The following is a 230,686-nucleotide window of genomic DNA, read 5'->3' on the forward strand; positions in this document are numbered from 1 at the left end:
ATTCCGGTCGGAAAGCACCAGCAACACGGTGCCGCTACGCACCATTTTTTCGGCTTTATCGCACAGCTCTTTGACCGTCGCTTCGAGCGTGGTTTTGGTTACATCAAAGGTGATGTCCAGCGTATCTGCGCGGTAGTGCTCCTCTTTCATCGTCGTAAGTTGTTTGAAATCGGAGTAGAGCAGAATCGGCGATTTAAAGCTTAAACGGTGCGCCTGGCCTTCTGCTTCACAGAAGACGTTCATTTCACGACCGATGCTGGTGGCGAGCGACATAACATGCGCTTCACGCAGCGGGTCGATTGGCGGGTTAGTGACCTGGGCAAACTGCTGGCGGAAGTAGTCGTAAATAATGCGCGGCTGGCTGGAGAGTACGGCGAATGGGGTGTCGTCGCCCATCGAACCGACCGCTTCCTGGCCGTTTTCGCCCAGCACACGGATCACAGAGTCCAGTTCTTCCGCGCTGTAGTTAAACTGTTTCTGGTAACTGGCAAGCGTGTCGTCGTCCAGTTCGCGGCTACCTACTTCTTCATCGGGCAAGTCTTCAAACGGCACCAGGCGGCGAACGTTTTTCTCCATCCACTCTTTATATGGATGGCGGCTTTTCAGGTCGTCATCGGTTTCTGCCGAGTGCAGAATACGCCCACTGCGGGTGTCGATCACCATCAGTTCGCCTGGCCCGACGCGGCCTTTTTCGACTACTTCGTCAGGTTGGTAATCCCAGATGCCGACTTCAGAGGCGCAGGTGATGAGTTTATCTTTGGTGATGACGTAGCGCGCCGGACGCAGACCGTTACGGTCGAGGTTACAGGCAGCGAAGCGACCGTCAGACATCACGATGCCCGCCGGGCCATCCCACGGCTCCATATGCATGGAGTTAAAATCGAAGAACGCGCGCAGTTCCGGATCCATATCCGGGTTGTTCTGCCAGGCGGGTGGCACTAACAGACGCATGGCGCGGATAATATCCATCCCGCCCGCCAGCAGCAGTTCCAGCATGTTATCCATTGAACTGGAGTCAGAACCCGTTTCGTTGACGAAGGGTGCAGCGTCGTGCAAATCCGGGATCAGCGGCGTCTGGAATTTATAAGTACGGGCGCGCGCCCACTGACGGTTACCGGTGATAGTGTTGATTTCGCCGTTGTGCGCCAGATAGCGGAACGGCTGCGCCAGCGGCCAGCGCGGCACGGTGTTGGTGGAGAAGCGTTGATGGAACAGGCAGATAGCTGATTCCAGACGCAGATCAGCAAGATCCAGGTAAAAGCGCGGCAAATCCGCCGGCATACACAGACCTTTATAGATGTTGACCAGATTCGACAGGCTACAGACGTAGAAGTCTTTATCGGCCTCGAGACGTTTTTCAATGCGGCGACGGGCGATAAACAGACGGCGCTCCATATCGCGCGGACGCCAGCCTGCCGGGGCGTTCACAAAAATTTGCTCAATGCGCGGCAGCGAGGAGAGGGCGATTTCACCCAGTACACCTTCGTTGGTAGGGACATCACGCCAGCCGACAATCGACAAGGTTTCGCGTTGTAGCTCTTCTTCAACGATGCGGCGTGCGGCGGCGGCGAGTTCAGGATCTTTATTCAGGAAGATCATCCCGACGGCGTAGTTTTTCGCTAAACGCCAGCCGCGTTCCTGCGCAACGATGCGAAAAAAGCGATCCGGTTTTTGTAACAGCAGACCGCAACCGTCACCGGTTTTACCATCAGCGAGAATCGCGCCACGGTGCTGCATACGGGCCAGTGCGTGTATTGCAGTACGCACTACCTTGTGGCTAGGTTCGCCTTCTATGTGGGCGATCAGGCCGAAACCACAGTTATCCCTCTCAAGGGATTTATCGTACAACATATCGTGAACCTCCCCCAGGCTCTGCGGGAACCCCACTACCGAACCGCTGCGCACGGGCACAGAAAGAGCATGGCGACGGGGTTTGCGTTTCATACGCTTACCTCGCATTCGCCCCCTTTTTTGTCCTTTTCGCATCAGTTAATACGGTGAAGAGGGGAACTCAATTACTGCATAAATATGATGAGCAGGCTGCTCATCCAGAAAGCTTCCAGCGGATTTCCAACTTATCGGGAAAGCTGATACAGGTCAAATGGCAAGCTTATTGGTCTGGAAATGTGCTTTAGCGCAAAACTATTTGTTAATTTATTGAATTTAAACTGAATTTGTTGTTCTTTATTAATGGGAGGGGAAAAAGGAAAACGTTGAGTGCCTGACTACTATAGCGGCGTGTTAACCCTTATCCTGCCTTGAATTGACGTTTGAAGCAGTGTTTTATACTGCCTTAAGAGGAAAAGGCATTTCATGCTACTGTTTTTGTTTAAAATCCATTAGCGGATAAAAAAATCCGACGCAAGATAAGCAAAAGTAATTTATGTGCTATTGCATTAAATTTCAGTAATTGTGATTTATTATGCAGTTGATATAAGCAGGCCGGGGCGATTGATCCAGGTCATCGCCGAATTGAGCTAAAAATGGCAGGCTTTGGCCTCTTTTCAAGGCGCGGTCTATCAGATTATGCAGTTACAGAAATTAGTCAATATGTTTGGTGGGGATCTTACCCGTCGTTACGGGCAAAAGGTGCATAAACTGACGCTGCATGGCGGTTTTAGCTGCCCGAATCGTGACGGAACCATCGGACGCGGCGGATGCACATTCTGTAATGTTGCTTCGTTTGCCGACGAAGCACAGCAGCATCGCTCCATTGCCGAACAACTGGCGCATCAGGCGAATCTGGTTAACCGCGCGAAACGCTATCTGGCCTACTTTCAGGCTTATACAAGCACCTTTGCGGAAGTTCAGGTGCTGCGTTCCATGTATCAACAGGCGGTGAGCCAGGCCAATATTGTCGGTTTGTGTGTTGGTACGCGCCCGGACTGCGTGCCGGATGCGGTGTTGGATCTGCTTTGTGAATATAAAGACCAGGGCTACGAAGTGTGGCTGGAGCTGGGGCTGCAAACCGCGCATGACAAAACGCTGCATCGCATCAATCGCGGACATGATTTTGCCTGCTATCAGCGCACAACCCAGCTGGCGCGTCAGCGTGGACTGAAGGTGTGTTCTCATTTAATTGTTGGCCTGCCTGGCGAAGGGCGGGCTGAATGTTTGCAAACGCTGGAGCGAGTGGTTGAAACCGGCGTGGACGGCATAAAGCTTCATCCGCTGCATATCGTGAAAGGCAGTATTATGGCGAAAGCCTGGGAAGCGGGGCGTTTGAATGGCATTGAACTGGAGGATTACACGCTAACCGCCGGGGAGATGATTCGCCATACGCCACCGGAGGTTATCTACCACCGAATTTCCGCCAGCGCCCGTCGCCCGACGCTACTTGCTCCGCTGTGGTGTGAAAATCGCTGGACGGGAATGGTCGAGCTGGATCGTTATCTGAATGAACATGGCGTACAAGGATCGGCGCTGGGACGTCCGTGGCTACCTCCAACGGTGTAGGCCATTGAGGGGAATTCCGCATTTCTCACACAATTTATAACGTAACTGTCAGAATTGGGTATTATTGGGGCAGGTTGTCGTGAAGGAATTCCCTAATGAAGCAAATTCGTCTGCTGGCACAGTATTATGTTGACCTGATGATGAAGTTAGGTCTGGTGCGCTTCTCAATGTTGCTGGCGCTGGCCCTTGTCGTTCTCGCCATTGTGGTACAAATGGCGGTGACCATGGTGCTGCATGGTCAGGTCGAAAGCATTGATGTTATTCGTTCTATCTTCTTTGGTCTGCTGATTACGCCGTGGGCGGTCTACTTTCTTTCGGTGGTTGTAGAGCAACTGGAGGAGTCACGACAACGTCTGTCACGGTTAGTGCAAAAACTGGAGGAGATGCGTGAGCGCGATCTGAGCCTCAACGTTCAGTTAAAAGACAATATTACCCAGCTTAATCAGGAAATTGCCGTTCGTGAAAAAGCGGAAGCTGAATTGCAGGAAACCTTCGGTCAGCTGAAAATTGAAATCAAAGAGCGTGAAGAGACACAAATTCAGCTCGAACAGCAATCCTCTTTCTTACGTTCCTTCCTTGACGCCTCTCCAGACCTGGTTTTTTACCGTAACGAAGATAAAGAGTTTTCCGGCTGTAACCGCGCAATGGAATTGCTAACCGGGAAGAGCGAAAAACAACTGGTTCATCTGAAACCTGCTGATGTTTACTCACCGGAAGCCGCCGCGAAAGTCATTGAGACCGATGAAAAAGTGTTCCGTCATAATGTGTCACTGACCTATGAGCAGTGGCTGGATTATCCCGACGGACGCAAAGCCTGCTTTGAAATCCGTAAAGTGCCGTACTACGACCGCGTGGGTAAACGCCACGGTTTGATGGGGTTTGGTCGTGACATTACCGAGCGTAAGCGGTATCAGGATGCGCTCGAACGTGCCAGCCGCGACAAAACGACTTTTATCTCCACCATCAGTCACGAATTGCGTACACCGCTGAATGGTATCGTTGGTTTAAGCCGCATTCTGCTGGATACCGAACTCACTGCTGAGCAGGAAAAATATCTCAAAACCATCCATGTTTCCGCCGTCACTTTGGGGAATATTTTTAACGATATTATCGACATGGATAAGATGGAGCGGCGTAAAGTTCAGCTTGATAACCAGCCGGTTGATTTCACCAGTTTCCTTGCCGATCTGGAAAATCTCTCCGCATTGCAGGCGCAACAAAAAGGGCTGCGTTTTATTCTGGAACCGACGCTACCATTACCGCATCAGATCATTACCGACGGTACGCGTTTACGGCAGATCCTGTGGAATCTCATCAGTAACGCCGTCAAATTCACCCAGCAAGGGCAGGTTACCGTGCGCGTGCGCTACGATGAAGGCGACATGCTGCATTTTGAAGTGGAAGACTCTGGCATCGGTATTCCGCAGGATGAGCTGGATAAAATTTTTGCCATGTATTATCAGGTGAAAGACAGTCACGGTGGTAAACCTGCCACCGGCACCGGCATTGGCCTGGCGGTTTCTCGTCGGCTGGCGAAAAATATGGGCGGCGATATCACCGTCACCAGCGAACAGGGCAAGGGTTCTACCTTTAGGTTGACGATCCACGCACCGTCGGTGGCAGAAGAGGTCGATGACGCGTTTGACGAAGACGATATGCCTTTACCGGCGCTGAATGTGCTGCTGGTGGAAGACATTGAACTGAACGTTATTGTCGCGCGTTCTGTACTGGAAAAATTGGGTAACAGCGTTGATGTAGCAATGACCGGCAAGGCGGCGCTGGAGATGTTTAAACCAGGCGAATACGACCTGGTATTGCTGGATATTCAGTTGCCAGATATGACCGGGCTGGATATCTCTCGTGAACTGACGAAGCGTTATCCGCGCGAAGATTTACCGCCGCTGGTGGCTTTAACCGCCAATGTGCTGAAAGATAAACAAGAGTACCTCAATGCTGGAATGGATGATGTGCTGAGTAAGCCGCTTTCCGTACCGGCGCTAACCGCGATGATCAAGAAATTCTGGGATACCCAGGATGATGAGGAGAGCACGGTGACGACAGAAGAGAACAGCAAATCTGAAGCATTACTCGATATACCCATGCTGGAACAGTATCTCGAACTTGTAGGGCCGAAGTTGATTACCGATGGACTGGCGGTGTTTGAGAAAATGATGCCGGGCTATGTGAGTGTACTGGAGTCGAACCTGACGGCGCAGGATAAAAAAGGCATCGTCGAGGAAGGGCATAAAATTAAAGGCGCGGCAGGTTCAGTGGGGTTACGCCATCTACAACAGCTGGGTCAGCAAATTCAATCTCCTGACCTTCCTGCGTGGGAAGATAACGTAGGTGAATGGATTGAAGAGATGAAAGAAGAGTGGCGTCACGACGTAGACGTGCTGAAAGCGTGGGTGGCAAAAGCCACTAAAAAATGACCCCGGCTAGACCGGGGTGCGCGAATACTGCGCCAACACCAGGGAAATCTTGGCTGCGCCGTAAATTATTATGATGAGTTACAAGGGCGCAGCACTGTTTTTCAGGCCGCACGCAGTTAAGATAGCAAATCTTAAATGATTTGTTACATGAATCAGTTAAATGTGTGATGCGTAGCATTTTTATTAAAAAGATTAATGTGTTTCAGTCAGTTGCGAAAGGATGATCACAATGAAGAAAATTGGCGTAGTTCTGAGCGGGTGCGGCGTCTATGACGGTTCTGAAATTCATGAAGCGGTGTTGACGTTGTTAGCTATTTCACGCAGCGGTGCGCAGGCGGTCTGCTTTGCGCCGGATAAGCAGCAGGTTGACGTTATCAACCATTTAACCGGCGAGGCGATGGCGGAATCGCGCAATGTGCTGATTGAAGCCGCGCGTATTGCGCGTGGTGAGATCCGTCCTCTGGCTCAGGCCGATGCTGCCGAACTGGATGCGTTGATTGTGCCGGGTGGCTTTGGCGCGGCGAAGAATTTAAGCAATTTTGCCAGCCTTGGCAGTGAATGCACCGTTGATCGTGAATTAAAGGCGTTGGCGCAAGCGATGCATCAGGCCGGTAAACCGCTTGGTTTTATGTGTATTGCCCCGGCGATGCTGCCGAAAATTTTCGATTTCCCGCTGCGTTTGACCATCGGTACTGATATCGATACCGCAGAAGTGCTGGAAGCGATGGGCGCGGAGCATGTGCCATGTCCGGTCGATGATATCGTTGTTGATGAAGACAGTAAGATTGTCACTACACCGGCTTATATGTTGGCACAGAACATTGCGGAAGCGGCGAACGGCATTGATAAGCTGGTTTCTCGCGTGCTGGTTCTGGCTGAATGAGTAAAAGCCGCTTAACGGCGTTCGGTTTCGTTCGTCGTTTTCTTCTGCGGTTAGTGGTTGTCCTCGCCGTTTTATGGGGCGGGGGCATCGCGTTGTTTAGCATAGCGCCCGTTCCGTTCTCAGCGGTAATGGTCGAGCGACAGGTCAGTGCATGGCTGCACGGCAATTTTCGTTACGTGGCACATTCTGACTGGGTCAGTATGGATCAAATATCGCCGTGGATGGGGCTGGCGGTGATTGCCGCAGAAGATCAGAAATTCCCTGAGCACTGGGGCTTTGATGTCGCTTCCATTGAGAAAGCTCTGGCGCACAACGAGCGCAATGAAAATCGTATTCGCGGCGCATCAACGCTTTCCCAGCAGACAGCCAAAAACCTCTTTTTATGGGATGGACGTAGCTGGATACGTAAAGGGCTGGAAGCAGGTCTGACATTGGGGATAGAAACGGTCTGGAGCAAAAAACGCATCCTGACGGTTTATCTGAATATTGCCGAATTTGGCGATGGTGTGTTTGGTGTTGAAGCCGCAGCGCAACGCTATTTCCATAAACCCGCGAGCAAACTCACTCAGTCGGAGGCTGCCTTACTGGCAGCAGTACTTCCGAACCCACTACGCTTTAAAGCTTCCGCACCCTCAGGCTACGTGCGTAGCCGTCAGGCGTGGATTTTACGGCAGATGCATCAGTTGGGCGGTGAATCTTTTATGCGGCAACATCAACTGGATTAAGCTTCGCGCGAGGTGAGGGAGAGTTTCTTGTTCTCACTGAGTTGTGCGTCTTTCTTCAGGGCAACCGATAACGCGGGTTGAGCGATAAAACGTTGCCACAACCGCTCTTGTTTACGTAAACAACACCACTTCGACCAGGTCGCTAACGGAATCCACGTGCTTTCACCAATGTTGTCACAGACGACGGGAATAATTTCTGACTCGCTGATGCGGTGACAAAGAATATTCTGCGGCTTCAGCGACATCGTCACAATGCGGTTATCCTGCAAATAACGCTTCAATTGTTTCAGTAGCTGGCGCAGTTGCGCGATATCTTCTTCGTAACGGCATTGTTCAGCAAATTCGGTCAATGTAATAGACGGTTTGCCATCAAAATCGGCAATGACATCGTAGACATAACCGGTCCCGCAATCAGTTTCAACCGTACCGTGATAGCGTGGAATACCGCTCCAGTCTTTTAACCGACGACCAAGATGCGCGTAGTACTTTAACTCACGGCGGATCTCTTTATCACCACCGTCGCCACGGTGATAGACAATCTTGATACAGCGTTGGGCATCTTCCGGATGCGCGTAACATTTCCGATGTCTTCCGGTGCCCAGGGGACTTTGTTCAGATAAGCGAATCATGCCATCTCCTGGAAATATTTTCTGACAGTCTCCAGTATGAGGGCTTAACTTAAACAAAACCTAAACAAGGCTTTTTAAGGTTTTCTTAAGGTTTTGTACGCACAGAAAAGAGCACAAAATGTACAAGCCGCGAAAAATGAGGACATTTTCCGCTTGTACATTTTTCACCCTTAAGGGCTGAAGGTGTGTATCCGGGGGAATTAAGCGTCAGGGTTATGAAGATTAATCTTCATCGAAACCAGAGTTAAAGAGGGCGATAACGGCGGCCAGTGCTTCCACTTCCTGTGGACCGGTCGCTTCGACTTCAATCTGCCGTCCTTTGGCGGAGTCCAGCATCAGTAGCGCAATAACGCTGTTCGCTTCAGCCTCGGTGCCTTCGTCATTACGTAACAGCACTTCAGCGTCAAAACCCTGCATTAATTCAAAGAGTTTCATGGCAGGCCGGGCATGCATGCCCAGCTTGTTTGTGATTTCAACAGTTTGCTTGACGGTCATGGTTTACGTTTTTCCAGCGTACGATGGCGTGACTGGACGTTTTTACCGCGCGAGCGGAAGTAGTCTGCCAGCTGTTCTGCAATATACACCGAACGGTGCTTCCCGCCGGTACAACCAATGGCGACCGTCAGGTAGCTACGGTTGTTGGTTTCCAGCATAGGTAACCATAGCTCAAGGTAGCTTCGCGTCTGGTAGATAAAATTGTGTACTTCTGTGTGGCGGTCGAGGAACGCGGCGACAGGTTTATCAAGACCTGTCATTGGACGCAGTTTCGGGTCCCAGTGCGGGTTCGGCAGGAAGCGCACATCAAAGACATAATCTGCATCAATAGGAATGCCGTGTTTGAAGCCGAAGGACTCAAAGACCATCGTCAGTTCACGCTCGCGTTTACCCAGCAAACGGGTACGCAACATTTCTGCCAGTTCATGAACGGACATTTCTGAGGTATCGACAATCAAATCTGCCCGCGAACGCAGTGGCTCCAGCAGATCGCTTTCTTTGTCGATAGCACTTTCCAGCGACAGGTTCTTGCTGGAGAGCGGATGCAGGCGGCGCGTATCACTGTAACGACGAATCAGGGTGTTACGATCGGCATCCAGGAACAGCAGTTGCGGTGAGAAAGCATCAGGCAGGTTACTCATCGCCTGTTCGAATATTTCTGGTGACTCCGGCATATTACGAACATCAATGCTGACGGCGGCAGAAATCTCGCGATCGGCGAGCGTGCGAGCCAGATCGGGTAACAGCACTACGGGAAGGTTATCCACGCAGTAAAAACCCATATCTTCCAGCGCACGAAGGGCGACAGATTTACCTGAGCCTGAACGTCCGCTGACGATCATCAGTACCATGTACTGTTTCTCCTCACAACGTCTAAAAGAGACATTACAGAATAACTACGCTTCATCCGGAGTACCTTCGGTATCCGTAATGATTTGATACAGCTCTTCATCACTCTGGGCTGCGCGTAAACGGCGGCAGATGGTTTTGTCCGCCAGACGTTTCGCCACCAGCGAAAGAGTATGCAGGTGCGTTTTGGTTTGGTCAGCCGGCACCAGCAGGGCAAAAAGTAAGTCCACCGGTTGGTTGTCGATGGCATCGAAAGCTATAGGCGTTTCGAGCTGAACGAAAACACCAACGGCACGCAGAGTATCTTCTTCCAGTTTGCCATGCGGAATGGCAATGCCATTACCGATACCGGTACTGCCCATTTTTTCCCGCGTCAGAATAGCTTCAAAAACCACCTGAGGCGGCAGGCTGAGTTGTTTCGCAGCCAGTTCGCTGATAATTTCCAGTGCACGTTTTTTGCTCTGACAGTGGACGCGGCTTCGCGTACATTCCCTGTTAAGAACACTGCTAAGCTGTAGAGTTGTATCATTATTTGTCATAATTTCACCTAAGAACCTGCCCACTCAAACAGTGGAACAGGTTCGGAGCATTAACCGTACAAATGGCCCGTTGTGTCGCACAACAGGCCGCCATGCACTTGCTAATTGCCCGGACAATTAGTGTTGTTTCAATTTATCTTTATGCTTGGTCAACTGGCGTGCCAGCTTATCAATTAAGCCATCAATGGCAGCGTACATGTCCTGACCTTCCGCGCTGGCATGAATCTCGCCACCGTTTACATGCAGTGTTGCATCTGAGGTATGGGTGACTTTCTCCACTTTCAGAACAACATAGACCTGGTTGATTCGGTCAAAATATTGCTCAAGTTTGGCAAATTTTGATGTGACAAATTCGCGCAGGGCCTCGGTGATCTCGACGTTATTTCCGGTAATGTTGAGCTGCATAGTGTCTTCCTTATCGGTTGGGTCAAACGAGCTGTTTACGCTGGTTTGACGGCGGAATGGATAAAGACTCTCGGTATTTCGCAACAGTGCGGCGTGCCACCATGATACCTTGTTCCGACAGCAAAGAGGTTAACTTGCTGTCGCTCAACGGTTTCGCTGGGTTTTCCGCCGCGATTAATTTCTTCACCAGCGCACGAATCGCCGTGGACGAGGCTTCGCCGCCGCCCTCGGTATTGACGTGACTGGAGAAAAAATACTTCAGTTCAAAAATGCCTCGTGGACTATGCAGGTACTTTTGCGTGGTCACGCGAGATATCGTCGATTCATGCATTTCGACAGCCTGGGCGATGTCGGCCAGTACCATCGGTTTCATATATTCTTCGCCTTGCTCAAAGAAGGCTTGCTGCTGTTCAACAATACAGCGACTCACGCGCAGTAGCGTATCGTTACGACTTTCCAGACTCTTAATCAACCATTTGGCATCCTGCAGATTGCTGCGGATAAACTGGCTGTCGCCATCGTTACGTGTGCTATTACACATCGAGGCATAGTGCTGGTTGATTTGCAGACGCGGAATACTGTCGCTGTTGAGTTCCACCGTCCAGTGGTCGTTATGCTTACGCACCAACACATCTGGAATGACATATTCCGGTTCGCCGGTCTGGATCGACTGACCGGGGCGAGGATCGAGTGACTGGATCAGATTGACGGCTTCTTTCAGCACATCTTCTTTTAGACGAGTTACGCGCATTAGTGTGCGGAAGTCGTGATTCGCCAGTAGATCAAGGTGATCGCTAATGATCAGTCGAGCTTCTTCCAGCCACGGCGTCGTTTTGTCGAATTGGGAGAGTTGGATCAGCAGGCAGTCGCGCAGATCTTTCGCCGCTACACCGACCGGGTCAAACCGTTGGATCCGCTTGAGGACCGCTTCAACTTCATCGATGTCGATCTCTTCATCGCCCATGCTTTCGAGAATATCTTCCAGTGGGACGGTGAGATAACCGGTATCATCAACGGCATCAACGATGGAGGTGGCGATAGCGCGGTCAGTGTCGGAAAACGGCGTCAGTTCGACCTGCCACATCAGATAATCCTGCAAGGTCTGCGTCGTTTCGCCTTGATAGACTGGCAGTTCGTCGTCAATGTAGTCACCGCTGGTGCCGGACGGCGTACCGGCAGTGTAGATGGTGTCCCAACTGGCATCGAGCGGCAGTTCTTCCGGCATCTCTTTTTGTTCGAGCGCGTCAGCGGTGTCCAGCGTTTCGCTGTCTGGCGTTTCGTGAGTGTCGATTTCATCATGAGTGTCGATTTGCTCAAGCAGTGGATTACTCTCCAGCGCCTGCTGCAGCTCCTGTTGAAGTTCCAGCGTGGACAGCTGCAACAGACGAATTGCCTGTTGTAGCTGAGGCGTCATCGCCAGTTGCTGACTAAGCCTGAGTTGCAAACCTTGCTTCATGTTCAGAATCGTACTCTCCTGCTAAAACGTCGCGAGCTTCTACCCTATCAGAGTCTGAAGTCTTCCCCAAGGTATACACGCTTAACATGTTCGTCTTGTAAGATTTCTGTAGGTGTGCCGTGGGCGATCAAATGCCCCTGACTGACGATATAAGCGCGTTCACAAACTGCCAGTGTTTCACGCACGTTATGGTCAGTGATCAGCACACCCAGGCCGCTGTCGCGCAGGTGCTCAATGATGCGTTTGATGTCGATAACCGAGATCGGGTCAACCCCGGCAAACGGTTCATCAAGCAGAATAAATTTCGGATTCGCAGCCAGTGCGCGGGCAATTTCTACACGGCGACGTTCACCACCGGAGAGCGATTGCCCCATGCTGTCACGCAGGTGCTCAATGTGAAACTCTTCCATCAGCTCGTTCGCGCGGTCTTCACGTTGTTCAGCAGACAAGTCGTCACGAATTTGCAGTACCGCCATCAGGTTATCGTAAACGCTGAGGCGGCGGAAAATGGAGGCTTCCTGCGGCAGATAGCCGATACCACGGCGCGCGCGCGCGTGTAATGGCAGCAGACTGATATCGTCATCATCAATAATGATGTTGCCTGCATCGCGCGGCACAATGCCAACAACCATGTAGAAAGTGGTGGTCTTACCGGCACCGTTTGGCCCCAGCAGACCAACAATTTCCCCGGAGTTGACGGTCAGACTGACGTCTTCCACCACGCGGCGACCCTTGTAGGCTTTTGCAAGGTTCTTTGCTGTTAATGTTGCCATAACGAATTAATTACCTTTCTTCTGTGCCGGGGTCTGGCCTTTGTTGTTTTTATCCTGCAACTGCGACGGCACCAGAACGGTGGTTACGCGCTTACCTTTATCGCTGAAAGCCTGCATTTTCTGCTCTTTCACCAGATAAGTGATTTTATCGCCCTTTATATTGCTATCGACCTGCTGCAGATAAGCATTACCGGTCAGAACGACAAAATCTTTCGCCAGTTCGTAATGCATCTGGGAAGCGTGACCTTCGACAGGTTTACCGTTGTCCTGCATCTGATAGAACGTCGCTGGCTTACCGTAGCCATCGATCACTTCTTTGCCCTGCTCGCCGCCCGGACGGGTAACGACCACTTTATCGGCATTAATTTTGATGGTGCCTTGGGTCACAATGACGTTACCCGTGAAGGTGACCACGTTGCCTTGCATATCAAGAGATTGCTGATCCGATTCAATGTGAATCGGCTGGTCAGTGTCTCCGGTAACGGCAAATGCCGGAATACTGGCGGCCAGAAGTGAGCTGGCAAGCACAAGATTAAGGCTGAGTTTGTTTGTTTTGAATTTCATAGGATGTTCTAACCTTTTCAATCAGCTCGGCATTCTTGCTGCGTAAGTTGCCGCGCATTTTCAGACCGCTGGAGTTAAATGTTGTTCCGTATAACGTGACGAGGTCTTCAGAGGTAACATCCTGCGTCACCAGATTGATCTGCGCGTTATCCGTCGTGATTCTGCGAAGTTGAGAGTCCGGCACGAGTGCGTTGACTTCAACGTGTCCATATAAATAGAGCATCCGATCATTGGTCAGCTTGGCTTTATCCGCTTTTACGGACCATGTCGGGATTTTATCCTTATCAAACGTAGTAAGTACCGGTTGCGTAAACCACGAAACGGCCTGATCGGAATAATATTCAACGTGTTGAGCAATCAATCGATAGCTTAGCGCCCCTTCTGGGTTATAGACGAGCGTGTCCGTATGCTCGCTTTTATAGGTGGGATCATTGTTGTTGACGACCACCTGGGCGGTATCGTCTTTCTCGGTCATGTTAATACCGATCATCACCAGAACCGCCAGTGATAGCACAATGATAACCCAACGTCTGGCTTTACTCATATCGATTGCCCTTTGGCTTCATCCAGTTTGCCCTGCGCCAGGAGTAATAAGTCGCAAACTTCACGCACTGCGCCACGACCGCCAGTAATGCGAGTCACGTAATCGGCGCGCGAAAGCAACAGCGGGTGCGCATCGGCCACGGCTACGCTTAGACCCACTTTTTCCATTACCGGCCAGTCGATGAGATCATCCCCAACGTAAGCCACGTTTTCCGGGGCGATCGCCAGTTTTTCCAGCAGATCGCTAAAGGCGATAAGTTTATTCGACTGCCCCTGATACAAGTGAGTAATCCCCAATGTGGCACAGCGATCTTCTACCAGTTTAGCCTTTCGCCCGGTAATGATGGCGACTTCAATATCAGAGGTGAGCGCACAACGCATGCCATAACCATCACGAACATTGAACGCTTTAAGTTCTTCGCCGTTGTTGCCCATATAAATCAGGCCATCTGACAGCACGCCATCGACGTCAAGGATCAGCAGACGAATATTTTCTGCTTTTGCCATAACGTCGGCACTGACAGGGCCGTAACAGGTCTCAAGTGACGCACCTGCTTTATTCATTGTTGTTTATCCTTGAATCTTTACACTACGCCAGCACGCAGTAAATCATGCATATGTAACACACCGAGTAAATGGTCGCCATCGGCAACCATTACGGAGGTGATATGGCGGGACTGCATTAAGTTCAGTGCCTCAACGGCCAGAATGCCAGGGCGTACGCGAATTCCCCCCGGCGTCATCACATCGGCAATACTTAATTGACGGACATCCACGCCCATATCGAAGACACGGCGTAAATCACCGTCGGTAAAGATGCCTTCAATCATCATATTGTCATCGCAAATGACGGTCATACCAAGATTTTTGCGGGTAACTTCCAGTAATGCATCGCGCAGGCTGGCGGTTTTTTTAACATGCGGGATCTCATCACCCGTATGCATAATATCGTTTACGCGCAGCAGAAGTTTACGACCCAGTGCGCCGCCGGGATGTGAGAGCGCAAAATCTTCGGCGGTAAAGCCGCGCGCTTTTAACAGAGCGACGGCGAGCGCATCGCCCATAACCAGCGTGGCAGTGGTGCTGCTGGTCGGTGCCAGCCCCAACGGACAGGCTTCTTTCGCTACTTTAACACACAGATGCACGTCTGCGGCGCGCGCCATGCTGCTCTCCGGGCGACCGGTAATGCAGATTAACGGCACGTGAAGACGCTTAAGCACCGGAATCAAGGCATTGATTTCGCTGGATTCACCAGAGTTAGAGATAGCAATTACCACATCCTGCGGGGTGACCATGCCTAAATCACCATGCGCGGCTTCGCCAGGATGGACGAAAAATGACGGAGTACCGGTGCTGGCAAAGGTCGCGGCCATTTTGCGTCCAATGTGTCCCGATTTGCCCATCCCCATAACCACGACTTTGCCTTTACACCAAAACATCTTTTCGCAAGCGAGCGCGAAATTCTGATTGATGTATTGATCAAGCTCCGCCAGGCATTCACGTTCAATCGCCAGGACTTCTTTACCTGCTTGCTGAAAGTCAAAACCCGGTTGCAACTCTACGTGCGACATAATGCGTTTCCAGTTATTCAACGAGTATTGGCGATAACCAGTACAACATCGCCAGCCATACGATAAATCCGCCTGTTAATAATACCCCTACGCCACGGCCCGGTTGCGGGGAGCGTCGCCAGCACAGCAACGCAAAAATAATGCTTACCAACAACATCACGCTGTAGTCACGGCTGTACGCCAGTGGGTTAACCTCCCCTGGCGTAATCAGCGCCGGCAGACCCAGTACGATGACGATATTAAAAATATTCGCGCCAATGATATTACCGATGGCGATGTCGTTTTCACCTTTGCGAACACCAGCTATCGCGGTTGCCAGTTCCGGCAGACTAGTGCCGATAGCGATTGCCGTCAGACCAATAGTTAATTCGCTGATGGCAAAGTAATTCGCCAGTACGGTGGCGTTATCAATCACCATCCGCGTAGCCACTGGCATGATGATCAGCGCAATGCCAAGCCATAAAAATGCGACGGGTAAACCGCCTTCACGCGGTAGCTCTGCAAGCTGCTCTCTGGTCAGGCTATCGGTTCCCTGACGTTCGGCCTGATGTGCAAGTTTAACAATGAACAGCAGCCATAGCACAGCCAGAAAAAGGAGAAAGATACCATCGCTGCGACTAAGTTGTCCGTCATAGAGTACGGAACCGGCTACCACGCTGACGAATAACATTAATGGTAACTCGCGGCGCAGAACATCGGAATGGACGGTAAAAGGGCGCACCAGTGCGGTCAGACCTAGGATCAGCAAGATATTGATAATGTTTGAGCCAAGCGCCGTGCCGACGGCTAAATCGCGTTGTTCGTGCAGCGACGCGGCAAGCGAAACAATAATTTCTGGAAGTGACGTGCCAATACTGACCACAGTCATGCCAATGATCAGCGGAGGGATGCCAAAAGTGCGGCAAAGAATGGAAGCGGCAAATACCAGACGATCGGCACTGTATACGACCAAAAGTAAACCAACAATTAACAGTGCCGTAGCTAAAAGCATCTAACGTCCTTTCTTCAGGTATACTCGCCGGTCGCTGAAGATTCTCAGAAAGCCGTAACGGATTCTTAATTTTGACTTTATGCGGCTAAAAAGTAAAACAAATGCCAGCTTTAGCTAACCACGGCGGGTAATATTCTGTAAATATGTTGGGTTCAAGGTTAAATTGAGCGCCATGCTTAGAAAATCAACGCAAGACGAAGGGTGAATTATGGAGCAGTCTGTGGCGAATTTAGTCGATATGCGCGATGTCAGTTTTACGCGTGGCAATCGCTGCATCTTCGATAATATTTCCCTGACCGTGCCGCGAGGGAAGATCACGGCAATCATGGGGCCATCGGGCATCGGTAAAACGACGCTACTCCGTCTGATTGGCGGGCAAATCGCACCAGATCACGGTGAGATCCTTTTTGATGGCGAGAATATTCCGGCGATGTCTCGTTCGCGCCTGTACACTGTGCGTAAACGGATGAGCATGTTGTTTCAGTCCGGGGCGTTGTTCACAGATATGAACGTATTTGACAACGTGGCCTATCCACTGCGCGAACATACCCAGCTTCCTGCGCCATTGTTGCATAGCACGGTGATGATGAAGCTGGAAGCTGTAGGGCTGCGTGGAGCGGCTAAACTTATGCCTTCTGAACTTTCCGGCGGGATGGCTCGTCGCGCTGCACTGGCGCGTGCGATTGCCCTGGAGCCGGATCTCATCATGTTTGATGAACCGTTTGTTGGGCAGGATCCGATCACTATGGGCGTACTGGTGAAGCTGATTTCTGAGCTGAACAGCGCGTTGGGCGTGACTTGCGTGGTAGTTTCTCATGATGTGCCGGAAGTCTTAAGTATTGCGGATCACGCCTGGATTCTGGCGGATAAAAAAATTGTCGCTCACGGTAGCGCCCAGGCGTTGCAGGCGAATCCTGATCCGCGCGTACGTCAGTTTCTGGACGGGATAGCTGACGGACCTGTTCCGTTCCGCTATCCTGCCGGCGATTATCACGCTGATCTTTTACCAGGGAGTTAAGCCACTCATGCTGTTAAATGCGCTGGCCTCGCTTGGACATAAAGGGATTAAAACCCTGAGAACGTTCGGGCGGGCCGGGTTAATGTTATTCAATGCGCTGGTAGGCAAACCGGAATTTCGCAAACATGCGCCGCTGCTGGTGCGCCAGCTCTATAATGTCGGCGTCCTGTCGATGCTGATTATTGTAGTTTCTGGCGTGTTCATCGGAATGGTGCTGGGTCTGCAAGGTTATCTGGTTCTGACCACCTATAGTGCGGAAACCAGTCTGGGTATGCTGGTGGCGTTATCGCTGCTGCGTGAACTGGGACCTGTGGTTGCTGCGTTACTGTTTGCCGGGCGTGCCGGTTCGGCGCTAACCGCAGAAATCGGCTTGATGCGCGCCACAGAGCAGCTCTCCAGCATGGAGATGATGGCGGTCGATCCGCTGCGTCGGGTTATTTCTCCGCGTTTCTGGGCTGGGGTTATTTCATTGCCATTGCTGACGATTATTTTCGTCGCCGTGGGGATCTGGGGCGGATCGCTGGTCGGCGTTAGCTGGAAAGGTATTGATAGCGGATTCTTCTGGTCGGCAATGCAAAACGCCGTCGACTGGCGTATGGATCTGGTCAACTGTCTGATTAAGAGCGTGGTGTTCGCCATTACGGTGACGTGGATTTCGTTGTTTAACGGCTACGACGCCATCCCGACTTCTGCCGGGATTAGCCGGGCAACCACTCGCACCGTTGTCCACTCGTCTCTGGCTGTTCTGGGGCTGGATTTTGTGCTGACCGCATTGATGTTTGGGAATTGAGTTCATGCAAACGAAAAAAAATGAAATTTGGGTGGGTATCTTTTTATTAGCAGCACTGCTGGCGGCGCTGTTTGTCTGCCTGAAGGCGGCAAACGTGACGTCCATACGTACTGAACCGACCTACACGCTTTATGCGACGTTCGATAACATTGGCGGCCTGAAAGCGCGCTCTCCGGTCAGCATTGGCGGCGTTGTCGTCGGTCGGGTGGCAGATATTACGCTGGATCCGAAAACCTATCTGCCGCGCGTGACGCTGGAAATTGAACAACGTTATAACCACATTCCTGACACAAGTTCGCTGAGTATTCGTACTTCCGGCCTGCTTGGAGAGCAATATCTGGCGTTAAACGTCGGTTTTGAAGACCCCGAACTGGGTACTGCTATCCTGAAGGATGGCGATTCGATTCAGGACACCAAGTCTGCGATGGTGCTGGAAGATCTCATTGGTCAGTTCCTTTACGGCAGTAAAGGCGATGACAATAAGAATAGTGGCGATGCGCCAGCTGCTGCGCCAGGTAATAATGAAACCACTGAACCTGTGGGTACAACGAAATAATTTCAGGAGAACCGACGCATGTTTAAACGTTTAATGATGGTCGCTTTGCTGGTGATTGCACCGCTGAGTGCGGCAACTGCGGCAGACCAGACCAATCCGTATAAGCTGATGGACGAGGCGGCGCAGAAAACGTTCGATCGCCTGAAGAATGAGCAACCGCAAATCCGTGCCAACCCGGATTACCTGCGTACTATCGTCGATCAGGAACTGCTGCCGTATGTGCAGGTGAAATACGCTGGTGCACTGGTACTGGGTCAGTACTACAAGAGCGCGACCCCAGCCCAACGTGATGCATACTTTGCCGCTTTCCGTGAGTACCTGAAGCAGGCTTACGGTCAGGCGCTGGCGATGTATCACGGGCAGACTTACCAGATTGCGCCAGAACAGCCGCTGGGTGACAAAACCATTGTGCCTATTCGCGTTACTATTATTGACCCGAATGGTCGCCCGCCGGTACGTCTGGACTTCCAGTGGCGTAAAAACTCCCAGACTGGCAACTGGCAGGCTTACGACATGATTGCTGAAGGCGTCAGCATGATCACCACCAAACAAAACGAGTGGGGGACACTACTGCGTACCAAAGGTATCGACGGCCTGACCGCGCAACTGAAATCAATTTCTCAACAGAAAATCACTCTGGAAGAGAAAAAATAATGAGCGAGTCACTGAGCTGGGTGCAGACGGGCAACACTCTGGTATTAACCGGAGAGTTGGATCAAGACGTACTGCTACCGCTTTGGGAAGTGCGTGAAGAAGCGGTGAAGGGAATTACCTGCATCGATCTTAGCCGCGTGTCCCGCGTCGATACTGGTGGACTGGCGCTGCTGCTCCACCTTATCGATCTGGCGAAAAAGCAGGGCAACAGCGTGACGCTTCAGGGGGTAAACGATAAGGTGTATACCCTGGCAAAGTTGTATAATTTGCCGTCTGATGTCCTGCCTCGTTAAATTTTTTCAGGCTGGATAAGGCGTTAACCGCCTGTCCGGCAAATCCGCCTGCAAGTCGAGCCTTGTTTGATTTATCAGCAAGGCTTTTTGCTTATTTATGCCAGCGCAACTTTGCTCTAAGATGTTTTGCTGGTTTATTAACTGATGAATGAAGATCCCATGGAAAATAATGAAATTCAGAGCGTGCTGATGAACGCTCTCTCCCTCCAGGAAGTCCACGTTTCCGGCGATGGCAGCCACTTTCAGGTTATTGCCGTGGGTGAGATGTTTGACGGCATGAGCCGGGTTAAAAAACAGCAGACGGTTTATGGTCCGCTGATGGAATATATTGCGGATAACCGCATTCATGCTGTGTCGATCAAAGCGTATACCCCTACGGAGTGGGCGCGAGATCGCAAACTGAACGGCTTTTGAGCTATGGGCGATTTGCCGGTAGCGGATATGAATTGTTAACTGAGAACAAACTAAATGGATAAATTTCGTGTTCAGGGGCCAACAAAGCTCCAGGGCGAAGTCACAATTTCCGGCGCTAAAAATGCTGCTCTGCCTATCCTTTTTGCCGCACTACTGGCGGAAGAACCGGTAGAGATCCAGAACGTCCCGAAACTGAAAGACGTTGATACATCAATGAAGCTGCTAAGCCAGCTGGGTGCGAAAGTAGAACGTAATGGGTCTGTGCATATTGACGCCCGCGACGTTAATGTATTCTGCGCACCTTATGATTTGGTCAAAACCATGCGAGCCTCTATCTGGGCGCTGGGGCCGCTGGTGGCACGTTTCGGTCAGGGACAGGTTTCTCTACCTGGTGGTTGTACGATTGGTGCGCGTCCGGTTGATTTGCATATTTCCGGGCTTGAGCAATTAGGCGCAACGATCAAACTGGAAGAAGGTTACGTAAAAGCTTCCGTCGATGGGCGTCTGAAAGGCGCGCATATCGTGATGGATAAAGTCAGCGTCGGCGCAACCGTGACCATCATGTGTGCTGCAACCCTGGCGGAAGGCACCACGATTATTGAAAACGCAGCGCGTGAACCGGAAATTGTCGATACCGCGAACTTCCTGATTACGCTGGGCGCGAAAATTAGCGGTCAGGGCACCGATCGTATCGTCATCGAAGGTGTGGAACGTCTAGGCGGCGGTGTCTATCGCGTGCTGCCGGATCGCATCGAAACCGGCACGTTCCTGGTGGCAGCGGCAATCTCTCGCGGCAAAATTATCTGCCGTAACGCCCAGCCAGATACTCTTGACGCTGTGCTGGCGAAACTGCGTGACGCTGGAGCGGACATTGAAGTAGGTGAGGACTGGATTAGCCTGGATATGCATGGCAACCGTCCGAAGGCTGTTAATGTGCGTACCGCGCCGCATCCGGCTTTCCCGACCGATATGCAGGCTCAGTTCACGCTGCTGAACCTGGTGGCAGAAGGCACCGGATTCATCACCGAAACGGTCTTTGAAAACCGCTTTATGCACGTGCCAGAACTGAGCCGTATGGGCGCGCAAGCCGAGATTGAAAGCAATACCGTTATTTGTCACGGTGTCGAAAAACTTTCCGGCGCACAGGTCATGGCGACCGATCTGCGTGCATCAGCAAGTCTGGTACTGGCTGGCTGTATTGCGGAAGGGACTACGGTTGTTGATCGTATTTATCACATCGATCGCGGCTACGAACGCATTGAAGACAAATTGCGTGCATTAGGTGCGAATATCGAGCGTGTGAAAGGCGAGTAATCGTCTGAAAGCTGGCAGCCCCGTTCGCGGGGCTACCGCCAGACCACTCATTTTTTCGGTTTAGTGTAGCTGCGCATTAACTGCGTTCTGTCGATAAACTCATGTGTCTGCGGATCATGGTAGCGTGATGGCCATATAACCCATGGGTCAGTACCCAGGGCTTTCGCAATAATCATCTCCCCCTTTGGCCACGGACGCGATAATGCATTTGCCAGCGTCGAGGAACTCAAACCATTTCTGCGAGATTCCGCCGCCATTGACGTTCCCTTCTTGCGCAAACCCGCAATGATGTCAGCGGGATGCCAGTCAATGAAATTACTCTCCATCTTTCCTCACTCCTTAAGTTAGTCGCTTTCATTCAGAACATGTGTTCTGTCGGGCATCACTATACTCCTGATGGCGAATTGCTCTAAAAAGTTCATGTAAATAGCGTGAAGATTCAGAATATATAAAGACAAAAACCTGATTATTAAGATGGTATTACACTGAATAAGTGTTTTTATGGAACTTACTGGAGTTATCCCGCGCAATGCGCGGGATAAAGGGAAGGAATTAACGATCGCGTTGAACCGCGATGTGTGCAAGGCCGATTAACGCCTCTCGCCACGGGGTATCCGGGAGTATCTGTAACGCTTTGATGGCTTTGTCCGCCTCTTCCTCGGCACGCTGACGCGTCCATTCAAGAGATCCACACGCGTTCATTGCTTCCAGAACCGGTTCCAGAAGATGGCGCCCATTGCCTTGCTCAATAGCTGAACGGATCATTTGCGCCTGCTCCGGTGTACCATTATGCATCGCATGTAGCAGCGGCAGCGTCGGTTTACCTTCGTTTAGATCGTCCCCGACGTTTTTACCTAACTGTTCACCATCGGCGCTGTAATCAAGTAAATCGTCGATGAGCTGAAAAGCGGTGCCGAGGTAACGACCATAATCCTGCAGGCCTTTTTCCTCTTCCGGCGTACATCCTGCCAGAATCCCGGAACACTGCGCAGCAGCCTCAAACAGACGTGCAGTTTTGCTGTAGATAACGCGCATGTAGTTTTCTTCGGTGATATCCGGGTCGTTAACGTTCATCAGTTGCAGAACTTCACCTTCTGCGATGACGTTTACGGCTTCTGACATCACTTCCAGCACTTTGAGCGAGCCGAGGCTGGTCATCATCTGGAACGCGCGGGTGTAAATAAAATCGCCTACCAGCACGCTGGCAGCATTGCCAAATGCGGCGTTAGCGGTCGCTTTACCACGGCGCATATCTGATTCATCCACAACGTCGTCGTGTAGTAGAGTCGCTGTGTGGATAAACTCGATTAGGGCGGCAATGGTGACATGCGCATTTCCCTCATAGCCAACAGCTCGAGCAGCCAGTACAGCAATCATCGGACGAATACGTTTACCGCCGCCGCTGACGATGTAATAGCCTAACTGATTGATCAGTTGGACCTCGGAATTAAGCTGCTCAAGGATTGCCGCATTAACACCCGCCATATCTTGCGCGGTTAACTCATTGATTTTTTCTAAATTCATCGCAAAAGCCGGGCTTTTCGCCCCGATTACCTTACTGTGAACAAAGGCAACTTAGGGTTTATGGTTAGGAATATAGGGTGATTGTACTGAAAAAATGGCACAGATAAACGTTACCGTACAAGTTGTGTTTTTTTTCTTCGTGTATTGACTGTAGCACTTGTCAAAGGCGTGCGTTTTGCGTAATATTCGCGCCCTATTGTGAATATTTATAGCGCACTCTGAATCATTGAAAAGGTGTGCGCGGAAGCGGAGTTTTATATGTACGCGGTTTTCCAAAGTGGTGGTAAACAACACCGAGTAAGCGAAGGTCAGACCGTTCGCCTGGAAAAGCTGGACATCGCAACTGGCGAAACTGTTGAGTTCGCAGAAGTTCTGATGATCGCAAACGGTGAAGAAGTCAAAATCGGCGTTCCTTTCGTTGATGGCGGCGTAATCAAAGCTGAAGTTGTTGCTCACGGTCGTGGCGAGAAAGTTAAAATCGTTAAGTTTCGTCGTCGTAAACACTATCGTAAGCAGCAGGGCCATCGTCAGTGGTTCACTGATGTGAAAATTACTGGCATCAGCGCCTAAGACCTGAGGAGAGATTTCAAATGGCACATAAAAAGGCTGGCGGCTCCACACGTAACGGTCGCGATTCAGAAGCTAAACGCCTGGGCGTTAAGCGTTTCGGTGGCGAATCCGTTCTGGCGGGTAGCATCATCGTTCGTCAACGTGGCACCAAATTCCACGCTGGCACTAACGTAGGTTGCGGTCGTGACCACACTCTGTTTGCTAAAGCAGACGGTAAAGTGAAATTCGAAGTTAAAGGCCCGAAAAACCGTAAATTTATCAGCATCGAAGCTGAATAAGTTTTTCGCGTCCCGGTAACGGATGAAAGCCCCGCAACACGTTGCGGGGCTTTTTACATTCGATAGCCGGTAAAAATGCGCATCGTGCGGCGTTAATCCGCAAATGCGTTTTGCAGGGATTACGGTATGAAGCAGCAGGCAGGCATTGGCATTCTTTTGGCGCTCACCACAGCAATTTGCTGGGGGGCGTTGCCAATCGCAATGAAGCAGGTGCTGGAGGTGATGGAACCTCCGACAATTGTGTTTTACCGTTTCTTGATGGCGAGTATTGGCCTTGGTGCCATTCTTGCGGTGAAGAAGAAGCTGCCGCCATTACATGTGTTTCGTAAGCCACGCTGGGTGATATTACTGGCGGTGGCGACTGCCGGGCTGTTTGGGAATTTCATCCTGTTCAGCTCATCCTTGCAATATCTGAGTCCGACCGCCTCGCAGGTGATTGGGCAACTCTCGCCGGTTGGCATGATGGTTGCCAGCGTATTTATCCTGAAAGAGAAAATGCGCAGCACCCAGGTTGTGGGAGCATTGATGCTCCTGAGCGGCCTGGTGATGTTCTTTAACACCAGTCTGGTCGAGATATTTACAAAGCTCACCGATTACACCTGGGGAGTTATCTTTGGGGTCGGTGCGGCGACGGTTTGGGTGAGTTATGGCGTGGCGCAAAAGGTTTTATTACGTCGGCTGGCCTCACCGCAGATCCTGTTTTTACTGTACACTTTATGTACAATTGCGCTCTTCCCTCTGGCAAAGCCTGGAGTGATAGCGCAGCTTAGCCACTGGCAGCTCGCATGTTTAATTTTTTGCGGACTGAATACGTTGGTAGGATATGGCGCCCTGGCGGAAGCGATGGCTCGCTGGCAGGCAGCGCAGGTGAGCGCGATCATCACGCTCACCCCACTGTTTACGCTGTTTTTTTCAGATCTTTTATCACTGGCCTGGCCCGATTTCTTCGCCAGACCGATGTTAAACCTTTTAGGTTATCTCGGTGCGTTTGTCGTGGTTGCGGGCGCGATGTATTCCGCCATTGGTCATCGAATTTGGGGCGGATTACGTAAGCATACAACGGTGGTATCGCAACCCCGCGCAGGCGAATGATTTACGGAGAATAAAATGAAGTTTGTTGATGAAGCATCGATTCTGGTCGTTGCAGGTGATGGCGGTAATGGTTGCGTGAGCTTCCGCCGCGAAAAATATATTCCGAAAGGCGGCCCGGATGGCGGCGACGGTGGTGACGGCGGTGACGTATGGATGGAAGCCGACGAGAACCTGAATACGCTTATCGATTATCGTTTTGAAAAATCTTTCCGCGCCGAGCGTGGTCAGAATGGCGCAAGCCGCGACTGCACCGGTAAGCGTGGTAAAGACGTGACGATTAAAGTGCCTGTAGGTACGCGTGTTATCGATCAGGGCACCGGCGAAACTATGGGCGATATGACCAAACACGGTCAGCGTCTGCTGGTTGCCAAGGGCGGCTGGCACGGTCTGGGCAATACCCGTTTCAAATCGTCCGTTAACCGTACACCACGGCAGAAAACTAACGGTACGCCGGGCGATAAGCGCGAGCTGCTGCTTGAATTAATGCTGCTGGCTGACGTCGGTATGCTGGGTATGCCAAATGCGGGTAAATCGACATTTATTCGCGCTGTCTCGGCGGCTAAACCGAAAGTAGCGGATTATCCGTTTACCACTCTGGTGCCAAGTCTGGGTGTGGTACGAATGGACAACGAAAAGAGCTTCGTTGTTGCCGATATTCCAGGGCTGATTGAAGGCGCTGCGGAAGGCGCAGGTCTGGGGATTCGCTTCCTGAAGCACCTGGAACGTTGCCGCGTCCTGTTGCACCTTATCGATATCGATCCGATTGACGGCACCGATCCGGTTGAAAACGCGCGTATTATTATCAGCGAGCTGGAAAAATACAGTCAGGATCTGGCGGCGAAACCGCGTTGGTTAGTCTTCAACAAGATCGATCTGCTGGATAAAGCGGAAGCCGAAGAGAAAGCGAAAGCGATCGCTGAGGCGCTGGGCTGGGAAGATAAATATTATCTGATCTCTGCGGCAAGCGGACTGGGCGTTAAAGATCTCTGCTGGGATGTGATGACCTTTATCATTGAAAACCCGGTCGTGCAGGCCGAAGAAGCGAAACAGCCAGAGAAAGTCGAATTCATGTGGGATGATTATCACCGTCAGCAGCTTGAAGAAATTGCTGAAGAGGATGATGAAGACTGGGATGACGACTGGGACGAAGACGACGAAGAAGGCGTTGAGTTCATTTACAAGCGTTAATTACTGATGACAAACGCCAAATAGCCTGATGCGCTACGCCTTATCAGCCTACAAGAGAATTGCAATATATCAATTTTGTAGGCCGAATCAGGCATTAACGCCGCATCCGGCATAAACAAAGCGCACTTTGTCAATAATCTGAAACCCCGACCATGCGCCGGGGTTTCTTTTTGACTAATTGTTCTGATAAATATCTTTATACAAGCGGCTTTCAAATCGCACTAACGGAATACGGCGATTACGCTGATCCGCCGGTTCTACCGCATAGCCAGAAAGATATTGTACGAACGCCATTCGTTGCCCGCTTGCCGTGGTGATGAATCCTGCCAGGTTATACACCCCTTGCAATGACCCTGTTTTCGCTGAGACTTTGCCATCCACGCCTGCCTGATGCAGACCTGCACGGTACTGTAACGAGCCGTCATAGCCCGCCAGCGGCAGCATAGAGATAAAGTTAAGCTCGTTGTCGTGTTGGGCGATATATTGCAGCACCTGCATCATGGTGGCAGGCGCAATCAGGTTATGGCGTGAAAGTCCCGAGCCGTCGGCAATAATCGTGTTGCCAATATCGACACCGGCTTGCTGGCGCAGGATCTGACGCACGGCGTCCGACCCGGCCCTCCATGTTCCTGGCACATTGAAGCGCGCATGGCCTATCATGCGGAAAACCGTATCGGCGATCATGTTGTCTGATTTTTTCAGCATAATCTTAAGCAGATCATGCAAAGGAGCCGATTGTTTACTGGCAACCACCGTTCCAGGTTCGTTAACCTGAGTCTGGCGCAGCAGTGTTCCGCTCCAGGTGATACCTGCCTGTTTTAACTCATCTTTCAGAATTGCACCGGCATAGCTGGCACCATCTTGCACCGCAAAGGCTAACGGGAGCGGCTCGGAACGTTGTGGCAGGCATCCAGTCAGCGTAAAGCGGTTCAGGTCGCCTGGCACGACATCCAGCTCACAGTATTGCGCTTCGGCAGAACCACGGGGGAGGGTGCGTACCTGGCTGAACATCGTAACGGGGTAATAAGATGCCACGCGTATAAAAGCCATATCACCGGGTTTTTGGGCGCTGTAGAGCGAGACGGAGAAGCAATTGCGGTCAACAATGGCAGCGGCGGGAGGGGCGCTAAAGCATTGTGTCATGTCATTCCATGGCCAGCCGGGAGCTTTATCATGACTGGCAAAAATAGAGGTATCTATGAGTACATTGCCATCGATTTGTGTGACACCAGATTTTTTCAGAGTCGCGACCATATTGCGAATATCCTGACGTTTTAGCGTAGGATCGGCACCAAATCGCGCCACTAAATCGCCTTTAAGCACTCCGTTTTCCACATTGCCTTTGGTTTCAAGCGTAGTGGTAAAACGAAAATCGGGGCCGAGTTGAATCAACGCCGCCAGCGCAGTGATTACTTTTTGCGTACTGGCGGGCAGCGCCATCTGCTGACTGTGGTAATCAATCGTGGGAGCAGACGCGCCGACTCTTTGCACCATCAGGGCAAGGTTGGCACCAGCGGGAAGCTGAGTAATGTACTCATCAACATTTGCGGCCTGGACACTGAACGCTATACAGCTGGTCAATCCGATGATAAATCTGGAAAATCGCATAATCTCGCGCTAACAACCTGGAATCGAGCCGTCATACTACGGCGCAACGCCCTATAAAGTAAACGATGACCCTTCGGGAACTTCAGGGTAAAATGACCATCAAAATGTGAATTGTAGCTGACCTGGAACCTGTTTCCGGGTCGGTATTTTTTTGCTTCTGGCCTGGTGAGGAGTTATGCCGGGCTGACCGAACAGCCGGGGTGGGTGGAGACTCGCCCCATCAGGAATATTCAAGAGGTATAACAAATGCAAGCTATTCCGATGACCTTACGCGGCGCTGAGAAACTACGCGAAGAGCTGGATTTTCTGAAATCTGTGCGCCGTCCTGAAATCATTGCTGCTATCGCGGAAGCGCGTGAACATGGCGACCTGAAAGAGAATGCTGAATACCACGCAGCGCGTGAGCAGCAGGGTTTCTGCGAAGGCCGTATCAAAGACATCGAAGCCAAGCTGTCGAACGCGCAGGTGATTGATGTCACCAAAATGCCAAACAATGGTCGCGTTATTTTTGGTGCTACCGTAACGGTGTTGAATCTGGATTCTGATGAAGAACAGACTTATCGCATCGTAGGCGATGACGAAGCTGACTTTAAACAAAACCTGATTTCTGTAAACTCGCCTATCGCTCGTGGCCTGATCGGCAAAGAAGAAGATGATGTTGTGGTCATCAAAACGCCAGGCGGCGAAGTGGAATTTGAAGTAATTAAGGTAGAATACCTGTAAGAATTACCCAATACTCAAAATGTTGATGTATTGTAAAGAAAGGAAAAAGGCCGCTATGCGGCCTTTTATCAACGAACAGAGCGTGGCATTTTGCTCTCCTGCCTGCGGAAAATCCCTCGTTTTACACAGAAAATGTGTGTAACTTTAGGATAATCTTAGCGTGGCAGCGAGATTTTACGTTCTTTAGTTGGGCGATAAAGCACCAGCGTTTTACCGATGACCTGTACATTACAGGCGCCGGTTTCGCGCACGATAGCTTCCACGATCAAGGTTTTAGTTTCGCGATCTTCTGTGGCGATTTTCACCTTGATGAGTTCATGGTGCTCTAACGCTTGTTCAATCTCGGCCAGCACCCCTTCGGTCAAACCATTACTGCCAAGCAGAACAACTGGCTTGAGCGGATGTGCCAGACCTTTCAGGTGTTGTTTTTGTTTAGTACTCAGATTCATCGTATTTTTTTGCTTACGTTGGGATTGAAAACGGGTCATTCTACCGCCATCTCCCATATATCACCAAACAGGCGCGTAAAAATTTACGCAATTGGTTACGATGAGTCATCCCAATGGGAAAGTTAAATGACAGGTAAGAAGCGTTCTGCCAGCTCTAGCCGCTGGCTTCAGGAACACTTTAGCGATAAATATGTTCAACAGGCACAGAAAAAGGGGTTACGTTCCCGTGCCTGGTTTAAACTTGATGAAATACAGCAAAGTGACAAACTCTTTAAACCGGGAATGACGGTTGTCGACCTTGGTGCTGCTCCGGGTGGTTGGTCACAATATGTGGTCACCCAAATTGGCGGCAAAGGCCGCATCATCGCTTGCGATCTTTTACCTATGGATCCTATCGTTGGTGTGGACTTTCTTCAGGGCGATTTTCGTGATGAACTGGTAATGAAAGCACTGCTGGAACGCGTAGGCGACAGCAAAGTTCAGGTTGTCATGTCCGATATGGCACCAAACATGAGCGGAACACCGGCGGTGGATATCCCCCGTGCCATGTATCTGGTGGAACTGGCGCTAGAAATGTGTCGTGATGTGTTAGCGCCGGGTGGCAGTTTTGTAGTGAAGGTGTTCCAGGGCGAAGGTTTCGATGAGTATCTAAGGGAAATTCGCTCCCTGTTTACGAAGGTCAAAGTTCGTAAGCCGGACTCTTCTCGTGCACGTTCGCGGGAAGTGTATATTGTAGCGACCGGGCGTAAACCCTAACCGGGATATTTCAGACGAAAGTTTGAAAGATGCTGGATATAGAGTATCCTGACGCTGTTTTTAACACAGTTGTAATAAGAGGTTAATCCCTTGAGTGACATGGCGAAAAACCTAATACTCTGGCTGGTCATTGCCGTTGTGCTGATGTCAGTATTCCAGAGCTTTGGGCCCAGCGAGTCTAATGGCCGTAAGGTGGATTACTCTACCTTCCTACAAGAGGTCAATAACGACCAGGTTCGTGAAGCGCGTATCAACGGACGTGAAATCAACGTTACCAAGAAAGATAGTAACCGTTATACCACTTACATTCCGGTTCAGGATCCGAAACTACTGGATAACCTGCTGACCAAGAACGTCAAGGTTGTCGGTGAACCGCCTGAAGAGCCAAGCCTGTTGGCTTCTATCTTCATTTCATGGTTCCCGATGCTGTTGCTGATTGGTGTCTGGATCTTCTTCATGCGTCAAATGCAGGGCGGCGGCGGTAAAGGCGCGATGTCGTTCGGTAAGAGCAAAGCGCGCATGTTGACGGAAGATCAGATCAAAACGACCTTTGCTGATGTTGCGGGTTGCGACGAAGCAAAAGAAGAAGTTGCCGAACTGGTTGAGTATCTGCGTGAGCCGAGCCGCTTCCAGAAACTGGGCGGTAAGATCCCGAAAGGCGTCCTGATGGTCGGTCCTCCGGGTACGGGTAAAACGCTGCTGGCGAAAGCTATTGCAGGTGAAGCGAAAGTTCCGTTCTTTACCATCTCCGGTTCTGACTTCGTAGAAATGTTCGTCGGTGTTGGTGCATCTCGTGTGCGTGACATGTTCGAACAGGCGAAGAAAGCGGCACCGTGCATCATCTTCATCGATGAAATCGACGCCGTAGGCCGCCAGCGTGGCGCTGGTCTGGGTGGTGGTCATGATGAACGTGAACAGACTCTGAACCAGATGCTGGTTGAGATGGACGGCTTCGAAGGTAACGAAGGTATCATCGTTATCGCGGCGACTAACCGTCCGGACGTTCTCGACCCGGCACTGCTGCGTCCTGGTCGTTTCGACCGTCAGGTTGTGGTTGGTCTGCCAGATGTGCGTGGTCGTGAGCAAATCCTGAAAGTTCATATGCGTCGCGTACCGTTGGCGCCAGATGTTGATGCGGCAATTATTGCTCGTGGCACACCAGGCTTCTCCGGTGCAGACCTGGCGAACCTGGTGAACGAAGCTGCACTGTTCGCCGCGCGTGGCAATAAACGTGTCGTTTCGATGGTTGAGTTCGAGAAAGCGAAAGACAAAATCATGATGGGTGCGGAACGTCGCTCCATGGTGATGACGGAAGCGCAGAAAGAATCGACTGCTTACCACGAAGCTGGTCATGCGATTATCGGTCGCCTGGTGCCGGAACACGATCCGGTGCACAAAGTAACGATTATCCCGCGCGGTCGTGCGCTGGGTGTGACCTTCTTCCTGCCTGAAGGCGACGCAATCAGCGCCAGCCGACAGAAACTGGAAAGCCAGATTAGTACCCTGTACGGCGGTCGTCTGGCAGAAGAGATCATCTACGGACCAGAACATGTTTCTACCGGTGCGTCGAACGATATTAAAGTTGCGACTAACCTGGCGCGTAACATGGTGACCCAGTGGGGCTTCTCTGAAAAACTCGGTCCGCTGCTGTATGCGGAAGAAGAAGGTGAAGTTTTCCTCGGTCGTAGCGTGGCGAAAGCAAAACATATGTCCGATGAAACCGCGCGTATCATCGACCAGGAAGTGAAGTCACTGATTGAACGTAACTACAATCGTGCGCGTCAATTGTTGAACGACAACCTGGATATCCTTCATGCGATGAAAGATGCACTCATGAAATATGAGACCATCGACGCACCGCAGATTGATGACTTGATGGCTCGTCGCGATGTACGCCCGCCAGCAGGTTGGGATGAGTCGGGAGCATCTAACAATTCTGACAATAATGGCACGCCAAAGGCACCGCGTCCGGTTGATGAACCACGTACGCCAAATCCGGGTAACACCATGTCAGAGCAGTTAGGCGACAAGTAAGTTCCCGCATCAGATGACTGTATTTGTACCGAAAACCCCGGGGCGTGCTCCGGGGTTTTTTCTTATCAATTCATACCAGGGATAACACCATGAAACTCTTTGCCCAGGGCACTTCACTGGATCTTAGCCATCCTCACGTGATGGGGATCCTCAACGTCACGCCAGATTCTTTTTCTGATGGCGGTACGCATAACTCACTGATTGATGCAGTGAAACATGCGAATCTGATGATTAACGCTGGCGCGACGATTATCGACGTTGGTGGAGAGTCCACTCGTCCAGGTGCAGCGGAAGTGAGTGTTGAAGAAGAGTTGCAACGTGTTATTCCGGTGGTTGAGGCAATTGCGCAACGATTCGAAGTCTGGATCTCTGTGGATACCTCCAAACCGGAAGTTATCCGTGAATCGGCGAAAGTGGGCGCTCACATCATTAACGATATCCGCTCCCTTTCCGAACCTGGCGCTCTGGAAGCGGCTGCGGAAACTGGTTTACCCGTATGCCTGATGCATATGCAGGGAAATCCAAAGACCATGCAGGAAGCCCCGAAGTATGACGATGTCTTTGCCGAAGTGAATCGCTACTTTATTGAGCAAATAGCACGTTGTGAGCAGGCGGGTATCGCAAAAGAGAAATTGTTGCTCGACCCGGGATTCGGTTTCGGTAAAAATCTCCACCATAACTATTCATTATTGGCGCGTCTGGCTGAATTTCACCATTTCAACCTGCCGCTGTTGGTGGGTATGTCACGAAAATCGATGATTGGACAACTGCTGAACGTGGGGCCGTCCGAACGCCTGAGCGGTAGTCTGGCCTGTGCAGTTATTGCTGCGATGCAGGGCGCGCACATCATTCGTGTTCATGACGTCAAAGAAACCGTAGAAGCGATGCGAGTGGTGGAAGCCACTCTGTCTGCAAAGGAAAACAAACGCTATGAGTAATCGTAAATATTTCGGGACCGATGGGATCCGTGGTCGTGTTGGGGATGCGCCGATCACACCTGATTTTGTGCTTAAACTGGGCTGGGCTGCGGGTAAAGTACTGGCGCGCCACGGCTCCCGTAAGATCATTATTGGTAAAGACACGCGTATTTCTGGCTATATGCTGGAGTCGGCGCTGGAAGCAGGCCTGGCGGCAGCGGGACTTTCCGCACTTTTTACCGGCCCGATGCCAACACCTGCAGTGGCTTATCTGACGCGTACCTTCCGTGCAGAGGCCGGGATTGTGATTTCCGCATCGCATAACCCGTTCTACGATAACGGCATTAAATTCTTCTCTATCGATGGCACCAAACTACCGGATGCGGTAGAAGAGGCCATCGAAGCGGAAATGGAAAAAGAGATTAGCTGCGTTGATTCGGCAGAACTGGGTAAAGCCAGCCGTATCGTTGATGCTGCGGGTCGCTATATCGAATTTTGCAAAGCCACATTCCCGAACGAACTTAGCCTCAGTGAACTGAAGATTGTGGTGGATTGCGCCAATGGCGCGACTTATCACATCGCGCCGAACGTGCTGCGCGAGCTGGGAGCGAATGTAATCGCCATCGGTTGTGAGCCGAACGGCGTAAACATCAATGCCGAAGTGGGGGCAACTGATGTTCGTGCGCTACAGGCACGCGTATTGGCTGAAAAAGCGGATCTCGGCATTGCGTTTGACGGCGACGGCGACCGCGTGATTATGGTTGACCATGAAGGCAATAAAGTCGATGGCGATCAGATCATGTATATCATCGCGCGTGAAGGCCTTCGTCAGGGTCAGCTGCGTGGTGGCGCGGTGGGTACATTGATGAGCAACATGGGGCTGGAACTGGCGCTGAAACAGTTAGGCATTCCATTTGCGCGTGCGAAAGTGGGCGACCGCTACGTACTGGAAAAAATGCAGGAAAAAGGCTGGCGTATCGGTGCAGAGAACTCCGGTCATGTGATCCTGCTGGATAAAACCACTACCGGTGACGGCATTGTTGCTGGTTTGCAGGTGCTGGCGGCGATGGCGCGTAACCATATGAGCCTGCACGACCTTTGCAGTGGCATGAAAATGTTCCCGCAGATTCTGGTTAACGTGCGTTATACCGCAGGCAGCGGCGATCCGCTGGAGCATGAGTCAGTTAAAGCCGTGACCGCCGAAGTTGAAGCGGCGCTGGGTAGCCGTGGGCGTGTGCTGTTGCGTAAATCCGGCACCGAGCCGTTAATTCGCGTGATGGTCGAAGGTGAAGACGAAGCGCAGGTCACCGAGTTTGCACACCGTATTGCTGATGCGGTAAAAGCGGTTTAATGCGATAACTAACTGGCTAAAAAGGCGGCGATTGTCGCCTTTGTTTTTCTTATGCACATCGATTTTGCTGTTTTTTTCCGCAGTTGATACAATGCAATAAAATTGCCCTTGCGAAGGTCATTCGCTTTGGTTAGTATTCACACCCGCTTCAGTGGGAAAGATTAAATTTTCTCGCTTTATTGGTTGAAGCATTGGTACGCGGCAACTCCGCAAGGAACAGGTTGATTATGTACGAAGCTCTTTTAGTAGTTTTCCTTATTGTAGCAATTGGCCTTGTTGGTCTGATCATGCTGCAGCAAGGTAAAGGCGCTGATATGGGAGCCTCCTTCGGAGCAGGCGCTTCCGCTACGCTGTTTGGTTCAAGTGGTTCTGGTAACTTCATGACCCGTATGACGGCTGTGCTGGCAACGTTGTTCTTCATCATCAGTCTGGTGCTGGGTAACATCAACAGCAACAAAACCAATAAAGGTAGCGAATGGGAAAATCTGAGTGCCCCGGCGAAAACCGAACAAACTCAACCAGCTGCTCCGGCTAAGCCGACCAGCGATATCCCGAACTAAGATAGTATCTGTGCTGAGGTGGTGGAATTGGTAGACACGCTACCTTGAGGTGGTAGTGCCCTAACGGGCTTGTGGGTTCGAGTCCCATCCTCAGTACCAATATTCCGAAAGAAAGACGCTGAAAAGCGTCTTTTTTTGTATCAGTGATCCGTCCTGAATAGCGTTAAACAATGTTTTCTGCATCATTGTTTTCTATAAGCGTTGCATAGGTTGTGATTACATAATTGTTGTAGATACAGTTTAAGAAGGCGTGAGCCTCTTCACTCCCGAAACAAAGAAGATTACCAACAGAGTCCAGTTAATGGCTTGCTCACTGTTTGTCCTAACTGTCATTCGATGCGGCGCCGATGCAAACCACCGTTTACGCCGGAGGAGTTAAGAGCATTGATGGATGCGCATAAATCAAATTTGTGAATGCTCACTCTTCACGCCAAAACCGCAAAATAACGTCAGCAAATTTGTCGGAAATAATTCCCCGACGGGCTGCCGAGCTAAAATGACTGCTTCGTAGCGCCGTTGTCCAGTTTTCTGGTGTTCGGTACGCTGAACCGTAATATCCCGTGCTTAAATCATCCGGATCTTCATCAGGCTCGTTCGTCAGCCCTCGTTCGTCTTGTTGCTGGAAGCCGACAAAAATAATATTGGCTAAGACATTCTTTTTATAATTGCCATAAATAGTTTCGTACGCATGAGGATAATTTTCTTTCCAGTACCAGGTGGTATCGCCGCAGAACCACGGAGCAGCGGAAGTGTTAGTATTCAGAAGCTGAGAACGGTACTGCTTTAAATCCTTCCGAAAAGCTTCAACCATATTATTAAAATATTGAGGGTGTAACGCGTAGTCACTCGTCATTAAGTCAAATTCGCCCTGCATCCAGCATACGCCGAGGAATTTATTCAGCGGATTCTTCGCCAGAGCAGCTCGCGTTCTGTTGACTAAATCCTGATACAGCGGAGTATCCGTTCCCCAACGACATGCATCATGGCTGGCTCCGTGTTGTTCTGAATATGTCCCTTCGCAGCCTGCGGTAAAAGCCGATCCGCCACGGCAACAAGGAACGATGAGAACGCCAGCATTATCAGGAATGAAGGGCAGTAATTTCCGCGCAATATGCAGTGCCTGTCCAACTGTACCGTATTGTGTTTGATGATTCGTTGCCAGAGGATGGTGATAATCCCGCATATCCTGAACATCGTGTGGGCAGTGAGTCAGTGGAATAATGTCATTAAATTGACATGACGGGCCACCGGGATGCGTCTGTGTAAATCTTGCCAGTTGTTTTATTCTGGAGTGAGGCGCATCTTCACTGTCTGGTAACGGGAGTCCTTCGCCATATGCCATGGCATTAGATTGACCGGCAACGGTAAGAACATAGTAATAATCGGGCGATGTTATCGTGTTCATATATATGCGTAATTGAAATGACAACGGGTGATGAGCCATTGAGCGCAGGGCTCCTTTGCTGGAGCCCTGAAAAGTTAGTTTTGCACAGTAACTTTATTATCTTTCACAGAGAGCAACACTGAGTCCGCCACAGCTTTGCCACCCGTAGTTTCACCGCCAATAATCAATAAATTATTATTCCAGGGCAATGATACTCCGTAGGCCCGACCTTGCGACAGTTCGCCAGATTTCTCCCATTTCCCGTTATGCCAAAGATGAATATCGGCGCTATACGATTTTTTCAGACCTTCATGCGCATAGTTCTTACCGTTCTGGTAATTTTCGCGTGAACCTTTGAATCCGGCTCCTCCGGCAAATATAAGAGAGTCATTGCTAATACCTGCAAAACCGCCAGCTACGCCATCCGGTGAGGAGACGGGAGAAAGTTTATTCCATTTTATGCCATTGCCGGTGAAATCAAGCTCAAATACAGCATCAGTTCGCAGCCCTGGTTTTGCTTCGCCATTAATAAGCCAGGTTTTATCACCATTATTTACTACCGCCGCACCAGCCGTGCCGTACCAAGGAGATTCGCCAGCGTAACTCCATTGCTGTGTATAGGGATCAAAAGACAACAGGAACTTATTAAAGAAATAATCTTCTGCTTTTTTGTCAAAATAGTGGGCATTGATTTTATCTATGGCCGCTGAATCTTTTCCAGCCGCCTTGAGATCTTCAAAATAGCCATTAAATATATTCTGGTTAACGCCGCCAGTAATATAGGCTTTGCCGTTGTGTACAAAGGTCACATGACCAGCCATGCCCATCGGTGCGTGCGACATTAATTTAACCCAGGTATTAGTTTTGGGATTATATTTGTGTACGTCGTTGAATACCTGAGTTAATCCCTCGCTGTTTTTACCAACACCGCCAAATACATATAAATTACCATCAATAAAGGCGGAGGTTGCTTGATCTCTCGCGCCAGCGGGGAATTCCGCCAGGGCTATCCATTTTTTATCTTTGGCTTGTGTATCCAGCTTGTACCATGCCGTACCTGCGCTACCTAAACCAATGTAGACAGTGTCATTATCAATTGCTCCAGTACCACTTTTAAATGGCACAGGAGTTTCCGGCAATACCGACGCGTTTGCGGCAAGTGAAGCCATCATGATAGCAAGTGCCGTTATTGTTTTATTCATTGTGACTGTCTCCTGTCTACTACAGTTTAAATGACACACCAATTCGATAACTGTTTTCCGATAAATTATCTCTGCCGTTGTAAACACCCTGACGGTCAAGGTAGTCATATTCTATGTATGGCGTAATATCGGGCGTCATATGGTATTGTAGAACAAATGCATTTTCCGTCGCCCATTTCTTATGGTTTGCATAGCGATAATCGTTTTGTTTGCTGTACAGCGTCGTTTGCCATGCGAAGGTGAAATCACTATTAATATTGTAAGTGACATATCCATCCCAACGATGAACGTTATCACGAGACATATCGCCAGATAAGTCTTGTTGCCGGTAAGCTTTCCAGTCGTAACGATAGCGAATGCCAAAATTGAGATCTTTTGTCGCATCCCAGGACAGTTTTACATATGGTCCATAGCGTGTGCCATTGCTGCTAAAATGGGTTAACATTCCAGGGCGCACGGTCCATTGATCATCAAGTTTAATCGCATAATTAACTTCAACCTGAACATCATTTAATGCGGCATTTTCCTTTTTATTATCATGAATGGTATTCCAGGTATTACTTTCCATGCTTGCCCACCATCCATTTTTCCACCCCTCACTGACTTTGAGTCGAGTTTCATAGGCATGGCTTCCACTACGATATCCACCACGCACATCCAGTGTTGCAGCCTGAGAAATTAATGGTGACGAAAAGCAGAGTAATAATACGCCAGAAAGTATTTTAGCCTTTTTCATAAATTTCACTCATTTGTAGAATACAGAAAGTAATACGAAGTCCGAATAAACAAATAGCATTTATGTTATGTGCTCTTTTTTGCCAGGCTTATAGCGTCATTGGCCACGGATAATTATTTTTTTTGTATAAGGTCTCCTGTGAGAAATTGTTTTCCACATAATTTAAGATAAACAGAGATCTGGATTAAATACCTGAGTATTAAATCTATTCTGATGTTTAATTGATTTTAATGTTCGTAAGCTATTTCACTCACTAAATCTATCTTTAGCCAGTGTCATAAAATGGATTGTTTGTTGATCTCATTTTCATACTCCTTTCAGACTGAAGTGCTCTTTCATCACCCGATAAGGGAGGACGCCAGGGATGTTTGTATTAGATTGCGAGAGAGTCGTCTTATTTATCTCTTGTGTGTACCTTTATACCTGTTATACCAGATCAAAAATCACGCAATCCATACAACAAAACCAGATTTGCAATTCGCGTCACAAAATATGTCGATATTTTTCGAAGGTAAAGTGTTATGTAAGGCCAGATGGTCATTGTCGACTGCCTTCGTGAAACAGATGCTATGTCATTAAGTCATTGTTTAATATTTATTTTTAATGGATGTCGACAGTGCCGGTTTACAAGCTAACTCCGAAAGCATGGTGAAAATGAGAGTTTATCCGCTATCCGATTGACAATAATTCTCACCATAAAATATGTTTTTACGTTCTGAGACTAAGGGCAACCTGGTATGTAGCAGAGGAGTTCCTGGCTCTGTCCTGGGCTGACTCGTTGATGTTCAGCACACTACAGGATGGGGGCAGTCAGTTATTTGCTGTATCGCCAGTAAAGAGCAGTGAGTAAGGAAAGATTAAGTTGAAGCAACACGCATATTTAATGCGAATGTAGATGAAAAAAGGTGCGAGCGGACTTCCCCCCATTTCTTTGGACAATATATGGCCTGGAAAGGGACGTAACAATCTCATAGTATGAGTTTACAAACCAAAGGATAATAATGGCTAGGGAACTAAGCATTAGCATGATAATAGCCACCTGAAAATTACGGAATTCCATTAAATAGCAATTTTGTGAAAAATGGAGTTGACTAATAATGTTATATGTGAGATGGCCTGTTGAACGAATATTAAATTTTGCTGAATTTTTTATGTTGATTTACTTGTTACAGAACATATCACGTGATATATAGATAAGATTAGTTACATTGATGATGAGGGTTATTATTAGATTCGTCTCAGATTGAAAATATATAAAAGACATATCATGCAAGAGCATAGCGTTTGTATGGCAAAATTATTATAAGTAGCTATCGCCATTCTATTTAAGTTCATTCAAAAGAGCTGGTTCACTTGCGTTAGCCATTAAGCAAACATTCGCTTTTATAAACATAATCAGGATTAAAATGTTGGATTATTGCTAACCCAGCACAGCTAGTGCGCGTCTGTAATTATAAGGGAAAACGATGAAGAATAAGGCTGATAACCAAAAAAGGAACTTCCTTACCCACAGTGAAATAGAGTCACTCCTTAAAGCAGCAAATACCGGGCCTCATGCTGCACGCAATTATTGTCTGACTTTGCTTTGTTTTATTCATGGCTTTCGGGCGAGTGAAATTTGCCGATTGAGAATTTCGGATATTGATCTTAAGGCAAAGTGCATATATATCCATCGATTAAAAAAAGGCTTTTCAACAACGCACCCGCTATTGAACAAAGAAGTTCAGGCTTTAAAAAACTGGTTGAGTACGCGTACTTCTTATCCACATGCTGAGAGCGAGTGGGTATTTTTATCACGCAAGGGGAATCCGCTTTCTCGTCAACAGTTTTACCATATTATCTCGACTTCAGGTGGTAATGCCGGGTTATCACTGGAGATTCATCCGCATATGTTACGCCATTCGTGTGGTTTTGCTTTGGCGAATATGGGAATAGATACACGACTTATCCAGGATTATCTTGGGCATCGTAATATTCGTCACACCGTCTGGTATACCGCCAGCAATGCCGGGCGTTTTTACGGCATCTGGGATAGATCCAGAGGTCGACAGCGTCACGCTGTTTTATAAAGATGGATGAGATGCCAGGGATGGTGTTAAAACCTACATTATACTTACGACATATCAATAATAATTAACCATTTATTAATTGATGTTATTGTTAGTGTGATTATTAATTATCATAATAAACATTAGCTTAACCATATCCATACAAAATACAATGGTTTATTTTATTCAAAATAAACAAACAAAATCATTCATAAATTTACATATCACTTATATTCTTCTCTTTTTGCACTTTTTTTCTTTATTTTTTAAGCAACTGGAAGTTAATCCGGTGCAATCTATTGTTATATTGAATTAAATCAATGAAAATAGATGTTATCACATCAGTGATATTTTATTTTTGTATGATATTTAATGTAATTGACTGATAACCACATAACTTTGTGTGTGATTATCTTTTTATCTATTGGGCTAATTTTGACCGTTTGAGGTTTCCTATAGGTATTCATTCAAATATATCTCAGTCAGGAGTAATACTATTGTGAGTAAACGTCGTTATCTTACCGGTAAAGAAGTTCAGGCAATGATGCAAGCGGTTTGCTATGGGGCAACGGGAGCCAGAGATTATTGTCTTATTCTGTTGGCATATCGGCATGGGATGCGTATTAGTGAACTACTTGATCTGCATTATCAGGATCTTGATCTTAATGAAGGTCGAATAAATATTCGCCGACTGAAGAACGGATTTTCTACCGTTCACCCGTTACGTTTTGATGAGCGTGAAGCCGTAGAACGCTGGACCCGGGAACGTGCTAACTGGAAAGGTGCTGACCAGACCGACGCCATATTTATTTCCCGTCGTGGAAGCCGACTTTCTCGTCAGCAGGCTTATCGCATCATTCGTGATGCCGGTATTGAAGCTGGAACCGTGACGCAGACTCATCCTCATATGTTAAGACATGCTTGCGGTTATGAACTGGCGGAGCGTGGTGCAGATACCCGTTTAATTCAGGATTATCTGGGGCATCGAAATATTCGCCATACTGTGCGTTATACCGCCAGTAATGCTGCACGTTTTGCCGGATTATGGGAAAGAAATAATCTTATAAACGAAAAATTAAAAAGAGAAGAGGTTTAATATAACTTGTTGATAATAAAATGAAAAAATAAAGAAATACAAGACAATTGGGGCCAAACTGTCCATATCATAAAAAAATTTCGTATTTTTTCTCAAGCATAAAAATATCAAAAAATGACAAAAACCAACTAACTGTTTGATATGTAAACTATTTATCTTGTAAATTAATTTCACATCACCTCCACTTTACGTAAAGATAACGTTTCTGTGTCTCGAAGAAACTTCCTCATTCTTCTCTCCAAAAACCACCTCATTCAATATAAAAATCTATAAATTAAAGTAATATCAGAATATAAAGCCAACAAATAAACTGAAAAGGTTCGTGCGCGATGCTTTCCTCTATGAGTCAAAATGGCCCCAAATGTTTCATTTTTTGGGGGGAAACTGTGCAGTGTTGGCAGTCAAACTCGTTTTCAAAACAAAGTGTACAGAACGACTGCCCATGTCGATTTATACGTAGATTTAAAAAGGAAAGCAGTATGAAAATTAAAACTCTGGCAATCGTTGTTCTGTCGGCTCTGTCCCTCAGTTCCACTGCGGCTCTGGCCGCTACCACGACGGTAAATGGTGGGACAGTTCACTTTAAAGGGGAAGTTGTTAACGCCGCTTGTGCGGTTGATGCGGGCTCTGTTGATCAAACCGTTCAGTTAGGTCAGGTTCGTACCGCATCGCTGGCACAAGAGGGGGCAACCAGTTCTGCCGTCGGTTTTAACATTCAGCTGAATGACTGCGATACCACTGTTGCAGACAAAGCCGCTGTTGCCTTCCTTGGCACAGCAATTGATGGAAATCATACCAACGTACTGGCTCTGCAGAGTTCAGCTGCGGGCAGCGCAACAAATGTTGGTGTGCAGATCCTGGACAGAACGGGTACTGCGCTGGCGCTGGACGGTGCGACATTTAGCGCACAAACAACACTGAATAACGGAACCAACATTATTCCGTTCCAGGCGCGTTATTTTGCAACCGGTACTGCAACCCCAGGCGCTGCTAATGCGGATGCGACCTTCAAGGTTCAGTATCAATAACCCACTCAGGTTTTAGGGAAGTCATTATGGGCAAGGATGCCCGCCCCTGCGCGATAAGAATAACGATGAAAAGGACGAAATTATTTCTAGTAGCGTCGTTACTGCCGATGTTTGCACTGGCCGGAAATAAATGGAACACCACATTGCCCGGTGGAAATATGCAGTTTCAGGGCGTCATTATTGCGGAAACTTGCCGGATTGAAGCCGGTGATAAACAAATGACGGTCAATATGGGGCAAATCAGTAGTAACCGGTTTCATGCGGTAGGGGAAGATAGCGCACCGGTGCCTTTTGTTATTCATTTACGGGAATGTAGCACGGTGGTGAGTGAACGAGTGGGCGTGGGGTTTCACGGTGTCGCGGATGGTAAAAATCCGGATGTGCTTTCCGTGGGTGAGGGGCCAGGGATAGCCACCAATATTGGCGTAGCGTTGTTTGATGATGAAGGAAACCTCGTACCGATTAATCGTCCTCCAGCAAACTGGAAACGGCTTTACTCAGGCTCTACTTCGCTACATTTCATCGCCAAATATCGTGCTACCGGGCGTCGGGTGACTGGCGGCATGGCTAATGCCCAGGCCTGGTTCTCCTTAACCTATCAGTAATTGTTAAGCAGATATTGTGATAACAGGAACAGGACAGTGAGTAATAAAAACGTCAATGTAAGGAAATCGCAGGAAATAACATTCTGCTTACTGGCAGGTATCCTGATGATCGTAGCAATGATGCTTGCTGGACGCGCTGAAGCGGGAGTGGCCTTAGGTGCGACTCGCGTAATTTATCCGGCAGGGCAAAAACAAGTACAACTTGCCGTGACAAATAATGATGAAAATAGCATCTATTTAATTCAATCATGGGTGGAAAATGCCGATGGTGTAAAGGATGGCCGTTTTATCGTGACGCCACCTCTGTTTGCGATGAAGGGAAAAAAAGAGAATACCTTACGTATTCTTGATGCCACAAATAATCAATTGCCGCAGGATCGGGAAAGTTTGTTCTGGATGAATGTAAAAGCGATTCCGTCAATGGATAAATCAAAATTGACCGAGAATACGCTACAGCTCGCGATTATCAGCCGCATAAAACTGTATTACCGCCCGGCTAAATTAGCGTTACCCCCCGATCAGGCCGCAGAAAAATTAAGATTCCGTCGTGGCGCCAATTCTCTGACGCTGATTAACCCGACACCCTATTACCTGACGGTAACGGAGCTTAATGCCGGAACACGGATTCTTGAAAATGCATTGGTGCCTCCAATGGGCGAAAGCACGGTTAAATTGCCTTCTGATGCCGGAAGCAACATTACTTACCGAACAATAAATGATTATGGCGCACTTACCCCCAAAATGAAGGGCGTAATGGAATAACGCAGGGGGATTTATTCGCCTGAATAAAAAGAATTGACTGCCGGGTGATTTTAAACCGGAGGAACAATGTCATATCTGAATTTAAGACTTTACCAGCGAAACACGCAATGCTTGCATAATCGTAAGCATTGTCTGGCTGGTTTTTTTATCCGGCTCTCTGTTGCCTGTGCTTTTGCCGCACAGGCACCTTTTTCATCTGCCGAACTCTATTTTAACCCGCGCTTTTTAGCGGATGATCCTCAGGCTGTTGCCGATTTATCGAGCTTTGAAAATGGACAAGAATTACCGCCGGGGACGTATCGTGTCGATATCTATATGAATAATGGTTATATGGCAACGCGTGATGTCACGTTTAATACGGGTGACAGTGAGCAAGGTATTGTCCCTTGCCTGACTCGCGCTCAACTCGCCAGTATGGGGCTGAATACGGCTTCTGTTTCCGGTATGAATCTGCTGGCGGATGATACCTGTGTGCCATTAACCTCAATGATCAATGACGCTACTGCGCATTTAGATGTTGGCCAGCAGCGGCTCAACATCACGATCCCTCAGGCATTTATGAATCAGCGCGCGCGTGGTTATATTCCACCAGAGTTGTGGGATTCAGGTATTAATGCCGGATTGCTCAATTATAACTTCAGCGGAAATAGTGTGCAGAATCGGGTTGGGGGTAACAGCCATTATGCATATTTAAATCTACAGAGTGGATTAAATATTGGTGCGTGGCGTTTACGCGACAATACCACCTGGAGTTATAACAGTAGCGGAAATTCATCAGGTAGCAAAAATAAATGGCAACATATTAATACCTGGCTTGAGCGCGACATCATTCCGTTACGTTCCCGACTGACGCTGGGTGATGGTTATACCCAGGGCGATATTTTCGATGGTATTAACTTTCGCGGCGCACAGTTGGCCTCCGATGACAATATGTTACCCGATAGCCAAAGAGGATTTGCCCCGGTGATCCACGGTATTGCTCGTGGTACTGCACAGGTAACTATTAAACAGAATGGGTATGACATTTATAATAGTACGGTGCCGCCGGGGCCTTTTACCATCAACGATATCTATGCCGCAGGTAATAGTGGTGACTTGCAGGTAACGATTAAAGAGGCTGACGGCAGCACGCAGATCTTTACCGTACCCTATTCGTCAGTCCCGCTTTTGCAACGTGAAGGGCATACGCGTTATTCCATTACGGCAGGAGAGTACCGTAGTGGGAATGCGCAACAGGAAAAACCCCGCTTTTTCCAGAGTACATTACTCCACGGCCTCCCGGCTGGCTGGACAATATACGGTGGAACTCAACTGGCGGATCGTTATCGTGCTTTTAATTTCGGTGTCGGGAAAAACATGGGGGTATTGGGGGCTCTGTCTGTGGATATGACGCAGGCTAATGCCACACTTCCCGATGAAAGTCAGCATGACGGACAATCGGTGCGTTTTCTCTATAACAAATCGCTCAATGAGTCAGGCACGAATATTCAGTTAGTGGGTTACCGTTATTCGACCAGCGGATATTTTAATTTCGCTGATACAACATACAGTCGAATGAATGGCTACAACATCGAAACACAGGATGGTGTTATTCAGGTTAAGCCGAAATTCACCGACTATTACAACCTCGCTTATAACAAACGCGGGAAATTACAACTCACCGTTACTCAGCAACTCGGGCGCACATCAACACTGTATTTGAGTGGTAGCCATCAAACTTATTGGGGAACGAGTAATGTCGATGAGCAATTCCAGGCTGGATTAAATACTGCGTTCGAAGATATTAACTGGACGCTCAGCTATAGCCTGACGAAAAACGCCTGGCAAAAAGGACGGGATCAGATGTTAGCTCTTAACGTCAATATTCCTTTCAGCCACTGGCTGCGTTCTGACAGTAAATCTCAGTGGCGACATGCCAGTGCCAGCTACAGCATGTCACACGATCTCAACGGTCGGATGACCAATCTGGCCGGTGTATACGGTACGTTGCTGGAAGACAACAACCTCAGTTATAGCGTGCAAACCGGCTATGCCGGGGGAGGCGATGGAAATAGCGGAAGTACAGGCTACGCCACGCTGAATTATCGCGGTGGTTACGGCAATGCCAATATCGGTTACAGCCATAGCGATGATATTAAGCAGCTCTATTATGGCGTCAGCGGTGGGGTATTGGCTCATGCCAATGGCGTAACGCTGGGGCAGCCGTTAAACGATACGGTTGTGCTTATTAAAGCGCCTGGAGCAAAAGATGCAAAAGTCGAAAACCAGACGGGTGTTCGTACCGACTGGCGCGGTTATGCCGTGCTGCCTTATGCCACTGAATATCGGGAGAATAGAGTGGCGCTGGATACCAATACCCTGGCTGATAACGTCGATTTAGATAACGCGGTCGCTAACGTTGTTCCCACTCGTGGGGCGATCGTGCGAGCAGAGTTTAAAGCGCGCGTTGGGATAAAACTGCTCATGACGCTAACCCACAATAATAAGCCGCTGCCGTTTGGGGCGATGGTCACATCAGAGAGTAGCCAGAGTAGCGGCATTGTTGCGGATAATGGCCAGGTTTACCTCAGCGGGATGCCTTTAGTGGGAAAAGTTCAGGTGAAATGGGGTGAAGGGGAGAATGCTCGCTGTGTCGCCGATTACAAACTGCCACCAGAGAGTCAGCAGCAGTTATTAACTCAGCTATCAGCTGAATGTCGTTAAGGGGACGTGATGAAAAGCAAACCTTTTTATCTTGTGTGCGCTTTTTTGTGGCTGGTTGCCAGTCACGCCAGGGCCGCAGATAGCACGATTACTATTCGCGGCTATGTCAGGGATAACGGTTGTAGTGTGGCGGCTGAATCAACCAATTTTACCGTTGATCTGATGGAAAATGCGGCGAAGCAATTTAGCAACATTGGGGCGACGACCCCGGTCGTTCCATTTCGTATTTTGCTGTCACCCTGTGGTAATGCCGTTTCTGCTGTAAAGGTTGGGTTTACTGGTGTTGCGGATAGCCACAATGCCAACCTGCTTGCACTTGATAATACGGTGTCAGCGGCCGCAGGGCTGGGAATACAGCTTCTGAATGAGCAACAAAATCAGATCCCACTTAATGCCCCATCGTCCGCGATTGCGTGGACGACCCTGACGCCGGGTAAACCAAACACGCTGAATTTTTACGCCAGGCTAATGGCGACACAGGTGCCTGTCACTGCGGGGCGTATCAACGCTACGGCAACCTTTACTCTTGAATATCAGTAACTGGAGATGCTCATGAAATGGCGCAAACGTGGGTATTTATTGGCGGCAATGTTGGCGCTCGCAAGCGCGACGGTACAGGCAGCCGATGTCACCATCACCGTGAACGGTAAGGTCGTCGCCAAACCGTGCACGGTTTCCACCACCAATGCCACGGTTGATCTCGGCGATCTTTATTCTTTCAGCCTGATGTCTGCCGGAGCGGCATCGGCCTGGCATGATGTTGCGCTTGAGTTGACTAATTGTCCGGTGGGAACGTCCAGGGTCACCGCCAGCTTCAGCGGGGCAGCTGACAGCACCGGATATTATAAAAACCAGGGAACCGCGCAAAACATCCAGTTAGAGCTACAGGATGATAGCGGCAACACATTGAACACCGGCGCAACCAAAACTGTTCAGGTGGATGATTCCTCACAATCAGCGCACTTCCCGTTACAGGTCAGAGCATTGACGGTAAATGGCGGAACCACTCAGGGAACCATTCAGGCAGTGATTAGCATCACCTATACCTACAGCTGAACCCGAAGAGATGATTGTAATGAAACGAGTTATTACCTTGTTTGCTGTACTGCTGATGGGCTGGTCGGTAAATGCCTGGTCATTCGCCTGTAAAACCGCCAATGGCACCTCTATCCCTATTGGCGGTGGCAGCGCCAATGTCTATGTTAGCCTTGCGCCCGCCGTGAATGTGGGGCAAAACCTGGTCGTGGATCTTTCGACGCAGATCTTTTGTCATAACGATTACCCGGAAACGATTACAGACTATGTCACACTGCAACGAGGCTCGGCTTATGGCGGCGTGTTATCTAATTTTTCCGGAACCGTAAAATATAATGGCAGTAGCTATCCTTTCCCTACCACCAGCGAAACGCCGCGCGTTGTTTATAATTCGAGAACGGATAAGCCCTGGCCGGTGGCGCTTTATTTGACGCCTGTGAGCAGTGCGGGCGGGGTGGCGATTAAGGCTGGCTCATTAATTGCCGTGCTCATTTTGCGTCAGACCAACAACTATAACAGCGATGATTTCCAGTTTGTGTGGAATATTTACGCCAATAATGATGTGGTGGTGCCCACCGGCGGCTGTGATGTTTCCGCTCGTGATGTCACCGTGACTCTGCCGGATTATCCTGGTTCGGTGCCGATTCCTCTTACCGTTTACTGTGCGAAAAGCCAAAACCTGGGGTATTACCTTTCAGGCACAACCGCAGATGCGGGCAACTCGATTTTCACCAATACCGCGTCGTTTTCGCCAGCACAGGGAGTCGGCGTACAGCTGACGCGCAACGGTACGATTATTCCAGCGAATAGCACTGTATCGTTAGGAGCAGTAGGGACTTCGGCGGTAAGTCTGGGATTAACGGCAAATTACGCACGTACTGGAGGGCAGGTGACTGCAGGTAATGTGCAGTCGATTATTGGTGTGACTTTTGTTTATCAATAAAGAAACCACAGGGCTTGCTAATGCTGGTACGCAATATTACGTGATGCGCTACGCTACCTACAAAACCTGCACGTTAGCCCTTTGTAGGCCAGATAAGACGCGTCAGCGTCGCATCTGGCATAAACAAGGCACACTTTGTCGACACTCCGAACTGAGCCTGCCAATGGCAGGCTCTGGTGTACTTTTACGCTACCATGCTGATAATCAACACAATAATCAGCCCAACTACGGAGTTGACCAGCTCCAGCAGACCCCAGGTTTTCAGCGTGTCTTTTACCGACAGGTCAAAATAACCTTTAAACAACCAGAAAGATGCATCGTTAATGTGGGTGAGGGTGTTGGACCCCGCAGCCGTCGCCAGCACCAGTAGCGCCGGATTCACGCCAACCAGCTGACCGGTTGCTGGATCAAGGATTGCAGCACTGATAATCCCGGCGGCAGTCATCGCCGAAACCACACCCTGACCGGTCGCCAGACGAATCAGTACGGTGATCAGCCACGCCATGATATACGGCGAAATATTACCATGCGACATCAACATGCCGATGGTGTCACCAATGCCGGTGTCGATGATGGTCTGCTTCAGCACGCCGCCCGCACCGATGATCAGAATCACCATCGCAATGCTTTTTACTGCGCTTTCAAAGGCGTTCATCACCCACTGCATATCGTGCCCGCGTGCAGTGCCAAAGAGTACGAATGCAACTACCATCGCAATAAACATCGCAATCGGTGAGGAACCAATAAAGTTAACCACTTCCCACGCAGGCGTGTCTTTTACCAGCCAGATATTAGCGATGGTGGTGGAGATCATAATGATCGCCGGGATCAGCGGCACCAGAATCGAGATGCCGAAAGAAGGCAGATTGTTCATATCTACCGGTTGATCTGCTTTCAGAAATGACGGTGTCGGTCGCTCAAGATTACCGAGGAACTTTGGCAGGATCAGGCCAGCGCAAATTACGCTTGGGATCGTCACCAGCACGCCATAGATATAAACCATCCCCATATCCGCGCCATAAGCATTTACCAGCGCCACCGGACCCGGCTGCGGCGGGAACAGTGAATGTGCGGTGGTGGCAGCCGCTACTGCCGGAATAGCCAGTTTCAGGAACGGGATTTTAGCTTCGGCTGCAATCACGATCACCAGCGGTGCCAACATGATAAAGGCCACTTCATAGAACATCGCCAGACCGAAAATCAGGCCGATGATAATCACCGATATCTGAACATAGCGCAGACCGAGGCGCGCCAGCAGCGTGTGCGCTATCTGGTGTGCTGCGCCCGAGTCGACCATCAATTTACCGATGACCGCACCGAATACCACGATGATCGCCAGTTCCCCCAGCGTGTTGCCGAAGCCTGCTTTCATGGTGTGCAGCAGCGACATTAAGTCCATACCCGCCAGCATCCCGACAGACAACGCCGCCACCAACAAAGCTACCATCGAGTTGATCTTGAACCTCAAATTCAGTACCAGCATCAGGCCGATACCGAAGACGACCCAAAGAATGTTAAGCACATGCATAAAGTTTTACCTTACCTGGTTGAACCATTGTTATTTTGGGCGACATGTTATGTAAATTGGTCAACCATTGTTGCGATGAATATCACATACCCTGATCAATAACCGTTGTTTACCCTTTGCTGTAATTTGCAACAACCGGCGGGAGAGTAGATTTCTTGTGATGTGGTTAACCAATTTTAGAATCCGGGTTGACATGTCTTACCAAAAGGTAGAACTTATACGCCATCTCATCCGGTGCGACGCCACGGCTGTGGTCTGGTTGTTCATCCGGATACCTAAACAACTCCGGGGTTCCGCGTCTCTTCGCTGTGGAACCCACTATGTGAAAGAGGAAAAATCATGGAACAGACCTGGCGCTGGTACGGCCCAAACGATCCGGTTTCTTTAGCTGATGTCCGTCAGGCGGGCGCAACTGGCGTGGTTACCGCGCTGCACCATATCCCGAACGGCGAAGTATGGTCCGTAGAAGAGATCCTCAAACGCAAGGCTATCGTTGAAGACGCGGGCCTGGTGTGGTCTGTCGTGGAAAGCGTGCCAATTCACGAAGATATCAAAACCCACACTGGCAACTATGAGCTGTGGATCGCTAACTATCAGCAGACTCTGCGCAACCTGGCGCAGTGCGGCATTCGCACCGTGTGCTACAACTTCATGCCGGTGCTTGACTGGACCCGTACTGACCTCGAATACGTACTGCCGGACGGCTCCAAAGCCCTGCGTTTCGACCAGATCGAATTTGCTGCGTTTGAAATGCACATCCTGAAGCGCCCAGGCGCGGAAGCGGATTACACCGAAGAAGAAATTGCTCAGGCAGCAGAACGTTTCGCCACCATGAGCGATGAAGACAAAGCGCGTCTGACCCGTAACATCATTGCTGGTCTGCCGGGTGCGGAAGAAGGTTACACCCTCGACCAGTTCCGTAAGCACCTGGAGCTGTACAAAGATATCGACAAAGCCAAACTGCGCGAAAACTTTGCCGTCTTCCTGAAAGCCATTATTCCGGTTGCCGAAGAAGTCGGCGTGCGTATGGCGGTTCACCCGGACGATCCGCCGCGCCCGATCCTCGGCCTGCCGCGCATCGTTTCCACCATTGAAGATATGCAGTGGATGGTTGACACCGTAAACAGCATGGCGAACGGTTTCACCATGTGCACCGGTTCTTACGGCGTGCGTGCTGACAACGATCTGGTTGATATGATCAAGCAGTTTGGTCCGCGCATTTACTTCACCCATCTGCGTTCCACCATGCGTGAAGATAACCCGAAAACCTTCCACGAAGCGGCGCATCTGAACGGTGACGTTGATATGTACGAAGTGGTAAAAGCGATCGTTGAAGAAGAACACCGTCGTAAAGCGGAAGGCAAAGAAGACCTGATCCCGATGCGTCCGGATCACGGTCATCAGATGCTGGACGACCTGAAGAAGAAAACCAACCCAGGTTATTCCGCGATTGGTCGTCTGAAAGGCCTGGCCGAAGTTCGCGGTGTCGAACTGGCGATCCAGCGCGCTTTCTTTAGCCGTTAATATCCACCGGCATGGCTGCGCGCCGTGCCGGTTCCTTCTTCCTTGCCGTCACTCTCTGAAGACGGATTCTGGAGTTTACGATGACTACTATTGTTGACAGCAATCTGCCGGTTGCCCGCCCGTCATGGGATCATTCTCGTCTGGAATCACGCATTGTGCATCTCGGTTGCGGGGCGTTTCACCGCGCGCACCAGGCGCTGTACACCCATCATCTGCTGGAAAGTACCGACAGCGACTGGGGTATCTGCGAAGTTAACCTGATGCCAGGTAACGACCGCGTGCTGATCGAAAACCTGAAAAAACAGCAACTGCTGTACACCGTGGCGGAAAAAGGCGCAGAAAGCACCGAGCTGAAAATTATCGGTTCGATGAAAGAAGCCCTGCACCCGGAAATCGACGGTTGCGAAGGTATTCTCAACGCGATGGCGCGTCCGCAGACGGCGATTGTCTCCCTGACGGTCACGGAAAAAGGCTACTGCGCCGATGCGGCGAGCGGTCAGCTGGATCTCAATAACCCGCTGATCAAGCACGATCTGGAAAACCCGACCGCGCCGAAGTCCGCGATTGGTTACATCGTAGAAGCCCTGCGTCTGCGTCGTGAAAAAGGGCTGAAAGCGTTTACCGTGATGTCCTGCGACAACGTGCGTGAAAACGGTCATGTGGCGAAAGTTGCCGTTCTGGGGCTGGCTCAGGCGCGTGACCCGCAGCTGGCGGCATGGATTGAAGAGAACGTCACCTTCCCGTGCACCATGGTTGACCGCATCGTTCCGGCGGCGACGCCAGAAACCTTACAGGAAATTGCTGACCAGCTGGGTGTTTACGACCCGTGCGCCATTGCCTGCGAACCGTTCCGTCAGTGGGTGATTGAAGATAACTTCGTTAATGGTCGCCCGGACTGGGATAAAGTGGGCGCACAGTTCGTTTCGGACGTTGTACCATTCGAAATGATGAAACTGCGTATGCTGAACGGCAGCCACTCTTTCCTGGCATACCTCGGTTACCTCGGCGGCTATGAAACTATTGCCGACACCATGACTAACCCGGATTATCGCAAAGCGGCCTTTGCCCTGATGATGCAGGAACAAGCGCCAACGCTGTCGATGCCGGAAGGTACAGACCTGAACGCCTATGCGACGCTGCTGATCGAGCGTTTCAGCAACCCGTCTCTGCGTCACCGTACCTGGCAGATTGCGATGGACGGTAGCCAGAAGTTACCGCAGCGTCTGCTGGATCCGGTGCGCCTGCACCTGCAAAACGGCGGTAGCTGGCGTCACCTGGCGCTCGGCGTGGCGGGCTGGATGCGCTACACCCAGGGTGTGGATGAGCAAGGCAACGCCATCGACGTAGTTGATCCGATGCTGGCTGAGTTCCAGAAGATCAACGCGCAATATCAGGGAGCAGAACGCGTAAAAGCCCTGTTGAGCCTGAGCGGTATTTTTGCCGATGATCTGCCGCAGAATGCCGACTTTGTTGGTGCGGTGACGGCGGCATATCAGCAACTGTGCGAGCGCGGCGCGCGCGAATGCGTGGCTGCACTGTAACTGACTGATTCCCCGACAGACTTACTGGTCAATCAAACTCATATTTGGTTGACCAGTTTTCGTTTTTTTGCCCACCTGTACGTGCCAACTTCCAGTGCTAATGGTATAGTTTGTCATTAACGATCAACGTAAGATCGCCCGATGCGCACGCTTATCGAGCCTGGGTATCAATCACAACTTATTGAATACGCACTCTTTGTTGGCCGGATAAGGCGTTCACGTCGCATTCGGCAATAATTTGATTAACCGCACCTAACGGACACAACACCATGAAATCTGCCACCTCTGCGCAAAGACCTTACCAGGAAGTCGGGGCGATGATCCGCGATCTGATCATCAAAACACCGTACAATCCTGGCGAACGACTGCCGCCGGAGCGTGAAATCGCAGAAATGCTCGAGGTCACGCGTACTGTGGTGCGTGAGGCGTTGATCATGCTGGAGATCAAAGGGCTGGTAGAAGTGCGGCGCGGTGCCGGTATTTATGTTCTTGATAGCTCAGGCAGCCAGAACACAGACAACGCAGATGCCAACGTCTGCAATGACGCCGGTCCTTTTGAGCTGTTACAGGCGCGTCAGTTACTGGAAAGTAACATCGCGGAATTTGCCGCTTTGCAGGCCACCCGCGAAGATATCGTCAAAATGCGCCAGGCATTGCAACTGGAAGAGCGTGAGCTGGCTTCCAGCGCGCCGGGCAGCAGTGAAAGCGGCGATATGCAGTTTCACCTCGCTATCGCGGAAGCGACCCATAACAGTATGCTGGTGGAGCTGTTCCGGCAGTCCTGGCAGTGGCGGGAAAACAATCCGATGTGGATCCAGTTGCACAGCCATCTGGATGACAGCTTGTATCGCAAAGAGTGGCTGGGCGATCACAAACAGATCCTCGCCGCGTTAATCAAAAAAGACGCCCGTGCGGCGAAGCTGGCAATGTGGCAGCATCTGGAAAATGTGAAACAGCGCCTGCTGGAGTTTTCCAATGTTGACGATATCTATTTTGACGGCTATCTCTTCGACTCCTGGCCGTTGGATAAAGTTGACGCCTGACCCTTTATTTCTGGTGCAAAGTTGAGCAGCTTTGCACCAGGCCTTTTAGCCACGTAATAACCGATATTATTAATAATAAACGATGAGTAATTTAATAATTACTTATTACATGTCTTTTATAAACATTATATATCTATTTAAATCTGAGTGATTATTCGGAATAATCAAAATATATTGGTTTGTTTCTGTCTGGTTTAGTGACTTTTATCAAATTATATCTTCTTAAATAAAAAGTAAGTGGATCTTCATTTCTGTTCAGGGTCTTATACTTTGCGGGCAAGAATCAAGCCTGTTATCAGGCACGGATGCGATGAGCAAAAAGGAATGACTATGGAAAATGAGCATCAACCCAGTGGTGTCAAGCCGTCAGGGCAAGATATCGATGCCGCTAAACGTCAGGAGTGCGCAAAATGATGCGCCAATTACTTCAGACCGTATTACCTGAAAACACAGGCAGCAATACATCATCGCTGCGTGATTCCGTATGTCGGGATCTCTTTCAACTTTTCAATTCTCCTCACTCACCGCTACCCGCATTACTTATTTCAGGTATGCCACAGTGGCAAGGGGATAATCAGAGCGACAAACATCTCCAGAGCTGGTATTGCCGCCAGTTGCGTTCCGCTCTTTTATTTCATGAACCACGTATTGCTGCATTGCAGGTGAGTCTGAAAGAAGCATATTGCCACGATCTGACGATCAGTCTGGAGATGATGCTGTACCACGACGATGAACCGCTGACGTTTGAGCTGGTCTGGCAGCATGGTGGTTGGTACAGTGCGACGGTGGGGAAAGTCAGCTAAATACCATCTTCTGCGTTTTACTCTGTCAGCCGTCCGAACGGGCATCCTACGTCCATTCGTGCGGCTGACAACCGCTTATGCAGTTTCAAACGTTCCTTTCACGCACGCCTTGCCGTCTTTGACCATCAGTTTGCCGTGAGCGTACACCTGCGCAATGCGCAGTTCCGGTGTCATAACCAGCAAATCCGCGTCATTGCCGGGCTGAATTTCGCCTTTCCCGGTCAGGTTGAGGAAACCGGCGACGCTGCTGGTGAGTGGACGCACGGCATCGCTGATACTGAAACCGTAGTCTTTGACCAGCACTTGCACGGTTTCCAGCAACGTCTCAAAACCGGCAACGCCGATATGCGTTAAATTCCCCTCGTCGTCAAAGAACGGCTGGCTACCGTTGCCGTCGGAGCTGAGGGTGATGCGAGCCAGCGGAATACCCGCCTGAACGGCGCGGGCAATCCCTTCGGCAGGGGCGACCGGTTCGTCAATGCTGCTGGTGATGTCGATGGTGCCGCCTTTCAGGGCGAACTCCAGCGCCTGTTCAAACAAAGGAACGTTGCGGTTAACGTGCGTCGGCAGCAACTTGCTGATTGGCACATCGCAATTTTCCAGGAGATCATAGATAGGCTGTAGCGCCTTTTTGCTGTCGCCCATGTGGAACACGGTGACGCCAGGTTTACCACCGAGCAAGCCACCAACGCGGGACTCCGCCGCCATATTGGCCAGATGATAAACATCCGGCGCGGCAGACCGGTGGTCGGAGATGGCGCATTTCACGCCAATCACGCGATCGATAATCGCCACGTCTTTTTCCACGGAACCCGTAATAGTGCGGGAAGGAACATGATAAGCGCCGGTCAGCATCCAGGCGCTGATGCCTTCTTCATTGAGCGCACGGGTCTTGGCGAGCAGGGATTCCGGGTGGCGAGAGATAGAGTCGGTGCCCAGCAGACCAACCACTGACGTGACGCCCGCTTCCGTCAGGCGACTTAGCGCCACTTCCGGCGTGCGTGTCGTGGGACCAGCTTCGCCGCCGCCGCCAATCAAATGGACGTGTTGATCAATAAAACCAGGGCAGAGGATCTGCCCACTGAGATCGACAATCGTGCAGTCCGGTACGATGTCAGAAGGGATATTGCTGGCAACGGCGATAATCTTGCCGTTAGCGACGAGGACATCGCAAACGCCCCGATCTTCCGGCGCATACAAATGCGCTCCCTGCAGCAGGATGAAACCGGCTGCGGAATAATCAATCATGTAAACTCCTTGTTAAACAATAATCTGCATAACCCAGATCGACAGCAATGCGTTAATCGCGCAGACCGTAATGATATGCAGATAGCATTTAGCATTCACTTCGGCTGTCTCCAGGCTGCGACCGACATTTTGCACCGGGTTGGCCATTAAATACATTGCGGGCAGTAAAACGGTGACATCATGGCCGGTTAACGCGCCTGCGGTCGCATGGCTGACAGCAACGCCGATGCGCTGCCCGTGGCTAAAAGGACAGCGGCAATCCCCACAACGTTTTTGTATCTGCGTGTTGCTACGTGTTTTTTGCAGAGTGGAAAAACAGGATTGAGTTGCAGAAAATTCATAAACCCAGTGACAATGACGTAGCTGAATAAAAACAGGAAATACAGGGAAGAAGACAAAATGGCAAAGTATGGCGAAAAAGAGTTGGCAGATACGAGTAAGTTTTTAAGTTTTGTCCTCCGACATAAACCAGAGGCGATTGGCATCGCGCTGGATCGTGAAGGATGGGCGGATGTCGATAAACTCATACTCTGTGCACAAAAAGTGGGCAAGCGGTTAACCCGTGCCTTACTGGATGTCGTTGTCGCCACTAGCGATAAAAAGCGTTTTAGTTATTCGAATGATGGTAAGTGCATTCGCGCTGTTCAAGGGCATTCGACCTCGCAGGTCGCCATTGCCTTCACCGAAAAAACACCGCCACAATTTCTCTACCACGGTACGGCAAGTCGCTTCCTTGAGGCGATAAAAAGTCAGGGATTGATTGCAGGGGAGCGTCATTACGTGCATCTCTCTGCTGATGAAGCGACAGCTCGCAAAGTAGGAGCCAGACATGGATCGCCGGTTATCTTAACCGTCAAAGCCGAAGAAATGGCGAAACGAGGAATACCTTTCTGGCAAGCGGAAAACGGGGTCTGGCTGACAGCAACTGTTGCGGTTGAGTTTCTTGACTGGCAAGGGAAATACTGAGGCGCTCTTCTCTGGTATGGTGGGGAGAAAAATCCCCCCTTATGAAGTCGCCGTTTGCAGCTTAAATAATTGCACTGTGCTGATGAGCGCGGCAACAAACAGCGCCGCTGCGCCACAAAGCGTGGAGTTGGCGAGTGCCGACGTTCCGTTGCCGAGCATACTGGTCAGCGCCGGGCCGAGAATTTGCCCGATGCCATAAATAAGCGTCACAAAGCCTAACAGGTTGAGATTTCCCGGCACACTAAGCTGGCGGGCGATGGTCATCACCAGCGAGGTCGTGCCCATAAAGGTGCCGCCAAAGCCAATACTGCTGATGATGAGTAATAAAGGAGAGCTGCTGGCGAGGGTTAACAGCACGCAGATAGCCTGTACCAACAAATTCGCCGTCAGGCAGGGTAACGCCCCCCAACGTTTTGCTGCCCACAACCAGCCAAAGCAGCCTGGCACAATCGACAAGCCGACCAGCGTCCAGAGATGGGCGGTCAGTAATGGCAGGCCAGCATCTTTCGCCATGAGCGGCAGATAAGTGGCAACGATGATATAACCAAAACCCGCCAGACCGTACAGAATAGCCAGCAACCACCAGCTCATGGGTTGTTGAGTGGTTTTTGCTAACGGCGTTGGCGCGATGGTGTGTTTTTTCGAAGGAAGCAAAAGCGCCAGTACAATCAATATCATGCCAGAAAGCGCCCCGGCACCTTGCCATAGCGTTTGCGAGGAGAGGGAAAAATGCAGCCCAGCCAGCACATATTCATTGCCTAGCGCGATACCAACACCAACGCCAGAAAACAGTGCCGCAAGTACAAAAGGATGGCGGGTATGTTGCATGATGAGCGTCGAGCCGAAAATCAACATCCCGGCGCTGGCGATGCCTGCCAGAAAGCGAATCAACAACACCAGAATAAACGACGGCAACCACGCCATCGCAAGGATCAACAATCCGGTTGCCAGGGCGCAAGCCAATAAAAACGGGCGCAGACGTGAGGGTAAATGAAATGCGCCGAATGAAAACAACAGGCTTCCAGCCAGATACCCAGCGTAGTTGCCGCTGGCAATCCACGACAGTTCGCTAAATGAAAACTGCCCCTCCGCCAGCATAACTGGCAGCATCGGCGTATAAAGAAAGCGACCTAACCCCATACCTAAGGTCAGAACCAGCATCCCGAAAAGCGCGGTGCTGAAGGAAAAGCGTTCTACGGGATGCGATGACGGGGACATGTTTTACCTTGCTTGTCTTTTTGTAATTAACAAGTTAATAACAAAAAGGTGAAACATGCCAGTCTGTTAATGTGATGATGTAGGGGTAAAGCGATAAAAACGATTCGGTTCGCCAACGATATAAATATTGCCAGAGGCATCCATCGCAATCCCTTCAGCCTGTTTGATGTTATGTGACAAACCCCGGCTGCCTTTGGTTAGTGACATTTCACCGATAACCTCGCCAGCCAGCGTTACTTCCTGGAGTGCGCGTGATTCATGAGACAGCACCAGAAGCGTATTTTTTTGTTGGTTAAATTCTGCGCCGGACACATCATCTAAAGTAAATTGACGTTGTAGTTCCTGGTCTTTGCTGATGTGCAATTCATTGCTACTTAGTAGCCCGTTAACTTTGTAGACCTCAATCGGATTTTTCTCTTTAAAAAACCAGAAAGTGTGATCCTGGCGAGAATAGGCCAGCCCTTCAAAACCACTATTGGTTGGCGTTTTCTGCAACGGAATTTTTATTTTTTTGAGGATTTTCACTTCTGAATTTTCATTAAGTGAAATCACATAAATGGCATAATCGCGTTCATCACTGATGACGAACTTATTATCACCAATATATTCGATCGTCTCGAGATCTTTCACAAAATCCAGAGGAATGGTGCGGAGCAAATCCCCATTAGTGGTCATTTCAACAATCGCCGCAGGCTTATTGATAGTGCTAAACAGGGTATTACTCTGCGCAGACCAGGTCAGTGAGGAGATATTATTCGTTACACCTGCAATCTCTTTACCATCAATATTAACGTGGTAATTTTGAAACCCTGCGGGATAACTGCTTTTGCGCGCGCAAGATTGCACGAAGAAAACACACACTGCGACAATGGCAAAAAGAATAATAATGCTGATACGTTTACTTAACGAAAACCTTTTTGTCATGGCATTTCCATCCAAGAAAATCAATAAGATATCGATAAGTATACGTAGCGATCTTAATGAATCCTTAACGCGGAGTCAGATCGTAATGTGCAATGCATTTCCAGTCGCAATCTTTCCTCCCATTGCTGACGAATGCGGGCAGTCATCGCATTCAGTTCGTTGCGCAATGACAAAGATTGCGCAGGCTCTTTCTCTGCTTCTCCGAGAGTTTCAGCTCAGGTGGAGCAAACGCACCGCAGGCAGTGTGCATCTTCTGCGGCATAAACGTGCAGTAAGTGCCGACCAGCGGAATGACGCACTTTGGAGAACTGCTCGAAAATGGCGGGTAGAACGGTGACAAATGGCATGATTTTCCTCCCCGTACACAGGAGACAATGAAAAAGGCCACATTATTACCATGATTTAAGTGTGCTTTATCTGCTCTCTCTCGCGGTTAAAAATTGCCGAGGGGTAACAAAGTCGGGATTTGCGATAAAAGATACAGTATCAATCCAATACAACCACCAACCAGCGTACCGTTGACGCGGATAAACTGGAGATCTTTGCCGATATTTAACTCGATTTGCCGTGACATATCCCGCGCATCCCAGCTTTTCACCGTGTCAGTAATGTGGCGTGTCAGGAATGCCGAAAACTCTGGTGCGACGCGGTGCGCGGCCTGTTCCAGATGACCATTTAATGACGCCCGCAAGGCGTCATCGGCAATTAACGTCTCGCCAAACCATTGACCCGCCCGCGCGATACGCTCCTTCACGCGAGAATCTTCGCTATTGATATCGGCCTTCAACCATTCCCGCAAATCCCCCCACAATTCACCGAGATAGCGATTAAACGCTTCATCTTCTTTCAGATACGCTTTGATATTGTCGGCGCGCGCCGCCATTTCGGGATCGTTTTTTAGCTTGTCGATCAGCGCAAAGGTGGCGCGATCAAACGCATGGCGGATCTGATGCGCGCGATCGCGGCTGATATCGTCAAGCAAGGAATTTACCGCATCGGAAACCAGCTCCGCACTGTGTTCACCCAGCCATTCAGTTGGCAAAATTTTCGCTTTCAGCGGATGTTCGTTCTCCAGCCAGCGGACGATCTGCTGGGCGATAAATTTGCGTGATTTATCGCGCTGGAGCAGGGCGATCAGTTGTGCGATCAGAGTATCCAGCAGCACCTGATGACGATCGTTTTTGGTCATGCTCTCCAGCATTAACGCACTGGTGCCGGAAAGATCCACTTTATCAATCGCCCGATGCACCGCGCGCTTAAGCAGACGCTGAATACGTGCATCATCGGTAAGTTCGAGAAAACCACTCATGATCTGCAACAGATGCTGCCCAACGCGGTGGGCGTTTTCCGGCTGACTAAACCAGTTGCCGATTAACAATGCCGGTTCATGACGACGAATCAACGCCACCAGGGATTGGGTATCGAGAAATTTTTCCTGTACGAACTGCCCGAGATTTTCGCCAATCCGGTCTTTATTACGCGGGATAATCGCCGTATGGCGAGAAATAATCGGAATCGGCACGCGGCGAAACAGCGCCACCACCGCAAACCAGTCAGCCAGAGCGCCGACCATTGCCGCCTCCGCAATCGCCTTCACGCCGCTCACCCAAAAATTGGGGGGCAAAAAAAGCGTAACGATAAAAGTCGCGGCAGCAACGAGCAGTAAAGAGAGCGCCAGCATTTTGGCGCGTCGGAGTTCAATGATTTTATTCATATCGTAAGAATAGAGCCTGACGGCAGGTTCACGCAAAAATCGAGACGCCTTCCAGAAAAATGTATCGCTTGCAGGAGAACAAAAATAGCCTGGAAAGCGCCTCGGGGAATGGGAAATTACCGGATGTGAGCGGAATTAGGAATCGCTAAAGTCGGGCTATCTCTTCAACAGGTGACGGATCGCCATGACAAACTTCACGACCAGCACGCCGCATGACGCATTATTTAAATCTTTTCTCACGCACCCTGACACCGCGCGGGATTTTATGGAGATCCATTTACCTAAAGGGCTGCGTGAACTGTGCGATCTCGATACCTTAAAACTGGAATCAGCCAGCTTTGTCGATGAAAAACTGCGGGCGCTGCACTCCGATATTTTATGGTCGGTAAAGACCCGCGAAGGCGATGGTTATATCTACGTGGTGATTGAACATCAGAGCCGCGAGGATATTCATATGGCCTTTCGCCTGATGCGATATTCCATGGCGGTGATGCAGCGCCATATCGAGCATGATAAACGCCGACCACTACCGCTGGTCATTCCGATGCTGTTTTATCACGGTAGTCGTAGTCCTTACCCCTGGTCTTTGTGCTGGCTGGACGAATTTGCCGACCCGATTACCGCTCGGAAACTTTATACCGCCGCGTTCCCGCTGGTGGATATCACTGTGGTGCCGGACGACGAGATTGTGCAGCATCGCAGAGTCGCCCTGCTGGAGTTGATCCAAAAGCATATTCGCCAGCGCAATATGATGGGGCTGATTGATCAACTGGTAGCATTACTGGTTACAGAGTGCGCTAATGACAGCCAGATAACCGCGCTGTTAAATTACATTTTACTGGCTGGTGATGAAGCGAGTTTTGAAGAATTTGTCAATGAGCTTGCCAGGCGAATGCCACAACACAGGGAGCGAATCATGACGATTGCAGAGCGAATTCATAATGCGGGATGGCTGTTGGGGAGGGAAGAAGGGAGGATTGAAGGTAAAGAAGAAGGGGAACAGCGCCTTCTCCGATTGTTTTTGCAGAATGGTGCAGATCCTGAATGGATACAAAAGATTACCGGACATTCATTAGAGCAAATACAGGCATTAGAACAGCCCTTGCCTGAAAGAAAGCGCGCTCCATGGATCGAGTACTAATCAGAGATTGATGACAAACGCCAAACTTCCTGATGTGCGCTACGCTTATCAGGCTTACATAGCCCATGCAATATATTGAATTTGCAATATTTTGTATGCCGGATAAGGTGCTCGCGCCACATCCGGCATGAACAAAGCGCACTTTGCCTAAGCCATGCCGGAACGTGGCGATGACCTGGCAGAGACAAAACGAGCCACAGGCTATTCGTCAGAGGAAATTCAGGCGTGTCGTCACGATTCCGTATTTATTCCATTGCCCGATACACTGCCTCGCCAATTTGCTTCAGTGCTTCGCGGTAGGTTTCGCTGAGCGGCAAAGCGCAGTTGATGCGCAGACAGTTTCGGTATTTACCGGAAGCTGAGAAAATCGAACCTGCCGCCACCTGGATTTTCATGCGGCACAATTGCCGCGCGACGCAGACCATATCGACCTGTTCAGGCAATTCTATCCACAGTAAAAATCCGCCTTTCGGGCGCGTAATACAGATTTCGCAGGGAAAATATTCCCGTATCCAGCAGGTATAAAGCGCCATATTGCGCTGATAGTTCTGCCGCATCCGCCGGATATGACGATGATAGTGACCTTCCTGCACAAACGTTGCTGCCGCCATTTGCGTGGACGGTACATTAAAGCTACTAGTGGCGTATTTCATATGCAGCAGTTTATCGTGATAACGCCCCGGCGCGACCCAGCCCACGCGCAGGCCAGGGGCAATGCTTTTACTGAACGAACTGCACAGCAGCACCCGACCATCGCTATCCCATGAATGAATGGTACGCGGGCGCGGATATTCCGTTGCCAGTTCGCCGTAGACATCATCTTCAAAAATCACAATATCATGGCGTTGAGCGAGAGAGAGAACGGCTCGTTTGCGGGCGTCAGGCATAATAAATCCCAGCGGATTATTACAGTTTGGCACCAGAATGATGCCTTTAATCGGCCACTGTTCCAGCGCCAGTTCCAGTGCTTCAACGCTGATGCCTGTTTCTGGATCGGTTGGGATTTCAATCACGTTCACGCCTATGCCACGCAGCATCTGCATCGAACCGTAATAACAGGGCGATTCAACCGCGACAATATCGCCCGGTTTACACACCGCCATTAACGCCAGCGACATCGAGTTATGGCAGCCGCTGGTGATAATAATGTCATCGGCGGTGACCACCGAGCCGCTGTCGAGCATCAGGCGGGCAATCTGCTCGCGCAATACCCGCTGACCGGTTAACGAATCATAGCTGAGAACGGTTTGCAGATTATGCTGCACCACCCGGCTAAGCTCCCGCCAGAGCGGTTTCAGGCTGGGCGCCTCGACATCCGGCGTGCTTTTACTGAACGGAATAACAGAACTATCGCTATGCGCTTTCAGCATATCCAGCACCTGATCCCACTGGGTAATTTCCACCGGACGTTGCACCGGACGCGTCATCGGCGGCACTGGCGGCTGGGCTTTGTGTTGCGCGACAAAATAACCCGAACGCGGCTGTGGGGTGATGAGCTTCATCGTTTCCAGCGTCTGATACGCCTGCTGCACGGTGCTGATACTGACGCCGTGCTCCTGACTTAAGCTGCGCACCGACGGCAATTTCTCCCCGTGACGATACAGCCCCTGCTCAATCCGCTCGGCAAGTAGAGTCGCCAGATGTTGATAACGCGTCATGCTGTATTCCTTATATGGACCATACAGAGAGAAAAACCGGTACAGATGAGGCTAAAAAACCGGATGCAGATGCTGTTTTAACCTGTCTGTATGTTAAATAAAACTAATATTTGCATCTGTATTGTGAACTGCCAGAAGGCGGATGATGAAGCCTCTGAAAGATGAGGAGGCAGCAGATGGAATTTCACGAAAACAAAGCCAAAGCGCCGTTTATCGGTTTCGTGCAACTCTGGCAGGCGGTGAGAAGCTGGTGGCTGAATAGACAGACCCGGCGGGTGTTACAGCAGATGAGTGATGAGCGGTTGAAGGATATTGGGTTACGCAGGGAGGATGTGGAGTGAGGGGACAGTTCGTCGCGGATAAACAGGATTTCTCTATAACCTCCACAAGGAAGTGTTTATTATTGTGAAATCATCGCTTCACGGAAAGACGTCAGAATGAAAGCAACAGAAGCCCGTTTACTCGATTTTTTAAAACGTTCGCAGCAGTTTGTTATTCCCATTTATCAACGCACCTATTCATGGACAGAGCAACAATGTCGGCAACTTTGGGACGACATCATTCGTGCCGGAAAGCGTGATGATATATCAGCGCATTTTATCGGTTCGGTTGTTTATATAGAGCAGGGGTTGTATCAGGTTTCCGGTATTTCTCCGTTGCTGGTCATTGATGGTCAACAGCGGCTGACGACCGCAATGTTGCTGATTGAGGCTTTATCGCGCCATCTTGGCGAAGAAGAAGTTTTTGATGGCTTTTCGGCAATGAAATTGCGTAATTATTATTTACTCAATCCTTATGAGTCCGGTGAGAAAGGATTTAAATTACTGCTGACCGAGACCGATAAAGACAGTTTGCTGGCATTAATAAAACAAAGACCAATGCCAGAAAACTATTCCCATCGAATAATGGAAAACTTTACTTTCTTTGATGAGCAAATTGCCAAACTCGGTGATGATTTGATCCCCTTATGTCGTGGGTTAGCAAAGTTATTAATTGTCGATGTGGCGCTTAATCGTGGTCAGGATAATCCGCAACTGATTTTTGAAAGTATGAACTCCACCGGTAAGGCGTTAAGTCAGGCCGATCTGGTGCGCAATTTTATTCTGATGGGTCTCGAACCAGAGCATCAAACCCGGTTGTATGAAGATCACTGGCGTCCAATGGAAGTCGCTTTTGGTCAGCAAGGTTATAGCGAATATTTTGACAGTTTTATGCGTCATTATCTGACGGTAAAAACGGGGGAGATCCCTCGGACAGATGAAGTCTATGAGGCATTTAAACTACATGCCCGCAGCCAGAGTGTTGCTGAAAAAGGCGTAGATCGGCTGGTTGAAGATATACACATCTACGCGGAGTATTACTGTGCAATGGCATTGGGTAAGGAAAGTGACAAATCGCTTGCTACGGCTTTTCAGGATTTGCGCGAGTTAAAGGTCGATGTTGCGTATCCTTTCTTACTGGCGCTTTATCATGACTATAAAAATGGCGTTTTGTCTCACGAAGATTTCCTGAGCATAATTCGTTTAATTGAATCTTATGTTTTCCGCCGTGCAGTGTGTGCAATTCCGACGAATTCTTTGAACAAGACGTTTGCCACTTTTTATAAAGTCATTAATAAAGAAAATTATCTGGAAAGCATTCAGGTGCATTTTATGAACCTGCCTTCATATCGTCGTTTTCCCAACGATGATGAATTTAAACGGGAATTAAAAGTTCGCGATCTCTATAACTTCCGCAGTCGCAGCTACTGGTTACGACGACTGGAAAACGATAAACGCAGAGAGCGCGTGGAAGAGTTTACGATTGAACACATTATGCCGCAGAACGAAAATCTGTCGGCTAAATGGCGCGAAGAGCTGGGAAGCGACTGGCAGCGTATTCATAAAGAATTGTTGCATACGTTGGGGAATCTCACTTTAACGCGCTATAACTCCCGCTACAGTGACAGACCTTTCGCGGAAAAACGCGATATTGAAGACGGCTTTAAGCATAGCCCGCTCTATTTGAATATCGGTCTTGGACAGTGCGAAAAATGGGATGAAGCCGCCATTCGCACCCGTGCCGATCGTCTGGCCGATCTCGCGGTTCAGGTCTGGCAAGCGCCTTCTCTTCCTGAAGAGGTTTTAGCTGTTTATCGGGGGCAGCCGGAGAATAAAACCAGTTACAGCCTGAATGATTTTCCTTTCCTTGCTGATGGTTCGCATAGCCGGGTGTTATTCGATCATCTTCGCGATGAAGTTATGCGCCTGGACGCAGGGATCACACAGGAAGTTTTAAAGCTGTATATTGCGTTTAAAGCGGAAACGAATTTTGTTGATGTTGTACCGCAAAAAAGCCGACTGCGGTTGTCGCTTAATATGCAGTTTCATGAACTGGTCGATCCGAAAGGTATTGCCAAAGATGTGACAAATGTTGGGCGCTGGGGCAATGGCGATGTGGAAATTGGTTTCAGCGACCTCACACAACTTCCTTACATTATGGGATTAATTCGTCAGGCATTTGAAAAACAGATGGAGAGCGCGTTGGTATAACGCGGCGAATAATACCCGGTAGCACTTGGCGCTACCGGGTCAATCTATCAGGCAACTTTCTGTTTACCCGCAATCACCCCAATAAATTCCTGCACCTGCTTTTGTTTACGTGCTGACAGCTTGCACACCTGGCGCAGCGACTGCATCAGTTCGCTCTCTTCGGGGGCGGGTGGTTGGGCGGTAAGGACAATACAGCCTTCCATCACTTTGACATCTACCGCCGTGCCGGTAGCAAAACCGGCGGCTTCCAGCCACTGACCTTTCAGGGTGATGGCGGGAATACGGCGGTAATCCGGGTAGCGGCTCGCATAACTCACGGTTAATTGACGGTTATTTGCCGGGGAGACTTCTGCTTCGAACGGTTGTGCAATAGAATGCGTGTCAGTCATAACTGCTATTCCTTGAAAATAGTGATTGTGATTAGCGGTGCGGGTGTGTTGGCGCACATCCGCACCGCGCTAAATACCTGGATATATCATCAGTAAATACTGGGGAAGTCCAGCTAAAAATTAATGAAAATAAGATGAAAATTAACGTGAAATATAATTTTTGGTGATGTGAATAAAGCGGCCATTTAGCCGCTTTATTGGTTTTTTGATGGCGAGAAAATTAGTTTATCGCCGCGTCAGTCAGTGCGTCTGCAAGGTGCAGTTGGGTTTGCTGGGCGGATTGAAGTTTTACTTTTATAATATTTAGAGTTGACTCTAATAAACGAACATTATCAACAATTTTCTGTTGTTCATTTAAAGGTGGTATCGATAATAACTTTTTCTTTAAATCTCCAAGCAACAAGTTATTAATAGCACTACCACCAGATTTTTTCTTTAATGATTCACTTTGTGATTCTAGATATAAATATAGATATAAATTCAAAATGTATGGTCTTGTTGGTTTTATAATGGCCACACTCTTTTGAAATGTAGTTCTTCTGGCTAATTCAGCATTTTCAACTAGAGCAAGTTTACCGATAGTTGCACCTGTATTAACAAGACAGATATCGCCCTCTTTTAAATCGGTTCTTTGATGAACTTCTTCGAATTGAGATTTATCTATCTGGCGAGCATGTTCATATGATAATTTTCCGTCTTTAATATCTTTTGCAGATAAAAAGTAATACCCAGAATTATCATGATTTAAGCAATCGCCATGTTTGCCATCTGTAATTAGATTGGTTACATCCTGTAAATAGCTCCACTCCCACCCATCCGGCAGTTCAAACGGTTTTTCCTCATCGCTAATTGGCGGCAACGGTTTTTGTTTTTTTATTTTTCCTTCTTTCACCAGTTGAGCTTTTTCCTGCGCAATTCGTTTGAGCAGTTCAGAGGCAGGTTCGTCATTCGGATCCTGCGGCACAAGTTTACCCATTACGGCCAGTTGCAGAATGGTCTGTTTTAATGCATCCACGCTGGCTTCGGTGGTAAATAGTGTGTCGAAATGTTCGCTAATACGCGCCCAGTTTTCAGCCAGTTCCTCGGCGTTTTGGCTGTCTGTAAGCGTTCCCAACAGGGTTTCAACCAGTTGCTGATGTGCGTCCAGACTGGTCAGGGATTGTTGTTCCAGTTGGTCGCATAGGGAAATAAGTAACTTAACTCTGGCTATTATTTTAACTTGTTCATCTGATGGGGGGATTGGAATAATGATATTGTTTATTTGTGCTGTGCTAATATTTGGTATTGCACTACCTAAAGAAATAGATAGATTTTCTTCAATTCTTGTAGATAAATAGTGATAAATGAACTCTTTGTCAACTGAGTAAGTCACAATTTTACCGACTCGTTGATTTAGAAGGAACGTGCTTTTTGTTTTATTAAACCCTAATTTCCCTGTTGTTGCTCCAGACATAGCAATAACCATATCACCAGGATTAACCCTCATCTCTTCGGGTAATACATTTATTTTTTTTTCACTAACATATGACATACCTGCGGTAGAAATAAACCCGGAACTGTCGATATCACCTATTTTGACTATACCAACTCCAGAATTCTGAAACTCGCTACTCTTAAATGCATATCCATTTGTAAATGAAGCTATGTCATTGATTCTTGCCCACTCCCATCCCTCCGGCAATTCAAACGGCTTCTCTTCCTCGCTAATTTCCGGCAGTGGTTTTTGCTTTTTAATTTTACCTTGCTTCACCAGCTCTGCTTTTTCCGCCGCAATACGCTTCAGCAGCTCCGACGCCGGTTCATCGTTCGGATCCTGCGGCACCAGTTTACCGCGCACCGCCAGTTCCAGAATCAGCTCACGCAATTTCTTAATGCCATACAAATCAATTTTACCGGAACTGCCGCGCCCGGCGGTGGAACGGGTTTGCAACGCCGAGGTCCAGGTTTCCATATGATCAACGATCAGCTTTTCCACACTCATCAGTGCACCTCCTTGCCAGACAGCGCAGCGCCAAGAATATCGCGCAGTTGATTACGCAGCGTCTGGATCTCCGCCTGCTGCTTTGCATACTGCGCTAACAATTCATCTGGATCATGGCTGACGGTTTCCGCCTGATGTGGGTTTTTAATATCCAGATTGAAGTTACGCGCAATCACGTCATCAATGCTGACTTTCCACGCCTGCTCATTCTCGACGCGGCTGGCAAAACCATCGGCCTCGTTACCCCACCAGTCGATCTCCGCCTGAAACTCTTCAAACTTCATCGGCTTGGTTTTGCTGTAATTTTTCACGCCCGCCGGATACGGATGCTCATAGAACCAAATCTCTTTGGTTGGCTGACCTTTGGTAAAGAACAACAGGTTGGTTTTAATGCCGGTATAGGGGTTAAACACACCATTTGGTAAACGCACGATGGTATGCAGGTTGCACTCTTCGGTAAGTAGCTTTTTGATTTTGGTTTTAACACCTTCGCCAAATAGCGTGCCATCCGGCAATACCACCGCCGCGCGACCGTTTTTCGCCAGTACTTCCACAATCAGTTGCAGGAACAGATCCGCCGTTTCGCGGGTTTGCATCTCTGCCGGAAAGTTCTTCTCAATACCGTCTTCTTCCGTGCCACCAAACGGTGGGTTGGTAACAATGACATCGAGTTGCTCATCCCAGGAGGAAAGCGGTTTGTTCAGAGTGTTGTCGTGACGAATTTGTACCGGTACTTCGATGCCGTGTAGCAGCATATTGGTGGTCGCCAGCAGGTGCGGAAGCTGTTTTTTCTCAACACCGTGGATCTGTTGTTGCAGCGTCTGATGATCGGCGACGCTCTTCACGTATTTGTTCTTTACATGATCGAACGCGCAGGCAAGAAAACCGCCCGTACCGCAGGCCGGGTCCATAATGGATTCGCCGAGTTTCGGATCAACGCGATCCACCATAAAGCGAGTGACGGCGCGTGGAGTATAGAATTCGCCCGCATTGCCCGCAGATTGCAGATCTTTAAGGATCTGTTCGTAAATATCACCAAACAGATGGCGTTCGCTGGCGCTGGTAAAGTCAATTTCGTTCAGCTTGTTGATCACCTGACGCAGTAGCGTACCGTTTTTCATATAGTTATAGGCATCGCTGAACGCCTGCTTCACCACGTAGCCGCGTGGGTTTTTATCGATAGGCGCAGTGAGGTTTTTCAACGCCGGGAACAGATCATCATTAACGAACTCCAGCAGGGAATCACCGGTAATGCCCTGCGCGTTGGCGGCCCAACTGCGCCATAAATAACGCTGTGGGATCGGATATTGATAGTTATCCTGCTCCAGTTCCAGCGCCTCTTCCTGGGCATCGAAGATTTTCAAAAACAGCAGCCAGGAGAGCTGACCGAGACGCTGCGCATCGCCGTCCACACCGGCATCTTTGCGCATAATATCTTGTAATGATTTGATTACTGAACTGATAGACATGTTATATTCCATGAAAAACAAGGCCTTCTGCAACATGATGGTTGCAGAAGGCGCAAAAGAGAGTTGTTAAGCAGAGCGGGGCGGTAATTGGTAGATTTCGTTTTCCAGCTCGCTGAGCGCCTGATTATACCCGTTACGGTCGCCAAATCCGGTTTTAATAATCTCCGGTAAGGTGCCCATGCTGTCAAATGGCTTAAGTTTCAGCACCTGAATACTTTCGATCTCCTGTACGCCCGCATCGGCGTATTTATCCAGCAGATTATCGAGCACGGCTTGCGCTGCTTCAGAGTATTTTGTGAAGTAGTTCCGCTTGCGCACGTTCTCGGCGCGCTCTTTGCGGGTTAACGGCGGCTGACCATACACTACGTGGCAAAGCATGTCGAACGGGTCGAGATCTTTACCGACTTCTTCTGCCAGCACTTCCCAGATGATCCCCTGTTGCTCCAGCTCGTGAATGATCGCTTCTTTGCGATCGGCGTCCTGCCACTTGCGGGTAAAGTCATCCAGTGAGGCATACTCTTTGAGCAGTGTTTTACGGGTGTAATCTTTAAAGGATTCGGTAACCAGTTTTCCATCGGCATCGTAATACTGAACACGCTGTGCAATAACGCCCACCGCTACACCGTTGACGTGAAACTTGCGGATTTTCTTCTCGTCTTCTTCCGGAAGTGGGCCGACATCATCGGTATCGGTAACCTGGTATGGCGGCGCAGGCGGTTCATCAACGCCTGTCACCTGCTCTTCGTCGTGTTCGCTGATTTCTTCGAGTTTCTCTTCAAAATCAGATTCTGGATCGGCGATATCCTCTGGTGTGGTATCCATGACTTTTTCGGGAATGCCATCGAAACGCTCATCGGCAAACAGTTCGGTGGCTTTTTTAAAGTCGAGGATGGTAAACCAGAGTTTTCCGTAACGCTCGTCGATGCGTGTACCACGACCGATAATTTGCTTGAATTTGGTCATCGACTGGATGTTCTGGTCCAGTACTACCAGTTTGCAGGTTTTAGCATCCACACCGGTGGTCATCAGCTCTGAAGTGGTCGCGATAACCGGGTACGGTTTTTTTGGGTTGATGAAGTTATCCAACTGAGCTTTGCCAATTTCATCATCGCCGGTGATTTTCATGACGTATTTGTCGTTCTTTTTCACCTGCTCCGGGTTGAGATTAACCAGGGCGCGGCGCATACGTTCTGCATGATCGATGTCGTTACAGAAGACGATGGTTTTATCCATCGGGTTGGTGCGCTTGAGGTAGTCGGTAATGGTTCTGGCAACCAGTTCTGTGCGTTCGTCGATTACCATTGTGCGATCGAAATCTTTCTGGTTATAGATACGATCGTCGATCACTTCGCCGTTTAAGTCAGTTTGCCCTTTGGTTGGGCGCCAGCCTTGCAGATCGACATCAATATCAACACGGACAACTTTATAAGGGGCGAGGAAGCCGTCTTCGATCCCTTCTTTTAGCGAGTAGACGTAAACCGGATCGCCGAAGTAATCCGTGCTGGAGACTTCATGGGTCTCTTTTGGCGTGGCGGTTAAGCCAATTTGGGTGGCGGAGCTGAAATAATCAAGGATCTCTCGCCAGGCGCTGTCTTCGGATGCGCTGCCGCGATGGCATTCGTCGATCACGATCAGATCGAAGAAATCTGGTGCGACTTGTTTAAACGCTTTTTGGTCTTCCTCCGGGCCAGTTATAGCCTGATAGAGTGCGAGGTGTATTTCATAAGCGGGATCAATGGTGCGCCCGCTGACTTTGGTCATTGCCGTACCAAATGGCTGGAAATCATTATTTTTGGTTTGGTCGACCAGAATGTTGCGATCGGCAAGGAACAGAATGCGTTTTTTATTTTTTGATTTCCACAGGCGCCAGATGATCTGGAATGCGGTATAGGTTTTCCCTGTTCCGGTCGCCATTACCAGCAGAACGCGGTTTTGCCCGTTGGAGACGGCTTCTATGGTTTTGTTGATTGCCTGAAGCTGGTAATAACGTGGCGATTTACCGCTGCCATCGTCGTAATAGTCCTGAGTAATCACCGGAAGCTGAGCTTGTGTGTATCCTTTCCAGAGGCAGAATTTTTGCCAGAGTTCAGCGGGGGAGGGGAAGTCATCCAGCGTTATTTGTTTTTCAAGGCGTTCACCTTCGGCTGCGGTAGCATCGCGGAAGATAAAGCCATCACCGTTGGTGGCAAAAACAAAAGGAACGTCCAGCAGGCGCGCATATTCAATGCCCTGTTGCATCCCTTTGCCAATTTCATGTTTGTTGGCTTTTGCTTCAATCACAGCTAAGGGAATGCCTGGCTTGTGGTACAGCACGATGTCAGCAGATTTTACCGTTCTGCGTGCCGCAACTTTACCACGTACGATGACTTTACCGTCCCGGAGTTTGACCTCCTGTCTGATTTGCGTTGTGTTGTCCCAGCCTGCATTGAGAATGGCTGGCATAACGCATTTGGTAATGATGTCTGCTTCCGTCAGGTTACTTAGGTTCAGTTCCGCCATGGGGTATTCTCATCTAAATGCGATGCGCAAATTCTACACAGAAAAATAGATGAATTCATCTGTTCAAAGAGTATTATCAGCGTTAAGTCACTGTTTTAAAGGTATTCTTGAGTTTCATCAATAGCTGGATAAGGATTCATATGGAGAATGTTCGGTTCTTGCAAGGAGTTAAAAAATATTTTTGTACTAAGGCATTAGATGTCATTCTGCTAGTTTATCTACTTCTTGGTTTTATACTTCTCCCTTATAAATATCTGTGGAAAGATATTACTTTATCTCTGTGTTTTGTTGGTATTCTTCTTTATGCATTAGTAGAAGAAAATCGCAATACAGAATATATGGGGTATTTTGTTAAGTTCAGTAATAAAAACAGGTTGAATAGTTGTGCTGCCTGGTGTTCACTTATTGCATGGTTTATATTTTTGTTTTTTGTGCTTTCAATTAATATTTTTCCAGTCAGTGCCTCTGTATATATTTTTAGTGCTTTTTCAGCATTTGTTTTTCTGGGAGGTGTTTTTATTATATTAGAGTTGGAATTTAAAAATAATAAAAATTTAATTATTATTAGGTCTATGACTATAGCTGTTATACCAATTATATATTTATTCTCAAGTGGTTTTTCTTCCAGTTTATTTTTAAGTTTGAGTAATCTAAACATCACACTATCACCATGGGTTGAGTATTTCTGGAAAGGGATGGCTTTTTTGTTTCTTTTCTTCATGTTAATGCAACTTATTATCTATTTTGCTTTTTTAACTCTGTGGGCTAAATTAAGTGTGTACAGGTTGTTTATACTTGCCGGAGCATTTATAGCATCTACTATTTTAGTGGTTTTTGCTTCAAAAAACGTAGAGAGTATTTCGTACTACGTTTTAAAAAGTACTATAGATTTTGAATGGCGCAGTCAGGTTAAATGTGGACAGTTGAATATTTCACATCCGGATGAAAGGTATTTCGGGTTTAATACCGATAAATATACTGTATTTTATTCCAATAGAGAGGGTAAATGGGGGTTCAATGAGTTGAAATGTAAGAAAGGCTCTGACAGGAGAGATGCATATTCCATTGAGAATGTCTCAGAATATAACGTGCCTGGATGGCTGAAATAAGTCACCTTTATAATTAAATCGTAAAGGTTCTGGACATAAATGAGCATGGTTAAACATAAACGGGGCACACTCTACACACTTGATGTGCAGCAAGAAGCTGAACTCAAGGCTTTGGTTAATAAATCCGACGATTATATTGATTACAGCGATATTCCTGCGTCTGGTAGCGATGCATGGGCTGACGCCAAACGCGGCAATTTTTTGCCAAATCCAGGTATTCACGCGCAATAAAACTTAGCGGAGGGGAGCACGTCGTTCTGTTTCCCCCCCCTCACTGCTAAATGGGGCATTGAGCTGCTTTACACTCAACCTTTCACGATTACTTCCTCAACCCCGCAAACGCCGCCCTTATCTCTTCCTCCGGCAGCTGAATCCCGATAAACACCATTGTGCTATGCGGTTTTTCATCGCCCCACGGGCGGTCCCAGTCGGCGCTGTAGAGGCGCTGGACGCCCTGGAACAGCAGGCGGTTAGGTTCGCCGTCAATCCACAGCATCCCTTTGTAACGCAGCAGTTTATCCGCCGATTCCAGCAGCAGGTTTTCCATCACGCGGGAAACTTCGCTGATATCTACCGGATAATCCAGTTCCACCACAATCGACGAAATATCGTTTTGTTTATCCGCGATAAAGTGGAAACGCGGTTTGGTGCTGACGACGTTTTCTTCCAGCATAAAACCGTTGGTGTTGAACAGCAGCCCCAGGTCGATATCGCCGTGGGTAACGGTGTAGACCGGTGCTCGGGCGTTGATGCGCGCCAGACGTTCACGCAGTTTTTCTGCTTCGCCAGCGACGTCGGTTTTGGTCAGCAGAATACGGTCGGCGTAGCCAACCTGTGACTGGGCGATGGTGAACTGGTTCATCTGCTCATCGGCATGTACCGCATCCACCAGCGCAATCACGCCGTCCAGCAGGTAACGCTGGCATAAAATCTCATGGGAGAAAAAGGTCTGAATAATCGGGCCGGGATCGGCCATGCCGGTGCATTCAATCACCAGACGGTCGAACTGAATATTGCCCTTGTCGAGATTATCCAGCAGGTCGAGTAGCGCGTCCTCCAGCTCGTTGGAGCGTGAACAGCAGATGCAGCCGTTGGTCAGCGTTTTGATCTGCGTGGCGCGGTCGCCAATTAATTGATCGTCAACGGAGACTTCGCCGAATTCGTTTTCAATCACGGCAATCTTGTAGCCGTGTTGTTCGTTAAGAATATGGCGCAGCAGGGTGGTTTTGCCCGCGCCTAAAAAACCGGTGAGTAGGGTAACTGCAATCGGGTTCATGCTCTCTCCATTAACAACAGCGCATACCGCCTTTACCATCGCCGCCGTAGCGCGCGTTCTGGCGTTCGCGGAAGAATTCTTCATAGCTCATGTACGGCTTGTCGGGATGGTTGGTCTTCATATGCTCGACGTAGTTATCGTAGTCTGGAATGCCAATCAACATCTTCGCCGCCTGGCCGAGATATTTTTTTGCCTGTCCTAAGTTACCAAACATTTTGCCTTCCAGATATGCGTGAAGCCCGGAAGATCCGGGCTGGGGATTTGCCGGATGCGGCGTAAACGCCTTATCCGGCCTACGATAGACATTTTGTAAGCCGGATAAGGCATCCGGTTAGTGGTGCGAAGAGATTTTCACGCCGCCTTCCGGGATTGGAACGTACGGTGTTTCTTTGTCAGTACGTTTGTCGCTGTTACGCACCTTCAGCCAGGTTTTGAAACCGTAGAAGATGATGCTGTACACCACAATCAGGAACAGAATACTCAGGCCTGCGTTGGTGTAGTTGTTCACAACGATGTGGTTCATGTTGGCAATCTGCTGCGCCGTCAGGTCAGTACCGTTAGCAATCTTCTCTTTGTACTGGCTTGCCATGTAGAAGAAGCCTTCCATCTGCGGGTTGGTGCTGAACAGTTTCAGACCCAGCGCCCAAGTGGTGCAAATAAGCAGCCATACCGCCGGAACAACAGTTACCCAGATGTATTGGGTACGCTTCATCTTAATCAGCACAACGGTGCCCAGTACCAGCGCCACGGCTGCCAGCATCTGGTTAGAGATACCGAACAGCGGCCACAGGCTCTTAACGCCGCCCAGCGGATCGACCACGCCCTGATACAGCAGGTAGCCCCACAGACCCACACAGCCCGCTGTACCGATGATACCGGCAACCAGAGAGTCGGTTTTTTTCAGGAACGGAATGAAGTTACCCAGCAGGTCTTGCAGCATAAAGCGGCCAGAACGCGTACCGGCATCCAGTGCGGTCAGGATGAACAGTGCTTCGAACAGGATACCGAAGTGATACCAGAAGCCCATGTCAGCCATCGGCAGCACTTTGTGGAACACGTGTGCGATACCTACCGCCAGCGTTGGCGCACCACCGGCACGGTTCAGGACAGAAGGCTCACCAATGTCTTTCGCGGTTTGCAGGATCTGCTCTGGAGAAATCACGAAGCCCCAGGAGCTGACGGTCGCCGCCGCGTGTGCGGTAACGTCTTTCAGCTGTGCCATGATGATCGGCGCGTTCTCGCCACCCATTTCATGCAGGTTAGGCATGGTGATGCCGAGGCCAGCAGGCGGGGTGTTCATCGCGAAGTAAAGACCCGGTTCGATGATGGACGCAGCAACCAGCGCCATAATCGCCACGAAGGACTCCATCAGCATTGCACCGTAGCCAATGAAACGCGCGTCGGTTTCGTTAGCCAGCAGTTTCGGCGTCGTACCGGAAGAGATCAGCGCGTGGAAGCCAGATACCGCACCACAGGCGATGGTGATGAACAGGAACGGGAACAGAGCGCCTTTCCACAGCGGGCCAGTACCATCAATGTAGTGAGTCATCGCAGGCATTTTCAGTTCTGGGTTCAGCACCACGATACCCAGCGCCAGGCCGACGATAACGCCGATTTTCAGGAAGGTTGCCAGATAGTCGCGCGGTGCGAGGATCAGCCACACCGGCAGCAGTGCGGAAACAAACGCATAGCCAATCAGCGCGAAGGTAATGGTGGTGTCTTTAAAGGTCAGTGCCGGGCCCCAGTACGGGTCGTGAGCAATCACGCCGCCGAAGTAGATAGAGGCAACCAGCAGCACGATACCAATGACAGAGACTTCACCTACACGCCCCGGACGGATAAAGCGCATGTAGATACCCATAAACAGCGCAATCGGTACGGTTGAGCAAACGGTGAAGACACCCCACGGACTTTCGGCCAGGGCTTTAACCACAATCAGCGCCAGGACGGCGAGGATGATGATCATGATTAAGAAACAGCCAAACAGCGCGATAGTCCCTGGTACTGGCCCCATCTCTTCTTTGATCATCTCACCGAGAGATGCGCCGTTACGGCGAGAAGAGATAAACAGCACCATAAAGTCTTGCACTGCACCGGCCAGCACTACCCCCGCCAGCAGCCACAGCGTGCCAGGCAGGTAGCCCATCTGCGCGGCGAGAACCGGACCAACCAGCGGACCGGCACCGGCGATAGCGGCGAAGTGGTGACCAAACAACACGTAACGGTTGGTCGGAACATAGTTCAGACCGTCGTTGTTAATAACCGCAGGCGTCGCGCGCGTGGGATCGAGTTTCATCACCTTCTGGGCGATGTACAGACTATAGTAGCGATACGCCACCAGATACACCGACACAGAGGCGACCACGATCCACAGGGCACTGACGTGCTCCCCCCGACGTAATGCAACTACCGCGAGGCAGAATGCACCGATGATTCCAAGAATCACCCAGGGTATGTGCTTGAATAGTTTTTTCGTATCCATAGTAAAACCTGGCATTTTACTCGTCGTCTTTTGGCTTACTGGTGCGGCAGCTACATTCGCTCCCCCAGTCACTTACTGTTGTAAGCTTCCAGGGATTCACTCACTTGCTGCCTTCCTGCAAACCAAAATCCATAGAGTAATTTGTTAATCATAGGCCGAAGCCGTTCTAGGTTTGCGTTGCGTTTGAGGAGGTAAATTGACCGCTATCCTGCAGTGATGTTGCCAGAGTTACGCGCGCGTAAAGTAAGGTAAATAACTGAGTGGTTATATTAGGGACGTAAGCGGTCAGTTTTGCAGTTGAGCGGTATTGGGCGAGGTTTATGAAGGCTATTTATGTGATATTGATCACAACCGAAGCGATTTTTAGCCCTCGGTTGTGTTACTCATATAAAAATTATATTCACGCTATAAATATTAAATAACAATATAGCAATATGGTGTATTATTTATTTCTTTAAGTAAAACGTGTTTTTTACGAGATTTAGTAAGGTAAAATTTCTCATCTAAATAACTGTCGATGAGATAATCCAGTCTTTCCCTGTCTATCATGGGGGTGATGCCCAGGGTCCAGAAACTACGCAAATCAAGTTCAGAACGTTTAATTTTGGCACTTTTCTCTAGGTCTGCGATCATATTTTTAACACAACTAGTCGCGTCTCTGTTTTGTTTTATTTCAAGTGCGATATAGCTATCTTGCGTCCAGCCTTTTTTACGTAATAAGAAATCTGTGCGTAGTGTGGGGCGCTGGGGATTTCTGCGCTTATCACAGCAAAGTGTTTGTTCTCGCCACCATTCATGGCCTGTTGAGCAGAGCATATTGGCAAATTCAACCTGAAGCCACACTTCCCAACCAGTGATATTGTTTTGGTCAATAATATTAAGTTTTTGACAAATATCCTCACGTTCAAAAAAGAGATGTAATAGCGTTGAGAGATGATCGAAGTCACGGTTTAACATTTCAGACGTCCTTTCTTAAAAATTCACATATAGAACATATTTCGTTCAAAACAGATACAGTTAGTGTGAAAAAAATAAGAAAGAAAAATGTATCAATGAGTGGTTATTGTATTTTTGAACAAAAATAAAAAAGTGAGGTAAATTTAACCAGTTTCAGGTCGCTACCTATAAAGTTTTCTCATTCCAGGCCGAAAATCCTGCTATCGGTCAACAGGAAAAGAGAAACCATGTTAAAACGTATCAGGATCGTGACCAGCTTACTGCTGGTTTTGGCCGTTTTCGGCCTTTTGCAACTGACATCAGGCAGCCTGTTCTTTAACGCTTTAAAAAAGGACAAAGAAAATCTCTCCGTCTTACAAACCATTCGCCAGCAGCAATCTACGCTAAATGGCAGTTGGGTTGCGTTGTTGCAGACGCGTAACACCCTCAACCGTGCGGGTATCCGCTACATGATGGATCAGAACAATATTGGCAGCGGTTCGACCGTCGCCGAGCTGATGCAGAGTGCCACTATTTCGCTGAAACAAGCGGAAAAAAACTGGGCAGATTACGAAGCATTACCGCGAGACTTGCATCAGAGCACAGCGGCTGCCACGGAGATCAAACGTAATTACGATATCTATCACAATGCACTGGCGGAGCTGATCCAGTTGTTAGGGGCGGGCAAAATCAACGAGTTTTTTGACCAACCTACTCAGGGATATCAGGACGGTTTCGAGAAGCAGTATATGGCGTACATGCAGCAAAACGATCGTCTCTATGACATCGCCGTCACCGATAATAATGCTGCCTTTAACCAGGCAATGTGGGTGCTGGCGGGTGTGCTGATTGTCGTACTGGCGGTTATCTTCGCCGTCTGGTTTGGTATTAAAACGTCGCTGGTGGCGCCGATGAATCGCCTGATCGACAACATTCGTCATATTGCTGGCGGCGATCTGGTGAAACCGATCGAGGTAGACGGCTCTAATGAAGTGGGGCAACTGGCAGAGAGTTTGCGCCATATGCAAAGTGAACTGGTACGTACCGTGGGTGATGTGCGTAATGGTGCTAATGCCATCTATAGCGGAGCCAGCGAAATCGCTACCGGTAATAACGATCTCTCTTCACGCACTGAGCAACAAGCCGCTTCGTTAGAAGAGACGGCAGCCAGCATGGAGCAATTGACTGCGACAGTGAAACAGAATGCCGAGAACGCGCGACAGGCAAGCCATCTGGCGTTAAGTGCTTCCGAAACGGCACAACGTGGCGGTAATGTGGTCGATAGCGTGGTACAAACCATGCGCGATATTTCCACAAGCTCGCAGAAAATTGCCGATATTATCAGCGTCATCGACGGCATTGCTTTCCAGACTAATATTCTGGCCTTGAATGCGGCGGTCGAAGCAGCACGCGCGGGTGAACAAGGTCGTGGTTTTGCGGTGGTCGCGGGAGAAGTGCGTAATCTGGCTCAGCGTAGTGCCCAGGCGGCGCGTGAAATTAAAAGTCTGATTGAAGATTCGGTTGGCAAAGTGGATGTCGGATCGACACTCGTCGAAAGCGCCGGGGAAACTATGGCGGAGATTGTCAGCGCCGTGACCCGCGTGACCGATATCATGGGCGAAATTGCCTCCGCTTCAGATGAGCAGAGTCGCGGTATCGATCAGGTTGGTTTAGCGGTTGTCGAGATGGATCGGGTAACACAACAGAACGCTGCGCTGGTGGAAGAGTCTGCCGCTGCCGCCGCCGCGCTGGAAGAGCAGGCCAGCCGCCTGACTGAAGCTGTGGCTGTATTTCGTATTCAGCAAGAGCAACAGCGTCAGCGCGAAGCGTTGGCGGTAAAAACGGTGGCACCGGTGGTGTCGCGTAAAGCGGTAGTGGCTGATAGCGGGGATAACTGGGAAACGTTTTAATTGCCACAAAAAATGCCCGATAAGCGATGACTTATCGGGCAAGGGGAGATTACTCTTTATGCGGATCGCTAATGGGTTGATGTACCATGAAGATGTACGCCAGCGCGCCTGCTGCAGTGACGCAACCGCAGATGAGTAGCGCCAGACGGAATGAGTGAGTGGTATCGACAATAAAACCGGTAATAATCGGTGCTAATGAGGCACACATGAAGCTGGCAAAGTTCTGGATACTGCCCACTGACGCAGCCATGCGAGAAGCGACCGCTACGTGAACCAGCCCCCAGCAGGAGGTTCCAGCAAAGTGAAGGCAGAACAGCGCCATGCCAATCAGCAGAACCGCACTCATGGGGGTTGTCGCTTGCGGTACTACCAGAGTAAAGGCGGCTGAAATGAACATCCCGGTAACAATACAGAGCTTACGGTTCTTAATCGGCTTCATCCCTCCTTTGACCAGCCAGTCAGTCACATATCCGTTGAGTAGCATCCCGATCCCACCGAACAGGAAAGGTATTGCCGCCATCAAGCCTGTGCTTTTTAAATCCAGGTGATAGACTGTTTGCAGGTAACCTGGCAACCAGGCAATGTACAACCACCCCGCATAGTTCATACCACTGAAACCGAGCATCATTCCCCACATTGTGCGGTTACGAAACAGGCTGCGCCATTCGGCAAAAGTGAGTGGGTCGCGGCGGGTATTGACGCTACCGGCGTTGAGATAGGTTTGTTCAGCGGCGGTCAGCACCACCTGCTCGCGGTTGCGATAGAACATAAACCAGGCGATGGCGAGAAAAATGCCCAGTAAGCCGATGGTTATAAACATCCCACGCCAGCCGATGGCCAGCATTATCGCTGCCAGAATCGGCGGGCTTATGGCAATACCAATGACGGAGGCCGCGTTGAAAAAGCCCATCGGGCGTCCACGTTCTTTGATGTTGTACCAGTCGTTAATCACTTTAACACCGCACGGGTTCATGGGAGCCTCGCCGATCCCCATACCTATGCGCATCAGCACGAACTGCGCCAGGCTGTGCACCATGCCAGACATTGCCTGAAACAGCGACCAGACGATCATCCCTAGCCCCAGCATCAGGCGTGGGCCTTTGCGGTCCAGCAGTATGCCTGCGGGCAATTGCGCAATCCCGTAAGAGAGCGAGAACACGGAGAGTAAAGCGCCCATCTCGGTGGCGTTTAACCCCAGTTCTCCACGAATAGTTACATTCGCTACCGACAGCGAACTGCGATCGAGAAAATTTATTACCGCAGCAATAAATAATAACAACATGGCGGTGGTTTGAATGTGTTTAATTCGTGGACTGCGTTGAATTAATCCATTTGGTGGCACGGGGATATCTACCGACGACGTTGAGCGAAAGGAAGATTGCGGATCGAGGGTAATATTTTCTTTTTCCACGCCGAACTCCTGTATCTATAATATATTAATTATTTGCGTAATTATGTATTGCGCAGGGTTAATATTAATGGCAGATGAAATCTTTAGGATTTCACTACCGCTCACAAGAAAACATTTATAGTCGACTGGTTGCGAGCATAGGTAAGTCGGAAATTTCGGGTGTTTATATTTTGATAAAACCGTGCACAAACTAATAGTTTGCTGTTTTTAATCTGTATTTAATAAACGTACCGCTTGTTCTTCTTGATGGAACGAATCATCGCTTGTTTAGCTGAATTCAAATGGTTACGTAGTGCAAGCGTAGCATCCACATAGCTGCGGCAAACCAAAGCACTGAGAATAGTCATATGCTCATCTATGGCTATGATATTGCGCTGCCGGCGATCGTTTTCGTCCCATTGATAGTGGAAATGAAAGATGACGGAGATAATATCAATGGATTGATTGAAAAAGATATTGTCAGTGGCTGAAAGCAATAAGGAATGGAACTCTCTGTCCAGTTGCGAGAACGTGTGAAAATTACTGCCGATGTTGTTACGCAGCATTCGGTGGCGTTCGAGCATGGTTTTCACCTGAAACCAGCGCGGATCATTATCAGGCAGGGTGAGAAAACGCTGGATTGAGCGCGTTTCCAACATTTCGCGCAGTTCAAAAAGCTGCTCGGCGTAGGATTGATCGAAATGCTTTATCCTCCACTGACCGCGTTTTTCGCTTTGGGTGAGGTTATAGCACCATAATTTTAAAAGATATTTTCTTGCCGTAATCGAGCTGACACCTGCCGCTCGCGCCAGTTGCAGCTCAGAAAAAGTTTCACCAGGCAATAACTGACGCTGATTTATCATCGTGAAAAAAAACTGCTCAAATACTTTGTCTTGCTCACTTATCGAAGCTGCGGGACAGGCAAAACCATCGTTGTGATCAGGTTTACGCGTGATGACGTGGTCATTCCCGACCTGCGTCAGGACACCGCATTCGCGTAAGTGGCTGAGAACATGACGCACCGTGGTGCGACTGACGTTGTACATTTCCGCTAGTGAGCTTTGCGATGGGAGTGGGGAAGGGATATGACCACATACCATCTCATCAATAAACTGGTTAACCACATTATGGCGTAAATTTTGTGAGCGACTCATATTTTTCTCCTTGTCGCGCTATTAAAACCCGATTTAAAACATTTTTATGCGTGTATTTTCACAAAATAGATTTTCTATTTCACTGGCATTTTTCATTTTCATTGATATCTAAGACAACAAAAAATGGAGAGCAGAATTATGCCTAAGATAAATACATTAATTTGCCAGAAACCGAAAGAATTAGTCTGGAAACAATATGAAATGCCAATTCCCGGTGGCGATGAAGTATTGATAAAGATTAAGTCTGTCGGAATTTGTGGTACTGATATTCATGCCTGGGGTGGAAATCAACCATTTTTTAGTTATCCACGCGTGTTAGGCCATGAAATATGTGGAGAGATTGTTGAATTAGGTAAAGATATTGCTGATCTCAAAAATGGCCAGCAAGTTGCAGTGATCCCTTATATCGCCTGTCAGCAATGCCCGGCGTGTAAAAGTGGTCGCACCAACTGCTGTGAAAGCATTTCGGTCATAGGAGTGCATCAGGATGGCGGTTTTAGTGAGTATTTAAGCGTGCCAGAAGCGAACATTTTGCCCGCAGACGGCATCGACCCACAGGCGGCAGCGTTGATTGAACCCTTCGCCATTAGTGCTCATGCGGTGCGCCGCGCGGCAGTTGCGCCTGGCGAGCAGGTGCTGGTGGTCGGGGCGGGGCCAATCGGTCTTGGCGCGGCGGCAATCGCTAAAGTTGATGGCGCACAGGTGGTGGTGGTCGATACCAGTCCGGCGCGGCGTGAGCATGTGATAAGGCGTCTGGAGTTGCCCGTGCTTGATCCGTTCGCAGAAGATTTTGATGACCAACTGCGCGCGCAATTTGGTGGCTCTCTGGTGCAGAAAGTGATCGACGCGACAGGTAATCAACATGCGATGAATAACACTGTTAATCTGATTCGCCACGGTGGCACGGTCGTCTTTGTCGGCCTGTTTAAAGGCGATTTGCAAATCTCTGATCCAGAATTCCACAAAAAAGAGGCCACAATAATGGGCAGCCGTAACGCTACGCCGGAAGATTTTGCGAAAGTCTGGCGACTGATGGCGGAAGGGAAGATCACTGCCGGCATGATGTTAACCCATCGCTATCCGTTCGCCACGCTGGCAGAAACCTATGAGCGCGATGTGATTAACAATCGTGAGTTGATTAAGGGTGTGGTTACTTTCTGATAATGAGTGACTGGTAAAGTGGCTATGCAGTGTTGGACACTATTTTTATTTATCAATAATGTTTTGTTGGTCGGATAAGACGTTTACGCGTCTTATCCGACCTGTAAATCCGTCAGTGTTTATCCTTCACGCGCCACCACTTTAATTTCCACCATCCCGATACCGAGTTTACGCGGCGAGTGACCGAGAATATTCCCTTCGTTGGTTGCGACGGGTTCCGGCGGCACAATCACCAGGGTGTCGGCATCGGTTGGGTTATCGAAATGCAGCGTAGTAGTGGTCACTTCGTTGCCCAGCACAATGGTTTGTTCTTCATTGCCAACGCGTACCGGAATGGGGCGGCTGGCGTTATTACCGTAGGCTTTGGCGGTAATCACCAGATCAAATTTCTTCGGCAGCGGATGCTTGTACTCGATTTTCACTTCATCGCCAAGCTGTGCATTAGACCAGCGACCCCACGACTCCGGACGGGAAATCCCGCTAAACTGTTTCACCTCTTCCGGCGCACCCGCGACGTTAAAGATGAAACTGTCTGCTTTGTAGCGAATATCGTTATCGACAATCTTCAGTGTATCGACATTGCTTTTGTAGCGTGCCATGTCGATGACCGTGTCCTTAAATGCCGTTTTACCTTTCCATTCTGGCTTATCGACATGCTGCACAGTTTGTTGCCCGCCAAGTTGCCCCTGTGAAACACACCAGTCGGTAGAAAGCGCCAGTTCCGGCGCCCACAACTGCCCCATTTTGTAGCAGCGGTCAACCCAGATGAAATTATCACGTGGGGCGAAATCGGCCAGTTGGAAACGCAGTGGAGCGGAGTATTCACTTTCTGGCAGCGGTTCCACTCGTTTGTCTGAAACCCGCAGCAGCAGCGGCAAACGGAAATGACTACCCGAGAAGGCGATCATGTTTTTATTCTGATTGATGGTAAATTCTTTTATCTCGGTGGGGAATTTCCACAGACGAATGATATCCGGCTTCCACGCCAGTACTTTCTCTTTCATGTTCAGGAACACTTCTGACATTGACTGACCAGAAAGGCTACTGCGTCCGAGGCCGATAAAATTATCACCACCAAGGATATCCAGTACCGTAGCGCCGTTATCCATCGTGTTGCGCTTCACTGCCAGCGTCTCTTGCTGCGGTTTGTCGCCACGGATGACAAAAAACAGGTTATTGCGATCCTGCTTATTGAGGTATTTCCACGCCGTGTTATTCATCGCTAAATGGTCAGAAGAGACGACGATGACGGTATCTTTAAACCACGGTGACGCTTTGATTTTGTTGATAAACGTCGCGATGTTCTCCTGGCTACAACTTACCGCACTGAATGACTGGTTCGGTTTACCGTCAAAATCATATTTTTTGCGATTACAGGTACGAGAGATAAAACCATCCGGGTGATGGGTATCGACCGTCAGGGTAAACAGTGAGAACCGCTGACCAGAGCGGGAAAGCTCTTCAAATTTTTTCCATGCTTCATCCAGCACGGTATCGTCGTAGAATCCCCAGTCGTTGCGATAATGCGGGTCTGCGACCACGCTTTTTAGTTCTTCCGAGCCGTACAAATGGTCGAAGCCGTGTGATTTCAGGAACACATCTTTACCGGCAAAACGCAGATTGGCTCCCTGTACGAAATAGTTCTGATAACCCGAGTTTTTCAGGATATCGCCCAGACAGATGTTCTGCGGGAAGAAGCTGGAAACGGATGCAGAAGCGTTGCCTTCAAATGGAGCAAAAAGCGGAATACCACACTGGGAAGCCACCATGCCCGCAATCGTGTAGTCCGTTCCCGGCAACTGCTGCGTGTGGCTGAAATCCAGACTTTCATTTTTCAGCGCGCCCAGTTCAGGCGTGAGATCCGGGAAAGCATCGTTGTCAAAATAGGTGCGTTCGAGGCTTTCTCCGTAGATATAAACCAGGTTGAGTTTCGGGTCAGGAATGGTTTTCGACGGTTCTTTATAATAAGCCGCAAAGTCCGGATCGCCGTCGCGCGACTGGGATTTCACCAGTTCTGTTATCTGACGAAACGCCGGGCTGGCATCGACAGAACCCAGTGCCAGCAAGAGCGCCAAAAGGCTGTAACCAAAATGGTGCGGATGATGACGTCGGCGGCGCAGGATCCAGCCCAGTGCACCGAAAACGACTGCCAGTGCCAGTGCAATGCCAATACCTGGCAGGATATATTTGCTGACGCCTGCACCGGTCAGGCTGTTGGTTAAGGTATAGAGAACCGCGTCGTTAATACCATCGCCAGTAAAATAGTCGCTGGCAAACAGGGTAATATTTAAAACGACAAATAACCCTAACACCGTTAACGTGGCGGCAAACCACCAGGTGTTACGTCCCGCTTTCCATGCGTAGATCAGCACAGAGGCGAGAAACAAGGCAAATGAGAGTAGTTCTGACAACGGGCGATCCTCACTAAACCAGGCTGTGTAGCCGATGCTTAAGATTTTTTGAGAAACACAATGTAATGGCGCTGCCATATTGCTGCAATTCTAGTGTCAAAAAAATGCGATGTTGTTAGGAATTAGTTTATAAACAGACTTTTTTGATCGAGGTTGTTTCGCGCATAGCAGGGGATGAAAGCGTCAGAAGTGGGAAAAAGAGAAGGGGATTGCCGCGCCAGCCGATTAACAGCTAAAACGCGGCGTTATGCGGATCAAGAGATAAAGTTCAGACCTTGCTTTAATACCAGATCGCAGGCTTTGGTTTTCACTTCCTCCGCCAGCGGAGTCGTACCGATGTTATCCAGATTAAGCTGCTGGCCATCTTTGGTTTTCAGCAAACCCTGAATGCCGTCCAGATAGTTGGTGTCTTCTTTCTGCTCTTCGCTGTTCAGACCCAGCTTCTCCAGTACCTGGTTTTTGATGTTTTCCGCATCGGTCACCGAAGCCAGCTTTTGCTTCGCGCAGTATTGCAGAATGCCTGCGGCATTGTTCATGTTATCTGCGCTTAATGCCTGATTGCCGCTACTAAGCAGGTTAGTTAATGAAGCGAGCGACCAGCCGCCTTCCTGTGTGGTGTTTTGATTGCCTAACTCGCTGGCGGCGCTGGAGAGCGCATCTTTCCAGGAAGCGGCATTCACCCCGGCGGAAATTAATGCGCTGGCGGTAATTGCACAGCACAGAAGGTGTTTAACAGTTTTCATCATCATTACTCAAGGTGGAATTTTGTCGCAGTATAACGCCGGGAATGGGGATTAATACTCTTTACCCGTTACCCGACTACGATAACTGTCCCAGTTGAAGATCACCCACAGACTGTTACCCAGGCGCATACGATCCATAACACGCTCGCCCAGCAACTTCGTCATTTCCTCCACATTGCTGTTTGTCAGCATTCCGGTTGGGCGCTTGGAAGAAGAGCGACGATCGACGATCTGATTGATGATCACTTTTTCGTATTTAGATTCGGTCTGCACGCCGATCTCGTCGATCACCAGTAGATCAACGTTGCTCAGATCGTTGAGCAGTTGTTCTTCACTGGCACCGCTATTTTTGAAGGTATCTTTCATCGCCGACATAATATCGGCAACAGTAATAATCAATACCGATTTGCCGCGCAGCAGTAGTTCGTTGCAGATTGCCGCCGCCAAATGGTTTTTACCGGTGCCCGGCTTGCCAGAAAAGATAAAGCTGGCGATGTTGCCGTCGAACTCTTCGACATACTGACGCGCTTTGCTCAACGCATTCATCTGCCCTTCGCATTCAACACGATAGTTCTCAAAGGAACAGTTCTGATGCAGCGGACGAATGCCGGAGCGGTTAAAGGTGCGCTGCATTTTCATCGCCCGATTCTCGCGCTCCAGAGCGGCGGAGCGGAGCGCCCCTTGTTCTTTCTGCCACGCCAGAAGTTCTTCACCCGTTTTGAAGGCGGGTTTGATATGGGCAGGCATCATTTTTTGCAGGCGTTGCATCAGGTCGCCAACGTTTTTCATCGTTACCCTCTGAATCCTGGTGGAATTTGGCTGTCAGGTTCGCTGACCGTGTTCACATCTCGTTTGGCCAGGCCGCCGTTGCTGGCGCGACCAATTTGCAGACTGCGCGCCAGTTTTTGCTGCCACTGTACATGGTGAAAGACTTTGCCTTCCGCCTGCCAGTAGGCAATGAATGAGGCCAGTTCTTCGGCGGTAGCGGGCTCTCTTAGTGCCACGCCCCACAACGCGGCCTGGCGAGTGAAGTCGGCATCGGGTCGCCAGTCTGGGTACATGGCAAATTTTCCCATCGGTACGGCAACGGGGGCAGTTTGCGGTTCCTGATAGAGTTGATCGTCCAGAGCGACATCGCTTCCCGGACGTGCCAGCTTTTCTTCCAGCGCCAGCAGTTCAGCAAGACGCGCGGGCGTGACGGCATAAAACGCCGGAGCGTTGTTAGCAAATACGGCAACCATTCCGCCTTCAGCTTTTGCCAGAACGGTCTGGTGATCGTGTACCAGGGCGTCAATACCAACGACGTCCGGGGTCAAAACTCTGGAAGACATACTGTTTCTCAATATGGAACGATGAACGAGAAGGGAGATTACTTTTATAGTAACACACGGATGAAAGGAGGCTGTCTCTCATCCGTGTGCTTTAAGCGAGGCAATTTTATACGCGAGGGCGCTTGCGGTACAACCATAATCCAGGAATGGAAAGACCGATGGATAATGCACCAACAATTGATGATGCCGTAAGAAAGTTGGTTAACAGGGTAATCATCAACGGCTCGCTATAACCTAACTGACTGATTTTTACAGCTGAAATCATTGCTGTATAAGCAGAAATGCCAGGGAACATGGGGATAACAGCCGCCACGGTAAAGACTTTTGGATGCGCCAGATACCAGCGCGACCATTGAATACCAATGGTGCCGACCAGCATAGATGCCATAAAGGTTGACCACTCAATATTCAGCCCGGTAGTCATTAAGATCATTCGTGAACCATGACCAATCGCGCCAAGCAGCGCACACCAGCGTAACGCCCGAACCGGAACATTGAATACCATCGCAAATCCGACCGCAGGAATTGCCGCGAGGATCATATCCTGCACCAACGCTATGAGAAATTCGATCATACCCATCCGCGTAGTCCCCAAATCGTCAGTGCCATCACCACGCCAACGCAGGTAGCCAACGTCAACAGGCTGGCAATTGCCCAGCGTGCCAGCCCGGTATTGATGTGGCCTTTAAACATATCGGCGACGGCATTAATCAACGGAAAGCCCGGCACCAGCAACAGAACGCTGGCCGCCATCGCTATGGTAGGCGTATGACTGAATGTCGGAAGTTGTAAAAGGAGGCCGGAAATCGTGGTGGCGGCAAATGCGGTGAGGCAAAAGTTTATCTGCGGGTGAAGATGGCGTTGTGCCAGCAGTTGACGGATGTACATGGCGATCATGCTGGCAAAGAACGTAATCAGCGCGCCGTCCCAGCCACCGTTATTCAGTTTGCAGAAACAGGCGCAAGAAAGTCCAACCATCAGGGCTACCAGCCAACGCGGATAGCGCAGAGGATGTATTTGACTAAAACGCTTCTCCACACCTTTGCAATCCAGCAATTTATGTTCCGCCAGAATCACAATGTGCTGTACTTCAGTAACCACATGCATATTAATGCCGCGATCCTGATTTTTACGTGTCGAGGTTAAACATTGACCATCTTTAATGGTGGTCAGCACAATTGCGTTGGAAGAGATGGAGCTTTCAACGCAGTCCATCCCCAGCGCACGCCCAAGTCGTGAAGAAAGCTCATCCACCAGCGCACTTTCCGCCCCGTGCTGCAAAAGAAATAATCCGCACTGGATACATAGCCGTGTTACGGCTCGCTGTTGCTCAGTTTGCATAACTCGCCCTTTGTCATAGACGTGCTGCGTATTGTTCAAATAATGAGACCCCATTTGTATCATGAAGCGCGGTTGTTTTGGGGTTGGTTAAGATCAAAATTGCGCTGATTAATTCTGGTTATGGCCACAGGAAGCGATCTACGTCGGAGGTCAAATAAATATCCTCATGAATATTATCACTGAAATGAATTTATATTTTTGTTTTTACTTGTTTAGCTAATAGCAGGAGAAATCAATTTTTCGAATCTGGATAAGAAATATCTTTCAGTTTTTATTGCTTTTTTTGTTGTTCTTTCGGACTAAAGGCCTTGTATTTCGCCTTTGGTCATTATTTTGAATGATATCGTAAACTGATTGGATTTGCGGTTTTTGATTAAGTATTTCTAACAACATAATTTAGATATTTTAAATGTGTCAGAGGTATTTTACCAGGTTATTATTTGATGCTAGCCTCCTGAAACATACAAAGGATTTTTGGTGTGTCAGGGGTAAACTGATATGAAAGTGAATGCTAAGGATAATTTATTCGCTAGATCTATTAATTTGCTGGAATCATTTGAGGGATGAATATCCTGATTAAACCATCATGATTTATAGAGAGTGGATATGGAGGATATATGTTGCCAGGATGCTGCAAAAATGGAATTGTTATCAGTAAAATACCCGTTATGCAGGCAGGATTAAAAGAGGTCATGAGGACCCATCTACCTGAATATGAAATAACGAGTAGCGCCTCTGCGGAGGAGTTGACCTTATTACAATTACGTCGTGCTGGGTTAGTGATTGCCGATTTATCCGGCGAAACGGAAGACCCGCGTTCCGTTTGTGAACATTACTATTCATTGATCTCACAATACCGGGAAATACATTGGGTTTTCATGGTTTCACGTGCCTGGTACTCCCCGGCAGTAGAACTGCTTATGTGCCCAACAGCGACGTTACTGTCCGATGTCGAACCCATTGAGAATCTGGTTAAGACCGTTCGTTCCGGCAATGCGTATGCGGATCGTATCAGCGCCATGCTGACCTCTCCGGCAATGACTGAAACTCAGGATTTTAGCTATCGCACCGTCATTCTGACCCTTTCAGAGCGCAAGGTACTGCGGCTGTTAGGCAAAGGATGGGGCATCAACCAGATAGCTTCATTGCTCAAGAAAAGTAATAAAACTATCAGCGCACAAAAAAACAGTGCGATGCGTCGGCTGGCAATTCACAGCAATGCTGAGATGTATGCATGGATAAATAGCGCGCAGGGTGCAAGAGAACTTAACTTGCCTTCTGTTTATGGAGATGCCGCAGAATGGAACACAACCGAATTAAGAAGAGAAATGTCGCACTTATAGAAAAATGCGTCATGAGCAGTATCGGTATTGAGAGTTTATTCAGAAAGTTTGCGGGTAACCCTTATAAGCTCCACACCTATACCAGCCAGGAGTCGTTTCAGGATGCCATGTCGCGGTTCTCGTTTGCGGCGGTCATTTTTTCTTTTTCTGCCATGAGAAGTGAGCGCAGAGAAGGATTATCTTGCCTGACTGAGCTGGCGATTAAATTTCCGCGTACCCGACGTTTGGTTATTGCAGATGATGATATTGAAGCACGGTTGATCGGTTCATTATCTCCATCACCACTGGACGGAGTATTAAGTAAAGCATCGACGCTGGAAGTTTTTCATCAGGAGTTATTTTTGTCATTAAATGGTGTGCGTCAGGCAACCGATCGGCTGAACAATCAGTGGTACATTAACCAAAGTCGGACGTTAAGCCCAACGGAGAGAGAAATATTGCGTTTTATGTCGCGTGGCTACTCAATGACACAAATTGCCGAGCAGCTTAAACGCAATATCAAAACGATCCGCGCGCATAAATTTAATGTGATGTCGAAACTGGGCGTCAGTTCTGATGCAGGGTTGTTGGAGGCCGCAGATATTCTGTTATGTATGCGGCATTGCGAAGCAAGTAATGTGTTGCATCCCTATTAATCCGCATGATGCCGGGTTTACTTCCCCGGCAGTGCTTTCATTTCAGCGTACAATCGCCACATTGCTGCACATCCGGTAGGCGATAACGCTGGCAGCAGGTACGGCGCACCAGCAGGCCGTCGCGCAGTACCACGGTACGCCAGAGTGGATTGTCTTCGCCGCTGGTGAGCGTTTTCTCAAAAAAGAGGGCATGGCGGAGCGATTCAACCGTCGCCTCGCCGAGCAACTGCTTCATTTCTGTCAGATACCAGTTGATCAAATAGCCGGTATTACTCCAGATAAGTTTGCCGTTAATCTCTCCAGTCGCTTCTAATGCCTGCACTACCGGGACAAGCGCCTGGCTGACTAACGTTTCCATTCGCTGTTGTGGAGAATGTGTTGTTGCGTTTTTGTCTTCACACACATCGACCCAGAAACAGGCGGCGCGTCCGGTTTCGTGAAACTCAACGTGGAAATGCTCCGGGGAAAGGTCTAACGCTTTTTCCTGCGTCAGCAGCGCCAGCATTAATGGTGGCACCATCAGGCCGATATACCATTGTGCCCACAACGAGATCAGCGGCTTGTTCTCGCGGATCATCATCGGTTGGTTGCGGTAGATATGATCGGAATAGACCGCCAGTAGAGAACTTAGCGCATTCGGTGATGACCATTGCGCCAGCGTCATGGCGTTAAGCGGGGCGGGTTCATCCAGGCGGATAAACTCCAGCAAATGTTCACGATGTTTGGCGATCGTCGCACGTACGGCTTGTGCAAGCCCACCATCCTGCGGCTGGAGATGCGTTCGCCAGATGACATCTTCAGGAAGCGGTGCGGAACGATAGGTCATAATCGTGATGGTAATCTAAATGATAATGATTGCTAATCCTAGCGATAGGTTTACCCGATAGCAAGGGATTTCTCTGGCTTGAAAATGACAAAAATTATCATATGATATTGATTATCATTATCACTTTGAGAGATAAAATCATGTTGCAACGTATGCTGGGCAGTGGCTGGGGAGTGTTGCTGCCGGGATTGCTGATTGCAGGGCTGATGTATGCGGATTTATCGCCGGATCAGTGGCGGATTGTCATTGTGATGGGATTAGTGCTGACGCCGGTGATGCTGTATCACAAACAACTACGGCATTATGTATTGCTACCATCGTGCCTGGCGCTTATTTCTGGTGTCATGCTGATGATAATAAACTGGAATCAGGGATGATAAAGCAGGGAAGAAACAAGAGAGGAAGTAAAGATAATTGGTGCGAGGGGGGGGACTTGAACCCCCACGTCCGTAAGGACACTAACACCTGAAGCTAGCGCGTCTACCAATTCCGCCACCTTCGCACAGTCATCTTACTTTTTTTGATATCGCCTCGTTGGTGCGAGGGGGGGGACTTGAACCCCCACGTCCGTAAGAACACTAACACCTGAAGCTAGCGCGTCTACCAATTCCGCCACCTTCGCCCAGTGCGAGCAATATCAACGTGGTTTTTGGTGCGAGGGGGGGGACTTGAACCCCCACGTCCGTAAGGACACTAACACCTGAAGCTAGCGCGTCTACCAATTCCGCCACCTTCGCACAGTCATCTTACTTTTTTTGAAACGTGGTTGTTGGTGCGAGGGGGGGGACTTGAACCCCCACGTCCGTAAGAACACTAACACCTGAAGCTAGCGCGTCTACCAATTCCGCCACCTTCGCATACCATCAATTCTTAAAAAGAATTGCTACCACGGAGGCGCATTCTAGTGGTTTTCAGCTTTTCGTCAATAGTTAATTATCGCCTGATGCGTAATTGCTGGAAAAATGGTCATCAGGAGGCTAACGTGCAGGTTTTGTATGTCGGATAAGGCGTTCACGCCGCATCCGACATGGCATGTGGCAATGGATGCCAGATGCGACGCTGGTGCGTCTTATCTGGCCTACAAAGGGCTAACGAGCAGGTTTGGTAGGTTGGATAAGGCGTTCACGCCGCATCCAACAAGGCTTGCGGCGAGAGACTTAACCTTTCTTCGCCTGGCGGGTCATAATGGCGCGATACACCTTGAAGCGTCCGGTTTGCGCGATCACTTCGTGGAAGCCAAATGTCTCATCCAGCACGTCCGGATAAGGCAGGAAGGCGTTCGCTACAATTCGCAACTCGCCGCCGCTATTAAGATGACGCACCGCACCGCGAATCAGCGTTTGTGCTGCATCCAGGCTGGTTTGCATCCCATCGTGGAACGGTGGGTTGGAGATGATCATATCAAAACGACCTTTCACCTCGGAAAAGACGTTGCTGGCAAAGACTTCACCTTCAACACCGTTGGCCGCAAGTGTTGCGCGGCTGGCTTCTACCGCTGGCGCAGAGACATCGCACAGAGTGAGACGAATTTTCGGCGAATGGCGCGCAAAGGCAACTGAAAGCACACCCGCGCCACAGCCGACATCCAGCACTTTACCTTTCGTGTGCGGAGTTAACGTCGAGAGTAGCAACTGGCTACCGACATCCAGACCGTCGCGGCTAAACACGCCAGGCAGCGTTTTGACCGTCAGGCCATCGACGCTGTATTCGCCCCAGAATTTATCGGCATCAAACACCGGCTGTTTTTCCAGACGACCAAAATAGAGGCCACAGCGACGGGCGCTGTCTACCTTATTCAACGGCGCATAATCTGCCAGCATCTGCTCGGCGCTGCGCACGCCGCTGCGGTTCTCGCCAACGACGAAAATATCTGTCCCCACCGGCAGCAGAGAAAGTAAATTCATCAACTGGAACTGGGCTTCCGGTTTGTTCTTCGGCCAGTAGTAAATCAGCGTATCGCAATCTGCGACGTCATCTGCCGTGGCGACCAGACTAAAACGGGCATTATCTCCCATCTGGCGGCTTAATACCTGCCAGTGGTGGAATTGCTGGGTATGAGCACGACTGGTCGCGGTATCTAAACGCGCGGGCAGGTCATCCTGTAAGTCACCGGCAAACAGAATACGGCTTTGTTCGAAATCATCACTGTGGCGCAGCAAGACTTCACTTGCCGGGGTAAATGCAGACATGGAATGCTCCTCAATTGATACTGGCGGCGATTATAGCCATATGTTGGCGCGGTATCGACGAATTTGCTATATTTGCGCCCCTGACAACAGGAGCGATTCGCTATGACATCCCGACGAGACTGGCAGTTACAGCAGCTGGGCATTACCCAGTGGTCGCTGCGTCGCCCTGGCGCGTTGCAGGGAGAGGTCGCCATTGCGATCCCCGCACACGTTCGTCTGGTGATGGTGGCAAACGATCTTCCCGCCCTGACCGATCCCTTGGTGAGCGATGTTCTGCGCGCATTAACCGTCAGCCCTGATCAAGTGCTGCAACTGACGCCAGAAAAAATCGCGATGCTGCCGCAAGGCAGTCGCTGCAATAGCTGGCGGTTGGGCACTGATGAACCGCTGTCACTGGAAGGCGCTCAGGTGGCATCACCGGCGCTCACCGAATTACGGGCAAACCCAACGGCACGCGCCGCGTTATGGCAACAAATTTGCACATATGAACACGATTTCTTCCCTCGAAACGACTGATTTACCTGCGGCTTTCCACATTGAACAACGCGCCCATGCCTTTCCGTGGAGTGAGAAAACCTTTGCCAGCAATCAGGGCGAACGCTATCTCAACTTTCAGTTAACGCAAAACGGTAAAATGGCGGCGTTTGCGATTACGCAAGTGGTGCTGGATGAAGCTACATTGTTCAATATTGCGGTCGATCCCGACTATCAGCGTCAGGGACTGGGAAGGGCGCTGCTTGAACATCTGATCGACGAACTGGAAAAACGCGGCGTGGCGACGCTATGGCTGGAAGTCCGTGCTTCAAATGCTGCCGCCATTGCCCTGTACGAAAGTTTAGGCTTTAACGAGGCGACGATTCGCCGCAATTACTACCCCACCACGGACGGTCGAGAAGACGCCATCATCATGGCGTTGCCAATCAGTATGTAAGACAAGGTGGAATAATGAAGTGGGACTGGATTTTCTTTGATGCCGATGAAACGCTGTTTACTTTTGACTCGTTCACCGGCCTGCAGCGGATGTTTCTTGATTACAGCGTCACCTTTACCGCTGAAGATTTTCAGGACTATCAGGCCGTTAACAAGCCACTGTGGGTGGATTATCAAAACGGCGCGATCACTTCATTACAGCTCCAGCACGGGCGTTTTGAGAGCTGGGCCGAACGGCTGAACGTCGAGCCGGGTAAACTCAACGAGGCCTTCATTAATGCGATGGCGGAAATATGTACGCCGCTGCCGGGGGCGGTTTCCCTGCTTAACGCCATTCGTGGCAACGCCAAAATCGGCATCATCACCAACGGCTTTAGCGCCTTGCAACAGGTGCGTCTGGAACGCACGGGGCTGCGTGATTATTTCGATTTGCTGGTGATTTCCGAAGAAGTTGGCGTTGCCAAACCGAATAAGAAAATTTTCGATTATGCGCTGGAACAGGCGGGCAATCCTGACCGTTCACGTGTGCTGATGGTTGGTGACACCGCTGAGTCCGATATTCTCGGTGGCATCAATGCCGGGCTTGCGACCTGCTGGCTGAATGCGCACAATCGCGAGCAACCAGAAGGCATCGCGCCCACCTGGACCGTTTCTTCGTTGCACGAACTGGAGCAGCTCCTGTGTAAACACTGATTGCCTCCCCCCCGATGATGGGTAAAATAGCCGCAATTTTTCGTTTTCAACAAGCGCGGCGCGATGCCGCTTACTCAAGAAGAAAGAATTATGACGTTGTCTCCTTATTTGCAAGAGGTGGCGAAGCGCCGCACTTTTGCCATTATTTCTCACCCGGACGCCGGTAAAACTACCATCACCGAGAAGGTGCTGCTGTTCGGACAGGCTATTCAGACCGCCGGTACAGTAAAAGGCCGTGGTTCCAACCAGCACGCTAAGTCGGACTGGATGGAGATGGAAAAGCAGCGTGGGATCTCCATTACTACGTCTGTGATGCAGTTTCCGTATCACGACTGCCTGGTTAACCTGCTCGACACCCCAGGGCACGAAGACTTCTCGGAAGATACCTATCGTACCCTGACGGCGGTGGACTGCTGCCTGATGGTTATCGACGCCGCAAAAGGTGTTGAAGATCGTACCCGCAAGCTGATGGAAGTTACCCGTCTGCGTGACACGCCGATCCTCACCTTTATGAACAAACTTGACCGTGATATCCGCGACCCGATGGAACTGCTTGATGAAGTTGAAAACGAGCTGAAAATCGGTTGTGCGCCGATTACCTGGCCGATTGGTTGCGGCAAGCTGTTTAAAGGCGTTTACCACCTATATAAAGATGAAACCTATCTCTATCAGAGCGGTAAAGGCCACACCATTCAGGAAGTACGCATTGTTAAAGGGCTGAACAACCCGGATCTCGACGCTGCGGTCGGTGAAGATCTGGCACAGCAGCTGCGTGACGAACTGGAACTGGTGAAAGGCGCGTCTAACGAGTTCGACAAAGAGCTGTTCCTTGCAGGTGAAATCACCCCGGTATTCTTCGGTACTGCGTTGGGTAACTTCGGCGTCGATCATATGCTGGATGGTCTGGTTGAGTGGGCGCCTGCGCCGATGCCGCGTCAGACCGATACCCGTACCGTAGAGGCGAGCGAAGATAAATTTACCGGCTTCGTATTTAAAATTCAGGCCAACATGGACCCGAAACACCGCGACCGCGTGGCGTTTATGCGTGTGGTATCCGGTAAATATGAAAAAGGCATGAAGCTGCGCCAGGTGCGTACCGCGAAAGATGTGGTGATCTCCGACGCGCTGACCTTTATGGCGGGCGACCGTTCGCACGTTGAGGAAGCGTATCCGGGCGACATCCTTGGTCTGCACAACCATGGCACTATTCAGATCGGCGACACCTTTACCCAGGGTGAGATGATGAAGTTCACCGGTATTCCGAACTTCGCACCGGAACTGTTCCGTCGTATTCGCCTGAAAGATCCGCTGAAGCAAAAACAGCTGCTCAAAGGGCTGGTACAGCTTTCCGAAGAGGGCGCGGTGCAGGTGTTCCGTCCCATCTCCAACAACGATTTGATCGTCGGTGCGGTTGGTATACTGCAGTTTGATGTGGTGGTGTCGCGCCTGAAGAGCGAATACAACGTCGAAGCGGTGTATGAGTCAGTCAACGTCACCACCGCCCGCTGGGTAGAATGCGCGGACGCGAAGAAATTCGAAGAGTTCAAGCGTAAGAACGAAAGCCAACTGGCGCTCGATGGCGGCGATAACCTTGCTTACATCGCCACCAGCATGGTTAACCTGCGCTTAGCGCAAGAGCGTTATCCGGACGTTCAATTCCACCAGACCCGCGAGCATTAATTCTTGCCTCCAGGGCGCGGCAGCCGCTGCGCCCTGTCAATTTTCCTTCCTTATTAGCCGCTTGCGGAATGTTCTTAAAACATTCGCTTTCGCTTATGTTTGCTCGCTTTTTAGTCGATACGGCGAGCGGTTTCAAAATTGTGATCTATATTTAACAAAGCAATGACATTTGTGTCGGCGTTAAATACCGTTATGTACGTAGGTAACAGTATTTAAAACCGTTAACTGTCATTCGATTGATATTAATAACTGATTCAGAAGCTGTAACGGTCGTTATTCATCACCCATCGCTTTTGTGATGGCGACCATTGACTTCTGTCGAGGGTGAAGTCTCTCCCTATTCAGCAATGCAACCTCGTGTTGCCTGGCTCAAATTACGAGCAAACATACAGGAATAAATCGATGACTATGACAAGACTGAAGATTTCGAAAACTCTGCTGGCTGTGATGTTGACCTCTGCCGTCGCGACCGGTTCTGCCTATGCGGAAAACAACGCGCAGACCACCAATGAAAGCGCAGGGCAAAAAGTCGATAGCTCTATGAATAAAGTCGGTAATTTCATGGATGACAGCGCCATCACTGCGAAAGTGAAGGCAGCTCTGGTGGATCATGAAAATATCAAGAGCACTGATATCTCTGTCAAAACCGATCAAAAAGTCGTGACGTTAAGCGGATTTGTTGAAAGCCAGGCACAGGCCGAAGAGGCAGTGAAAGTGGCGAAAGGCGTTGAAGGCGTGACCTCCGTCAGTGACAAACTGCACGTTCGCGACGCTAAAGAAGGCTCTGTGAAGGGCTACGCGGGTGACACTGCCACCACCAGTGAAATCAAAGCCAAACTGCTGGCGGACGATATCGTCCCTTCCCGTCATGTGAAAGTTGAAACCACCGACGGCGTGGTTCAGCTCTCCGGTACCGTCGATTCCCAGGCACAGAGCGACCGTGCTGAAAGTATCGCCAAAGCGGTAGATGGTGTGAAAAGCGTTAAAAATGATCTGAAAACTAAGTAATTCGTCGTAATTCGTCCTCCCGAACTTTGTCGGGAGGCGCGATGTGCACCACACTAAAAATATCGCATTGAGTGATTTTCACGCTCATATCAAGCGGTGACATTAACTATGGTAAAGGAGACGCTTATGTTTCGTTGGGGCATCATATTTCTGGTTATCGCGTTAATCGCCGCCGCACTTGGGTTTGGTGGTCTGGCCGGTACCGCTGCAGGCGCAGCTAAAATTGTCTTTGTCGTCGGGATTATTCTGTTCCTGGTGAGTTTGTTCATGGGCCGAAAACGACCCTAGATTTCAGACCATTAAGAAAATTTTATCCAAAGCCAGTCCAGCGGACTGGCTTTTGCGGTTTTAGCGAATAATAAATTGCGTTACTTTGTCATTCTTTCACAACAAAAACAGGAAGGCAGAGGTGGGGCAGCGAATACCTGTAACGCTTGGTAATATTGCGCCGTTGTCGCTAAGGCCGTTCCAGCCAGGACGAATTGCGCTGGTGTGCGAAGGCGGCGGGCAGCGTGGAATTTTCACGGCTGGTGTGCTGGATGAGTTTATGCGCGCGCAGTTTAATCCTTTCGATCTCTATTTTGGCACGTCCGCCGGGGCGCAAAATCTTTCGGCCTATATCTGCAACCAGCCTGGTTACGCGCGTAAAGTCATCATGCGCTACACCACAAAACGTGAATTTTTCGATCCAGTACGTTTTGTCCGTGGAGGAAATCTTATCGATCTCGACTGGCTGGTGGAGGCGACTGCAAGCCAGATGCCGTTGCAGATGGATACCGCTGCGCGGTTGTTTGATAGCGGCAAATCGTTTTATATGTGCGCCTGCCGCCAGGACGATTACACGCCGAACTACTTTGTGCCGACCAAACAAAACTGGCTGGATTTGATTCGCGCCTCCAGTGCTATTCCCGGTTTTTATCGCACCGGAGTTTCACTTGATGGGATTAACTATTTTGATGGTGGCGTCAGCGATGCGATCCCGGTTAAAGAAGCGGCAAGACAGGGGGCGAAAACGCTGGTGGTGATCCGCACCGTGCCGTCGCAAATGTACTATACGCCGCAGTGGTTTAAACGTATGGAACGTTGGCTGGGTGACAGTAGCCTACAGCCGCTGGTCAATCTGGTGCAGCATCATGAAACCAGTTATCGCGCCATCCAACAATTTATTGAGAAACCGCCCGGCAAGTTACGCATTTTCGAAATTTATCCGCCGAAACCGTTGCATAGCATCGCGCTTGGCAGCCGGCTTCCGGCGCTACGCGATGACTATAAACTTGGGCGTTTATGCGGTCGCTATTTCCTGGCCACAGTCGGTAAAATGCTAACCGAAAAAGCACCGTTCACTCGCCATCTGGTGCCTGTGGCGACGCCGGAACCAATCGTCATTCCGCCTGCGCCAGTCGCCAACGATACGCTGGTTACCGAGGTGATAGACGCCCCGCAGGCGAATGACCCGACATTTAACAACGAGGATCTGGCTTGATTTGCCGTTTTATCGACACCCACTGCCATTTTGATTTTCCGCCTTTTAGCGGTGATGAAGAGGCCAGCCTGCAACGCGCGGCACAAGCGGGCGTAGGCAAGATCATTGTTCCGGCAACCGAGGCGGCAAATTTTGCCCGCGTGCAGGCGTTAGCGGAAAATTATCAGCCGCTGTATGCCGCCTTAGGGTTGCATCCGGGGATGTTGGAAAAACATAGCGATGCGTCTCTGGATCAGTTACAGCAGGCGCTGGAAAAGCGCCCGCCGAAGGTGGTGGCGGTAGGGGAGGTAGGTCTGGATCTCTTTGGCGACGATCCACAATTTGATCGCCAACAGCGGTTGCTCGACGAACAACTTAAGCTGGCGAAACGCTACGATCTGCCGGTGATCCTTCATTCACGGCGCACGCATGACAAACTGGCGATGCATCTTAAACGCCACGATTTGCCGCGTGCTGGCGTGGTTCACGGATTTTCTGGCAGCCTGCAACAGGCCGAACGGTTTGTGCAACTGGGCTACAAAATCGGCGTAGGCGGCACTATCACCTATCCACGCGCCAGTAAAACCCGCGATGTCATCGCAAAATTACCGCTGGCATCGTTGTTGCTGGAAACCGACGCGCCGGATATGCCGCTCAACGGCTTTCAGGGGCAGCCTAATCGCCCGGAACAGGCTGCGCGGGTGTTTGACGTGCTTTGCGAGTTGCGCCGGGAACCGGCGGATGAGATTGCGCAAGCGTTGCTTAATAACACGTATACGGTGTTTAGCGTTCGTGGGTAGTTTGCCCTTCGTAGGCAGCATCCGGCAGTCGGCGCATAATGCCTGATGCGACGATTAACGCGTCTTATCATGCCTACAAGTCTGTGCCGAACCGTAGGCCGCATCCGACATGTCACAAATACAGCGCCGGAAATATTAACCGGCTCACCCCGCGCTCCCGTAACGCGCCAGCCAACTGCTCAACATCTTCCGGCGTGGCGCTCGCCCAGCTTTGCGCCTCGCCATACACGCCGTGGGCATGAAACGCGTTCAGGCGTACCGGAACATCGCCAAGTCCCTTGATAAACACCGCCAGTTCTTCGATGTGTTGCAAATAATCCACCTGGCCAGGGATTACCAGCAAACGCAGTTCCGCCAGCTTGCCGCGCTCTGCCAGCAAATAGATGCTGCGCTTAATCTGCTGATTATCGCGTCCGGTTAATTGTTGATGACATTCGCTCCCCCACGCTTTGAGATCGAGCATTGCGCCGTCGCACACCGGGAGCAATTTTTCCCAGCCGGTTTCGCTCAACATGCCGTTACTGTCCACAAGACAGGTGAGATGGCGCAATTGTGGATCATTTTTGATAGCAGTAAACAGCGCCACCACAAACGGTAGCTGCGTCGTGGCTTCGCCGCCGCTCACCGTTATCCCTTCAATAAACAACACCGCTTTGCGGATATGACTAAGCACCTCGTCCACGCCCATGCTTTGTGCCATCGGCGTGGCATTCTGCGGACACATCTTCAGGCAGGTGTCGCACTGCTCGCAGACTGCAACGTTCCACATTACTTTGCCGTCGGCAATCTGCAACGCCTGATGTGGACACTGCGGCACACATTCCCCGCAATCATTGCAGCGTCCCATCGTCCACGGATTGTGACAATTTTTGCAGCGCAGATTGCAGCCCTGCAAAAACAGAGCCAGACGACTGCCTGGCCCGTCAACGCAGGAGAAGGGGATAATCTTACTGACTAAAGCGCATCTGCTGTTCATGGCTTATCACGCGCGGCTGGCGTTCCAGAATACGAGTGTTACGTGCAGCTTCTTCGCCCAGCCAGGTGGTGTTGGTGCGTGAACCTTCGGCACGATATTTTTCTAAATCCGACAAACGCACCATATAACCGGTAACGCGAACCAGATCGTTACCGCTGACGTTGGCGGTAAATTCGCGCATTCCGGCTTTAAAGGCACCGAGGCAAAGCTGTACCAGCGCCTGCGGATTACGTTTGATGGTTTCGTCGAGCGTCAGAATGTCGCTGATCCCGGAGTAATAATATGCATGATGCGGGGCGACGGTTTGCAGATGGGTGATTGGATCTGGCTCATCGCCATACGGCAGGCGCGCCCCCGGCGTGGTGCCGATATCGGAACTGATCCCCGACTGTGCGTGTAACATGGCGCGTTTTTGCCAGCCATATTTCACTGGCGTGCTGGCGACAAACTCCGCCAGTTGCGCGCTGATGCGATAACCCACTTCATTTGCGGCGGCTTCTTTACCGTAGCGCGCGGCAATCCCTTCTTTCTCGCACAGCAAGTTAACCGCTTCCGCCAGCCCGTACATGCCAAACATCGGCACAAAACGTTCAGGATCAATCAACCCTTCTTTGACCAGGAAGCTATTCTCAAAGAAGTGTGATTGTTGATAGAGAAATTCACATCGCGCATCGATGATGGCGATCTGCTGCTGGCAGTAGTGCGGTAGAGTGCGCGTAAAGAAGTCATCCAGCGATTCACTGCGCTCGGCAATGGCTTTCAGGTTGAGGCGTACCAGCGTACTGCCACCACCCGCTAACGGCAGTGAGTTGTAACAGCTCACAATCCCGTAGCCCCCTTTTGTGAAAATTTTATCATGCACGGGACCGTTGGCGATGTGCGGTTTGCTACATTCACAGATGTTTTTCGCCACTTCCAGCAGCAGGTCATCAGGGGTGATTTCAGGATCGTAGATAAAAGTCAGGTTGGGTGAAACCTGCTTCAGCTCTGCGTCTGCCCGTAAAATCGCACGGGTAATGGGTGAATCAGACGGGCCAATATTGGCGTGCATAAAGGCGTCAGGCAGGGTTCTGTCGAGGTAACGCCAGAAACGTTTTATTCGAATATCGATCTCGTCTTGTGTTAGAATTCTAACATACGGTTGCAACAACGCATCCAGTTGCCCCAGGTAGACCGGCATCGATGTGACCGAAGGAACGTGGTGGTAAAGAATGGTCAGCAGAGAGAGTGCATCATCAAGATCTTTCGCGCCTTCCAGCTCCAGCCATTCAGAACCGTTCGCCAGAAAACGGGCGTAATTGGGTAAGACATAGCGCGGTTTGTACGGCGCATGACCTTCAAACATATCGCAGATTACGCCTTCATCCAGCGCGCGGCGGGCTTCGGCAGGAAGCTGTGGGTAAGGCAGATTGTTTTCTGCTTCCAGCGCCAGAAAATGGCGCTTCTGCTCTGGGCTAAGTACCGGACTGGTGACAATTTGCTGGCAACGTTGTTGCAGCGCAATTTCATGAGAAGTGGGCATCTTCTTTTCCTTTTATGCCGAAGGTGATGCGCCATTGTAAGAAGTTTCGTGATGTTCACTTTGATCCTGATGCGTTTGCCACCACTGGCGCATTCATTTGAAAGTGAATTATTTGAACCAGATCGCATTACCGTAATGCAAATTTGTAAGTAGATTTTCTTAATTGTGATGTATATCGAAGTGTGTTGCGGAGTCGATGTTAGAATACTAACAAACTCGCAAGGTGAATTTTATTGGCGACAAGCCAGGAGAATGAAATGACTGATCTGAAAGCAAGCAGCCTGCGTGCACTGAAATTGATGGACCTGACCACTCTGAATGACGACGACACCGACGAGAAAGTGATCGCCCTGTGTCATCAGGCTAAAACTCCGGTCGGCAATACCGCCGCTATCTGTATCTATCCTCGCTTTATCCCGATTGCTCGCAAGACTCTGAAAGAGCAGGGCACCCCGGAAATCCGTATTGCTACGGTAACTAACTTCCCACACGGTAACGACGATATCGACATCGCGCTGGCAGAAACCCGTGCGGCAATCGCCTACGGTGCCGATGAAGTTGACGTGGTGTTCCCGTACCGTGCGCTGATGGCGGGTAACGAGCAGGTTGGTTTTGACCTGGTGAAAGCCTGTAAAGAGGCTTGCGCAGCGGCGAACGTGCTGCTGAAAGTGATCATCGAAACCGGTGAACTGAAAGACGAAGCCCTGATCCGCAAAGCGTCTGAAATCTCCATCAAAGCGGGTGCTGACTTCATCAAAACCTCTACTGGTAAAGTCGCGGTGAATGCGACGCCGGAAAGCGCGCGCATCATGATGGAAGTCATCCGCGACATGGGCGTAGAAAAAACCGTTGGTTTCAAACCGGCGGGCGGTGTGCGTACTGCGGAAGATGCGCAGAAATATCTCGCGATTGCAGATGAACTGTTCGGTGCTGACTGGGCAGATGCGCGTCACTATCGCTTTGGCGCTTCCAGCCTGCTGGCAAGCCTGCTGAAAGCTCTGGGCCACGGCGACGGTAAGAGCGCCAGCAGCTACTAAGCTGTCTTTTGCCAGAGGGCGGATGCTACGGGTCGGGTGCCCCTGTAGGCCTGATAAGACGCGTCAGCGTCGCATCAGGCTGTCAGCAGTGATGCCGGATGCGGCGCGAACGCCTTATCCGGCCTACGGGGCGAGTGCCGTGTAGGCATGATAAGAAGCGGTCAGCATCAGGCAATAACAACATCCGCCACCTGGCAACAACGCCTTCAAACTTATTCCACGGGAGGTTACCTTGTTTCTCGCACAAGAAATTATTCGTAAAAAACGTGATGGTCATGCGCTGAGCGATGAAGAAATTCGTTTCTTTATCAACGGCATTCGCGACAACACTATCTCCGAAGGGCAAATTGCCGCCCTCGCGATGACCATTTTCTTCCACGATATGACAATGCCGGAGCGTGTCTCGCTGACGATGGCGATGCGAGATTCAGGAACCGTTCTCGACTGGAAAAGCCTGCATCTGAATGGCCCGATTGTTGATAAACACTCCACCGGCGGCGTCGGCGATGTGACTTCGCTGATGTTAGGGCCAATGGTCGCTGCCTGTGGTGGTTACATTCCGATGATCTCCGGTCGTGGCCTCGGTCATACTGGCGGTACGCTCGACAAACTGGAATCAATCCCTGGCTTCGATATATTCCCGGATGACAACCGTTTCCGCGAAATCATTAAAGATGTTGGCGTGGCAATTATCGGCCAGACCAGCTCACTGGCTCCGGCGGATAAACGTTTCTACGCAACCCGCGATATTACCGCAACCGTGGACTCCATTCCGCTGATCACCGCCTCTATTCTGGCGAAGAAACTTGCGGAAGGTCTGGACGCGCTGGTGATGGACGTGAAAGTGGGTAGCGGCGCGTTTATGCCGACCTACGAACTCTCTGAAGCCCTCGCCGAAGCGATTGTTGGCGTGGCTAACGGCGCTGGCGTGCGCACCACTGCGCTGCTCACCGATATGAATCAGGTCTTGGCCTCCAGTGCCGGTAACGCGGTTGAAGTGCGTGAAGCGGTGCAGTTCTTGACGGGTGAGTATCGTAACCCGCGTCTGTTTGATGTCACGATGGCGCTGTGCGTGGAGATGCTTACCTCCGGCAAACTGGCGAAAGATGACGCCGAAGCGCGCGCGAAATTGCAGGCGGTGCTGGACAACGGTAAAGCGGCAGAAGTCTTTGGTCGTATGGTCGCGGCACAAAAAGGCCCGACTGACTTTGTTGAGAACTACGCGAAGTATCTGCCGACAGCCATGCTGACGAAAGCAGTCTATGCTGATACCGAAGGTTTTGTTAGTGAAATGGATACCCGCGCGCTGGGGATGGCAGTGGTTGCAATGGGCGGCGGACGCCGTCAGGCATCTGACACCATCGATTACAGCGTCGGCTTTACTGATATGGCGCGTCTGGGCGACCAGGTAGACGGTCAGCGTCCGCTGGCGGTTATCCACGCGAAAGACGAAAACAGCTGGCAGGAAGCGGCGAAAGCGGTGAAAGCGGCAATTAAACTTGCCGATAAAGCCCCAGAAAGCACACCAACTGTCTATCGTCGTATCAGTGAATAATTGTATACTGATCTGATCATTTAAATTTGAAGCACTGAGTACGGAGAACATATGAAACGTGCATTTATTATGGTGCTGGACTCATTCGGCATCGGCGCTACAGAAGATGCAGAACGCTTTGGTGACGTCGGGGCTGACACCCTGGGTCATATCGCAGAAGCTTGTGCTAAAGGCGAAGCTGATAATGGTCGTAAAGGGCCACTGAATCTGCCAAATCTGACCCGTCTGGGGCTGGCGAAAGCACACGAAGGTTCTACCGGTTTCATTCCGGCAGGAATGGACGGCAACGCTGAAGTTATCGGCGCGTACGCATGGGCGCACGAAATGTCATCCGGTAAAGATACCCCGTCTGGTCACTGGGAAATCGCCGGTGTACCGGTTCTGTTTGAGTGGGGATATTTCTCCGATCACGAAAACAGCTTCCCGCAAGAACTGCTGGATAAACTGGTCGAACGCGCTAATCTGCCGGGTTACCTTGGTAACTGCCACTCTTCCGGTACGGTCATCCTGGATCAACTGGGCGAAGAGCACATGAAAACCGGCAAGCCGATTTTCTATACCTCCGCTGACTCAGTGTTCCAGATTGCTTGCCATGAAGAAACCTTTGGCCTGGATAAACTCTACGAACTGTGCGAAATCGCCCGTGAAGAGCTGACCAACGGCGGCTACAACATCGGTCGTGTTATCGCTCGTCCGTTTATCGGCGACAAAGCCGGTAACTTCCAGCGTACCGGCAACCGTCACGACCTGGCTGTTGAACCGCCAGCACCGACCGTGCTGCAAAAACTGGTTGATGAAAAACACGGCCAGGTGGTTTCTGTCGGTAAAATTGCGGACATCTACGCTAACTGCGGTATCACCAAAAAAGTGAAAGCGACCGGTCTGGACGCGCTGTTTGACGCCACCATTAAAGAGATGAAGGAAGCGGGTGATAACACCATCGTCTTCACCAACTTCGTTGACTTCGACTCTTCCTGGGGCCACCGTCGTGACGTCGCGGGTTATGCTGCGGGTCTGGAACTGTTCGACCGCCGTCTGCCGGAGCTGATGTCACTGCTGCGCGATGACGATATCCTGATCCTCACCGCTGACCACGGTTGTGACCCGACCTGGACTGGTACTGACCACACCCGTGAACACATTCCGGTACTGGTGTATGGCCCGAAAGTAAAACCGGGTTCGCTGGGTCACCGTGAAACCTTCGCGGATATCGGTCAGACTCTGGCAAAATATTTTGGTACTTCTGATATGGAATATGGCAAAGCCATGTTCTGATAATGGGTGCGGCTTGATGCCCTCACCCCGGCCCTCTCCCACAGGGAGAGGGTGAAAACATGTTGATAAGGATAAAACAATGGCTACCCCACATATTAATGCAGAAATGGGCGATTTCGCTGACGTAGTTTTGATGCCAGGCGACCCGCTGCGTGCGAAGTATATTGCTGAAACTTTCCTTGAAGATGTCCGTGAAGTGAACAACGTTCGCGGTATGCTGGGCTTCACCGGTACTTACAAAGGCCGCAAAATTTCCGTAATGGGTCACGGTATGGGTATCCCGTCCTGCTCCATCTACACCAAAGAGCTGATCACCGATTTCGGCGTGAAGAAAATCATCCGCGTGGGTTCCTGTGGCGCTGTTCTGCCGCACGTAAAACTGCGTGACGTGGTGATTGGTATGGGTGCCTGCACCGACTCCAAAGTTAACCGCATCCGTTTTAAAGACCATGACTTTGCAGCTATCGCTGACTTTGACATGGTGCGTAACGCGGTAGACGCGGCTAAAGCTCTGGGCGTTGATGCTCGCGTTGGTAACCTGTTCTCCGCTGACCTGTTCTACTCTCCGGACGGCGAAATGTTCGACGTGATGGAAAAATACGGCATCCTCGGCGTGGAAATGGAAGCGGCTGGTATCTACGGCGTAGCAGCAGAATTTGGTGCGAAAGCCCTGGCTATCTGCACCGTATCTGACCACATCCGCACTCACGAGCAGACCACTGCTGAAGAGCGTCAGACCACCTTCAACGACATGATCAAAATCGCACTGGAATCAGTTCTGCTGGGCGATAAAGAGTAATTGTTTTTCGCTGAAAGGCGATTGTCGTGTTCAGCCGGAGCGGGTGACTGCTCCGGCTTTTTAGTATCTATTCATGTATGTTCAGCCGTCATCCAGGAAGGGCATATCAGCAACTCTGGCGGACAACCATAAATTCCTGCCATTTTGCTTTTGATGTTTGAGCTAAGCCGCTCCGTCTTTTCTATCCGTTTTAGAGAGTTAATCGAGATACCTAACATTTTACTTAATTCAGCAAGCGATAATTTATGCCTGATACGCACAGCGGCTAGCCAGGAAATACGCTAGCTGAACATTAAGTTGATAATCTCCCGTTTCTGCTTTTCCATATCGATCATATTCCCTTCCTTTGGTATTTTAATCAGCAAATTACCGTACTGCCCCAGCCATCCACGCCGACAATTCCCGTAGCTCTTTTTCCTGTTCCGGGAAGTCAACCAGCAGAGCTTCGCACTCTTGTTGCAGCATATCTGCGCGGTAAAGGCAGCCTTGCAGTCGTCCGGCGAGAGCTTCCAGCGGTGCGGGGTTGAGGCTATCGGTAAACACCTGGGCGCGGGTGATATGGCCTTTTTCGACGTCGAAATGCAGTTCCACGCCACCCCAGCTAAAGCGTTCATCCAGCAGATGCGAAAATGCCGGAGCCTGACCGAAGTTCCACTCCCAGCTACTCTGGCGGGCAAAGGTTTCGGCGAAGTTTGGCAGGTCTGGCGTTTTGTCCGGGGAGATGACTTCTGCTTCCACGCGCTCGCCATAATGAGCGAAAAAAGCCTCGGTTATGGCCTCGCAAATTTGCTCATGGGTAATTCCCGGTAGCAATTCGGTCAGATTGGTCACGCGGGAACGTACCGAGGTAATGCCTTTCGCTGCCAGTTTCTTTTTATCCGGATTGAGATAGTTTGCCAGGCGGCTGAGGTCGGCATTGAGCAGCAAGGTGCCGTGGTGGAAGCCACGATCTTTGGTTTCGCGATAGGCCGAGCCTGAGACTTTGCGGTCGCCTTCGGCGGTTTTCACCACCAGATCGTTGCGCCCGGAGGCTTCGGCGGTGACGCCGAGCGCGTTCAGCGCATTGAGCACAATCGACGTGGAGATGGTTTTATCGTACTCCGGCTTGTCAGCCATAAAGGTAAAGCAGGTATTGCCGAGATCGTGGAACACCGCGCCACCGCCGCTACTGCGCCGCGCCAGTCGGACGTTATCTTCTTCCATCCGCCGGGTATTACACTCTTTCCACGGGTTTTGTGCGCGACCAATCACTACGGTGTCGGCATTGCGCCAGAGAAACAGAACGCGCTGCGTGGCGGGCATCTGGCGAAAAATACATTCCTCAACCGCCAGGTTAAACCACGGGTCGTAAGAGTCAGAAATAAGCAGGCGTAATGTGGACATAACGATTTCCTTTCTTGTAGTAATGGGTCACTCTTTTTTCTCGCTTTCTTCCTCTTCCGGCACCGGTTTGCTGGCGGTTAACAGGAAGGGGGATTGCTGCCAGCGGGTGCGCTTACCCTGCAACAACGTGCGGGTAAGCACCACGCCGATTGCCAGCGAGAGCAGCAACATCAGGCGTAAAATGTTAGTGGTGTTATCCACCTGTTTGGCTTCGGTGGCGAGCGTATGGGTGTCGAGCGTCAGGCGCAGGTAGCCGAGCGGACCATTTCTCCCGGCAATCGGTTCGACAATCTGCTGGTTAAAATAGCCGCCCGCTTTTTTACCGTCGAGCGCCAGTCGATCGCGCACTTCGACGCTTTCGCCTGCGCGGGCGATAAGATCTCCTTGTTCGTCATACACGCCCGCGTCGAGGATGCGGCTTTCGTCTGTTAACTGGCTGAGGATTGCCTGAATGCGTTTTTCATCCGGAGAGTCGGTACGCATTAGCGGCGCAACGTTCAGCGTCACCTGACGCGCCAGGGTGCGGGCCAGTTCTTCAAGTTGCGGATTACGCTGTCGCTGGTGGTTTTGACTAAACCATGACGCCCCCTGCATCAGCGCCACTAACAAGGCGAGGCAGAACAGGACAATCACTGCCCGATGTAGCCGGAATTTCAGTTTTGTGCGAGCCATCTTCCACCCTTTGAAAATTTGAGACTTAATGTTGCCAGAAGCAATGGATACAAGGTAGCCTCATGCGTTATTTTCCCTGCTTCGAACGATTTTACAGGAGCCTTAATGCCTAACATTACCTGGTGCGACCTGCCTGAAGATGTCTCTTTATGGCCTGGTTTGCCTCTTTCATTAAGTGGTGATGAAGTGATGCCACTGGATTACCACGCAGGTCGTAGCGGCTGGCTGCTGTATGGTCGTGGGCTGGATAAACAACGTCTGACCCAGTACCAGAGCAAACTGGGCGCGGCGATGGTGATTGTTGCCGCCTGGTGCGTGGAAGATTATCAGGTGATTCGTCTGGCAGGTTCGCTTACCGCGCGGGCTACACGCCTGGCTCATGAAGCACAACTGGATGTCGCGCCGCTGGGGAAAATTCCGCATCTGCGCACACCTGGGCTGCTGGTGATGGACATGGACTCCACCGCCATCCAGATTGAATGTATCGATGAAATTGCCAAACTGGCCGGAACGGGCGAGATGGTGGCGGAAGTAACCGAACGGGCGATGCGCGGCGAACTTGATTTTACCGCCAGCCTGCGCAGCCGCGTGGCGACGCTGAAAGGCGCTGATGCGAACATTTTGCTTCAGGTACGTGAAAATCTGCCGCTGATGCCAGGCTTAACGCAGCTGGTACTCAAGCTGGAAACGCTGGGCTGGAAAGTGGCGATTGCCTCCGGCGGCTTTACCTTCTTTGCTGAATACCTGCGCGACAAGCTGCGCCTGACCGCCGTAGTAGCCAATGAACTGGAGATCATGGACGGTAAATTTACCGGCAATGTGATCGGCGACATCGTTGACGCGCAATATAAAGCGAAAACCCTGACCCGCCTCGCGCAGGAGTATGAAATCCCGCAGGCGCAGACCGTGGCGATTGGCGATGGTGCCAACGACCTGCCGATGATCAAAGCAGCAGGGCTGGGGATTGCCTACCATGCCAAGCCAAAAGTGAATGAAAAGACGGAAGTCACCATCCGTCACGCTGACCTGATGGGCGTATTCTGCATCCTCTCCGGCAGCCTGAATCAGAAGTAATTGCACGCCCGCCATCCTGCGGGCAGCACAGCATTAACGAGGTACACCGTGGCAAAAGCTCCAAAACGCGCCTTTGTTTGTAATGAATGCGGGGCAGATTATCCGCGCTGGCAGGGGCAGTGCAGCGCCTGCCATGCCTGGAACACCATCACCGAGGTGCGTCTTGCTGCGTCGCCAACGGTGGCGCGTAACGAGCGTCTCAGTGGCTATGCCGGTAGCGCGGGAGTAGCGAAAGTCCAGAAACTCTCCGATATCAGCCTTGAAGAACTGCCGCGTTTTTCCACCGGATTTAAAGAGTTCGACCGCGTATTAGGCGGCGGGGTGGTGCCGGGAAGCGCCATTTTGATTGGCGGTAACCCAGGGGCGGGGAAATCCACGCTGCTGCTGCAAACGCTGTGCAAACTGGCGCAGCAGATGAAAACGCTGTATGTCACTGGCGAAGAGTCGCTGCAACAGGTGGCAATGCGCGCTCATCGTCTCGGCCTGCCGACTGACAATCTCAATATGTTGTCTGAAACCAGCATCGAACAAATCTGCCTGATTGCCGAAGAAGAGCAGCCGAAGCTGATGGTGATCGACTCCATCCAGGTGATGCATATGGCGGATGTTCAGTCTTCGCCTGGCAGCGTGGCGCAGGTGCGGGAAACGGCGGCTTATCTGACGCGCTTCGCCAAAACGCGCGGTGTGGCGATTGTCATGGTTGGGCACGTAACCAAAGATGGCTCGCTGGCTGGCCCGAAAGTGCTGGAACACTGTATCGACTGTTCGGTGCTTTTGGATGGCGATGCCGACTCCCGTTTTCGCACCTTACGCAGCCATAAAAACCGCTTCGGCGCGGTGAATGAGCTGGGCGTATTCGCGATGACCGAACAGGGACTGCGTGAAGTCAGCAATCCTTCGGCAATCTTCTTAAGCCGTGGCGATGAAGTGACCTCTGGCAGTTCAGTGATGGTGGTATGGGAAGGGACGCGCCCGCTGCTGGTGGAGATTCAGGCGCTGGTCGATCACTCGATGATGGCGAACCCACGCCGCGTGGCGGTCGGGCTGGAACAAAACCGTCTGGCGATCCTGCTGGCGGTGCTGCACCGTCACGGCGGTCTGCAAATGGCTGATCAGGATGTATTTGTGAACGTGGTCGGCGGCGTGAAGGTAACGGAAACCAGCGCCGACTTAGCGTTACTGCTGGCGATGGTTTCCAGCCTGCGCGACAGGCCGCTGCCGCAGGATCTGGTGGTGTTTGGCGAAGTGGGGCTGGCAGGAGAGATCCGCCCGGTGCCCAGCGGTCAGGAACGAATCTCTGAAGCGGCGAAACACGGTTTTCGCCGGGCGATTGTTCCGGCGGCCAACGTGCCGAAAAAAGCGCCGGAAGGGATGCAGATTTTTGGCGTTAAAAAACTCTCCGACGCGCTTAGCGTGTTCGACGACTTATAATGAGAGATACGGAGGGAGATATGTCGTCATTTGATTACCTGAAAACCGCTATTAAGCAACAAGGCTGCACGTTACAGCAGGTAGCTGATGCCAGCGGTATGACCAAAGGGTATTTAAGCCAGTTACTGAATGCCAAAATCAAAAGCCCCAGTGCGCAAAAACTGGAGGCGTTGCACCGTTTTTTGGGGCTTGAATTTCCCCGGCAGAAGAAAACCATTGGTGTCGTATTCGGTAAGTTCTACCCGCTGCATACCGGACATATCTACCTTATCCAGCGCGCCTGTAGCCAGGTTGACGAGCTGCATATCATTATGGGCTTTGACGATACTCGCGACCGCGCGTTGTTTGAAGACAGCGCCATGTCGCAGCAGCCAACGGTGCCGGATCGTCTGCGCTGGTTATTGCAAACCTTTAAATATCAGAAAAATATCCGCATTCATGCTTTCAACGAAGAGGGCATGGAGCCGTATCCGCACGGCTGGGACGTGTGGAGCAATGGCATCAAAAATTTTATGGCCGAAAAAGGCATTCAGCCGGATTTGATCTACACCTCGGAAGAGACCGACGCACCACAGTACCTGGAACATCTGGGGATCGAAACGGTGCTTGTCGATCCGAAACGCACCTTTATGAGTATCAGCGGAGCGCAGATCCGTGAAAACCCGTTCCGCTATTGGGAATATATTCCTACCGAAGTGAAACCGTTCTTTGTGCGTACCGTGGCGATCCTCGGCGGCGAGTCGAGCGGTAAATCCACCCTGGTAAACAAACTCGCCAACATCTTCAACACCACCAGTGCGTGGGAGTTTGGTCGCGATTATGTCTTTTCGCACCTCGGTGGCGATGAGATCGCGTTGCAGTATTCCGACTACGATAAAATTGCGCTGGGTCACGCGCAATATATTGATTTTGCAGTGAAATATGCCAATAAAGTGGCATTTATCGACACCGATTTTGTGACAACTCAGGCGTTCTGCAAAAAGTATGAAGGGCGTGAGCATCCGTTCGTGCAGGCGCTGATCGATGAATACCGTTTTGATCTGGTGATCCTGCTGGAAAACAACACTCCGTGGGTGGCGGATGGTTTACGTAGCCTCGGTAGCTCAGTGGATCGTAAAGAGTTCCAGAACTTGCTGGTAGAGATGCTGGAAGAGAACAATATCGAATTTGTGCGGGTTGAAGAAGACGATTACGACAGCCGTTTCCTGCGCTGCGTGGAGCTGGTGCGGGAGATGATGGGGGAGCAGGGTTAAGACCCAATGCCTGATGCGACGCTGACGCGTCTTATCAGGCCTACTGTTTTGCAACCTATTGAAATCACTGGGCTTGTAGGCCGGATAAGGCGTTCACGCCGCATCCGGCATTTTACAAATTACTTCGCAATACGCTTGTACTTGATACGCTTCGGCTCCAGCGCATCTGCGCCCAGCGTGCGTTTCTTGTACTCTTCGTACTCGGTAAAGTTACCTTCGAAGAACTCAACTTTACCTTCATCCTGATAATCCAGAATGTGCGTCGCGATACGGTCGAGGAACCAACGGTCGTGCGAGATAACCATCGCGCAGCCCGGGAACTCCAGCAGGGCGTTTTCCAGCGCGCGCAGGGTTTCGATATCCAGGTCGTTGGTCGGTTCGTCGAGCAGCAGCATGTTGCCGCCAACCTGCAGCAGCTTCGCCAGATGCAGACGACCGCGCTCACCGCCGGAAAGTTCGCCAACGCGTTTACCCTGATCAACCCCTTTAAAGTTAAAGCGGCCTACGTAAGCACGGCTTGGCATCTCGGTGTTGCCGATCTTCATGATATCCAGCCCGCCGGAAACTTCTTCCCATACGGTTTTGCTGTTATCCATTGAGTCACGGAACTGATCAACTGACGCCAGTTTCACCGTTTCACCTAAAGTGATGGTGCCGCTGTCCGGCTGTTCCTGACCAGAGATCATACGGAACAGGGTCGATTTACCCGCGCCGTTCGGACCGATGATCCCGACGATCGCCCCTTTCGGGATCGAGAAGCTCAGGTTATCAATCAGCAGGCGATCGCCGTAGGATTTACGCAGGTTGCTGACTTCCAGCACTTTATCGCCCAGACGCGGTCCAGGTGGAATAAACAGTTCGTTGGTTTCGTTACGTTTCTGATATTCGGTGTTGTTCAGCTCTTCAAAGCGCGCCAGACGTGCTTTACCTTTCGACTGACGGCCTTTAGTCCCCTGACGTACCCACTCCAGCTCTTTTTCAATCGACTTACGACGTGCTGCTTCTTGCGAAGCTTCCTGCGCCAGACGCTGATCTTTCTGCTCCAGCCAGGACGAGTAGTTACCTTCCCACGGAATACCTTCGCCACGGTCAAGTTCGAGGATCCAGCCCGCAACGTTATCGAGGAAGTAACGGTCGTGGGTAATCGCCACAACGGTGCCTTCGAAGTCGTGCAGGAAGCGTTCCAGCCACGCTACGGATTCGGCATCCAGGTGGTTAGTTGGTTCGTCGAGCAGCAGCATGTCTGGTTTTTCCAGCAGCAGGCGGCACAATGCCACGCGACGACGCTCACCACCGGAGAGGTTAGCGATTTTCGCCTCCCAGTCTGGCAGACGCAGCGCATCCGCCGCACGCTCCAGTTGCACATTCAGGTTATGACCGTCGTGAGCCTGAATGATCTCTTCCAGACGACCCTGTTCAGCGGCCAGCTTGTCGAAATCGGCATCCGGATCGGCGTATAACGCATACACTTCATCCAGGCGTTTCAGGGCGTTAACCACTTCAGAGACCGCTTCTTCAATGGACTCACGCACGGTGTGTTCCGGGTTCAGCTGCGGTTCCTGCGGCAGATAACCAATCTTGATATCCGGCTGCGGACGCGCTTCACCTTCGATATCTTTATCGATGCCCGCCATAATGCGCAGCAGGGTGGACTTACCGGCGCCGTTCAGACCCAGGACGCCGATTTTTGCCCCAGGGAAGAAACTCAGAGAGATGTTTTTCAAAATATGACGTTTCGGCGGAACAACTTTGCCGACACGATGCATGGTATAAACGAATTGAGCCACGTTGGACTTCGCCTCTATGTTTATCGTGATGATGAGTTTTCAAAGGCGAAGTGTAGCCTGTTTCCTTATCTAATCCCAGCCGGTCGATCACCCTCCCGATAAAAGTAAAAAAGTGTCCATAACGTGGCGCAAACGGCAATGACTGGTTAGCATAAATCTATTAGGCGGCATGACGCTGCATTGATGTATTTACACTTAGAGGATGCGCTTGTGGAAAAAGCCAAACAAGTTACCTGGCGGCTGTTGGCTGCCGGTGTCTGTCTGCTGACGGTCAGCAGCGTGGCGCGAGCCGACTCACTGGATGAGCAGCGTAGCCGTTACGCGCAAATCAAGCAGGCCTGGGATAATCGACAAATGGATGTGGTCGAACAAATGATGCCATCCCTGAAGGATTATCCACTTTATCCCTACCTGGAATACCGCCAGATCACCGATGATCTGATGAATCAACCAGCGGTCACGGTCACTAACTTTGTTCGCGCTAACCCAACGCTTCCTCCGGCTCGCGCACTACAATCTCGTTTCGTCAATGAGCTGGCGCGGCGTGAAGACTGGCGTGGCTTGTTAGCTTTTAGCCCGGAAAAACCAGGGACTACCGAAGCGCAATGTAATTACTACTATGCGAAATGGAACACCGGGCAGAGCGAAGAAGCCTGGCAGGGGGCGAAAGAGCTGTGGCTAACCGGCAAGAGCCAGCCTAACGCTTGCGATAAGTTGTTTAGCGTCTGGCGCGCGTCCGGTAAGCAAGAGCCACTGGCTTATTTAGAGCGTATCCGCCTGGCGATGAAAGCGGGCAATACCGGATTAGTGACGGTACTCGCAGGTCAGATGCCTGCCGATTATCAAACTATCGCCTCGGCGATTATTTCTCTGGCGAACGATCCCAATACAGTGCTGACCTTCGCGCGTACTACCGGAGCGACTGATTTTACCCGCCAGATGGCAGCGGTGGCGTTTGCCAGCGTGGCGCGCCAGGATGCAGAAAACGCACGACTGATGATCCCGTCGCTTGCCCAGGCGCAGCAGCTTAATGAAGATCAGATTCAGGAGCTACGCGATATCGTCGCCTGGCGTCTGATGGGCAATGACGTCACCGACGAGCAGGCGAAATGGCGCGATGACGCAATTATGCGTTCGCAATCCACGTCGTTAATTGAACGACGCGTGCGGATGGCGCTTGGCACTGGCGACCGTTCTGGCCTGAATACCTGGCTGGCACGCTTGCCAATGGAAGCGAAAGAGAAAGATGAATGGCGCTACTGGCAAGCGGATTTACTGCTGGAACGCGGTCGTGAAGCGGAAGCAAAAGAGATTTTGCATCAACTCATGCAACAGCGTGGTTTCTACCCGATGGTTGCTGCACAGCGGATCGGCGAAGAGTATGAGCTGAAGATTGATAAAGCGCCGCAGAATATCGACAGTGCTCTGACTCAGGGGCCGGAGATGGCGCGCGTGCGCGAGTTGATGTACTGGAATCTCGATAATACCGCGCGTAGCGAGTGGGCCAATCTGGTGAAGAGCAAGTCAAAAACAGAGCAGGCACAGTTGGCGCGGTATGCTTTCAACAACCAATGGTGGGATCTTAGCGTTCAGGCGACGATCGCCGGGAAACTGTGGGATCATCTGGAAGAGCGATTCCCGCTGGCCTACAACGATCTTTTTAAACGCTACACCAGTGGCAAAGATATCCCGCAAAGCTATGCAATGGCGATTGCTCGCCAGGAGAGCGCCTGGAATCCGAAAGTGAAGTCGCCGGTAGGCGCCAGCGGTCTGATGCAGATTATGCCGGGCACAGCGACCCATACGGTGAAAATGTTCTCGATTCCAGGTTACAGCAGCCCAGGACAATTGCTGGATCCGGAAACGAACATCAACATTGGCACCAGTTACCTGCAATATGTTTATCAGCAGTTTGGTAATAACCGCATTTTCTCATCGGCAGCCTATAACGCTGGACCAGGACGGGTACGCACCTGGCTTGGCAACAGCGCCGGACGTATCGACGCGGTGGCGTTTGTCGAGAGTATCCCGTTCTCCGAGACGCGCGGTTATGTGAAGAACGTGCTGGCTTATGACGCGTATTATCGCTATTTCATGGGCGATAAACCGACGCTTTTGAGCGCCACAGAATGGGGGCGTCGTTACTGAACCGCCCGTTTATGATATGCTATCGTACTCTTTTGCGAGTACAACCGGGGGAGGCATTTTGCTTCCCCCGCTAACAATGGCGACACACTATGGCTCAACAATCACCCTATTCAGCAGCGATGGCAGAACAGCGTCACCAGGAGTGGTTACGTTTTGTTGACCTGCTTAAGAATGCCTACGAAAACGATCTCCATTTACCGCTGTTAAACCTGATGCTGACGCCGGATGAGCGCGAAGCGTTGGGGACTCGCGTGCGTATCGTAGAAGAGTTGTTGCGCGGTGAAATGAGCCAGCGTGAGTTAAAAAACGAACTCGGCGCGGGCATTGCGACCATTACTCGTGGATCGAACAGCCTGAAAGCCGCGCCCGTCGAGTTGCGCCAGTGGCTGGAAGAAGTGCTGCTGAAAAGCGATTGATTTTGTAGGCCTGATAAGACGCGCCAGCGTCGCATCAGGCATCGTGCACCGAATGCCGGATGCGGCGTGAACGCCTTCTCCGTCCTACAATGGCTGATACACCGCATTATGAAACGGACTCAGCGCCAGGATCACCGCCTGGTGATAGACGCTGGTGCGGGTGAGTTTCCCGGCGGTAAACACGCCGATTGCTCCTTCTTTACGACCAATCTCATCAATGCCGGTATAGCGCGACATCACGGGGCCAAGCGCCTCACCTTCACGCACTTTCTCCAGAATCACCGCAGGCAACGGCAAAGTTGCTGAACGCGCTTCACCACGCTGGCTGGCGTTTTCAATCACCACCCAACTGAAGGTGCTGTCACCATCAATACCCGCTTCAATCGCTACCCAAAAATCAGCCTCTGGGCGTAAATGACGGGAATTTGCTACCCGATTTCGTGCGCCAGCGCGCGTTTCCTCACTGCCAAAGGGCTGTTCCGGTACGCCGCTCTCGACGGCAACGGACTCAATGTGGCAGGATCCTTCGCCGAAGATCTCGTGAAATGCCTGCAGAATGGCCTGAATTTTAGCGGGATTGGTGGTCGCACAGACAACATGGTGCATAATCAGGATTACTCACAAAATTAACGTTAAAGCAGTATACGGAAAAAAAGCATGTTACAGGTATACCTTGTCCGCCACGGTGAAACCCAGTGGAACGCCGAGCGACGTATTCAGGGCCAGTCTGACAGCCCGCTGACTGCAAAAGGTGAGCAACAGGCAATGCAGGTGGCGAACCGTGCCAAAGAGCTTGGCATTACGCATATTATCAGTAGTGATTTAGGCCGCACCCGGCGTACGGCGGAAATCATCGCCCAGGCTTGTGGTTGTGACATCATCTTTGATTCCCGCTTGCGTGAGTTAAATATGGGCGTGCTGGAGAAAAGACACATTGACTCTTTGACTGAAGAAGAAGAGAACTGGCGTCGTCAGCTCGTCAATGGCACCGTTGACGGGCGTATTCCTGAAGGCGAGTCGATGCAGGAACTTAGCGATCGCGTTAACGCAGCACTGGAATCTTGTCGGGATTTACCACCGGGAAGCCGACCGCTGCTGGTGAGCCACGGTATCGCGCTGGGATGCCTGGTGAGTACCATTCTGGGCTTACCGGCATGGGCAGAACGACGCTTACGTCTGCGTAACTGTTCTATTTCGCGCGTGGATTATCAGGAAAGCCTGTGGCTGGCATCTGGCTGGGTCGTTGAAACTGCAGGGGACATCTCGCATCTGGACGCCCCTGCATTAGACGAGCTACAGCGTTAACGACGTATCGGAATAAGCAGCTCGCAGCGCAGATTAATTGGGCGATCTCCCGCTTTGGCATCTTCTGCCGGGTAGTATCGCTCAATATCCTGGCCTTTACGGCGAGTCAGGTTGAGCATCGGCATACAGGTTCCGTATACCGTCAGAATAAACTCCTGCACGCCGGTTCCCAGACCTTCGTAGGTAAACATCACATAGTCGCCGCCCTGCAACAGCACCGGATGCCCGGTCAGTACATAGCCGTCGGCTTGATCCCGAGCCAGAGCCGTGGTGTAAAACACTTCTTGCTCGTCGTCTTTATCCTGGCTTGGACGCGTTTCGTTCAAACCGTAAAGCACTGGCGGAATGGTTGGCGAGTTACCGAGAAAATCGTGCCAGAACTGGTAGCGCATTTCGTGGCGGAAATCAGAGATTTGCTCCAGCGAGCAGGAGTAGCTCTGGGTAACACCAATCAGCGGCGTATCTTCCAGGGTGACAAATTTGTGCTCTGGCATGGTAAATTCACCCAGACGTAGCGGCGGGCGAATACCAAAGGCGCTCCATTCAGGAGAACGGCGGTAAAGTGCGGGAGTCTGGGCAAACTGCTTCTTGAATGCGCGGGTAAATGTCTGTTGAGAGTCGAAGCGGTATTGCAGCGCGATATCCAGAATCGGACGCGCAGTCAGGCGTAGTGCGACCGCCGATTTCGACAAACGACGAGCACGAATATACGCGCCAATAGCATGGCCAGTGACATCTTTAAACATTCTCTGTAAGTGCCACTTGGAATAACCTGCTTTCGCCGCTACATTGTCGAGCGACAGGGGCTGATCCAGATGACCTTCCAGCCAGATTAAAAGGTCGCGAATAATGCCGGCCTGATCCATAAAATATCCTCATCCTTTCAACAACGAGCACCTGACATCAGGTAATTGGATAATAGCATTTTTTGCTGTTTTAGCATTCAGTGTTTTTTTCTTAGCAGAGTATGTTTTAGGTCTTGACGGAGATAAAAGAATTGAGATTTTGTTCTTAATCAATATGTTATTTATCGTGACGAACTAATTGCTCAGTGTAACTTATAAAAATGGTAACAATATGAAATACAAGCATTTGATCTTGTCCTTAAGCCTGATAATGCTGGGGCCATTGGCTCATGCGGAAGAAATTGGTTCGGTCGACACCGTATTTAAAATGATCGGCCCGGATCACAAAATTGTCGTAGAAGCCTTTGACGATCCCGATGTGAAAAACGTCACCTGTTATGTGAGTCGGGCGAAAACCGGCGGTATTAAAGGAGGATTAGGTCTGGCGGAAGATACTTCCGATGCGGCCATTTCCTGCCAGCAGGTAGGGCCGATTGAACTGTCGGATCGCATTAAAAACGGCAAAGCTCAGGGTGAAGTCGTGTTCAAAAAACGGACTTCTCTGGTCTTTAAGTCGTTACAGGTCGTGCGTTTCTATGACGCCAAACGCAACGCGCTCGCTTACCTGGCTTACTCCGACAAAGTTGTCGATGGTTCACCGAAAAATGCCATCAGCGCCGTTCCTGTCATGCCGTGGCGACAATAACAGAGGCGATTTATGCAACGGGAAACGGTCTGGTTAGTGGAATACGAGCAAGGGATAGCCGACACGCTGGTCTACATGTTGCAGCAGGAAGGTTTTGCCGTCGAATTCTTTGAACGGGGCTTACCGGCGCTGGATAAAGCGCGCCTGCAGGTTCCTGACGTTATCATTCTCGATGTCGGCCTGCCTGATATTAGCGGTTTCGAACTGTGTCGCCAGTTGCTGGCGCTGCATCCTGCGTTGCCCGTGCTGTTTCTGACCGCCCGTAGTGAAGAGGTGGATCGCCTGCTTGGGCTGGAGATTGGCGCTGACGACTACGTGGCTAAACCATTTTCACCCCGCGAAGTGTGCGCCAGAGTGCGCACCTTACTGCGTCGGGTGAAGAAGTTTTCTACGCCGTCTCCCGTCATCCGTATTGGTCATTTTGAACTGAATGAACCTGCGGCGCAGATAAGCTGGTTTGACACGCCATTAACGCTAACGCGGTATGAGTTTTTATTGCTGAAGACGTTACTCAAGTCGCCAGGCCGCGTCTGGTCACGCCAGCAATTGATGGATAGCGTCTGGGAAGATGCACAGGACACTTACGATCGCACCGTCGATACTCACATCAAAACGCTGCGCGCCAAACTGCGCGCTATAAATCCCGACCTTTCGCCGATTAATACTCATCGCGGAATGGGATACAGTCTGAGGAGCCTGTAATGCGCATCGGGATGCGCCTGTTGCTGGGCTATTTTTTACTGGTGGCGGTGGCGGCCTGGTTCGTACTGGCAATTTTTGTCAAAGAAGTTAAACCGGGCGTGCGAAGGGCGACGGAAGGGACGCTGATCGACACCGCAACGTTGCTGGCGGAGCTGGCGCGTCCCGATTTGCTCTCTGGTGACCCCGAGCATGGACAACTGGCGCAGGCGTTTAACCAGCTACAAAATCGCCCGTTTCGCGCCAATATCGGCGGCATTAACAAAGTGCGCAATGAATACCATGTCTATATGACCGATGCGCAGGGCAAAGTATTGTTCGATTCGGCAAATAAAGCTGTGGGGCAGGATTATTCCCGCTGGAATGATGTCTGGTTAACGTTGCGTGGTCAGTATGGCGCGCGTAGCACTTTGCAAAATCCTGCCGACCCCGAAAGTTCTGTAATGTATGTTGCCGCGCCGATTATGGACGGCTCGCGGCTAATTGGTGTTTTGAGCGTAGGCAAACCGAACGCAGCGATGGCGCCGGTCATTAAACGCAGTGAGCGGCGAATTTTATGGGCGAGTACCATTTTGTTGGGGATTGCGCTGGTGATTGGCGCGGGAATGGTTTGGTGGATCAACCGCTCCATTGCCCGGCTCACCCGCTATGCTGATTCCGTTACCGACAATAAACCCGTTCCTCTCCCTGAACTCGGCAGTAGCGAGCTGCGTAAGTTAGCGCAGGCGCTGGAAAGTATGCGCGTGAAGCTGGAAGGGAAAAACTATATTGAGCAGTATGTTTACGCATTAACCCATGAGCTAAAAAGCCCACTGGCGGCGATTCGTGGCGCGGCGGAAATTTTACGTGAAGGCCCACCACCGGAAGTAGTGGCTCGCTTTACCGATAATATTTTGACGCAAAATGCGCGAATGCAGGCACTGGTGGAAACGTTATTACGTCAGGCAAGACTGGAGAATCGCCAGGAAGTGGTTCTTTCTGCGGTTGATGTAGCGGCATTATTTAACCGCATCAGCGAAGCGCGCACCGTGCAGCTGGCAGAAAAAAATATCACTCTGCATGTTATGCCCATTGAGGTTAACGTTGCTGCTGAACCTGCGTTACTGGAGCAGGCGCTGGGGAATTTACTGGATAACGCCATCGATTTCACTCCCGATCATGGCTGCATAACGCTTAGTGCTGTGGCAGATCAGGAGCAAGTCACGCTTAAGGTGCAGGATACCGGCAGTGGCATTCCTGACTACGCACTGCCGCGCATTTTTGAACGCTTTTACTCTTTGCCGCGTGCAAATGGGCAAAAAAGCAGTGGGCTGGGGCTGGCGTTTGTCAGCGAAGTTGCCCGTTTGCTCAATGGCGAAGTCACGCTGCACAACATGCCGGAAGGCGGTGTGCTGGCCTCGCTTCGGCTTCACCGTCACTTCACATAACTTCAAATTCTTCCCACATAGCCTTCATACACTGCCGTCATTGCAAAGGAGAAGACTATGTTGAAATCCCCCCTGTTCTGGAAAATGACCACTTTGTTTGGCGCGGTGTTGCTGTTGTTGATTCCATTAATGTTGATTCGGCAGGTGATTGTCGAACGTGCCGATTACCGTAGCGATGTTGAAGATGCGATTCGTCAAAGCACCAGCGGGCCACAAAAGTTGGTTGGGCCGCTTATCGCTATTCCTGTGACCGAGCTTTATACGGTGCAGGAAGAGGATAAAACTGTGGAGCGCAAGCGGAGTTTTATCCGTTTCTGGTTACCGGAGTCGTTGATGGTTGATGGTAATCAGAATGTGGAAGAACGGAAGATCGGTATTTATTCCGGCCAGGTCTGGCACAGTGATTTAACGCTGAAAGCCGATTTTGACGTTTCGCGTCTTAGCGAACTTAATGCGCCAAATATCACCTTAGGCAAGCCGTTTATCGTGATTAGCGTTGGTGACGCGCGTGGCATTGGCGTGGTGAAATCGCCTGAACTTAACGGAACGGCGTTGACTATTGAACCCGGCACCGGGTTAGAGCGAGGCGGGCAGGGCGTGCATATCCCTTTACCCGAAGGAGACTGGCTGAAGCAGAACCTGAAGCTGAATATGGCGCTGAATTTAAGCGGTACTGGTGATTTTTCTGTGGTTCCGACGGGACGTAATAGCGAGATGACCTTAACCAGCAACTGGCCGCACCCCAGTTTTTTAGGCGATTTTTTGCCAGCGAAACGGGAAATAAGTGCGTCCGGTTTTCAGGCGCAATGGCAAAGTAGCTGGTTTGCTAATAATCTCGGTGAGCGTTTTGCTTCAGGCAATGATAGCGGCTGGGAAAATTTCCCGGCGTTTAGCGTCGCAGTCACTACGCCAGCCGATCAGTATCAATTAACGGATCGGGCGACCAAGTACGCTATTTTGCTGATCTCACTAACTTTTATGGCCTTCTTTGTCTTTGAAACATTAACGGCAAAGCGTTTACACCCGATGCAATATTTGCTGGTAGGGCTGTCATTGGTGATGTTTTATTTGCTCCTGCTGGCGCTTTCTGAACATACCGGTTTTACCGTGGCCTGGATAATCGCCAGTCTGATTGGGGCGTTAATGAACGGTATTTACTTGCAGGCAGTATTAAAAGGCTGGCGCAACAGCATGTTGTTTACCCTCGCGCTGTTGTTGCTGGATGGCGTGATGTGGGGACTGCTGAATTCTGCCGATAGCGCGCTGTTGTTGGGAACCAGTGTGCTGGTGGTGGCGCTGGCAGGCATGATGTTTGTGACACGTAATATCGACTGGTATGCGTTTTCACTGCCGAAAATGAAAACCAGCAAAGAAGCCACAATGGACGATGAGTTACGTATCTGGAAATAATGTTGAAAAATAAAAACGGCGCTAAAAAGCGCCGTTTTTTTGACGGTGGTAAGCCGATTAATCTTCCAGATCACCGCAGAAGCGATAACCTTCACCGTGAATGGTGGCGATGATTTCCGGCGTATCCGGCGTAGATTCGAAATGCTTACGAATACGACGGATTGTCACGTCTACAGTACGGTCGTGCGGCTTCAGCTCACGGCCGGTCATTTTCTTCAGCAGTTCAGCACGAGACTGAATTTTGCCTGGGTTTTCACAGAAGTGAAGCATGGCGCGGAACTCGCTGCGCGGCAGTTTGTACTGCTCGCCATCAGGGCCGATCAACGAACGGCTGTTGATGTCCAGTTCCCAACCATTGAACTTGTAGCTTTCAACGCTACGACGTTCTTCGCTGACAGTACCCAGATTCATTGTACGAGACAGCAAGTTGCGTGCACGGATAGTCAATTCACGCGGGTTGAACGGTTTGGTGATGTAATCGTCTGCACCGATTTCGAGGCCGAGAATTTTATCGACTTCGTTGTCACGGCCAGTCAGGAACATCAACGCAACATTCGCCTGCTCGCGCAGTTCACGCGCTAACAGAAGACCGTTCTTACCCGGCAGATTGATATCCATGATCACCAGGTTGATGTCATATTCAGAGAGGATCTGATGCATTTCCGCGCCATCTGTCGCTTCGAAAACATCATAGCCTTCCGCTTCGAAAATACTTTTCAACGTGTTGCGTGTTACCAACTCGTCTTCAACGATAAGAATGTGCGGGGTCTGCATGTTTGCTACCTAAATTGCCAACTAAATCGAAACAGGAAGTACAAAAGTCCCTGACCTGCCTGATACATGCTGCAAATTAACATGATCGGCGTAACATGACTAAAGTACGTAATTGCGTTCTTGATGCACTTTCCATCAACGTCAACAACATCATTAGCTTGGTCGTGGGTACTTTCCCTCAGGACCCGACAGTGTCAAAAACGGCTGTCATCCTAACCATTTTAACAGCGACATAACAGGCTAAGACGTGCCGGACACCCAATAAAACTACGCTTCGTTGACATATATCAAGTTCAATTGTAGCACGTTAACAGTTTGATGAAATCATCGTATCTAAATGCTAGCTTTCGTCACATTATTTTAATAATCCAACTAGTTGCATCCTACAACTAATAAACGTGGTGAATCCAATTGTCGAGATTTATTTTTTATAAAATTATCCTAAGTAAACAGAAAGATATGTAGCGTTTTTTAACAATTGAACGGTTAGTACAGTCAAGAAACAGTTTAGCTTTTTTTAAGTTAAGTAAAGGGCTTTTTCTGCGACTTGCGTTAATATTTTGTAAATTCTCTCCGCGCAGTAAGTTGACATTCATCACTCTATTCGCGGTTATTTGGTCAAGAAGAGTAGCAACATGCGTTTGACGATTATTCTGGTCGCACCCGCCAGAGCAGAAAATATTGGGGCAGCAGCGCGGGCAATGAAAACGATGGGATTTAGTGAACTGCGGATTGTCGATAGTCAGGCACACCTGGAGCCAGCCACCCGATGGGTTGCACATGGCTCCGGTGATATTATTGATAATATTAAAGTTTTTCCGACGCTGGCTGAATCGTTACATGACGTAGATTTCACTGTTGCCACCACAGCGCGTAGTCGGGCGAAATATCATTACTACGCGACACCGGTGGAACTGGTGCCATTGTTGGAAGAAAAATCGGCGTGGATGAATCACGTGGCGCTGGTCTTTGGTCGTGAAGATTCCGGGCTGACCAACGAGGAACTGGCACTGGCTGATATTCTTACCGGTGTGCCAATGGTGGCAGATTACCCTTCGCTCAATCTGGGGCAGGCGGTGATGGTCTATTGCTATCAATTAGCAACATTAATACAACAACCGACGAAAAGTAACGCAACGGCAGACCAACATCAACTGCGCGCTTTACGCGAACGTGCCATGTCGTTGTTAACGACGTTAGCGGTGGCAGATGACACAAAACTGGTCGACTGGTTACAGCAACGTCTGGGGCTTTTAGAGCAACGGGATACCGCAATGTTGCATCGTTTGTTGCATGATATTGAAAAAAATATCACCAAATAAAAAACGCCACGTCATGTTGTTTTTAGGTTTTCATTCTGACTGCAACGGGAAATCTGTCTCTGAGTGGATTAAAAAAAGAGCACCTGCCAGCAGCTTATGAACTGGTTGCCTTCCGTGAGTAAATTAAAATTTTATTGACTTAGGTCACTAAATACTTTAACCAATATAGGCATAGCGCACAGACAGATAAAAATTACAGAGTACACAACATCCATGAAACGCATCAGCACCACCATTACCACCACCATCACCATTACCACAGGTAACGGTGCGGGCTGACGCGTACAGGAAACACAGAAAAAAGCCCGCACCTGACAGTGCGGGCTTTTTTTTCGACCAAAGATAACGAGGTAACAACCATGCGAGTGTTGAAGTTCGGCGGTACATCAGTGGCAAATGCAGAACGTTTTCTGCGGGTTGCCGATATTCTGGAAAGCAATGCCAGGCAGGGGCAGGTGGCTACAGTCCTCTCTGCTCCCGCCAAAATAACCAACCATCTGGTGGCGATGATTGAAAAAACGATTAGCGGCCAGGATGCTTTGCCCAATATCAGCGATGCCGAACGTATTTTTGCCGAACTTCTGACGGGACTCGCCGCCGCCCAGCCGGGATTCCCGCTGGCGCAACTGAAAACTTTCGTCGATCAAGAATTTGCCCAAATCAAACATGTTCTGCATGGTATCAGCCTGTTGGGACAGTGCCCGGACAGCATCAACGCTGCGTTGATCTGCCGTGGTGAAAAAATGTCGATCGCCATTATGGCCGGTGTACTGGAAGCGCGCGGTCACAACGTTACCGTTATCGATCCAGTCGAAAAACTGCTGGCTGTCGGTCACTACCTCGAATCTACCGTCGATATTGCTGAATCCACCCGCCGTATTGCTGCAAGCCGCATTCCGGCTGACCACATGGTGCTGATGGCAGGCTTCACCGCCGGTAATGAAAAAGGCGAACTGGTGGTGCTGGGACGCAATGGTTCCGACTACTCCGCTGCGGTGCTGGCTGCCTGTTTACGTGCCGATTGTTGCGAAATCTGGACGGACGTCGACGGGGTCTATACCTGCGACCCGCGTCAGGTGCCCGATGCGAGGTTGTTAAAGTCGATGTCCTATCAGGAAGCGATGGAGCTTTCCTATTTCGGCGCTAAAGTTCTTCACCCCCGCACCATTACCCCCATCGCTCAGTTCCAGATCCCTTGCCTAATTAAAAACACCGGAAATCCACAAGCGCCAGGGACGCTCATTGGTGCCAGCCGTGATGAAGATGAATTACCGGTCAAGGGTATTTCCAATCTGAATAACATGGCGATGTTCAGCGTTTCTGGTCCCGGAATGAAAGGGATGGTCGGCATGGCGGCGCGCGTCTTTGCAGCAATGTCACGCGCCCGCATTTCAGTGGTGCTGATTACGCAATCGTCTTCCGAATACAGCATCAGTTTCTGCGTTCCACAAAGCGACTGTGTGCGAGCTGAACGGGCAATGCAGGAAGAGTTCTATCTTGAACTGAAAGAAGGCTTACTGGAGCCGCTGGCAGTGACAGAACGGCTGGCTATTATCTCGGTGGTGGGCGATGGTATGCGCACGCTGCGTGGGATCTCGGCGAAATTCTTTGCCGCGCTGGCTCGCGCTAATATCAACATTGTCGCCATTGCCCAAGGGTCTTCTGAACGTTCAATCTCCGTGGTGGTAAATAACGATGATGCGACCACTGGCGTGCGCGTTACTCATCAGATGCTGTTCAATACCGATCAGGTTATCGAAGTGTTTGTGATTGGTGTCGGTGGCGTTGGAGGTGCGCTGCTGGAGCAACTGAAGCGTCAGCAAAGCTGGCTGAAGAGTAAACATATTGATTTACGAGTCTGTGGCGTTGCCAACTCGAAGGCGTTGCTGACCAATGTGCATGGTCTTAACCTGGAAAACTGGCAGGAAGAATTGGCGCAAGCTAAAGAGCCGTTCAACCTTGGGCGCTTAATTCGCCTGGTGAAAGAATATCATCTGCTGAATCCGGTTATTGTTGACTGCACCTCCAGCCAGGCGGTGGCGGATCAATATGCCGACTTCCTCCGCGAAGGTTTCCACGTGGTGACGCCGAACAAAAAGGCCAACACCTCGTCGATGGATTATTACCACCAGTTGCGTTACGCGGCGGAAAAGTCGCGGCGTAAATTCCTCTATGACACCAACGTCGGTGCGGGATTACCGGTCATTGAGAATCTGCAAAACCTGCTCAACGCAGGTGATGAGTTGATGAAATTCTCCGGCATTCTTTCTGGTTCGCTTTCTTACATCTTCGGCAAGTTAGACGAAGGCATGAGTTTCTCCGAGGCGACCACGCTGGCGCGGGAAATGGGTTATACCGAACCGGACCCGCGAGATGATCTTTCTGGTATGGATGTGGCGCGCAAACTGTTGATTCTCGCCCGTGAAACTGGACGTGAACTGGAATTAGCGGATATTGAGATCGAACCTGTGCTGCCTGCAGAGTTTAATGCCGAGGGTGATGTTGCAGCTTTTATGGCGAATCTGTCACAGCTCGACGATCTCTTTGCCGCACGCGTGGCGAAGGCTCGTGATGAGGGCAAAGTTTTGCGTTATGTTGGCAATATTGATGACGATGGCGTCTGCCGCGTGAAAATTGCTGAAGTGGATGGTAACGATCCGCTGTTCAAAGTGAAAAATGGCGAAAATGCCCTGGCCTTCTATAGCCACTATTATCAGCCGCTGCCGTTGGTTCTGCGCGGATATGGGGCGGGCAATGACGTTACAGCTGCCGGTGTCTTTGCCGATTTGCTACGCACCCTCTCATGGAAGTTAGGAGTCTGACATGGTTAAAGTTTATGCTCCGGCTTCCAGTGCCAATATGAGCGTTGGGTTTGATGTGCTCGGCGCGGCGGTAACGCCTGTTGATGGCGAGTTGCTTGGGGATGTGGTGACGGTTGATGCGGCAGAGACATTCAGCCTCAACAACCTTGGACGGTTTGCCGACAAGCTACCGTCAGAACCACGAGAAAATATCGTTTATCAGTGCTGGGAGCGTTTTTGCCAGGAGCTGGGCAAGCAAATTCCAGTGGCGATGACTCTGGAAAAGAATATGCCGATCGGTTCGGGCTTAGGCTCCAGCGCCTGTTCGGTGGTCGCGGCACTGGTCGCGATGAATGAACACTGCGGCAAGCCACTTAATGACACCCGTTTGCTGGCTTTGATGGGCGAGCTGGAAGGACGTATCTCCGGCAGCATTCATTACGACAATGTGGCACCGTGTTTTCTTGGTGGTATGCAGTTGATGATCGAAGAAAACGACATCATCAGCCAGCAAGTGCCCGGGTTTGATGAGTGGCTGTGGGTGCTGGCGTATCCGGGGATTAAAGTCTCGACGGCAGAAGCCCGGGCTATTTTACCGGCGCAGTATCGCCGCCAGGATTGCATTGCGCACGGGCGACATCTGGCAGGCTTCATTCACGCCTGCTATTCCCGTCAGCCTGAGCTTGCCGCGAAGCTGATGAAAGATGTTATCGCTGAACCCTACCGTGAACGGTTACTGCCTGGCTTCCGGCAGGCGCGGCAGGCGGTTGCGGAAATCGGCGCGGTAGCGAGCGGTATCTCTGGCTCCGGTCCGACCTTGTTCGCTTTGTGTGACAAGCCGGATACCGCCCAGCGCGTTGCCGACTGGTTGGGTAAGAACTACCTGCAAAATCAGGAAGGTTTTGTTCATATTTGCCGGCTGGATACGGCGGGCGCACGAGTACTGGAAAAATAAATGAAACTCTACAATCTGAAAGATCACAACGAGCAGGTCAGCTTTGCACAAGCCGTAACGCAGGGGTTGGGCAAAAATCAGGGGCTGTTTTTTCCGCACGATCTGCCGGAATTCGGCCTGACCGAAATTGATGAGATGCTGAAACTGGATTTCGTCACCCGTAGCGCGAAGATCCTTTCGGCGTTTATTGGTGATGAAATCCCGCAGGACGCACTGGAAGAGCGCGTTCGCGCGGCGTTTGCCTTTCCGGCTCCGGTTGCCAAAGTTGAAAGCGATGTCGGTTGTCTGGAACTGTTCCACGGGCCAACGCTGGCATTTAAAGATTTCGGCGGTCGCTTTATGGCGCAAATGCTGACCCACATAGCGGGCGATAAGCCAGTGACCATTCTGACTGCAACCTCCGGCGATACCGGGGCGGCAGTGGCTCACGCTTTCTACGGTTTACCGAATGTAAAAGTGGTTATCCTCTATCCGCGCGGCAAAATCAGTCCCCTGCAAGAAAAGCTGTTCTGTACGCTGGGCGGCAATATTGAAACCGTTGCCATCGACGGCGATTTCGATGCCTGTCAGGCTCTGGTGAAGCAGGCGTTTGATGATGAAGAACTGAAAGTGGCGCTGGGGTTAAACTCCGCTAACTCCATTAACATCAGCCGCTTGCTGGCACAAATTTGCTACTACTTTGAAGCTGTGGCGCAGTTGCCGCAGGAAGCGCGCAACCAGCTGGTTGTCTCGGTGCCGAGCGGTAACTTCGGCGATTTGACGGCAGGTCTGCTGGCGAAATCTCTCGGTCTGCCGGTGAAGCGTTTTATCGCTGCCACTAACGTGAACGATACAGTGCCGCGTTTCCTGCACGACGGGCAGTGGTCGCCAAAAGCCACCCAGGCGACGTTATCCAATGCGATGGATGTTAGCCAGCCGAATAACTGGCCGCGTGTGGAAGAGTTGTTCCGCCGGAAAGTCTGGCAACTGAAAGAGCTGGGTTATGCAGCGGTGGATGATGAAACCACGCAACAGACGATGCGCGAGTTAAAAGAGCTGGGCTATACCTCAGAACCGCACGCTGCTGTGGCTTACCGTGCGCTGCGTGACCAGTTGCATCCAGGCGAATATGGTCTGTTCCTCGGCACCGCACATCCGGCGAAGTTTAAAGAGAGTGTGGAAGCGATTCTCGGTGAATCGCTGGCGCTGCCAAAAGAGCTGGCAGAACGAGCTGAATTACCGCTGCTTTCTCATTATCTGCCCGCCGATTTTGCCGCGTTGCGCAAGCTGATGATGAATCATAAGTAGTATCCATTAATTTCCTGAAAATGGCCGGGCTTGCGTTTATACAGTTCGGCTTTTTTATGGAGAAAACATGAGAAAAATCGACAGAAAAAAAGGAGAAATTTTCAATAAATGCGGTAACTTAGCTCTTTCAATTGTAGAGAATGACAACGGGGATTCTTTTACCGTAAGCTCCTGATATCGGCCCATAACTGGCAATGATAAAAGGAGTCACCTGTGAAAAAGATGCAACCTATCCTACTCGCACTTTCCCTGATTCTGGTCGCTCCTATGGCAGCGCAGGCTGGGGAAATAATGCTAGTACCTTCAGTGACATTACAGATTGGCGATCGCGACCACCGTGGTTACTACTGGGACGGCGGTTACTGGCGTGACCGTGACTGGTGGTATCGAAATTATGAATGGCGAGACAATCGCTGGCACCCACACGGATCGCCGCGTCATAATTGGTATAATGATCATCGAAATGATCACCGTGGAGATCATCGACACGATCACGGCGGCGATCATCGTCCAGGCCCGGACAGGCACCATCGGTAAATATAAATGCCGGATGACCTCCGGCATTTGAGACTGATGACAAACGCCAAATTGCCTGATGCGCTACGCTTATCAGGCCTACGTGATCTCTACAATATATTGAATCTACATGTTTTGTAGACCGGATAAGGCGTTTACGCCGCATCCGACATTTACCACACACTTAACGCAGTTCGTAGCGTTTAAACACCAGTTCGCCATTGCTGGAACTGGCTTCATCGAAGAAGTAACCTTCACTATTAAAACCAGTCAGTTGCTCTGGTTTGGTCAGGCGATTTTCAATAATAAAACGACTCATCAGGCCACGCGCTTTCTTAGCGTAGAAGCTAATAACCTTAAACTTACCGTTCTTCTCATCGAGGAACACCGGCTTGATAATCTCAGCATTCAGTTTCTTCGGTTTCACCGATTTAAAATACTCATCTGATGCCAGGTTAATCACTACCTGATCGCCTTGCGCTTCAAGTGCCTCGTTCAGCTTGTTGGTGATCACATCACCCCAGAATTGGTACAGATCTTTGCCCCGGGCGTTTTCAAGACGGATACCCATCTCCAGACGATATGGCTGCATTAAATCGAGCGGGCGCAGTACGCCATACAAACCGGAAAGCATACGCAAATGCTGCTGGGCAAAAGCGAAATCGTCTTCACTGAAGGTTTCGGCCTGTAAACCGGTGTAGACATCGCCTTTGAACGCCAGAATCGCCTGTCGGGCATTCTCTGGCGTGAAATCTGGCTGCCAGTCATGAAAGCGAGCGGCGTTGATACCCGCCAGTTTGTCGCTGATGCGCATCAGCGTGCTAATCTGCGGGGGCGTCAGCTTCCGCGCTTCGTGAATAAGCTGCTGAGAGTTGTCTAACAGCTCCGGCAACGTATAGCGCGTGGTAGCCAACGGGCTTTGATAATCAAGCGTTTTCGCAGGTGAAATCAGAATCAGCATATCCAGTCCTTGCAGGAAATTTACAGCGACTGTAGCAAAAAAAGCGGATGAATTGATCGATAGTTGTGATTAGTCCCGCGAAACATCATCCCACGTATCAGGCGCGAGTTGCTGGTCGATATCCGGGTAGCGCAGTGGATCAAACACCGGACGCACACCAAGTTTACGCTGGCGAAGATAATCACTGGCAATGGTATGCACTACCGGAGAGAGCAGCAAAATAGCGGTCAGATTAGTGATAGCCATACACGCCATAATAATATCAGCCAGTTGCCACATCATGGGTAGGCTAAGTAGCGTGCCACCAATCACGGTGGTAAAGATGCAGATACGCAGGCACCAGATCGCTTTGGGACTGTTCAGGCGTAAAAAGAAAAGGTTATTTTCTGCATAAATGTAATTGGCGACGATGGAGCTGAAGGCAAACAGAATTACCACTATTGTGACAAACTCTGCTCCCCAGGAACCCATTAGTGCTCGCATTGCTTTCTGGAGAAGTTGTATACCCTCCAGCGGCATATAGGTTGTACCGTTTCCGGCCAGTAATATCAGCATGGCGCTCGCCGTGCAGATGATCAGGGTGTCGATGAAAATGCCGATCATCTGGACAATGCCTTGCGCAGCTGGATGCGGCGGCCAGGATGCCGCTGCTGCCGCTGCGTTTGGTGTCGAACCCATTCCCGCCTCATTAGAAAACATACTGCGCTGAAAGCCGTTTGTAACCGCTTGACTCAGGGTGTAGCCCGCCGCGCCGCCTGCCGCTTCCTGCCAGCCAAAGGCGCTTTCAAAAATAGACCAAATGACGTGAGGAAGTTGCTCGATATTCATCGCACAAATGACCAGACTGGCGAGTACCCAGATTAATGCCATCGCGGGGACAAACCATTGCATCAGTCGGGCTACGCCATGAATACCGTGGGTTATCGCCAACAGGGTAAAGACGGCGAGAATGATGCCAGTTACTAATGGTGGAACATCAAACGCAAAATTCATCGCGCGGGCAACGGCGTTTGCCTGAACACCGCTGAAAATCAATCCGTAGGCAATGAGCAAAAAGATAGCGAATAGCACGCCCATCCAGCGCATCCCCAATCCACGCGCCATATACCATGCTGGACCACCGCGAAACTGCCCATTAGCGTCACGTTCTTTATAAAGCTGGGCAAGGGAACATTCTGCAAAAGAGGTCGCCATGCCGATAAATGCGGCAATCCACATCCAGAAGATGGCACCTGGCCCTCCGGCAGTAATGGCCAACGCAACGCCTGCGAGGTTACCGCTGCCGACGCGCGCGGCAAGACTGGTGCACAGTGACTGAAAAGAGGTTAAGCCACCCGGTTGGGGATGAACGCTATTTTTGAGACTTTTGCCAAACTGGCGAATATAGCGAAACTGAACGAATCCGGTGCGAAAAGTGAACCAGCAACCTGCACCGAAGAGCAGGTAGATCATCACTGATCCCCATAGAACATTGTTAATAAAAGAGAAAAAATCAGGCATTCGTATCCCTCTTGTCGCCGGCACGCGGTTACATTCCTGTGTAAACGTTACCAATTGATTAAGAATTATATACGATGTGCATTGGTAGATAACGCCTGGGTAGCATACTCGAGTTTTTGTTTAAAAATGGCGAGCGATATCAACGCAGTGTCAGAAAACCTAAACAGTCTCGCCTGGCTATAACCCTCTCGTCTGCGGTTGCGCTGTCGTTGCGTCGTGATATCATCAGGGCAGACCGGTTACATCCCCCTAACAAGCTGTTTAAAGAGAAATACTATCATGACGGACAAATTGACCTCCCTTCGTCAGTACACCACTGTAGTGGCCGACACTGGGGACATCGCGGCAATGAAGCTGTATCAACCGCAGGATGCCACAACCAACCCTTCTCTCATTCTTAATGCAGCGCAGATTCCGGAATACCGCAAGTTGATTGATGATGCTGTCGCATGGGCGAAACAGCAGAGCAACGATCGCGCACAGCAAATCGTGGACGCGACTGACAAACTGGCTGTAAACATTGGTCTGGAAATCCTGAAACTGGTTCCTGGCCGTATCTCCACTGAAGTTGATGCGCGTCTTTCTTATGACACTGAAGCGTCAATTGCGAAAGCAAAACGCCTGATCAAACTTTACAACGATGCGGGTATCAGCAACGATCGTATTCTGATCAAACTGGCGTCTACCTGGCAGGGTATCCGTGCTGCTGAACAGCTGGAAAAAGAAGGCATCAACTGTAACCTGACTCTGCTGTTCTCCTTCGCTCAGGCGCGTGCTTGTGCGGAAGCGGGCGTGTTCCTGATCTCTCCGTTCGTTGGTCGTATTCTGGATTGGTACAAAGCCAATACCGATAAGAAAGAGTATGCGCCGGCAGAAGATCCGGGTGTGGTTTCTGTATCTGAAATCTACCAGTACTACAAAGAGCACGGTTACGAAACTGTGGTTATGGGCGCAAGCTTCCGTAACATCGGCGAAATTCTGGAACTGGCAGGCTGCGACCGTCTGACCATCGCACCGGCACTGCTGAAAGAGCTGGCTGAGAGCGAAGGGGCTATCGAACGTAAACTGTCTTACACCGGCGAAGTGAAAGCGCGTCCGGCGCGCATCACCGAGTCCGAGTTCCTGTGGCAGCACAACCAGGATCCAATGGCAGTAGATAAACTGGCGGAAGGTATCCGTAAGTTTGCTGTTGACCAGGAAAAACTGGAAAAAATGATCGGCGATCTGCTGTAATCACTCTTAGCGTGACCGGGAAGTCGGTCACGCTACCTCTTCTGAAGCCTGTCTGTCACTCCCTTCGCAGTGTATCATTCTGTTTAACGAGACTGTTTAAACGGAAAAATCTTGATGAATACTTTACGTATCGGCTTAGTTTCCATCTCTGATCGCGCGTCCAGCGGCGTTTATCAGGATAAAGGCATCCCTGCGCTGGAAGAATGGCTGACATCCGCACTGACAACGCCATTTGAGCTGGAAACCCGCTTAATCCCTGATGAGCAGGCGATCATTGAACAAACCCTGTGTGAGCTGGTGGATGAAATGAGTTGTCATCTGGTACTCACTACGGGAGGGACTGGGCCGGCGCGCCGTGACGTGACGCCTGATGCAACGCTGGCAGTAGCTGACCGCGAGATGCCGGGCTTTGGTGAACAGATGCGCCAGATTAGCCTGCATTTTGTGCCGACGGCGATCCTTTCGCGTCAGGTTGGCGTGATTCGTAAACAGGCACTGATCCTTAACTTACCCGGTCAGCCGAAGTCTATTAAAGAGACGCTGGAAGGTGTGAAGGACGCTGAGGGTAACGTTGTGGTGCACGGTATTTTTGCCAGCGTACCGTACTGCATTCAGTTGCTGGAAGGGCCATACGTTGAAACGGCACCAGAAGTGGTTGCTGCATTCAGACCGAAGAGTGCAAGACGCGAAGTGAGCGAATAAAAAAATCCCCCCGAACGGGGGGATCTCAAACAATTAGTGGGATTCACCAATCGGCAGAACGGTGCGACCAAACTGCTCGTTCAGCACTTCACCCATCGCCAGATAGATTGCGCTGGCACCGCAAATCAGGCCAATCCAGCCTGCGAAATGGATGATTGCAGCGTTACCGGCAATATTACCGATAGCCAGCAGGGCAAACAGCACGGTCAGGCTGAAGAAAACGAATTGCAGAACGCGTGCGCCTTTCAGCGTGCCGAAGAACATAAACAGCGTAAACACGCCCCACAGACCCAGGTAGACACCAAGGAACTGCGCATTTGGCGCATCGGTCAGACCCAGTTTCGGCATCAGCAGAATCGCAACCAGCGTCAGCCAGAAAGAACCGTAAGAGGTAAAGGCGGTTAAACCGAAAGTATTGCCTTTTTTGTACTCCAGCAGACCGGCAAAAATTTGCGCGATGCCGCCGTAGAAGATGCCCATGGCAAGAATAATACCGTCCAGGGCGAAATAACCCACGTTGTGCAGGTTAAGCAGAATGGTGGTCATGCCGAAGCCCATCAGGCCCAGCGGTGCCGGATTAGCCAACTTAGTGTTGCCCATAATTCCTCAAAAATCATCATCGAATGAATGGTGAAATAATTTCCCTGAATAACTGTAGTGTTTTCAGGGCGCGGCATAATAATCAGCCAGTGGGGCAGTGTCTATGATCTTTTGAGGGGAAAATGAAAATTTTCCCCTGTGTCAGGTATCAGGGCTGAGTGGCGCTAACCATTCGCCGCAGACAGGCGATTTGCAACACCGCTGGAATTGTCACCCGAAAGGCAGTGCCGCTAACGGCTTTAACCCCATTTAATGCTGCACCCACCGGCCCTCCCAGACCCGCGCCGCGTAGCAGACCATGCCCAAGCACGCTCATCGCAGCGTGGGTACGCAAAATGCGGGTAAGTTGGCTGGAAAGCAGATGCGACACGCCTTTGGCCAGTTGTTTGTCTTTCATCAATAACGGCAGCAGCTCTTCCAGTTCGTTAACCTTTGCGTTGACGGCCTGCAAAAACTCCTTTTTATGCGTCTCGTCCATTTTCTTCCAGGTATTGCGCAGAAAATGTTCGAGTAACTGTTGCTCAATTGCAAAGGTAGACATCTCTTTATCGGCTTTCAGTTTCAGCCGTTTGGAGACATCGAGTAAAATAGCGCGATACCGTTTGCCGTGTCCGCGCAGTTTGTTAGCGATGCTATCGCCGCCAAAATGTTGTAATTCCCCAGCAATTAGCTGCCAGTTGCGGCGATGCTGCTCGGGATGCCCTTCCATCGATTTAAACAGTTCGTTGCGCATTAATACGCTGGACAGGCGGGTTTTGCCTTTTTCATTATGAGTGAGTAAGCGGGTAAAGTTTGCCAGCTGTTCTTCGCTGCAATGCTGTAGAAAATCTAAGTCTGAATCATGTAGATAGTTGACGTTCATGTCATTGTGGCTTCTGTATTAAAAGGTTAGTCGTCGCCGATAATTTTCAGCGTGGCCATATCCGATGAGTTCACCGTATGACCGGAAAAGGTGATTTTTGACACGCAGCGTTTGTTGTCGTTATCGCTGTTAATGTTGATCCAGCCGGTGGTTTGCCCTTCTTTGATTTCAGCCGGAATGTTCAGGCTTTGGCTGGCGCTACGGGCTGCTTTGAAATAAACCGACGCGGCACTTAACTGTAAATCGCCATGATCGGCAGTGAGTTGTATGCGTTTTACAATGCGGCAAACGGGGAGTTTCAACGTCAGATCGTTGGTCTCGTTACGCGGCATGGCAATGACGCCGAGGATTTTATGGTCGTTGGCCTGCGCGGTGCAGCACAGCATCAGGCCGAGCACGAGGCTGGCGGAAATCATAAAAATGGATTTCATTAAGATTCTCTTAGCGGGGAGTAGTCGGGGGAAGAATAGCCATTAGTTTACTGCTGACTAAAAGAAGATTCAGGTACGTAATCTTTTCTTTTTATTACAATTTTCTAGTGAATAACTTGTGTAAAATTCATTATTTACGTGAATGTTATTGTTCCTTTTTTTTCAGTTCTTCCGGCATATCGTGAAATTTCTGCGCAAAAGCACAAAAAATTTTTGCATCTCCCCCTTGATGACGTGGGTTACGACCCCATTTAGTAGTCAACCGCAGTGAGTGAGTCTGCAAAAAAATGAAATTGGGCAGTTGAAACCAGACGTTTCGCTCCTATTACAGACTCACAACCACATGATGACCGAATATATAGTGGAGACGTTTAGATGGGTAAAATAATTGGTATCGACCTGGGTACTACCAACTCTTGTGTAGCGATTATGGATGGCACCACTCCTCGTGTGCTGGAGAACGCCGAAGGCGATCGCACCACGCCTTCTATCATTGCCTATACCCAGGATGGTGAAACTCTGGTTGGTCAGCCGGCTAAACGTCAGGCAGTGACGAACCCGCAAAACACCCTGTTTGCGATTAAACGCCTGATTGGCCGCCGCTTCCAGGACGAAGAAGTACAGCGTGATGTTTCCATCATGCCATTCAAAATTATTGCTGCTGATAACGGCGACGCATGGGTCGAAGTTAAAGGCCAGAAAATGGCACCGCCGCAGATTTCTGCTGAAGTGCTGAAAAAAATGAAGAAAACTGCAGAAGATTACCTGGGCGAACCGGTAACTGAAGCAGTTATCACCGTACCGGCATACTTTAACGATGCTCAGCGTCAGGCAACTAAAGACGCAGGCCGTATCGCTGGTCTGGAAGTAAAACGTATCATCAACGAACCGACCGCTGCTGCACTGGCTTACGGTCTGGACAAAGGTACTGGCAACCGTACTATCGCGGTTTATGACCTGGGTGGTGGTACTTTCGATATTTCCATTATCGAAATCGACGAAGTTGATGGCGAAAAAACCTTCGAAGTTCTGGCAACCAACGGTGATACCCACCTGGGTGGTGAAGACTTCGACAGCCGTCTGATCAACTACCTGGTTGAAGAATTCAAGAAAGATCAGGGCATTGACCTGCGCAACGATCCGCTGGCAATGCAGCGCCTGAAAGAAGCGGCAGAAAAAGCGAAAATCGAACTGTCTTCCGCTCAGCAGACCGACGTTAACCTGCCGTACATCACCGCAGACGCGACCGGTCCGAAACACATGAACATCAAAGTGACTCGTGCAAAACTGGAAAGCCTGGTAGAAGACCTGGTGAACCGTTCCATTGAGCCGCTGAAAGTTGCTCTGCAGGACGCTGGCCTGTCCGTATCTGATATCGACGATGTTATCCTCGTTGGTGGTCAGACTCGTATGCCAATGGTTCAGAAGAAAGTTGCTGAGTTCTTTGGTAAAGAGCCGCGTAAAGACGTTAACCCGGACGAAGCTGTGGCAATCGGTGCTGCCGTTCAGGGTGGTGTACTGACTGGCGACGTGAAAGACGTACTGCTGCTGGACGTTACCCCGCTGTCTCTGGGTATCGAAACCATGGGCGGTGTGATGACGACGCTGATCGCGAAAAACACCACTATTCCGACCAAGCACAGCCAGGTGTTCTCTACCGCTGAAGACAACCAGTCTGCGGTAACCATCCATGTGCTGCAGGGTGAACGTAAACGTGCGGCTGATAACAAATCTCTGGGTCAGTTCAACTTGGATGGTATCAACCCGGCACCGCGCGGCATGCCGCAGATCGAAGTTACCTTCGATATCGATGCTGACGGTATCCTGCACGTTTCCGCGAAAGATAAAAACAGCGGTAAAGAGCAGAAGATCACCATCAAGGCTTCTTCTGGTCTGAACGAAGATGAAATCCAGAAAATGGTACGCGACGCAGAAGCTAACGCCGAAGCTGACCGTAAGTTTGAAGAGCTGGTACAGACTCGCAACCAGGGCGACCATCTGCTGCACAGCACCCGTAAGCAGGTTGAAGAAGCAGGCGACAAACTGCCGGCTGACGACAAAACTGCTATCGAGTCTGCGCTGACTGCACTGGAAACTGCTCTGAAAGGTGAAGACAAAGCCGCTATCGAAGCGAAAATGCAGGAACTGGCACAGGTTTCCCAGAAACTGATGGAAATCGCCCAGCAGCAACATGCCCAGCAGCAGACTGCCGGTGCTGATGCTTCTGCAAACAACGCGAAAGATGACGATGTTGTCGACGCTGAATTTGAAGAAGTCAAAGACAAAAAATAATCGCCCTATAAACGGGTAATTATACTGACACGGGCGAAGGGGAATTTCCTCTCCGCCCGTGCATTCATCTAGGGGCAATTTAAAAAAGATGGCTAAGCAAGATTATTACGAGATTTTAGGCGTTTCCAAAACAGCGGAAGAGCGTGAAATCAAAAAGGCCTACAAACGCCTGGCCATAAAATACCACCCGGACCGTAACCAGGGTGACAAAGAGGCCGAGGCGAAATTTAAAGAGATCAAGGAAGCTTATGAAGTTCTGACCGACTCGCAAAAACGTGCGGCATACGATCAGTATGGTCATGCTGCGTTTGAGCAAGGCGGCATGGGCGGCGGCGGTTTTGGCGGCGGCGCAGACTTCAGCGATATTTTTGGTGACGTTTTCGGCGATATTTTTGGCGGCGGACGTGGTCGTCAACGTGCGGCGCGTGGTGCTGATTTACGCTATAACATGGAGCTCACCCTCGAAGAAGCTGTACGTGGCGTGACCAAAGAGATCCGCATTCCGACTCTGGAAGAGTGTGACGTTTGCCACGGTAGCGGTGCAAAACCAGGTACGCAGCCGCAGACCTGTCCGACCTGTCATGGTTCTGGTCAGGTGCAGATGCGCCAGGGCTTCTTCGCTGTACAGCAGACCTGTCCGCACTGTCAGGGGCGCGGTACGCTTATCAAAGATCCGTGCAACAAATGCCATGGTCATGGTCGTGTTGAGCGTAGCAAAACGCTGTCCGTTAAAATCCCGGCAGGGGTGGATACTGGAGACCGCATCCGTCTTGCGGGCGAAGGTGAAGCAGGCGAACATGGCGCACCGGCAGGCGATCTGTACGTTCAGGTTCAGGTTAAACAGCACCCGATTTTCGAACGTGAAGGCAACAACCTGTATTGCGAAGTACCGATCAACTTCGCAATGGCGGCGTTGGGCGGTGAAATCGAAGTGCCGACCCTTGATGGTCGCGTAAAACTGAAAGTGCCAGGCGAAACGCAGACCGGTAAGTTGTTCCGTATGCGCGGTAAAGGCGTCAAGTCTGTTCGCGGCGGTGCACAGGGCGATTTGCTGTGCCGTGTTGTCGTCGAAACACCGGTAGGTCTGAACGAGAAGCAGAAACAGCTGCTGCAAGAGCTGCAAGAAAGCTTCGGTGGCCCAACCGGCGAGCACAACAGCCCACGCTCGAAGAGTTTCTTTGATGGCGTGAAGAAGTTTTTTGACGACCTGACTCGCTAATTTCCCCAAAGGCCTGCCCGTGGGCAGGCCAGGGTAAAAAAATAGGGTGCGTTGAAGATATGCGGGCACCTGTAAAGTGGCGGGGATCGCTCCCCGCCGTTGCTCTTACTCGGATTCGTAAGCCGTGAAAACAGCAACCTCCGTCTGGCCAGTTCGGATGTGAACCTCACAGAGGTCTTTTCTCGTTACCAGCGCCGCCACTACGGCGGTGATACAGATGACGATCAGGGCGACTATCATCGCCTTATGCTGCTTCATTGCTCTCTTATCCTTGACCTTACGGTCAGTAAGAGGCACTCTACATGTGTTCTGCATATAGGGGGCCTCGGGTTGATGGTAAAATATCACTCGGGGCTTTTCTCTATCTGCCATCCAGCTAATGCCTGAGACAGACAGCCTCAAGCACCCGCCGTTATTATACCGCTCTCTTTAATCCATTCTGTTTTATCGATTCTAATCCTGAAGACGCCTCGCATTTTTATGGCGTAATTTTTTAAGGATTCAATTAGTTAACGTTGATTTAGCTTTTTATTGCGATTATTGACGATAAATTGGAGATATTTGAAATATCGCCTTAACAAACAGCTCCGGTTTATTGCAAATTAATTATTACTTATTCCGAATAAACCCCTCAGAAATCTTGACATTAAGCTATGATTATCAGGGCTTGAGGTCATCAGCCACCGCTTTCGGGCGCCAAAAACACTCCCTCTGCTGGTGACGCAATCTTCTTTATAGATCGTTAAAAGCGAATTATTCCTACACTATAATCTGATTTTAACGATGATTCGCGCAGAGTAAAATAGTAAAAACGATCTATTCACCTGAAAGAGAAATAAAAAGTGAAACATCTGCATCGATTCTTTAGCAGTGATGCCTCGGGAGGCATTATTCTCATCATTGCCGCTGTTCTGGCGATGATTATGGCCAACAGCGGTGCAACCAGTGGATGGTATCACGACTTTCTTGAGACGCCGGTTCAGCTGCGGGTAGGTTCTCTTGAAATCAATAAAAACATGCTGTTATGGATAAATGACGCGCTAATGGCGATATTTTTCCTGTTAGTTGGTCTGGAAGTTAAACGCGAGCTGATGCAAGGATCGCTGGCCAGTTTACGCCAGGCTGCGTTTCCGGTTATTGCCGCAATCGGCGGGATGATTGTCCCGGCATTGCTCTATTTGGCCTTTAACTACGCCGATCCTATCACTCGTGAAGGGTGGGCAATCCCGGCAGCGACTGATATTGCCTTTGCCCTCGGTGTCCTGGCGTTATTGGGAAGTCGTGTACCATTAGCACTGAAGATCTTTTTGATGGCGCTGGCTATTATCGACGATCTTGGAGCCATCATTATCATCGCCTTGTTTTACACTAATGACTTGTCGATGGCCTCTCTTGGCGTTGCAGCTGTAGCAATTGCGGTGCTCGCGGTGCTGAACATTTGTGGTGTTCGCCGCACGGGAGTTTATATTCTGGTCGGCGTGGTGTTGTGGACTGCAGTGTTGAAATCAGGCGTCCACGCAACGCTGGCAGGCGTCATTGTCGGTTTCTTTATTCCATTGAAAGAGAAGCATGGTCGTTCTCCAGCGAAGCGCCTGGAGCATGTATTGCATCCGTGGGTGGCTTATCTGATTTTGCCGCTGTTTGCTTTTGCCAATGCCGGCGTTTCTCTGCAAGGCGTGACGCTGGATGGCCTGACCTCCATCCTGCCATTAGGGATCATCGCCGGTTTGCTGATTGGCAAGCCGTTGGGTATTAGTTTGTTCTGCTGGCTGGCGCTGCGTTTGAAACTGGCGCATTTGCCGGAGGGAACCACTTATCAGCAAATTATGGCGGTTGGTATCCTGTGTGGTATCGGTTTTACTATGTCTATCTTTATCGCCAGCCTGGCCTTTGGTAGCGTAGATCCAGAACTGATTAACTGGGCGAAATTGGGCATTCTGGTTGGCTCAATCTCTTCGGCGGTAATTGGATATAGCTGGTTACGCATTCGTTTACGTCCATCAGTTTGACTGGACGATGTTCCGGGGAGCCATAAATGGCTCCCTTTTCATTCTTATCAGGGAGAGAAATGAGCATGTCTCATATCAATTACAACCACTTGTATTACTTCTGGCATGTCTACAAAGAAGGCTCTGTGGTTGGCGCAGCGGAGGCGCTTTATTTAACACCACAAACCATTACCGGACAGATCCGGGCGCTGGAAGAGCGCCTGCAAGGGAAATTATTTAAGCGTAAAGGACGCGGTCTGGAACCCAGTGAACTGGGGGAACTGGTCTATCGCTATGCCGATAAAATGTTCACGCTAAGCCAGGAAATGCTGGATATCGTCAACTATCGCAAAGAGTCCAACTTATTGTTTGATGTTGGTGTGGCTGATGCCCTTTCCAAACGCCTGGTCAGCAGTGTTCTGGATGCCGCAGTTGTAGAAGACGAGCAGATTCATCTACGCTGTTTCGAATCGACGCACGAGATGCTGTTAGAGCAGTTGAGTCAGCATAAGCTGGATATGATCATCTCTGACTGTCCGATCGACTCCACCCAACAAGAAGGGCTGTTTTCCATGAAAATTGGCGAGTGTGGCGTCAGTTTCTGGTGCACTAACCCGCTGCCGGAAAAGCCGTTTCCTGCCTGTCTGGAAGAGCGTCGTTTACTTATTCCGGGGCGTCGCTCAATGTTGGGACGCAAGCTATTAAACTGGTTTAACTCTCAGGGCTTAAACGTGGAAATTCTGGGGGAGTTTGATGATGCGGCGTTGATGAAAGCCTTTGGGGCGACGCATAACGCTATTTTCGTTGCGCCTTCGCTGTATGCCAATGATTTTTATAATGATAACTCGGTTGTGGAGATTGGGCGAGTTGAGAATGTCATGGAAGAGTACCATGCGATTTTTGCCGAAAGGATGATTCAACACCCTGCGGTACAGCGTATTTGCAATGCTGATTACTCTGCGCTGTTTACGCCAGCCGCGAAATAACCATTCGTACTTTGCAGGCTGCAGTTTTGGCCTGCTGGAGACATAAAAAAACCCGCTTACGCGGGTTTTTTTACAAAGCTGACAACAAAAGGCGATTAAGCCAGTTTGTTGATCTGCGCAGTCAGGTTAGCCTTATGACGTGCAGCTTTGTTTTTGTGGATCAGACCTTTAGCAGCCTGACGGTCCACGATCGGTTGCATTTCGTTAAATGCTTTCAGTGCAGCAGCTTTGTCGCCAGCTTCGATAGCTGCGTATACTTTCTTGATGAAAGTACGCATCATAGAGCGACGGCTTGCGTTGTGCTTACGAGCCTTTTCAGACTGAATGGCGCGCTTCTTAGCTGATTTGATATTAGCCAAGGTCCAACTCCCAAATGTGTTCTATATGGACAATTCAAAGGCCGAGGAATATGCCCTTTTAGCCTTCTTTTGTCAATGGATTTGTGCAAATAAGCGCCGTTAATATGGCGGCGCTCGTTACGTAGTGATGGCGCAGGATTCTACCAGTTTGCGTGGTGTGAATACAGCTTTTCCGCGATAAAATTGCAGCAGGTCGTTAGTTTCTTACCGTGATTTGCGCCATGGCAATGAAAAGCCACTTCTTTCTGATTTCAGTACTCAATCGCCGGTTAACCTTGACCGCTGTACAAGGTATACTCGGACGATTTTCACTGTTTTGAGCCAGACATGAAGCTGATACGCGGCATACATAATCTCAGCCAGGCCCCGCAAGAAGGGTGTGTGCTGACTATTGGTAATTTCGACGGCGTGCATCGCGGTCATCGCGCGCTGTTGCAGGGGTTGCAGGAAGAAGGGCGCAAGCGCAACTTACCGGTGATGGTGATGCTTTTTGAGCCTCAACCGCTGGAACTGTTTGCTACCGATAAAGCTCCGGCACGCCTGACCCGACTGCGGGAAAAACTGCGTTACCTCGCAGAGTGCGGCGTGGAGTATGTGCTGTGCGTGCGTTTCGACAGGCGTTTTGCGGCGCTGACGGCGCAAAACTTTATCAGCGATCTACTGGTAAAGCATTTGCGGGTAAAATTTCTGGCTGTTGGTGATGATTTCCGCTTTGGCGCTGGTCGTGAAGGTGATTTCTTGTTATTACAGAAAGCTGGCGCGGAATACGGCTTCGACATCACCAGTACGCAAACTTTTTGCGAAGGCGGCGTGCGTATCAGCAGTACCGCTGTGCGTCAGGCATTGGCAGATGACAACCTTGCTCTGGCGGAAAGTTTATTGGGGCACCCGTTTGCCATCTCCGGGCGCGTTGTCCACGGTGATGAGTTAGGGCGCACCATTGGTTTCCCGACGGCGAATGTACCGCTACGCCGTCAGGTCTCCCCGGTGAAAGGGGTTTATGCGGTGGAAGTGCTGGGCCTCGGTGAAAAGCCGTTACCCGGCGTTGCAAACATCGGCACGCGCCCAACGGTTGCAGGTATCCGCCAGCAGCTGGAAGTGCATTTGTTAGATGTTGCAATGGACCTGTACGGTCGCCATATACAAGTAGTGCTGCGTAAAAAAATACGCAGTGAGCAGCGATTTGCGTCGCTGGACGAACTGAAGGCGCAGATTGCGCGTGATGAATTAACCGCCCGCGAATTTTTTGGGCTAACAAAACCGGCTTAAGCCTGTTATGTAATCAAACCGAAATACGGAACCGAGAATCTGATGAGTGACTATAAATCAACCCTGAATTTGCCGGAAACAGGGTTCCCGATGCGTGGCGATCTCGCCAAGCGCGAACCGGGAATGCTGGCGCGTTGGACTGATGATGATCTGTACGGCATCATTCGTGCGGCTAAAAAAGGCAAAAAAACCTTCATTCTGCATGATGGCCCTCCATATGCGAATGGCAGCATTCATATTGGTCACTCGGTTAACAAGATTCTGAAAGACATAATCATCAAGTCCAAAGGGCTTTCCGGTTATGACTCGCCATATGTGCCTGGCTGGGACTGCCACGGTCTGCCAATCGAGCTGAAAGTAGAGCAAGAATACGGTAAGCCGGGTGAGAAATTCACCGCCGCCGAGTTCCGCGCCAAGTGCCGCGAATACGCTGCGACCCAGGTTGACGGTCAGCGCAAAGACTTTATCCGTCTGGGCGTGCTGGGCGACTGGTCGCACCCGTACCTGACCATGGACTTCAAAACTGAAGCCAATATCATCCGCGCGCTGGGCAAAATCATCGGCAACGGTCACCTGCACAAAGGTGCGAAGCCGGTACACTGGTGCGTTGACTGCCGTTCTGCGCTGGCTGAAGCGGAAGTTGAGTATTACGACAAAACCTCTCCGTCCATCGACGTTGCTTTCCAGGCAGTCGATCAGGATGCGCTGAAAGCGAAATTTGGCGTCAGCAACGTTAACGGCCCAATCTCGCTGGTTATCTGGACTACTACGCCGTGGACTCTGCCTGCAAACCGCGCAATCTCCATTGCACCTGATTTCGACTATGCGCTGGTGCAGATCGACGGTCAGGCCGTGATTCTGGCGAAAGATCTGGTTGAAAGCGTAATGCAGCGTATCGGCGTGACCGATTACACCATTCTCGGCACGGTAAAAGGTGCGGAGCTGGAACTGCTGCGCTTTACCCATCCGTTTATGGGCTTCGACGTTCCGGCAATCCTCGGCGATCACGTTACGCTGGATGCCGGTACGGGGGCTGTTCACACCGCGCCTGGCCACGGCCCGGACGACTATGTGATTGGGCAGAAATATGGCCTGGAAACCGCTAACCCGGTTGGCCCGGACGGCACTTATCTGCCGGGTACTTACCCGACTCTGGATGGTGTGAACGTCTTCAAAGCGAACGACATTGTCGTTGCGCTGCTACAGGAAAAAGGCGCGCTGCTGCACGTTGAGAAAATGCAGCACAGCTATCCGTGCTGCTGGCGTCACAAAACGCCGATCATCTTCCGTGCAACGCCGCAGTGGTTCGTCAGCATGGATCAGAAAGGTCTGCGTGCACAGTCACTGAAAGAGATCAAAGGCGTGCAGTGGATCCCGGACTGGGGTCAGGCGCGTATCGAGTCGATGGTCGCTAACCGTCCTGACTGGTGTATCTCCCGTCAGCGTACCTGGGGCGTACCGATGTCGCTGTTCGTGCACAAAGACACTGAAGAGCTGCATCCGCGTACCCTCGAACTGATGGAAGAAGTCGCTAAACGCGTTGAAGTTGACGGCATCCAGGCGTGGTGGGATCTCGATGCGAAAGAAATCCTCGGCGACGAAGCTGACCAGTACGTGAAAGTGCCGGATACGCTGGACGTGTGGTTTGACTCCGGATCTACCCACTCTTCCGTTGTTGACGTGCGTCCGGAATTTGCCGGTCACGCAGCGGATATGTATCTGGAAGGTTCAGACCAGCACCGTGGCTGGTTCATGTCTTCCCTGATGATCTCCACCGCGATGAAGGGCAAAGCGCCGTATCGTCAGGTACTGACCCACGGCTTTACCGTGGATGGTCAGGGTCGCAAGATGTCTAAATCCATCGGCAACACTGTTTCGCCGCAGGATGTGATGAACAAACTGGGCGCGGATATTCTGCGTCTGTGGGTGGCATCAACCGACTACACCGGCGAAATGGCCGTTTCTGACGAGATCCTGAAACGTGCTGCTGACAGCTATCGTCGTATCCGTAACACCGCACGCTTCCTGCTGGCAAACCTCAATGGTTTCGATCCGGCAAAAGATATGGTGAAACCGGAAGAGATGGTGGTACTGGACAGATGGGCCGTGGGTTGTGCGAAAGCGGCTCAGGAAGACATCATCAAGGCGTACGAAGCATACGATTTCCACGAAGTGGTACAACGTTTGATGCGCTTCTGTTCCGTTGAGATGGGTTCCTTCTACCTCGACATCATCAAAGACCGTCAGTACACCGCGAAAGCGGATAGCGTTGCGCGTCGTAGCTGCCAGACTGCGCTGTATCACATCGCAGAGGCGCTGGTTCGCTGGATGGCGCCGATCCTCTCCTTCACCGCTGATGAAGTGTGGGGCTACCTGCCGGGCGAACGTGAAAAATACGTCTTCACCGGTGAGTGGTACGAAGGCCTGTTTGGTCTGGCAGACAGCGAAGCGATGAACGATGCGTTCTGGGACGAGTTGTTGAAAGTGCGTGGCGAAGTGAACAAAGTCATTGAGCAAGCGCGTGCCGACAAGAAAGTGGGTGGCTCGCTGGAAGCGGCAGTAACCTTGTATGCAGAACCGGAACTGGCGGCGAAACTGACCGCGCTGGGTGATGAATTACGATTTGTCCTGTTGACCTCTGGCGCTGCCGTTGCAGACTATAACGACGCACCTGCTGATGCGCAGCAGAGCGAAGTACTCAAAGGGCTGAAAGTCGCGTTGAGTAAAGCCGAAGGTGATAAGTGCCCACGCTGCTGGCACTACACCCAGGATGTCGGCAAGGTGGCGGAACACGCAGAAATCTGCGGCCGCTGTGTCAGCAACGTCGCCGGTGACGGTGAAAAACGTAAGTTTGCCTGATGAGTCAATCGATCTGTTCAACAGGGCTACGCTGGCTGTGGCTGGTAGTGGTCGTGCTGATTATCGATCTGGGCAGCAAATACCTGATCCTCCAGAACTTTGCTCTGGGGGATACGGTTCCGCTGTTCCCGTCGCTTAATCTGCATTATGCGCGTAACTATGGCGCAGCGTTTAGTTTCCTTGCCGATAGCGGCGGCTGGCAGCGTTGGTTCTTTGCCGGTATTGCGATTGGTATTAGTGTGATCCTGACGGTGATGATGTATCGCTCGAAGGCTACGCAAAAGCTAAACAATATCGCTTACGCGCTGATTATTGGCGGCGCACTGGGCAACCTGTTCGACCGCCTGTGGCACGGCTTTGTGGTCGATATGATCGACTTCTACGTCGGCGACTGGCATTTCGCCACCTTCAACCTCGCCGATAGCGCAATCTGTGTCGGTGCGGCATTGATTGTGCTGGAAGGTTTTTTGCCTTCGAAAGCGAAAAAACAATAATAAACCCTGCCGGATGCGATGCTGACGCATCTTATCCGGCCTACCGATTGCTGCGAAATCGTAGGCCGCATCCGGCAAAAATCCTCAAATACAAGAGCAAACCTGCATGTCTGAATCTGTACAGAGCAATAGCGCCGTCCTGGTGCACTTCACGCTAAAACTCGACGATGGCACCACCGCCGAGTCTACCCGCAACAACGGTAAACCGGCGCTGTTCCGTCTGGGTGATGCTTCTCTTTCTGAAGGGCTGGAGCAACACCTGCTGGGGCTGAAAGTGGGCGATAAAACCACCTTCTCGCTGGAGCCAGATGCGGCGTTTGGCGTGCCGTCACCGGACCTGATTCAGTACTTCTCCCGCCGTGAGTTTATGGATGCAGGCGAGCCAGAAATTGGTGCAATTATGCTTTTTACCGCAATGGATGGCAGTGAGATGCCTGGCGTGATCCGCGAAATTAACGGTGACTCCATTACCGTTGATTTCAACCATCCGCTGGCCGGGCAGACCGTTCATTTTGATATTGAAGTGCTGGAAATCGATCCGGCACTGGAGGCGTAACATGCAGATCCTGTTGGCCAACCCACGTGGTTTTTGTGCCGGGGTAGACCGCGCTATCAGCATTGTTGAAAACGCGCTGGCCATTTACGGCGCACCGATATATGTCCGTCACGAAGTGGTACACAACCGCTACGTGGTTGATAGCCTGCGCGAGCGTGGGGCTATTTTTATTGAGCAGATCAGCGAAGTGCCGGACGGCGCGATCCTGATTTTCTCTGCGCATGGCGTTTCCCAGGCAGTACGTAACGAAGCAAAAAGCCGCGATTTGACGGTGTTTGATGCTACCTGTCCGCTGGTGACCAAAGTGCATATGGAAGTCGCCCGCGCCAGCCGTCGTGGCGAAGAATCTATTCTCATCGGTCACGCCGGGCACCCGGAAGTGGAAGGGACAATGGGTCAGTACAGCAACCCGGAAGGGGGAATGTATCTGGTCGAATCGCCAGACGATGTGTGGAAACTGACGGTCAAAAACGAAGAGAAACTTTCCTTTATGACCCAAACCACGCTGTCGGTGGATGACACGTCTAATGTGATCGACGCGCTGCGTAAACGCTTCCCGAAAATTGTCGGTCCCCGCAAAGATGATATCTGCTACGCCACTACCAACCGTCAGGAAGCGGTACGCGCCCTGGCAGAGCAGGCGGAAGTTGTGTTGGTGGTCGGTTCGAAAAACTCCTCTAACTCCAACCGTCTGGCGGAACTGGCACAGCGTATGGGCAAACGCGCGTTTTTAATTGACGATGCGGCAGATATCCAGGAAGAGTGGGTAAAAGAAGCGAAATGCGTCGGTGTGACCGCTGGCGCATCAGCTCCGGATATTCTGGTACAGAACGTAGTCGCACGTTTACAGCAGCTTGGCGGTGGCGAAGCCATACCGCTGGAAGGCCGTGAAGAAAACATTGTTTTCGAAGTACCGAAAGAGCTGCGTGTCGATATTCGTGAAGTTGATTAAGTCATTAGCAGCCTAAGTTATGCGAAAATGCCGGTCTCGTTACCGGCATTTTTTATGGAGAAAACATGCGCTTGCCTATTTTTTTGGATACCGATCCAGGTATCGACGATGCCGCAGCGATTGCTGCCGCGATCTTTGCCCCACAACTCGATCTCCAACTGATGACGACTGTCGGAGGCAATGTCTCGGTGCATAAAACTACCCGAAATGCGCTGCAATTGCTGCATTTCTGGAATGCGGATATCCCACTCGCCCAGGGGGCGGCAACACCGCTAGTTCGCGCACCGCGTGATGCGTCTTATGTTCATGGCGAATCCGGCATGGAAGGTTATGACTTCGTTGAGCACAATCGGAAACCACTGGAGAAACCGGCGTTTCTGGCGATTCGTGATGCGCTAATGTGCGCGCCAGAACCGATTACGTTGGTGGCGATCGGCCCGTTGACGAATATCGCGCTATTGCTTTCACAGTGCCCGGAATGCAAACCACATATTCGTCGTCTGGTCATCATGGGTGGTTCTGCCGGTCGTGGAAATTTCACGCCAAATGCCGAGTTTAATATTGCTATTGATCCTGAAGCGGCGGCCCAGGTCTTCCAGAGCGGGCTGGAGATTGTGATGTGTGGCCTGGACGTTACCAATCAGGCGATGCTCACTCCCGAATACCTCACCACACTGCCGGAATTGAATCGCACCGGAAAAATGCTTCATGCACTGTTTAGCCACTACCGCAGCGGCAGTATGCAAAGTGGCCTGCGAATGCACGATCTCTGTGCCATTGCCTGGCTGGTGCGCCCGGACTTGTTCACTCTCAAGCCGTGTTTTGTGGCGGTAGAAACGCAGGGTGAATTTACTGCAGGTACGACAGTCGTCGATATTGACGGTCGGCTGGATAAACCGGCAAATGTTCAGGTTGCGCTGGATCTGGATGTGAAAGGTTTCCAGCAGTGGGTGGCGGAGGTGCTGGCGCTGGCGCCGTAACCTGTCACATGTTATCGGCATGTAGTCATTCACTGACTCATGCCTTTCACTGATATCCCTCCCTGTTTATCATTAATTTCTAATTATCAGCGTTTTTGGCTGGCGGCGTAGCGATGCGCTGGTTACTCTGAAAACGGTCTATACAAATTAACAAAAGAGAATAGCTATGCATGATGCAAACATCCGCGTTGCCATCGCGGGAGCCGGGGGGCGAATGGGCCGCCAGTTGATTCAGGCGGCGTTGGCATTAGAGGGCGTGCAGCTTGGCGCGGCGCTGGAACGCGAAGGATCTTCTTTACTGGGCAGCGATGCTGGCGAACTGGCCGGTGCCGGGAAAACCGGCGTTATCGTACAAAGCAGCCTTGATGCTGTAAAAGATGATTTTGATGTATTTATCGATTTTACTCGTCCGGAAGGCACGCTGAATCATCTGGCCTTTTGTCGCCAACACGGCAAAGGAATGGTGATCGGCACTACGGGTTTTGACGAAGCAGGCAAACAGGCGATTCGTAATGCCGCCGAAGATATTGCGATTGTCTTTGCCGCCAACTTTAGCGTCGGTGTCAACGTCATGCTTAAGTTGCTGGAGAAAGCGACTCAGGTAATGGGTGACTACACTGATATCGAAATTATCGAGGCACATCATCGACATAAAGTCGATGCGCCGTCAGGCACCGCGCTGGCGATGGGGGAAGCGATTGCCCATGCGTTGGATAAAGATCTGAAAGATTGTGCCGTTTACAGCCGCGAAGGGCATACCGGTGAACGCGTTCCCGGAACGATAGGTTTTGCCACCGTCCGCGCCGGAGACATTGTGGGCGAGCATACTGCGATGTTTGCCGATATTGGTGAGCGTCTGGAGATTACCCATAAGGCTTCCAGCCGTATGACTTTTGCCAACGGTGCGGTAAGATCGGCTTTGTGGCTTAATAGCAAGAAAAGTGGTCTTTTTGATATGCGAGATGTGCTTAATCTCAACAGTTTATAGTTATAAAATACTGTCGATGACGAAAAAATAACTTATTTAATCTTATGATTTTACAGGTCTTTATTTTTAAGGCCTGTTATTTTTGTTGTTTGGTGATGGTTTTTTACTAATGAGTGAGAAAGTAAGTGTTTTGTGGCTGATAATTGTTGTTTTAATGTAAATTTTGACCATCTGGTCTACTTTTCTTCTCCGGTTTTTGCATTTACATATTCTTCTCGCTGCGCAAGCGTTTTCCAGACCTTGTTAGATGGTGTTTTTGTCGGTTAGTGCCCGTAAAACAGGAATGAGGCATAAAATTATATAATAAATCCCGCTGTTGAGTTGACTTTTAGCTCCCATATCTCCAGAATGCCGCCGTTTGCCAGAAATTCGTCGGTAAGCAGATTTGCATTGATTCATCGCATCATTGTGAATTAATATGCAAATAAAGTGAGTGAATATTCTCTGGAGGGTGTTTTGATTAAGTCAGCGCTATTGGTTCTGGAAGACGGAACCCAGTTTCACGGTCGGGCCATAGGGGCAACAGGTTCGGCGGTTGGGGAAGTCGTTTTCAATACTTCAATGACCGGTTATCAAGAAATCCTCACTGATCCTTCCTATTCTCGTCAAATCGTTACTCTTACTTATCCCCATATTGGCAATGTCGGCACTAATGACGCCGATGAAGAATCTTCTCAGGTACATGCTCAAGGTCTGGTGATTCGTGACCTGCCGCTGATTGCCAGCAACTTCCGTAATACCGAAGACCTCTCTTCTTACCTGAAGCGCCATAACATCGTAGCGATTGCCGATATCGATACCCGTAAGCTGACGCGTTTACTGCGCGAGAAAGGCGCACAGAACGGCTGCATCATCGCGGGCGACAACCCGGATGCGGCGCTGGCGTTAGAAAAAGCCCGCGCGTTCCCAGGCCTCAATGGTATGGATCTGGCAAAAGAAGTGACTACCGCAGAAGCCTATAGCTGGACACAAGGGAGCTGGACGCTGACCGGCGGCCTGCCAGAAGCGAAAAAAGAAGACGAGCTGCCGTTCCACGTCGTGGCTTACGATTTTGGTGCCAAGCGCAACATCCTGCGGATGCTGGTGGACAGAGGCTGCCGCCTGACCATCGTTCCGGCGCAAACTTCTGCGGAAGATGTGCTGAAAATGAATCCAGACGGCATCTTCCTCTCCAACGGTCCTGGCGACCCGGCCCCGTGCGATTACGCCATTACCGCCATCCAGAAATTCCTCGAAACAGATATTCCGGTATTCGGCATCTGCCTCGGTCATCAGCTGCTGGCGCTGGCGAGCGGAGCGAAGACCATCAAAATGAAATTTGGTCACCACGGCGGCAACCATCCGGTTAAAGATGTGGAGAAAAACGTGGTGATGATCACCGCCCAGAACCACGGTTTTGCGGTGGATGAAGCAACATTACCTGCAAACCTGCGTGTCACGCATAAATCCCTGTTCGACGGTACGTTACAAGGGATTCATCGCACCGATAAACCGGCGTTCAGCTTCCAGGGACACCCTGAAGCCAGCCCTGGGCCGCACGACGCAGCGCCGTTGTTCGACCACTTTATCGAGTTAATTGAGCAGTACCGTAAAACCGCTAAGTAATCAGGAGTAAAAGAGCCATGCCAAAACGTACAGATATAAAAAGTATCCTGATTCTGGGTGCGGGCCCGATTGTTATCGGTCAGGCGTGTGAGTTTGACTACTCTGGCGCGCAAGCATGTAAAGCCCTGCGTGAAGAGGGGTATCGCGTCATTCTGGTGAACTCCAACCCGGCGACCATCATGACCGACCCGGAAATGGCTGATGCGACCTACATTGAGCCGATTCACTGGGAAGTGGTACGCAAGATTATTGAAAAAGAGCGCCCGGACGCGGTGCTGCCAACGATGGGCGGTCAGACGGCGCTGAACTGCGCGCTGGAGCTTGAACGTCAGGGCGTGCTGGAAGAGTTCGGTGTGACCATGATTGGTGCTACCGCCGACGCGATTGATAAAGCAGAAGACCGCCGCCGTTTCGACGTGGCGATGAAGAAAATCGGCCTCGAAACCGCGCGTTCTGGTATCGCACATACTATGGAAGAGGCGCTGGCGGTTGCCGCTGAAGTTGGCTTCCCGTGCATCATTCGACCTAGCTTTACTATGGGCGGCAGCGGTGGCGGTATCGCCTATAACCGCGAAGAGTTTGAAGAGATTTGCGCCCGTGGTCTGGATCTCTCCCCGACCAAAGAGCTGCTGATTGATGAGTCGCTGATCGGCTGGAAAGAGTACGAGATGGAAGTGGTGCGTGATAAAAACGACAACTGCATCATCGTCTGCTCTATCGAAAACTTCGATGCGATGGGCATCCACACCGGTGACTCCATTACCGTGGCGCCAGCCCAGACGCTGACCGACAAAGAATATCAAATCATGCGTAACGCCTCGATGGCGGTACTGCGTGAAATTGGCGTTGAAACCGGCGGTTCCAACGTTCAGTTTGCGGTTAACCCGAAAAACGGTCGCCTGATTGTTATCGAAATGAACCCGCGTGTGTCGCGTTCTTCGGCGTTGGCATCGAAAGCCACCGGCTTCCCGATTGCCAAAGTGGCGGCGAAACTGGCGGTGGGTTACACCCTTGACGAGCTGATGAACGACATCACTGGCGGGCGTACTCCGGCCTCCTTCGAACCGTCCATCGACTACGTGGTTACTAAAATTCCTCGCTTCAACTTCGAGAAATTCGTCGGTGCTAATGACCGTCTGACCACCCAGATGAAATCGGTTGGCGAAGTGATGGCGATTGGTCGCACGCAGCAGGAGTCTTTGCAAAAAGCCCTGCGCGGCCTGGAAGTCGGTGCGACTGGCTTCGATCCGAAAGTGAGCCTCGACGACCCGGAAGCCCTGACCAAAATCCGTCGCGAACTGAAAGATGCAGGCGCTGAGCGTATCTGGTACATCGCCGATGCTTTCCGCGCGGGTCTGTCTGTAGACGGCGTTTTCAACCTGACCAACATTGACCGCTGGTTCCTGGTGCAAATTGAAGAACTGGTGCGTCTGGAAGAGAAAGTGGCAGAAGTGGGCATCACTGGCCTGAACGCTGACTTCCTGCGCCAGTTGAAACGCAAAGGCTTTGCCGATGCGCGTCTGGCAAAACTGGCGGGTGTGCGCGAAGCGGAAATCCGTAAGCTGCGCGACCAGTATGACCTGCATCCGGTCTACAAACGTGTGGATACCTGTGCGGCAGAGTTCGCCACCGACACCGCTTACATGTACTCCACTTATGAAGAAGAGTGCGAAGCGAATCCGTCTACTGACCGTGAAAAAATCATGGTGCTCGGCGGCGGCCCGAACCGTATCGGCCAGGGTATCGAATTCGACTACTGCTGCGTACACGCCTCGCTGGCGCTGCGCGAAGACGGTTACGAAACCATTATGGTTAACTGTAACCCGGAAACCGTCTCCACCGACTACGACACTTCCGACCGTCTCTACTTCGAACCGGTAACCCTGGAAGATGTGCTGGAAATCGTGCGTATTGAGAAGCCGAAAGGCGTTATTGTCCAGTATGGCGGTCAGACCCCGCTGAAACTGGCGCGTGCACTGGAAGCCGCTGGCGTGCCGGTTATCGGCACCAGCCCGGATGCCATCGACCGCGCGGAAGACCGTGAACGCTTCCAGCACGCGGTTGACCGTCTGAAACTGAAACAACCGGCTAACGCCACCGTTACGGCTATTGAAATGGCGGTTGAGAAGGCGAAAGAGATTGGCTACCCGCTGGTGGTGCGCCCATCTTACGTTCTCGGCGGTCGGGCGATGGAAATCGTCTACGATGAAGCCGACCTGCGCCGTTACTTCCAGACGGCGGTGAGTGTCTCTAACGATGCGCCGGTGCTGCTGGATCACTTCCTTGACGACGCGGTAGAAGTGGATGTTGACGCCATCTGCGACGGCGAAATGGTGCTGATTGGCGGCATCATGGAGCACATCGAGCAGGCGGGCGTGCACTCCGGCGACTCCGCATGTTCGCTGCCGGCGTACACCTTAAGTCAGGAAATTCAGGATGTGATGCGCCAGCAGGTGCAGAAACTGGCCTTCGAATTGCAGGTGCGCGGTCTGATGAACGTGCAGTTTGCAGTGAAAAACAACGAAGTTTACCTGATTGAAGTTAACCCGCGTGCGGCGCGTACCGTTCCGTTCGTCTCCAAAGCCACCGGTGTTCCGCTGGCGAAAGTGGCGGCGCGCGTCATGGCAGGGAAATCGCTGGCTGAGCAGGGCGTAACCAAAGAGGTTATTCCGCCGTACTACTCGGTAAAAGAAGTGGTGCTGCCGTTCAACAAATTCCCCGGCGTTGACCCGCTGTTAGGGCCAGAAATGCGCTCTACCGGGGAAGTGATGGGCGTTGGTCGTACCTTCGCTGAAGCGTTTGCTAAAGCGCAACTGGGCAGTAACTCCACCATGAAGAAACAGGGCCGTGCGCTGCTCTCCGTGCGTGAAGGCGACAAAGAACGCGTGGTTGATCTGGCGGCAAAACTGCTGAAACAGGGCTTCGAGCTGGATGCGACCCACGGCACGGCGATTGTGCTGGGTGAAGCGGGTATTAATCCGCGTCTGGTGAACAAGGTGCATGAAGGTCGTCCGCACATTCAGGATCGTATCAAGAATGGCGAATATACCTACATCATCAACACCACGTCAGGTCGTCGCGCGATTGAAGACTCCCGTGTGATTCGTCGCAGCGCGCTGCAATATAAAGTGCATTACGACACCACCCTGAACGGCGGTTTTGCTACTGCGATGGCACTGAATGCCGATGCGACCGAAAAAGTTATTTCGGTACAGGAGATGCACGCGCAGATCAAATAATAGCGTGTCATGGCAGATATTTTTTATCTGCCAATTTGATCGAATAACTAATACGGTTCTCTGATGAGAACCGTTTTTTTTACCAGTAAGGACAATCTTTCCTGGAAACTCTATTTTTGATGATGTAAGCAGGATTTAGCTCACACTTATTGACAGGGAAGTTGCATACTATCGATATATCCACAATTTTAATATGGCCTTGTTTGATTGCTTCAAAACGAGTCATAGCCAGACTTTTAATTTGTGAAACTGGAGTTCGTATGTGTGAAGGATATGTTGAAAAACCACTCTATTTGTTAATCGCCGAATGGATGATGGCTGAAAATCGTTGGGTGATAGCAAGAGAGATCTCTATTCATTTCGATATTGAACACAGCAAGGCGATTAATACCCTGACTTATATTCTGTCGGAAGTCGCAGAAATAAGCTGCGAAGTTAAGATGATCCCTAATAAGCTGGAAGGGCGGGGATGTCAGTGTCAGCGACTGGTTAAAGTGGTCGATATCGATGAGCAAATTTACGCGCGCCTGCGTAATAACTGTCGGGAAAAATTAGTCGGCGTAAGAAAGACGCCGCGTATTCCAGCCATTCCGCTCACGGAACTTAACCGAGAGCAGAAGTGGCAGATGATGTTGTCGAAGAGTATGCGTCGTTAATTTAATTTCGTTGATACCGCGCGGCCTGGTTGCCGGATGCGATGCTGGCGCATCTTATCCGGCCTACGGTTGCTCTCCAGCCAGGTCGGATAAGGCGTTTACGCCGCATCCGACGATGTTACCGTTTTGGCGTCACATCCGTCGTCCCCTGCAAACGGGGACGATTTTCCTCCATTTGCCTCAACGGTTGCGTTTCATGTAACGCTGCATGACAGCGCCCGACAAGATCCTGATACTCTTTAGTATTCAATTGATTCCAGTGCAACTCGTCATCGCTGACGCTGCGCACCGCACGGGCTGGCGTGCCCATCAACAACTGGCGTTTCTCGCCGCGAAAGCCTGCTTTGACAAAGCTCATGGCGGCAACAATGCTCTCTTCGCCAATGACCGCGTCATCCATGATCACGCTGTTCATCCCGACCAATGCATCACGACCGATCACACAGCCATGCAGGATAGCGCCATGACCGATATGACCGTTTTCCCCGACAATGGTGTCAGTATCGCTGTAGCCGTGCATGATGCAGCCATCCTGAATATTGGCTCCCGCTTGCACAATCAGTCGTCCGTAATCACCGCGCAGCGAGGCGAGGGGGCCGATGTAGACACCGGCTCCCACAATCACATCGCCAATCAGTACTGCACTGGGATGGACAAACGCCGTCGGGTGAACCACCGGAATTAATCCCTCAAAGGCGTAATAGCTCACGGTTGTTAACGCCCTTTCCATACCGGATCGCGCTTCTCGGCAAACGCCAGCGGCCCTTCAATGGCATCTTCCGAATGCAGAACTGATGGATAGTGTTTCAACACGCCGCTGCGAATATAGCGATATGCCTCTTCTACTGGCATTTCGCTGGTGGTGCGGTAGATCTCTTTCAGCGCCGCAATCGCCAGCGGGGCGCTGTCAACCAGTTGCTGCGCCAGTTCGCGGGCGTTATCCATCAGTTCCGCCTGGCTAACCACGCGGTTGACTACCCCCCAACGCTGCGCCTCTTCTGCGCCCATTCTTCTGCCAGTCATTACCATTTCATTGACGATGGCAGGTGGCAGGATCTTCGGCAGACGCAGCACGCCGCCGCTGTCCGGGACAATACCCAGTTTGGCTTCCGGCAGGGCGAAGCTGGCGTTATCGGCACAAACAATAAAATCTGCCGCCAGCGCCAGTTCAAAGCCGCCGCCAAAGGCGTAGCCGTTCACGGCTGCGATAACCGGTTTATCGAGATTGAAAATTTCGGTTAACCCAGCAAATCCGCCTGGCCCGAAATCAGCATCCGGCGCTTCGCCTTCTGCTGCCGCTTTTAAATCCCAGCCAGCAGAGAAGAATTTCTCTCCGGCTCCGGTAATAATAGCGACGCGCAATTGCGGATCGTCACGGAAATTAAGAAATACTTCGCCCATCTCAAAGCTGGTTTTTGCATCAATAGCATTTGCTTTTGGACGATCAAGGGTAATTTCCAGAATTGATCCATTGCGGGTCAGATGTAATGATTCACTCATTCCTTTTCTCCATTTTTATTTTTTCTCAGGGACGACAACATCCCTGCAAAGAATGCATTTATTTTTAGAACGTGATTATTAGCTGGCAGGATAATTCCCTGCCATTATGTTTATTTCAGATTCTTTCTGATTATTTTCCCCGAGCAATTACGCGGCAGATCTTTTCTGATCTCCAGATAAGATGGCACTTTAAATTTCGCCATATTTTGTTCGCAGAAGCGGAAAAATTCCTCTTCGCTCAATGTTTCACCTTCATTCAGTACCACGAACGCTTTAATGGCTTCATCGCGAATAGAATCTTTAATACCAACAACCACGATATCCTGAATTTTCGGATGGGCGGAGATAATATTTTCCAGCTCCACGCAGGAGACATTTTCTCCGCCGCGTTTGATCATGTTGCAGCGACGATCGACGAAATAAAAAAAGCCCTCTTCGTCGCGGTATCCGGTATCGCCAGTATGCAGCCAGCCATCGGCTTCCAGCACTTTCGCAGTGGCTTGCGGGTTGAGAAAGTACTCTTTGAAGATGGTTTTCCCTGGTTCGCCTTTAATGCAAATTTCGCCGATCTCACCTGCCGGGAGCGGACGATTGTGATCGTCGCGGATTTCCGCTTCGTAGCAAAACCCCGCCCGACCAATCGACGGCCAGCGACGCTTATCGCCGGGGCGATCGCCGATAATGCCGACGATGGTTTCCGTCATCCCATAAGACGTCAGCAAGCGAACGCCGAAGCGTTCACAAAAAGCGTCTTTTTCCTGCTCCGACAAGTTGAGATAAAACATCACTTCCCGCAGGCAGTGTTGTCGATCGTTCGCAGAAGGCGGCTGCACCATCAAGGTGCGGATCATCATCGGAATACATTCGGTGACGGTGGCACGATACTTCTGTACCTGTCCCCAGAAGGCGCGGGCGCTGTATTTCTCGACCAGCACAAAGGTGGCTCCGGCAGAAAACGCCGCCATCGCCGCTGTACACTGGCAGTCGATATGAAACGCAGGCATCACCGTCAGGTAGACGTCATCGTCACGCAGGGCGCACTGCCAGGCGGAGTAATATCCGGCGAAGCGCAGATTGTAATGGGTAATCACCACCCCTTTCGGTCGGGAAGTGGTGCCGGAGGTAAAGAGAATTTCCGCCGTATCGTCGGTCGATAGCGGCGGCACATAGCACAAGGTGGCAGGTTGTTGATCTTTCAGTTGAGTAAACGAACTGACGCCATCATCAGCGGGAAGCGCCACATCGGTCAGGCAAATGTGCCGTAGCTGCGTGGCATCTTCCTGCTGAATCTGTTGATACATGGGATAAAATTGCGCACTGGTCACCAGCAGGCACGCCTGGCTGTTTTGCAGGATCCACGCACTCTCTTCGCGTAGCAGGCGGGCGTTAATCGGCACCATAATCGCGCCAATTTTTGCCAGCCCGAACCAGCAAAAGATAAATTCCGGGCAGTTGTCCAGATGCAGCGCGACCTTGTCGCCTTTGCGGATCCCCAGCGTATAAAACAGGTTTGCCGTGCGGTTAATCTCCTGATTTAACTGAAGATAACTGTACCGGTTAACGACTCCGCCGCTGGACTCACAAATCAGCGCCGTTTTATGGCCGTAAACGTCCGCCAGATCGTCCCACATTTGACGTAGATGTTGTCCGCCAATGATATCCATTGCACCTCTATCCATTTTGTTCGTTTGTTATTGGCGGGCGCTAGTCAGTCAAGCCAACTGGCGCCACGCGTTTAATCCTCAACTTTGGCCAGACCTTTGCTGACCAACTCCTGAATGTCGTTTTCGCTGTAGCCGATATTTTTCAAAATGGCTGCCGTGTCCATGCCGTGCGATGGCATTCCGCGCCAGATTTGTCCGGGGTTATTTTTGAATTTCGGCATGATGTTCGGCCCTTTGCAGGTGCGACCATCCATCGTTTGCCACTGAGTGATTGATTCACGAGCCACATACTGTGGATTGCTTTCCAGTTCCGGTACGGTCAGTACTTTGGCACAGGCGATATTCAGTTCGGCAAAGCGTTCTTTAACTTCTGCGATGGTATGTGCCGCTAGCCAGGCATCGAGTTTCTCTTCTACCAGCGGACCGTAAGGGCATTCGATACGGTGGATAAGCTGGGTGCCTTCCGGGATTTCCGGCGTACCAAGCAGATGCGCAAGGCCAATATCTTTAAAGCACTCTGCGATCTGAGTAATACCCACCAGTTCCATCACGATGTAGCCGTCGGCGCATTTATACAGACCGCAACCGGCGTAGTAGGGATCTTTACCTTTGCTCATGCGCGGGCACATTTCGCCGCCGTTGAAGTAATCCATCATGAAGTACTGACCCATGCGCAGCATCACTTCATACATGGCGATGTCGATACTTTCGCCTTTACCGGTTTCACGCACTTTGTGCAGTGCCGCCAGCGCCGCCGTGGTGGCGGTCAGGCCGGAGAAGTAATCGGCGGTATACGGGAAAGCAGGCATTGGCTGGTCAACATCACCGTTCTGAATCAGGTAACCACTGAAGGCCTGGGCGATGGTGTTATAGGCCGGAAGGTTGGTGTACTCCTCGGTGCCGTACTGCCCAAAACCGGACAAGTGAGCGATAACCAGTTTCGGGTTGTGCTGCCACAGGACTTCATCGGTAATGCCACGGCGGGCAAAGGCCGGGCCTTTACTGGCTTCGATGAAGATATCGGTGGTTTCCATTAATTTCAGAAACGCTTCGCGGCCTTCATCTTTGAAAATATTTAACGACAGCGCGTGCAAATTACGGCGGGAGAGCTGCGGGTAGTTCGGTTGAACGCGAATGGTGTCGGCCCAGGCGACGTTCTCGATCCAGATAACTTCCGCGCCCCATTCTGCGAACATTTGTCCGGCGAACGGCCCGGCGATTTCAATACCGGAGAAGACAACCCGTAATCCGGCTAGCGGCCCGAATTTCGGCATGGGTAGATGATCCATATTAGCTCCTGAAAAATTTATGTAGCGCATGACTGCCGGATGCGGCGTAAACGCCTTATCCGGCCAACCGTAGGCCTGATAAGACGCGTCAGCGTCGCATCAGGCAGCGCACGGACTTAGCGGTATTGCTTCAGCACCGCACGACCCAGCGTCAGGATCTGCATTTCGTCAGATCCCCCGGAGACGCGGTCTACACGCAGGTCACGCCAGAAGCGGCTGATGCGGTGGTTGCCCGCAATCCCGACACCGCCCAGCACCTGCATTGCGCTATCCACAACTTCAAATGCCGCATTGGCGCAGAAGTATTTGCACATCGCTGCATCGCCAGAGGTGATGGTGCCGTTGTCTGCTTTCCACGCTGCTTCATACAGCATGTTTTTCATGGAGTTTAATTTGATCGCCATATGGGCGAATTTTTCCTGAATCAACTGGAAACGACCAATTGCCTCGCCAAACTGTACGCGCTGGTTGGCGTAGCGCGCTGCATCTTCAAAGGCGCACATTGCTGTACCGTAGTTGGTGAGGGCTACCAGGAAACGTTCGTGGTCGAACTCTTCTTTGACGCGGTTAAAGCCGTTACCTTCCCGACCGAACATGTCTTTCTCGTCCAGTTCCACATCGTCAAAGGTGATTTCACAGCAGCTATCCATACGCAGACCGAGCTTCTCAAGTTTGGTCACTTTGATGCCCGGTTTGCTCATATCAACAAACCATTCGGTGTAGACAGGTTTGTCCGGAGAAGCCCCGTCGCGCGCCATCACCACGATGTACGGGGTGTAGGCGCTGCTGGTAATAAAACACTTACTACCATTAAGATAAATCTTACCATCTCTACGGGTATAAGTCGTTTTCAGGCTACCCACGTCGGAGCCAGCGCCCGGTTCAGTAATCGCCGAGTTCCACATCTGCTTACCGGTGCCACGGAACGCCATAATCTTGTCGATCTGCTCTTGCGTGCCTTCGCGCAGGAAGGTGTTAAACCCGCCCGGCAACTGGTACAGCACGTAGGTTGGTGCCCCCAGACGCCCCAGTTCCATCCACACGGCGGCGAGGGTAACAAACCCCGCGTCCAGACCACCGTGCTCTTCAGGGATCAGCAGACTGTCGATACCCATATCCGCCAGTGCTTTGACAAAACGTTCCGGGTAGACGCTGTCACGGTCGCACTCGGCAAAATAGGCCTCCCAGTTTTCGCTGGCCATCAGTTCGCGGATACCGGCGACAAACAGTTCCTGCTCATCATTTAAATTAAAATCCATCTTTCAACCTCTTGATATTTTGGGGGTTAATTAATCTTTCCAGTTCTGTTTCGCGTCTTTAATAAAGGAGAGCGTCACCATAATGTTGACGAAGAACAGCGGGCATCCTCCGGCGATAATGGCGGTTTGAATCGGTTTCAGGCCGCCGAGCGCCAGCAGAACAATACCGATAATGCCAACCAGAATTGACCAACCGATACGCACCAGCAGCGGCGGCTCTTCACCATCGCGTACTTCGCGGCAAGTGGACATCGCCAGGGTATAAGAGCAGGCGTTAACCAGCGTAACGGTGGCAATAAAGCAGAGAATGAAGAAGCCCCACATGGTCGCGGTGCTGAGCGGCAGAGCGGCCCAGGTTTCGATGATGGCGCGCGCCACACCGTACTGTTCGATCAGGTTCGGAATGTTGATGATGTTTTTATCCATCAACAGCAGAGTGTTACTGCCGAGTACGGTCCACAGGATCCAGGTGGACGCTGTTAGTCCCAGCACCATGCCGAAGCACAGTTCACGCACGGTACGACCACGGGAGATGCGGGCGAGGAAGATACTCATCTGGATAGCGTAAATCACCCACCATGCCCAGTAGAACACGGTCCAGCCCTGTGGGAAGCCGCCTTTAGCGATAGGGTCGGTATAGAACAACATGCGCGGCAGATACATCAGCAACATCCCCACCGAATCGGTGAAGTAGTTCATGATGAAGCTGGCACCGCTGACAATGAATACCCAACACAGCATCAGGAAGCTCAGGTAACTACGCACGTCACTGGCGATACGTACCCCTTTTTGCAGACCGCAGGCGACGCAAATGGCGTTGAGGATAATCCAGCAGGTAATGATGATAGCGTCCAGTTGCAGGGTATGCGGAATGCCAAACAACCATTGCATACACTCGGTCACCAGCGGCGTGGCAAGGCCCAGACTGGTGCCCATCGCGAAGATCAAGGCGACGAGATAGAAGTTATCGACAATAGTACCGAACAACCCTTTGGCGTGTTTTTCACCCACCAGCGGCACCAGGGTGGAGCTGGGGCGAATCACTTCCATTTTGCGGACAAAGAAGAAGTAAGCGAAGGCGACGGAGAGGAAGCTGTAAGTGGCCCACGGCAACGGCCCCCAGTGGAACAAGCTGTAGGCCAGTCCCAGCTCTTTCGCGCCGGTTGAGTTCGGTTCTAAGCCAAACGGCGGGGTAGAGATGTAGTAGTAGATCTCAATAGAGCCCCAGAACAGTACGGCAGCAGACGTACAGGAGGCGAACATCATAAAGATCCAACTGGCGGTGCTAAATTCCGGTGGTTCGTTACCTAAACGCTTTTTGGCATACGGGCCAAACACCAGCCAGAACCAGCCGAAAAGCATCACCACCATATACCATTCAAATGCCCATCCCCATACATTGGTGACGTAACTGAATACAGCATTAATAACGACATTCGCCGCATCCAGATCTCTGACTGTAAGCCAGCAAAGTATGCCAACGATTATTAACGGCGGAAAGAATACCTTCGGTTCTATTCCCGTTTTTCTCTTTTCATCTTTCATGAGTTAATTCCACTGTGAAAACGAATATTTATTTTGCGTTCCCGTTTGTTTTATTTTTGTTAACATTTAATATAATTATTATTAACCTCGTGAACGCGTTGATGGCTAACTCATAATGGGTATTCAGTTGGCCGTATTCTGTGATGATAGTCACGTTTTATTATCGGGTGGAAACAGAGTGTTTTTATGTAAATATTCCTTGTTAATCAATTTATTATGTTTGATTGTGAGTAAAAAAATAGCATCTGACTTTCAATATTGGTGATCCATAAAACAATATTGAAAATTTCTTTTTCTACGCCGTGTTTTCAATATTGGTGAGGAACTTAACAATATTGAAAGTTGGATTTATCTGCGTGTGACATTTTCAATATTGGTGATTAAAGTTTTATTCCGGAATTAAATGGCGTGATATCTGTAATTAACACCACCGATATGAACGACGTTTCCTTCATGATTTCTGGAGATGCAATGAAGATTATTACTTGCTATAAGTGCGTGCCTGATGAACAGGATATTGCGATCAATAATGCTGATGGTTCATTAGACTTCAGTAAAGCCGATGCCAAAATAAGCCAATACGATCTGAACGCTATTGAAGCGGCTTGCCAGTTAAAACAGCAGGCGGCAGAGGCGCAGGTGACGGCCTTAAGTGTGGGCGGTAAAGCCCTGACCAACGCCAAAGGGCGTAAAGATGTGTTGTCGCGCGGCCCGGATGAACTGATTGTAGTGATTGATGATCAGTTCGAGCAGGCACTGCCGCAACAAACTGCGACCGCACTGGCTGCGGCTGCCCAGAAAGCAGGCTTTGATCTGATCCTCTGCGGCGATGGTTCTTCTGACCTTTATGCCCAGCAGGTTGGGTTGCTGGTGGGCGAAATCCTCAATATTCCGGCAGTTAACGGCGTCAGCAAAATCCTCTCCCTGACGGCAGATACCCTCACCGTTGAGCGCGAACTGGAAGATGAAACAGAAACGTTAAGCATTCCGCTGCCTGCGGTTGTTGCTGTTTCCACTGATATCAATTCCCCACAAATTCCTTCGATGAAAGCCATTCTCGGCGCGGCGAAAAAGCCAGTTCAGGTGTGGTCGGCGGCGGATATCGGTTTTAACGCACAGGCAGCCTGGTCTGAACAACAGGTTGCCGCGCCGAAACAGCGCGAGCGTCAACGCATCGTGATTGAAGGCGACGGCGAAGAACAGATCGCCGCATTTGCTGAAAATCTTCGCAAAGTCATTTAATTACAGGGGATGCTATGAACACGTTTTCTCAAGTCTGGGTATTCAGCGATACCCCTTCTCGTCTGCCGGAACTGATGAACGGTGCGCAGACTTTAGCTAATCAAATCAATACCTTTGTCCTGAGTGATGCCGACGGCGCACAGGCAATCCAGCTTGGCGCTAATCATGTCTGGAAATTAAGCGGCAAACCGGACGATCGGATGATCGAAGATTACGCCGGTGTCATGGCTGACACTATTCGCCAGCACGGTGCAGACGGCCTGGTGCTGCTGCCAAACACCCGTCGCGGCAAATTACTGGCGGCGAAACTGGGTTACCGCCTTAAAGCGGCGGTTTCTAACGATGCCAGCGCCGTCAGTGTGCAGGACGGTAAAGCGGCAGTGAAACACATGGTTTACGGCGGTCTGGCGATTGGCGAAGAACGTATTGCCTCGCCGTATGCGGTACTGACTATCAGCAGCGGTACGTTCGATGCGGCTCAGCCGGACGCGTCACGTACAGGCGAAACGCACACCGTGGAGTGGCAGGCTCCGGCTGTGGCGATTACCCGCACGGCAACCCAGGCGCGCCAGAGCAACAGCGTCGATCTCGACAAAGCCCGCCTGGTGGTCAGCGTCGGTCGCGGTATTGGCTGCAAAGAGAACATTGCGCTGGCAGAGCAACTTTGCCAGGCGATAGGCGCGGAGCTGGCCTGTTCTCGTCCGGTGGCGGAAAACGAGAAATGGATGGAGCACGAATGCTATGTCGGTATCTCCAACCTGATGCTGAAGCCTGAACTGTACCTGGCGGTGGGGATCTCCGGGCAGATCCAGCACATGGTTGGCGCGAATGCGTCGCAAACCATTTTTGCCATCAACAAAGATAAAAATGCGCCGATCTTCCAGTACGCGGATTACGGCATTGTTGGCGACGCCGTGAAGATCCTTCCGGCGCTGACCGCAGCTTTAGCGCGTTGATCCACTCTGGCAGGGCTGCATTTCGGCTCTGCCGCTGACAGGGAGCTCTTATGTCCGAAGATATCTTTGACGCCATCATCGTCGGTGCAGGGCTTGCCGGTTCGGTTGCCGCACTGGTGCTCGCCCGCGAAGGGGCGCAAGTGTTAGTTATCGAGCGTGGCAATTCCGCAGGTGCCAAGAACGTCACCGGCGGGCGTCTCTATGCCCACAGTCTGGAACACATTATTCCAGGTTTCGCCGAATCCGCCCCCGTAGAACGCCTGATCACCCATGAAAAACTCGCGTTTATGACGGAAAAGTCAGCGATGACTATGGACTACTGCAACGGTGACGAAACCTCGCCATCCCAGCGTTCTTACTCCGTTTTGCGCAGTAAATTTGATGCCTGGTTGATGGAGCAGGCCGAAGAAGCGGGCGCGCAGTTAATTACCGGGATCCGCGTCGATAACCTCGTACAGCGCGATGGCAAAGTTGTCGGCGTAGAAGCCGATGGCGATGTGATTGAAGCAAAAACGGTGATCCTTGCTGACGGGGTGAACTCCATCCTTGCCGAAAAGCTGGGGATGGCAAAACGCGTTAAACCGACGGATGTGGCGGTTGGCGTGAAGGAACTGATCGAGTTACCGAAGTCGGTTCTCGAAGACCGTTTTCAGTTGCAGGGTAATCAGGGCGCGGCCTGCCTGTTTGCGGGTTCCCCCACCGATGGCCTGATGGGCGGCGGCTTCCTTTATACCAATGAAAACACTCTGTCGCTGGGGCTGGTTTGTGGTCTCCATCATCTGCATGACGCGAAAAAATCGGTGCCGCAAATGCTGGAAGATTTCAAACAGCATCCGGCAGTTGCACCGCTGATTGCGGGCGGCAAGCTGGTGGAATATTCCGCTCACGTAGTGCCGGAAGCAGGCATCAACATGCTGCCGGAGTTGGTTGGTGACGGCGTATTGATTGCGGGTGATGCCGCCGGAATGTGTATGAACCTCGGTTTTACCATTCGCGGTATGGATCTGGCGATTGCCGCCGGGGAAGCAGCAGCAAAAACTGTGCTTTCAGCGATGAAAAGCGACGATTTCAGTAAGCAGAAACTGGCGGAATATCGTCAACATCTGGAGAGTGGCCCGCTGCGCGATATGCGCATGTACCAAAAACTACCGGCGTTCCTTGATAACCCACGCATGTTTAGCGGCTACCCGGAACTGGCGGTGGGCGTGGCGCGTGACCTGTTCACCATTGACGGCAGCGCGCCGGAACTGATGCGCAAGAAAATCCTCCGCCACGGTAAGAAAGTGGGCTTCATCAACCTAATCAAGGATGGCATGAAAGGAGTGACCGTTTTATGACTTCTCCCGTCAATGTGGACGTCAAACTGGGCGTCAATAAATTCAATGTCGATGAAGAGCATCCGCACATTGTTGTGAAGGTTGATGCTGATAAACAGGCGCTGGAGCTGCTGGTGAAAGCGTGCCCCGCAGGTCTGTACAAGAAGCAGGATGACGGCAGTGTGCGCTTCGATTACGCCGGATGTCTGGAGTGCGGCACCTGTCGCATTCTGGGGCTGGGGTCGGCGCTGGAACAGTGGGAATACCCGCGCGGCACCTTTGGTGTGGAGTTCCGTTACGGCTGATGTTGGTTTGATACGTAACGCCGTACTGACTCTCATTGCAAAAAAACAGGAATAACCCATGCAACCGTCCAGAAACTTTGACGATCTCAAATTCTCCTCTATTCACCGCCGCATTTTGCTGTGGGGAAGCGGTGGTCCGTTTCTGGATGGTTACGTACTGGTAATGATTGGCGTGGCGTTGGAGCAACTGACTCCGGCGCTGAAACTGGACGCCGACTGGATTGGCTTGCTGGGCGCGGGAACGCTCGCCGGGCTGTTCGTTGGCACATCGCTGTTTGGCTATATCTCCGATAAAGTCGGACGGCGCAAAATGTTCCTCATTGATATCATCGCCATCGGCGTGATATCGGTGGCGACGATGTTTGTCTCATCCCCCGTCGAACTGCTGGTGATGCGGGTACTCATCGGCATTGTCATTGGCGCGGATTATCCCATCGCCACCTCAATGATCACCGAGTTCTCCAGCACCCGTCAGCGGGCGTTCTCCATCAGCTTTATCGCCGCCATGTGGTATGTCGGCGCGACCTGCGCCGATCTGGTCGGTTACTGGCTTTATGATGTGGAAGGTGGTTGGCGCTGGATGTTGGGTAGCGCGGCGATCCCCTGTTTGTTGATTTTGATTGGTCGATTCGAACTGCCTGAATCTCCCCGCTGGCTGCTACGCAAAGGGCGAGTAAAAGAGTGCGAAGAGATGATGATCAAACTGTTTGGCGAACCGGTGGCTTTCGATGAAGAGCAGCCACAGCAAACCCGTTTTCGCGATCTGTTTAATCGCCGCCATTTTCCTTTTGTTCTGTTTGTTGCCGCCATCTGGACCTGCCAGGTGATCCCAATGTTCGCCATTTACACCTTTGGCCCGCAAATCGTTGGTTTGTTGGGATTGGGGGTTGGCAAAAACGCGGCACTGGGGAACGTGGTGATTAGCCTGTTCTTTATGCTCGGCTGTATTCCGCCGATGCTGTGGCTAAACACTGCCGGACGGCGTCCATTGTTGATTGGCAGCTTTGCCATGATGACGCTGGCGCTGGCGGTTTTGGGGCTGATCCCGGATATGGGGATTTGGCTGGTGGTGATGGCGTTCGCGGTGTATGCCTTTTTCTCTGGCGGGCCGGGTAATTTGCAGTGGCTCTATCCTAATGAACTCTTCCCGACGGATATCCGCGCTTCTGCCGTGGGGGTGATTATGTCTCTGAGTCGGATTGGCACCATTGTTTCAACTTGGGCGCTGCCGATCTTTATCAATAATTACGGTATCAGTAACACGATGCTGATGGGGGCGGGGATCTCGCTGTTTGGCTTGTTGATTTCCGTAGCGTTTGCCCCGGAAACCCGTGGGATGTCACTGGCGCAGACCAGCAATATGACCATCCGCAGGCAGCGAATGGGGTAATTTGTTCAGATTTCTCTCTTTTCTGAATCAATATTATTGACTATAAGCCGCGTGAATATGTGACTACACTTTGTGGGAAAACAAAGGCGTAAACACGCGGGCTAATAACTATGATCCTCATAATTTATGCGCATCCGTATCCGCATCATTCCCATGCGAATAAACGGATGCTTGAACAGGCAAGGACGCTGGAAGGCGTCGAAATTCGCTCTCTTTATCAACTCTATCCTGACTTCAATATCGATATTGCCGCCGAGCAAGAGGCGCTGTCTCGCGCCGATCTGATCGTCTGGCAGCACCCGATGCAGTGGTACAGCATTCCACCGCTCCTTAAACTTTGGATCGATAAAGTCCTCTCGCACGGCTGGGCTTACGGTCACGGCGGTACGGCGCTGCATGGCAAACATTTGCTGTGGGCGGTGACGACCGGCGGCGGGGAAAGCCATTTTGAGATTGGCGATCATCCGGGCTTTGATGTGCTGTCGCAGCCGCTACAGGCGACGGCGATTTACTGCGGGCTGAACTGGCTGCCACCGTTTGCCATGCACTGCACCTTTATTTGTGACGACGAAACCCTCGAAGGGCAGGCGCGTCACTATAAGCAACGTCTGCTGGAATGGCAGGAGGCACATCATGGATAGTCATACGCTGATTCAGGCGCTGATTTATCTCGGTTCAGCGGCGCTGATTGTCCCCATTGCGGTACGTCTTGGTCTGGGATCGGTACTTGGCTACCTGATCGCGGGTTGTATTATTGGCCCGTGGGGGCTGCGGCTGGTGACCGATGCCGAATCTATCCTGCACTTTGCTGAAATCGGCGTGGTGCTGATGCTGTTTATCATTGGCCTCGAACTCGACCCACAAAGGCTGTGGAAGCTGCGTGCGGCGGTGTTCGGTGGTGGCGCGTTGCAGATGGTGATTTGTGGCGGCCTGCTGGGGCTATTCTGCATGTTACTTGGGCTGCGCTGGCAGGTAGCGGAACTGATCGGCATGACGCTGGCGCTCTCCTCTACGGCGATAGCCATGCAGGCGATGAATGAGCGTAACCTAATGGTGACGCAGATGGGACGCAGCGCCTTTGCGGTACTGCTGTTCCAGGATATTGCCGCAATCCCGCTGGTAGCGATGATCCCGCTACTGGCGGCGAGCAGCGCCTCGACGACGATGGGCGCATTTGCTCTCTCGGCATTAAAAGTGGCGGGTGCACTGGTGCTGGTGGTATTGCTGGGGCGCTATGTCACGCGTCCGGCGCTGCGTTTTGTTGCCCGCTCTGGCTTGCGGGAAGTATTCAGTGCCGTGGCGTTATTCCTCGTGTTTGGCTTTGGTTTGTTGCTGGAAGAGGTTGGCTTGTCGATGGCGATGGGCGCGTTTCTGGCGGGCGTACTGCTGGCAAGCTCGGAATACCGTCATGCGCTGGAAAGCGATATCGAACCCTTCAAAGGTTTGCTGCTGGGGCTGTTTTTCATTGGCGTTGGCATGTCGATAGACTTTGGCACGCTGCTTGAAAATCCATTACGCATTGTCATTTTGCTGCTTGGTTTCCTCATCATCAAAATCGCCATGTTGTGGCTGATTGCCCGACCATTACAGGTGCCGAATAAACAGCGTCGCTGGTTTGCGGTGCTGTTAGGGCAGGGCAGTGAGTTTGCCTTTGTGGTGTTTGGTGCGGCGCAGATGGCAAATGTGCTGGAGCCGGAGTGGGCGAAATCGCTGACCCTGGCGGTGGCGCTGTCGATGGCGGCAACGCCGATTCTGCTGGTGATCCTCAATCGCCTTGAGCAATCTTCTACTGAAGAAGCGCGTGAAGCCGATGAGATTGACGAAGAACAGCCACGGGTTATTGTTGCCGGATTTGGACGTTTTGGGCAGATCACCGGACGTTTACTGCTCTCCAGTGGGGTAAAAATGGTGGTGCTCGATCACGATCCTGACCATATCGAAACGTTGCGCAAATTCGGCATGAAAGTGTTTTACGGCGATGCCACGCGGATGGATTTACTGGAATCTGCCGGAGCGGCGAAAGCAGAAGTGCTGATTAACGCCATCGACGATCCGCAAACCAATCTGCAACTGACGGAGATGGTGAAGGAGCATTTTCCCCATTTGCAGATTATTGCCCGCGCCCGCGATGTCGATCACTACATTCGTTTGCGCCAGGCTGGCGTTGAAAAGCCGGAGCGTGAAACTTTCGAAGGCGCGCTGAAAACAGGGCGGCTGGCGCTGGAAAGTTTAGGTCTTGGGCCATATGAAGCGCGAGAACGCGCGGATGTGTTCCGCCGCTTTAATATTCAGATGGTGGAAGAGATGGCAATGGGCGAAAACGACACCAAAGCCCGCGCGGCAGTCTATAAACGCACCAGCGCGATGTTAAGCGAGATTATTACTGAGGATCGTGAACATCTGTCATTAATTCAGCGGCATGGCTGGCAGGGAACCGAAGAAGGCAAACATACCGGCAACATGGCGGATGAGCCAGAAACTAAGCCATCGTAATCAGAAAGTGTGATGTAGCACACGCTTTACAACTAACTGTTTGTTTTTGCGCAACTGTAATGAGGCGAGTCCAGGGGCATAGCGTGGACTCGCCAGCAGAATATAAAATTTTCCTCAACATCATCCTCGCACCAGTCGACGACGGTTTACGCTTTACGTATAGTGGCGACAATTTTTTTTATCGGGAAATCTCAATGATCAGTCTGATTGCGGCGTTAGCGGTAGATCGCGTTATCGGCATGGAAAACGCCATGCCGTGGAACCTGCCTGCCGATCTCGCCTGGTTTAAACGCAACACTTTAAATAAACCCGTGATTATGGGCCGCCATACCTGGGAATCCATCGGTCGTCCTCTGCCAGGACGCAAAAATATTATCCTCAGCAGTCAACCGGGTACGGACGATCGCGTAACGTGGGTGAAATCGGTGGATGAAGCCATCGCGGCGTGTGGTGACGTACCAGAAATCATGGTGATTGGCGGTGGTCGCGTTTATGAGCAGTTCCTGCCCAAAGCGCAAAAACTGTATCTGACGCATATCGACGCAGAAGTGGAAGGCGACACCCATTTCCCGGATTACGAGCCGGATGACTGGGAATCGGTATTCAGCGAATTCCACGACGCCGATGCGCAGAACTCTCACAGCTATTGCTTTGAGATTCTGGAGCGGCGGTAATTCTGTATATTAGAATTCCGGCATCACTGATACGTGCAGATATCCGTGTATACTAGACGTATAAATTGTACAGGAGCACGATATCATGACTGCAAAACGTACCACACAAAGTGTGACCGTCACCGTCGACCGTGAGTTAGTCAATCGCGCTCGTGATGCAGGGTTAAATATGAGCGCCACCCTTACGGTTGCGCTCAATGCTGAACTTAAAAAACATGCAGCAACACGTTGGCGTGAAGAGAACGCAGAAGCTATCGCTGCGTTAAATCAATTGGCTGATGAAACCGGATGTTTCTCTGATGAGTACCGGAGCTTCTAGCGATGCAATTTACGGTATACCGCAGTCGCGGCAGGAACGCCGCGTTTCCCTTTGTTATCGATGTTACCAGCGACATTATTGGTGAGATTAATCGCCGTATCGTTATTCCATTAACACCTATTGAACGATTTAGCCGTATTCGCCCACCAGAACGGCTTAACCCAATCCTTTTACTGGTAGATGGCAAAGAATATGTGCTCATGACGCATGAGACTGCCACTGTTCCAGTTAACGCGCTGGGAACGAAATTTTGCGATGCCAGCGCGCACCGAACGTTGATTAAAGGAGCATTAGATTTTATGCTCGACGGGATTTAAGACGCGACCGCCTCTCCTTCGCCCAAATCCTTATGCCGGTTCGACGGCTGGACAAAATACTGTTTATCTTCCCAGCGCAGGCAGGTTAATGTCCCGCCCCAGCAGCATCCTGTATCCAGCGCGTAAATGCCTTCTGGCGTGCCTTTTCCTTCCAACGATGCCCAGTGACCAAACACAATGCTGTACTCTTCGCTAACTGGCCCTGGAATGGTAAACCACGGTTTCAACGGTGCTGGCGCGTCTTCTGGCGACTCTTTGCTGTACATATCCAGTTGACCGTTCGGGAAGCAAAAACGCATACGGGTAAAAGCGTTGGTGATAAAGCGCAGTCGCGCCAGACCACGTAACTCTGGCGTCCAGTTGTTTGGCATGTCGCCGTACATGGCGTCGAGGAAGAAAGGATAGGAGTCACTCGACAATACTGCTTCTACGTCGTGAGCACACTCTTTGGCTGTCTCTAAGTCCCACTGCGGCGTGATCCCCGCGTGAGCCATCACCAGTTTTTTCTCTTCGTCGATTTGCAGCAGAGGCTGGCGACGCAGCCAGTTAAGCAGCTCGTCGGCGTCCGGCGCTTCCAGCAGCGGTGTCAGGCGATCTTTCGGTTTATTGCGGCTGATCCCGGCGAATACCGCCAGCAGATGCAGATCGTGATTACCCAGAACCAGACGCACGCTGTCGCCTAAGGATTTTACATAGCGCAGAACATCAAGCGAACCAGGCCCACGCGCGACCAGGTCGCCCGTCAGCCAGAGGGTATCTTTCCCAGGGGTAAATTCCACTTTATGCAGCAATGCGATCAGTTCATCGTAACAACCATGAACGTCGCCAATAAGGTATGTCGCCATATTATTTTAATGAATAAGTATTGGAACGGAGAGTCGGAATACAGGAATGTCGATGCTGAATGGAACGCCATTTTCATCGATCATTTCGTAGTGACCCTGCATGGTGCCCATCGGTGTTTCAATAATCGCACCGCTGGTGTACTGGTACTCTTCGCCAGGGGCGATATGCGGCTGAACGCCCACCACACCTTCGCCCTGGACTTCGGTTTCACGGCCATTGCCGTTGGTGATCAGCCAGTAACGCCCCAACAACTGCACTGGCGCTCGCCCCAGGTTGCGTATGGTTACGGTATAAGAAAAAACGTAACGTTCATTATCAGGTGAAGATTGCGCTTCAATGTAAACACTTTGAACCTGAATACACACTCGGGGCGAATTGATCATCGTTAACTCTCCTGCAAAGACGCGTTCTCCGCCAGATAGTTCGCCATCTGGCAATATTGCGCGACAGAGATATTTTCCGCTCGCATCGCCGGGTCGATGCCCATTCCCGTTAACACCTCAACGCTAAACAGGTTGCCGAGGCTGTTACGAATGGTTTTACGACGCTGGTTAAAGGCTTCGGTGGTGATACGGCTTAACACGCGAACATCTTTAACCGGGTAAGGCATCGTTGCATGAGGAACCAGGCGCACGACGGCGGAATCCACTTTTGGTGGTGGTGTAAAGGCTGATGGCGGTACTTCCAGCACCGGGATCACGTTGCAATAATATTGCGCCATGACGCTTAATCGACCATACGCTTTGCTGTTCGGTCCTGCAACCAGACGATTCACCACCTCTTTTTGCAACATAAAGTGCATGTCGGCAATGGCATCAGTATAGCTAAACAGATGGAACATCAACGGCGTGGAGATGTTATACGGCAGGTTACCGAAAACTCGTAGCGGCTGCCCCATTTTCTCGGCCAGCTCACCGAAGTTAAAGGTCATCGCATCCTGCTGATAAATCGTCAGTTTCGGGCCTAAGAACGGATGCGTTTGCAGACGTGCCGCCAGATCGCGGTCAAGTTCGATGACCGTCAGTTGATCCAGACGTTCGCCGACCGGCTCGGTCAACGCTGCCAGACCGGGGCCGATTTCGACCATCGCCTGACCCTTCTGCGGGTTAATGGCAGAAACAATGCTGTCGATCACGAACTGATCGTTGAGAAAGTTTTGCCCGAAGCGTTTACGGGCTAAGTGGCCCTGGTGGACTCGTTTATTCATTGGGTATTAACAATCATTTTGATGGCGAGATTAAGCGCCGTAATAAAACTGCCGACATCGGCTTTACCACGTCCCGCCAGTTCCAGCGCGGTGCCGTGGTCAACCGATGTGCGAATAAAGGGCAGGCCCAGCGTAATGTTCACACCGCGCCCGAAGCCCTGGTATTTTAGCACGGGAAGCCCCTGATCGTGGTACATCGCCAGCACCGCGTCGGCGTTGTCGAGATATTTAGGCTGAAACAGGGTATCGGCAGGCAAAGGCCCGTTGAGTTTCATCCCCTGCGCCCGTAACTCGTCGAGCACCGGAATAATGGTGTCTATCTCTTCCGTGCCCATATGACCGCCTTCTCCCGCGTGCGGATTAAGGCCGCAGACCAGAATGCGCGGTTCGGCAATACCAAATTTGGTCCGCAAATCGTGATGCAAAATAGCAATCACTTCGTGCAAAAGCGCAGGGGTGATAGCATCTGCGATATCGCGCAGCGGTAAATGGGTCGTTGCCAGCGCCACGCGAAGTTCTTCGGTTGCCAGCATCATCACCACTTTTTTCGCCTGCGAACGCTCTTCGAAAAACTCGGTATGACCGGTAAAGGGAATACCAGCGTCGTTAATGACGCCTTTATGCACGGGGCCGGTAATCAGTGCGGCAAATTCACCGTTCAGACAGCCATCACACGCTCGCGCCAGCGTCTCTACCACGTAATGCCCATTTTCAACCGTTAATTGCCCCGCAGTCACAGGTGATCGTAGCGCGACAGGAAGTAGCGTTAATGTGCCCGCAGTTTGCGGTTGTGCAGGGGAGTCTGGGGAATAAGGGCGGAGAGTAAGCGGCAAACCGAGCATCGCTGCCCGGTCGGTAAGGAGAGTGGCATCGGCACAAACAACCAGTTCGACCGGCCACTCACGCTGTGCAAGCTGGACAACTAAGTCCGGGCCAATCCCGGCGGGTTCGCCGGGAGTGATCACAACACGTTGGGTTTTAACCATTAGTTGCTCAGGATTTTAACGTAGGCGCTGGCGCGTTGTTCCTGCATCCAGCTTGCTGCTTCTTCCGAGAACTTACGGTTCATCAGCATACGATAAGCACGATCTTTCTGCGCAGCGTCGGTTTTATCGACATTACGGGTATCCAGCAGTTCGATTAAATGCCAGCCGAATGAAGAGTGAACCGGTGCACTCATTTGACCTTTATTCAGGCGGGTCAACGCGTCACGGAAGGCCGGATCGAAAATATCTGGCGTTGCCCAGCCAAGATCGCCGCCCTGGTTGGCAGAGCCAGGATCCTGAGAGAACTCTTTCGCTGCGGCAGCAAAAGTTGTTTTACCACTCTTGATGTCCGCTGCAATTTGTTCCAGTTTCACGCGGGCCTGTTCGTCAGTCATGATCGGCGACGGTTTTAGCAGAATATGGCGAGCATGAACTTCGGTCACCGAGATATTTTTGCTTTCGCCGCGCAGGTCGTTAACTTTCAGGATATGGAAGCCAACGCCAGAACGAATCGGACCAACAATATCGCCTTTCTTCGCCGTGCTTAACGCCTGGGCGAAAATTCCCGGCAGTTCCTGAATACGACCCCAGCCCATCTGACCGCCGTTCAGCGCCTGCTGATCGGCAGAGTGAGCGATCGCCAGTTTACCGAAATCAGCGCCGTTACGAGCCTGATCGACAATGGCACGCGCCTGCGTTTCCGCTTCGTTTACCTGCTCAGAAGACGGGTTTTCCGGCAGCGGGATCAGGATGTGGCTTAAGTTCAGCTCAGTGCTGGCATCGTTTTGATTACCGACTTGTTGCGCCAGAGCTTCAACTTCCTGCGGCAGGATGGTGATGCGACGACGCACTTCGTTGTTACGCACTTCAGAGATAATCATCTCTTTGCGGATCTGGTTACGATAGGTGTTGTAGTTCAGACCATCGTAGGCCAGACGGCTGCGCATCTGATCCAGCGTCATATTGTTCTGTTTGGCAATATTGGCAATCGCCTGATCGAGCTGCTCATCGGAGATTTTCACTCCCATTTTCTGCCCCATCTGCAAGAGGATTTGATCCATGATCAAACGCTCCATGATTTGGTGGCGCAGCGTCGCGTCATCAGGAAGTTGCTGCCTTGCCTGGGCGGCATTCATTTTTACCGACTGCATTAATCCATCAACGTCGCTTTCCAGCACGACGCCGTTATTGACGACGGCTGCGACTTTATCGACTACCTGGGGGGCAGCGAAACTGGTATTCGCGATCATCGCGATACCGAGAAGCAGCGTTTTCCAGTTCTTCATACTTTTTCCATTTCAATTAACCGCACTGCGGATTACGTGGTAAATCAACAAATCACAAAGAGTTTTGATACGGCAGAATGTTCGAACGCAGCATCTCTTGCGTACCGAGACCGTAGTTAGAGCTCAGGCCGCGAAGTTCGATGTTAAAGCCGATTGCGTTGTCATATACCGCATGTTGTTTATCGTTATCCCAACCGTTCAGCTTCCGCTCGTAACCGACGCGAATCGCATAGCAGCAGGAGCTGTATTGCACGCCTAACATAGAGTCGGCTTGCTTGTTCGCATTGGTGTCGTAGTAGTAAGCCCCGACAATTGACCAACGATCGGCGATTGGCCAGCTGGCGACTGCGCCTACCTGCGAAATACCGTTTTTGTACTGCTCGGCAGTGGAATAGTACTTAGGCAGCGTAGCCTGAATATATTCCGGGCTGGCGTAACGGTAGTTCAGCTGTACCAGACGGTCTTCATCCCGGCGATATTCAATGCTGGAACTACTGGTCGCCACGTTATCCAGGCGAGTGTCGTACTGAATCCCGCCACGCAGTCCCCAACGTTCGGAAATGCGCCAGTAGGTGTCGCCTGCCCACACCAGTGATCCCGTTTTGTCGTCATTCTCCCATGTTATGTTGTCATCGCCAGTGCGAGACTCCGTGAAATAGTAGATTTGACCAACGGAAATATTAAAACGTTCAACGGCTGCGTCATCATATACGCGAGTTGTGACACCGGTCGTCACCTGGTTAGCAGAAGCAATACGGTCAAGACCACCGTAAGTCCGATCCCGGAAGAGGCCAGAGTAGTCAGATTGCAGCAGAGACGAGTCGTAGTTGTAGATGTCGCTCTGATCGCGATACGGCACATACAAATATTGTGCGCGCGGTTCCAGCGTCTGGGTGTAACCCGGTGCCAGCATTTCCATATCGCGCTCGAAGACCATTTTGCCGTCAACTTTAAATTGCGGCATTACACGGTTAACAGAATCTGCCAACTTATTGTTTTGCGGATTGCTGTTATACCAGTCAAGATTGGTCTGCTGATAGTGCGTCGCCATCAGTTTGGCTTCGGTATTCAGACTACCCCAGTTATTCGACAACGGGAGATTAATCGTCGGTTCAAGGTGCAGACGTGTGGCTTCTGGCATATTGCTATTGGTATTTACAAAATGCACAGCCTGACCATAGATGCGGGTATCAAACGGACCGAGATCGTTATGGTAGTAGTTGACGTCTAACTGCGGTTCAGCGGCGTAGCTGTTGCCACTGTTATCGTCAAAGACCTGGAATTGTTTGGTTGAAAGCGTAGCGTCAAAGTTCTGCACCGCATAGCCAACGCTGAATTTTTGCGTTGCGTAACCATCGGTACTGGAACCATATTTATTATCAAAATCGTTGAAATAGGTCGGGTCGCTGACTTTGGTGTAGTCGATGTTAAAGCGCCAAACCTGGTCCATCACTCCGGAGTGTTGCCAGTAGAACAACCAACGGCGTGAATTGCTATCTTCTGGATGTTCATCTTCATAGACTTTATCCGAAGGCAGATAATCCAGTTCCATCAAGCCTGCGCCTGCCTGGGTGAGATAACGGAATTCGTTCTCCCACATGATGTTGCCACGACGATGCATATAATGCGGCGTGATGGTGGCATCCATATTTGGCGCGATGTTCCAGTAATATGGCAGATAGAACTCAAAGTAGTTGGTGGTGGTGTATTTGGCGTTCGGGATCAAGAAACCAGAACGGCGTTTATCACCCACCGGCAACTGCAAATACGGGCTGTAAAAGATCGGAACCGGACCCACCTTAAAGCGGGCGTTCCAGATCTCCGCAACTTGTTCTTCGCGGTCATGAATAATTTCGCTACCTACCACGCTCCAGGTATCAGAACCTGGCAAACAGGAAGTAAAGCTACCGTTATCCAGAATGGTGTAGCGGTTTTCGCCACGTTGTTTCATCAGGTCCGCTTTACCACGACCCTGGCGACCCACCATCTGGTAATCACCTTCCCAGACGTTGGTATCTTTGGTGTTCAGATTCGCCCAGCCTTTCGGCCCTTTGAGGATCACCTGGTTATCGTCGTAATGGACATTACCGAGCGCATCAACAGTACGTATCGGCTCCGGTTGTCCTGGTGCCTCTTTTTGATGGAGCTGCACTTCGTCGGCCTGCAGACGGCTGTTACCCTGCATGATATCTACGCTGCCAGTAAACACGGCGTCATCGGGGTAATTCCCCTTTGCGTGGTCAGCATTAATCGTCACGGGTAAGTCGTTAGTATCGCCCTGTACCAGAGGACGGTCATAGCTTGGCACGCCCAACATGCACTGTGAGGCGAGGTCGGCTGCCAGTCCCTGTTGACTATAAAGGGCGGTGGCAATCATGGTGGCCAGGAGAGTGGGGATACGTTTTTTCATACGTTGATTTTATTGTTCCATCATCGGTAACGTTGCGCGTGACAAACGGTCAGAGACTAACGTACTCGTCATCTCTACGCTAGTGTTAATCCTGTCCGAATAGCGTCAGTGGTGTTAGGCACGGCATTGAATGACAGGTATGATAATGCAAATTATAGGCGATGTCCCACAATTGACCGCAGCCGGAAAACGGTAAAAGCACCTTTATATTGTGGGAGATAGCCCTGATATCCGTGTGTCGATTTGGGGAATATATGCAGTATTGGGGAAAAATCATAGGCGTGGCCGTGGCCTTACTGATGGGCGGCGGCTTTTGGGGCGTTGTATTAGGTCTGTTAATCGGCCATATGTTTGATAAAGCCCGCAGCCGCAAAATGGCGTGGTTCGCCAACCAGCGCGAGCGTCAGGCGCTGTTTTTTGCCACCACTTTTGAAGTGATGGGGCATTTAACCAAATCCAAAGGACGTGTTACTGAGGCTGATATTCATATTGCCACATTGCTCATGGATCGGATGAATTTACACGGTGCTTCCCGTACTGCGGCGCAAAATGCATTCCGGGTGGGAAAATCAGACAATTACCCGCTGCGCGAAAAGATGCGTCAGTTTCGCAGTGTCTGCTTTGGTCGTTTTGACTTAATTCGTATGTTTCTTGAGATCCAGATTCAGGCCGCATTTGCCGATGGTTCACTGCATCCAAACGAACGGGCGGTGTTGTATGTGATTGCTGAAGAGTTGGGGATCTCCCGCGCCCAGTTTGACCAGTTTCTGCGCATGATGCAGGGCGGAGCGCAATTTGGCGGCGGTTATCAGCAGCAGTCTGGCGGTGGTAACTGGCAGCAAGCGCAGCGTGGCCCGACGCTGGAAGATGCCTGTAACGTGCTGGGCGTGAAGCCGACGGATGATGCAACCACCATTAAACGTGCCTACCGTAAGCTGATGAGCGAACACCATCCCGATAAGCTGGTAGCGAAAGGTTTACCGCCAGAGATGATGGAGATGGCGAAGCAAAAAGCGCAGGAAATTCAGCAGGCGTATGAGCTGATAAAGCAGCAGAAAGGATTTAAATAAGTTTCAGGGCGAGTCAGACATTGTAGGCCGGATGCGGCGTGAACGCCTTATCCGGCCTACCGAACTGCACCAGCGTGACTATTAAAAATCCGCAGGCGCCTTAAACGTCATACTATTGCCATATGCCGGATGGGTAATCGTCAACATCTCTGCATGTAGCAGCAAACGAGGTGCCATCTCCCTGGCTTCTGGTGAAGCATAAAAACGATCGCCGAGAATCGGATGACCCAGCGCCAGCATATGCACACGTAGCTGATGCGAACGTCCGGTAATCGGCTTTAACACCACTCTTGCCGTGTTATCCGCCGCATAATCCACCACTTCATATTCTGTCTGCGCAGGCTTACCCGTTTCGTAACAGACTTTCTGTTTCGGGCGGTTTGGCCAGTCGCAAATCAACGGCAGATCCACCAGACCTTCCGCAGGGGATGGATGCCCCCAGACGCGAGCCACATACTGCTTTTTCGGCTCGCGCTCGCGGAACTGGCGTTTTAATTCCCGTTCCGCCGCTTTGGTCAGCGCCACTACAATCACGCCGCTGGTGGCCATATCCAGACGATGCACCGATTCTGCCTGCGGATAATCACGCTGAATGCGCGTCATCACGCTGTCTTTGTGCTCTTCCTGACGTCCCGGCACAGACAACAAACCGCTCGGCTTGTTGACCACCATAATGTGGTCATCCTGATACAGGATAACCAGCCAGGGTTCCTGCGGTGGATTGTAGTTTTCCATCCCCATTTTCGACTCCGTTACTGATGCGTCACAACGATTAAACGCAGGGCATCCAGACGCCAGCCTGCCTGATCCAGGCTTTCCATCACCTGATGACGGTTGCTCTCAATGGCGGTCAGTTCGTCGTCACGAATGTTCGGGTTCACTGCACGCAGTGCTTCCAGACGCGACAGTTCCGCAGACAGTTTTTCGTCAGCTTCGTTACGCGCCGCATCGATCAGTGCACGGGCAGACTTCTCAATCTGCGCTTCACCCAGTTGCAGGATAGCGTGAACCTCTTGCTGCACGGCGTTAACCAGCTTGCTGCCAGTGTGACGGTTAACCGCGTTAAGCTGACGGTTAAAGGTTTCAAACTCTACCTGTGCCGCCAGGTTGTTGCCGTTTTTATCCAACAGCATACGTACCGGCGTCGGCGGCAGGAAGCGGTTAAGCTGCAACTGCTTCGGCGCTTGTGCTTCAACCACGTAAATCAGCTCCACCAACAGCGTACCTACCGGCAACGCTTTATTTTTCAACAGTGAAATCGTGCTGCTACCGGTATCGCCAGAAAGGATCAGATCCAGCCCGTTGCGGATCAGCGGATGTTCCCAGGTAATAAACTGCGCATCTTCACGCGCCAGCGCCACTTCACGATCAAAGGTGATGGTGATGCCATCTTCCGACAGACCCGGGAAGTCCGGCACCAGCATGTGATCGGACGGTGTCAGCACGATCATGTTGTCGCCGCGATCGTCCTGATTGATACCAATAATATCGAACAGATTCATGGCGAAGGCGATCAGGTTGGTATCGTCATCCTGCTCTTCAATGCTTTCTGCCAGTGCCTGGGCTTTTTCGCCACCGTTGGAGTGGATCTCCAGCAGGCGGTCACGCCCCTGCTCCAGCTGTGCTTTCAGGGCTTCATGCTGCTCGCGGCAGTTTTTGATCAGCTCATCAAAGCCTTCGGTTTGATCGGGTGAAGCCAGATAGTTAATCAGATCGTTATACACGCTGTCGTAAATAGTGCGTCCGGTCGGGCAGGTGTGCTCGAAGGCATCCAGACCCTCGTGATACCAGCGCACCAGCACTGACTGAGCGGTTTTCTCCAGATAAGGTACGTGGATCTGAATATCGTGCGCCTGACCGATACGATCCAGACGACCAATACGCTGTTCCAGCAGGTCTGGGTTGAACGGCAGATCGAACATTACCATGTGGCTGGCGAACTGGAAGTTACGCCCTTCAGAACCGATTTCCGAGCACAGCAGCACTTGTGCGCCGGTATCTTCTTCGGCGAACCATGCGGCTGCGCGGTCACGTTCGATAATCGACATGCCTTCGTGGAACACCGCTGCGCGAATACCTTCACGCTCGCGCAGCACCTGCTCCAGTTGCAGCGCGGTGGCGGCTTTAGCGCAGATCACCAGCACTTTCTGTGAGCGATGGCTGGTCAGATAGCCCATCAGCCACTCAACGCGCGGGTCGAAGTTCCACCAGGTGGCATTATCGCCTTCAAATTCCTGATAAATACGCTCCGGGTAGAGCATATCGCGGGCGCGGTCTTCCGCACTTTTACGTGCGCCCATAATGCCAGACACTTTAATAGCCGTCTGATACTGCGTCGGCAGCGGCAGCTTAATGGTGTGCAGCTCGCGTTTCGGGAAGCCTTTCACACCGTTACGGGTGTTACGGAACAGCACACGGCTGGTGCCGTGGCGATCCATCAGCATCGAAACCAGCTCCTGACGGGCGCTCTGGGCATCTTCGCTGTCGCTGTTTGCTGCTTGCAACAGCGGCTCGATATCCTGTTCGCCGATCATCTCACCGAGCATGTTCAGTTCGTCATTGCTCAGTTTGTTACCTGCCAGCAGCATGGCAACGGCGTCCGCAACCGGACGATAATTTTTCTGCTCTTCAACGAATTGCGCGAAATCGTGGAAACGGTTCGGGTCCAGCAGACGCAGACGGGCGAAGTGGCTTTCCATCCCCAGTTGTTCCGGGGTCGCAGTCAGCAACAGAACGCCAGGCACATGCTCTGCCAGTTGTTCAATGGCCTGATATTCACGGCTTGGTGCATCTTCGCTCCACACCAGGTGGTGCGCTTCGTCGACTACCAGTAGATCCCACTCAGCTTCACAGAGATGTTCCAGACGCTGTTTGCTGCGACGGGCAAAATCCAGCGAGCAAATCACCAGCTGTTCGGTGTCGAACGGGTTGTAGGCATCGTGCTGGGCTTCGGCGTAACGCTCATCATCAAACAGGGCAAAGCGCAGGTTGAAACGGCGCAGCATTTCTACCAGCCACTGATGCTGTAAAGTTTCTGGCACGATGATCAATACGCGTTCTGCAGCGCCAGAGAGCAACTGCTGATGCAGGATCATCCCGGCTTCAATGGTTTTCCCTAAACCTACTTCGTCAGCCAGCAGGACGCGCGGCGCATGGCGGCGACCAACATCATGAGCGATGTTGAGCTGGTGCGGGATCAGGCTGGTACGCTGACCGCGCAGGCCGCTGTACGGCATACGGAACTGTTCGCTGGAATACTTACGTGCGCGATAACGCAGCGCAAAGCGATCCATACGGTCGATCTGCCCGGCAAACAGGCGGTCTTGCGGTTTGCTGAACACCAGTTTGCTATCAAGGAAAACTTCGCGCAGGGGCACGCCGGCTTCTTCAGTATCCAGGCGAGTACCGATATAGGTCAGCAAGCCATTTTCTTCTTTTACTTCTTCGACTTGCATCTGCCAGCCGTCGTGGCTGGTAATGGTATCACCAGGGTTGAACATCACGCGGGTCACGGGGGAATCACTGCGTGCGTACAGACGGTTTTCACCAGTAGATGGGAAAAGCAGAGTGACAGTTCGCGCATCCACCGCGACAACGGTTCCAAGTCCCAATTCGCTTTCTGTATCGCTGATCCAGCGTTGACCAAGTGTAAAAGGCATATGTGTTCGGCTCTATATCTTTAATTGCAGGCAATAACTACCCGCTACCGGGCTTATGTGGTAGTGGCGTTATTCAGGTCCAGGAATGGAAAGGGCGCTATGGTACTGGATGGCAAAGGATTCGTCACGCATCAAAATGGTATCTGGCGAACTCTTTTTTTTGCTCAAAATAGCCCAAGTTGCCCGGTCATAAGTGTAGCAAAATTATCCTCAATAAAGGGGAGTATTCCTTCCGCCACCGGTTGAAGCTGGCGAGTCAGATAGTGTTCGTAATCCAGCGGTGAACGTTGATAGTCCAGCGGCTCCGGGCCGTTAGTGGTCCAGACATATTTAATGGTGCCACGGTTCTGATATTGCAAGGGGCGTCCGCGCTTTTGGTTTTCTTCATCGGCAAGCCGGGCGGCGCGTACATGAGGCGGCACATTACGCTGATATTCGCTCAGTGGGCGGCGAAGGCGTTTACGGTAAACCAGCCGTGCATCCAGTTCACCTGCCATCAGTTTGTCGATGGTTTCGCGGATATAATCCTGATATGGCTCGTTGCGAAAGATGCGCAAATACAGCTCCTGCTGAAACTGCTGAGCCAGTGGTGTCCAGTCGGTACGCACGGTTTCCAGCCCTTTAAACACCATCCGCTGCTTGTCGCCCTCCTGAATCAGTCCGGCGTATCGCTTCTTACTGCCGGTATCGGCTCCGCGAATAGTTGGCATCAGAAAACGGCAGAAATGAGTTTCATACTCCAGTTCCAGCGCACTGGTCAGCCGTTGTTTTTGCAGCGTTTCCGCCCACCAGGCGTTAACGTGCTGTACCAGTGCGCGACCGATTTTCGCCGCCTCTTCTTCGCAATGAGCGCCTTTCAGCCAGACAAACGTTGAGTCGGTATCACCATAGATCACGTCATAGCCTTGCGCTTCAATTAACGCTTTGGTTTGCCGCATGATCTGATGACCACGCATGGTGATCGACGACGCCAGGCGCGGATCGAAGAAGCGGCAGGCGGTCGTACCAAGCACGCCATAAAAGGCATTCATGATGATTTTCAGTGCCTGCGACAGCGGCTTATTGCCCTGACGTTTGGCTTCATCGCGCCCGTGCCAGATGTTAGTCACAATCTCCGGCAGGCAATGTTTTTCCCGCGAGAACCAGGCTTCGAGAAAACCTTCGGTACTGTGCTCTGGATCGGGCTGCGCCATGCCTTCCACCAGCCCGACGGGATCAATCAGAAAGGTGCGGATGATCGATGGGTACAGGCTTTTGTAGTCCAGCACCAGCACCGAATCATACAGCCCTGGTCGCGAATCCATCACGTAGCCGCCAGGGCTGGCGTGCGGTGGAACTTCGCCGAGATTGGGCGCGACATATCCGGCGCGATGCATTCGCGGGAAATAGAGATGACCAAACGCCGCCACCGAACCACCGTGGCGGTCTACCGGCAGGCCGTTAACCGTCGCCCGTTCGAGCAAAAACGGCATGATTTCGGTTTTGTGGAAGATCTGCGTCACCAGCTCGCAATCTTTCAGGTTATAAGTTGCCAGCGCAGGTTTATCTTCGGCGAAACGGCGGTCAATTTCGTCCATTCGATCCCACGGGTTATCGATAGATTTTCCTTCGCCTAATAGCTCCTGAGCGACGGTTTCCAGCGAGAATGAAGAGAAATTCCAGAACGCGGATTTCAGCGCCTCGATACCGTCGATAATTAGTCGACCTTTAGCCTGGGCAAAAAAGACGCCGTTTTTAAAGCCGTGCTCGCGCCACTCCAGCTCACTGTTATCGCGCCCCAGCCGCAGCGGAATACGATAACGCTCGGCATGTTTTTGCAGCATTCGCAGATCGAACTGCACCACGTTCCAGCCGATGATCACATCGGGATCGTGGTTTGCAAACCAGGCGTTGAGTTTTTCCAGCAGTTGCGGACGGCTGGCGACGTACTCCAGTTCGAAATCAAGTGAGGAAGCGTCGCCATTCTCTGGCCCCAGCATATAAACGATGCGCTGCCCGCAACCTTCCAGGCCGATACAGTACAGCTCGCCGTGACGGGTGGTTTCAATATCTATAGAGACCCACTTGAGCGGCGGGCGGTAGTCGGGATGCGGTTTCAGACGGGCATTAACGATAGCGCCATCACGCAAATCACCCTCGACCCACACCGGAGCGGTAATAAACCGCTCCATCAGATAGCGTTCAGGCGGGCGCACATCGGCCTCGTAAACGGTAACGCCACTTTCACGCAGGCGCTTCTCGTAATTCATCAACTGGCGATGGGCGCGACAGTAAAGGCCATACACCGGCTGACGGTGAAAATCCTTTAACGCCAGCGGCGTCAGGCGAAAACCTTGCTCGCCACGTAAAATTTGTTGAGCGCGGGGAACGTGATCGGCAGGAATAAACGCCACGGACTCTTGCGGCGCAAGCGTAACCTGCAACGGCCCGTTGTCCGTCGCTAACCAAAAGGAAACTTCGGTTCCTTGCGGGGTATCCCGCCAGTGTCGGGTTAAGATAAAACCTGCCTGCGCCACGTTGAAAATCCAATAAAAAACCAGGCTTGAGTATAGCCTGGTTTTGGTTGACTGGCTGTGGTTTTATACAGTCATTACTGGCCGTAATAGGCTTTTGCGCCATGCTTACGCAGATAGTGCTTATCCAGCAACGTTTGTTGCATATCCGGTAACTGCGGCGCTAACTGGCGGCAGAAAATCCCCATATAAGCGACTTCTTCCAGCACGATGGCGTTGTGCACCGCATCTTCGGCATTTTTACCCCACGCAAATGGACCGTGAGAATGCACCAGTACGCCTGGCATTTGCGCCGCGTCGATCCCCTGTTTTTTGAAAGTTTCAACGATGACGTTACCGGTTTCCCACTCATATTCACCGTTGATTTCCGCATCGGTCATTTTACGCGTACAGGGAATGGTGCCGTAGAAATAGTCGGCGTGGGTGGTGCCGGTTGCCGGAATCGACTGACCTGCCTGCGCCCAGATGGTGGCGTGGCGGGAGTGCGTATGCACAATGCCGCCAATGGACGGGAATGCCTGATAGAGCAACCGGTGAGTTGGCGTGTCGGAGGAGGGTTTTTTCTTGCCTTCAACCACTTCACCGGTTGCGATACTGACCACGACCATATCGTCGGCGGTCATGGTGCTGTAATCGACGCCGGAAGGTTTGATCACAAAGACGCCGCGCTCGCGATCAACGGCGCTGACGTTGCCCCAGGTCAGCGTGACCAGGTTGTGTTTTGGCAGCGCCAGATTGGCTTCTAATACCTGACGTTTGAGATCTTCTAACATGTTAACTCCTTCGTGCCAGATGCGCTTTGCTTATCCGGCTTACAAAATCGCAGCATGTAGGCCTGATAAGACGCGCCTGCGTCGCATCAGGCGCTGAATGCCGGATGCGCTTTGCTTATCCGGCCTACAAAATTGCAGCGCGTAGGCCTGATAAGACGCATCAGCGTCGCATCAGGCGCTGAATGCCGAATGTGTTTTTCTTATCCGGCCTACAAAATCTCAGCGCGTAGGCCTGATAAGACGCGCCAGCGTCGCATCAGGCGTTGAAAGCCCGATGCGGCTAATTAGCGACGAAATCCGTAATACACTTCGTTCCAGCGCAGCGCGTCTTTAAACGCTGGCAGGCGGGTGTCGTTATCAATCACCGTGATTTCAATGTCGTGCATCTCGGCGAACTGGCGCATATCGTTGAGGTTCAGCGCATGGCTGAAGACGGTATGGTGCGCGCCACCAGCGAGGATCCACGCTTCGGAAGCAGTTGGCAGATCCGGCTGTGCTTTCCACAACGCATTCGCTACCGGCAGTTTCGGCAGGGAGTGCGGGGTTTTCACCGTGTCGATGCAGTTAACCAGCAGACGATAACGATCGCCGAGATCAATCAGGCTGGCGACAATGGCCGGACCGGTTTGGGTGTTGAAGATCAGGCGGGCAGGATCGTCTTTACCGCCAATGCCAAGGTGCTGAACGTCGAGGATCGGTTTCTCTTCTGCGGCGATCGACGGGCAGACTTCCAGCATATGGGAGCCGAGCACCAGGTCATTACCTTTCTCGAAGTGATAGGTGTAGTCTTCCATAAAGGAAGTGCCGCCCTGCAGACCGGTTGACATCACCTTCATGATGCGAAGCAGGGCGGCAGTTTTCCAGTCGCCTTCGCCCGCAAAGCCGTAGCCCTGCTGCATCAGACGCTGTACGGCCAGACCAGGAAGCTGTTTCAGACCGTGCAAATCTTCAAAGGTGGTGGTGAACGCGTGGAAGCCACCTTGTTCCAGGAAACGCTTCATCCCCAGCTCAATACGTGCCGCTTCCAGCACGTTCTGCCGTTTTTCGCCGTGGATTTGTGTGGCAGGCGTCATGATGTAGCTGCTTTCATACTCATCGACCAGCGCGTTAACATCGCCATCGCTGATGGAGTTCACCACCTGCACCAGATCGCCAACCGCCCAGGTATTCACCGAGAAACCGAACTTGATCTGTGCGGCAACTTTATCGCCGTCAGTGACCGCCACTTCACGCATGTTATCGCCAAAACGGCAGACTTTCAGATGACGGGTATCCTGTTTAGAGACCGCCTGGCGCATCCAGGAGCCGATACGCTCATGCGCTTGTTTATCCTGCCAGTGACTGGTAACGACGGCATGTTGCTGACGCATACGCGCGCCGATGAAGCCGAACTCGCGGCCGCCGTGCGCGGTCTGGTTCAGGTTCATAAAGTCCATGTCGATGCTGTCCCACGGCAGCGCCGCGTTGAACTGGGTGTGGAATTGCAGCAACGGTTTGTTGAGCATGGTCAGGCCGTTGATCCACATTTTTGCCGGGGAGAAGGTGTGCAGCCACACCACCAGACCGGCGCAACGATCGTCGTAATTGGCGTCGCGGCAAATTGCGGTGATTTCATCCGGCGTGGTGCCCAGCGGTTTCAGCACCAGTTTGCAGGGCAGTTTCGCTTCTGTATTTAGCGCATTAACAACGTGCTCGGCATGTTGGGTGACCTGACGCAGGGTTTCCGGGCCATACAGATGCTGGCTACCAATGACAAACCACACTTCATAATTATCAAAAATCGTCATTTTCGTGTCCTTATAGAGTCGGAACGGCCTGGGCAGCCTGTGCCGGGGCGGAAGTTGGAAGATAGTGTTGTTCGGCGCTCATCGCCCATTGCTGATAGCGGCGATAAAGCTGTTCAAAGCGTTGTGCCTGTTCGCTGCGCGGTTGCAGGGTTTTCTCTACCGCACTGGCCATTTTTTGCTGTGCTGATGGGATGTCTGCGTGCACTTTTGCGGCGACGGCAGCGAAAATTGCCGCACCGAGCGCACAGCACTGGTCAGAGGCAACAATTTGCAGCGGGCGATTCAGCACGTCGCAGCAGGCCTGCATAATGACCTGGTTTTTCCGCGCGATGCCGCCCAGCGCCATCACGTTATTGACGGCGATTCCCTGATCGGTGAAGCACTCCATGATTGCGCGTGCGCCAAAGGCGGTGGCGGCAATCAAACCGCCGAACAGCAGCGGAGCGTCGGTAGCGAGGTTCAGATCTGTAATCACCCCTTTCAGGCGTTGGTTCGCGTTCGGTGTGCGACGACCGTTAAACCAGTCGAGCACCACCGGCAGGTGATCCAGAGAAGGATTTTTGGCCCACGCCTCGGTCAGCGCCGGAAGCAGTTGTTTTTGGCTGGCGTTGATTTGCTCTTTCAGTTCCGGATATTGGGCGGCGAGCTGTTCCAGAGGCCAGCCGAGTACGCGACCAAACCAGGCGTAGATATCACCAAATGCCGACTGACCTGCTTCCAGACCGATAAATCCAGGCACCACGCTGCCATCAACCTGGCCGCAAATGCCTTTCACCGCGCGTTCGCCGACGCTGTGTTTGTCGGCAATCAGAATGTCGCAGGTGGACGTGCCGATAACTTTTACCAGCGTGTTAGGCTGTGCACCCGCGCCGACCGCGCCCATATGGCAGTCAAACGCGCCGCCGGAAATCACAACGCTTTCAGGCAAACCGAGACGCTGCGCCCATTCCGGGCATAAGGTGCCCACCGGAATATCGGCAGTCCAGGTGTCAGTGAACAACGGGGAAGGTAAATGACGGTTGAGGATCGGATCCAGCTCATCAAAGAAACTGGCTGGTGGCAGGCCACCCCAGCTTTCATGCCACAGTGATTTATGCCCGGCGCTGCAACGTCCGCGACGAATATTCTGCGGGCGCTTGGTGCCGGAAAGCAGGGCAGGAACCCAGTCGCACAGCTCAATCCACGATGCGGCAGATTGCGCAACGGCGCTGTCCTGACGGGTAACGTGGAGAATTTTCGCCCAGAACCATTCGCTGGAATAAATACCGCCAATATAGCGAGAATAGTCAACTTTGCCCGGTGCATGACACAGGCGAGTGATCTCTTCTGCTTCTTCAACCGCTGTGTGGTCTTTCCACAATACGAACATCGCGTTCGGGTTTTCGGCAAACTCCGGGCGCAGCGCCAGCACGTTGCCGTCGGCGTCGATTGGCGCAGGCGTGGATCCGGTGCTGTCCACGCCAATACCGACCACTTCAGCCCGTTGTTCGGCGCTAAGCTCTGCCAGTACGGTTTTCAGCGCCGCTTCCATTGACTCAATGTAGTCACGCGGATGATGACGGAACTGGTTATTCGGGCCGTCACAATATTGCCCTTTTTGCCAGCGGGGATACCACTCTACGCTGGTGGCGATCTCTTCACCGGTGGCGCATTCCACCGCCAAAGCTCGCACAGAATCACTGCCAAAATCGAGGCCAATTGCAATCGCCATCGTTTCACTCCATCCAAAAAAACGGGTATGGAGAAACAGTAGAGAGTTGCGATAAAAACAGTCAGGCAGTATTCGCTAATCTTATGGATAAAAATGCTATTGCATAGCAAAGTGTGACGCCGTGCAAATAATCAATGTGGACTTTTCTGCCGCGATTATAGACACTTTTGTTACGCGTTTTTGTCATGGCTTTAGTCCCTCCTTGTTACAAAATGCTTTTCACAAGCGGGGTTGTCGGTTGGATTAGTGAAGATAGCCCACCAGAGACGCAATGCTGATGATGTTTAATGCAATATGGACAATTGGTTTCTTCTCTGATTGGCGGGAGTATGAAAAGTATGGCTGAAGCGCAAAATGATCCCCTGCTGCCGGGTTACTCGTTTAACGCCCATCTGGTGGCGGGTTTAACGCCGATTGAGGCCAACGGTTATCTCGATTTTTTTATCGACCGACCGCTGGGAATGAAAGGCTATATTCTCAACCTCACCATTCGTGGACAGGGTGTGGTGAAAAATCAGGGACGAGAATTTGTCTGCCGGCCGGGCGATATTTTGCTGTTCCCTCCGGGCGAAATTCATCATTACGGTCGTCATCCGGAGGCTCGTGAATGGTATCACCAGTGGGTTTACTTTCGTCCGCGCGCCTACTGGCACGAATGGCTTAACTGGCCGTCGATATTTGCCAATACCGGTTTCTTTCGCCCGGACGAAGCGCACCAGCCGCATTTCAGCGACTTGTTCGGGCAAATCATTAATGCCGGGCAAGGGGAAGGGCGCTATTCGGAGTTGCTGGCGATAAATCTTCTTGAGCAATTGTTACTGCGGCGCATGGAAGCGATAAATGAGTCGCTCCATCCGCCAATGGATAATCGGGTACGCGAGGCTTGTCAGTACATTAGCGATCACCTGGCGGACAGCAATTTTGATATCGCCAGCGTCGCGCAGCATGTTTGCCTGTCGCCGTCGCGTCTGTCGCATTTGTTCCGCCAGCAGTTAGGAATTAGCGTCTTAAGCTGGCGCGAGGATCAACGCATTAGTCAGGCGAAGCTGCTTTTGAGCACCACCCGGATGCCTATCGCCACAGTCGGGCGCAATGTTGGCTTTGATGATCAACTCTATTTCTCGCGGGTATTTAAAAAATGTACCGGGGCGAGTCCGAGTGAGTTCCGTGCCGGTTGTGAAGAAAAAGTGAATGATGTAGCTGTCAGGTTGTCATAACTGGTAACGAATCAGACAATTGATGGCTTGACGGAGTGGCAATGGGTTTGCAGAATCCCTGCTTCGTCCCTTTGACAGGCACATTATGCAAGCATTGCTGGAACACTTTATTACCCAATCCACCGTGTACTCATTGATGGCGGTGTTATTGGTGGCTTTTCTGGAGTCGCTGGCGCTGGTCGGGTTGATTCTACCCGGTACGGTGCTGATGGCGGGGCTGGGGGCGCTGATTGGCAGTGGCGAGTTAAGTTTCTGGCACGCCTGGCTGGCAGGGATCATTGGCTGCCTGATGGGCGACTGGATCTCCTTCTGGCTGGGCTGGCGTTTTAAAAAGCCGTTGCATCGCTGGTCATTTCTGAAGAAAAACAAAGCACTACTCGATAAAACCGAACATGCGCTGCATCAGCACAGCATGTTCACCATTCTGGTCGGTCGTTTTGTCGGCCCGACGCGTCCGCTGGTGCCAATGGTGGCGGGGATGCTGGATCTGCCGGTGGCGAAATTTATCACGCCAAATATTATCGGCTGTTTGTTGTGGCCGCCGTTTTACTTCCTGCCGGGGATTCTGGCGGGCGCGGCGATTGATATTCCCGCCGGGATGCAGAGCGGCGAGTTTAAGTGGTTGTTGCTGGCGACGGCGGTGTTTTTGTGGGTTGGCGGCTGGCTGTGTTGGCGGTTATGGCGCAGCGGCAAAGCAACTGACCGTTTAAGTCATTATTTGTCGCGTGGTCATTTGTTGTGGCTGACACCGTTGATATCTACCACTGGCGTGGTGGCGCTGGTGGTGTTAATTCGCCATCCGTTGATGCCGGTGTATATCGATATTTTGCGGAAAGTGGTTGGGGTTTAGGGGATAGTTTTGTGCGGGGCGTCTGATGCGACGCTTACCGCGTCTTATCAGGCCTACAAAACGCACTAACCGTAGGTCGGATAAGGCGTTTGCGCCGCATCCGACAGTGCATATTAACCTGTAATCCCCAACAGCGCCGAAGCACTCGCCTTACCGCTCAACAATTCTTCGGTCTTACCCTGCCAGGCGATACGCCCGTCGGCGACCACCACCGAACGCGTGGCGATCCGCGCCGCATCTTCCACGCTGTGCGACACCATCAATAGCGTCATTTTTTGCTGCTGGCAGCTCGTGCTCACCAGCGTCAACATCTCCTGACGTAACGCCGGATCGAGCGCAGAGAACGGTTCATCGAGCAATAAAATCGGCTGTTCGCGCACCAGGCAACGCGCTAACGCCACGCGTTGTCGCTGACCGCCGGAAAGCTCGCCCGGTAACCGCGCCATTAAATTATCAATCCCCATCTGGCGGGCGATAGCGTGCATTTTCCCCTGCTGTGCCGCGTTCAGTTTCAATCCCGGATTTAGCCCCAGCCCGATGTTCTGCTCGACCGTCAGGTGGCTGAACAGGTTGTTCTCCTGAAACAGCATCGACACCGGACGGCGTGACGGCGGCGTCGTGGTGTGATCAACGCCGTCGATAGTCAGCGAACCGCTGGCTGGCGTCAGAAAACCGGCGATCAAATTCAGCAGGGTACTTTTACCCGCGCCGCTTGGCCCGAGGATCGCCACCTGCTCGCCGCGTTCCACCGTTAAGCTAAAACGCATCGGCAAATGGTGATAAAGCCAGGTGATATCAGTCAGTTTTAACATTTCGCCCCGGTAGTTTTTCAATCACGGTAAACAGCATAAAACAGAGCAGCAGCAGAATTAACGCGGTGACCGCGCCGTCCTGGCTGCGGTATGAGCCAATTTGCTGGTAGAGATAAAACGGCAGGGTGCGGAAATCATCATTACCGAACAACGCCACTACGCCAAAATCACCAATCGACAGCACGCAGGCAAAGGCCAGCGCCTGCGCCAGTGGGCGTTTCAGGGCGCGCAGTTCCACCACTTTTAAGCGCGACCAGCCTTCAATGCCCAGCGACTGACACAACATGCTGTAGCGGGCGGTAATATCGCGCATCGGGTTTTCCAGCACCTTCAGCGCGTAAGGGATCGCCATTAACGCATTGGTGAAAATAACAATGCTGTCAGCAGATTGCGGCAGGCCAGTAGTGTTGTTGAGCAGCAAAAAGAAACCCGTTGCCAGCACAATACCCGGCATGGCGAGGATCAACATGCCGCTCATCTCCAGCGCCTGACCCGCCAGCATTTTTTGCCGCGCCCGCAGTTCGCGACTGCTCCATAGCAGCATCATGGTCAGCACTACACACAATACACCTGCCGCCAGCGCAATACGCAACGAGGTCCACAGCGCCTGCCACAGCACCGGTTGTGCCAGCACTTCCGGTAGCTGGCGATTTACCCCATCGACGATCACCGCCAGTAACGGTGGCAGCAACAACAGCAGCGCCAACACAATCAACACAGTGTCACAAATGCGGCTGTGCAGACGATCGTCCGGGTCACGCCAGCCTTGCAGCAGCGTGGTGCCGGGCGCAATGGCCTTACTTAATCGCTGACTCAACAGCACCAGCCCAAGGCAGCAGACCATCTGGATCAACGCCAGCATCGCCGCGCGGGCAGGATCGTAGTCGTAACTCAGCGCCTGATAGATTGCCAGCTCGATAGTGGTCGCCTGTGGCCCGCCGCCCAGCGATAGCACGGTGGCGAAGCTGGCGAAACAGAGCATAAAGATAAGTGCAGTAACTGGCGGGATTTGTCGCCGTAACCACGGCCATTCGACGAAACGAAAGAAGTGCCAGCCGCGCATCCCAAGCTGGGCAGCAAGCTGGCGCTGTTCGCCGGGAATGTTTTCCAGTGCCTGGAGTAATAAACGGCTCGCCATCGGCAGATTAAAAAATACGTGCGCCAGCAAAATACCTTGCAGGCCGTAGGGCGAAAAGGTCCACTCCAGACCAAGCGTTTGCCAGAGTGATGCCAGCCAGCCCTGGCGACCATAGACGCTAAGAATACCAAAAACGGCGACCAGCACCGGAAGGATCAAGGTCATGGCGCACAGACGCAGCAGCGCCAGGCGTCCAGGAAAGCGCCTGCGATAGAGGGCGCGGGCAAGGAATATCGCGGGTACGACAGAAAGTAGCGCCGAGAGAAACGCCTGCCAGAAGGAGAAGCGCACTACATGCCACAGGTAGCTGTCCTGCCAGACTGCCACCCAGTCACCCTGCGGCGCGTTCCACCACAGGGCGAGAAACGCCGCCAGCGCAACCGCTACCACCAGCGTGGCGGCGCTTACACCTGGAATTAACCAGCCGGGAATTAACGGCTGACGGCGCGTTGCCATTCGCTAATCCATGCCTGACGTTGTGCCGCCACTTCGGCTGGCGTGAACTCCAGCGTGGTTGCTGGTTTGGTCAATTGTTCAAAACCGGCAGGCAGCGTGACGTTTGCCACCGGATACATCCAGTTGCCGGTAGGGATCGCATTCTGGAAAGCCGGAGAAACCATAAACTGGAGGAATTTTTGCGCCAGCTCCGGCTGCTTGCTGGCAGCGGTGCGGGCGGCAACTTCCACTTGCAGATAGTGACCTTCGCTAAAGTTGGCGGCGGCGTAGTTATCTTTCTTCTCTTCGAGAATGTGATAAGCCGGAGAGGTGGTGTAGCTCAGTACCAGATCGCTTTCGCCTTTTAAAAACAGGCCATAGGCTTCGCTCCAGCCTTTAGTGACCGTGACGGTTTTCTTCGCCAGCTTCTGCCAGGCCTGCGGGGCGTCATTGCCGTAGACTTTTTGCATCCACAACAGCAGACCCAGCCCCGGCGTACTGGTGCGCGGATCCTGATAAATCACTCGCCAGTTTTGATCGCTCTCAACCAGTTCCTTCAGGCTTTGTGGCGGATTTTTCAGTTTGTTTTTGTCATAGACGAAGGCGAAGTAGCCGTAATCAAACGGTACGAAAGTGTCATTATTCCAGCCGCCGGGAACGTTAACGGCATCGGCTGCCACGCCGCTTTTGGCAAACAGTCCGGTTTTGCTGGCGGCGTCTAACAGATTGTTATCCAGCCCCAGCACCACATCGGCTTTACTGTTTTTGCCTTCCATCCGCAGGCGGTTGAACAGTGAGACACCATCTTCCAGTGCCACCAGTTTCAGTTCGCAATTACAGTCGGCTTCAAAGGCTTTTTTGACCACCGGACCAGGCCCCCAGTCGGCGGCAAAGGAGTCGTAGGTATAAACAGTCAGAACGGGTTTAGCGAAAACGGGCGCTGTGCACAGCAACAGCAGGGGAAGACATTTTTTTAACACTTTGCACCTCAAAAAAGAGTGGCAAAGGACTTGAGAAGGAGCCTCAAATCCCTTCGCCGGCGTTATCCGGATCAGGTTCGACGGGTATTTTCTCAGCGCACGCGTCTGCGTGGCACCCCGTTGAGAACGGCGTTAGTGTAGTGATTTTGTTATCAACCAGCAATCATGGATCCGGTGGCGCAAACCACGCTGATTTAAAATCGAACCAGCCGAGGGTATTCATGCGCAGACCGCGCATACTACGTTGCCCCTGAATGATCAACCAGTGGTGGATCAGCGGCACCATCGCTTTGCTGGTAACCAGTTGCTGGCACCAGTTCGCCAGATTCATCTCGCCATTACGCCAGCGGGCGGCGTCGGCTTGCCAGTCGATCGGAATACAGTGTTGTAGCAGCGGCACCTCGCACAAGTGCGCGAACAGCGAAAAATCCAGCGGCAGCGTAAAGTTGGCGCTGTTAAGCCAGATGTCGCTTTCGATCTCACCTTCGTGCCATTGATCGTAGCTGATCTCATTGATGTTAAGCGTCACCTGATGACTTGCCAGAATTTGCTGCATGATCCTGGCAATTACCCGATGTTCAATATGATCCTGGTAAAAGGTCAGGGTGAGATGTTCCAGTCCGGCGGGTTTTTCGCAATGCGTGGGGCGGGCATGGTGCCAACGGGGAAGCAACCCATAGGCCGGGAACCAGAGTTGTTGGTACTGTTCCTCGGCGAAATAAACCAGATTGGTCGGCGAAAGCACATAGCTTACCCAGTCTCTGACTTGCTGATTCGCCCCGCGATGGGTGCGGCTGTCGAACAGTAAATAATAGCAACCTTCCTCCAGGCGGCTTTCAATCTCTTTTTCCTCGCCCTGCGGCCCTTTCAGCATCAGCCCTCCGGCTGGCTCGTCGGCAATTTCCGGCAGAACCCAGACGTTAACTTCGTCGATTAGCGCCCGATAACCGAAGAAGTCATCGAATGCCTGAATTTTCAGTTGATTGGCGCTGTTACGCATTACCGCATATGGACCGGTGCCGATGGGATGGCTGGCAAAGTTGCTGAGGGTTTCCCATTCACGTGGCAGGATCATCGCCGGAACTTGCCCCAGCAGTAACGGCAACCAGCGGTCTGGTTGTGTGAGATGGATATCCAGCGTCCAGGGCGTCGGCGATACAATTTCAGCAATGTGGGAGTAGAGCGGCAGCGTATTGATCCGTTTCAAAGAGGCAATTACGTCGTCCATTTCCAGTTCACGCCCATGATGAAAATGAACTCCCGGACGTAAAAAGAAACGCCAGTGAAGCGGGGAAATTTGTTGCCAGTGGTGGGCGATGTCCGCTTCCAGTTCCCCATTTTCCTCATTTATGCGGGTTAACGCGCTGAAGATTTGCCGGGCGATATGCGTTTCGGAACGGCGTAATGCGCTGCCAGGCAGCAGGTTGCGCAACGGACGATAGTAGAGGACGCGCAGGATGTGCCGCCCCTGGCGGAAGCTACGCCCCAGATGAGAAACCAGCATTTGCCGCACAGCGGTTTTATCACCAACGAGTTGCACCAGTTGGTCGATACGATCCTGTTCCAGTAAGTCCTCTGCCCGCTGTTGTTGTAGCGCCAGCCCGGTATAGAGAAACGTTAAACGCGAGCGTTTGCCGCGCCCGACTTCCGCTTCCCACGTCAGCCAGCCGCGATCCTGCATGGTGTTGAGCAGGGTGCGCATATGACGGCGGGAGCAGCTCAATAACTCCGCCAGTTCGTTCAGCGTTGTCTCCTGCGATTTACCCTCGCAGCATTGCCACAGGCGGATGAACTGTTGTTGCAGACGAGCAGATGGCATAAAAGGGGAACTCCTGCGCAAAAGTCAGCAATTTTATTTTCCCTATATTAAGTCAATAATTCTTAACGATGAAGCAATGAGGTATCCCATGCGTCAGTTTTATCGGCACTATTTTATCGTGACAGAGAAGATGTGCTGGCTTTGCGGGTTAAGCGTTCTACAACGTTTAGTCATGCCTGAAGAACGGATACCGTGGGAGGGGAGTTACTTTGACTACTGATTTGCAGACATCATGTGTGACTGAGTATTGGTGTTAATCGCCACGCCAGCAGTGAATACCTGCTGGCTTTTTTCTTTTTGGCGATTGAGTGCGGACGGAGTACAAACTAACGCATAAACGCCGGTTGCTTCTCTTCATAAGACGCGATGGCGTCGCCGTGCTGCAGTGTCAGACCGATGCTGTCCAGACCATTCATCATGCAGTGGCGGCGGAAGGCATCAATAGCAAAGCGATAAGTTTTATCACCCGCTTTCACTTCTTGAGCTTCCAGATCCACATCGAAGTGAATCCCCGGATTGGCTTGCACCAACGCAAACAGCTCATCCACTTCCGCATCGCTTAATTTCACCGGCAGCAACTGGTTGTTAAAGCTGTTACCGTAAAAGATATCGGCGAAACTCGGCGCAATCACCACTTTAAAACCGTAATCAGTCAACGCCCACGGCGCGTGCTCACGCGAGGAACCGCAGCCGAAGTTTTCCCGCGTCAGTAAAATGGATGCGCCCTGATATTGCGGGAAGTTCAGCACGAAATCCGGGTTTGGCTGTTGGCCTTTTTCATCGAGAAAACGCCAGTCGTTAAACAGATGCGCGCCAAAACCAGTGCGCGTCACTTTCTGCAAAAACTGTTTCGGGATGATTGCATCTGTGTCGACATTGGCGGCATCCAGCGGAACCACCAGGCCTGTGTGTTTGATAAATTTCTCTGCCATGGTGTGCTCCTTATTTAATGTTGCGGATATCGGCAAAATGACCAGTAACAGCAGCGGCGGCAGCCATTGCCGGGCTGACCAGATGCGTACGCCCGCCGCGCCCCTGGCGGCCTTCAAAGTTACGGTTGCTGGTGGAGGCACAACGTTCGCCCGGATTCAGACGATCGTTGTTCATCGCCAGACACATTGAGCAGCCAGGCAAGCGCCATTCAAAACCGGCTTCAATAAAGATTTTGTCCAGACCTTCTGCTTCTGCCTGGGCTTTTACCGGACCGGAGCCGGGAACCACCAGCGCCTGTACGCCTGGCGCGACTTTCCGGCCTTTGGCGATTTCCGCTGCCGCGCGTAAATCTTCAATGCGCGAGTTGGTGCAGGAACCAATAAACACTTTGTCGATAGCGACTTCAGTCAGCGGAATACCCGGTTTCAGCCCCATATAGGCCAGTGCTTTTTCTGCCGACGCGCGTTCAACCGGATCGGCAAATGAAGCGGGATCAGGGATATTCTCGTTAACGGAGATCACCTGTCCTGGGTTAGTTCCCCAGGTCACCTGCGGGGCGATCTCTTCTGCCTGTAAAGTAACAACGGTATCGAAAGTTGCACCTTCGTCGGTTTGCAGGGTTTTCCAGTAGGCAACGGCGTCGTCGAAATCTTTGCCTTTCGGCGCATGAAGACGGCCTTTGACATAGTTAAAGGTGGTTTCGTCTGGTGCAACCAGACCGGCTTTCGCGCCCATTTCGATTGCCATATTGCACAGAGTCATGCGGCCTTCCATGCTTAAATCACGGATTGCTTCGCCGCAAAACTCCACCACATGCCCGGTGCCGCCTGCGCTGCCAGTTTTACCGATAATCGCCAGCACGATATCTTTCGCGGTAATACCTGGTGCGGCTTTGCCCTGGACTTCAATTTTCATGGTCTTTGCGCGTCCCTGTTTCAGGGTTTGCGTTGCCAGCACGTGTTCAACTTCGGAAGTGCCGATACCAAAGGCCAGTGCGCCAAACGCGCCGTGAGTGGCGGTATGTGAGTCACCGCAAACAATGGTCATTCCTGGTAACGTCACGCCCTGTTCTGGTCCCATCACGTGGACGATCCCTTGATACGGGTGATTCAGGTCATACAGCTCGACGCCAAATTCTTTGCAGTTTTTGATCAGCTCCTGCATCTGGATGCGCGCCATTTCTCCGCAGGCATTAATGTCTTTGGTCTGGGTAGAGACGTTGTGATCCATGGTGGCGAAGGTTTTACCCGGTTGACGCACCGGGCGACCGTGGGCGCGCAGGCCATCAAACGCCTGCGGTGAGGTCACTTCATGCACCAGGTGGCGGTCGATATATAACAGCGGGGTTTCGTTTTCGGCTTCGTAGACTACGTGAGCGTCGAACAATTTTTCGTATAACGTCTTAGCCATGATTACACCCCTTCAGCCACATAGCGGGCAATGATATCGCCCATTTCATCGGTACTTACGGCGGCAGCGCCACGGGCTAAATCTCCGGTGCGAATGCCTTCTTCTAATGCGCGGTTAATGGCGCGTTCAATGGCGGAAGCCGCATCATCGGCATCCAGGCTGTAGCGCAGCAGCAGCGCCAGCGACAGAATTTGCGCAATCGGGTTGGCGATATTTTTGCCTGCGATATCTGGTGCCGAGCCGCCCGCCGGTTCATACAGTCCAAAACCTTGCTCGTTCAGGCTGGCGGAAGGCAACATGCCCATCGAGCCAGTGATCATTGCGCATTCATCAGAAAGAATGTCGCCAAACAGGTTGGAGCACAGCAGAACGTCAAACTGCGATGGATCTTTAATCAGTTGCATGGTGGCGTTGTCGATGTACATATGCGCCAGTTCGACATCCGGATATTCAATGGCGATCTCGTTAACGATCTCTCGCCATAAAATAGAAGATTGCAGCACGTTGGCTTTGTCGATTGAGGTGACTTTGTGGCGACGCTTGCGGGCAGATTCAAACGCGATGCGGGCAATGCGTTCGATCTCAAAACGGTGATACACCTCGGTATCAAACGCTTTTTCATATTGTCCGCTACCTTCGCGGCCTTTGGGCTGACCGAAATAGATGCCGCCAGTCAGTTCGCGTACACACAGGATGTCGAAGCCGTTAGCGGCAATGTCTGCGCGCAGCGGGCAGAACGCTTCCAGCCCCTGATACAGTTTTGCCGGACGCAGGTTGCTGAATAATTTGAAGTGCTTACGCAAAGGCAACAGCGCGCCGCGTTCTGGTTGCTGGTCTGGTGGTAAATGTTCCCACTTCGGGCCTCCAACTGAGCCAAACAGCACAGCATCGGCTTGCTCACAACCTTCAACCGTCGCAGGTGGCAGCGGCTGCCCGTGGTTATCAATGGCTGCGCCGCCTACATCGTAATGGCTGGTGGTGATGCGCATCGCAAAGCGGTTACGCACGGCGTCCAGCACTTTCAGCGCCTGGGTCATCACTTCCGGCCCGATCCCATCTCCGGGCAATACGGCAATATGGTAATTCTTCGACATCACACGGTTTCCTTGTTGTTTTCGTTGTGTTGAGCTTTGCGTTGCAACTCTTTTTCGACTTCTGCGGCGCGCCAGATATTGTTCAGCACGTGTACCATCGCTTTGGCGGAGGACTCGACAATATCGGTAGCCAGGCCGACGCCGTGGAAGCGGCGACCATTGTAGTTGGCAACAATATCCACCTGACCCAGCGCATCTTTACCGTGGCCTTTGGCGGTCAGGCTGTATTTCACCAGTTCGACGTTATAGTCAGTGATGCGGTTAATTGCCTGGTAGACGGCATCGACCGGACCGTTACCGTTGGCGGCTTCCGCTTTTACTTCCTCACCACAGACCAGTTTGACGGCAGCGGTGGCGATATCGTTAGAACCAGACTGCACGCTGAAGTAATCCAGACGGAAATGCTCCGGTTCTTCTTGCTGTTTACCAATGAAGGCCAGCGCCTCCAGGTCGTAATCAAACACCTGACCTTTCTTATCTGCCAGCTTCAGAAACGCGTCGTACAGGTTGTCTAAATTATATTCACTTTCTTTATATCCCATCTCATCCATGCGGTGTTTCACCGCCGCACGACCGGAACGAGAGGTCAAATTCAACTGGATTTGGTTCAGACCAATAGATTCTGGTGTCATGATTTCGTAATTTTCGCGATTTTTCAGCACACCATCCTGGTGAATGCCGGAGGAGTGCGCGAACGCACCGCTGCCAACAATGGCTTTGTTTGCCGGGATCGGCATATTACAAATCTGGCTAACTAACTGGCTGGTGCGCCATATTTCCTGGTGATTAATGGCGGTGTGGACGTTGAGGATATCCTTACGTACCTTGATAGCCATGATCACTTCTTCCAGCGAACAGTTACCGGCACGCTCGCCGATCCCGTTCATCGCGCCTTCTACCTGCCGCGCGCCGGCATGTACCGCCGCCAGTGAGTTGCCGACCGCCAGACCCAAATCATCGTGGGTATGTACGGAAATAATGGCTTTATCGATGTTGGGTACGCGTTCATACAGGCCGCTGATGATTCCGGCGAACTCAAACGGCATGGTGTAGCCCACGGTATCCGGAATGTTGATGGTGGTGGCACCGGCGTTAATCGCCGCTTCGACCACTCGCGCCAGGTCGGCAATCGGTGTGCGTCCGGCATCTTCGCAAGAAAACTCAACATCATCGGTGTAATTGCGTGCGCGTTTCACCATATAGATGGCGCGTTCGATCACCTCATCCAGCGTGCTGCGCAGCTTGGTGGCGATGTGCATTGGGGAGGTGGCAATAAAGGTATGAATACGGAAGGCTTCGGCGACTTTCAGAGATTCGGCCGCTACGTCGATATCTTTTTCCACGCAGCGGGCTAACGCACATACGCGGCTGTTTTTGACCTGGCGGGCGATGGTTTGCACTGATTCAAAATCGCCCGGCGAAGAGACGGGGAAACCGACTTCCATCACGTCAACCCCCATACGCTCAAGACCCAGCGCAATTTGCAGTTTTTCTTTCACACTCAAGCTTGCCTGTAACGCCTGTTCACCGTCGCGCAATGTGGTATCGAAAATAATGACTTGCTGGCTCATGGTTTGGGTCCTTGTCTCTTTTAGAGCGCCTCGCTTCGGGCATAAAAAAACCCGCGCAATGGCGCGGGTTTTTTGTTTGACTGCGTGCTGGCTTAATGCTGAATGCCGCTCACTCGTCTACCGCGCAAAGAAGATGCGTTTAGTAGTAGTAGACCGATAAAGCGAACGATGTGAGTCATTAAATCAGCTCCAGATGAATGCGATATGCTTTTAGAGTTACTGGATACAAAAACGGATGTCAACCCTGATGCAACAAAAACGTCCCGCCAGCATGAGTTCTGCATGAGTTGAATTAGCTAATTGTGCTGCGCGGGTTTAAACAGTCGATATTAATTTCTGCTTAACCACACATACCTTTCATTGGTGGACATACTTCAGAATAATTTATGGCATTTAATCAATGAGGTAAAAGGAGGGAAATTTATTCTTTACCCTGTCTATCCTGATGATTTTTATTGAATTATATTTTGAGTGAATGTTTTGATATTGATTTTATGAATATTATTGATCGATTAATGTTAAGGGTTAATGCATCAAATATATAAATTAATTATTAAATACGCACGTTTAATCCATTTTTTGGATGATTGAGTATTCGCGGGAGTTATGATTAGATTGTTTTCGCAACAAAAACATTATGGATTATTATGCTGTGGTGAATGACTCTTCGCACGGCAATGGATTCTGTTTTTATCAGAACCCGTATCTTTATGTTTTCCTAATTTTACGCATTTTTCTTTTTCTTATTTTATATGCATGGTAAATCATATTTTTCAGGATTATTTCTCTGCATTCCAATAAGGGAAAGGGAGTTAAGTGTGACAGTGGAGTTAACTATGTCAGAGGTAAAAACAGATCATCCAGAAATTGCGGAGTTAAGCAAGCCACAGCTACGCATGGTCGATCTAAACTTATTAACCGTTTTCGATGCCGTGATGCAGGAGCAGAACATTACCCGTGCCGCGCATGTTCTGGGTATGTCGCAACCAGCGGTCAGTAACGCTGTTGCACGCCTGAAGGTGATGTTTAATGACGAACTGTTTGTTCGTTATGGGCGTGGTATCCAACCGACAGCCCGCGCTTTTCAACTTTTTGGCTCTGTACGTCAGGCGCTGCAATTAGTGCAAAACGAATTACCCGGTTCAGGTTTTGAGCCGGCCAGCAGCGAACGTGTATTCCATCTTTGCGTTTGCAGCCCGTTAGATAGCATTCTGACCTCGCAGATTTATAATCACATTGAGCAAATCGCGCCAAATATTCATGTGATATTCAAGTCTTCATTAAACCAGAACACCGAACATCAGCTACGTTATCAGGAAACGGAGTTCGTTATTAGTTATGAAGACTTCCATCGTCCTGAATTTACCAGCGTGCCATTATTTAAAGATGAAATGGTACTGGTGGCCAGCAAGAACCATCCGACTATTAAAGGACCATTACTGAAACATGACGTTTATAACGAACAACATGCGGCAGTTTCGCTCGATCGTTTCGCGTCGTTTAGTCAACCGTGGTACGACACAGTAGATAAACAAGGCAGTATCGCTTATCAGGGAATGGCAATGATGAGCGTCCTTAGCGTGGTGTCGCAAACTCATCTGGTTGCTATTGCGCCTCGTTGGCTGGCTGAAGAGTTCGCTGAGTCCTTAGAGTTACAGGTATTACCGCTGCCATTAAAACAAAATAGCAGAACCTGTTACCTCTCCTGGCATGAGGCTGCCGGGCGTGATAAAGGCCATCAATGGATGGAAGAGCAATTAGTCTCTATTTGTAAACGTTAAGCAAATGCAGAATAAATCAGGCGCGTAATTCTGGTTTATTCTGCATTTTTTATTAAATTCAGAATTTTATTCTGAATGCATGTTTACCCTGATTTTAGAAATAATAAAAAAATAGAGAAATTGCTGTAACTGGTCGGGTTTAACCGATTTATTATCAATTCTGTCCGCCATTCTGGATTATTTTATCGTTTATTTTCTCCTTTCCTCCTGTTTATTCTTATTTCTTCACGCTTGTGGCTCTGCTTGTCAATTGCTTAAGCAAGATCGGACGGTTAATGTGTTTTACACATTTTTTCCGCCAAACAGTGAGGCAAGCCATGGAGATGTTGTCTGGAGCCGAGATGGTCGTCCGATCGCTTATCGATCAGGGCGTTAAACAAGTATTCGGTTATCCCGGAGGCGCAGTCCTTGATATTTACGATGCATTGCATACCGTGGGCGGTATTGATCACGTATTAGTTCGTCATGAGCAGGCAGCGGTGCATATGGCCGATGGCCTGGCGCGCGCGACCGGAGAAGTGGGCGTTGTGCTGGTGACATCGGGTCCTGGAGCCACCAACGCAATTACCGGTATCGCCACCGCCTATATGGACTCTATTCCGCTGGTTATCCTTTCCGGGCAGGTCGCAACCTCGCTGATAGGTTACGATGCCTTTCAGGAGTGTGACATGGTGGGAATTTCCCGGCCGGTGGTTAAACACAGTTTTCTGGTTAAGCAAACGGAAGACATTCCACAGGTGCTGAAAAAGGCTTTCTGGCTGGCAGCAAGTGGTCGCCCTGGGCCGGTAGTAGTTGATTTACCGAAAGATATTCTTAATCCGGCGAACAAATTACCTTACGTCTGGCCGGAATCGGTCAGTATGCGCTCGTATAACCCGACAACGTTGGGTCATAAAGGGCAGATTAAACGCGCACTACAAACGCTGGCGGCGGCGAAAAAACCGGTCGTTTACGTGGGTGGTGGCGCGGTGACAGCGGGTTGCCATCAACAACTCAAACAGATTATTGAGCAACTTAATCTTCCTGTCGTCTCATCATTAATGGGATTAGGCGCGTTTCCGGCAACGCATCGTCAGGCGCTGGGAATGCTGGGAATGCACGGCACTTACGAAGCCAATATGACAATGCATAATGCCGATGTCATTTTTGCGGTTGGCGTACGCTTTGATGATCGCACTACTAACAATCTGGCAAAGTACTGCCCAAATGCGACGGTGTTACATATTGATATCGATCCTACCTCGATCTCAAAAACCGTGACCGCCGACATCCCGATCGTTGGCGATGCGCGGCTGGTGTTGGATCAAATGCTGGAGTTGTTATCGCAAGAAACGTCTTCGCAACCACTGGATGAGATCCGCGACTGGTGGCAGAAAATTGAACCGTGGCGCGCTCGCCAGTGCCTGAAATACGACACTCAGAGCGAAAAGATTAAACCGCAGGCGGTGATCGAGACACTCTGGCGACTGACGAAGGGGGACGCTTACGTTACGTCCGACGTCGGGCAGCACCAGATGTTCGCCGCACTTTATTATCCTTTCGACAAACCGCGTCGCTGGATCAACTCCGGTGGCCTCGGCACCATGGGGTTTGGTTTACCTGCGGCGCTGGGCGTCAAAATGGCGTTGCCGGAAGAAACTGTGGTCTGCGTTACTGGCGACGGCAGTATTCAGATGAATATTCAGGAGCTGTCTACAGCCTTGCAATACGAGCTTCCGGTGTTGGTGGTGAATCTTAATAACCGCTATCTGGGGATGGTGAAACAGTGGCAGGACATGATCTATTCCGGTCGTCATTCACAATCTTATATGCAATCTCTGCCAGATTTCGTCCGTCTGGCAGAAGCCTATGGTCATGTTGGTATCCAGATTTCGCGCCCGGATGAGCTGGAAAGTAAACTTGGCGAGGCGCTGGAACAGGTACGAAATAATCGCCTGGTATTTGTTGATGTCACCGTCGATGGCAGTGAGCACGTTTATCCGATGCAGATTCGCGGGGGCGGAATGGATGAAATGTGGTTAAGCAAAACGGAGAGAACCTGATTATGCGCCGGATATTATCAGTATTACTCGAAAATGAATCAGGCGCGTTATCCCGCGTGATCGGCCTTTTTGCCCAGCGTGGCTATAACATTGAAAGCCTGACCGTTGCGCCAACCGACGATCCGACATTATCGCGCATGACTATCCAGACCGTGGGCGATGAAAAAGTGCTTGAGCAGATCGAAAAGCAATTACACAAGCTGGTCGATGTGTTGCGCGTGAGCGAGCTGGGGCAGGGTGCGCACGTTGAGCGGGAGATTATGCTGGTGAAAATTCAGGCCAGCGGCTATGGACGTGACGAAGTGAAACGCAATACGGAAATATTTCGTGGGCAAATCATTGATGTCACGCCTTCGCTTTATACCGTTCAACTGGCAGGCACCAGCGATAAACTCGACGCATTTTTAGCATCGATTCGCGATGTGGCGAAAATTGTTGAAGTTGCCCGCTCTGGCGTCGTCGGTCTTTCGCGCGGCGATAAAATAATGCGTTGAGAATGATCTCAATGCGCAATTTGCAGCCCAATAAGCCACGTTGGGCTTTTTTTGCGAATTTAGTAGGAACCTGGAATAAAAGCAGTTGCCGCAGTTAATTTTCTGCGCTTAGATGTTAATGAATTTAATCCATACCAGTACAATGGTTATGGTTTTTACATTTTACGCAAGGGGCAATTGTGAAACTGGATGAAATCGCTCGGCTGGCGGGAGTGTCGCGGACCACTGCAAGCTATGTTATTAACGGCAAAGCGAAGCAATACCGTGTGAGCGACAAAACCGTTGAGAAAGTCATGGCAGTGGTACGTGAGCACAATTACCACCCGAATGCCGTGGCGGCTGGGCTTCGTGCTGGACGCACACGTTCTATTGGTCTTGTTATCCCCGATCTTGAGAACACAAGTTATACCCGCATTGCTAACTATCTTGAACGCCAGGCGCGTCAACGCGGTTATCAGCTACTCATTGCTTGTTCCGAAGATCAGCCAGACAACGAAATGCGTTGTATTGAGCATCTTTTACAACGTCAGGTCGATGCCATCATTGTTTCAACTTCGCTGCCGCCAGAGCATCCTTTCTATCAACGCTGGGCTAATGACCCGTTCCCGATTGTCGCGCTGGATCGCGCCCTCGATCGTGAACATTTCACCAGCGTGGTTGGTGCCGACCAGGATGATGCTGAAATGTTGGCGGAAGAGTTACGTAAGTTTCCGGCCGAAACGGTACTTTATCTTGGCGCGCTGCCGGAGCTTTCTGTCAGCTTCCTGCGTGAGCAGGGTTTCCGTACTGCCTGGAAAGATGATCCGCGCGAAGTGCATTTCCTTTATGCCAATAGCTATGAGCGGGAAGCTGCTGCCCAGTTATTCGAAAAATGGCTGGAAACGCATCCGATGCCGCAGGCGCTGTTCACTACCTCTTTTGCATTGTTGCAGGGAGTGATGGATGTCACGCTGCGTCGCGATGGTAAACTGCCTTCCGATCTGGCGATTGCCACCTTTGGCGATAACGAATTGCTCGACTTCTTACAATGTCCGGTGCTGGCAGTGGCTCAGCGTCATCGGGATGTCGCTGAGCGCGTGCTGGAGATTGTCCTGGCGAGTCTGGACGAGCCGCGTAAGCCAAAACCAGGTTTAACGCGCATCAAACGAAATCTCTATCGTCGCGGCGTCCTCAGCCGTAGCTAAACGTTAAACAAAAAATGATGCGCTGGTTGATTGCGGCTGGCGCATTGAGTACGTAATTGGACATCAATATCCTTTATGTAAATAAGACTATTCCTGACTATTATCCATAAGACCTTCTAAATATCTCACCAATTAACTTCATTCGATGTGCTTAATGATAATTAAGTCGTAACGATGGATTGCGATTGCATTATTTTGTTACATGCAAATCGGCAATTGCCGATTAAACAAACACTTTTCTAATCTTTTACGCAAAGTCGCTGGCGTCAGGCATGGCGCGTGCGCAACAGGGACTGTTATCCGGGGGCGATATGTCCTAAAATGCCGCTCGCGTCGCAAACTGACACTTTATATTTTCATTAAGGAAAAAGAAGTCGTTTTTAAAACGGTAATGATGAGTGGGATTTTTTCTTACAACTATTCATAACGTTAATTTGCTTCGTTCGTTGGGCGATTTTTAAACAATGCAGATATTAGTCGTAAACATCGGGTTTTTTGCTTCGGTAAGGAATGTTCCTGGCTTGACAAGCTTTTCCTCCGCTCCGTAAACTCCTTTTAGTGGGAATTTGTGGGATAAAGTGGTAATTGGGGGAAGACTGGCATGTTCCGGGGAGCAACGTTAGTCAATCTCGACAGTAAAGGGCGCTTATCGGTGCCCACCCGTTATCGGGAAGAGCTGCTCGGGAACGCTGCCGGTCAAATGGTGTGTACCATTGACATTCATCACCCATGCCTGCTGCTTTACCCCCTTCCTGAATGGGAAATTATCGAGCAAAAATTATCGCGTCTGTCGAGCATGAACCCGGTTGAGCGCCGTGTGCAGCGCCTTCTGTTAGGTCATGCCAGCGAATGTCAGATGGATGGCGCAGGTCGATTGTTAATCGCGCCAGTACTGCGGCAACATGCCGGGCTGACAAAAGAAGTGATGTTGGTTGGACAGTTCAATAAGTTTGAGCTGTGGGATGAAACAACCTGGCATCAACAAGTCAGGGAAGATATCGACGCAGAACAGTTGGCTACCGAAAACTTATCGGAGCGGCTGCAGGACTTGTCTCTATAAAATGATGGAAAACTATAAACATACTACGGTGCTGTTGGATGAAGCCGTAAATGGCCTCAATATCCGTCCTGACGGTATCTACATTGATGGAACTTTTGGTCGCGGTGGTCACTCACGTCTGATCCTCTCGCAGCTTGGCGAAGAGGGGCGTTTGCTGGCGATCGATCGCGACCCGCAGGCTATTGCCGTTGCGAAGACTATTGATGATCCGCGCTTCTCCATCATACATGGACCTTTCTCCGCGCTGGGCGAATACGTCGCCGAGCGTGATCTTATCGGCAAGATTGATGGCATTCTCCTCGATCTTGGCGTCTCTTCACCGCAACTCGATGATGCTGAACGCGGTTTTTCCTTTATGCGCGATGGCCCGCTGGACATGCGTATGGATCCGACGCGCGGTCAATCCGCTGCTGAATGGCTACAAACTGCCGAAGAAGCCGATATCGCCTGGGTATTAAAAACGTATGGCGAAGAACGTTTCGCTAAACGCATTGCGCGCGCCATTGTCGAGCGTAACCGCGAACAGCCGATGACCCGCACCAAAGAACTGGCGGAAGTCGTTGCTGCCGCAACGCCGGTGAAGGACAAATTCAAACATCCTGCGACCCGTACCTTCCAGGCGGTGCGCATCTGGGTAAACAGTGAACTGGAGGAGATAGAGCAGGCGCTAAAAAGCTCGCTCAACGTGTTGGCGCCAGGTGGGCGGCTTTCGATCATCAGTTTTCATTCGCTGGAAGACCGTATTGTGAAACGCTTTATGCGTGAAAACAGTCGTGGTCCGCAAGTTCCGGCAGGATTACCGATGACTGAAGAGCAGCTCAAAAAACTGGGTGGCCGTCAGTTGCGAGCATTAGGCAAGTTGATGCCGGGCGAAGAAGAGGTGGCAGAGAACCCTCGTGCCCGTAGTTCAGTTCTGCGTATTGCAGAGAGGACGAACGCATGATCAGCAGAGTGACAGAAGCTCTAAGCAAAGTTAAAGGATCGATGGGAAGCCACGAACGCCATGCCTTGCCTGGCGTCATCGGTGACGATCTTTTGCGATTTGGGAAGCTGCCACTCTGCCTGTTCATTTGCATTATTTTGACGGCGGTGACTGTGGTGACCACAGCACACCATACCCGTTTGCTGACCGCTCAGCGCGAACAACTGGTGCTGGAGCGAGACGCTTTAGACATTGAATGGCGCAACCTGATTCTTGAAGAGAACGCGCTCGGCGACCATAGCCGGGTGGAAAGGATCGCTACGGAGAAGCTGCAAATGCAGCATGTCGATCCATCACAAGAAAATATCGTAGTGCAAAAATAAGGATAAACGCGACGCATGAAAGCAGCGGCGAAAACGCAGAAACCAAAACGTCAGGAAGAACATGCCAACTTTATCAGTTGGCGTTTTGCGTTGTTATGCGGCTGTATTTTACTGGCGCTGGCTTTTCTGCTCGGGCGCGTAGCGTGGTTACAGGTTATCTCCCCGGATATGTTGGTGAAAGAGGGCGACATGCGTTCTCTTCGCGTTCAACAAGTATCCACCTCACGCGGCATGATTACTGACCGCTCTGGTCGCCCATTAGCGGTAAGTGTGCCGGTAAAAGCGATCTGGGCTGACCCAAAAGAAGTGCATGACGCTGGCGGTATCAGCGTCGGTGACCGCTGGAAGGCGCTGGCTAACGCGCTTAACATTCCACTGGATCAGCTCTCAGCCCGCATTAACGCCAACCCGAAAGGACGCTTTATTTATCTGGCGCGTCAGGTAAACCCTGACATGGCGGACTACATCAAAAAACTGAAACTGCCGGGGATTCATCTGCGTGAAGAGTCTCGCCGTTACTATCCGTCCGGCGAAGTGACCGCTCACCTCATTGGCTTTACCAATGTCGATAGCCAGGGGATTGAGGGCGTCGAGAAGAGTTTCGATAAATGGCTTACCGGGCAGCCGGGTGAACGTATTGTGCGTAAAGACCGCTACGGTCGCGTAATTGAAGATATTTCTTCTACCGACAGCCAGGCGGCGCACAACCTGGCGCTGAGTATTGATGAACGCCTGCAGGCGCTGGTTTATCGCGAGCTGAACAATGCGGTGGCCTTTAACAAGGCTGAATCTGGTAGCGCCGTGCTGGTGGATGTCAACACCGGTGAAGTGCTGGCGATGGCTAACAGCCCATCATACAACCCTAACAATCTGAGTGGCACGCCGAAAGAGGCGATGCGTAACCGTACCATCACCGACGTGTTTGAACCGGGCTCAACGGTTAAACCGATGGTGGTGATGACCGCGTTGCAACGTGGCGTGGTGCGGGAAAACTCGGTACTCAATACCGTTCCTTATCGAATTAACGGCCACGAAATCAAAGACGTGGCACGCTACAGCGAATTAACCCTGACCGGGGTATTACAGAAGTCGAGTAACGTCGGTGTTTCCAAGCTGGCGTTAGCGATGCCGTCCTCAGCGTTAGTAGATACTTACTCACGTTTTGGACTGGGAAAAGCGACCAATTTGGGGTTGGTCGGAGAACGCAGTGGCTTATATCCTCAAAAACAACGGTGGTCTGACATAGAGAGGGCCACCTTCTCTTTCGGCTACGGGCTAATGGTAACACCGTTACAGTTAGCGCGAGTCTACGCAACTATCGGCAGCTACGGCATTTATCGCCCGCTGTCGATTACCAAAGTTGACCCCCCGGTTCCCGGTGAACGTGTCTTCCCGGAATCCATTGTTCGCACCGTGGTGCATATGATGGAAAGCGTGGCGCTACCGGGCGGCGGCGGCGTGAAGGCGGCGATTAAAGGCTATCGTATCGCTATTAAAACCGGTACTGCGAAAAAGGTCGGGCCGGACGGTCGCTACATCAATAAATATATTGCTTATACCGCAGGCGTTGCGCCTGCGAGTCAGCCGCGCTTCGCGCTGGTTGTTGTTATCAACGATCCGCAGGCGGGTAAATACTACGGCGGCGCCGTTTCCGCGCCGGTCTTTGGTGCCATCATGGGCGGCGTATTGCGCACCATGAACATCGAGCCGGATGCGCTGACAACGGGTGATAAAAATGAATTTGTGATTAATCAAGGCGAGGGGACAGGTGGCAGATCGTAATTTGCGCGACCTTCTTGCTCCGTGGGTGCCAGACGCACCTTCGCGAGCACTGCGAGAGATGACACTCGACAGCCGTGTGGCTGCGGCGGGCGATCTCTTTGTAGCTGTAGTAGGTCATCAGGCGGACGGGCGTCGATATATCCCGCAGGCGATAGCGCAAGGTGTGGCTGCCATTATTGCAGAGGCGAAAGATGAGGCGACCGACGGTGAAATCCGTGAAATGCACGGCGTACCGGTCATCTATCTCAGCCAGCTCAATGAGCGTTTATCTGCACTGGCGGGCCGCTTTTACCATGAACCCTCTGACAATTTACGTCTCGTGGGCGTAACGGGCACCAACGGAAAAACCACGACTACCCAGCTTCTGGCGCAGTGGAGCCAACTGCTTGGCGAAACCAGTGCGGTAATGGGCACTGTTGGTAACGGCCTGCTGGGGAAAGTGATCCCGACAGAAAATACCACCGGTTCGGCAGTCGACGTTCAGCATGAGCTGGCGGGGCTGGTGGATCAGGGCGCGACTTTTTGCGCAATGGAAGTTTCCTCCCACGGGCTGGTACAGCACCGTGTGGCGGCATTGAAATTTGCGGCGTCGGTCTTTACCAACTTAAGCCGCGATCACCTTGATTATCATGGTGATATGGAAAACTACGAAGCCGCGAAATGGCTGCTTTATTCTGAGCATCATTGCGGTCAGGCGATTATTAACGCCGACGATGAAGTGGGTCGCCGCTGGCTGGCAAAACTACCAGACGCGGTTGCGGTGTCGATGGAAGACAATATCAATCCGAACTGTCACGGTCGTTGGCTGAAAGTGACCGATGTGAACTATCACGACAGCGGTGCGACTATCCGCTTCACCTCAAGCTGGGGCGATGGCGAAATAGAAAGCCGCCTGATGGGCGCTTTTAACGTCAGCAACCTGATGCTGGCGCTGGCGACACTGCTGGCGCTGGGTTATCCGCTGGCCGATCTGCTAAAAACCGCCGCGCGTCTGCAACCGGTTTGCGGACGTATGGAAGTGTTCACTGCACCAGGCAAACCGACGGTGGTGGTGGATTACGCGCATACGCCGGATGCACTGGAAAAAGCCTTACAGGCGGCGCGGCTGCACTGTGCGGGCAAGCTGTGGTGCGTCTTTGGCTGTGGCGGCGATCGTGATAAAGGCAAGCGTCCACTGATGGGCGCAATTGCCGAAGAGTTTGCTGACGTGGCGGTGGTGACGGACGATAACCCGCGTACCGAAGAACCGCGCGCCATCATCAACGATATTCTGGCGGGAATGTTAGACGCCGGACATGCCAAAGTGATGGAAGGCCGCGCTGAAGCGGTGACTTGCGCCGTTATGCAGGCTAAAGAGAATGATGTGGTGCTGGTCGCGGGCAAAGGCCATGAAGATTACCAGATTGTTGGCAACCAGCGTCTGGACTACTCCGATCGTGTCACGGTGGCGCGTCTGCTGGGGGTGATCGCATGATTAGCGTAACCCTTAGCCAACTGGCGAACATTCTCAACGGTGAACTGCAAGGGGCAGATATCACCCTTGATGCCGTAACGACTGACACCCGTAAACTGACGCCGGGCTGCCTGTTTGTTGCCCTGAAAGGCGAACGTTTCGATGCCCATGATTTTGCCGACCAGGCGAAAGCTGGCGGCGCGGGCGCGCTGCTGGTCAGCCGTCCGCTGGACATCGACCTGCCGCAGTTAATCGTCAAGGATACGCGTCTGGCGTTTGGTGAACTGGCTGCATGGGTTCGCCAGCAAGTTCCGGCGCGCGTGGTTGCTCTGACCGGTTCCTCCGGCAAAACCTCCGTTAAAGAGATGACGGCGGCGATTTTAAGCCAGTGCGGCAACACGCTTTATACGGCTGGCAACCTCAACAATGACATCGGCGTGCCGATGACGCTGCTGCGCTTAACGCCAGAATACGACTACGCAGTCATTGAACTTGGTGCGAACCATCAGGGCGAAATTGCCTGGACAGTAAGCCTGACCCGCCCGGAAGCCGCGCTGGTCAACAACCTGGCGGCGGCGCATCTGGAAGGCTTCGGTTCTTTGGCGGGCGTGGCAAAAGCGAAAGGCGAAATCTTTACCGGCCTGCCGGAAAACGGTATCGCCATTATGAATGCCGACAACAACGACTGGTTGAACTGGCAAAGCGTGATTGGCAATCGCAAAGTGTGGCGTTTCTCACCCAATGCCGCCAACAGTGATTTTACCGCCACCAATATTCATGTGACCTCGCACGGTACTGAATTTACGCTGCAAACTCCAACGGGTAGCGTCGATGTCCTGCTGCCGCTGCCGGGGCGTCACAATATTGCGAATGCATTGGCTGCTGCGGCGCTCTCCATGTCCGTGGGCGCAACGCTTGATGCCATCAAAGCAGGGCTGGCAAATCTACAGGCTGTTCCTGGCCGTTTGTTCCCCATCCAACTGGCGGAAAACCAGTTGCTGCTCGACGACTCCTACAACGCTAACGTCGGCTCCATGACCGCCGCTGTTCAGGTTCTGGCTGAGATGCCGGGCTACCGTGTGCTGGTCGTTGGCGATATGGCGGAACTGGGCGCTGAAAGCGAAGCCTGCCATGTACAGGTGGGCGAAGCGGCAAAAGCTGCTGGTATTGACCGCGTGTTAAGCGTGGGTAAACAAAGCCATGCTATCAGCACCGCCAGCGACGTTGGCGAACATTTTGCTGATAAAACTGCGTTAATTACGCGTCTTAAATCACTGATTGCTGAGCAACAGGTAATTACGATTTTAGTTAAGGGTTCACGTAGTGCTGCCATGGAAGAGGTAGTACGCGCTTTACAGGAGAATGGGACATGTTAGTTTGGCTGGCCGAACATTTGGTCAAATATTATTCCGGCTTTAACGTCTTTTCCTATCTGACGTTTCGCGCCATCGTCAGCCTGCTGACCGCGCTGTTCATCTCATTGTGGATGGGGCCGCGCATGATTGCTCATCTGCAAAAACTCTCCTTTGGTCAGGTGGTGCGTAACGATGGCCCGGAATCGCACTTTAGCAAGCGCGGTACGCCGACCATGGGCGGGATTATGATCCTGACAGCGATTGTGATCTCCGTACTGCTGTGGGCTTACCCGTCTAACCCGTATGTCTGGTGCGTACTGGTAGTGCTGGTCGGCTACGGCATCATTGGCTTCGTTGATGACTATCGCAAAGTCGTGCGCAAAGACACCAAAGGGTTGATCGCACGTTGGAAGTATTTCTGGATGTCGGTCATTGCGCTGGGTGTTGCTTTTGCTTTGTATCTTGCCGGGAAAGACACGCCAGCAACGCAACTGGTTGTACCGTTCTTTAAAGATGTGATGCCGCAGTTAGGTTTGTTCTACATCCTGCTGGCCTACTTCGTTATTGTCGGCACCGGTAACGCGGTAAACCTGACCGATGGTCTTGATGGCCTGGCGATTATGCCGACCGTATTTGTCGCTGGTGGTTTTGCGCTGGTGGCGTGGGCGACCGGCAACATGAACTTTGCCAGCTATTTACACATACCGTATCTGCGACATGCAGGGGAACTGGTCATTGTCTGCACCGCGATAGTCGGGGCAGGGCTGGGATTCCTGTGGTTTAACACCTATCCGGCACAGGTCTTTATGGGCGATGTTGGTTCGCTGGCGTTAGGCGGCGCGTTGGGCATTATCGCCGTACTGCTGCGTCAGGAATTCCTGCTGGTGATTATGGGCGGCGTGTTTGTCGTCGAAACCCTGTCGGTTATTTTGCAAGTCGGCTCCTTTAAACTGCGCGGGCAACGTATTTTCCGCATGGCGCCGATTCATCACCACTATGAACTGAAAGGCTGGCCGGAACCGCGCGTCATTGTGCGTTTCTGGATTATTTCGCTGATGCTGGTCCTGATTGGTCTGGCAACGCTGAAGGTACGTTAATCATGGCTGATTACCTGGGTAAAAATGTCGTCATTATCGGCCTGGGCCTCACCGGGCTTTCTTGCGTGGACTTTTTCCTTGCTCGCGGCGTGACGCCGCGCGTAATGGATACGCGTATGACACCGCCTGGCCTGGATAAATTACCCGAAGCGGTGGAGCGTCATACTGGCGGTCTCAATGATGAATGGCTGATGGCGGCAGATCTGATTGTCGCCAGCCCCGGTATTGCGCTGGCGCATCCTTCCTTAAGCGCCGCTGCCAATGCCGGAATTGAAATTGTTGGCGATATCGAACTGTTCTGCCGCGAAGCACAAGCGCCTGTCGTGGCGATCACCGGTTCTAACGGCAAAAGCACTGTCACCACCTTAGTGGGGGAAATGGCGAAAGCAGCAGGCGTTAACGTTGGCGTGGGTGGCAACATTGGCCTGCCAGCATTGATGCTGCTGGATGCTGAGTGCGAGCTGTACGTGCTGGAACTGTCAAGCTTCCAGCTGGAAACGACATCCAGCTTACAGGCGGTGGCGGCGACGATTCTGAACGTGACTGAAGATCATATGGATCGCTATCCATTTGGTTTACAGCAGTATCGTGCGGCAAAACTGCGTATTTACGAAAACGCAAAAGTTTGCGTGGTTAATGCCGATGATGCCTTAACGATGCCGATTCGCGGTGCGGATGAACGTTGCGTCAGCTTCGGCGTCAATATGGGTGACTATCACCTGAATCATCAGCAGGGTGAAACCTGGCTGCGGGTGAAAGGCGAGAAAGTGTTGAATGTGAAAGAGATGAAGCTTTCCGGGCAGCATAACTACACCAATGCGCTGGCAGCACTGGCGCTGGCTGATGCCGCAGGTTTACCGCGTGCCAGCAGCCTGAAAGCGTTAACCACGTTTACCGGTCTGCCGCATCGCTTTGAAGTGGTGCTGGAGCATAACGGTGTGCGCTGGATTAACGATTCGAAAGCGACCAACGTCGGCAGTACCGAAGCGGCGCTGAATGGCCTGCACGTAGATGGCACGCTGCATTTGTTGCTGGGCGGCGATGGTAAATCGGCAGACTTCAGCCCACTGGCGCGCTATCTGAATGGCGATAACGTGCGTCTGTATTGTTTCGGTCGTGATGGCGCACAGTTGGCGGCGTTACGCCCGGAAGTGGCAGAGCAAACCGAAACTATGGAACAGGCGATGCGCTTGCTGACTCCGCGTGTTCAGCCGGGAGATATGGTTCTGCTCTCCCCGGCATGTGCCAGCCTTGATCAGTTCAAGAACTTTGAACAACGAGGCAATGAGTTTGCCCGTCTGGCGAAGGAGTTAGGTTGATGCGTTTATCTCTCCCTCGCCTGAAAATGCCGCGCCTGCCGGGATTCAGTATCCTGGTCTGGATCTCCACGGCGCTAAAGGGCTGGGTGATGGGCTCGCGGGAAAAAGATACCGACAGCCTGATCATGTACGATCGCACCTTGCTGTGGCTGACCTTCGGCCTCGCGGCGATTGGCTTTATCATGGTGACCTCGGCGTCAATGCCCATAGGGCAACGCTTAACCAACGATCCGTTCTTCTTCGCGAAGCGTGATGGCGTCTATCTGATTCTGGCGTTCATTCTGGCGATCATTACGCTGCGTCTGCCGATGGAGTTCTGGCAACGCTACAGTGCCACGATGCTGCTCGGATCAATCATCCTGTTGATGATCGTGCTGGTGGTGGGTAGCTCGGTTAAAGGGGCATCGCGTTGGATCGATCTTGGCTTGCTGCGTATCCAGCCAGCCGAACTGACCAAGCTGTCGCTGTTTTGCTATATCGCCAACTATCTGGTGCGCAAAGGCGATGAAGTGCGTAACAACCTGCGCGGCTTCCTGAAACCGATGGGCGTGATTCTGGTGTTGGCCGTGTTGCTGCTGGCGCAGCCTGACCTTGGTACGGTGGTGGTGTTGTTTGTGACTACGCTGGCGATGCTGTTCCTGGCTGGGGCGAAGTTGTGGCAGTTCATCGCCATTATTGGCATGGGGATTTCAGCGGTTGTGTTGCTGATCCTCGCCGAACCGTACCGTATTCGTCGTGTTACCGCATTCTGGAACCCGTGGGAAGATCCTTTCGGCAGCGGCTATCAGCTGACGCAATCGTTGATGGCGTTTGGTCGCGGTGAACTGTGGGGGCAAGGTTTAGGTAACTCGGTACAAAAACTGGAGTATCTGCCGGAAGCGCACACTGACTTTATTTTCGCCATTATCGGCGAAGAACTGGGGTATATCGGTGTGGTGCTGGCGCTTTTAATGGTATTCTTCGTCGCTTTTCGCGCGATGTCGATTGGTCGTAAAGCGTTAGAAATTGACCATCGTTTTTCCGGTTTTCTCGCCTGTTCAATTGGCATCTGGTTTAGTTTCCAGGCGCTGGTTAACGTAGGCGCTGCGGCGGGGATGTTACCGACCAAAGGTTTGACATTGCCGCTCATCAGTTACGGTGGTTCGAGCTTACTGATTATGTCGACAGCCATCATGATGCTGTTGCGTATTGATTATGAAACGCGTCTGGAGAAAGCGCAGGCGTTTGTACGAGGTTCACGATGAGTGGTCAAGGGAAGCGATTAATGGTGATGGCAGGCGGTACTGGCGGACATGTGTTCCCGGGGCTTGCGGTTGCGCATCATTTAATGACCCAGGGGTGGCAAGTTCGCTGGCTGGGTACTGCCGATCGTATGGAAGCGGACTTAGTGCCGAAGCACGGTATCGAGATCGACTTTATTCGTATCTCTGGTTTGCGCGGCAAGGGTATTAAAGCGTTACTCGCAGCTCCGTTGCGTATCTTTAACGCCTGGCGTCAGGCGCGGGTGATTATGAAAGCGTATAAACCTGACGTGGTGCTCGGTATGGGCGGCTACGTTTCAGGCCCAGGAGGTCTGGCAGCGTGGTCGTTAGGCATTCCGGTCGTACTTCATGAACAAAACGGTATTGCGGGCTTAACCAATAAATGGCTGGCGAAGATTGCGACCAAAGTGATGCAGGCGTTTCCAGGCGCTTTCCCTAATGCGGAAGTGGTGGGTAATCCTGTTCGTACCGATGTGCTGGCGCTGCCGTTGCCGCAGCAACGTCTGGCTGGACGTGAAGGTCCGGTTCGTGTGTTGGTAGTGGGTGGTTCTCAGGGCGCGCGCATTCTTAACCAGACAATGCCGCTGGTTGCAGCAAAGCTGGGCGATTCAGTCACTATCTGGCATCAGAGTGGCAAAGGTTCGCAACAATCAGTTGAACAGGCGTATGCCGAAGCGGGGCAACCGCAGCATAAAGTGACGGAATTTATTGATGATATGGCAGCGGCGTATGCGTGGGCGGATGTCGTCGTTTGCCGCTCCGGTGCGTTGACGGTGAGTGAAATCGCTGCGGCGGGGTTACCAGCATTGTTTGTGCCGTTTCAGCATAAAGACCGCCAGCAATACTGGAATGCGTTACCGCTGGAAAAAGCGGGCGCAGCCAAAATTATCGAGCAGCCACAGCTTACCGTGGATGCTGTCGCCAACACCCTGGCCGGGTGGTCGCGAGAAACCTTATTAACCATGGCAGAACGCGCCCGTGCTGCATCCATACCGGATGCCACCGAGCGAGTGGCAAATGAAGTGAGCCGGGCTGCCCGGGCGTAATTGTGGCGATGCCTTTTGCATCGCATGAATTTGAGAAGTTAATGGCGTAAAGAATGAATACACAACAATTGGCAAAACTGCGTTACATCGTGCCCGAAATGCGTCGCGTTCGGCACATTCACTTTGTCGGCATCGGTGGTGCCGGTATGGGCGGTATTGCCGAAGTTCTGGCCAATGAAGGGTATCAGATCAGTGGTTCAGATTTAGCGCCAAATCCGGTCACGCAGCAGTTAATGAATCTGGGGGCGACGATTTACTTCAACCATCGCCCGGAAAACGTGCGCGACGCCAGCGTGGTCGTTGTTTCCAGTGCAATTTCTGCCGACAACCCTGAGATTGTTGCCGCTCATGAAGCGCGTATTCCGGTGATCCGTCGCGCGGAAATGCTGGCTGAGTTAATGCGTTTTCGTCATGGCATCGCCATTGCCGGAACGCATGGCAAAACGACAACCACCGCGATGGTTTCCAGCATCTATGCGGAAGCGGGTCTCGATCCAACTTTCGTTAACGGTGGGCTGGTAAAAGCTGCTGGCGTTCATGCGCGCTTAGGTCATGGTCGCTATTTGATTGCCGAAGCAGATGAGAGCGATGCATCGTTCCTGCATCTGCAACCCATGGTGGCGATTGTCACCAATATCGAAGCCGACCATATGGATACCTACCAGGGCGACTTTGAGAATTTAAAACAGACCTTTATTAATTTTCTGCACAACCTGCCGTTTTACGGTCGTGCGGTAATGTGTGTTGACGATCCGGTGATCCGCGAATTGTTACCGCGCGTGGGGCGTCAGATCACGACTTACGGCTTCAGCGAAGATGCCGATGTGCGTGTAGAAGATTACCAGCAGATTGGCCCGCAGGGGCATTTTACGCTGCTGCGCCAGGACAAAGAGCCGATGCGCGTTACCCTGAACGCGCCTGGTCGTCATAATGCGCTGAACGCGGCGGCTGCGGTTGCGGTTGCTACGGAAGAGGGGATTGACGACGATGCTATTCTGCGTGCGCTGGAGAGCTTCCAGGGAACCGGTCGTCGCTTCGATTTCCTCGGTGAATTCCCGCTGGAGCCGGTCAACGGTAAAAGCGGTACAGCAATGCTGGTTGATGACTACGGTCACCATCCGACAGAAGTGGACGCCACCATAAAGGCGGCTCGTGCAGGCTGGCCGGATAAAAACCTGGTAATGCTGTTTCAGCCGCACCGTTTTACCCGTACTCGCGACCTGTATGACGATTTCGCCAATGTACTGACTCAGGTTGATACCCTGTTGATGCTGGAAGTTTATCCGGCAGGTGAAGCACCGATTCCGGGAGCGGATAGCCGTTCGCTGTGCCGCACGATTCGTGGACGTGGGAAAATTGATCCTATTCTGGTGCCAGATCCGGCGCAGGTAGCCGAGATGTTAGCACCAGTATTAACCGGTAACGACCTGATTCTCGTGCAGGGTGCGGGTAATATTGGAAAAATTGCCCGTTCTTTAGCTGAAATCAAACTGAAGCCGCAAACTCCGGAGGAAGAACAACATGACTGATAAAATCGCGGTTCTGTTGGGCGGGACCTCCGCAGAGCGGGAAGTTTCTCTGAATTCTGGCGCTGCTGTGTTAGCCGGGCTGCGCGAAGGCGGCGTCGATGCACATCCTGTTGACCCTAAAGAAGTTGACGTGACGCAACTGAAATCGATGGGATTTCAGAAAGTATTTATCGCTCTGCACGGGCGCGGCGGTGAAGACGGCACATTGCAGGGGATGCTTGAGCTGATGGGACTGCCTTATACCGGCAGCGGAGTGATGGCATCTGCGCTTTCAATGGATAAACTACGCAGCAAACTGCTGTGGCAAGGTGCCGGTTTACCGGTCGCTCCGTGGGTGGCGTTAACCCGCGCAGAGTTTGAAAAAGGCCTTAACGATAAGCAGTTAGCCGAAATTTCTGCCCTGGGTTTACCATTAATCGTTAAGCCGAGCCGCGAAGGTTCCAGCGTGGGAATGTCAAAAGTAGTAGCAGAAAATGCTCTACAAGATGCATTAAGATTGGCATTTCAGCACGATGAAGAAGTATTGATTGAAAAATGGTTAAGTGGGCCGGAGTTCACGGTTGCGATACTCGGTGAAGAAATTTTACCGTCAATACGTATTCAATCCGCCGGAACCTTCTATGATTATGAGGCGAAGTATCTCTCTGATGAGACACAGTATTTCTGCCCCGCAGGTTTAGAAGCGGCACAAGAGGCCAATTTGCAGGCATTAGTGCTGAAAGCATGGACGACGTTAGGTTGCAAAGGATGGGGGCGTATTGACGTCATGCTGGACAGCGATGGACAGTTTTATCTGCTGGAAGCCAATACCTCTCCGGGTATGACCAGCCACAGTCTGGTGCCGATGGTGGCACGTCAGGCAGGCTTAAGCTTCTCGCAGTTGGTAGTACGAATTCTGGAACTGGCGGACTAATATGTCGCAGGCTGCTCTGAACACGCGAAACAGTGAAGAAGAAATTTCTTCTCACCGCAATAATGGAACGCGTCTGGCGGGGATACTTTTCCTGCTGACGGTTTTAACGACTGTGTTGGTGAGCGGCTGGGTCGTGTTGGGCTGGATGGAAGATGCGCAACGCCTGCCGCTCTCAAAGCTGGTGTTGACCGGTGAACGGCATTACACGCGTAATGACGATATCCGGCAGTCGATCCTGGCATTGGGTGAGCCGGGTACTTTTATGACTCAGGATGTCAACATCATCCAGACGCAAATTGAACAACGCCTGCCGTGGATTAAGCAGGTGAGCGTCAGAAAGCAGTGGCCTGATGAATTGAAGATTCATCTGGTTGAATATGTGCCGATTGCGCGGTGGAATGATCAACATATGGTAGACGCCGAAGGAAACACCTTCAGCGTGCCGCCAGATCGCACCAGCAAGCAGGTGCTCCCGATGTTGTATGGCCCGGAAGGCAGCGCCAATGAAGTGTTGCAGGGTTATCGCGAAATGGGGCAAATGCTGGCAAAGGACAGATTTACTCTGAAGGAAGCGGCAATGACCGCGCGGCGTTCCTGGCAGTTGACGCTGAATAACGATATTAAGCTCAACCTTGGCCGGGGCGATACGATGAAACGTTTGGCTCGCTTTGTAGAACTTTATCCGGTTTTACAGCAGCAGGCGCAAACCGATGGCAAACGGATTAGCTACGTTGATTTGCGTTATGACTCTGGAGCGGCAGTAGGCTGGGCGCCCTTGCCGCCGGAGGAATCTACTCAGCAACAAAATCAGGCACAGGCAGAACAACAATGATCAAGGCGACGGACAGAAAACTGGTAGTAGGACTGGAGATCGGCACCGCGAAGGTTGCCGCTTTAGTAGGGGAAGTTCTGCCCGACGGTATGGTCAATATCATTGGTGTGGGCAGCTGCCCGTCACGTGGTATGGATAAAGGCGGGGTTAACGACCTCGAATCTGTGGTCAAATGCGTACAACGCGCTATTGACCAGGCAGAATTGATGGCTGATTGCCAGATCTCTTCGGTATACCTGGCGCTTTCTGGTAAGCACATCAGCTGCCAGAATGAAATTGGTATGGTGCCCATTTCTGAAGAAGAAGTGACGCAAGAAGATGTGGAAAACGTCGTCCATACCGCGAAATCGGTGCGTGTGCGCGATGAGCATCGTGTGCTGCATGTGATCCCGCAAGAGTATGCCATTGACTATCAGGAAGGGATCAAAAATCCGGTAGGACTTTCGGGCGTGCGAATGCAGGCAAAAGTGCACCTGATCACATGTCACAACGATATGGCGAAAAACATCGTCAAAGCGGTTGAACGTTGTGGGCTGAAAGTTGACCAACTGATATTTGCCGGACTGGCATCAAGTTATTCGGTATTGACGGAAGACGAACGTGAATTGGGAGTCTGCGTCGTCGATATCGGTGGTGGTACAATGGATATCGCCGTTTATACCGGTGGGGCATTGCGCCACACCAAGGTAATTCCTTATGCTGGCAATGTGGTGACCAGCGACATTGCCTATGCCTTTGGCACGCCGCCAAGCGACGCCGAAGCGATTAAAGTTCGCCATGGCTGCGCGTTGGGTTCCATCGTCGGTAAAGATGAGAGCGTGGAAGTGCCGAGCGTAGGTGGGCGACCACCGCGTAGTTTGCAACGTCAGACGCTGGCGGAGGTGATTGAGCCACGGTATACCGAGTTGCTCAACCTGGTCAACGAAGAGATATTGCAGCTGCAGGAAAAGCTTCGCCAACAAGGCGTGAAACATCACCTGGCGGCGGGCATTGTATTAACCGGTGGCGCGGCGCAGATCGAAGGACTTGCCGCCTGCGCTCAGCGCGTGTTTCATACGCAGGTGCGTATTGGCGCGCCGCTGAATATCACCGGTTTAACTGATTATGCTCAGGAGCCGTATTACTCGACGGCTGTGGGATTGCTTCACTACGGGAAAGAGTCACATCTTAACGGTGAAGCGGAAGTAGAAAAACGTGTTACAGCATCAGTTGGCTCGTGGATCAAGCGACTCAATAGTTGGCTGCGAAAAGAGTTTTAATTTTTATGAGGTCGACGGTGATTACGGCCTCAGGCGACAGGCACATATCGGAGAGAAACTATGTTTGAACCAATGGAACTTACCAACGACGCGGTGATTAAAGTCATCGGCGTCGGCGGCGGCGGCGGTAATGCTGTTGAGCACATGGTGCGTGAGCGCATTGAAGGTGTTGAATTTTTCGCGGTAAATACCGATGCACAGGCGCTGCGTAAAACGGCGGTTGGGCAGACGATTCAGATCGGTAGTGGTATCACCAAAGGACTGGGAGCTGGCGCTAATCCAGAAGTTGGCCGTAATGCGGCTGATGAGGATCGCGATGCACTGCGTGCGGCGCTGGAAGGTGCAGACATGGTATTTATTGCAGCAGGTATGGGTGGTGGTACTGGTACAGGTGCTGCGCCGGTCGTTGCTGAAGTGGCAAAAGATTTGGGTATCCTGACCGTTGCTGTCGTGACTAAGCCTTTCAACTTTGAAGGCAAGAAGCGTATGGCCTTCGCGGAGCAGGGGATCACTGAATTGTCCAAGCATGTGGACTCATTGATCACCATCCCGAACGACAAACTGCTGAAAGTGCTGGGGCGCGGTATCTCCCTGCTTGATGCGTTTGGCGCCGCGAACGATGTGCTGAAAGGCGCAGTTCAGGGTATCGCCGAACTGATTACTCGTCCGGGTCTGATGAACGTGGACTTTGCAGACGTACGTACCGTGATGTCTGAAATGGGCTACGCAATGATGGGTTCTGGCGTGGCGAGCGGTGAAGATCGTGCGGAAGAAGCGGCTGAAATGGCTATCTCTTCTCCGCTGCTGGAAGATATCGACCTGTCTGGTGCGCGCGGCGTGCTGGTTAACATCACGGCGGGCTTCGACCTGCGTCTGGATGAGTTCGAAACCGTAGGTAACACCATCCGTGCATTTGCTTCGGATAACGCAACTGTGGTTATCGGTACTTCTCTTGACCCGGATATGAACGACGAACTGCGTGTAACCGTGGTTGCAACAGGTATCGGCATGGACAAACGTCCTGAAATCACTCTGGTGACCAATAAACAAGTTCAGCAGCCAGTGATGGATCGTTACCAGCAGCATGGTATGGCACCGCTGACGCAAGAGCAGAAACCGGTAGCTAAAGTGGTGAACGACAATACGCCGCAAACCGCGAAAGAGCCGGATTATCTGGATATCCCTGCTTTCCTGCGTAAGCAAGCTGACTAAGATTAAGCTGGAATTTGGGTTACCAGGCTCTTTGTGCTAAACTGGCCTGCCGAATGTATAGTACACTTCGGTTGGATAGGTAATTTGGCGAGATAATACGATGATCAAACAAAGGACACTTAAACGTATCGTTCAGGCGACGGGTGTCGGTTTACATACCGGCAAGAAAGTCACTCTGACGTTACGCCCTGCGCCGGCCAACACCGGGGTCATCTATCGTCGCACCGACTTGAATCCACCGGTAGATTTTCCGGCCGATGCCAAATCTGTGCGTGATACCATGCTCTGTACGTGTCTGGTCAACGAGCATGATGTACGGATTTCAACCGTTGAGCACCTGAATGCTGCGCTCGCGGGCTTAGGCATCGATAACATCGTTATCGAAGTTAACGCACCGGAAATCCCGATCATGGACGGTAGTGCCGCTCCGTTTGTTTACCTGCTGCTTGATGCTGGTATCGACGAGCTGAACTGCGCCAAGAAATTTGTTCGCATCAAAGAGACTGTTCGTGTCGAAGATGGCGATAAGTGGGCTGAATTTAAGCCGTACAATGGTTTTTCGCTGGATTTCACCATCGATTTCAACCATCCGGCTATCGATTCCAGCAATCAACGTTATGCGATGAACTTCTCTGCTGATGCATTTATGCGCCAGATCAGCCGTGCGCGTACGTTCGGTTTCATGCGTGATATCGAATACCTGCAGTCTCGTGGTTTGTGCCTGGGCGGCAGTTTCGATTGTGCCATCGTTGTTGACGATTATCGCGTACTGAACGAAGACGGCCTGCGTTTTGAAGACGAATTTGTGCGTCACAAAATGCTCGACGCGATCGGTGACTTGTTCATGTGCGGTCACAACATTATTGGTGCATTTACCGCTTATAAATCCGGTCATGCACTGAATAACAAATTGTTGCAGGCTGTCCTGGCAAAACAGGAAGCCTGGGAATATGTGACCTTCCAGGACGACGCAGAACTGCCGTTGGCCTTCAAAGCGCCTTCAGCAGTACTGGCATAACGACATTTATACTGTCGTATAAAATTCGACTGGCAAATCTGGCACTCTCTCCGGCCAGGTGAACCAGTCGTTTTTTTTTTGAATTTTATAAGAGCGATAAGAAACGGTGCGAACGCTGTTTTCTTAAGCACTTTTACGCACAACTCATCTTCATTCCTGCTGTGGACTTCGGGCTTTAATGATAAGATTTGTGCGCTAAATACGTTTGAATACGATCGGGATGGCAATAACGTGAGTGGAATACTGACGCGCTGGCGACAGTTTGGTAAACGCTACTTCTGGCCGCATCTCTTATTAGGGATGGTCGCGGCGAGTTTAGGTTTGCCTGCGCTCAGCAATGCCGCCGAGCCGAACGCGCCCGCAAAAGCGACAACTCGCAACCACGAGCCTTCCGCCAAAGTTAACTTTAGCCAGTTGGCTTTGCTGGAAGCGAACACGCGCCGCCCGAACTCAAACTATTCCGTTGATTACTGGCATCAGCACGCAATTCGCACGGTAATCCGTCATCTTTCCTTTGCAATGGCGCCGCAAACGCTGCCTGTTGCCGAAGAATCTCTGCCTCTTCAGGCGCAACATCTTGCTTTACTGGATACGCTCAGCGCGCTGCTGACTCAGGAAGGCACGCCGTCTGAAAATGATTATCGCATTGATTATGCGCATTTTACCCCGCAAACAACATTTAGCACGCCCGTCTGGATAAGCCTGGCGCAAGGCATCCGTGCAGGCCCTCAACGCTTCAGCTAACAACAATAAACCTTTACTTCATTTTATTAACTCCGCAACGCGGGGCGTTTGAGATTTTATTATGCTAATCAAATTATTAACTAAAGTTTTCGGTAGTCGTAACGATCGTACCCTGCGCCGGATGCGCAAAGTCGTCAATGTCATCAATGCCATGGAACCGGAGATGGAAAAACTCTCCGACGAAGAGT

The 230,686-nt window shown here is 51.3% G+C and carries 213 protein-coding genes, 5 tRNA genes, 3 pseudogenes, 1 riboswitch and 1 other annotated feature (2 of these 223 only partly in view); of the genes and pseudogenes, 129 read left to right on the forward strand and 92 right to left on the reverse strand.

What is annotated here, in order from left to right:
* On the reverse strand, positions 1-1,851 hold the 5' portion of the coding sequence (gene gltB / locus WES_RS18400) for a glutamate synthase large subunit (RefSeq protein ID WP_032147813.1). It extends 2,610 nt beyond the left edge of the window; only the first 1,851 of its 4,461 coding nucleotides appear in the window; its start codon is at positions 1,849-1,851; its stop codon lies beyond the left edge, outside the window.
* Positions 1,852-2,526: 675 nt separating this feature from the next.
* On the opposite strand from gltB, the gene WES_RS18395 reads away from it, so the two are divergent.
* From WES_RS18395 to mtgA, 4 genes are all read left to right on the forward strand, one after another.
* On the forward strand, positions 2,527-3,456 hold the full coding sequence (locus WES_RS18395; RefSeq protein WP_016159482.1) for a tRNA modification radical SAM protein MnmL/YtqA: 930 nt from the start codon (positions 2,527-2,529) through the stop codon (positions 3,454-3,456).
* 95 nt (positions 3,457-3,551) lie between these two features.
* Entirely contained in the window at positions 3,552-5,888 is a 2,337-nt protein-coding gene (gene arcB / locus WES_RS18390) for an aerobic respiration two-component sensor histidine kinase ArcB (protein WP_000809800.1), read from the forward strand.
* Positions 5,889-6,117: 229 nt separating this feature from the next.
* On the forward strand, positions 6,118-6,771 hold the full coding sequence (elbB, locus tag WES_RS18385; protein WP_016159481.1) for an isoprenoid biosynthesis glyoxalase ElbB: 654 nt from the start codon (positions 6,118-6,120) through the stop codon (positions 6,769-6,771).
* Entirely contained in the window at positions 6,768-7,496 is a 729-nt protein-coding gene (mtgA, locus tag WES_RS18380) for a monofunctional biosynthetic peptidoglycan transglycosylase (RefSeq protein WP_000047058.1), read from the forward strand. The genes elbB and mtgA overlap by 4 nt, the downstream gene beginning before the upstream one ends.
* Here the strand turns inward: mtgA and yrbL are convergent.
* The 12 genes from yrbL to WES_RS18320 form a co-directional block, all read right to left on the reverse strand.
* Complete coding sequence (gene yrbL, locus WES_RS18375; RefSeq protein ID WP_000620403.1) at positions 7,493-8,125, reverse strand: PhoP regulatory network protein YrbL; 633 nt, start codon at positions 8,123-8,125, stop codon at positions 7,493-7,495. The two genes, mtgA and yrbL, sit on opposite strands and share 4 nt — an antisense overlap.
* 222 nt (positions 8,126-8,347) lie before the next feature.
* Positions 8,348-8,620 (reverse strand): PTS phosphocarrier protein NPr, encoded by a 273-nt coding sequence (npr, locus tag WES_RS18370; RefSeq protein ID WP_000216792.1) that lies wholly within the window; start codon positions 8,618-8,620, stop codon positions 8,348-8,350.
* Positions 8,617-9,471: an RNase adapter RapZ gene (gene rapZ / locus WES_RS18365; protein WP_000243741.1), complete on the reverse strand. Its 855-nt coding sequence runs from the start codon at positions 9,469-9,471 to the stop codon at positions 8,617-8,619. Before rapZ ends, npr begins: the two co-directional genes overlap by 4 nt.
* 45 nt (positions 9,472-9,516) lie before the next feature.
* Positions 9,517-10,008 (reverse strand): PTS IIA-like nitrogen regulatory protein PtsN, encoded by a 492-nt coding sequence (gene ptsN / locus WES_RS18360; protein ID WP_000183676.1) that lies wholly within the window; start codon positions 10,006-10,008, stop codon positions 9,517-9,519.
* 117 nt (positions 10,009-10,125) lie between these two features.
* The gene (hpf, locus tag WES_RS18355; RefSeq protein WP_001176602.1) at positions 10,126-10,413 is read right to left on the reverse strand and encodes a ribosome hibernation promoting factor; all 288 of its coding nucleotides are present in this window, start codon (positions 10,411-10,413) and stop codon (positions 10,126-10,128) included.
* Between the two features lie 22 nt (positions 10,414-10,435).
* Positions 10,436-11,869, reverse strand: coding sequence for an RNA polymerase factor sigma-54 (gene rpoN / locus WES_RS18350; protein WP_016159480.1), 1,434 nt, complete (start codon positions 11,867-11,869; stop codon positions 10,436-10,438).
* A gap of 47 nt (positions 11,870-11,916) precedes the next feature.
* Complete coding sequence (gene lptB / locus WES_RS18345) at positions 11,917-12,642, reverse strand: LPS export ABC transporter ATP-binding protein (protein ID WP_000224099.1); 726 nt, start codon at positions 12,640-12,642, stop codon at positions 11,917-11,919.
* Positions 12,643-12,648: 6 nt separating this feature from the next.
* Positions 12,649-13,206 (reverse strand): lipopolysaccharide ABC transporter substrate-binding protein LptA, encoded by a 558-nt coding sequence (gene lptA, locus WES_RS18340; protein ID WP_000669785.1) that lies wholly within the window; start codon positions 13,204-13,206, stop codon positions 12,649-12,651.
* A complete protein-coding gene (gene lptC, locus WES_RS18335; RefSeq protein ID WP_000030542.1) occupies positions 13,175-13,750 on the reverse strand; it encodes an LPS export ABC transporter periplasmic protein LptC in 576 nt (191 codons plus the stop codon). The genes lptA and lptC overlap by 32 nt, the downstream gene beginning before the upstream one ends.
* Positions 13,747-14,313, reverse strand: coding sequence for a 3-deoxy-manno-octulosonate-8-phosphatase KdsC (kdsC, locus tag WES_RS18330; RefSeq protein ID WP_016159479.1), 567 nt, complete (start codon positions 14,311-14,313; stop codon positions 13,747-13,749). Before kdsC ends, lptC begins: the two co-directional genes overlap by 4 nt.
* Positions 14,314-14,333: 20 nt before the next feature.
* A complete protein-coding gene (gene kdsD / locus WES_RS18325) occupies positions 14,334-15,320 on the reverse strand; it encodes an arabinose-5-phosphate isomerase KdsD (RefSeq protein WP_010346512.1) in 987 nt (328 codons plus the stop codon).
* A 13-nt stretch (positions 15,321-15,333) separates the two neighbouring features.
* On the reverse strand, positions 15,334-16,311 hold the full coding sequence (locus tag WES_RS18320; RefSeq protein ID WP_000922893.1) for a calcium/sodium antiporter: 978 nt from the start codon (positions 16,309-16,311) through the stop codon (positions 15,334-15,336).
* A gap of 208 nt (positions 16,312-16,519) precedes the next feature.
* Between WES_RS18320 and mlaF the strand changes: the two genes are divergently transcribed.
* The 7 genes from mlaF to murA all read left to right on the forward strand — a co-directional run bounded on the left by mlaF (position 16,520) and on the right by murA (position 21,350).
* A complete protein-coding gene (gene mlaF / locus WES_RS18315; RefSeq protein WP_000438245.1) occupies positions 16,520-17,329 on the forward strand; it encodes a phospholipid ABC transporter ATP-binding protein MlaF in 810 nt (269 codons plus the stop codon).
* 7 nt (positions 17,330-17,336) lie between these two features.
* Positions 17,337-18,119, forward strand: coding sequence for a lipid asymmetry maintenance ABC transporter permease subunit MlaE (gene mlaE / locus WES_RS18310; protein WP_000925792.1), 783 nt, complete (start codon positions 17,337-17,339; stop codon positions 18,117-18,119).
* Positions 18,120-18,123: 4 nt separating this feature from the next.
* A complete protein-coding gene (gene mlaD / locus WES_RS18305) occupies positions 18,124-18,675 on the forward strand; it encodes an outer membrane lipid asymmetry maintenance protein MlaD (protein ID WP_016159478.1) in 552 nt (183 codons plus the stop codon).
* 18 nt (positions 18,676-18,693) lie between these two features.
* On the forward strand, positions 18,694-19,329 hold the full coding sequence (gene mlaC, locus WES_RS18300; RefSeq protein ID WP_000476484.1) for a phospholipid-binding protein MlaC: 636 nt from the start codon (positions 18,694-18,696) through the stop codon (positions 19,327-19,329).
* The gene (gene mlaB, locus WES_RS18295) at positions 19,329-19,622 is read left to right on the forward strand and encodes a lipid asymmetry maintenance protein MlaB (RefSeq protein WP_000004491.1); all 294 of its coding nucleotides are present in this window, start codon (positions 19,329-19,331) and stop codon (positions 19,620-19,622) included. Before mlaC ends, mlaB begins: the two co-directional genes overlap by 1 nt.
* Before the next feature lie 159 nt (positions 19,623-19,781).
* Positions 19,782-20,036 carry a BolA family iron metabolism protein IbaG gene (ibaG, locus tag WES_RS18290; protein WP_010346509.1) on the forward strand — a complete coding sequence of 85 codons (255 nt, stop codon included), beginning with the start codon at positions 19,782-19,784 and terminating at the stop codon, positions 20,034-20,036.
* Positions 20,037-20,090: 54 nt separating this feature from the next.
* The gene (gene murA, locus WES_RS18285; RefSeq protein WP_016159477.1) at positions 20,091-21,350 is read left to right on the forward strand and encodes a UDP-N-acetylglucosamine 1-carboxyvinyltransferase; all 1,260 of its coding nucleotides are present in this window, start codon (positions 20,091-20,093) and stop codon (positions 21,348-21,350) included.
* Between the two features lie 47 nt (positions 21,351-21,397).
* Here murA and sfsB read toward each other — a convergent pair whose 3' ends face one another.
* Together sfsB and ispB are read right to left on the reverse strand one after the other, a co-directional pair.
* The gene (gene sfsB, locus WES_RS18280; protein WP_000445413.1) at positions 21,398-21,676 is read right to left on the reverse strand and encodes a DNA-binding transcriptional regulator SfsB; all 279 of its coding nucleotides are present in this window, start codon (positions 21,674-21,676) and stop codon (positions 21,398-21,400) included.
* Positions 21,677-21,902: 226 nt separating this feature from the next.
* The gene (gene ispB / locus WES_RS18275) at positions 21,903-22,874 is read right to left on the reverse strand and encodes an octaprenyl diphosphate synthase (protein ID WP_016159476.1); all 972 of its coding nucleotides are present in this window, start codon (positions 22,872-22,874) and stop codon (positions 21,903-21,905) included.
* Positions 22,875-23,132: 258 nt separating this feature from the next.
* Here ispB and rplU point away from each other — a divergent pair, with 258 nt between their 5' ends.
* From rplU to cgtA, 4 genes are all read left to right on the forward strand, one after another.
* Positions 23,133-23,444: a 50S ribosomal protein L21 gene (gene rplU, locus WES_RS18270; protein WP_000271401.1), complete on the forward strand. Its 312-nt coding sequence runs from the start codon at positions 23,133-23,135 to the stop codon at positions 23,442-23,444.
* Positions 23,445-23,464: 20 nt separating this feature from the next.
* Positions 23,465-23,722, forward strand: a complete 258-nt coding sequence (gene rpmA, locus WES_RS18265) for a 50S ribosomal protein L27 (protein WP_000940596.1) — start codon at positions 23,465-23,467, stop codon at positions 23,720-23,722.
* A gap of 126 nt (positions 23,723-23,848) precedes the next feature.
* Positions 23,849-24,814: a DMT family transporter gene (locus WES_RS18260; RefSeq protein WP_000813012.1), complete on the forward strand. Its 966-nt coding sequence runs from the start codon at positions 23,849-23,851 to the stop codon at positions 24,812-24,814.
* 15 nt (positions 24,815-24,829) lie between these two features.
* Positions 24,830-26,002 carry an Obg family GTPase CgtA gene (cgtA, locus tag WES_RS18255; RefSeq protein ID WP_000673561.1) on the forward strand — a complete coding sequence of 391 codons (1,173 nt, stop codon included), beginning with the start codon at positions 24,830-24,832 and terminating at the stop codon, positions 26,000-26,002.
* A gap of 174 nt (positions 26,003-26,176) precedes the next feature.
* Here cgtA and dacB read toward each other — a convergent pair whose 3' ends face one another.
* Positions 26,177-27,610, reverse strand: coding sequence for a serine-type D-Ala-D-Ala carboxypeptidase (gene dacB, locus WES_RS18250; RefSeq protein ID WP_001212645.1), 1,434 nt, complete (start codon positions 27,608-27,610; stop codon positions 26,177-26,179).
* Between the two features lie 246 nt (positions 27,611-27,856).
* On the opposite strand from dacB, the gene greA reads away from it, so the two are divergent.
* Entirely contained in the window at positions 27,857-28,333 is a 477-nt protein-coding gene (gene greA / locus WES_RS18245; RefSeq protein ID WP_001148001.1) for a transcription elongation factor GreA, read from the forward strand.
* Between the two features lie 155 nt (positions 28,334-28,488).
* Here greA and yhbY read toward each other — a convergent pair whose 3' ends face one another.
* Positions 28,489-28,782: a ribosome assembly RNA-binding protein YhbY gene (gene yhbY / locus WES_RS18240; RefSeq protein ID WP_001054420.1), complete on the reverse strand. Its 294-nt coding sequence runs from the start codon at positions 28,780-28,782 to the stop codon at positions 28,489-28,491.
* Between the two features lie 126 nt (positions 28,783-28,908).
* Between yhbY and rlmE the strand changes: the two genes are divergently transcribed.
* From rlmE to WES_RS18210, 6 genes are all read left to right on the forward strand, one after another.
* Positions 28,909-29,538 (forward strand): 23S rRNA (uridine(2552)-2'-O)-methyltransferase RlmE, encoded by a 630-nt coding sequence (rlmE, locus tag WES_RS18235; protein ID WP_000145975.1) that lies wholly within the window; start codon positions 28,909-28,911, stop codon positions 29,536-29,538.
* Positions 29,539-29,637: 99 nt separating this feature from the next.
* Complete coding sequence (gene ftsH, locus WES_RS18230; protein WP_001107477.1) at positions 29,638-31,572, forward strand: ATP-dependent zinc metalloprotease FtsH; 1,935 nt, start codon at positions 29,638-29,640, stop codon at positions 31,570-31,572.
* 89 nt (positions 31,573-31,661) lie between these two features.
* Positions 31,662-32,510, forward strand: coding sequence for a dihydropteroate synthase (folP, locus tag WES_RS18225; RefSeq protein WP_016159474.1), 849 nt, complete (start codon positions 31,662-31,664; stop codon positions 32,508-32,510).
* On the forward strand, positions 32,503-33,840 hold the full coding sequence (gene glmM / locus WES_RS18220) for a phosphoglucosamine mutase (RefSeq protein WP_000071137.1): 1,338 nt from the start codon (positions 32,503-32,505) through the stop codon (positions 33,838-33,840). Before folP ends, glmM begins: the two co-directional genes overlap by 8 nt.
* Positions 33,841-34,067: 227 nt before the next feature.
* Complete coding sequence (gene secG, locus WES_RS18215) at positions 34,068-34,400, forward strand: preprotein translocase subunit SecG (RefSeq protein ID WP_001517162.1); 333 nt, start codon at positions 34,068-34,070, stop codon at positions 34,398-34,400.
* Positions 34,401-34,412: 12 nt separating this feature from the next.
* Positions 34,413-34,499: transfer RNA gene (locus WES_RS18210), tRNA-Leu, on the forward strand.
* A 319-nt stretch (positions 34,500-34,818) separates the two neighbouring features.
* Here the strand turns inward: WES_RS18210 and WES_RS18205 are convergent.
* The 3 genes from WES_RS18205 to nanC form a co-directional block, all read right to left on the reverse strand.
* Positions 34,819-35,805: a sialate O-acetylesterase gene (locus WES_RS18205; RefSeq protein ID WP_024191055.1), complete on the reverse strand. Its 987-nt coding sequence runs from the start codon at positions 35,803-35,805 to the stop codon at positions 34,819-34,821.
* Positions 35,806-35,879: 74 nt separating this feature from the next.
* Complete coding sequence (locus WES_RS18200; RefSeq protein ID WP_016159472.1) at positions 35,880-36,986, reverse strand: N-acetylneuraminate epimerase; 1,107 nt, start codon at positions 36,984-36,986, stop codon at positions 35,880-35,882.
* Positions 36,987-37,005: 19 nt separating this feature from the next.
* Entirely contained in the window at positions 37,006-37,722 is a 717-nt protein-coding gene (gene nanC / locus WES_RS0120865) for an N-acetylneuraminic acid outer membrane channel NanC (RefSeq protein ID WP_016159471.1), read from the reverse strand.
* Between the two features lie 1,466 nt (positions 37,723-39,188).
* On the opposite strand from nanC, the gene fimB reads away from it, so the two are divergent.
* The 9 genes from fimB to fimH all read left to right on the forward strand — a co-directional run bounded on the left by fimB (position 39,189) and on the right by fimH (position 47,942).
* Entirely contained in the window at positions 39,189-39,791 is a 603-nt protein-coding gene (fimB, locus tag WES_RS18195; RefSeq protein ID WP_000790598.1) for a type 1 fimbria switch DNA invertase FimB, read from the forward strand.
* A gap of 478 nt (positions 39,792-40,269) precedes the next feature.
* Entirely contained in the window at positions 40,270-40,866 is a 597-nt protein-coding gene (gene fimE / locus WES_RS18190) for a type 1 fimbria switch DNA invertase FimE (protein ID WP_000044717.1), read from the forward strand.
* A 479-nt stretch (positions 40,867-41,345) separates the two neighbouring features.
* Positions 41,346-41,894: a type 1 fimbrial major subunit FimA gene (gene fimA / locus WES_RS18185; RefSeq protein ID WP_000695573.1), complete on the forward strand. Its 549-nt coding sequence runs from the start codon at positions 41,346-41,348 to the stop codon at positions 41,892-41,894.
* 65 nt (positions 41,895-41,959) lie between these two features.
* Positions 41,960-42,499, forward strand: coding sequence for a type 1 fimbrial minor subunit FimI (locus WES_RS18180; RefSeq protein ID WP_000831511.1), 540 nt, complete (start codon positions 41,960-41,962; stop codon positions 42,497-42,499).
* Between the two features lie 36 nt (positions 42,500-42,535).
* The gene (gene fimC / locus WES_RS18175; protein ID WP_016159469.1) at positions 42,536-43,261 is read left to right on the forward strand and encodes a type 1 fimbria chaperone FimC; all 726 of its coding nucleotides are present in this window, start codon (positions 42,536-42,538) and stop codon (positions 43,259-43,261) included.
* A gap of 66 nt (positions 43,262-43,327) precedes the next feature.
* On the forward strand, positions 43,328-45,964 hold the full coding sequence (fimD, locus tag WES_RS18170) for a fimbrial usher FimD (RefSeq protein ID WP_016159468.1): 2,637 nt from the start codon (positions 43,328-43,330) through the stop codon (positions 45,962-45,964).
* A 9-nt stretch (positions 45,965-45,973) separates the two neighbouring features.
* On the forward strand, positions 45,974-46,504 hold the full coding sequence (locus WES_RS18165) for a type 1 fimbrial adaptor subunit FimF (RefSeq protein WP_010353036.1): 531 nt from the start codon (positions 45,974-45,976) through the stop codon (positions 46,502-46,504).
* 12 nt (positions 46,505-46,516) lie between these two features.
* A complete protein-coding gene (fimG, locus tag WES_RS18160) occupies positions 46,517-47,020 on the forward strand; it encodes a type 1 fimbria minor subunit FimG (RefSeq protein WP_000872021.1) in 504 nt (167 codons plus the stop codon).
* 19 nt (positions 47,021-47,039) lie between these two features.
* On the forward strand, positions 47,040-47,942 hold the full coding sequence (gene fimH / locus WES_RS18155; protein ID WP_016159467.1) for a type 1 fimbria D-mannose specific adhesin FimH: 903 nt from the start codon (positions 47,040-47,042) through the stop codon (positions 47,940-47,942).
* 184 nt (positions 47,943-48,126) lie between these two features.
* On the opposite strand, the gene gntP is transcribed toward fimH, so the two are convergent.
* Positions 48,127-49,470: a gluconate permease GntP gene (gntP, locus tag WES_RS18150; protein WP_016159466.1), complete on the reverse strand. Its 1,344-nt coding sequence runs from the start codon at positions 49,468-49,470 to the stop codon at positions 48,127-48,129.
* 339 nt (positions 49,471-49,809) lie between these two features.
* On the opposite strand from gntP, the gene uxuA reads away from it, so the two are divergent.
* The 4 genes from uxuA to iraD all read left to right on the forward strand — a co-directional run bounded on the left by uxuA (position 49,810) and on the right by iraD (position 54,381).
* Positions 49,810-50,994 (forward strand): mannonate dehydratase, encoded by a 1,185-nt coding sequence (uxuA, locus tag WES_RS18145; RefSeq protein WP_016159465.1) that lies wholly within the window; start codon positions 49,810-49,812, stop codon positions 50,992-50,994.
* An 80-nt stretch (positions 50,995-51,074) separates the two neighbouring features.
* Positions 51,075-52,535: a fructuronate reductase gene (locus tag WES_RS18140; protein ID WP_000208206.1), complete on the forward strand. Its 1,461-nt coding sequence runs from the start codon at positions 51,075-51,077 to the stop codon at positions 52,533-52,535.
* A gap of 269 nt (positions 52,536-52,804) precedes the next feature.
* Positions 52,805-53,578 carry a Uxu operon transcriptional regulator gene (uxuR, locus tag WES_RS18135; protein ID WP_016159464.1) on the forward strand — a complete coding sequence of 258 codons (774 nt, stop codon included), beginning with the start codon at positions 52,805-52,807 and terminating at the stop codon, positions 53,576-53,578.
* 410 nt (positions 53,579-53,988) lie between these two features.
* A complete protein-coding gene (iraD, locus tag WES_RS18130) occupies positions 53,989-54,381 on the forward strand; it encodes an anti-adapter protein IraD (RefSeq protein ID WP_016159463.1) in 393 nt (130 codons plus the stop codon).
* Between the two features lie 75 nt (positions 54,382-54,456).
* Here the strand turns inward: iraD and iadA are convergent, their stop codons facing one another.
* Complete coding sequence (gene iadA, locus WES_RS18125; protein ID WP_016159462.1) at positions 54,457-55,629, reverse strand: beta-aspartyl-peptidase; 1,173 nt, start codon at positions 55,627-55,629, stop codon at positions 54,457-54,459.
* 12 nt (positions 55,630-55,641) lie between these two features.
* Positions 55,642-55,872, reverse strand: a pseudogene (locus WES_RS0120900) (hypothetical protein); the annotation flags it as partial.
* 156 nt (positions 55,873-56,028) lie between these two features.
* On the opposite strand from WES_RS0120900, the gene kptA reads away from it, so the two are divergent.
* On the forward strand, positions 56,029-56,595 hold the full coding sequence (kptA, locus tag WES_RS18120; RefSeq protein WP_016159461.1) for an RNA 2'-phosphotransferase: 567 nt from the start codon (positions 56,029-56,031) through the stop codon (positions 56,593-56,595).
* 39 nt (positions 56,596-56,634) lie between these two features.
* On the opposite strand, the gene WES_RS18115 is transcribed toward kptA, so the two are convergent.
* The 3 genes from WES_RS18115 to WES_RS18105 form a co-directional block, all read right to left on the reverse strand.
* Positions 56,635-57,813, reverse strand: coding sequence for an MFS transporter (locus WES_RS18115; RefSeq protein ID WP_016159460.1), 1,179 nt, complete (start codon positions 57,811-57,813; stop codon positions 56,635-56,637).
* Positions 57,814-57,879: 66 nt separating this feature from the next.
* Positions 57,880-58,737 carry an SdiA-regulated domain-containing protein gene (locus tag WES_RS18110; RefSeq protein WP_000166626.1) on the reverse strand — a complete coding sequence of 286 codons (858 nt, stop codon included), beginning with the start codon at positions 58,735-58,737 and terminating at the stop codon, positions 57,880-57,882.
* Between the two features lie 433 nt (positions 58,738-59,170).
* The gene (locus WES_RS18105) at positions 59,171-60,451 is read right to left on the reverse strand and encodes a DUF445 domain-containing protein (RefSeq protein WP_010357174.1); all 1,281 of its coding nucleotides are present in this window, start codon (positions 60,449-60,451) and stop codon (positions 59,171-59,173) included.
* Positions 60,452-60,635: 184 nt separating this feature from the next.
* Between WES_RS18105 and WES_RS18100 the strand changes: the two genes are divergently transcribed.
* Positions 60,636-61,592: an Rpn family recombination-promoting nuclease/putative transposase gene (locus WES_RS18100; protein WP_016159458.1), complete on the forward strand. Its 957-nt coding sequence runs from the start codon at positions 60,636-60,638 to the stop codon at positions 61,590-61,592.
* Positions 61,593-61,837: 245 nt separating this feature from the next.
* Here the strand turns inward: WES_RS18100 and WES_RS18095 are convergent, their stop codons facing one another.
* Positions 61,838-63,250 carry an aminotransferase-like domain-containing protein gene (locus WES_RS18095; RefSeq protein ID WP_000199291.1) on the reverse strand — a complete coding sequence of 471 codons (1,413 nt, stop codon included), beginning with the start codon at positions 63,248-63,250 and terminating at the stop codon, positions 61,838-61,840.
* Between the two features lie 212 nt (positions 63,251-63,462).
* Here WES_RS18095 and WES_RS18090 point away from each other — a divergent pair, with 212 nt between their 5' ends.
* The 3 genes and pseudogenes from WES_RS18090 (at position 63,463) to WES_RS24450 (ending at position 65,781) form a co-directional block, all read left to right on the forward strand.
* Entirely contained in the window at positions 63,463-63,591 is a 129-nt protein-coding gene (locus tag WES_RS18090; protein WP_241957071.1) for a DUF1127 domain-containing protein, read from the forward strand.
* A 96-nt stretch (positions 63,592-63,687) separates the two neighbouring features.
* Positions 63,688-64,341 (forward strand): annotated as a pseudogene (locus tag WES_RS24445) (DUF262 domain-containing protein); the annotation flags it as partial.
* A gap of 276 nt (positions 64,342-64,617) precedes the next feature.
* On the forward strand, positions 64,618-65,781 hold the full coding sequence (locus WES_RS24450; RefSeq protein WP_077637364.1) for a GmrSD restriction endonuclease domain-containing protein: 1,164 nt from the start codon (positions 64,618-64,620) through the stop codon (positions 65,779-65,781).
* A 47-nt stretch (positions 65,782-65,828) separates the two neighbouring features.
* On the opposite strand, the gene symE is transcribed toward WES_RS24450, so the two are convergent.
* The 4 genes from symE to hsdR form a co-directional block, all read right to left on the reverse strand.
* A complete protein-coding gene (gene symE, locus WES_RS18080; protein ID WP_016159455.1) occupies positions 65,829-66,170 on the reverse strand; it encodes an endoribonuclease SymE in 342 nt (113 codons plus the stop codon).
* Positions 66,171-66,390: 220 nt separating this feature from the next.
* Complete coding sequence (locus WES_RS18075) at positions 66,391-68,151, reverse strand: restriction endonuclease subunit S (protein WP_016159454.1); 1,761 nt, start codon at positions 68,149-68,151, stop codon at positions 66,391-66,393.
* Entirely contained in the window at positions 68,151-69,620 is a 1,470-nt protein-coding gene (locus tag WES_RS18070) for an N-6 DNA methylase (protein ID WP_016159453.1), read from the reverse strand. The genes WES_RS18075 and WES_RS18070 overlap by 1 nt, the downstream gene beginning before the upstream one ends.
* A gap of 66 nt (positions 69,621-69,686) precedes the next feature.
* Positions 69,687-72,119, reverse strand: a complete 2,433-nt coding sequence (hsdR, locus tag WES_RS18065; RefSeq protein WP_016159452.1) for an EcoAI/FtnUII family type I restriction enzme subunit R — start codon at positions 72,117-72,119, stop codon at positions 69,687-69,689.
* A 140-nt stretch (positions 72,120-72,259) separates the two neighbouring features.
* Here hsdR and WES_RS18060 point away from each other — a divergent pair, with 140 nt between their 5' ends.
* Both WES_RS18060 and WES_RS18055 read left to right on the forward strand, forming a co-directional pair.
* Positions 72,260-73,228, forward strand: coding sequence for a hypothetical protein (locus WES_RS18060; RefSeq protein ID WP_016159451.1), 969 nt, complete (start codon positions 72,260-72,262; stop codon positions 73,226-73,228).
* 39 nt (positions 73,229-73,267) lie between these two features.
* Positions 73,268-73,459, forward strand: coding sequence for a hypothetical protein (locus WES_RS18055; RefSeq protein ID WP_010346640.1), 192 nt, complete (start codon positions 73,268-73,270; stop codon positions 73,457-73,459).
* A gap of 88 nt (positions 73,460-73,547) precedes the next feature.
* Here the strand turns inward: WES_RS18055 and yjiA are convergent, their stop codons facing one another.
* From yjiA to WES_RS18035, 4 genes are all read right to left on the reverse strand, one after another.
* On the reverse strand, positions 73,548-74,504 hold the full coding sequence (gene yjiA, locus WES_RS18050; RefSeq protein ID WP_001297640.1) for a GTPase: 957 nt from the start codon (positions 74,502-74,504) through the stop codon (positions 73,548-73,550).
* A gap of 10 nt (positions 74,505-74,514) precedes the next feature.
* On the reverse strand, positions 74,515-74,718 hold the full coding sequence (locus WES_RS18045) for a YbdD/YjiX family protein (RefSeq protein WP_000467859.1): 204 nt from the start codon (positions 74,716-74,718) through the stop codon (positions 74,515-74,517).
* A gap of 117 nt (positions 74,719-74,835) precedes the next feature.
* Positions 74,836-76,986, reverse strand: coding sequence for a pyruvate/proton symporter BtsT (gene btsT, locus WES_RS18040; RefSeq protein WP_016159450.1), 2,151 nt, complete (start codon positions 76,984-76,986; stop codon positions 74,836-74,838).
* Between the two features lie 414 nt (positions 76,987-77,400).
* Positions 77,401-77,943: a hypothetical protein gene (locus WES_RS18035; RefSeq protein WP_016159449.1), complete on the reverse strand. Its 543-nt coding sequence runs from the start codon at positions 77,941-77,943 to the stop codon at positions 77,401-77,403.
* A gap of 227 nt (positions 77,944-78,170) precedes the next feature.
* On the opposite strand from WES_RS18035, the gene tsr reads away from it, so the two are divergent.
* A complete protein-coding gene (tsr, locus tag WES_RS18030; RefSeq protein WP_016159448.1) occupies positions 78,171-79,832 on the forward strand; it encodes a methyl-accepting chemotaxis protein in 1,662 nt (553 codons plus the stop codon).
* A 49-nt stretch (positions 79,833-79,881) separates the two neighbouring features.
* On the opposite strand, the gene WES_RS18025 is transcribed toward tsr, so the two are convergent.
* Together WES_RS18025 and WES_RS18020 are read right to left on the reverse strand one after the other, a co-directional pair.
* Positions 79,882-81,243: an MFS transporter gene (locus WES_RS18025; protein ID WP_016159447.1), complete on the reverse strand. Its 1,362-nt coding sequence runs from the start codon at positions 81,241-81,243 to the stop codon at positions 79,882-79,884.
* 218 nt (positions 81,244-81,461) lie between these two features.
* Positions 81,462-82,376 (reverse strand): GntR family transcriptional regulator, encoded by a 915-nt coding sequence (locus WES_RS18020; RefSeq protein ID WP_000091592.1) that lies wholly within the window; start codon positions 82,374-82,376, stop codon positions 81,462-81,464.
* Positions 82,377-82,514: 138 nt separating this feature from the next.
* On the opposite strand from WES_RS18020, the gene WES_RS18015 reads away from it, so the two are divergent.
* Positions 82,515-83,537 (forward strand): zinc-binding alcohol dehydrogenase family protein, encoded by a 1,023-nt coding sequence (locus WES_RS18015; RefSeq protein WP_016235147.1) that lies wholly within the window; start codon positions 82,515-82,517, stop codon positions 83,535-83,537.
* A gap of 119 nt (positions 83,538-83,656) precedes the next feature.
* Here WES_RS18015 and opgB read toward each other — a convergent pair whose 3' ends face one another.
* The 6 genes from opgB to WES_RS17985 all read right to left on the reverse strand — a co-directional run bounded on the left by opgB (position 83,657) and on the right by WES_RS17985 (position 89,363).
* Positions 83,657-85,948: a phosphatidylglycerol--membrane-oligosaccharide glycerophosphotransferase gene (gene opgB / locus WES_RS18010; RefSeq protein ID WP_024195088.1), complete on the reverse strand. Its 2,292-nt coding sequence runs from the start codon at positions 85,946-85,948 to the stop codon at positions 83,657-83,659.
* Between the two features lie 254 nt (positions 85,949-86,202).
* On the reverse strand, positions 86,203-86,694 hold the full coding sequence (gene yjjA, locus WES_RS18005; protein WP_016159443.1) for a DUF2501 domain-containing protein YjjA: 492 nt from the start codon (positions 86,692-86,694) through the stop codon (positions 86,203-86,205).
* Positions 86,695-86,742: 48 nt separating this feature from the next.
* Complete coding sequence (dnaC, locus tag WES_RS18000) at positions 86,743-87,480, reverse strand: replicative helicase loader DnaC (protein ID WP_000799917.1); 738 nt, start codon at positions 87,478-87,480, stop codon at positions 86,743-86,745.
* Positions 87,481-87,482: 2 nt separating this feature from the next.
* Positions 87,483-88,022: a primosomal protein DnaT gene (gene dnaT / locus WES_RS17995; protein ID WP_010351507.1), complete on the reverse strand. Its 540-nt coding sequence runs from the start codon at positions 88,020-88,022 to the stop codon at positions 87,483-87,485.
* A 106-nt stretch (positions 88,023-88,128) separates the two neighbouring features.
* Entirely contained in the window at positions 88,129-88,602 is a 474-nt protein-coding gene (locus tag WES_RS17990) for a threonine/serine exporter (protein ID WP_000525340.1), read from the reverse strand.
* Positions 88,593-89,363 carry a threonine/serine exporter family protein gene (locus WES_RS17985; RefSeq protein ID WP_010351504.1) on the reverse strand — a complete coding sequence of 257 codons (771 nt, stop codon included), beginning with the start codon at positions 89,361-89,363 and terminating at the stop codon, positions 88,593-88,595. The genes WES_RS17990 and WES_RS17985 overlap by 10 nt, the downstream gene beginning before the upstream one ends.
* 617 nt (positions 89,364-89,980) lie before the next feature.
* On the opposite strand from WES_RS17985, the gene WES_RS17980 reads away from it, so the two are divergent.
* Entirely contained in the window at positions 89,981-90,706 is a 726-nt protein-coding gene (locus WES_RS17980; protein WP_016159442.1) for a helix-turn-helix domain-containing protein, read from the forward strand.
* On the forward strand, positions 90,664-91,341 hold the full coding sequence (gene bglJ / locus WES_RS17975; protein ID WP_016159441.1) for a DNA-binding transcriptional activator BglJ: 678 nt from the start codon (positions 90,664-90,666) through the stop codon (positions 91,339-91,341). The genes WES_RS17980 and bglJ overlap by 43 nt, the downstream gene beginning before the upstream one ends.
* A 37-nt stretch (positions 91,342-91,378) precedes the next feature.
* On the opposite strand, the gene fhuF is transcribed toward bglJ, so the two are convergent.
* Positions 91,379-92,167: a siderophore-iron reductase FhuF gene (gene fhuF, locus WES_RS17970; protein ID WP_016159440.1), complete on the reverse strand. Its 789-nt coding sequence runs from the start codon at positions 92,165-92,167 to the stop codon at positions 91,379-91,381.
* Between the two features lie 140 nt (positions 92,168-92,307).
* On the opposite strand from fhuF, the gene WES_RS17965 reads away from it, so the two are divergent.
* A complete protein-coding gene (locus WES_RS17965) occupies positions 92,308-92,544 on the forward strand; it encodes a DUF1435 domain-containing protein (protein WP_016159439.1) in 237 nt (78 codons plus the stop codon).
* Positions 92,545-92,582: 38 nt separating this feature from the next.
* Here WES_RS17965 and WES_RS17960 read toward each other — a convergent pair.
* The 5 genes from WES_RS17960 to rsmC form a co-directional block, all read right to left on the reverse strand.
* Positions 92,583-92,669 (reverse strand) — tRNA-Leu (locus tag WES_RS17960).
* A gap of 33 nt (positions 92,670-92,702) precedes the next feature.
* Positions 92,703-92,789: transfer RNA gene (locus WES_RS17955), tRNA-Leu, on the reverse strand.
* A gap of 28 nt (positions 92,790-92,817) precedes the next feature.
* Positions 92,818-92,904 (reverse strand) — tRNA-Leu (locus WES_RS17950).
* A gap of 33 nt (positions 92,905-92,937) precedes the next feature.
* Positions 92,938-93,024, reverse strand: a tRNA-Leu gene (locus tag WES_RS17945).
* Positions 93,025-93,324: 300 nt separating this feature from the next.
* Positions 93,325-94,356, reverse strand: a complete 1,032-nt coding sequence (gene rsmC, locus WES_RS17940; protein ID WP_001272354.1) for a 16S rRNA (guanine(1207)-N(2))-methyltransferase RsmC — start codon at positions 94,354-94,356, stop codon at positions 93,325-93,327.
* Positions 94,357-94,458: 102 nt separating this feature from the next.
* Here rsmC and holD point away from each other — a divergent pair, with 102 nt between their 5' ends.
* The 8 genes from holD (at position 94,459) to WES_RS17900 (ending at position 100,929) form a co-directional block, all read left to right on the forward strand.
* Positions 94,459-94,872, forward strand: a complete 414-nt coding sequence (holD, locus tag WES_RS17935; protein ID WP_000204035.1) for a DNA polymerase III subunit psi — start codon at positions 94,459-94,461, stop codon at positions 94,870-94,872.
* Positions 94,841-95,287 carry a ribosomal protein S18-alanine N-acetyltransferase gene (rimI, locus tag WES_RS17930; RefSeq protein ID WP_001092450.1) on the forward strand — a complete coding sequence of 149 codons (447 nt, stop codon included), beginning with the start codon at positions 94,841-94,843 and terminating at the stop codon, positions 95,285-95,287. Before holD ends, rimI begins: the two co-directional genes overlap by 32 nt.
* 14 nt (positions 95,288-95,301) lie before the next feature.
* Positions 95,302-95,979 (forward strand): pyrimidine 5'-nucleotidase, encoded by a 678-nt coding sequence (gene yjjG / locus WES_RS17925; RefSeq protein WP_000870712.1) that lies wholly within the window; start codon positions 95,302-95,304, stop codon positions 95,977-95,979.
* A 90-nt stretch (positions 95,980-96,069) separates the two neighbouring features.
* The gene (prfC, locus tag WES_RS17920; protein ID WP_000175939.1) at positions 96,070-97,659 is read left to right on the forward strand and encodes a peptide chain release factor 3; all 1,590 of its coding nucleotides are present in this window, start codon (positions 96,070-96,072) and stop codon (positions 97,657-97,659) included.
* 402 nt (positions 97,660-98,061) lie between these two features.
* On the forward strand, positions 98,062-98,667 hold the full coding sequence (osmY, locus tag WES_RS17915; RefSeq protein ID WP_016159438.1) for a molecular chaperone OsmY: 606 nt from the start codon (positions 98,062-98,064) through the stop codon (positions 98,665-98,667).
* A gap of 126 nt (positions 98,668-98,793) precedes the next feature.
* Positions 98,794-98,955, forward strand: a complete 162-nt coding sequence (locus tag WES_RS17910; protein WP_000490275.1) for a DUF1328 domain-containing protein — start codon at positions 98,794-98,796, stop codon at positions 98,953-98,955.
* A 121-nt stretch (positions 98,956-99,076) separates the two neighbouring features.
* Positions 99,077-100,150 carry a patatin-like phospholipase family protein gene (locus WES_RS17905; RefSeq protein WP_016159437.1) on the forward strand — a complete coding sequence of 358 codons (1,074 nt, stop codon included), beginning with the start codon at positions 99,077-99,079 and terminating at the stop codon, positions 100,148-100,150.
* Positions 100,147-100,929 (forward strand): metal-dependent hydrolase, encoded by a 783-nt coding sequence (locus WES_RS17900; protein ID WP_016159436.1) that lies wholly within the window; start codon positions 100,147-100,149, stop codon positions 100,927-100,929. Before WES_RS17905 ends, WES_RS17900 begins: the two co-directional genes overlap by 4 nt.
* Before the next feature lie 112 nt (positions 100,930-101,041).
* Here the strand turns inward: WES_RS17900 and WES_RS17895 are convergent, their stop codons facing one another.
* Together WES_RS17895 and WES_RS17890 are read right to left on the reverse strand one after the other, a co-directional pair.
* A complete protein-coding gene (locus WES_RS17895; protein WP_016159435.1) occupies positions 101,042-101,905 on the reverse strand; it encodes a YjjW family glycine radical enzyme activase in 864 nt (287 codons plus the stop codon).
* Positions 101,877-103,427: a YjjI family glycine radical enzyme gene (locus WES_RS17890; protein ID WP_016159434.1), complete on the reverse strand. Its 1,551-nt coding sequence runs from the start codon at positions 103,425-103,427 to the stop codon at positions 101,877-101,879. Before WES_RS17890 ends, WES_RS17895 begins: the two co-directional genes overlap by 29 nt.
* Before the next feature lie 257 nt (positions 103,428-103,684).
* Here WES_RS17890 and deoC point away from each other — a divergent pair, with 257 nt between their 5' ends.
* The 4 genes from deoC (at position 103,685) to deoD (ending at position 108,093) form a co-directional block, all read left to right on the forward strand.
* On the forward strand, positions 103,685-104,464 hold the full coding sequence (gene deoC, locus WES_RS17885) for a deoxyribose-phosphate aldolase (protein WP_001298497.1): 780 nt from the start codon (positions 103,685-103,687) through the stop codon (positions 104,462-104,464).
* Between the two features lie 232 nt (positions 104,465-104,696).
* The gene (gene deoA, locus WES_RS17880) at positions 104,697-106,019 is read left to right on the forward strand and encodes a thymidine phosphorylase (protein ID WP_000477829.1); all 1,323 of its coding nucleotides are present in this window, start codon (positions 104,697-104,699) and stop codon (positions 106,017-106,019) included.
* Between the two features lie 51 nt (positions 106,020-106,070).
* The gene (gene deoB / locus WES_RS17875; protein WP_000816471.1) at positions 106,071-107,294 is read left to right on the forward strand and encodes a phosphopentomutase; all 1,224 of its coding nucleotides are present in this window, start codon (positions 106,071-106,073) and stop codon (positions 107,292-107,294) included.
* Positions 107,295-107,373: 79 nt separating this feature from the next.
* A complete protein-coding gene (gene deoD / locus WES_RS17870) occupies positions 107,374-108,093 on the forward strand; it encodes a purine-nucleoside phosphorylase (RefSeq protein WP_000224882.1) in 720 nt (239 codons plus the stop codon).
* A 71-nt stretch (positions 108,094-108,164) separates the two neighbouring features.
* Here the strand turns inward: deoD and WES_RS0120915 are convergent, their stop codons facing one another.
* From WES_RS0120915 to WES_RS23890, 3 genes are all read right to left on the reverse strand, one after another.
* Positions 108,165-108,371, reverse strand: coding sequence for a helix-turn-helix domain-containing protein (locus tag WES_RS0120915; RefSeq protein ID WP_237710329.1), 207 nt, complete (start codon positions 108,369-108,371; stop codon positions 108,165-108,167).
* An 88-nt stretch (positions 108,372-108,459) separates the two neighbouring features.
* Complete coding sequence (gene lplA / locus WES_RS23885) at positions 108,460-109,476, reverse strand: lipoate--protein ligase (protein ID WP_016159433.1); 1,017 nt, start codon at positions 109,474-109,476, stop codon at positions 108,460-108,462.
* Between the two features lie 27 nt (positions 109,477-109,503).
* The gene (locus WES_RS23890) at positions 109,504-110,148 is read right to left on the reverse strand and encodes a YtjB family periplasmic protein (RefSeq protein ID WP_000124619.1); all 645 of its coding nucleotides are present in this window, start codon (positions 110,146-110,148) and stop codon (positions 109,504-109,506) included.
* A gap of 105 nt (positions 110,149-110,253) precedes the next feature.
* On the opposite strand from WES_RS23890, the gene serB reads away from it, so the two are divergent.
* The 3 genes from serB to nadR are packed head-to-tail and all read left to right on the forward strand — an operon-like array spanning position 110,254 to position 113,906.
* Positions 110,254-111,222 carry a phosphoserine phosphatase gene (gene serB / locus WES_RS17855; RefSeq protein WP_001132951.1) on the forward strand — a complete coding sequence of 323 codons (969 nt, stop codon included), beginning with the start codon at positions 110,254-110,256 and terminating at the stop codon, positions 111,220-111,222.
* A gap of 48 nt (positions 111,223-111,270) precedes the next feature.
* Complete coding sequence (radA, locus tag WES_RS17850) at positions 111,271-112,653, forward strand: DNA repair protein RadA (protein WP_001029698.1); 1,383 nt, start codon at positions 111,271-111,273, stop codon at positions 112,651-112,653.
* 20 nt (positions 112,654-112,673) lie between these two features.
* The gene (gene nadR / locus WES_RS17845; RefSeq protein ID WP_000093822.1) at positions 112,674-113,906 is read left to right on the forward strand and encodes a multifunctional transcriptional regulator/nicotinamide-nucleotide adenylyltransferase/ribosylnicotinamide kinase NadR; all 1,233 of its coding nucleotides are present in this window, start codon (positions 112,674-112,676) and stop codon (positions 113,904-113,906) included.
* Positions 113,907-114,025: 119 nt separating this feature from the next.
* Here nadR and ettA read toward each other — a convergent pair whose 3' ends face one another.
* Positions 114,026-115,693 carry an energy-dependent translational throttle protein EttA gene (gene ettA / locus WES_RS17840; RefSeq protein ID WP_000046759.1) on the reverse strand — a complete coding sequence of 556 codons (1,668 nt, stop codon included), beginning with the start codon at positions 115,691-115,693 and terminating at the stop codon, positions 114,026-114,028.
* Positions 115,694-115,903: 210 nt separating this feature from the next.
* Here ettA and sltY point away from each other — a divergent pair, with 210 nt between their 5' ends.
* Complete coding sequence (gene sltY, locus WES_RS17835; protein ID WP_016159432.1) at positions 115,904-117,841, forward strand: murein transglycosylase; 1,938 nt, start codon at positions 115,904-115,906, stop codon at positions 117,839-117,841.
* An 89-nt stretch (positions 117,842-117,930) separates the two neighbouring features.
* Positions 117,931-118,257 carry a trp operon repressor gene (gene trpR, locus WES_RS17830; protein WP_000068670.1) on the forward strand — a complete coding sequence of 109 codons (327 nt, stop codon included), beginning with the start codon at positions 117,931-117,933 and terminating at the stop codon, positions 118,255-118,257.
* Between the two features lie 84 nt (positions 118,258-118,341).
* Here trpR and yjjX read toward each other — a convergent pair whose 3' ends face one another.
* Positions 118,342-118,863 carry an inosine/xanthosine triphosphatase gene (gene yjjX, locus WES_RS17825; protein WP_000546620.1) on the reverse strand — a complete coding sequence of 174 codons (522 nt, stop codon included), beginning with the start codon at positions 118,861-118,863 and terminating at the stop codon, positions 118,342-118,344.
* Positions 118,864-118,914: 51 nt separating this feature from the next.
* Between yjjX and gpmB the strand changes: the two genes are divergently transcribed.
* Positions 118,915-119,562 (forward strand): 2,3-diphosphoglycerate-dependent phosphoglycerate mutase GpmB, encoded by a 648-nt coding sequence (gene gpmB / locus WES_RS17820; RefSeq protein ID WP_000942335.1) that lies wholly within the window; start codon positions 118,915-118,917, stop codon positions 119,560-119,562.
* On the opposite strand, the gene robA is transcribed toward gpmB, so the two are convergent.
* Positions 119,559-120,428 (reverse strand): MDR efflux pump AcrAB transcriptional activator RobA, encoded by an 870-nt coding sequence (gene robA, locus WES_RS17815; protein ID WP_000371672.1) that lies wholly within the window; start codon positions 120,426-120,428, stop codon positions 119,559-119,561. The genes gpmB and robA overlap by 4 nt on opposite strands.
* A 211-nt stretch (positions 120,429-120,639) precedes the next feature.
* Between robA and creA the strand changes: the two genes are divergently transcribed.
* From creA to creD, 4 genes are read left to right on the forward strand one after another with little or no spacing between them, the layout of a single operon-like run.
* The gene (gene creA, locus WES_RS17810; RefSeq protein WP_000875485.1) at positions 120,640-121,113 is read left to right on the forward strand and encodes a protein CreA; all 474 of its coding nucleotides are present in this window, start codon (positions 120,640-120,642) and stop codon (positions 121,111-121,113) included.
* Between the two features lie 12 nt (positions 121,114-121,125).
* Complete coding sequence (gene creB / locus WES_RS17805) at positions 121,126-121,815, forward strand: two-component system response regulator CreB (RefSeq protein WP_016159430.1); 690 nt, start codon at positions 121,126-121,128, stop codon at positions 121,813-121,815.
* Positions 121,815-123,239, forward strand: coding sequence for a two-component system sensor histidine kinase CreC (gene creC / locus WES_RS17800; RefSeq protein WP_001219556.1), 1,425 nt, complete (start codon positions 121,815-121,817; stop codon positions 123,237-123,239). The genes creB and creC overlap by 1 nt, the downstream gene beginning before the upstream one ends.
* Positions 123,240-123,296: 57 nt before the next feature.
* Positions 123,297-124,649: a cell envelope integrity protein CreD gene (creD, locus tag WES_RS17795; protein ID WP_016159429.1), complete on the forward strand. Its 1,353-nt coding sequence runs from the start codon at positions 123,297-123,299 to the stop codon at positions 124,647-124,649.
* Positions 124,650-124,706: 57 nt separating this feature from the next.
* Here the strand turns inward: creD and arcA are convergent, their stop codons facing one another.
* Positions 124,707-125,423: a two-component system response regulator ArcA gene (gene arcA, locus WES_RS17790; RefSeq protein WP_001194358.1), complete on the reverse strand. Its 717-nt coding sequence runs from the start codon at positions 125,421-125,423 to the stop codon at positions 124,707-124,709.
* 95 nt (positions 125,424-125,518) lie between these two features.
* Here arcA and yjjY point away from each other — a divergent pair, with 95 nt between their 5' ends.
* From yjjY to WES_RS17765, 7 genes are all read left to right on the forward strand, one after another.
* Entirely contained in the window at positions 125,519-125,659 is a 141-nt protein-coding gene (gene yjjY, locus WES_RS0120920) for a YjjY family protein (RefSeq protein ID WP_001303782.1), read from the forward strand.
* 399 nt (positions 125,660-126,058) lie between these two features.
* Positions 126,059-126,745 carry a tRNA/rRNA methyltransferase gene (locus tag WES_RS17785; RefSeq protein ID WP_016159428.1) on the forward strand — a complete coding sequence of 229 codons (687 nt, stop codon included), beginning with the start codon at positions 126,059-126,061 and terminating at the stop codon, positions 126,743-126,745.
* Between the two features lie 213 nt (positions 126,746-126,958).
* On the forward strand, positions 126,959-127,024 hold the full coding sequence (gene thrL / locus WES_RS0120925) for a thr operon leader peptide (RefSeq protein ID WP_001386572.1): 66 nt from the start codon (positions 126,959-126,961) through the stop codon (positions 127,022-127,024).
* Positions 126,960-127,079: a sequence feature (Thr leader region), on the forward strand. Its footprint overlaps the gene before it by 65 nt.
* 25 nt (positions 127,080-127,104) lie before the next feature.
* On the forward strand, positions 127,105-129,567 hold the full coding sequence (gene thrA, locus WES_RS17780; protein ID WP_001264717.1) for a bifunctional aspartate kinase/homoserine dehydrogenase I: 2,463 nt from the start codon (positions 127,105-127,107) through the stop codon (positions 129,565-129,567).
* A gap of 1 nt (position 129,568) precedes the next feature.
* Complete coding sequence (gene thrB / locus WES_RS17775; RefSeq protein WP_016159427.1) at positions 129,569-130,501, forward strand: homoserine kinase; 933 nt, start codon at positions 129,569-129,571, stop codon at positions 130,499-130,501.
* Entirely contained in the window at positions 130,502-131,788 is a 1,287-nt protein-coding gene (gene thrC, locus WES_RS17770; protein ID WP_016159426.1) for a threonine synthase, read from the forward strand.
* A gap of 213 nt (positions 131,789-132,001) precedes the next feature.
* Positions 132,002-132,325: a DUF2502 domain-containing protein gene (locus WES_RS17765; RefSeq protein ID WP_016159425.1), complete on the forward strand. Its 324-nt coding sequence runs from the start codon at positions 132,002-132,004 to the stop codon at positions 132,323-132,325.
* A 163-nt stretch (positions 132,326-132,488) separates the two neighbouring features.
* On the opposite strand, the gene yaaA is transcribed toward WES_RS17765, so the two are convergent.
* Both yaaA and WES_RS17755 read right to left on the reverse strand, forming a co-directional pair.
* Positions 132,489-133,265: a peroxide stress protein YaaA gene (gene yaaA / locus WES_RS17760; RefSeq protein WP_016159424.1), complete on the reverse strand. Its 777-nt coding sequence runs from the start codon at positions 133,263-133,265 to the stop codon at positions 132,489-132,491.
* 69 nt (positions 133,266-133,334) lie between these two features.
* Positions 133,335-134,765: an alanine/glycine:cation symporter family protein gene (locus tag WES_RS17755; RefSeq protein WP_016159423.1), complete on the reverse strand. Its 1,431-nt coding sequence runs from the start codon at positions 134,763-134,765 to the stop codon at positions 133,335-133,337.
* Positions 134,766-135,044: 279 nt separating this feature from the next.
* Here WES_RS17755 and tal point away from each other — a divergent pair, with 279 nt between their 5' ends.
* Positions 135,045-135,998, forward strand: a complete 954-nt coding sequence (gene tal / locus WES_RS17750) for a transaldolase (RefSeq protein WP_000130187.1) — start codon at positions 135,045-135,047, stop codon at positions 135,996-135,998.
* Positions 135,999-136,112: 114 nt separating this feature from the next.
* A complete protein-coding gene (mog, locus tag WES_RS17745) occupies positions 136,113-136,700 on the forward strand; it encodes a molybdopterin adenylyltransferase (RefSeq protein WP_001094685.1) in 588 nt (195 codons plus the stop codon).
* 33 nt (positions 136,701-136,733) lie between these two features.
* On the opposite strand, the gene satP is transcribed toward mog, so the two are convergent.
* The 3 genes from satP to WES_RS17730 all read right to left on the reverse strand — a co-directional run bounded on the left by satP (position 136,734) and on the right by WES_RS17730 (position 138,593).
* Positions 136,734-137,300: an acetate uptake transporter gene (gene satP, locus WES_RS17740; protein WP_000528538.1), complete on the reverse strand. Its 567-nt coding sequence runs from the start codon at positions 137,298-137,300 to the stop codon at positions 136,734-136,736.
* A gap of 148 nt (positions 137,301-137,448) precedes the next feature.
* Positions 137,449-138,162, reverse strand: a complete 714-nt coding sequence (gene msyB, locus WES_RS17735) for an acidic protein MsyB (RefSeq protein ID WP_016159422.1) — start codon at positions 138,160-138,162, stop codon at positions 137,449-137,451.
* A 26-nt stretch (positions 138,163-138,188) separates the two neighbouring features.
* A complete protein-coding gene (locus tag WES_RS17730) occupies positions 138,189-138,593 on the reverse strand; it encodes a DUF2541 family protein (protein WP_000835565.1) in 405 nt (134 codons plus the stop codon).
* A gap of 375 nt (positions 138,594-138,968) precedes the next feature.
* Here WES_RS17730 and dnaK point away from each other — a divergent pair, with 375 nt between their 5' ends.
* Entirely contained in the window at positions 138,969-140,885 is a 1,917-nt protein-coding gene (gene dnaK, locus WES_RS17725; RefSeq protein WP_000516135.1) for a molecular chaperone DnaK, read from the forward strand.
* Between the two features lie 88 nt (positions 140,886-140,973).
* Positions 140,974-142,104 (forward strand): molecular chaperone DnaJ, encoded by a 1,131-nt coding sequence (gene dnaJ / locus WES_RS17720; RefSeq protein WP_016159421.1) that lies wholly within the window; start codon positions 140,974-140,976, stop codon positions 142,102-142,104.
* A gap of 105 nt (positions 142,105-142,209) precedes the next feature.
* Here the strand turns inward: dnaJ and mokC are convergent, their stop codons facing one another.
* On the reverse strand, positions 142,210-142,362 hold the full coding sequence (mokC, locus tag WES_RS0120935) for a type I toxin-antitoxin system toxin MokC (RefSeq protein ID WP_000809168.1): 153 nt from the start codon (positions 142,360-142,362) through the stop codon (positions 142,210-142,212).
* A 584-nt stretch (positions 142,363-142,946) separates the two neighbouring features.
* Here mokC and nhaA point away from each other — a divergent pair.
* Positions 142,947-144,113, forward strand: a complete 1,167-nt coding sequence (nhaA, locus tag WES_RS17715; protein ID WP_000681376.1) for a Na+/H+ antiporter NhaA — start codon at positions 142,947-142,949, stop codon at positions 144,111-144,113.
* A gap of 59 nt (positions 144,114-144,172) precedes the next feature.
* Entirely contained in the window at positions 144,173-145,078 is a 906-nt protein-coding gene (nhaR, locus tag WES_RS17710) for a transcriptional activator NhaR (RefSeq protein ID WP_000062880.1), read from the forward strand.
* A 95-nt stretch (positions 145,079-145,173) separates the two neighbouring features.
* Here nhaR and rpsT read toward each other — a convergent pair whose 3' ends face one another.
* Positions 145,174-145,437, reverse strand: coding sequence for a 30S ribosomal protein S20 (gene rpsT, locus WES_RS17705; RefSeq protein ID WP_001274019.1), 264 nt, complete (start codon positions 145,435-145,437; stop codon positions 145,174-145,176).
* Positions 145,438-145,539: 102 nt separating this feature from the next.
* On the opposite strand from rpsT, the pseudogene WES_RS23895 reads away from it, so the two are divergent.
* From WES_RS23895 to caiF, 11 genes and pseudogenes are all read left to right on the forward strand, one after another.
* Positions 145,540-145,757, forward strand: a pseudogene (locus tag WES_RS23895) (DUF2575 domain-containing protein).
* 7 nt (positions 145,758-145,764) lie between these two features.
* Positions 145,765-146,706, forward strand: a complete 942-nt coding sequence (gene ribF, locus WES_RS17700; RefSeq protein ID WP_016159418.1) for a bifunctional riboflavin kinase/FAD synthetase — start codon at positions 145,765-145,767, stop codon at positions 146,704-146,706.
* 42 nt (positions 146,707-146,748) lie between these two features.
* Positions 146,749-149,565, forward strand: a complete 2,817-nt coding sequence (gene ileS, locus WES_RS17695; protein ID WP_016159417.1) for an isoleucine--tRNA ligase — start codon at positions 146,749-146,751, stop codon at positions 149,563-149,565.
* Complete coding sequence (lspA, locus tag WES_RS17690) at positions 149,565-150,059, forward strand: signal peptidase II (RefSeq protein WP_000083378.1); 495 nt, start codon at positions 149,565-149,567, stop codon at positions 150,057-150,059. The genes ileS and lspA overlap by 1 nt, the downstream gene beginning before the upstream one ends.
* Positions 150,060-150,165: 106 nt before the next feature.
* Positions 150,166-150,615, forward strand: a complete 450-nt coding sequence (gene fkpB / locus WES_RS17685) for an FKBP-type peptidyl-prolyl cis-trans isomerase (protein ID WP_000004655.1) — start codon at positions 150,166-150,168, stop codon at positions 150,613-150,615.
* Position 150,616: 1 nt separating this feature from the next.
* Positions 150,617-151,567: a 4-hydroxy-3-methylbut-2-enyl diphosphate reductase gene (ispH, locus tag WES_RS17680; RefSeq protein ID WP_016159416.1), complete on the forward strand. Its 951-nt coding sequence runs from the start codon at positions 150,617-150,619 to the stop codon at positions 151,565-151,567.
* 65 nt (positions 151,568-151,632) lie between these two features.
* Positions 151,633-152,547 carry a ribonucleoside hydrolase RihC gene (gene rihC / locus WES_RS17675; RefSeq protein ID WP_001239106.1) on the forward strand — a complete coding sequence of 305 codons (915 nt, stop codon included), beginning with the start codon at positions 151,633-151,635 and terminating at the stop codon, positions 152,545-152,547.
* A 166-nt stretch (positions 152,548-152,713) separates the two neighbouring features.
* Positions 152,714-153,535 carry a 4-hydroxy-tetrahydrodipicolinate reductase gene (dapB, locus tag WES_RS17670; protein ID WP_016159415.1) on the forward strand — a complete coding sequence of 274 codons (822 nt, stop codon included), beginning with the start codon at positions 152,714-152,716 and terminating at the stop codon, positions 153,533-153,535.
* Between the two features lie 456 nt (positions 153,536-153,991).
* The gene (gene carA, locus WES_RS17665) at positions 153,992-155,140 is read left to right on the forward strand and encodes a glutamine-hydrolyzing carbamoyl-phosphate synthase small subunit (RefSeq protein WP_001589662.1); all 1,149 of its coding nucleotides are present in this window, start codon (positions 153,992-153,994) and stop codon (positions 155,138-155,140) included.
* A 17-nt stretch (positions 155,141-155,157) separates the two neighbouring features.
* Positions 155,158-158,379 carry a carbamoyl-phosphate synthase large subunit gene (carB, locus tag WES_RS17660; protein WP_016159414.1) on the forward strand — a complete coding sequence of 1,074 codons (3,222 nt, stop codon included), beginning with the start codon at positions 155,158-155,160 and terminating at the stop codon, positions 158,377-158,379.
* Positions 158,380-158,639: 260 nt separating this feature from the next.
* A complete protein-coding gene (caiF, locus tag WES_RS17655) occupies positions 158,640-159,035 on the forward strand; it encodes a carnitine metabolism transcriptional regulator CaiF (RefSeq protein WP_016159413.1) in 396 nt (131 codons plus the stop codon).
* Positions 159,036-159,153: 118 nt separating this feature from the next.
* Here caiF and caiE read toward each other — a convergent pair whose 3' ends face one another.
* The 6 genes from caiE to caiT form a co-directional block, all read right to left on the reverse strand.
* The gene (gene caiE / locus WES_RS17650) at positions 159,154-159,744 is read right to left on the reverse strand and encodes a carnitine operon protein CaiE (protein WP_024195092.1); all 591 of its coding nucleotides are present in this window, start codon (positions 159,742-159,744) and stop codon (positions 159,154-159,156) included.
* A gap of 5 nt (positions 159,745-159,749) precedes the next feature.
* Positions 159,750-160,535, reverse strand: a complete 786-nt coding sequence (gene caiD, locus WES_RS17645; RefSeq protein WP_000004402.1) for a crotonobetainyl-CoA hydratase — start codon at positions 160,533-160,535, stop codon at positions 159,750-159,752.
* Between the two features lie 110 nt (positions 160,536-160,645).
* Positions 160,646-162,199 carry a crotonobetaine/carnitine-CoA ligase gene (gene caiC, locus WES_RS17640; protein ID WP_016159411.1) on the reverse strand — a complete coding sequence of 518 codons (1,554 nt, stop codon included), beginning with the start codon at positions 162,197-162,199 and terminating at the stop codon, positions 160,646-160,648.
* Positions 162,200-162,270: 71 nt separating this feature from the next.
* Entirely contained in the window at positions 162,271-163,488 is a 1,218-nt protein-coding gene (gene caiB, locus WES_RS17635; RefSeq protein ID WP_000349930.1) for an L-carnitine CoA-transferase, read from the reverse strand.
* Between the two features lie 116 nt (positions 163,489-163,604).
* Positions 163,605-164,747 (reverse strand): crotonobetainyl-CoA dehydrogenase, encoded by a 1,143-nt coding sequence (caiA, locus tag WES_RS17630; RefSeq protein ID WP_016159410.1) that lies wholly within the window; start codon positions 164,745-164,747, stop codon positions 163,605-163,607.
* Positions 164,748-164,777: 30 nt separating this feature from the next.
* On the reverse strand, positions 164,778-166,292 hold the full coding sequence (gene caiT, locus WES_RS17625) for an L-carnitine/gamma-butyrobetaine antiporter (protein ID WP_016159409.1): 1,515 nt from the start codon (positions 166,290-166,292) through the stop codon (positions 164,778-164,780).
* A 471-nt stretch (positions 166,293-166,763) separates the two neighbouring features.
* Between caiT and WES_RS17620 the strand changes: the two genes are divergently transcribed.
* From WES_RS17620 to WES_RS17580, 10 genes are all read left to right on the forward strand, one after another.
* Positions 166,764-167,534: an electron transfer flavoprotein FixA gene (locus WES_RS17620; protein ID WP_016159408.1), complete on the forward strand. Its 771-nt coding sequence runs from the start codon at positions 166,764-166,766 to the stop codon at positions 167,532-167,534.
* A gap of 14 nt (positions 167,535-167,548) precedes the next feature.
* On the forward strand, positions 167,549-168,490 hold the full coding sequence (locus WES_RS17615) for an electron transfer flavoprotein subunit alpha/FixB family protein (RefSeq protein ID WP_016159407.1): 942 nt from the start codon (positions 167,549-167,551) through the stop codon (positions 168,488-168,490).
* A gap of 50 nt (positions 168,491-168,540) precedes the next feature.
* Positions 168,541-169,827, forward strand: a complete 1,287-nt coding sequence (locus WES_RS17610; RefSeq protein ID WP_016159406.1) for an FAD-dependent oxidoreductase — start codon at positions 168,541-168,543, stop codon at positions 169,825-169,827.
* Positions 169,824-170,111: a ferredoxin-like protein FixX gene (gene fixX / locus WES_RS17605; RefSeq protein WP_016159405.1), complete on the forward strand. Its 288-nt coding sequence runs from the start codon at positions 169,824-169,826 to the stop codon at positions 170,109-170,111. The genes WES_RS17610 and fixX overlap by 4 nt, the downstream gene beginning before the upstream one ends.
* 58 nt (positions 170,112-170,169) lie before the next feature.
* The gene (locus tag WES_RS17600; protein WP_016159404.1) at positions 170,170-171,501 is read left to right on the forward strand and encodes an MFS transporter; all 1,332 of its coding nucleotides are present in this window, start codon (positions 170,170-170,172) and stop codon (positions 171,499-171,501) included.
* 110 nt (positions 171,502-171,611) lie between these two features.
* Positions 171,612-172,142 carry a glutathione-regulated potassium-efflux system oxidoreductase KefF gene (kefF, locus tag WES_RS17595; RefSeq protein WP_000600739.1) on the forward strand — a complete coding sequence of 177 codons (531 nt, stop codon included), beginning with the start codon at positions 171,612-171,614 and terminating at the stop codon, positions 172,140-172,142.
* A complete protein-coding gene (gene kefC / locus WES_RS17590) occupies positions 172,135-173,994 on the forward strand; it encodes a glutathione-regulated potassium-efflux system protein KefC (RefSeq protein ID WP_000377118.1) in 1,860 nt (619 codons plus the stop codon). The genes kefF and kefC overlap by 8 nt, the downstream gene beginning before the upstream one ends.
* Positions 173,995-174,188: 194 nt before the next feature.
* A complete protein-coding gene (gene folA / locus WES_RS0120955; protein ID WP_000624375.1) occupies positions 174,189-174,668 on the forward strand; it encodes a type 3 dihydrofolate reductase in 480 nt (159 codons plus the stop codon).
* Positions 174,669-174,753: 85 nt separating this feature from the next.
* Positions 174,754-174,987, forward strand: coding sequence for a type II toxin-antitoxin system CcdA family antitoxin (locus WES_RS17585; protein ID WP_000125566.1), 234 nt, complete (start codon positions 174,754-174,756; stop codon positions 174,985-174,987).
* Positions 174,988-174,989: 2 nt separating this feature from the next.
* On the forward strand, positions 174,990-175,304 hold the full coding sequence (locus WES_RS17580) for a CcdB family protein (protein ID WP_001160966.1): 315 nt from the start codon (positions 174,990-174,992) through the stop codon (positions 175,302-175,304).
* On the opposite strand, the gene apaH is transcribed toward WES_RS17580, so the two are convergent.
* Genes apaH through lptD form a run of 6 tightly spaced genes read right to left on the reverse strand, consistent with a single transcriptional unit; the run spans position 175,301 to position 182,039 of the window.
* Positions 175,301-176,149, reverse strand: coding sequence for a bis(5'-nucleosyl)-tetraphosphatase (symmetrical) ApaH (gene apaH / locus WES_RS17575; protein WP_016159402.1), 849 nt, complete (start codon positions 176,147-176,149; stop codon positions 175,301-175,303). The genes WES_RS17580 and apaH overlap by 4 nt on opposite strands.
* A 6-nt stretch (positions 176,150-176,155) precedes the next feature.
* Positions 176,156-176,533: a Co2+/Mg2+ efflux protein ApaG gene (gene apaG / locus WES_RS17570; protein ID WP_000610905.1), complete on the reverse strand. Its 378-nt coding sequence runs from the start codon at positions 176,531-176,533 to the stop codon at positions 176,156-176,158.
* A 2-nt stretch (positions 176,534-176,535) separates the two neighbouring features.
* Entirely contained in the window at positions 176,536-177,357 is an 822-nt protein-coding gene (gene rsmA / locus WES_RS17565; protein ID WP_001042779.1) for a 16S rRNA (adenine(1518)-N(6)/adenine(1519)-N(6))-dimethyltransferase RsmA, read from the reverse strand.
* Positions 177,354-178,343: a 4-hydroxythreonine-4-phosphate dehydrogenase PdxA gene (gene pdxA, locus WES_RS17560; RefSeq protein WP_016159401.1), complete on the reverse strand. Its 990-nt coding sequence runs from the start codon at positions 178,341-178,343 to the stop codon at positions 177,354-177,356. The genes rsmA and pdxA overlap by 4 nt, the downstream gene beginning before the upstream one ends.
* Entirely contained in the window at positions 178,343-179,629 is a 1,287-nt protein-coding gene (gene surA / locus WES_RS17555) for a peptidylprolyl isomerase SurA (RefSeq protein WP_000800488.1), read from the reverse strand. The genes pdxA and surA overlap by 1 nt, the downstream gene beginning before the upstream one ends.
* Positions 179,630-179,681: 52 nt before the next feature.
* A complete protein-coding gene (lptD, locus tag WES_RS17550; protein WP_000746181.1) occupies positions 179,682-182,039 on the reverse strand; it encodes an LPS assembly protein LptD in 2,358 nt (785 codons plus the stop codon).
* Between the two features lie 254 nt (positions 182,040-182,293).
* Between lptD and djlA the strand changes: the two genes are divergently transcribed.
* Positions 182,294-183,109, forward strand: a complete 816-nt coding sequence (gene djlA, locus WES_RS17545; RefSeq protein ID WP_001200584.1) for a co-chaperone DjlA — start codon at positions 182,294-182,296, stop codon at positions 183,107-183,109.
* An 81-nt stretch (positions 183,110-183,190) separates the two neighbouring features.
* Here djlA and rluA read toward each other — a convergent pair whose 3' ends face one another.
* The 6 genes from rluA to araB all read right to left on the reverse strand — a co-directional run bounded on the left by rluA (position 183,191) and on the right by araB (position 193,552).
* Complete coding sequence (gene rluA, locus WES_RS17540) at positions 183,191-183,850, reverse strand: bifunctional tRNA pseudouridine(32) synthase/23S rRNA pseudouridine(746) synthase RluA (RefSeq protein WP_016159400.1); 660 nt, start codon at positions 183,848-183,850, stop codon at positions 183,191-183,193.
* Between the two features lie 11 nt (positions 183,851-183,861).
* Positions 183,862-186,768 (reverse strand): RNA polymerase-associated protein RapA, encoded by a 2,907-nt coding sequence (gene rapA / locus WES_RS17535; RefSeq protein WP_016159399.1) that lies wholly within the window; start codon positions 186,766-186,768, stop codon positions 183,862-183,864.
* Between the two features lie 164 nt (positions 186,769-186,932).
* Positions 186,933-189,284 (reverse strand): DNA polymerase II, encoded by a 2,352-nt coding sequence (polB, locus tag WES_RS17530; protein WP_016159398.1) that lies wholly within the window; start codon positions 189,282-189,284, stop codon positions 186,933-186,935.
* A gap of 74 nt (positions 189,285-189,358) precedes the next feature.
* Positions 189,359-190,054 carry an L-ribulose-5-phosphate 4-epimerase gene (gene araD / locus WES_RS17525; RefSeq protein WP_016159397.1) on the reverse strand — a complete coding sequence of 232 codons (696 nt, stop codon included), beginning with the start codon at positions 190,052-190,054 and terminating at the stop codon, positions 189,359-189,361.
* A gap of 284 nt (positions 190,055-190,338) precedes the next feature.
* Entirely contained in the window at positions 190,339-191,841 is a 1,503-nt protein-coding gene (gene araA, locus WES_RS17520) for an L-arabinose isomerase (protein WP_016159396.1), read from the reverse strand.
* 10 nt (positions 191,842-191,851) lie between these two features.
* Positions 191,852-193,552 carry a ribulokinase gene (araB, locus tag WES_RS17515; RefSeq protein ID WP_016159395.1) on the reverse strand — a complete coding sequence of 567 codons (1,701 nt, stop codon included), beginning with the start codon at positions 193,550-193,552 and terminating at the stop codon, positions 191,852-191,854.
* A gap of 338 nt (positions 193,553-193,890) precedes the next feature.
* Here araB and araC point away from each other — a divergent pair, with 338 nt between their 5' ends.
* Together araC and WES_RS17505 are read left to right on the forward strand one after the other, a co-directional pair.
* Positions 193,891-194,769 carry an arabinose operon transcriptional regulator AraC gene (araC, locus tag WES_RS17510; protein WP_016159393.1) on the forward strand — a complete coding sequence of 293 codons (879 nt, stop codon included), beginning with the start codon at positions 193,891-193,893 and terminating at the stop codon, positions 194,767-194,769.
* An 85-nt stretch (positions 194,770-194,854) separates the two neighbouring features.
* Complete coding sequence (locus WES_RS17505) at positions 194,855-195,619, forward strand: DedA family protein (RefSeq protein ID WP_016159392.1); 765 nt, start codon at positions 194,855-194,857, stop codon at positions 195,617-195,619.
* Between the two features lie 113 nt (positions 195,620-195,732).
* Here the strand turns inward: WES_RS17505 and thiQ are convergent, their stop codons facing one another.
* The 9 genes from thiQ to leuL all read right to left on the reverse strand — a co-directional run bounded on the left by thiQ (position 195,733) and on the right by leuL (position 205,990).
* Positions 195,733-196,431, reverse strand: coding sequence for a thiamine ABC transporter ATP-binding protein ThiQ (gene thiQ, locus WES_RS17500; protein WP_016159391.1), 699 nt, complete (start codon positions 196,429-196,431; stop codon positions 195,733-195,735).
* Complete coding sequence (thiP, locus tag WES_RS17495) at positions 196,415-198,025, reverse strand: thiamine/thiamine pyrophosphate ABC transporter permease ThiP (RefSeq protein ID WP_016159390.1); 1,611 nt, start codon at positions 198,023-198,025, stop codon at positions 196,415-196,417. Before thiP ends, thiQ begins: the two co-directional genes overlap by 17 nt.
* On the reverse strand, positions 198,001-198,984 hold the full coding sequence (thiB, locus tag WES_RS17490) for a thiamine ABC transporter substrate binding subunit (protein ID WP_016159389.1): 984 nt from the start codon (positions 198,982-198,984) through the stop codon (positions 198,001-198,003). The genes thiP and thiB overlap by 25 nt, the downstream gene beginning before the upstream one ends.
* 30 nt (positions 198,985-199,014) lie before the next feature.
* Positions 199,015-199,114, reverse strand: a riboswitch (TPP riboswitch).
* A gap of 33 nt (positions 199,115-199,147) precedes the next feature.
* Positions 199,148-200,803 carry a DNA-binding transcriptional regulator SgrR gene (sgrR, locus tag WES_RS17485; RefSeq protein WP_010355663.1) on the reverse strand — a complete coding sequence of 552 codons (1,656 nt, stop codon included), beginning with the start codon at positions 200,801-200,803 and terminating at the stop codon, positions 199,148-199,150.
* 326 nt (positions 200,804-201,129) lie between these two features.
* The gene (gene leuD, locus WES_RS17475; RefSeq protein ID WP_000818245.1) at positions 201,130-201,735 is read right to left on the reverse strand and encodes a 3-isopropylmalate dehydratase small subunit; all 606 of its coding nucleotides are present in this window, start codon (positions 201,733-201,735) and stop codon (positions 201,130-201,132) included.
* Between the two features lie 10 nt (positions 201,736-201,745).
* Entirely contained in the window at positions 201,746-203,146 is a 1,401-nt protein-coding gene (gene leuC, locus WES_RS17470) for a 3-isopropylmalate dehydratase large subunit (protein ID WP_016159387.1), read from the reverse strand.
* Positions 203,147-203,148: 2 nt separating this feature from the next.
* Positions 203,149-204,240, reverse strand: a complete 1,092-nt coding sequence (gene leuB / locus WES_RS17465; RefSeq protein ID WP_000042349.1) for a 3-isopropylmalate dehydrogenase — start codon at positions 204,238-204,240, stop codon at positions 203,149-203,151.
* Complete coding sequence (gene leuA, locus WES_RS17460) at positions 204,240-205,811, reverse strand: 2-isopropylmalate synthase (RefSeq protein WP_000082870.1); 1,572 nt, start codon at positions 205,809-205,811, stop codon at positions 204,240-204,242. Before leuA ends, leuB begins: the two co-directional genes overlap by 1 nt.
* A 92-nt stretch (positions 205,812-205,903) precedes the next feature.
* Positions 205,904-205,990, reverse strand: coding sequence for a leu operon leader peptide (leuL, locus tag WES_RS0120960; protein ID WP_001300467.1), 87 nt, complete (start codon positions 205,988-205,990; stop codon positions 205,904-205,906).
* Between the two features lie 657 nt (positions 205,991-206,647).
* Between leuL and leuO the strand changes: the two genes are divergently transcribed.
* The 23 genes from leuO to secA form a co-directional block, all read left to right on the forward strand.
* Positions 206,648-207,592, forward strand: a complete 945-nt coding sequence (leuO, locus tag WES_RS17455; RefSeq protein WP_010355140.1) for a transcriptional regulator LeuO — start codon at positions 206,648-206,650, stop codon at positions 207,590-207,592.
* 317 nt (positions 207,593-207,909) lie between these two features.
* Positions 207,910-209,634, forward strand: a complete 1,725-nt coding sequence (ilvI, locus tag WES_RS17450; RefSeq protein WP_016159386.1) for an acetolactate synthase 3 large subunit — start codon at positions 207,910-207,912, stop codon at positions 209,632-209,634.
* Between the two features lie 2 nt (positions 209,635-209,636).
* The gene (gene ilvN, locus WES_RS17445) at positions 209,637-210,128 is read left to right on the forward strand and encodes an acetolactate synthase small subunit (protein ID WP_010355142.1); all 492 of its coding nucleotides are present in this window, start codon (positions 209,637-209,639) and stop codon (positions 210,126-210,128) included.
* Positions 210,129-210,139: 11 nt separating this feature from the next.
* On the forward strand, positions 210,140-210,226 hold the full coding sequence (locus tag WES_RS23900) for a hypothetical protein (protein WP_032147791.1): 87 nt from the start codon (positions 210,140-210,142) through the stop codon (positions 210,224-210,226).
* An 81-nt stretch (positions 210,227-210,307) separates the two neighbouring features.
* Complete coding sequence (gene cra / locus WES_RS17440; protein WP_000762401.1) at positions 210,308-211,312, forward strand: catabolite repressor/activator; 1,005 nt, start codon at positions 210,308-210,310, stop codon at positions 211,310-211,312.
* Between the two features lie 601 nt (positions 211,313-211,913).
* Positions 211,914-212,372 carry a division/cell wall cluster transcriptional repressor MraZ gene (mraZ, locus tag WES_RS17435; protein ID WP_000488288.1) on the forward strand — a complete coding sequence of 153 codons (459 nt, stop codon included), beginning with the start codon at positions 211,914-211,916 and terminating at the stop codon, positions 212,370-212,372.
* A gap of 1 nt (position 212,373) precedes the next feature.
* The gene (rsmH, locus tag WES_RS17430) at positions 212,374-213,315 is read left to right on the forward strand and encodes a 16S rRNA (cytosine(1402)-N(4))-methyltransferase RsmH (RefSeq protein ID WP_000970479.1); all 942 of its coding nucleotides are present in this window, start codon (positions 212,374-212,376) and stop codon (positions 213,313-213,315) included.
* Positions 213,312-213,677, forward strand: coding sequence for a cell division protein FtsL (gene ftsL, locus WES_RS17425; protein WP_000625658.1), 366 nt, complete (start codon positions 213,312-213,314; stop codon positions 213,675-213,677). The genes rsmH and ftsL overlap by 4 nt, the downstream gene beginning before the upstream one ends.
* Positions 213,678-213,692: 15 nt before the next feature.
* A complete protein-coding gene (gene ftsI, locus WES_RS17420; protein WP_000642204.1) occupies positions 213,693-215,459 on the forward strand; it encodes a peptidoglycan glycosyltransferase FtsI in 1,767 nt (588 codons plus the stop codon).
* Positions 215,446-216,933, forward strand: a complete 1,488-nt coding sequence (murE, locus tag WES_RS17415; RefSeq protein WP_016159385.1) for a UDP-N-acetylmuramoyl-L-alanyl-D-glutamate--2,6-diaminopimelate ligase — start codon at positions 215,446-215,448, stop codon at positions 216,931-216,933. The genes ftsI and murE overlap by 14 nt, the downstream gene beginning before the upstream one ends.
* On the forward strand, positions 216,930-218,288 hold the full coding sequence (murF, locus tag WES_RS17410; RefSeq protein WP_016159384.1) for a UDP-N-acetylmuramoyl-tripeptide--D-alanyl-D-alanine ligase: 1,359 nt from the start codon (positions 216,930-216,932) through the stop codon (positions 218,286-218,288). The genes murE and murF overlap by 4 nt, the downstream gene beginning before the upstream one ends.
* Entirely contained in the window at positions 218,282-219,364 is a 1,083-nt protein-coding gene (mraY, locus tag WES_RS17405) for a phospho-N-acetylmuramoyl-pentapeptide-transferase (protein ID WP_000964122.1), read from the forward strand. The genes murF and mraY overlap by 7 nt, the downstream gene beginning before the upstream one ends.
* Positions 219,365-219,366: 2 nt before the next feature.
* Positions 219,367-220,683, forward strand: a complete 1,317-nt coding sequence (gene murD / locus WES_RS17400) for a UDP-N-acetylmuramoyl-L-alanine--D-glutamate ligase (protein ID WP_016159383.1) — start codon at positions 219,367-219,369, stop codon at positions 220,681-220,683.
* On the forward strand, positions 220,683-221,927 hold the full coding sequence (ftsW, locus tag WES_RS17395; protein WP_010345404.1) for a cell division protein FtsW: 1,245 nt from the start codon (positions 220,683-220,685) through the stop codon (positions 221,925-221,927). The genes murD and ftsW overlap by 1 nt, the downstream gene beginning before the upstream one ends.
* Positions 221,924-222,991, forward strand: a complete 1,068-nt coding sequence (gene murG, locus WES_RS17390) for an undecaprenyldiphospho-muramoylpentapeptide beta-N-acetylglucosaminyltransferase (protein WP_016159382.1) — start codon at positions 221,924-221,926, stop codon at positions 222,989-222,991. Before ftsW ends, murG begins: the two co-directional genes overlap by 4 nt.
* A 53-nt stretch (positions 222,992-223,044) precedes the next feature.
* Entirely contained in the window at positions 223,045-224,520 is a 1,476-nt protein-coding gene (gene murC / locus WES_RS17385; protein ID WP_001096081.1) for a UDP-N-acetylmuramate--L-alanine ligase, read from the forward strand.
* Positions 224,513-225,433, forward strand: coding sequence for a D-alanine--D-alanine ligase (gene ddlB / locus WES_RS17380; RefSeq protein ID WP_016159381.1), 921 nt, complete (start codon positions 224,513-224,515; stop codon positions 225,431-225,433). The genes murC and ddlB overlap by 8 nt, the downstream gene beginning before the upstream one ends.
* Before the next feature lies 1 nt (position 225,434).
* Positions 225,435-226,265: a cell division protein FtsQ gene (gene ftsQ / locus WES_RS17375; RefSeq protein ID WP_000075731.1), complete on the forward strand. Its 831-nt coding sequence runs from the start codon at positions 225,435-225,437 to the stop codon at positions 226,263-226,265.
* Positions 226,262-227,524, forward strand: a complete 1,263-nt coding sequence (ftsA, locus tag WES_RS17370) for a cell division protein FtsA (protein ID WP_000588474.1) — start codon at positions 226,262-226,264, stop codon at positions 227,522-227,524. Before ftsQ ends, ftsA begins: the two co-directional genes overlap by 4 nt.
* 60 nt (positions 227,525-227,584) lie before the next feature.
* Positions 227,585-228,736, forward strand: a complete 1,152-nt coding sequence (gene ftsZ / locus WES_RS17365) for a cell division protein FtsZ (RefSeq protein WP_000462777.1) — start codon at positions 227,585-227,587, stop codon at positions 228,734-228,736.
* 100 nt (positions 228,737-228,836) lie between these two features.
* On the forward strand, positions 228,837-229,754 hold the full coding sequence (gene lpxC, locus WES_RS17360) for a UDP-3-O-acyl-N-acetylglucosamine deacetylase (protein ID WP_000595482.1): 918 nt from the start codon (positions 228,837-228,839) through the stop codon (positions 229,752-229,754).
* A 231-nt stretch (positions 229,755-229,985) separates the two neighbouring features.
* Positions 229,986-230,498 carry a secA translation cis-regulator SecM gene (gene secM / locus WES_RS17355; RefSeq protein ID WP_000014328.1) on the forward strand — a complete coding sequence of 171 codons (513 nt, stop codon included), beginning with the start codon at positions 229,986-229,988 and terminating at the stop codon, positions 230,496-230,498.
* Between the two features lie 61 nt (positions 230,499-230,559).
* Positions 230,560-230,686, forward strand: the 5' portion of a protein-coding gene (secA, locus tag WES_RS17350) for a preprotein translocase subunit SecA (protein WP_000905811.1). The gene runs 2,579 nt beyond the window's last position; 127 of the gene's 2,706 nt are visible here — the first part of the coding sequence; the start codon lies at positions 230,560-230,562; the stop codon falls past the right edge of the window.

It is taken from the genome of Escherichia sp. KTE31, from assembly GCF_000407925.1.
Taxonomy (GTDB): Bacteria; Pseudomonadota; Gammaproteobacteria; order Enterobacterales; family Enterobacteriaceae; genus Escherichia; species Escherichia ruysiae.

What these genes read in the sequence shown, in the direction of transcription:
- WES_RS18395 (WP_016159482.1), top strand. Translation starts at nt 2,527, where the DNA reads ATGCAGTTACAGAAATTAGTCAATATGTTTGGTGGGGATCTTACCCGT.
- arcB (WP_000809800.1), top strand. Translation starts at nt 3,552, where the DNA reads ATGAAGCAAATTCGTCTGCTGGCACAGTATTATGTTGACCTGATGATG.
- elbB (WP_016159481.1), top strand. Translation starts at nt 6,118, where the DNA reads ATGAAGAAAATTGGCGTAGTTCTGAGCGGGTGCGGCGTCTATGACGGT.
- mtgA (WP_000047058.1), top strand. Translation starts at nt 6,768, where the DNA reads ATGAGTAAAAGCCGCTTAACGGCGTTCGGTTTCGTTCGTCGTTTTCTT.
- yrbL (WP_000620403.1), bottom strand. Translation starts at nt 8,125, where the DNA reads ATGATTCGCTTATCTGAACAAAGTCCCCTGGGCACCGGAAGACATCGG.
- npr (WP_000216792.1), bottom strand. Translation starts at nt 8,620, where the DNA reads ATGACCGTCAAGCAAACTGTTGAAATCACAAACAAGCTGGGCATGCAT.
- rapZ (WP_000243741.1), bottom strand. Translation starts at nt 9,471, where the DNA reads ATGGTACTGATGATCGTCAGCGGACGTTCAGGCTCAGGTAAATCTGTC.
- ptsN (WP_000183676.1), bottom strand. Translation starts at nt 10,008, where the DNA reads ATGACAAATAATGATACAACTCTACAGCTTAGCAGTGTTCTTAACAGG.
- hpf (WP_001176602.1), bottom strand. Translation starts at nt 10,413, where the DNA reads ATGCAGCTCAACATTACCGGAAATAACGTCGAGATCACCGAGGCCCTG.
- rpoN (WP_016159480.1), bottom strand. Translation starts at nt 11,869, where the DNA reads ATGAAGCAAGGTTTGCAACTCAGGCTTAGTCAGCAACTGGCGATGACG.
- lptB (WP_000224099.1), bottom strand. Translation starts at nt 12,642, where the DNA reads ATGGCAACATTAACAGCAAAGAACCTTGCAAAAGCCTACAAGGGTCGC.
- lptA (WP_000669785.1), bottom strand. Translation starts at nt 13,206, where the DNA reads ATGAAATTCAAAACAAACAAACTCAGCCTTAATCTTGTGCTTGCCAGC.
- lptC (WP_000030542.1), bottom strand. Translation starts at nt 13,750, where the DNA reads ATGAGTAAAGCCAGACGTTGGGTTATCATTGTGCTATCACTGGCGGTT.
- kdsC (WP_016159479.1), bottom strand. Translation starts at nt 14,313, where the DNA reads ATGAATAAAGCAGGTGCGTCACTTGAGACCTGTTACGGCCCTGTCAGT.
- kdsD (WP_010346512.1), bottom strand. Translation starts at nt 15,320, where the DNA reads ATGTCGCACGTAGAGTTGCAACCGGGTTTTGACTTTCAGCAAGCAGGT.
- WES_RS18320 (WP_000922893.1), bottom strand. Translation starts at nt 16,311, where the DNA reads ATGCTTTTAGCTACGGCACTGTTAATTGTTGGTTTACTTTTGGTCGTA.
- mlaF (WP_000438245.1), top strand. Translation starts at nt 16,520, where the DNA reads ATGGAGCAGTCTGTGGCGAATTTAGTCGATATGCGCGATGTCAGTTTT.
- mlaE (WP_000925792.1), top strand. Translation starts at nt 17,337, where the DNA reads ATGCTGTTAAATGCGCTGGCCTCGCTTGGACATAAAGGGATTAAAACC.
- mlaD (WP_016159478.1), top strand. Translation starts at nt 18,124, where the DNA reads ATGCAAACGAAAAAAAATGAAATTTGGGTGGGTATCTTTTTATTAGCA.
- mlaC (WP_000476484.1), top strand. Translation starts at nt 18,694, where the DNA reads ATGTTTAAACGTTTAATGATGGTCGCTTTGCTGGTGATTGCACCGCTG.
- mlaB (WP_000004491.1), top strand. Translation starts at nt 19,329, where the DNA reads ATGAGCGAGTCACTGAGCTGGGTGCAGACGGGCAACACTCTGGTATTA.
- ibaG (WP_010346509.1), top strand. Translation starts at nt 19,782, where the DNA reads ATGGAAAATAATGAAATTCAGAGCGTGCTGATGAACGCTCTCTCCCTC.
- murA (WP_016159477.1), top strand. Translation starts at nt 20,091, where the DNA reads ATGGATAAATTTCGTGTTCAGGGGCCAACAAAGCTCCAGGGCGAAGTC.
- sfsB (WP_000445413.1), bottom strand. Translation starts at nt 21,676, where the DNA reads ATGGAGAGTAATTTCATTGACTGGCATCCCGCTGACATCATTGCGGGT.
- ispB (WP_016159476.1), bottom strand. Translation starts at nt 22,874, where the DNA reads ATGAATTTAGAAAAAATCAATGAGTTAACCGCGCAAGATATGGCGGGT.
- rplU (WP_000271401.1), top strand. Translation starts at nt 23,133, where the DNA reads ATGTACGCGGTTTTCCAAAGTGGTGGTAAACAACACCGAGTAAGCGAA.
- rpmA (WP_000940596.1), top strand. Translation starts at nt 23,465, where the DNA reads ATGGCACATAAAAAGGCTGGCGGCTCCACACGTAACGGTCGCGATTCA.
- WES_RS18260 (WP_000813012.1), top strand. Translation starts at nt 23,849, where the DNA reads ATGAAGCAGCAGGCAGGCATTGGCATTCTTTTGGCGCTCACCACAGCA.
- cgtA (WP_000673561.1), top strand. Translation starts at nt 24,830, where the DNA reads ATGAAGTTTGTTGATGAAGCATCGATTCTGGTCGTTGCAGGTGATGGC.
- dacB (WP_001212645.1), bottom strand. Translation starts at nt 27,610, where the DNA reads ATGCGATTTTCCAGATTTATCATCGGATTGACCAGCTGTATAGCGTTC.
- greA (WP_001148001.1), top strand. Translation starts at nt 27,857, where the DNA reads ATGCAAGCTATTCCGATGACCTTACGCGGCGCTGAGAAACTACGCGAA.
- yhbY (WP_001054420.1), bottom strand. Translation starts at nt 28,782, where the DNA reads ATGAATCTGAGTACTAAACAAAAACAACACCTGAAAGGTCTGGCACAT.
- rlmE (WP_000145975.1), top strand. Translation starts at nt 28,909, where the DNA reads ATGACAGGTAAGAAGCGTTCTGCCAGCTCTAGCCGCTGGCTTCAGGAA.
- ftsH (WP_001107477.1), top strand. Translation starts at nt 29,638, where the DNA reads ATGGCGAAAAACCTAATACTCTGGCTGGTCATTGCCGTTGTGCTGATG.
- folP (WP_016159474.1), top strand. Translation starts at nt 31,662, where the DNA reads ATGAAACTCTTTGCCCAGGGCACTTCACTGGATCTTAGCCATCCTCAC.
- glmM (WP_000071137.1), top strand. Translation starts at nt 32,503, where the DNA reads ATGAGTAATCGTAAATATTTCGGGACCGATGGGATCCGTGGTCGTGTT.
- secG (WP_001517162.1), top strand. Translation starts at nt 34,068, where the DNA reads ATGTACGAAGCTCTTTTAGTAGTTTTCCTTATTGTAGCAATTGGCCTT.
- WES_RS18205 (WP_024191055.1), bottom strand. Translation starts at nt 35,805, where the DNA reads ATGAACACGATAACATCGCCCGATTATTACTATGTTCTTACCGTTGCC.
- WES_RS18200 (WP_016159472.1), bottom strand. Translation starts at nt 36,986, where the DNA reads ATGAATAAAACAATAACGGCACTTGCTATCATGATGGCTTCACTTGCC.
- nanC (WP_016159471.1), bottom strand. Translation starts at nt 37,722, where the DNA reads ATGAAAAAGGCTAAAATACTTTCTGGCGTATTATTACTCTGCTTTTCG.
- fimB (WP_000790598.1), top strand. Translation starts at nt 39,189, where the DNA reads ATGAAGAATAAGGCTGATAACCAAAAAAGGAACTTCCTTACCCACAGT.
- fimA (WP_000695573.1), top strand. Translation starts at nt 41,346, where the DNA reads ATGAAAATTAAAACTCTGGCAATCGTTGTTCTGTCGGCTCTGTCCCTC.
- WES_RS18180 (WP_000831511.1), top strand. Translation starts at nt 41,960, where the DNA reads ATGAAAAGGACGAAATTATTTCTAGTAGCGTCGTTACTGCCGATGTTT.
- fimD (WP_016159468.1), top strand. Translation starts at nt 43,328, where the DNA reads ATGTCATATCTGAATTTAAGACTTTACCAGCGAAACACGCAATGCTTG.
- WES_RS18165 (WP_010353036.1), top strand. Translation starts at nt 45,974, where the DNA reads ATGAAAAGCAAACCTTTTTATCTTGTGTGCGCTTTTTTGTGGCTGGTT.
- fimG (WP_000872021.1), top strand. Translation starts at nt 46,517, where the DNA reads ATGAAATGGCGCAAACGTGGGTATTTATTGGCGGCAATGTTGGCGCTC.
- fimH (WP_016159467.1), top strand. Translation starts at nt 47,040, where the DNA reads ATGAAACGAGTTATTACCTTGTTTGCTGTACTGCTGATGGGCTGGTCG.
- gntP (WP_016159466.1), bottom strand. Translation starts at nt 49,470, where the DNA reads ATGCATGTGCTTAACATTCTTTGGGTCGTCTTCGGTATCGGCCTGATG.
- uxuA (WP_016159465.1), top strand. Translation starts at nt 49,810, where the DNA reads ATGGAACAGACCTGGCGCTGGTACGGCCCAAACGATCCGGTTTCTTTA.
- WES_RS18140 (WP_000208206.1), top strand. Translation starts at nt 51,075, where the DNA reads ATGACTACTATTGTTGACAGCAATCTGCCGGTTGCCCGCCCGTCATGG.
- uxuR (WP_016159464.1), top strand. Translation starts at nt 52,805, where the DNA reads ATGAAATCTGCCACCTCTGCGCAAAGACCTTACCAGGAAGTCGGGGCG.
- iraD (WP_016159463.1), top strand. Translation starts at nt 53,989, where the DNA reads ATGATGCGCCAATTACTTCAGACCGTATTACCTGAAAACACAGGCAGC.
- iadA (WP_016159462.1), bottom strand. Translation starts at nt 55,629, where the DNA reads ATGATTGATTATTCCGCAGCCGGTTTCATCCTGCTGCAGGGAGCGCAT.
- kptA (WP_016159461.1), top strand. Translation starts at nt 56,029, where the DNA reads ATGGCAAAGTATGGCGAAAAAGAGTTGGCAGATACGAGTAAGTTTTTA.
- WES_RS18115 (WP_016159460.1), bottom strand. Translation starts at nt 57,813, where the DNA reads ATGTCCCCGTCATCGCATCCCGTAGAACGCTTTTCCTTCAGCACCGCG.
- WES_RS18110 (WP_000166626.1), bottom strand. Translation starts at nt 58,737, where the DNA reads ATGACAAAAAGGTTTTCGTTAAGTAAACGTATCAGCATTATTATTCTT.
- WES_RS18105 (WP_010357174.1), bottom strand. Translation starts at nt 60,451, where the DNA reads ATGAATAAAATCATTGAACTCCGACGCGCCAAAATGCTGGCGCTCTCT.
- WES_RS18100 (WP_016159458.1), top strand. Translation starts at nt 60,636, where the DNA reads ATGACAAACTTCACGACCAGCACGCCGCATGACGCATTATTTAAATCT.
- WES_RS18095 (WP_000199291.1), bottom strand. Translation starts at nt 63,250, where the DNA reads ATGACGCGTTATCAACATCTGGCGACTCTACTTGCCGAGCGGATTGAG.
- WES_RS24450 (WP_077637364.1), top strand. Translation starts at nt 64,618, where the DNA reads ATGGCATTGGGTAAGGAAAGTGACAAATCGCTTGCTACGGCTTTTCAG.
- symE (WP_016159455.1), bottom strand. Translation starts at nt 66,170, where the DNA reads ATGACTGACACGCATTCTATTGCACAACCGTTCGAAGCAGAAGTCTCC.
- WES_RS18075 (WP_016159454.1), bottom strand. Translation starts at nt 68,151, where the DNA reads ATGAGTGTGGAAAAGCTGATCGTTGATCATATGGAAACCTGGACCTCG.
- WES_RS18070 (WP_016159453.1), bottom strand. Translation starts at nt 69,620, where the DNA reads ATGTCTATCAGTTCAGTAATCAAATCATTACAAGATATTATGCGCAAA.
- hsdR (WP_016159452.1), bottom strand. Translation starts at nt 72,119, where the DNA reads ATGGCGGAACTGAACCTAAGTAACCTGACGGAAGCAGACATCATTACC.
- WES_RS18060 (WP_016159451.1), top strand. Translation starts at nt 72,260, where the DNA reads ATGGAGAATGTTCGGTTCTTGCAAGGAGTTAAAAAATATTTTTGTACT.
- WES_RS18055 (WP_010346640.1), top strand. Translation starts at nt 73,268, where the DNA reads ATGAGCATGGTTAAACATAAACGGGGCACACTCTACACACTTGATGTG.
- yjiA (WP_001297640.1), bottom strand. Translation starts at nt 74,504, where the DNA reads ATGAACCCGATTGCAGTTACCCTACTCACCGGTTTTTTAGGCGCGGGC.
- WES_RS18045 (WP_000467859.1), bottom strand. Translation starts at nt 74,718, where the DNA reads ATGTTTGGTAACTTAGGACAGGCAAAAAAATATCTCGGCCAGGCGGCG.
- btsT (WP_016159450.1), bottom strand. Translation starts at nt 76,986, where the DNA reads ATGGATACGAAAAAACTATTCAAGCACATACCCTGGGTGATTCTTGGA.
- WES_RS18035 (WP_016159449.1), bottom strand. Translation starts at nt 77,943, where the DNA reads ATGTTAAACCGTGACTTCGATCATCTCTCAACGCTATTACATCTCTTT.
- tsr (WP_016159448.1), top strand. Translation starts at nt 78,171, where the DNA reads ATGTTAAAACGTATCAGGATCGTGACCAGCTTACTGCTGGTTTTGGCC.
- WES_RS18020 (WP_000091592.1), bottom strand. Translation starts at nt 82,376, where the DNA reads ATGAGTCGCTCACAAAATTTACGCCATAATGTGGTTAACCAGTTTATT.
- WES_RS18015 (WP_016235147.1), top strand. Translation starts at nt 82,515, where the DNA reads ATGCCTAAGATAAATACATTAATTTGCCAGAAACCGAAAGAATTAGTC.
- yjjA (WP_016159443.1), bottom strand. Translation starts at nt 86,694, where the DNA reads ATGATGAAAACTGTTAAACACCTTCTGTGCTGTGCAATTACCGCCAGC.
- dnaC (WP_000799917.1), bottom strand. Translation starts at nt 87,480, where the DNA reads ATGAAAAACGTTGGCGACCTGATGCAACGCCTGCAAAAAATGATGCCT.
- dnaT (WP_010351507.1), bottom strand. Translation starts at nt 88,022, where the DNA reads ATGTCTTCCAGAGTTTTGACCCCGGACGTCGTTGGTATTGACGCCCTG.
- WES_RS17990 (WP_000525340.1), bottom strand. Translation starts at nt 88,602, where the DNA reads ATGGGTATGATCGAATTTCTCATAGCGTTGGTGCAGGATATGATCCTC.
- WES_RS17985 (WP_010351504.1), bottom strand. Translation starts at nt 89,363, where the DNA reads ATGCAAACTGAGCAACAGCGAGCCGTAACACGGCTATGTATCCAGTGC.
- WES_RS17980 (WP_016159442.1), top strand. Translation starts at nt 89,981, where the DNA reads ATGTTGCCAGGATGCTGCAAAAATGGAATTGTTATCAGTAAAATACCC.
- bglJ (WP_016159441.1), top strand. Translation starts at nt 90,664, where the DNA reads ATGGAACACAACCGAATTAAGAAGAGAAATGTCGCACTTATAGAAAAA.
- fhuF (WP_016159440.1), bottom strand. Translation starts at nt 92,167, where the DNA reads ATGACCTATCGTTCCGCACCGCTTCCTGAAGATGTCATCTGGCGAACG.
- WES_RS17965 (WP_016159439.1), top strand. Translation starts at nt 92,308, where the DNA reads ATGTTGCAACGTATGCTGGGCAGTGGCTGGGGAGTGTTGCTGCCGGGA.
- rsmC (WP_001272354.1), bottom strand. Translation starts at nt 94,356, where the DNA reads ATGTCTGCATTTACCCCGGCAAGTGAAGTCTTGCTGCGCCACAGTGAT.
- holD (WP_000204035.1), top strand. Translation starts at nt 94,459, where the DNA reads ATGACATCCCGACGAGACTGGCAGTTACAGCAGCTGGGCATTACCCAG.
- rimI (WP_001092450.1), top strand. Translation starts at nt 94,841, where the DNA reads ATGAACACGATTTCTTCCCTCGAAACGACTGATTTACCTGCGGCTTTC.
- yjjG (WP_000870712.1), top strand. Translation starts at nt 95,302, where the DNA reads ATGAAGTGGGACTGGATTTTCTTTGATGCCGATGAAACGCTGTTTACT.
- prfC (WP_000175939.1), top strand. Translation starts at nt 96,070, where the DNA reads ATGACGTTGTCTCCTTATTTGCAAGAGGTGGCGAAGCGCCGCACTTTT.
- osmY (WP_016159438.1), top strand. Translation starts at nt 98,062, where the DNA reads ATGACTATGACAAGACTGAAGATTTCGAAAACTCTGCTGGCTGTGATG.
- WES_RS17910 (WP_000490275.1), top strand. Translation starts at nt 98,794, where the DNA reads ATGTTTCGTTGGGGCATCATATTTCTGGTTATCGCGTTAATCGCCGCC.
- WES_RS17895 (WP_016159435.1), bottom strand. Translation starts at nt 101,905, where the DNA reads ATGAACAGCAGATGCGCTTTAGTCAGTAAGATTATCCCCTTCTCCTGC.
- WES_RS17890 (WP_016159434.1), bottom strand. Translation starts at nt 103,427, where the DNA reads ATGCCCACTTCTCATGAAATTGCGCTGCAACAACGTTGCCAGCAAATT.
- deoC (WP_001298497.1), top strand. Translation starts at nt 103,685, where the DNA reads ATGACTGATCTGAAAGCAAGCAGCCTGCGTGCACTGAAATTGATGGAC.
- deoB (WP_000816471.1), top strand. Translation starts at nt 106,071, where the DNA reads ATGAAACGTGCATTTATTATGGTGCTGGACTCATTCGGCATCGGCGCT.
- deoD (WP_000224882.1), top strand. Translation starts at nt 107,374, where the DNA reads ATGGCTACCCCACATATTAATGCAGAAATGGGCGATTTCGCTGACGTA.
- lplA (WP_016159433.1), bottom strand. Translation starts at nt 109,476, where the DNA reads ATGTCCACATTACGCCTGCTTATTTCTGACTCTTACGACCCGTGGTTT.
- WES_RS23890 (WP_000124619.1), bottom strand. Translation starts at nt 110,148, where the DNA reads ATGGCTCGCACAAAACTGAAATTCCGGCTACATCGGGCAGTGATTGTC.
- serB (WP_001132951.1), top strand. Translation starts at nt 110,254, where the DNA reads ATGCCTAACATTACCTGGTGCGACCTGCCTGAAGATGTCTCTTTATGG.
- nadR (WP_000093822.1), top strand. Translation starts at nt 112,674, where the DNA reads ATGTCGTCATTTGATTACCTGAAAACCGCTATTAAGCAACAAGGCTGC.
- trpR (WP_000068670.1), top strand. Translation starts at nt 117,931, where the DNA reads ATGGCTCAACAATCACCCTATTCAGCAGCGATGGCAGAACAGCGTCAC.
- yjjX (WP_000546620.1), bottom strand. Translation starts at nt 118,863, where the DNA reads ATGCACCATGTTGTCTGTGCGACCACCAATCCCGCTAAAATTCAGGCC.
- gpmB (WP_000942335.1), top strand. Translation starts at nt 118,915, where the DNA reads ATGTTACAGGTATACCTTGTCCGCCACGGTGAAACCCAGTGGAACGCC.
- robA (WP_000371672.1), bottom strand. Translation starts at nt 120,428, where the DNA reads ATGGATCAGGCCGGCATTATTCGCGACCTTTTAATCTGGCTGGAAGGT.
- creA (WP_000875485.1), top strand. Translation starts at nt 120,640, where the DNA reads ATGAAATACAAGCATTTGATCTTGTCCTTAAGCCTGATAATGCTGGGG.
- creB (WP_016159430.1), top strand. Translation starts at nt 121,126, where the DNA reads ATGCAACGGGAAACGGTCTGGTTAGTGGAATACGAGCAAGGGATAGCC.
- creC (WP_001219556.1), top strand. Translation starts at nt 121,815, where the DNA reads ATGCGCATCGGGATGCGCCTGTTGCTGGGCTATTTTTTACTGGTGGCG.
- creD (WP_016159429.1), top strand. Translation starts at nt 123,297, where the DNA reads ATGTTGAAATCCCCCCTGTTCTGGAAAATGACCACTTTGTTTGGCGCG.
- arcA (WP_001194358.1), bottom strand. Translation starts at nt 125,423, where the DNA reads ATGCAGACCCCGCACATTCTTATCGTTGAAGACGAGTTGGTAACACGC.
- yjjY (WP_001303782.1), top strand. Translation starts at nt 125,519, where the DNA reads ATGACTAAAGTACGTAATTGCGTTCTTGATGCACTTTCCATCAACGTC.
- WES_RS17785 (WP_016159428.1), top strand. Translation starts at nt 126,059, where the DNA reads ATGCGTTTGACGATTATTCTGGTCGCACCCGCCAGAGCAGAAAATATT.
- thrA (WP_001264717.1), top strand. Translation starts at nt 127,105, where the DNA reads ATGCGAGTGTTGAAGTTCGGCGGTACATCAGTGGCAAATGCAGAACGT.
- thrB (WP_016159427.1), top strand. Translation starts at nt 129,569, where the DNA reads ATGGTTAAAGTTTATGCTCCGGCTTCCAGTGCCAATATGAGCGTTGGG.
- thrC (WP_016159426.1), top strand. Translation starts at nt 130,502, where the DNA reads ATGAAACTCTACAATCTGAAAGATCACAACGAGCAGGTCAGCTTTGCA.
- yaaA (WP_016159424.1), bottom strand. Translation starts at nt 133,265, where the DNA reads ATGCTGATTCTGATTTCACCTGCGAAAACGCTTGATTATCAAAGCCCG.
- WES_RS17755 (WP_016159423.1), bottom strand. Translation starts at nt 134,765, where the DNA reads ATGCCTGATTTTTTCTCTTTTATTAACAATGTTCTATGGGGATCAGTG.
- tal (WP_000130187.1), top strand. Translation starts at nt 135,045, where the DNA reads ATGACGGACAAATTGACCTCCCTTCGTCAGTACACCACTGTAGTGGCC.
- mog (WP_001094685.1), top strand. Translation starts at nt 136,113, where the DNA reads ATGAATACTTTACGTATCGGCTTAGTTTCCATCTCTGATCGCGCGTCC.
- satP (WP_000528538.1), bottom strand. Translation starts at nt 137,300, where the DNA reads ATGGGCAACACTAAGTTGGCTAATCCGGCACCGCTGGGCCTGATGGGC.
- msyB (WP_016159422.1), bottom strand. Translation starts at nt 138,162, where the DNA reads ATGAACGTCAACTATCTACATGATTCAGACTTAGATTTTCTACAGCAT.
- WES_RS17730 (WP_000835565.1), bottom strand. Translation starts at nt 138,593, where the DNA reads ATGAAATCCATTTTTATGATTTCCGCCAGCCTCGTGCTCGGCCTGATG.
- dnaK (WP_000516135.1), top strand. Translation starts at nt 138,969, where the DNA reads ATGGGTAAAATAATTGGTATCGACCTGGGTACTACCAACTCTTGTGTA.
- dnaJ (WP_016159421.1), top strand. Translation starts at nt 140,974, where the DNA reads ATGGCTAAGCAAGATTATTACGAGATTTTAGGCGTTTCCAAAACAGCG.
- mokC (WP_000809168.1), bottom strand. Translation starts at nt 142,362, where the DNA reads ATGAAGCAGCATAAGGCGATGATAGTCGCCCTGATCGTCATCTGTATC.
- nhaR (WP_000062880.1), top strand. Translation starts at nt 144,173, where the DNA reads ATGAGCATGTCTCATATCAATTACAACCACTTGTATTACTTCTGGCAT.
- ribF (WP_016159418.1), top strand. Translation starts at nt 145,765, where the DNA reads ATGAAGCTGATACGCGGCATACATAATCTCAGCCAGGCCCCGCAAGAA.
- ileS (WP_016159417.1), top strand. Translation starts at nt 146,749, where the DNA reads ATGAGTGACTATAAATCAACCCTGAATTTGCCGGAAACAGGGTTCCCG.
- lspA (WP_000083378.1), top strand. Translation starts at nt 149,565, where the DNA reads ATGAGTCAATCGATCTGTTCAACAGGGCTACGCTGGCTGTGGCTGGTA.
- fkpB (WP_000004655.1), top strand. Translation starts at nt 150,166, where the DNA reads ATGTCTGAATCTGTACAGAGCAATAGCGCCGTCCTGGTGCACTTCACG.
- ispH (WP_016159416.1), top strand. Translation starts at nt 150,617, where the DNA reads ATGCAGATCCTGTTGGCCAACCCACGTGGTTTTTGTGCCGGGGTAGAC.
- rihC (WP_001239106.1), top strand. Translation starts at nt 151,633, where the DNA reads ATGCGCTTGCCTATTTTTTTGGATACCGATCCAGGTATCGACGATGCC.
- dapB (WP_016159415.1), top strand. Translation starts at nt 152,714, where the DNA reads ATGCATGATGCAAACATCCGCGTTGCCATCGCGGGAGCCGGGGGGCGA.
- carB (WP_016159414.1), top strand. Translation starts at nt 155,158, where the DNA reads ATGCCAAAACGTACAGATATAAAAAGTATCCTGATTCTGGGTGCGGGC.
- caiF (WP_016159413.1), top strand. Translation starts at nt 158,640, where the DNA reads ATGTGTGAAGGATATGTTGAAAAACCACTCTATTTGTTAATCGCCGAA.
- caiD (WP_000004402.1), bottom strand. Translation starts at nt 160,535, where the DNA reads ATGAGTGAATCATTACATCTGACCCGCAATGGATCAATTCTGGAAATT.
- caiC (WP_016159411.1), bottom strand. Translation starts at nt 162,199, where the DNA reads ATGGATATCATTGGCGGACAACATCTACGTCAAATGTGGGACGATCTG.
- caiB (WP_000349930.1), bottom strand. Translation starts at nt 163,488, where the DNA reads ATGGATCATCTACCCATGCCGAAATTCGGGCCGCTAGCCGGATTACGG.
- caiA (WP_016159410.1), bottom strand. Translation starts at nt 164,747, where the DNA reads ATGGATTTTAATTTAAATGATGAGCAGGAACTGTTTGTCGCCGGTATC.
- caiT (WP_016159409.1), bottom strand. Translation starts at nt 166,292, where the DNA reads ATGAAAGATGAAAAGAGAAAAACGGGAATAGAACCGAAGGTATTCTTT.
- WES_RS17620 (WP_016159408.1), top strand. Translation starts at nt 166,764, where the DNA reads ATGAAGATTATTACTTGCTATAAGTGCGTGCCTGATGAACAGGATATT.
- WES_RS17615 (WP_016159407.1), top strand. Translation starts at nt 167,549, where the DNA reads ATGAACACGTTTTCTCAAGTCTGGGTATTCAGCGATACCCCTTCTCGT.
- WES_RS17610 (WP_016159406.1), top strand. Translation starts at nt 168,541, where the DNA reads ATGTCCGAAGATATCTTTGACGCCATCATCGTCGGTGCAGGGCTTGCC.
- fixX (WP_016159405.1), top strand. Translation starts at nt 169,824, where the DNA reads ATGACTTCTCCCGTCAATGTGGACGTCAAACTGGGCGTCAATAAATTC.
- WES_RS17600 (WP_016159404.1), top strand. Translation starts at nt 170,170, where the DNA reads ATGCAACCGTCCAGAAACTTTGACGATCTCAAATTCTCCTCTATTCAC.
- kefF (WP_000600739.1), top strand. Translation starts at nt 171,612, where the DNA reads ATGATCCTCATAATTTATGCGCATCCGTATCCGCATCATTCCCATGCG.
- kefC (WP_000377118.1), top strand. Translation starts at nt 172,135, where the DNA reads ATGGATAGTCATACGCTGATTCAGGCGCTGATTTATCTCGGTTCAGCG.
- folA (WP_000624375.1), top strand. Translation starts at nt 174,189, where the DNA reads ATGATCAGTCTGATTGCGGCGTTAGCGGTAGATCGCGTTATCGGCATG.
- WES_RS17585 (WP_000125566.1), top strand. Translation starts at nt 174,754, where the DNA reads ATGACTGCAAAACGTACCACACAAAGTGTGACCGTCACCGTCGACCGT.
- WES_RS17580 (WP_001160966.1), top strand. Translation starts at nt 174,990, where the DNA reads ATGCAATTTACGGTATACCGCAGTCGCGGCAGGAACGCCGCGTTTCCC.
- apaH (WP_016159402.1), bottom strand. Translation starts at nt 176,149, where the DNA reads ATGGCGACATACCTTATTGGCGACGTTCATGGTTGTTACGATGAACTG.
- apaG (WP_000610905.1), bottom strand. Translation starts at nt 176,533, where the DNA reads ATGATCAATTCGCCCCGAGTGTGTATTCAGGTTCAAAGTGTTTACATT.
- rsmA (WP_001042779.1), bottom strand. Translation starts at nt 177,357, where the DNA reads ATGAATAAACGAGTCCACCAGGGCCACTTAGCCCGTAAACGCTTCGGG.
- pdxA (WP_016159401.1), bottom strand. Translation starts at nt 178,343, where the DNA reads ATGGTTAAAACCCAACGTGTTGTGATCACTCCCGGCGAACCCGCCGGG.
- surA (WP_000800488.1), bottom strand. Translation starts at nt 179,629, where the DNA reads ATGAAGAACTGGAAAACGCTGCTTCTCGGTATCGCGATGATCGCGAAT.
- lptD (WP_000746181.1), bottom strand. Translation starts at nt 182,039, where the DNA reads ATGAAAAAACGTATCCCCACTCTCCTGGCCACCATGATTGCCACCGCC.
- djlA (WP_001200584.1), top strand. Translation starts at nt 182,294, where the DNA reads ATGCAGTATTGGGGAAAAATCATAGGCGTGGCCGTGGCCTTACTGATG.
- rluA (WP_016159400.1), bottom strand. Translation starts at nt 183,850, where the DNA reads ATGGGGATGGAAAACTACAATCCACCGCAGGAACCCTGGCTGGTTATC.
- rapA (WP_016159399.1), bottom strand. Translation starts at nt 186,768, where the DNA reads ATGCCTTTTACACTTGGTCAACGCTGGATCAGCGATACAGAAAGCGAA.
- araD (WP_016159397.1), bottom strand. Translation starts at nt 190,054, where the DNA reads ATGTTAGAAGATCTCAAACGTCAGGTATTAGAAGCCAATCTGGCGCTG.
- araA (WP_016159396.1), bottom strand. Translation starts at nt 191,841, where the DNA reads ATGACGATTTTTGATAATTATGAAGTGTGGTTTGTCATTGGTAGCCAG.
- araB (WP_016159395.1), bottom strand. Translation starts at nt 193,552, where the DNA reads ATGGCGATTGCAATTGGCCTCGATTTTGGCAGTGATTCTGTGCGAGCT.
- araC (WP_016159393.1), top strand. Translation starts at nt 193,891, where the DNA reads ATGGCTGAAGCGCAAAATGATCCCCTGCTGCCGGGTTACTCGTTTAAC.
- WES_RS17505 (WP_016159392.1), top strand. Translation starts at nt 194,855, where the DNA reads ATGCAAGCATTGCTGGAACACTTTATTACCCAATCCACCGTGTACTCA.
- thiQ (WP_016159391.1), bottom strand. Translation starts at nt 196,431, where the DNA reads ATGTTAAAACTGACTGATATCACCTGGCTTTATCACCATTTGCCGATG.
- thiP (WP_016159390.1), bottom strand. Translation starts at nt 198,025, where the DNA reads ATGGCAACGCGCCGTCAGCCGTTAATTCCCGGCTGGTTAATTCCAGGT.
- sgrR (WP_010355663.1), bottom strand. Translation starts at nt 200,803, where the DNA reads ATGCCATCTGCTCGTCTGCAACAACAGTTCATCCGCCTGTGGCAATGC.
- leuD (WP_000818245.1), bottom strand. Translation starts at nt 201,735, where the DNA reads ATGGCAGAGAAATTTATCAAACACACAGGCCTGGTGGTTCCGCTGGAT.
- leuC (WP_016159387.1), bottom strand. Translation starts at nt 203,146, where the DNA reads ATGGCTAAGACGTTATACGAAAAATTGTTCGACGCTCACGTAGTCTAC.
- leuB (WP_000042349.1), bottom strand. Translation starts at nt 204,240, where the DNA reads ATGTCGAAGAATTACCATATTGCCGTATTGCCCGGAGATGGGATCGGG.
- leuA (WP_000082870.1), bottom strand. Translation starts at nt 205,811, where the DNA reads ATGAGCCAGCAAGTCATTATTTTCGATACCACATTGCGCGACGGTGAA.
- leuL (WP_001300467.1), bottom strand. Translation starts at nt 205,990, where the DNA reads ATGACTCACATCGTTCGCTTTATCGGTCTACTACTACTAAACGCATCT.
- leuO (WP_010355140.1), top strand. Translation starts at nt 206,648, where the DNA reads ATGTCAGAGGTAAAAACAGATCATCCAGAAATTGCGGAGTTAAGCAAG.
- ilvI (WP_016159386.1), top strand. Translation starts at nt 207,910, where the DNA reads ATGGAGATGTTGTCTGGAGCCGAGATGGTCGTCCGATCGCTTATCGAT.
- ilvN (WP_010355142.1), top strand. Translation starts at nt 209,637, where the DNA reads ATGCGCCGGATATTATCAGTATTACTCGAAAATGAATCAGGCGCGTTA.
- WES_RS23900 (WP_032147791.1), top strand. Translation starts at nt 210,140, where the DNA reads ATGCGCAATTTGCAGCCCAATAAGCCACGTTGGGCTTTTTTTGCGAAT.
- mraZ (WP_000488288.1), top strand. Translation starts at nt 211,914, where the DNA reads ATGTTCCGGGGAGCAACGTTAGTCAATCTCGACAGTAAAGGGCGCTTA.
- rsmH (WP_000970479.1), top strand. Translation starts at nt 212,374, where the DNA reads ATGATGGAAAACTATAAACATACTACGGTGCTGTTGGATGAAGCCGTA.
- ftsL (WP_000625658.1), top strand. Translation starts at nt 213,312, where the DNA reads ATGATCAGCAGAGTGACAGAAGCTCTAAGCAAAGTTAAAGGATCGATG.
- ftsI (WP_000642204.1), top strand. Translation starts at nt 213,693, where the DNA reads ATGAAAGCAGCGGCGAAAACGCAGAAACCAAAACGTCAGGAAGAACAT.
- murF (WP_016159384.1), top strand. Translation starts at nt 216,930, where the DNA reads ATGATTAGCGTAACCCTTAGCCAACTGGCGAACATTCTCAACGGTGAA.
- mraY (WP_000964122.1), top strand. Translation starts at nt 218,282, where the DNA reads ATGTTAGTTTGGCTGGCCGAACATTTGGTCAAATATTATTCCGGCTTT.
- murD (WP_016159383.1), top strand. Translation starts at nt 219,367, where the DNA reads ATGGCTGATTACCTGGGTAAAAATGTCGTCATTATCGGCCTGGGCCTC.
- ftsW (WP_010345404.1), top strand. Translation starts at nt 220,683, where the DNA reads ATGCGTTTATCTCTCCCTCGCCTGAAAATGCCGCGCCTGCCGGGATTC.
- murG (WP_016159382.1), top strand. Translation starts at nt 221,924, where the DNA reads ATGAGTGGTCAAGGGAAGCGATTAATGGTGATGGCAGGCGGTACTGGC.
- murC (WP_001096081.1), top strand. Translation starts at nt 223,045, where the DNA reads ATGAATACACAACAATTGGCAAAACTGCGTTACATCGTGCCCGAAATG.
- ddlB (WP_016159381.1), top strand. Translation starts at nt 224,513, where the DNA reads ATGACTGATAAAATCGCGGTTCTGTTGGGCGGGACCTCCGCAGAGCGG.
- ftsQ (WP_000075731.1), top strand. Translation starts at nt 225,435, where the DNA reads ATGTCGCAGGCTGCTCTGAACACGCGAAACAGTGAAGAAGAAATTTCT.
- ftsA (WP_000588474.1), top strand. Translation starts at nt 226,262, where the DNA reads ATGATCAAGGCGACGGACAGAAAACTGGTAGTAGGACTGGAGATCGGC.
- ftsZ (WP_000462777.1), top strand. Translation starts at nt 227,585, where the DNA reads ATGTTTGAACCAATGGAACTTACCAACGACGCGGTGATTAAAGTCATC.
- lpxC (WP_000595482.1), top strand. Translation starts at nt 228,837, where the DNA reads ATGATCAAACAAAGGACACTTAAACGTATCGTTCAGGCGACGGGTGTC.